202 protein-coding genes, 3 tRNA genes, 1 other RNA gene and 3 pseudogenes are annotated in these 194,696 nt (G+C 58.7%); 129 read left to right on the top strand and 80 right to left on the bottom strand.

What is annotated here, in order from left to right; all coding sequences use genetic code 11:
* Positions 1-108: 108 nt before the first annotated feature.
* The 3 genes from ACTYEO_RS12285 to ACTYEO_RS12275 all read right to left on the bottom strand — a co-directional run bounded on the left by ACTYEO_RS12285 (position 109) and on the right by ACTYEO_RS12275 (position 1,429).
* Positions 109-246, bottom strand: coding sequence for a hypothetical protein (locus ACTYEO_RS12285; RefSeq protein ID WP_449324029.1), 138 nt, complete (start codon positions 244-246; stop codon positions 109-111).
* A 99-nt stretch (positions 247-345) separates the two neighbouring features.
* On the bottom strand, positions 346-1,245 hold the full coding sequence (locus ACTYEO_RS12280; protein ID WP_449324028.1) for a glycosyltransferase family 2 protein: 900 nt from the start codon (positions 1,243-1,245) through the stop codon (positions 346-348).
* Between the two features lie 110 nt (positions 1,246-1,355).
* Positions 1,356-1,429 (bottom strand) — tRNA-Cys (locus tag ACTYEO_RS12275).
* Between the two features lie 177 nt (positions 1,430-1,606).
* Between ACTYEO_RS12275 and ACTYEO_RS12270 the strand changes: the two genes are divergently transcribed.
* The 4 genes and pseudogenes from ACTYEO_RS12270 (at position 1,607) to ACTYEO_RS12255 (ending at position 5,709) form a co-directional block, all read left to right on the top strand.
* The gene (locus ACTYEO_RS12270) at positions 1,607-2,260 is read left to right on the top strand and encodes a protein-L-isoaspartate O-methyltransferase family protein (RefSeq protein WP_449324027.1); all 654 of its coding nucleotides are present in this window, start codon (positions 1,607-1,609) and stop codon (positions 2,258-2,260) included.
* A 78-nt stretch (positions 2,261-2,338) separates the two neighbouring features.
* On the top strand, positions 2,339-3,706 hold the full coding sequence (locus ACTYEO_RS12265; RefSeq protein ID WP_449324026.1) for a TolC family outer membrane protein: 1,368 nt from the start codon (positions 2,339-2,341) through the stop codon (positions 3,704-3,706).
* Positions 3,707-3,828: 122 nt separating this feature from the next.
* On the top strand, positions 3,829-4,806 hold the full coding sequence (locus ACTYEO_RS12260) for a hypothetical protein (RefSeq protein WP_449324025.1): 978 nt from the start codon (positions 3,829-3,831) through the stop codon (positions 4,804-4,806).
* A 56-nt stretch (positions 4,807-4,862) separates the two neighbouring features.
* A pseudogene (locus ACTYEO_RS12255) lies at positions 4,863-5,709 on the top strand (rhomboid family intramembrane serine protease).
* A gap of 66 nt (positions 5,710-5,775) precedes the next feature.
* Here the strand turns inward: ACTYEO_RS12255 and efp are convergent.
* A complete protein-coding gene (gene efp, locus ACTYEO_RS12250; RefSeq protein WP_449324024.1) occupies positions 5,776-6,339 on the bottom strand; it encodes an elongation factor P in 564 nt (187 codons plus the stop codon).
* A gap of 213 nt (positions 6,340-6,552) precedes the next feature.
* Between efp and ACTYEO_RS12245 the strand changes: the two genes are divergently transcribed.
* Positions 6,553-6,864: a DUF6280 family protein gene (locus ACTYEO_RS12245; protein WP_449324039.1), complete on the top strand. Its 312-nt coding sequence runs from the start codon at positions 6,553-6,555 to the stop codon at positions 6,862-6,864.
* Between the two features lie 76 nt (positions 6,865-6,940).
* On the opposite strand, the gene ACTYEO_RS12240 is transcribed toward ACTYEO_RS12245, so the two are convergent.
* Positions 6,941-7,025: transfer RNA gene (locus ACTYEO_RS12240), tRNA-Leu, on the bottom strand.
* A 311-nt stretch (positions 7,026-7,336) separates the two neighbouring features.
* On the opposite strand from ACTYEO_RS12240, the gene ACTYEO_RS12235 reads away from it, so the two are divergent.
* Positions 7,337-8,083 carry a hypothetical protein gene (locus tag ACTYEO_RS12235; protein ID WP_449324023.1) on the top strand — a complete coding sequence of 249 codons (747 nt, stop codon included), beginning with the start codon at positions 7,337-7,339 and terminating at the stop codon, positions 8,081-8,083.
* On the opposite strand, the gene ACTYEO_RS12230 is transcribed toward ACTYEO_RS12235, so the two are convergent.
* The 3 genes from ACTYEO_RS12230 to ACTYEO_RS12220 form a co-directional block, all read right to left on the bottom strand.
* The gene (locus ACTYEO_RS12230) at positions 8,068-8,607 is read right to left on the bottom strand and encodes an adenine phosphoribosyltransferase (protein WP_449324038.1); all 540 of its coding nucleotides are present in this window, start codon (positions 8,605-8,607) and stop codon (positions 8,068-8,070) included. The genes ACTYEO_RS12235 and ACTYEO_RS12230 overlap by 16 nt on opposite strands.
* 84 nt (positions 8,608-8,691) lie before the next feature.
* On the bottom strand, positions 8,692-9,381 hold the full coding sequence (locus ACTYEO_RS12225) for a DUF2927 domain-containing protein (protein WP_449324022.1): 690 nt from the start codon (positions 9,379-9,381) through the stop codon (positions 8,692-8,694).
* Positions 9,382-10,254: an S-methyl-5'-thioadenosine phosphorylase gene (locus ACTYEO_RS12220; RefSeq protein WP_449324021.1), complete on the bottom strand. Its 873-nt coding sequence runs from the start codon at positions 10,252-10,254 to the stop codon at positions 9,382-9,384.
* A 346-nt stretch (positions 10,255-10,600) separates the two neighbouring features.
* Between ACTYEO_RS12220 and ACTYEO_RS12215 the strand changes: the two genes are divergently transcribed.
* Complete coding sequence (locus ACTYEO_RS12215) at positions 10,601-12,157, top strand: SulP family inorganic anion transporter (protein ID WP_449324037.1); 1,557 nt, start codon at positions 10,601-10,603, stop codon at positions 12,155-12,157.
* A gap of 91 nt (positions 12,158-12,248) precedes the next feature.
* Here the strand turns inward: ACTYEO_RS12215 and ACTYEO_RS12210 are convergent, their stop codons facing one another.
* Positions 12,249-12,854: a flavin reductase family protein gene (locus ACTYEO_RS12210; RefSeq protein WP_449324020.1), complete on the bottom strand. Its 606-nt coding sequence runs from the start codon at positions 12,852-12,854 to the stop codon at positions 12,249-12,251.
* 80 nt (positions 12,855-12,934) lie between these two features.
* Between ACTYEO_RS12210 and ACTYEO_RS12205 the strand changes: the two genes are divergently transcribed.
* Positions 12,935-13,420, top strand: a complete 486-nt coding sequence (locus tag ACTYEO_RS12205) for a GNAT family N-acetyltransferase (protein ID WP_449324036.1) — start codon at positions 12,935-12,937, stop codon at positions 13,418-13,420.
* A 21-nt stretch (positions 13,421-13,441) separates the two neighbouring features.
* Here ACTYEO_RS12205 and ACTYEO_RS12200 read toward each other — a convergent pair whose 3' ends face one another.
* Both ACTYEO_RS12200 and ptsP read right to left on the bottom strand, forming a co-directional pair.
* On the bottom strand, positions 13,442-15,061 hold the full coding sequence (locus ACTYEO_RS12200; protein ID WP_449324019.1) for a GMC family oxidoreductase: 1,620 nt from the start codon (positions 15,059-15,061) through the stop codon (positions 13,442-13,444).
* A gap of 92 nt (positions 15,062-15,153) precedes the next feature.
* Positions 15,154-17,400, bottom strand: coding sequence for a phosphoenolpyruvate--protein phosphotransferase (gene ptsP / locus ACTYEO_RS12195; protein WP_449324018.1), 2,247 nt, complete (start codon positions 17,398-17,400; stop codon positions 15,154-15,156).
* Between the two features lie 248 nt (positions 17,401-17,648).
* On the opposite strand from ptsP, the gene ACTYEO_RS12190 reads away from it, so the two are divergent.
* From ACTYEO_RS12190 to ACTYEO_RS12080, 23 genes are all read left to right on the top strand, one after another.
* Positions 17,649-18,014, top strand: coding sequence for an NADH-quinone oxidoreductase subunit A (locus tag ACTYEO_RS12190; RefSeq protein WP_449324017.1), 366 nt, complete (start codon positions 17,649-17,651; stop codon positions 18,012-18,014).
* Positions 18,005-18,538, top strand: a complete 534-nt coding sequence (locus tag ACTYEO_RS12185; protein WP_317656068.1) for a NuoB/complex I 20 kDa subunit family protein — start codon at positions 18,005-18,007, stop codon at positions 18,536-18,538. Before ACTYEO_RS12190 ends, ACTYEO_RS12185 begins: the two co-directional genes overlap by 10 nt.
* Positions 18,539-18,608: 70 nt before the next feature.
* Complete coding sequence (locus tag ACTYEO_RS12180) at positions 18,609-19,223, top strand: NADH-quinone oxidoreductase subunit C (protein WP_449324016.1); 615 nt, start codon at positions 18,609-18,611, stop codon at positions 19,221-19,223.
* A complete protein-coding gene (locus ACTYEO_RS12175; protein WP_449324015.1) occupies positions 19,220-20,443 on the top strand; it encodes an NADH-quinone oxidoreductase subunit D in 1,224 nt (407 codons plus the stop codon). The genes ACTYEO_RS12180 and ACTYEO_RS12175 overlap by 4 nt, the downstream gene beginning before the upstream one ends.
* A 71-nt stretch (positions 20,444-20,514) precedes the next feature.
* Positions 20,515-21,606 (top strand): NADH-quinone oxidoreductase subunit E, encoded by a 1,092-nt coding sequence (locus ACTYEO_RS12170; RefSeq protein ID WP_449324014.1) that lies wholly within the window; start codon positions 20,515-20,517, stop codon positions 21,604-21,606.
* A 149-nt stretch (positions 21,607-21,755) separates the two neighbouring features.
* Positions 21,756-22,622 carry a hypothetical protein gene (locus ACTYEO_RS12165; protein WP_449324013.1) on the top strand — a complete coding sequence of 289 codons (867 nt, stop codon included), beginning with the start codon at positions 21,756-21,758 and terminating at the stop codon, positions 22,620-22,622.
* A 186-nt stretch (positions 22,623-22,808) separates the two neighbouring features.
* Complete coding sequence (locus tag ACTYEO_RS12160; RefSeq protein ID WP_449324012.1) at positions 22,809-23,042, top strand: DUF5337 domain-containing protein; 234 nt, start codon at positions 22,809-22,811, stop codon at positions 23,040-23,042.
* Positions 23,043-23,045: 3 nt separating this feature from the next.
* Positions 23,046-24,335, top strand: a complete 1,290-nt coding sequence (gene nuoF, locus ACTYEO_RS12155; RefSeq protein ID WP_449324011.1) for an NADH-quinone oxidoreductase subunit NuoF — start codon at positions 23,046-23,048, stop codon at positions 24,333-24,335.
* Positions 24,336-24,573: 238 nt separating this feature from the next.
* Positions 24,574-24,828 (top strand): hypothetical protein, encoded by a 255-nt coding sequence (locus ACTYEO_RS12150; protein ID WP_449324010.1) that lies wholly within the window; start codon positions 24,574-24,576, stop codon positions 24,826-24,828.
* A 102-nt stretch (positions 24,829-24,930) separates the two neighbouring features.
* Complete coding sequence (locus ACTYEO_RS12145; RefSeq protein WP_449324009.1) at positions 24,931-25,374, top strand: DUF5333 domain-containing protein; 444 nt, start codon at positions 24,931-24,933, stop codon at positions 25,372-25,374.
* Between the two features lie 73 nt (positions 25,375-25,447).
* Positions 25,448-27,469, top strand: coding sequence for an NADH-quinone oxidoreductase subunit NuoG (nuoG, locus tag ACTYEO_RS12140; protein WP_449324008.1), 2,022 nt, complete (start codon positions 25,448-25,450; stop codon positions 27,467-27,469).
* 5 nt (positions 27,470-27,474) lie between these two features.
* Positions 27,475-27,876, top strand: coding sequence for a hypothetical protein (locus tag ACTYEO_RS12135; protein ID WP_449324007.1), 402 nt, complete (start codon positions 27,475-27,477; stop codon positions 27,874-27,876).
* 7 nt (positions 27,877-27,883) lie between these two features.
* Complete coding sequence (gene nuoH, locus ACTYEO_RS12130; RefSeq protein ID WP_449324006.1) at positions 27,884-28,921, top strand: NADH-quinone oxidoreductase subunit NuoH; 1,038 nt, start codon at positions 27,884-27,886, stop codon at positions 28,919-28,921.
* A gap of 3 nt (positions 28,922-28,924) precedes the next feature.
* A complete protein-coding gene (gene nuoI / locus ACTYEO_RS12125; protein ID WP_449324005.1) occupies positions 28,925-29,419 on the top strand; it encodes an NADH-quinone oxidoreductase subunit NuoI in 495 nt (164 codons plus the stop codon).
* On the top strand, positions 29,416-29,820 hold the full coding sequence (locus ACTYEO_RS12120) for a carboxymuconolactone decarboxylase family protein (RefSeq protein ID WP_449324004.1): 405 nt from the start codon (positions 29,416-29,418) through the stop codon (positions 29,818-29,820). The genes nuoI and ACTYEO_RS12120 overlap by 4 nt, the downstream gene beginning before the upstream one ends.
* Before the next feature lie 3 nt (positions 29,821-29,823).
* Positions 29,824-30,438 (top strand): NADH-quinone oxidoreductase subunit J, encoded by a 615-nt coding sequence (locus tag ACTYEO_RS12115; protein WP_449324003.1) that lies wholly within the window; start codon positions 29,824-29,826, stop codon positions 30,436-30,438.
* 103 nt (positions 30,439-30,541) lie between these two features.
* Positions 30,542-30,850 carry an NADH-quinone oxidoreductase subunit NuoK gene (gene nuoK, locus ACTYEO_RS12110; RefSeq protein WP_449324002.1) on the top strand — a complete coding sequence of 103 codons (309 nt, stop codon included), beginning with the start codon at positions 30,542-30,544 and terminating at the stop codon, positions 30,848-30,850.
* Positions 30,851-30,854: 4 nt separating this feature from the next.
* Positions 30,855-33,011 (top strand): NADH-quinone oxidoreductase subunit L, encoded by a 2,157-nt coding sequence (nuoL, locus tag ACTYEO_RS12105; protein WP_449324001.1) that lies wholly within the window; start codon positions 30,855-30,857, stop codon positions 33,009-33,011.
* A 9-nt stretch (positions 33,012-33,020) separates the two neighbouring features.
* Complete coding sequence (locus ACTYEO_RS12100; RefSeq protein ID WP_449324000.1) at positions 33,021-34,565, top strand: NADH-quinone oxidoreductase subunit M; 1,545 nt, start codon at positions 33,021-33,023, stop codon at positions 34,563-34,565.
* A gap of 9 nt (positions 34,566-34,574) precedes the next feature.
* Entirely contained in the window at positions 34,575-36,017 is a 1,443-nt protein-coding gene (gene nuoN, locus ACTYEO_RS12095; protein WP_449323999.1) for an NADH-quinone oxidoreductase subunit NuoN, read from the top strand.
* Complete coding sequence (locus ACTYEO_RS12090; protein WP_449323998.1) at positions 36,018-36,767, top strand: biotin--[acetyl-CoA-carboxylase] ligase; 750 nt, start codon at positions 36,018-36,020, stop codon at positions 36,765-36,767.
* A 23-nt stretch (positions 36,768-36,790) separates the two neighbouring features.
* Positions 36,791-37,570, top strand: coding sequence for a type III pantothenate kinase (locus ACTYEO_RS12085; RefSeq protein WP_449323997.1), 780 nt, complete (start codon positions 36,791-36,793; stop codon positions 37,568-37,570).
* On the top strand, positions 37,567-39,240 hold the full coding sequence (locus tag ACTYEO_RS12080) for a ribonuclease J (RefSeq protein WP_449323996.1): 1,674 nt from the start codon (positions 37,567-37,569) through the stop codon (positions 39,238-39,240). The genes ACTYEO_RS12085 and ACTYEO_RS12080 overlap by 4 nt, the downstream gene beginning before the upstream one ends.
* 77 nt (positions 39,241-39,317) lie before the next feature.
* On the opposite strand, the gene ACTYEO_RS12075 is transcribed toward ACTYEO_RS12080, so the two are convergent.
* The 5 genes from ACTYEO_RS12075 to ACTYEO_RS12055 all read right to left on the bottom strand — a co-directional run bounded on the left by ACTYEO_RS12075 (position 39,318) and on the right by ACTYEO_RS12055 (position 45,183).
* The gene (locus ACTYEO_RS12075) at positions 39,318-41,144 is read right to left on the bottom strand and encodes a DEAD/DEAH box helicase (protein ID WP_449323995.1); all 1,827 of its coding nucleotides are present in this window, start codon (positions 41,142-41,144) and stop codon (positions 39,318-39,320) included.
* A gap of 195 nt (positions 41,145-41,339) precedes the next feature.
* Positions 41,340-41,837 carry a hypothetical protein gene (locus ACTYEO_RS12070; RefSeq protein ID WP_449323994.1) on the bottom strand — a complete coding sequence of 166 codons (498 nt, stop codon included), beginning with the start codon at positions 41,835-41,837 and terminating at the stop codon, positions 41,340-41,342.
* Positions 41,838-41,872: 35 nt separating this feature from the next.
* On the bottom strand, positions 41,873-42,472 hold the full coding sequence (locus tag ACTYEO_RS12065; RefSeq protein ID WP_449323993.1) for a hypothetical protein: 600 nt from the start codon (positions 42,470-42,472) through the stop codon (positions 41,873-41,875).
* A gap of 23 nt (positions 42,473-42,495) precedes the next feature.
* Entirely contained in the window at positions 42,496-44,103 is a 1,608-nt protein-coding gene (locus tag ACTYEO_RS12060; RefSeq protein ID WP_449323992.1) for a peptide chain release factor 3, read from the bottom strand.
* Between the two features lie 63 nt (positions 44,104-44,166).
* Positions 44,167-45,183 carry a Hint domain-containing protein gene (locus ACTYEO_RS12055; protein WP_449323991.1) on the bottom strand — a complete coding sequence of 339 codons (1,017 nt, stop codon included), beginning with the start codon at positions 45,181-45,183 and terminating at the stop codon, positions 44,167-44,169.
* Between the two features lie 118 nt (positions 45,184-45,301).
* Here ACTYEO_RS12055 and ACTYEO_RS12050 point away from each other — a divergent pair, with 118 nt between their 5' ends.
* From ACTYEO_RS12050 to ACTYEO_RS12025, 6 genes are all read left to right on the top strand, one after another.
* Positions 45,302-46,081 carry an SDR family oxidoreductase gene (locus tag ACTYEO_RS12050; RefSeq protein ID WP_449323990.1) on the top strand — a complete coding sequence of 260 codons (780 nt, stop codon included), beginning with the start codon at positions 45,302-45,304 and terminating at the stop codon, positions 46,079-46,081.
* Between the two features lie 55 nt (positions 46,082-46,136).
* Positions 46,137-47,234 carry an ABC transporter ATP-binding protein gene (locus ACTYEO_RS12045; RefSeq protein WP_449323989.1) on the top strand — a complete coding sequence of 366 codons (1,098 nt, stop codon included), beginning with the start codon at positions 46,137-46,139 and terminating at the stop codon, positions 47,232-47,234.
* Between the two features lie 167 nt (positions 47,235-47,401).
* The gene (locus ACTYEO_RS12040) at positions 47,402-47,623 is read left to right on the top strand and encodes a twin-arginine translocase TatA/TatE family subunit (RefSeq protein ID WP_449323988.1); all 222 of its coding nucleotides are present in this window, start codon (positions 47,402-47,404) and stop codon (positions 47,621-47,623) included.
* A 37-nt stretch (positions 47,624-47,660) separates the two neighbouring features.
* A complete protein-coding gene (tatB, locus tag ACTYEO_RS12035) occupies positions 47,661-48,257 on the top strand; it encodes a Sec-independent protein translocase protein TatB (RefSeq protein ID WP_449323987.1) in 597 nt (198 codons plus the stop codon).
* Positions 48,254-49,141, top strand: coding sequence for a twin-arginine translocase subunit TatC (tatC, locus tag ACTYEO_RS12030; protein WP_449323986.1), 888 nt, complete (start codon positions 48,254-48,256; stop codon positions 49,139-49,141). The genes tatB and tatC overlap by 4 nt, the downstream gene beginning before the upstream one ends.
* Positions 49,138-49,977 (top strand): ATP-binding protein, encoded by an 840-nt coding sequence (locus tag ACTYEO_RS12025; protein WP_449323985.1) that lies wholly within the window; start codon positions 49,138-49,140, stop codon positions 49,975-49,977. The genes tatC and ACTYEO_RS12025 overlap by 4 nt, the downstream gene beginning before the upstream one ends.
* Here the strand turns inward: ACTYEO_RS12025 and ACTYEO_RS12020 are convergent.
* Positions 49,974-51,125, bottom strand: a complete 1,152-nt coding sequence (locus tag ACTYEO_RS12020; RefSeq protein WP_449323984.1) for an alkane 1-monooxygenase — start codon at positions 51,123-51,125, stop codon at positions 49,974-49,976. The two genes, ACTYEO_RS12025 and ACTYEO_RS12020, sit on opposite strands and share 4 nt — an antisense overlap.
* Before the next feature lie 101 nt (positions 51,126-51,226).
* On the opposite strand from ACTYEO_RS12020, the gene ftsY reads away from it, so the two are divergent.
* From ftsY to ACTYEO_RS12005, 3 genes are all read left to right on the top strand, one after another.
* A complete protein-coding gene (ftsY, locus tag ACTYEO_RS12015) occupies positions 51,227-52,408 on the top strand; it encodes a signal recognition particle-docking protein FtsY (protein WP_449323983.1) in 1,182 nt (393 codons plus the stop codon).
* Between the two features lie 61 nt (positions 52,409-52,469).
* Entirely contained in the window at positions 52,470-53,372 is a 903-nt protein-coding gene (locus tag ACTYEO_RS12010) for an EamA family transporter (protein WP_449323982.1), read from the top strand.
* An 11-nt stretch (positions 53,373-53,383) separates the two neighbouring features.
* Positions 53,384-54,004 carry an inner membrane-spanning protein YciB gene (locus tag ACTYEO_RS12005; protein WP_449323981.1) on the top strand — a complete coding sequence of 207 codons (621 nt, stop codon included), beginning with the start codon at positions 53,384-53,386 and terminating at the stop codon, positions 54,002-54,004.
* Here the strand turns inward: ACTYEO_RS12005 and ACTYEO_RS12000 are convergent.
* Positions 53,973-54,953, bottom strand: a complete 981-nt coding sequence (locus ACTYEO_RS12000; protein WP_449323980.1) for a pseudouridine synthase — start codon at positions 54,951-54,953, stop codon at positions 53,973-53,975. The genes ACTYEO_RS12005 and ACTYEO_RS12000 overlap by 32 nt on opposite strands.
* Positions 54,954-55,027: 74 nt before the next feature.
* On the opposite strand from ACTYEO_RS12000, the gene ACTYEO_RS11995 reads away from it, so the two are divergent.
* Positions 55,028-55,456 carry a nucleoside deaminase gene (locus ACTYEO_RS11995; protein ID WP_449323979.1) on the top strand — a complete coding sequence of 143 codons (429 nt, stop codon included), beginning with the start codon at positions 55,028-55,030 and terminating at the stop codon, positions 55,454-55,456.
* A 304-nt stretch (positions 55,457-55,760) separates the two neighbouring features.
* Positions 55,761-57,005, top strand: coding sequence for a DEAD/DEAH box helicase (locus tag ACTYEO_RS11990; protein ID WP_449323978.1), 1,245 nt, complete (start codon positions 55,761-55,763; stop codon positions 57,003-57,005).
* A 277-nt stretch (positions 57,006-57,282) separates the two neighbouring features.
* Here the strand turns inward: ACTYEO_RS11990 and rnpB are convergent.
* The 5 genes from rnpB to gatC form a co-directional block, all read right to left on the bottom strand.
* Positions 57,283-57,665: RNase P RNA component class A (gene rnpB, locus ACTYEO_RS11985), an RNA gene on the bottom strand.
* Positions 57,666-57,677: 12 nt separating this feature from the next.
* On the bottom strand, positions 57,678-58,346 hold the full coding sequence (locus ACTYEO_RS11980) for an N-acetylmuramoyl-L-alanine amidase (RefSeq protein WP_449323977.1): 669 nt from the start codon (positions 58,344-58,346) through the stop codon (positions 57,678-57,680).
* On the bottom strand, positions 58,343-59,188 hold the full coding sequence (locus ACTYEO_RS11975) for a hypothetical protein (RefSeq protein ID WP_449323976.1): 846 nt from the start codon (positions 59,186-59,188) through the stop codon (positions 58,343-58,345). Before ACTYEO_RS11975 ends, ACTYEO_RS11980 begins: the two co-directional genes overlap by 4 nt.
* Before the next feature lie 56 nt (positions 59,189-59,244).
* On the bottom strand, positions 59,245-60,729 hold the full coding sequence (gene gatA, locus ACTYEO_RS11970) for an Asp-tRNA(Asn)/Glu-tRNA(Gln) amidotransferase subunit GatA (protein WP_449323975.1): 1,485 nt from the start codon (positions 60,727-60,729) through the stop codon (positions 59,245-59,247).
* 80 nt (positions 60,730-60,809) lie between these two features.
* Entirely contained in the window at positions 60,810-61,097 is a 288-nt protein-coding gene (gene gatC / locus ACTYEO_RS11965) for an Asp-tRNA(Asn)/Glu-tRNA(Gln) amidotransferase subunit GatC (RefSeq protein WP_449323974.1), read from the bottom strand.
* Between the two features lie 140 nt (positions 61,098-61,237).
* On the opposite strand from gatC, the gene ACTYEO_RS11960 reads away from it, so the two are divergent.
* The 4 genes from ACTYEO_RS11960 to ACTYEO_RS11945 all read left to right on the top strand — a co-directional run bounded on the left by ACTYEO_RS11960 (position 61,238) and on the right by ACTYEO_RS11945 (position 64,120).
* Positions 61,238-61,933, top strand: coding sequence for a metal-dependent hydrolase (locus ACTYEO_RS11960; RefSeq protein ID WP_449324035.1), 696 nt, complete (start codon positions 61,238-61,240; stop codon positions 61,931-61,933).
* A 73-nt stretch (positions 61,934-62,006) separates the two neighbouring features.
* Positions 62,007-63,266 (top strand): chromate efflux transporter, encoded by a 1,260-nt coding sequence (gene chrA / locus ACTYEO_RS11955; protein WP_449323973.1) that lies wholly within the window; start codon positions 62,007-62,009, stop codon positions 63,264-63,266.
* 96 nt (positions 63,267-63,362) lie between these two features.
* The gene (gene rpmG / locus ACTYEO_RS11950) at positions 63,363-63,530 is read left to right on the top strand and encodes a 50S ribosomal protein L33 (protein ID WP_084353547.1); all 168 of its coding nucleotides are present in this window, start codon (positions 63,363-63,365) and stop codon (positions 63,528-63,530) included.
* 83 nt (positions 63,531-63,613) lie between these two features.
* Positions 63,614-64,120 (top strand): GNAT family N-acetyltransferase, encoded by a 507-nt coding sequence (locus ACTYEO_RS11945; protein ID WP_449323972.1) that lies wholly within the window; start codon positions 63,614-63,616, stop codon positions 64,118-64,120.
* 71 nt (positions 64,121-64,191) lie between these two features.
* Here the strand turns inward: ACTYEO_RS11945 and ACTYEO_RS11940 are convergent, their stop codons facing one another.
* On the bottom strand, positions 64,192-64,926 hold the full coding sequence (locus ACTYEO_RS11940) for a Bax inhibitor-1/YccA family protein (RefSeq protein WP_449323971.1): 735 nt from the start codon (positions 64,924-64,926) through the stop codon (positions 64,192-64,194).
* Between the two features lie 232 nt (positions 64,927-65,158).
* Entirely contained in the window at positions 65,159-65,371 is a 213-nt protein-coding gene (locus tag ACTYEO_RS11935) for a DUF1127 domain-containing protein (RefSeq protein WP_449323970.1), read from the bottom strand.
* A gap of 127 nt (positions 65,372-65,498) precedes the next feature.
* Here ACTYEO_RS11935 and ACTYEO_RS11930 point away from each other — a divergent pair, with 127 nt between their 5' ends.
* The gene (locus ACTYEO_RS11930; RefSeq protein ID WP_449323969.1) at positions 65,499-66,353 is read left to right on the top strand and encodes a LysR family transcriptional regulator; all 855 of its coding nucleotides are present in this window, start codon (positions 65,499-65,501) and stop codon (positions 66,351-66,353) included.
* 24 nt (positions 66,354-66,377) lie between these two features.
* On the opposite strand, the gene ACTYEO_RS11925 is transcribed toward ACTYEO_RS11930, so the two are convergent.
* Positions 66,378-67,340 (bottom strand): NADPH:quinone oxidoreductase family protein, encoded by a 963-nt coding sequence (locus ACTYEO_RS11925; protein WP_449323968.1) that lies wholly within the window; start codon positions 67,338-67,340, stop codon positions 66,378-66,380.
* A 213-nt stretch (positions 67,341-67,553) separates the two neighbouring features.
* On the opposite strand from ACTYEO_RS11925, the gene ACTYEO_RS11920 reads away from it, so the two are divergent.
* The 3 genes from ACTYEO_RS11920 (at position 67,554) to ACTYEO_RS11910 (ending at position 69,445) form a co-directional block, all read left to right on the top strand.
* Complete coding sequence (locus ACTYEO_RS11920; protein ID WP_449323967.1) at positions 67,554-67,922, top strand: helix-turn-helix domain-containing protein; 369 nt, start codon at positions 67,554-67,556, stop codon at positions 67,920-67,922.
* 94 nt (positions 67,923-68,016) lie between these two features.
* Positions 68,017-68,844 (top strand): histidinol-phosphatase, encoded by an 828-nt coding sequence (hisN, locus tag ACTYEO_RS11915; RefSeq protein WP_449324034.1) that lies wholly within the window; start codon positions 68,017-68,019, stop codon positions 68,842-68,844.
* 136 nt (positions 68,845-68,980) lie between these two features.
* Positions 68,981-69,445 (top strand): CAP domain-containing protein, encoded by a 465-nt coding sequence (locus tag ACTYEO_RS11910; protein WP_449323966.1) that lies wholly within the window; start codon positions 68,981-68,983, stop codon positions 69,443-69,445.
* A 13-nt stretch (positions 69,446-69,458) separates the two neighbouring features.
* On the opposite strand, the gene ACTYEO_RS11905 is transcribed toward ACTYEO_RS11910, so the two are convergent.
* On the bottom strand, positions 69,459-70,370 hold the full coding sequence (locus tag ACTYEO_RS11905; protein ID WP_449323965.1) for a DMT family transporter: 912 nt from the start codon (positions 70,368-70,370) through the stop codon (positions 69,459-69,461).
* Entirely contained in the window at positions 70,367-70,729 is a 363-nt protein-coding gene (locus tag ACTYEO_RS11900; protein ID WP_449323964.1) for an antibiotic biosynthesis monooxygenase family protein, read from the bottom strand. Before ACTYEO_RS11900 ends, ACTYEO_RS11905 begins: the two co-directional genes overlap by 4 nt.
* Before the next feature lie 162 nt (positions 70,730-70,891).
* Between ACTYEO_RS11900 and ACTYEO_RS11895 the strand changes: the two genes are divergently transcribed.
* Together ACTYEO_RS11895 and ACTYEO_RS11890 are read left to right on the top strand one after the other, a co-directional pair.
* Positions 70,892-71,239, top strand: a complete 348-nt coding sequence (locus ACTYEO_RS11895; RefSeq protein ID WP_449323963.1) for a CidA/LrgA family protein — start codon at positions 70,892-70,894, stop codon at positions 71,237-71,239.
* Positions 71,232-71,948, top strand: coding sequence for an LrgB family protein (locus ACTYEO_RS11890; protein WP_449323962.1), 717 nt, complete (start codon positions 71,232-71,234; stop codon positions 71,946-71,948). Before ACTYEO_RS11895 ends, ACTYEO_RS11890 begins: the two co-directional genes overlap by 8 nt.
* A 58-nt stretch (positions 71,949-72,006) precedes the next feature.
* Here ACTYEO_RS11890 and ilvC read toward each other — a convergent pair whose 3' ends face one another.
* Positions 72,007-73,029 (bottom strand): ketol-acid reductoisomerase, encoded by a 1,023-nt coding sequence (gene ilvC / locus ACTYEO_RS11885; RefSeq protein WP_449323961.1) that lies wholly within the window; start codon positions 73,027-73,029, stop codon positions 72,007-72,009.
* Between the two features lie 142 nt (positions 73,030-73,171).
* Here ilvC and ACTYEO_RS11880 point away from each other — a divergent pair, with 142 nt between their 5' ends.
* Positions 73,172-73,627, top strand: coding sequence for an Lrp/AsnC family transcriptional regulator (locus ACTYEO_RS11880; protein ID WP_449323960.1), 456 nt, complete (start codon positions 73,172-73,174; stop codon positions 73,625-73,627).
* Complete coding sequence (locus tag ACTYEO_RS11875; protein ID WP_449323959.1) at positions 73,624-74,082, top strand: Lrp/AsnC family transcriptional regulator; 459 nt, start codon at positions 73,624-73,626, stop codon at positions 74,080-74,082. The genes ACTYEO_RS11880 and ACTYEO_RS11875 overlap by 4 nt, the downstream gene beginning before the upstream one ends.
* 45 nt (positions 74,083-74,127) lie before the next feature.
* Here the strand turns inward: ACTYEO_RS11875 and ACTYEO_RS11870 are convergent, their stop codons facing one another.
* A complete protein-coding gene (locus ACTYEO_RS11870; protein WP_449323958.1) occupies positions 74,128-75,333 on the bottom strand; it encodes a UbiH/UbiF family hydroxylase in 1,206 nt (401 codons plus the stop codon).
* A 96-nt stretch (positions 75,334-75,429) separates the two neighbouring features.
* On the bottom strand, positions 75,430-76,077 hold the full coding sequence (locus ACTYEO_RS11865) for a pyrimidine 5'-nucleotidase (RefSeq protein ID WP_449323957.1): 648 nt from the start codon (positions 76,075-76,077) through the stop codon (positions 75,430-75,432).
* Positions 76,078-76,178: 101 nt separating this feature from the next.
* Between ACTYEO_RS11865 and ACTYEO_RS11860 the strand changes: the two genes are divergently transcribed.
* Entirely contained in the window at positions 76,179-76,823 is a 645-nt protein-coding gene (locus ACTYEO_RS11860) for a GntR family transcriptional regulator (protein ID WP_449323956.1), read from the top strand.
* Here ACTYEO_RS11860 and ACTYEO_RS11855 read toward each other — a convergent pair.
* Positions 76,766-78,751 (bottom strand): glycosyltransferase family 2 protein, encoded by a 1,986-nt coding sequence (locus tag ACTYEO_RS11855; protein WP_449323955.1) that lies wholly within the window; start codon positions 78,749-78,751, stop codon positions 76,766-76,768. The two genes, ACTYEO_RS11860 and ACTYEO_RS11855, sit on opposite strands and share 58 nt — an antisense overlap.
* Before the next feature lie 73 nt (positions 78,752-78,824).
* Complete coding sequence (gene carA / locus ACTYEO_RS11850) at positions 78,825-79,973, bottom strand: glutamine-hydrolyzing carbamoyl-phosphate synthase small subunit (RefSeq protein WP_449323954.1); 1,149 nt, start codon at positions 79,971-79,973, stop codon at positions 78,825-78,827.
* A 170-nt stretch (positions 79,974-80,143) separates the two neighbouring features.
* Between carA and ACTYEO_RS11845 the strand changes: the two genes are divergently transcribed.
* Complete coding sequence (locus tag ACTYEO_RS11845; RefSeq protein WP_449324033.1) at positions 80,144-80,602, top strand: GatB/YqeY domain-containing protein; 459 nt, start codon at positions 80,144-80,146, stop codon at positions 80,600-80,602.
* 66 nt (positions 80,603-80,668) lie between these two features.
* Here the strand turns inward: ACTYEO_RS11845 and ACTYEO_RS11840 are convergent, their stop codons facing one another.
* From ACTYEO_RS11840 to ACTYEO_RS11820, 5 genes are all read right to left on the bottom strand, one after another.
* The gene (locus tag ACTYEO_RS11840) at positions 80,669-81,205 is read right to left on the bottom strand and encodes a DUF2244 domain-containing protein (RefSeq protein WP_449323953.1); all 537 of its coding nucleotides are present in this window, start codon (positions 81,203-81,205) and stop codon (positions 80,669-80,671) included.
* 8 nt (positions 81,206-81,213) lie between these two features.
* Positions 81,214-82,875, bottom strand: a complete 1,662-nt coding sequence (gene ctaD, locus ACTYEO_RS11835) for a cytochrome c oxidase subunit I (RefSeq protein ID WP_449323952.1) — start codon at positions 82,873-82,875, stop codon at positions 81,214-81,216.
* Positions 82,876-83,145: 270 nt separating this feature from the next.
* Complete coding sequence (locus ACTYEO_RS11830) at positions 83,146-83,280, bottom strand: hypothetical protein (protein WP_449323951.1); 135 nt, start codon at positions 83,278-83,280, stop codon at positions 83,146-83,148.
* A gap of 117 nt (positions 83,281-83,397) precedes the next feature.
* Positions 83,398-84,066, bottom strand: a complete 669-nt coding sequence (lipB, locus tag ACTYEO_RS11825) for a lipoyl(octanoyl) transferase LipB (protein ID WP_449323950.1) — start codon at positions 84,064-84,066, stop codon at positions 83,398-83,400.
* A gap of 11 nt (positions 84,067-84,077) precedes the next feature.
* Complete coding sequence (locus tag ACTYEO_RS11820; RefSeq protein ID WP_449323949.1) at positions 84,078-84,782, bottom strand: LytTR family DNA-binding domain-containing protein; 705 nt, start codon at positions 84,780-84,782, stop codon at positions 84,078-84,080.
* 173 nt (positions 84,783-84,955) lie between these two features.
* Between ACTYEO_RS11820 and ACTYEO_RS11815 the strand changes: the two genes are divergently transcribed.
* The 5 genes from ACTYEO_RS11815 to ACTYEO_RS11795 all read left to right on the top strand — a co-directional run bounded on the left by ACTYEO_RS11815 (position 84,956) and on the right by ACTYEO_RS11795 (position 88,249).
* Positions 84,956-85,468 carry a DUF2306 domain-containing protein gene (locus ACTYEO_RS11815; protein WP_449323948.1) on the top strand — a complete coding sequence of 171 codons (513 nt, stop codon included), beginning with the start codon at positions 84,956-84,958 and terminating at the stop codon, positions 85,466-85,468.
* A 50-nt stretch (positions 85,469-85,518) separates the two neighbouring features.
* Positions 85,519-85,605 (top strand) — tRNA-Leu (locus ACTYEO_RS11810).
* A 361-nt stretch (positions 85,606-85,966) separates the two neighbouring features.
* On the top strand, positions 85,967-86,923 hold the full coding sequence (locus ACTYEO_RS11805) for a sulfurtransferase (RefSeq protein ID WP_449323947.1): 957 nt from the start codon (positions 85,967-85,969) through the stop codon (positions 86,921-86,923).
* Positions 86,924-86,957: 34 nt separating this feature from the next.
* Positions 86,958-88,064: a YeeE/YedE family protein gene (locus tag ACTYEO_RS11800; protein ID WP_449324032.1), complete on the top strand. Its 1,107-nt coding sequence runs from the start codon at positions 86,958-86,960 to the stop codon at positions 88,062-88,064.
* A gap of 2 nt (positions 88,065-88,066) precedes the next feature.
* On the top strand, positions 88,067-88,249 hold the full coding sequence (locus ACTYEO_RS11795) for a hypothetical protein (RefSeq protein WP_449323946.1): 183 nt from the start codon (positions 88,067-88,069) through the stop codon (positions 88,247-88,249).
* Positions 88,250-88,284: 35 nt separating this feature from the next.
* Here the strand turns inward: ACTYEO_RS11795 and ACTYEO_RS11790 are convergent, their stop codons facing one another.
* Entirely contained in the window at positions 88,285-89,001 is a 717-nt protein-coding gene (locus ACTYEO_RS11790) for a class II aldolase/adducin family protein (RefSeq protein WP_449323945.1), read from the bottom strand.
* Positions 88,998-90,155 (bottom strand): TauD/TfdA family dioxygenase, encoded by a 1,158-nt coding sequence (locus ACTYEO_RS11785; protein ID WP_449323944.1) that lies wholly within the window; start codon positions 90,153-90,155, stop codon positions 88,998-89,000. The genes ACTYEO_RS11790 and ACTYEO_RS11785 overlap by 4 nt, the downstream gene beginning before the upstream one ends.
* A 96-nt stretch (positions 90,156-90,251) precedes the next feature.
* Here ACTYEO_RS11785 and ACTYEO_RS11780 point away from each other — a divergent pair, with 96 nt between their 5' ends.
* Positions 90,252-91,148 carry a LysR substrate-binding domain-containing protein gene (locus ACTYEO_RS11780; RefSeq protein ID WP_449323943.1) on the top strand — a complete coding sequence of 299 codons (897 nt, stop codon included), beginning with the start codon at positions 90,252-90,254 and terminating at the stop codon, positions 91,146-91,148.
* 104 nt (positions 91,149-91,252) lie between these two features.
* Here ACTYEO_RS11780 and ACTYEO_RS11775 read toward each other — a convergent pair whose 3' ends face one another.
* The 5 genes from ACTYEO_RS11775 to glmU form a co-directional block, all read right to left on the bottom strand.
* A complete protein-coding gene (locus ACTYEO_RS11775) occupies positions 91,253-92,491 on the bottom strand; it encodes an aspartate kinase (protein WP_449323942.1) in 1,239 nt (412 codons plus the stop codon).
* A gap of 103 nt (positions 92,492-92,594) precedes the next feature.
* Complete coding sequence (locus ACTYEO_RS11770) at positions 92,595-93,239, bottom strand: SDR family NAD(P)-dependent oxidoreductase (protein ID WP_449323941.1); 645 nt, start codon at positions 93,237-93,239, stop codon at positions 92,595-92,597.
* 25 nt (positions 93,240-93,264) lie between these two features.
* Positions 93,265-93,948 carry a DNA alkylation repair protein gene (locus tag ACTYEO_RS11765; protein WP_449323940.1) on the bottom strand — a complete coding sequence of 228 codons (684 nt, stop codon included), beginning with the start codon at positions 93,946-93,948 and terminating at the stop codon, positions 93,265-93,267.
* Positions 93,945-95,756 (bottom strand): glutamine--fructose-6-phosphate transaminase (isomerizing), encoded by a 1,812-nt coding sequence (gene glmS, locus ACTYEO_RS11760; RefSeq protein WP_449323939.1) that lies wholly within the window; start codon positions 95,754-95,756, stop codon positions 93,945-93,947. The genes ACTYEO_RS11765 and glmS overlap by 4 nt, the downstream gene beginning before the upstream one ends.
* A 2-nt stretch (positions 95,757-95,758) precedes the next feature.
* Positions 95,759-97,132 carry a bifunctional UDP-N-acetylglucosamine diphosphorylase/glucosamine-1-phosphate N-acetyltransferase GlmU gene (glmU, locus tag ACTYEO_RS11755; RefSeq protein ID WP_449323938.1) on the bottom strand — a complete coding sequence of 458 codons (1,374 nt, stop codon included), beginning with the start codon at positions 97,130-97,132 and terminating at the stop codon, positions 95,759-95,761.
* Positions 97,133-97,261: 129 nt separating this feature from the next.
* On the opposite strand from glmU, the gene ACTYEO_RS11750 reads away from it, so the two are divergent.
* Entirely contained in the window at positions 97,262-97,933 is a 672-nt protein-coding gene (locus ACTYEO_RS11750; protein ID WP_449323937.1) for an HAD-IA family hydrolase, read from the top strand.
* Positions 97,934-98,008: 75 nt separating this feature from the next.
* Positions 98,009-99,208 (top strand): DegT/DnrJ/EryC1/StrS family aminotransferase, encoded by a 1,200-nt coding sequence (locus ACTYEO_RS11745; RefSeq protein ID WP_449323936.1) that lies wholly within the window; start codon positions 98,009-98,011, stop codon positions 99,206-99,208.
* Between the two features lie 51 nt (positions 99,209-99,259).
* Here ACTYEO_RS11745 and hemN read toward each other — a convergent pair whose 3' ends face one another.
* Entirely contained in the window at positions 99,260-100,609 is a 1,350-nt protein-coding gene (hemN, locus tag ACTYEO_RS11740) for an oxygen-independent coproporphyrinogen III oxidase (protein ID WP_449323935.1), read from the bottom strand.
* Between the two features lie 225 nt (positions 100,610-100,834).
* On the opposite strand from hemN, the gene ACTYEO_RS11735 reads away from it, so the two are divergent.
* From ACTYEO_RS11735 to ACTYEO_RS11690, 10 genes are all read left to right on the top strand, one after another.
* Complete coding sequence (locus ACTYEO_RS11735; RefSeq protein ID WP_449323934.1) at positions 100,835-101,896, top strand: YeeE/YedE family protein; 1,062 nt, start codon at positions 100,835-100,837, stop codon at positions 101,894-101,896.
* Positions 101,897-102,042: 146 nt separating this feature from the next.
* Positions 102,043-103,206, top strand: a complete 1,164-nt coding sequence (locus ACTYEO_RS11730; RefSeq protein ID WP_449323933.1) for an isovaleryl-CoA dehydrogenase — start codon at positions 102,043-102,045, stop codon at positions 103,204-103,206.
* Positions 103,207-103,265: 59 nt separating this feature from the next.
* Entirely contained in the window at positions 103,266-103,571 is a 306-nt protein-coding gene (locus ACTYEO_RS11725) for a hypothetical protein (RefSeq protein WP_449323932.1), read from the top strand.
* Between the two features lie 13 nt (positions 103,572-103,584).
* Positions 103,585-105,114: an AMP-binding protein gene (locus ACTYEO_RS11720; RefSeq protein ID WP_449323931.1), complete on the top strand. Its 1,530-nt coding sequence runs from the start codon at positions 103,585-103,587 to the stop codon at positions 105,112-105,114.
* 40 nt (positions 105,115-105,154) lie between these two features.
* Entirely contained in the window at positions 105,155-106,759 is a 1,605-nt protein-coding gene (locus tag ACTYEO_RS11715; RefSeq protein ID WP_449323930.1) for a carboxyl transferase domain-containing protein, read from the top strand.
* Between the two features lie 54 nt (positions 106,760-106,813).
* Entirely contained in the window at positions 106,814-108,751 is a 1,938-nt protein-coding gene (locus ACTYEO_RS11710; RefSeq protein WP_449323929.1) for an ATP-binding protein, read from the top strand.
* A 1-nt stretch (position 108,752) separates the two neighbouring features.
* Entirely contained in the window at positions 108,753-109,415 is a 663-nt protein-coding gene (locus tag ACTYEO_RS11705) for a glutathione S-transferase family protein (protein WP_449323928.1), read from the top strand.
* A gap of 31 nt (positions 109,416-109,446) precedes the next feature.
* Positions 109,447-110,319: a hydroxymethylglutaryl-CoA lyase gene (locus tag ACTYEO_RS11700; RefSeq protein WP_449323927.1), complete on the top strand. Its 873-nt coding sequence runs from the start codon at positions 109,447-109,449 to the stop codon at positions 110,317-110,319.
* Positions 110,316-111,095, top strand: coding sequence for a crotonase/enoyl-CoA hydratase family protein (locus tag ACTYEO_RS11695; protein WP_449323926.1), 780 nt, complete (start codon positions 110,316-110,318; stop codon positions 111,093-111,095). The genes ACTYEO_RS11700 and ACTYEO_RS11695 overlap by 4 nt, the downstream gene beginning before the upstream one ends.
* 100 nt (positions 111,096-111,195) lie before the next feature.
* Positions 111,196-112,761, top strand: coding sequence for an AMP-binding protein (locus tag ACTYEO_RS11690; RefSeq protein WP_449323925.1), 1,566 nt, complete (start codon positions 111,196-111,198; stop codon positions 112,759-112,761).
* Positions 112,762-112,780: 19 nt separating this feature from the next.
* On the opposite strand, the gene ACTYEO_RS11685 is transcribed toward ACTYEO_RS11690, so the two are convergent.
* Complete coding sequence (locus tag ACTYEO_RS11685) at positions 112,781-114,145, bottom strand: diguanylate cyclase (protein WP_449323924.1); 1,365 nt, start codon at positions 114,143-114,145, stop codon at positions 112,781-112,783.
* Between the two features lie 91 nt (positions 114,146-114,236).
* Between ACTYEO_RS11685 and ACTYEO_RS11680 the strand changes: the two genes are divergently transcribed.
* The 8 genes from ACTYEO_RS11680 (at position 114,237) to rfbD (ending at position 121,180) form a co-directional block, all read left to right on the top strand.
* Positions 114,237-114,521, top strand: coding sequence for a DUF3572 domain-containing protein (locus tag ACTYEO_RS11680; protein WP_449323923.1), 285 nt, complete (start codon positions 114,237-114,239; stop codon positions 114,519-114,521).
* Between the two features lie 25 nt (positions 114,522-114,546).
* Complete coding sequence (locus ACTYEO_RS11675) at positions 114,547-115,254, top strand: HAD family hydrolase (RefSeq protein ID WP_449323922.1); 708 nt, start codon at positions 114,547-114,549, stop codon at positions 115,252-115,254.
* A 165-nt stretch (positions 115,255-115,419) separates the two neighbouring features.
* A complete protein-coding gene (locus ACTYEO_RS11670; RefSeq protein ID WP_449323921.1) occupies positions 115,420-116,979 on the top strand; it encodes a trimethylamine methyltransferase family protein in 1,560 nt (519 codons plus the stop codon).
* A gap of 85 nt (positions 116,980-117,064) precedes the next feature.
* On the top strand, positions 117,065-117,658 hold the full coding sequence (locus tag ACTYEO_RS11665) for a heme NO-binding domain-containing protein (RefSeq protein WP_449323920.1): 594 nt from the start codon (positions 117,065-117,067) through the stop codon (positions 117,656-117,658).
* Positions 117,655-118,677 carry a diguanylate cyclase domain-containing protein gene (locus tag ACTYEO_RS11660; RefSeq protein ID WP_449323919.1) on the top strand — a complete coding sequence of 341 codons (1,023 nt, stop codon included), beginning with the start codon at positions 117,655-117,657 and terminating at the stop codon, positions 118,675-118,677. Before ACTYEO_RS11665 ends, ACTYEO_RS11660 begins: the two co-directional genes overlap by 4 nt.
* A gap of 54 nt (positions 118,678-118,731) precedes the next feature.
* A complete protein-coding gene (rfbC, locus tag ACTYEO_RS11655; RefSeq protein ID WP_449323918.1) occupies positions 118,732-119,301 on the top strand; it encodes a dTDP-4-dehydrorhamnose 3,5-epimerase in 570 nt (189 codons plus the stop codon).
* A complete protein-coding gene (gene rfbB, locus ACTYEO_RS11650; protein WP_449323917.1) occupies positions 119,298-120,338 on the top strand; it encodes a dTDP-glucose 4,6-dehydratase in 1,041 nt (346 codons plus the stop codon). The genes rfbC and rfbB overlap by 4 nt, the downstream gene beginning before the upstream one ends.
* Positions 120,335-121,180 (top strand): dTDP-4-dehydrorhamnose reductase, encoded by an 846-nt coding sequence (gene rfbD, locus ACTYEO_RS11645; protein WP_449323916.1) that lies wholly within the window; start codon positions 120,335-120,337, stop codon positions 121,178-121,180. The genes rfbB and rfbD overlap by 4 nt, the downstream gene beginning before the upstream one ends.
* On the opposite strand, the gene ACTYEO_RS11640 is transcribed toward rfbD, so the two are convergent.
* On the bottom strand, positions 121,177-121,734 hold the full coding sequence (locus tag ACTYEO_RS11640) for a peptidoglycan-binding domain-containing protein (protein WP_449323915.1): 558 nt from the start codon (positions 121,732-121,734) through the stop codon (positions 121,177-121,179). The genes rfbD and ACTYEO_RS11640 overlap by 4 nt on opposite strands.
* An 85-nt stretch (positions 121,735-121,819) precedes the next feature.
* Entirely contained in the window at positions 121,820-122,200 is a 381-nt protein-coding gene (locus tag ACTYEO_RS11635; protein WP_449323914.1) for an OB-fold nucleic acid binding domain-containing protein, read from the bottom strand.
* Between the two features lie 116 nt (positions 122,201-122,316).
* On the opposite strand from ACTYEO_RS11635, the gene ACTYEO_RS11630 reads away from it, so the two are divergent.
* The 4 genes from ACTYEO_RS11630 to ACTYEO_RS11615 all read left to right on the top strand — a co-directional run bounded on the left by ACTYEO_RS11630 (position 122,317) and on the right by ACTYEO_RS11615 (position 126,163).
* Positions 122,317-122,640 carry a 2Fe-2S iron-sulfur cluster-binding protein gene (locus tag ACTYEO_RS11630; protein ID WP_449323913.1) on the top strand — a complete coding sequence of 108 codons (324 nt, stop codon included), beginning with the start codon at positions 122,317-122,319 and terminating at the stop codon, positions 122,638-122,640.
* A gap of 62 nt (positions 122,641-122,702) precedes the next feature.
* The gene (locus tag ACTYEO_RS11625) at positions 122,703-123,431 is read left to right on the top strand and encodes a VCBS repeat-containing protein (protein WP_449323912.1); all 729 of its coding nucleotides are present in this window, start codon (positions 122,703-122,705) and stop codon (positions 123,429-123,431) included.
* A 140-nt stretch (positions 123,432-123,571) separates the two neighbouring features.
* On the top strand, positions 123,572-125,347 hold the full coding sequence (gene aspS, locus ACTYEO_RS11620) for an aspartate--tRNA ligase (protein WP_449323911.1): 1,776 nt from the start codon (positions 123,572-123,574) through the stop codon (positions 125,345-125,347).
* 108 nt (positions 125,348-125,455) lie between these two features.
* The gene (locus ACTYEO_RS11615; RefSeq protein ID WP_449323910.1) at positions 125,456-126,163 is read left to right on the top strand and encodes a GNAT family N-acetyltransferase; all 708 of its coding nucleotides are present in this window, start codon (positions 125,456-125,458) and stop codon (positions 126,161-126,163) included.
* Here the strand turns inward: ACTYEO_RS11615 and ACTYEO_RS11610 are convergent.
* Positions 126,160-126,861, bottom strand: a complete 702-nt coding sequence (locus ACTYEO_RS11610; RefSeq protein WP_449323909.1) for a response regulator — start codon at positions 126,859-126,861, stop codon at positions 126,160-126,162. The two genes, ACTYEO_RS11615 and ACTYEO_RS11610, sit on opposite strands and share 4 nt — an antisense overlap.
* A gap of 144 nt (positions 126,862-127,005) precedes the next feature.
* Between ACTYEO_RS11610 and mce the strand changes: the two genes are divergently transcribed.
* Together mce and ACTYEO_RS11600 are read left to right on the top strand one after the other, a co-directional pair.
* Complete coding sequence (gene mce / locus ACTYEO_RS11605) at positions 127,006-127,410, top strand: methylmalonyl-CoA epimerase (RefSeq protein ID WP_449323908.1); 405 nt, start codon at positions 127,006-127,008, stop codon at positions 127,408-127,410.
* A complete protein-coding gene (locus ACTYEO_RS11600; RefSeq protein ID WP_449323907.1) occupies positions 127,410-127,703 on the top strand; it encodes a DUF1467 family protein in 294 nt (97 codons plus the stop codon). The genes mce and ACTYEO_RS11600 overlap by 1 nt, the downstream gene beginning before the upstream one ends.
* Here the strand turns inward: ACTYEO_RS11600 and ACTYEO_RS11595 are convergent.
* The 5 genes and pseudogenes from ACTYEO_RS11595 to tldD form a co-directional block, all read right to left on the bottom strand.
* Entirely contained in the window at positions 127,684-128,373 is a 690-nt protein-coding gene (locus ACTYEO_RS11595) for an EI24 domain-containing protein (protein ID WP_449323906.1), read from the bottom strand. The two genes, ACTYEO_RS11600 and ACTYEO_RS11595, sit on opposite strands and share 20 nt — an antisense overlap.
* 73 nt (positions 128,374-128,446) lie before the next feature.
* Positions 128,447-129,013, bottom strand: a complete 567-nt coding sequence (locus ACTYEO_RS11590) for a nitroreductase family protein (RefSeq protein WP_449323905.1) — start codon at positions 129,011-129,013, stop codon at positions 128,447-128,449.
* A gap of 98 nt (positions 129,014-129,111) precedes the next feature.
* Positions 129,112-131,859, bottom strand: coding sequence for a type I DNA topoisomerase (gene topA / locus ACTYEO_RS11585; protein WP_449323904.1), 2,748 nt, complete (start codon positions 131,857-131,859; stop codon positions 129,112-129,114).
* Positions 131,860-131,969: 110 nt separating this feature from the next.
* Positions 131,970-133,145 (bottom strand): annotated as a pseudogene (gene dprA, locus ACTYEO_RS11580) (DNA-processing protein DprA).
* 60 nt (positions 133,146-133,205) lie between these two features.
* On the bottom strand, positions 133,206-134,624 hold the full coding sequence (tldD, locus tag ACTYEO_RS11575; RefSeq protein ID WP_449323903.1) for a metalloprotease TldD: 1,419 nt from the start codon (positions 134,622-134,624) through the stop codon (positions 133,206-133,208).
* A gap of 193 nt (positions 134,625-134,817) precedes the next feature.
* Between tldD and coxB the strand changes: the two genes are divergently transcribed.
* From coxB to ACTYEO_RS11525, 10 genes are all read left to right on the top strand, one after another.
* Positions 134,818-135,702, top strand: coding sequence for a cytochrome c oxidase subunit II (gene coxB, locus ACTYEO_RS11570; protein WP_449323902.1), 885 nt, complete (start codon positions 134,818-134,820; stop codon positions 135,700-135,702).
* Between the two features lie 82 nt (positions 135,703-135,784).
* Positions 135,785-136,747: a heme o synthase gene (cyoE, locus tag ACTYEO_RS11565; protein ID WP_449323901.1), complete on the top strand. Its 963-nt coding sequence runs from the start codon at positions 135,785-135,787 to the stop codon at positions 136,745-136,747.
* Positions 136,748-136,750: 3 nt separating this feature from the next.
* Complete coding sequence (locus ACTYEO_RS11560) at positions 136,751-136,948, top strand: hypothetical protein (protein ID WP_449323900.1); 198 nt, start codon at positions 136,751-136,753, stop codon at positions 136,946-136,948.
* 20 nt (positions 136,949-136,968) lie between these two features.
* Positions 136,969-137,502, top strand: coding sequence for a cytochrome c oxidase assembly protein (locus ACTYEO_RS11555; RefSeq protein ID WP_449324031.1), 534 nt, complete (start codon positions 136,969-136,971; stop codon positions 137,500-137,502).
* A gap of 22 nt (positions 137,503-137,524) precedes the next feature.
* Positions 137,525-138,343 (top strand): cytochrome c oxidase subunit 3, encoded by an 819-nt coding sequence (locus ACTYEO_RS11550; protein ID WP_449323899.1) that lies wholly within the window; start codon positions 137,525-137,527, stop codon positions 138,341-138,343.
* Between the two features lie 136 nt (positions 138,344-138,479).
* Positions 138,480-139,160 (top strand): SURF1 family protein, encoded by a 681-nt coding sequence (locus tag ACTYEO_RS11545; RefSeq protein WP_449323898.1) that lies wholly within the window; start codon positions 138,480-138,482, stop codon positions 139,158-139,160.
* 10 nt (positions 139,161-139,170) lie between these two features.
* Positions 139,171-140,556: a threonine synthase gene (thrC, locus tag ACTYEO_RS11540; RefSeq protein ID WP_449323897.1), complete on the top strand. Its 1,386-nt coding sequence runs from the start codon at positions 139,171-139,173 to the stop codon at positions 140,554-140,556.
* On the top strand, positions 140,553-141,815 hold the full coding sequence (locus ACTYEO_RS11535) for a M16 family metallopeptidase (protein WP_449323896.1): 1,263 nt from the start codon (positions 140,553-140,555) through the stop codon (positions 141,813-141,815). Before thrC ends, ACTYEO_RS11535 begins: the two co-directional genes overlap by 4 nt.
* Positions 141,815-142,399 (top strand): GNAT family N-acetyltransferase, encoded by a 585-nt coding sequence (locus ACTYEO_RS11530; protein WP_449323895.1) that lies wholly within the window; start codon positions 141,815-141,817, stop codon positions 142,397-142,399. Before ACTYEO_RS11535 ends, ACTYEO_RS11530 begins: the two co-directional genes overlap by 1 nt.
* Positions 142,400-142,456: 57 nt before the next feature.
* Complete coding sequence (locus ACTYEO_RS11525) at positions 142,457-143,860, top strand: FAD-binding oxidoreductase (RefSeq protein ID WP_449323894.1); 1,404 nt, start codon at positions 142,457-142,459, stop codon at positions 143,858-143,860.
* A gap of 63 nt (positions 143,861-143,923) precedes the next feature.
* Here ACTYEO_RS11525 and metG read toward each other — a convergent pair whose 3' ends face one another.
* Together metG and ACTYEO_RS11515 are read right to left on the bottom strand one after the other, a co-directional pair.
* A complete protein-coding gene (gene metG / locus ACTYEO_RS11520) occupies positions 143,924-145,636 on the bottom strand; it encodes a methionine--tRNA ligase (protein WP_449323893.1) in 1,713 nt (570 codons plus the stop codon).
* 120 nt (positions 145,637-145,756) lie between these two features.
* Positions 145,757-146,632, bottom strand: coding sequence for a lysophospholipid acyltransferase family protein (locus tag ACTYEO_RS11515; RefSeq protein WP_449323892.1), 876 nt, complete (start codon positions 146,630-146,632; stop codon positions 145,757-145,759).
* Between the two features lie 468 nt (positions 146,633-147,100).
* Here ACTYEO_RS11515 and ACTYEO_RS11510 point away from each other — a divergent pair, with 468 nt between their 5' ends.
* Together ACTYEO_RS11510 and ACTYEO_RS11505 are read left to right on the top strand one after the other, a co-directional pair.
* Entirely contained in the window at positions 147,101-147,808 is a 708-nt protein-coding gene (locus ACTYEO_RS11510) for a hypothetical protein (RefSeq protein ID WP_449323891.1), read from the top strand.
* 85 nt (positions 147,809-147,893) lie between these two features.
* Entirely contained in the window at positions 147,894-149,003 is a 1,110-nt protein-coding gene (locus ACTYEO_RS11505) for a serine/threonine protein kinase (protein WP_449323890.1), read from the top strand.
* Positions 149,004-149,024: 21 nt separating this feature from the next.
* Here the strand turns inward: ACTYEO_RS11505 and ACTYEO_RS11500 are convergent, their stop codons facing one another.
* Together ACTYEO_RS11500 and ACTYEO_RS11495 are read right to left on the bottom strand one after the other, a co-directional pair.
* The gene (locus ACTYEO_RS11500; RefSeq protein WP_449323889.1) at positions 149,025-149,465 is read right to left on the bottom strand and encodes a c-type cytochrome; all 441 of its coding nucleotides are present in this window, start codon (positions 149,463-149,465) and stop codon (positions 149,025-149,027) included.
* Positions 149,462-150,124 carry an ImuA family protein gene (locus ACTYEO_RS11495; RefSeq protein WP_449323888.1) on the bottom strand — a complete coding sequence of 221 codons (663 nt, stop codon included), beginning with the start codon at positions 150,122-150,124 and terminating at the stop codon, positions 149,462-149,464. The genes ACTYEO_RS11500 and ACTYEO_RS11495 overlap by 4 nt, the downstream gene beginning before the upstream one ends.
* A gap of 116 nt (positions 150,125-150,240) precedes the next feature.
* Between ACTYEO_RS11495 and ACTYEO_RS11490 the strand changes: the two genes are divergently transcribed.
* The gene (locus tag ACTYEO_RS11490) at positions 150,241-151,290 is read left to right on the top strand and encodes an aldo/keto reductase (RefSeq protein ID WP_449323887.1); all 1,050 of its coding nucleotides are present in this window, start codon (positions 150,241-150,243) and stop codon (positions 151,288-151,290) included.
* Here ACTYEO_RS11490 and ACTYEO_RS11485 read toward each other — a convergent pair.
* Positions 151,287-152,267, bottom strand: coding sequence for a GlxA family transcriptional regulator (locus ACTYEO_RS11485; protein WP_449323886.1), 981 nt, complete (start codon positions 152,265-152,267; stop codon positions 151,287-151,289). The two genes, ACTYEO_RS11490 and ACTYEO_RS11485, sit on opposite strands and share 4 nt — an antisense overlap.
* Positions 152,268-152,328: 61 nt before the next feature.
* Here ACTYEO_RS11485 and ACTYEO_RS11480 point away from each other — a divergent pair, with 61 nt between their 5' ends.
* The 5 genes from ACTYEO_RS11480 to ACTYEO_RS11460 are packed head-to-tail and all read left to right on the top strand — an operon-like array spanning position 152,329 to position 156,705.
* Positions 152,329-153,057 (top strand): SGNH/GDSL hydrolase family protein, encoded by a 729-nt coding sequence (locus ACTYEO_RS11480; protein ID WP_449323885.1) that lies wholly within the window; start codon positions 152,329-152,331, stop codon positions 153,055-153,057.
* Positions 153,054-153,521, top strand: a complete 468-nt coding sequence (locus ACTYEO_RS11475; RefSeq protein WP_449323884.1) for a lipocalin family protein — start codon at positions 153,054-153,056, stop codon at positions 153,519-153,521. Before ACTYEO_RS11480 ends, ACTYEO_RS11475 begins: the two co-directional genes overlap by 4 nt.
* Positions 153,518-154,813: a thioesterase family protein gene (locus tag ACTYEO_RS11470; RefSeq protein WP_449323883.1), complete on the top strand. Its 1,296-nt coding sequence runs from the start codon at positions 153,518-153,520 to the stop codon at positions 154,811-154,813. Before ACTYEO_RS11475 ends, ACTYEO_RS11470 begins: the two co-directional genes overlap by 4 nt.
* 48 nt (positions 154,814-154,861) lie before the next feature.
* The gene (locus ACTYEO_RS11465; protein ID WP_449323882.1) at positions 154,862-155,776 is read left to right on the top strand and encodes an EamA family transporter; all 915 of its coding nucleotides are present in this window, start codon (positions 154,862-154,864) and stop codon (positions 155,774-155,776) included.
* Positions 155,773-156,705, top strand: coding sequence for an AEC family transporter (locus tag ACTYEO_RS11460; protein ID WP_449323881.1), 933 nt, complete (start codon positions 155,773-155,775; stop codon positions 156,703-156,705). The genes ACTYEO_RS11465 and ACTYEO_RS11460 overlap by 4 nt, the downstream gene beginning before the upstream one ends.
* A gap of 43 nt (positions 156,706-156,748) precedes the next feature.
* Here ACTYEO_RS11460 and ACTYEO_RS11455 read toward each other — a convergent pair whose 3' ends face one another.
* Entirely contained in the window at positions 156,749-157,435 is a 687-nt protein-coding gene (locus ACTYEO_RS11455; protein WP_449323880.1) for an NUDIX hydrolase, read from the bottom strand.
* Positions 157,425-157,820: a DUF983 domain-containing protein gene (locus ACTYEO_RS11450; protein ID WP_449323879.1), complete on the bottom strand. Its 396-nt coding sequence runs from the start codon at positions 157,818-157,820 to the stop codon at positions 157,425-157,427. The genes ACTYEO_RS11455 and ACTYEO_RS11450 overlap by 11 nt, the downstream gene beginning before the upstream one ends.
* Before the next feature lie 202 nt (positions 157,821-158,022).
* Between ACTYEO_RS11450 and ACTYEO_RS11445 the strand changes: the two genes are divergently transcribed.
* The 5 genes from ACTYEO_RS11445 (at position 158,023) to ACTYEO_RS11425 (ending at position 160,538) form a co-directional block, all read left to right on the top strand.
* Entirely contained in the window at positions 158,023-158,517 is a 495-nt protein-coding gene (locus ACTYEO_RS11445) for an EF-hand domain-containing protein (protein ID WP_449323878.1), read from the top strand.
* Between the two features lie 127 nt (positions 158,518-158,644).
* Positions 158,645-159,232 carry an RNA polymerase sigma factor gene (locus ACTYEO_RS11440; protein ID WP_449323877.1) on the top strand — a complete coding sequence of 196 codons (588 nt, stop codon included), beginning with the start codon at positions 158,645-158,647 and terminating at the stop codon, positions 159,230-159,232.
* Positions 159,222-159,605: a hypothetical protein gene (locus ACTYEO_RS11435; protein WP_449323876.1), complete on the top strand. Its 384-nt coding sequence runs from the start codon at positions 159,222-159,224 to the stop codon at positions 159,603-159,605. The genes ACTYEO_RS11440 and ACTYEO_RS11435 overlap by 11 nt, the downstream gene beginning before the upstream one ends.
* A gap of 4 nt (positions 159,606-159,609) precedes the next feature.
* Positions 159,610-160,122: a periplasmic heavy metal sensor gene (locus ACTYEO_RS11430; RefSeq protein ID WP_449323875.1), complete on the top strand. Its 513-nt coding sequence runs from the start codon at positions 159,610-159,612 to the stop codon at positions 160,120-160,122.
* A 209-nt stretch (positions 160,123-160,331) separates the two neighbouring features.
* The gene (locus ACTYEO_RS11425) at positions 160,332-160,538 is read left to right on the top strand and encodes a hypothetical protein (protein WP_449323874.1); all 207 of its coding nucleotides are present in this window, start codon (positions 160,332-160,334) and stop codon (positions 160,536-160,538) included.
* Between the two features lie 196 nt (positions 160,539-160,734).
* Here the strand turns inward: ACTYEO_RS11425 and ACTYEO_RS11420 are convergent, their stop codons facing one another.
* Positions 160,735-162,501: an ABC transporter ATP-binding protein gene (locus tag ACTYEO_RS11420; protein WP_449323873.1), complete on the bottom strand. Its 1,767-nt coding sequence runs from the start codon at positions 162,499-162,501 to the stop codon at positions 160,735-160,737.
* Between the two features lie 304 nt (positions 162,502-162,805).
* Here ACTYEO_RS11420 and ACTYEO_RS11415 point away from each other — a divergent pair, with 304 nt between their 5' ends.
* The 11 genes from ACTYEO_RS11415 to ACTYEO_RS11365 all read left to right on the top strand — a co-directional run bounded on the left by ACTYEO_RS11415 (position 162,806) and on the right by ACTYEO_RS11365 (position 175,498).
* Complete coding sequence (locus tag ACTYEO_RS11415; protein ID WP_449323872.1) at positions 162,806-163,903, top strand: ABC transporter ATP-binding protein; 1,098 nt, start codon at positions 162,806-162,808, stop codon at positions 163,901-163,903.
* Between the two features lie 93 nt (positions 163,904-163,996).
* Positions 163,997-165,115 (top strand): extracellular solute-binding protein, encoded by a 1,119-nt coding sequence (locus tag ACTYEO_RS11410; protein ID WP_449323871.1) that lies wholly within the window; start codon positions 163,997-163,999, stop codon positions 165,113-165,115.
* Between the two features lie 138 nt (positions 165,116-165,253).
* Complete coding sequence (locus ACTYEO_RS11405) at positions 165,254-165,541, top strand: DUF1330 domain-containing protein (RefSeq protein ID WP_449324030.1); 288 nt, start codon at positions 165,254-165,256, stop codon at positions 165,539-165,541.
* Positions 165,542-167,194: an ABC transporter permease gene (locus ACTYEO_RS11400; RefSeq protein WP_449323870.1), complete on the top strand. Its 1,653-nt coding sequence runs from the start codon at positions 165,542-165,544 to the stop codon at positions 167,192-167,194. It abuts the gene before it with no gap.
* Positions 167,195-167,198: 4 nt separating this feature from the next.
* Positions 167,199-168,437 carry an ABC transporter permease gene (locus ACTYEO_RS11395; RefSeq protein ID WP_449323869.1) on the top strand — a complete coding sequence of 413 codons (1,239 nt, stop codon included), beginning with the start codon at positions 167,199-167,201 and terminating at the stop codon, positions 168,435-168,437.
* Between the two features lie 112 nt (positions 168,438-168,549).
* Entirely contained in the window at positions 168,550-169,437 is an 888-nt protein-coding gene (locus ACTYEO_RS11390; protein WP_449323868.1) for a LysR family transcriptional regulator, read from the top strand.
* A 112-nt stretch (positions 169,438-169,549) separates the two neighbouring features.
* Positions 169,550-170,026 carry a formate dehydrogenase subunit gamma gene (locus ACTYEO_RS11385; RefSeq protein WP_449323867.1) on the top strand — a complete coding sequence of 159 codons (477 nt, stop codon included), beginning with the start codon at positions 169,550-169,552 and terminating at the stop codon, positions 170,024-170,026.
* On the top strand, positions 170,023-171,540 hold the full coding sequence (locus tag ACTYEO_RS11380) for a formate dehydrogenase beta subunit (protein ID WP_449323866.1): 1,518 nt from the start codon (positions 170,023-170,025) through the stop codon (positions 171,538-171,540). Before ACTYEO_RS11385 ends, ACTYEO_RS11380 begins: the two co-directional genes overlap by 4 nt.
* Positions 171,541-171,586: 46 nt before the next feature.
* Complete coding sequence (fdhF, locus tag ACTYEO_RS11375) at positions 171,587-174,466, top strand: formate dehydrogenase subunit alpha (RefSeq protein ID WP_449323865.1); 2,880 nt, start codon at positions 171,587-171,589, stop codon at positions 174,464-174,466.
* 5 nt (positions 174,467-174,471) lie between these two features.
* Positions 174,472-175,293, top strand: coding sequence for a formate dehydrogenase accessory sulfurtransferase FdhD (fdhD, locus tag ACTYEO_RS11370; protein WP_449323864.1), 822 nt, complete (start codon positions 174,472-174,474; stop codon positions 175,291-175,293).
* On the top strand, positions 175,283-175,498 hold the full coding sequence (locus ACTYEO_RS11365; RefSeq protein ID WP_449323863.1) for a formate dehydrogenase subunit delta: 216 nt from the start codon (positions 175,283-175,285) through the stop codon (positions 175,496-175,498). The genes fdhD and ACTYEO_RS11365 overlap by 11 nt, the downstream gene beginning before the upstream one ends.
* On the opposite strand, the gene ACTYEO_RS11360 is transcribed toward ACTYEO_RS11365, so the two are convergent.
* A complete protein-coding gene (locus ACTYEO_RS11360; protein ID WP_449323862.1) occupies positions 175,495-175,968 on the bottom strand; it encodes a hypothetical protein in 474 nt (157 codons plus the stop codon). The two genes, ACTYEO_RS11365 and ACTYEO_RS11360, sit on opposite strands and share 4 nt — an antisense overlap.
* 24 nt (positions 175,969-175,992) lie before the next feature.
* Between ACTYEO_RS11360 and ACTYEO_RS11355 the strand changes: the two genes are divergently transcribed.
* Positions 175,993-176,148 carry a hypothetical protein gene (locus tag ACTYEO_RS11355; protein ID WP_449323861.1) on the top strand — a complete coding sequence of 52 codons (156 nt, stop codon included), beginning with the start codon at positions 175,993-175,995 and terminating at the stop codon, positions 176,146-176,148.
* A gap of 201 nt (positions 176,149-176,349) precedes the next feature.
* Here ACTYEO_RS11355 and ACTYEO_RS11350 read toward each other — a convergent pair whose 3' ends face one another.
* The gene (locus ACTYEO_RS11350) at positions 176,350-177,543 is read right to left on the bottom strand and encodes an alpha-D-ribose 1-methylphosphonate 5-triphosphate diphosphatase (RefSeq protein WP_449323860.1); all 1,194 of its coding nucleotides are present in this window, start codon (positions 177,541-177,543) and stop codon (positions 176,350-176,352) included.
* Here ACTYEO_RS11350 and ACTYEO_RS11345 point away from each other — a divergent pair.
* Positions 177,542-178,213 carry a DUF1045 domain-containing protein gene (locus ACTYEO_RS11345; protein ID WP_449323859.1) on the top strand — a complete coding sequence of 224 codons (672 nt, stop codon included), beginning with the start codon at positions 177,542-177,544 and terminating at the stop codon, positions 178,211-178,213. The genes ACTYEO_RS11350 and ACTYEO_RS11345 overlap by 2 nt on opposite strands.
* Here ACTYEO_RS11345 and phnN read toward each other — a convergent pair.
* Genes phnN through phnG form a run of 8 tightly spaced genes read right to left on the bottom strand, consistent with a single transcriptional unit; the run spans position 178,195 to position 183,764 of the window.
* Positions 178,195-178,740, bottom strand: coding sequence for a phosphonate metabolism protein/1,5-bisphosphokinase (PRPP-forming) PhnN (phnN, locus tag ACTYEO_RS11340; RefSeq protein ID WP_449323858.1), 546 nt, complete (start codon positions 178,738-178,740; stop codon positions 178,195-178,197). The genes ACTYEO_RS11345 and phnN overlap by 19 nt on opposite strands.
* Positions 178,737-179,420 carry a phosphonate C-P lyase system protein PhnL gene (gene phnL / locus ACTYEO_RS11335; protein ID WP_449323857.1) on the bottom strand — a complete coding sequence of 228 codons (684 nt, stop codon included), beginning with the start codon at positions 179,418-179,420 and terminating at the stop codon, positions 178,737-178,739. The genes phnN and phnL overlap by 4 nt, the downstream gene beginning before the upstream one ends.
* A gap of 3 nt (positions 179,421-179,423) precedes the next feature.
* On the bottom strand, positions 179,424-180,194 hold the full coding sequence (phnK, locus tag ACTYEO_RS11330) for a phosphonate C-P lyase system protein PhnK (protein ID WP_449323856.1): 771 nt from the start codon (positions 180,192-180,194) through the stop codon (positions 179,424-179,426).
* Complete coding sequence (locus tag ACTYEO_RS11325) at positions 180,191-181,060, bottom strand: alpha-D-ribose 1-methylphosphonate 5-phosphate C-P-lyase PhnJ (protein WP_449323855.1); 870 nt, start codon at positions 181,058-181,060, stop codon at positions 180,191-180,193. The genes phnK and ACTYEO_RS11325 overlap by 4 nt, the downstream gene beginning before the upstream one ends.
* The gene (locus ACTYEO_RS11320; protein WP_449323854.1) at positions 181,060-181,659 is read right to left on the bottom strand and encodes an HAD family hydrolase; all 600 of its coding nucleotides are present in this window, start codon (positions 181,657-181,659) and stop codon (positions 181,060-181,062) included. Before ACTYEO_RS11320 ends, ACTYEO_RS11325 begins: the two co-directional genes overlap by 1 nt.
* The gene (locus ACTYEO_RS11315; RefSeq protein ID WP_449323853.1) at positions 181,656-182,744 is read right to left on the bottom strand and encodes a carbon-phosphorus lyase complex subunit PhnI; all 1,089 of its coding nucleotides are present in this window, start codon (positions 182,742-182,744) and stop codon (positions 181,656-181,658) included. The genes ACTYEO_RS11320 and ACTYEO_RS11315 overlap by 4 nt, the downstream gene beginning before the upstream one ends.
* Position 182,745: 1 nt before the next feature.
* The gene (gene phnH, locus ACTYEO_RS11310; protein WP_449323852.1) at positions 182,746-183,309 is read right to left on the bottom strand and encodes a phosphonate C-P lyase system protein PhnH; all 564 of its coding nucleotides are present in this window, start codon (positions 183,307-183,309) and stop codon (positions 182,746-182,748) included.
* Complete coding sequence (gene phnG, locus ACTYEO_RS11305; protein WP_449323851.1) at positions 183,309-183,764, bottom strand: phosphonate C-P lyase system protein PhnG; 456 nt, start codon at positions 183,762-183,764, stop codon at positions 183,309-183,311. Before phnG ends, phnH begins: the two co-directional genes overlap by 1 nt.
* A gap of 81 nt (positions 183,765-183,845) precedes the next feature.
* On the opposite strand from phnG, the gene phnF reads away from it, so the two are divergent.
* From phnF to arsJ, 4 genes are all read left to right on the top strand, one after another.
* The gene (gene phnF / locus ACTYEO_RS11300) at positions 183,846-184,565 is read left to right on the top strand and encodes a phosphonate metabolism transcriptional regulator PhnF (RefSeq protein WP_449323850.1); all 720 of its coding nucleotides are present in this window, start codon (positions 183,846-183,848) and stop codon (positions 184,563-184,565) included.
* Between the two features lie 91 nt (positions 184,566-184,656).
* The gene (locus tag ACTYEO_RS11295) at positions 184,657-185,505 is read left to right on the top strand and encodes an arsenate reductase/protein-tyrosine-phosphatase family protein (RefSeq protein ID WP_449323849.1); all 849 of its coding nucleotides are present in this window, start codon (positions 184,657-184,659) and stop codon (positions 185,503-185,505) included.
* Positions 185,502-186,500, top strand: a complete 999-nt coding sequence (locus tag ACTYEO_RS11290; protein WP_449323848.1) for an ArsJ-associated glyceraldehyde-3-phosphate dehydrogenase — start codon at positions 185,502-185,504, stop codon at positions 186,498-186,500. Before ACTYEO_RS11295 ends, ACTYEO_RS11290 begins: the two co-directional genes overlap by 4 nt.
* Positions 186,497-187,759, top strand: a complete 1,263-nt coding sequence (gene arsJ / locus ACTYEO_RS11285; protein ID WP_449323847.1) for an organoarsenical effux MFS transporter ArsJ — start codon at positions 186,497-186,499, stop codon at positions 187,757-187,759. Before ACTYEO_RS11290 ends, arsJ begins: the two co-directional genes overlap by 4 nt.
* A 35-nt stretch (positions 187,760-187,794) precedes the next feature.
* On the opposite strand, the gene ACTYEO_RS11280 is transcribed toward arsJ, so the two are convergent.
* The 6 genes from ACTYEO_RS11280 to phnC form a co-directional block, all read right to left on the bottom strand.
* The gene (locus tag ACTYEO_RS11280; protein ID WP_449323846.1) at positions 187,795-188,115 is read right to left on the bottom strand and encodes a hypothetical protein; all 321 of its coding nucleotides are present in this window, start codon (positions 188,113-188,115) and stop codon (positions 187,795-187,797) included.
* A gap of 1 nt (position 188,116) precedes the next feature.
* Positions 188,117-188,734, bottom strand: a complete 618-nt coding sequence (locus ACTYEO_RS11275) for a chloramphenicol acetyltransferase (protein ID WP_449323845.1) — start codon at positions 188,732-188,734, stop codon at positions 188,117-188,119.
* Positions 188,734-190,047 carry a phosphonate ABC transporter, permease protein PhnE gene (gene phnE, locus ACTYEO_RS11270; protein ID WP_449323844.1) on the bottom strand — a complete coding sequence of 438 codons (1,314 nt, stop codon included), beginning with the start codon at positions 190,045-190,047 and terminating at the stop codon, positions 188,734-188,736. The genes ACTYEO_RS11275 and phnE (ACTYEO_RS11270) overlap by 1 nt, the downstream gene beginning before the upstream one ends.
* Positions 190,044-190,916 (bottom strand): phosphonate ABC transporter, permease protein PhnE, encoded by an 873-nt coding sequence (gene phnE / locus ACTYEO_RS11265; RefSeq protein ID WP_449323843.1) that lies wholly within the window; start codon positions 190,914-190,916, stop codon positions 190,044-190,046. Before phnE (ACTYEO_RS11265) ends, phnE (ACTYEO_RS11270) begins: the two co-directional genes overlap by 4 nt.
* Before the next feature lie 79 nt (positions 190,917-190,995).
* Positions 190,996-191,907, bottom strand: coding sequence for a phosphonate ABC transporter substrate-binding protein (phnD, locus tag ACTYEO_RS11260; protein ID WP_449323842.1), 912 nt, complete (start codon positions 191,905-191,907; stop codon positions 190,996-190,998).
* Between the two features lie 51 nt (positions 191,908-191,958).
* On the bottom strand, positions 191,959-192,774 hold the full coding sequence (gene phnC / locus ACTYEO_RS11255) for a phosphonate ABC transporter ATP-binding protein (RefSeq protein ID WP_449323841.1): 816 nt from the start codon (positions 192,772-192,774) through the stop codon (positions 191,959-191,961).
* A gap of 223 nt (positions 192,775-192,997) precedes the next feature.
* Here phnC and ACTYEO_RS11250 point away from each other — a divergent pair, with 223 nt between their 5' ends.
* Entirely contained in the window at positions 192,998-193,291 is a 294-nt protein-coding gene (locus tag ACTYEO_RS11250; RefSeq protein ID WP_449323840.1) for a hypothetical protein, read from the top strand.
* 663 nt (positions 193,292-193,954) lie between these two features.
* Here the strand turns inward: ACTYEO_RS11250 and ACTYEO_RS11245 are convergent.
* A pseudogene (locus tag ACTYEO_RS11245) lies at positions 193,955-194,569 on the bottom strand (glycine cleavage T C-terminal barrel domain-containing protein); the annotation flags it as partial.
* Positions 194,570-194,696: the final 127 nt, after the last annotated feature.

Genomic DNA, 194,696 nt, shown 5'->3' with positions numbered 1-194,696 from the left:
CCTGTCAGCACCTCAACTTGCCTCAGCTTAACAACAATCTCTTCAGGCTTCGGTCTCGTAATTCCCATCTTCGATTCTCCGTTTTCCTAACTATAGGGACGGACCAATTCAAAGGGGGAGGCTCAGATGAGCGAACCATTCCAGCAGGAACGGGGCCTCGTCCTTCATCATCGAGACGGCCATGACCTTGCCATGGGGGCTTTTGCGCTTGCGCAACGCCTCGATTGAAATGGATGTGCCGCTCATCTGGTTTTACTGCTCGATTATCTTTTGAGCCATTATTAACGCGGGTGATCAGTTTTCGCTATGGGGCAGGATTGTTTTCGTTGCGATCTGATCAGAGCCTCAGAACAGCCCCGAAAACCGTTCTGGAAGGCGGAAGTTCACGGGCGGGCGGCCACCGCCCATCAGGGTCCATGGTTCCTTCACGATCTTGTCTTCGAGCATTTTCTTTCGAAACTCGGGGTGATCGATCGTCTCTGCCTCAGGATGGCGCTTGGAGATGGCATCGAAGGTCTCGGCGGCTGAATTCCACCCCCATTTTCCCTTCTTCATCGCGGCAATCTCCTCGGGCGTTTTCCCGTCGAGCCGCCGTGCAAGGCTTTTGTCTAACCGCGCCATGCACATTCCGTAATCCACGAAGCGCAGATGCATATTGTAGAGATGAGGATCGATGGCGAACTTTTTGATCGTCGAGCCATGGCCTCCGGCTTTGAATTCCAGGGGCACGCAAGTGATGCAGGGTTTGGCGTAATTCGAGTTGAGCCTATAGATCCGCCGCTTGCCCAAAATAGGGCCATCCTCGGTCAGGCCTTCGGGTTCCAATTCGGGCACATGGACCATTTCCACGGCAAACGGGATCAATGCCTGCGGCACGCGGTCTGCGGCGCGGCGCTCCATCAGGTAATCCACCAGATTGCTGCCGTGATCGGGGTCAAGAACCACCAATTCGTCGACATCATTGCAGATAACCCAGTTATAAAATTGGGTCAGCCCCGAGGTGAACAGCGACAGGATCTGCCACCGCCGCTGGTTCACATTCCGCTTGGTTTCATCATAGGGCAGGCTGATGACATTCACGCCACGCGCGATCTCGGCAACTTCGGGGTCACCACCATGGTTGAGCACATAGATATGCTCGTCAGGCAAGAACTGGCGATAATAGGCCAGCCAGCGTTTGAGGAAAAAATCTTCGCCACGCACCATCGTCAGGGCGGCTACGGGGGCTTTTGCATTTTCGATCAAGGAGTGGTCCGCTCAGGCTCAAGTCTATCTTTTGATCCAGCCTAGCATAGAGCCGCCAATTAAATCCAGCGCAAGCCCACCGCGATCTAGGTATATTGAGAGGGGGTAAATGGAGGCGGGTACCGGAATCGAACCGGTGTACACGGATTTGCAATCCGCTGCATAACCACTCTACCAACCCGCCTCGGGCCACGTGTGGTGGAGGTGGAGGTAGCCCAAGCACGCAGGTCGTGCAAGCGCTTATGCGGCGTTTTATTGCGCAACTTACGGTGAAATACCGCACGGGCTTGGTAATCAGTTGCGCGTGCTGCGGGGTTATGCGAATACGGGTCAACATAACTAGACTCATTGGTTCAGTTCGATGCAAAACTTCTCCACACTCCGCGAAACGATGGTCGACACTCAGGTGCGGCCCTCTGATGTCACGAAATTCCCGATCATTGATGCAATGCTTTCTGTCCCGCGCGAGGCGTTCCTGCCCGACGCGCTGCGCGACGTTGCCTATATGGGTGAAAACATCGATCTGGCACCGCATCGTTGCGTGCTTGAGCCGCGCACGATTGCCAAAATGCTTGATGGTCTGAATGTCGAAGCGGATGAGCTGGTGCTCGATATCGCACCTGCTCTGGGGTATTCGACAGCACTCTTGGCGCAGCTGGCAGAAGCAGTGGTTGCGGTTGAAGAAGATGAAGACATGGCCAGTGAGGCCGAAGCCAATCTGGGCGCACTCGGCATCCATAACGCAGCCGTGATTGCCGCGCCTCATGGCGAAGGTGCTGCCAAGCACGGCCCCTATGATGTGATCGTCATCCAAGGGGGCGTTGTTGAGGTGCCGCAAGCGATCCTTGATCAACTCAAAGAGGGTGGCCGCATCGCGGCGATCTTCATGGAGGGGGCTTTGGGCGAGGTGCGCATCGGCCACAAGATCGAAGGCGCTGTGAACTGGCGGATGGAATTTAACGCGGCCGCACCCGTCTTGCCGGGCTTCAGCCCTGCACCAAGTTTTGTTTTCTAGAACCGCAGCACCATATATTTCAGGGTAAGAGTTTTCGGGCTGAGCACGGGCTCACATTCGCTACCAAGGAGACTATGCATGGCAAAGATGGTGTATAGGGGCGTTGCGGCGGTTGTGCTCGGGCTTGCGGTCAGCCTCGGGGCTGCGCGCGCGGATACGTTGAACGATGCCTTGCGCGATGCCTATGTGAACTCGGACCTGCTGGAACAGAACCGGTATCTCCTGCGTATTCAGGATGAAGGCGTTGCACAGCAAGTGGCGGGGCTGCGGCCTGTGGTGAATTTCATCGCCTCGCGCCGTTGGGACCGGCCCACAGATGTGCAGACCTCGACGGTTGGTCTGACGGCTGATCTCCTGCTTTTTGACAATGGCGGAACGCGGCTGGCTGTTGAAGCCGCCCGTGAAAGCGTCTTGGCTGCGCGTCAGCAGCTTGTCGGGCTGGAAAGCAATGTCCTGCTTGATGCTGTCTCGGCCTATATGGATGTCTGGCGGGATGCTCAGGTTGTGGGCGTGCGCGAAAGCAATGTGCGCGTGGTGACCCAGCAATTGCGCGCCGCGCGGGACCGGTTCGAAGTTGGCGAGGATACCCGCACCGATGTGGCGCAAGCCGAGGCCCAATTGGCCACAGCACGCTCCAACCTTGCAGCGGCCCGTGGCCAACTCGATATCAGCCGCCAACTCTTCGAGATTTCTGTGGGTCGCGCACCTGGCGCCTTGTCTGGCCCAGGCAATACGCCTGCGCTGCCCGCAAGCGAGGCTGACGCCGAGGCGCTCGCGCGTCAGAACCACCCCGCCATTCTTGCGCTTCAGCATCAGGTTGCAGCCAACCAGCACAATCTTGAAGCAGCCCGCAGCGATTACGGGCCAACGATCAATCTGCAAGCGCAGACCACTGACACCTTGTCAGGCCGCACAACAGGCCGTGCAGATGTCCTGACGCTGAGCCTGACCCAGCCGATCTATCGTGGTGGTCGGCTCTTTGCGCTGGAACGCGTAGCCTTGGCCACTTTGAGCGCGTCACAATCCGAGTTGAACCAGCAAACCCGCGTTAATCTGCAATCGGTTGGCAATGCCTATGCGCGTCTGCGGATCGCCTCGGCCCAGATACAGGCGACAGATCAGGGCATTCGGGCTGCGCAAATCGCCTTTGACGGTGTGCGGGAGGAAGCCTCGCTTGGCGCGCGCACAACATTGGATGTTCTGGATGCCGAGCAGGACCTTCTGGATGCCCGTATCGCGCGGATTCAGGCGCAGGCCGATCTCTACACGGCTTCCTATACCGTTCTATCTGCGGCGGGGCTTTTGACTGTCGAGCATCTCAATCTCGATGTTCCCAGCTATGACCCGCAGGCCTATTCCGATGCGTTCCAGAATGCGCCCGCCCGTTTGCAAAGCGTGCAAGGCGATCGTCTGGATTCCCTGATGCAGCGGATCGGGCGCGACTGATTGGGCACAGGCATTTTCTGCTTCTTTACCAATCCATTGTAACAAACTGTTTTTGACGCTATTGTTTCGCTTAGAATAACAACCGTATCAGCGGTGTTCGAGACAATTGAGGAGTTTGGGGCGTGAGTGAAGCGATGAAATCCGAGGCTATTGAAGATGTGCTGTCCTCAGTGCGCCGTCTCGTCTCTGACAATACACCCAGCCAAAACCCAGATGTTGAAATCGCCGTAGACAGGCTGGTTTTGACGCCTGAGCTACGTGTTTCCGAGGGCGCTGAGGACGAGGCCGAGAGTGACGCGAAAGCAGAGCTTTCTATTGTTGACCTGCCCAGTGAAGCTGATGATGACGCTGATGTTGACGGCGCGGATGGTTCAATCGGCCTTGAATGGTCTCCCGATGACCGCATGGCCAATTGGGATGATGTTGGCGGCAGTTCAGATCAGGCTGATAGCTTCGAGCCTGAGCATGGCGATGAGTTTTCTGCGGATGAAACGAGCGGCGCTGTTGCGCGCGCGGTTGCTGAAGCGCGGTTTATAGACCTTGACCCCGTTGATGCGGACAAGCCCGAAACCGAAGATGAAGCCGCTTTTGATGAGTCGTCTGAGCCCGCCACTGACGAGGGCGCATCAGATGAGGATGACGCCTTGCCCGATGATTTGGAGCAAGAGCTGGCAGCCCTCAACGGCCTCGGTGATATCGAGGATGCCCCTGAGACCGAAACCGCGCCTGAGGCCACAACCGAGGCCGAGCCTGCACAAGAACCCCCCGTCTTCGCACGCATCAACCGCGCTGCAGAAAACCCTGAGGTTGAAGCCGATGCCAGTGCCGAAGAACGTGTGGTCGAGTTTGGTGCACAGATTGATCAAGCCTCAGGTGATGATGCATTGGAAGATCAGGTCGAAGATTTGGGCTACCGCGGCGCAGCCTTTGGTTTTGGCGATGACGATAGTGTTCTGGACGAGGAAGTCCTGCGTGAGATTATCGCACAGGTTGTTCGTGAGGAATTACAGGGTGTTTTGGGGCAAAGGATCACTCGAAATGTGCGCAAAATGGTGCGCCGTGAAATTCGTTTGGCCCTTGCCGCAGAAGAACTCGAGTAAGAAATTGCTTTGTGAGGGCTTGGCCTGCGCGGAGATTGCTCCAACATCGGAGAGACATGTTTCCGATACGTGATCATAATCCGTCTGACCGGACGCCCTTTGTCACATATGCGCTGATCGCGCTGAATGTGCTGATCTTCCTGTCCTATTATCCTGCCCTATCCTCGGATGGTCGCGCCCTGTCGGCCTTCTATACCACTTGGGGTCTGGTGCCCGTGGACCTGTTTCGCGCGGGCGAATTCCAAACCTTGGTGACCTCGCAATTCCTGCATGGCGGCTGGATGCATCTTGCGGGCAATATGCTGTTTTTGTGGATTTTCGGCGATAACCTTGAAGACCTGATGGGGCATTTGGGTTTTTTGGTCTTCTATCTTGCCTCGGGTATTGCCGCGGCCTTGGGCCAATACGCGGCGGATCCTTTCTCAGGTATTCCGATGGTTGGCGCATCAGGTGCGATTGCGGGGGTGATGGGGGGGGTATCTGTTGATTTTTCCGCGCGCGCGGATCGATATTCTGGTGATCATTGTGATCATCTTCAAAGTTTTCACCGTGCCGGCTTGGGTGATGTTGGGCCTTTGGTTCGGCCTGCAGGTCTTTAGCGGGGTGGGGGCTGATGCGGCTGGCGGTGGCGTGGCCTATTGGGCGCACGCAGGCGGTTTCATAGCAGGGGCTATCCTCGCCTTTCCGCTCTGGATGCGGATTGGTGGGCCTGAATATTGGAAAAAGACCCATGGGCATCCCCCGCATGAAGATGCGGAATATGAGAATGTTGGGGCCAGCCGTATCCCACGTGTCAAACGCCGCCGAACATCGGCACCCCCTCCCGCCCCTGATCTGAGCCGCGTGCCCCCCTCAGGGCGCAGGCGCGGCTCTCGCAACCCTTGGTCGGGCAGGCGGGATTGATCCAAAGGAAAACGCCGCGCAGGATGTCCTGACGCGGCGTTTGCTATTTTACTCAGATCGCTGTGGTTACGCGCGCTCAGAATATTCCATCGTCTCGGTGTTCACGACGATATCCTCGTCCTGTCCGACGAATGGCGGCACCATGACCTTCACACCATTATCCAAAATGGCGGGCTTGAAGCTATTAGCCGCTGTCTGGCCTTTTACCACAGGCTCGGTCTCGACGATCTTGCAGGTCACTTTTTGCGGCACGGTCGCGTTCAGCGCCTCTTCTTCGTAGAATTCCACGATGATGGTCATGCCATCTTGCAAGAAGGGACGGCGGTCGCCCAAAAGCTCGGAGGGCAGTTCGATCTGCTCATAGGTTTCGGCATCCATAAAGACCAGCATGCCATCTTGTTCATACAAGAATTGTTGGTCTTTTTGCTCCAGTCGCACGCGTTCAACCTTGTCGGCGGAGCGGAACCGTTCATTGAGCTTGGAGCCGTTGCGCAAGTTGCGCATTTCGACCTGAGCAAAGGCACCACCCTTACCGGGTTTTACGTGATCGACCTTCACGGCAGCCCAAAGACCACCATTATGTTCCAGCACGTTTCCCGGGCGGATTTCGTTGCCGTTAATCTTTGGCATGTGTCAAAACCTTGGCAAAAACTTGAGAAATTGATGACCGCACCTATATCTGGCGTGTGGTAGGGAGGCAATACACTGGAATCTGTTGGTTGATTTTTTAAGCTATGCGCTGTACGCAATGCACATATGCCGAGATTGCATACCAGAATCGCACAGAATCTGGGCATAAGAGCCCTCACGCCTAAAACACAAGAGCAAAAAAAGGACGACGAAATGCGAGATTTCGTTGATGGCACCGCCTTCAACTACGAGCAAGGTCAGCGCGCACGCAAACTGTTTGCCGCTGTAGTTCTTGCCGCTTTGGATGACGCTATTGCCGACGACAAAAAATTTGGAAACGGCCCTGAGCAGATCGCCCGTTGGGCGCGGTCGCGCGATGGTCGTGAAGTACTGAGCTGCGCCGGTATCGACCCTAACGAGCGGGTTGTACAGGGTCTTATGCGCTTTGTTGCATCGGGTGTACGCACCTCGGTTGCGCTGAGCCGTGAAGAAAGCGAACGCCGCAGTCAGGCCGAAGCCGCCTGAGTGCATCTAAAAAATCTGCCAAGAAAAAAGGTGCGCCCTGCTCGGCGCACCTTTTTCTTTTGAGCTGTGAAATAGGTGGTAGCCGCTGTGGGACTCGAACCCACACGCCCGAAAGCAACGGATTTTAAGTCCGGTCTGTCTACCAATTCCAGCAAGCGGCCACTGATACTGCAATACCCAATGAGGCGCGCGCCGTCGAGAGATGGTCTCGCATTGATTGCAAGAAAAACGCCCGCCCCGCCGGGGTTGGCGGAGCGGGCAGCTGTCATGAGTGCAAGCAAGCTGTCTGCTGGGGATGCAGACAAAGCCAATAAAACCCCAATCTCTGAAGATTCCGTTACCAAAACGCGCTTTGAGCCAGATCAAGGTCGGGCATAAAAAGCCTCGCTTATGCTGGGGCCAATGTCGCCCCAAGCGGATATCTGTTCGAATGCCTCACCGCGCACCACGTCTGACTGTTGTTTCACCTCCCATGATGCAGCGATCTGGGTTTGACGCGTTGAATCACGAACTGGCTCCGTCTTGGGGGGCATTTCGCAAGGGCTGGCTGAAAGCCCGCTTCGAGGAAGGCCTGCATATTCTGATGATGACCATGCCTTGCCCCGCCTATATCGCGTTTTTCTCGGGCGGCAGCCGGTGGCACCTGATCGATGGCGACGGGCAGGCCATTGTGGTGCAAGCCATCTCCTTGCCCTCTGCCAAGCCAGAGATCACGCGGAGTGCTGTGCAGCAGTTATGGGACGGGGTTGAATGCTTTGCGCGGCATTATGATTTTTCTTCCATCTTGTTGCCTGTTGGCCAAGGGGCGGGTTTGTCACCTGTCTGGATAGCGGATGAGTTGGGCTTGACCTGCGTGGACCATCTTGAGAACGAGGCATCGCTTTATGCCTGTTTTGTGAATGGCCCTGCTGAAATGCCCCGTTTCAAGCGCGGTCTTGCAGAACGCAGGCAGGCTTTGGGGCAGGGGCTCGTGGTGCAGGACTGTGGCATGACAGAGCACCTATCCGCACTCAGCGAAAGCTTGATCGCACGCGCGGCGCAGATCGGCTTGGCCGCGCGCCATGATCTGTTGAGCACGGCATGCGATGTGGCAGCGCGCGGCGCCACGGTTGCGCCTGTGTTTGGCGTCTATCTGGATGGGACTTGGTTGGGCGGGGCCGAAACCCCGCCTGATGTGTTATGGCACAAGGTGCAAATGCGGGATCAAAGCCCCTCATAGGCGCAAAGCGCATGTACGGATTGCCCCATGCCCTCAAGCCGTTTGCGGCCGCCCAGATCAGGCAGATCCACGACAAAGGCGCAGCCCATGACTTGCGCGCCCAAACGCTCGATCAAATGGATGCCCGCCTCGGCGGTGCCGCCAGTGGCCAGCAAATCATCAACCAGCAGAACCTTTTCGCCTGCCTGAAAGCTGTCATCATGGATCTCGACCGTGGCGGTGCCATATTCAAGCGTATAATCCTGACTGATGGTTTTGGCGGGCAGTTTGCCCTTCTTGCGGATCGGGACAAAGCCCTTGCCCAATTGATGCGCGACCGCGCCGCCCAGAATAAAGCCGCGCGCCTCAAGCCCCGCGACCTTGTCGATTTCGGCACCCACATAAGGGGCCAGCAATTGATCCACGGCCAGACGGAACCCGCGCGGATCTTGGAACAGCGTCGTGACATCCCGAAACAGGATACCCTCATGCGGGAAATCGGGGATGGTGCGGATATAGTCCTGCACGGTTTTGGTATTGATCATCAGCTTGGCTTTCATGCGAGTGTCAAAGGGGCGGCCCGCGCCGACCATAGTCAGGCAGCCGTGAAAGGCAATTGGATCAAGGGATCACTCGCGCGGATAATGTCTGCGCAGCGCCTCGGCATCCTGCCCGCGCAACCAGACAACTGAATTGCTGGTCTCGGAAAACACCGAACGGGTATAGGCGGGCGAGGAAATATCGGTGGGAAGGCCCATGGCTTGCACGAGTTCCTCCAGCATAACGGATGCGATTTCGCGCCGTCTTACATCGCGGCTGATCGCGATTGCCGCCCCCGTGATCTCTCCGCCGCGTGAGCGTAACACAACACGGCCCACAGCAATCCGTGATCCGTCCAATTCGGGCCGTCCGGTGCCGCGGATAATACCCCCTTGGGCAGTATCGGTCAGATAAACGGGGATGTCGAATTCACCCTCATAGGCGCGTTCCAGAAACAAGCGCGCGCCCGAGCGGTTGATCTGCTCAATCGCGTCATCCAAGGCGCGGTCCAGAATATCGAAGCGGTAATCGGCAAAGCTCTCGCCGACATCGGCAATGCCCACGCGCAATTGCAATTGCCGATCACTAGGCCAGCGGATGATGGGCTTGGCGCAGTCCCCCTCAGGGGCGGCCCCGCAGGCCACCACCCTGTAGAAGGTCTCGTCATCCAAGGGGCCATCCACTTCGATGAATTCCTGCGCCGCTGCGGGTTGAAGCGCCCCGATCGCAAGCAGGGGGGCACAAAGTGCCGTGATCACCAAAAAGCGCAGGCCGTTCATTTACAGCACACGTCCCGCAACAGCTTGCAGCTTTTCCACCATCGCGGGGTCGCGTTTGTCAGGGGCTGTCATGATCGCATATTCCAGCGCACGGTCACAGCCATGCGGGCAGGGCGCACGTTCCGACCCCAGCAAGGCGGGCAAGCCCGCCACAAGGGCGCGCGCCTTATCGGCATTGCCCGACAGGGTCGCGATGATCTGGCTGATATCGACGGTTCCATGTTCGGGATGCCAACTGTCATAATCGGTGATCATGGCAACGCTGGCATAACAAAGCTCGGCCTCGCGCGCGAGTTTGGCCTCAGGCATATTGGTCATGCCGATGACATCGGCACCCCAGACATCGCGGTACATTTTGGATTCCGCCATCGAGGAGAATTGCGGCCCCTCCATGGCCAGATAGGTCCCGCCCTCATGCACTTTTGCGCCCGCCGCGCGCGCGGCCTGCGCACATGCGGCGCGCAGACGCGGGCAAGTGGGATGGGCCACGCTGACATGCGCCACAAGCCCCGTTCCGAAAAAGCTTTTATCGCGGGCAAAGGTGCGGTCGATGAAATCATCCACGATCACGAAATCACCCGGTGCCATGTCCTCGCGGAAGGAACCGCAGGCCGAAACCGAGATCACATCGCTGACCCCCAGCCGTTTCATCGCATCGATATTGGCGCGGTAAGGAACCGTGCTTGGGGAATGGACATGGCCGCGCCCGTGACGCGGTAGAAAGACCATTTTCACGCCCCCAAGCTCTCCGGTCAAAAGCGCGTCGGAGGGGGTGCCGAAGGGGGAGGTGACCTCGACCCATTTCGCGTCTTTCAAGCCGTCAATCTCGTAGACGCCCGAGCCGCCGATGATCCCGATCACTGTCTGTTCCATGTCATGCCCTCATGATCTCGCATTGCGTTTCGGGCTTTATGGCCTGTTTGCCTGCTGCAGAAAATCCCCATCCCGCCCGCGCGCGGAATTTATGCGATCTGGCTTTGATGCGCCTCATTTCAGCGGGCGTGGGCAGGGCAGGGTTGAAAACTGTTCTTCATGGGTATGATTTCGGGGGCATCCCTGTTAAGCCCCGCGCGACGAGCACGCCTATGGCGTAACCGAAAATCTGCATACTCCCGCAAGAAAGCCCGATCCCGTGCCCTTTGATTTCTATTCCCAATTCGCCCGCAACCTCGTGTCCAATATTCCGGGTGTTAATGCTGGCGGCGCGCAATCCTCACGGATTTCGCCTGCGCAAATAAAGACCGAAATCCTGTCAGGCCTGACGGTCGCGCTGGCTTTGGTGCCCGAGGCTGTGGCCTTTGCCTTTGTCGCGGGCGTGCATCCCCTAGTGGGGCTTTACGCGGCCTTCATGGTGGGGCTGATCACAGCCGTGTTTGGCGGCCGGCCCGGAATGATTTCGGGGGCGACGGGGGCTTTGGCCGTTGTGATGGTGGCCTTGGTGGCCGAGCATGGGGTGGAATACCTCTTTGCGACCGTCGTGCTGATGGGGATCATCCAGATCGGCGCGGGCATTTTCAGGCTTGGGAAATTCATCCGTTTGGTGCCCCATGCGGTGATGCTGGGGTTTGTGAATGGCTTGGCCATTGTGATTTTCCTTGCGCAATTGACCCAGTTTCAGGTTCCCGGCACCGGTGAGGCTTCGGGGCATGGCATTGGCGGGGGGGAATGGCTCTCGGGCATGCCGCTTTATACCATGCTGGGGCTTGTAGCGCTGACCATGGCGATCATCTGGGGCATGCCCAAGCTGACCCGCGCGATCCCGGCCCCCTTGGCGGGTATTGCGATTGTTGCGGTGATTGTCATTGTCTTCGATATTAATGTGCCGCGCGTGGGTGATATGGCCTCGATCGAGGGGGGCTTGCCCTTGTTCCATATTCCAGCCGTGCCCTTCACGCTTGAGACGCTTTATATCATCTTCCCCTATGCGCTTATTCTGGCCGCGATTGGCCTGATCGAGAGCTTGCTGACATTGAACCTCGTGTCCAAAATCACGGGTGAGCGGGGCGGTGCCTCGAAGGAATGTGTGGCCCAAGGTCTGGCCAATACCGCAACGGGCCTGTTTGGCGGCATGGGCGGCTGCGCGATGATCGGACAATCCATGATCAATGTGCGCTCGGGCGGGAGGCATCGCTTGTCGGGGATTGCGGCGGCCTTGTTCTTGCTGAGCTTTATCCTGTTTGCCTCGCCCTTGATCGAGCAAATTCCGCTGGCAGCTCTTGTTGGTGTGATGTTCATGGTCGTGATCGGCACATTCGCTTGGAACACCTTCCGCATCATGCGGGTGGTTCCGATCCATGCGACCTATGTGATGGCTTTGGTGACCGTCGTCACCGTTATGTCTGATCTGGCCACGGCCGTGGTGGTCGGCGTGATCGCCTCGGCGCTGCGCTATGCATGGGAAAATTCAAAGCGGATCACAGCCAAGACCGAAATGAACGACAAAGGCGAGAAGATCTATTCCATCCAAGGCCCGCTTTTCTTTGGCTCTGCGGCAGGGTTTCAGGAAATCTTTGATCCCGAGAATGACCCCGAAATGGTTATTGTCGATTTTGATAACAGCCGCGTGGCCGATCAATCTGCGCTGAATGCCATCGAGAATATGGCCGAGGAATACCGCGCCTTGGGCAAACAGATGAAGCTGCGCCATCTCAGCCATGATTGCTATCGCTTGCTGTCACGCACGGGTCTGCTGTTCGACGAGCAGGATGATGATCCCGATTACCAGATCGCAACCGATTATTCGGTGCGCGTGGGGCTGTTTGCGGGCGGCCATTAAGCCTGAGGATCGCGCATTTAGAAAAGCCCCGTCATGCAGCTTTGCAGGCGGGGCTTTTTCGTATTTTTGGAAAGATGAAAAGGGCGGGGTGCTATTCGCCTGGACGGTTGAGTGAAAAGACTTCGGTGATGCGGGAATAGTCGCGATAGCCAAGCCGTGTGAGTGGCTGGAAGCGGGTCACATCAAACAACCCGTCTTTCATGCAATCATCGCGCATATGCACGCCTGTGACCTCGCCGAAGACGGCGATATTGACCTCGCCCTCAAGCTTGACGATCTGCGTGACCTTGCATTCGAGGCTGGCGGGGGCTTGGGCCACGCGCGAGCAGGCGATGGTTTCACATTCACTGCGCGCGATTTGGGCCAGCTCAAACTCATCCACGTCGCGTGGCCATGGGCCCGAGGTTTGGTTCATCGCGTCACGCATCGCAAACTCCACGATATTGACGCAGAACACGCCCGTGTCTCGGATATTGGCGACGCTGTCTTTGGTGCCATCACGGTCGGGCTTGGCCGAAGTGGAGGCAAACATCACCTGAGGCGGGACATAGGCGACCGCGTTGAAGAAGGAATAGGGTGCGAGGTTTTCGGTGCCATCGCTGCCGCGCGTCGAAATCCAACCAATGGGACGCGGTGTGACAATCGCGTTGAAGGGGTTATGCGGCAGGCCGTGGCCTTCTTCGGGACGGTAGAACATGGGCAAATCCTTTTCTCACATTTGCAATGGCGTAATGCCATGCTAGCGATGTGACCAGAGGAAAACGGGCAGTTTCAGGCATGTTTCAGGTCGCGCGCGAAGAGGCGCAGGATTGGTGGGAAGTCGAGGCGCTATATGATCTGTGCTTTGCACCGGGTCGGACGGCGCTGAGCAGCTACCGTTTGCGCGACGGTGTGCCTGCGGTGCGCGAGCTTTGCCTGACAGCGCGGGACGGGGATGGTGTGCTTGGCGCGGCGATCCGTTTTTGGCCTGTGCGGGTTGGCCGTTGGGAGGCTTTGCTTTTGGGCCCGATTGCCGTGCACCCCACGCGCCAAGGCGAGGGTTTGGGAGCATTGATGATGCGTGAAGGGATGGAGCGCGCCGCGCAGTCGGGTTGGCCGCGTACCCTGCTTGTTGGTGATGCCCCTTATTATTCGCGCTTCGGTTTTTCCAAGCTCAGCGGGGTGGAGATGCCGCCCCCCACAAATCCCGACCGTGTTTTGGGCAATGGCGCCTGGGATGGTGTCACGGGGCCTGTCACGCGTTGGGGCGTTCAAGGCAGCTGAGCCACCCGCACGCCACAGGCTTTAGGCCCGCAATCTTGCAAGGATCATATCGGCGGCTTTTTCCGCGATCATTGTGACGGGGGCATGGGTATTGCCGCTGGGGATGGTGGGCATGACCGAGGCATCCGCGACCGAGAGGCCTTCGATGCCGCGCAAAACCAGCTCGGGCGTTACGACTGCGCCATCATCATTTCCCATGCGCGCGGTGGCGACAGGGTGGAAGATGGTGGTGGAGATATCACCTGCGGCTTTGAGCAAATCCTCTTCGCTGTCGATCTCGGGGCCGGGTTTGATCTCGATAGGTTGGAACTGGGCCATGGTTTTGGTGGCCATCAGGTGGCGGGCATGGCGGATCGAGTCGACCGCGACACGCCGATCGGTGGGGGCCGAGAAGTAATTGGGTTTGATGGCAGGTGCGGCCAGCGGATCGGGGGAGGTGATATGGCAGCTCCCACGGCTTTCAGGGCGCAGATTGCAGACCGAAACCGTCAGCGCGGGGAAGTCATGCAGCGGTTGGCCAAAGGCCTCAAGCGAGAGGGGTTGGACATGATATTCGATATTGGGTGTCTCATGCTCAGGGCTGGAGCGGGCGAAAATCCCGAATTGCGAGGGGGCCATGGCAAGCGGCCCTGACCGTTTGAGCACATATTCCAGACCGATCTTCACTTTACCAAGCGCCGAGGCATATAGGGTGTTCAGCGTCTTTGCCCCTTGGATGCGGTAGATCGTGCGGATTTGCAGATGGTCTTGCAAATTCTCGCCAACCTCGGGGGCCTCATGGCGCAGGTCAATGCCCATATCCTGAAGGAGATCACCGCGCCCGATGCCGGATAGTTCGAGGATTTTGGGCGTGCCGATTGCGCCTGCAGACAAGACGACCTCGCCTTGACAGCTTGCATGTTTCAACGCGCCCTTATGCCGGAATACCACGCCAGAAGCGCGCTTGCCCTCAAAGCTCAGATGCGCCACTTCCGCGCCTGTCACGATGGCAAGGTTGGAGCGGGATTTGACGGGGTCCAGAAATGCCTTGCGCGCATTCCAGCGCAGACCGCCCTTTTGGTTCACCTCGAAATAGCCCGAGCCTTCATTATCACCGCGGTTGAAGTCAGAGCTGGGGGGGATGCCGATCTCGGCGGCGGCCTCTTGGACGGCATCCAGAACGGGCCAGCCTAGGCGTTGTTTTTCGACGCGTAATTCGCCTTCACCGCCATGATCGGCATCGCCGCCTGCATGGTAATTCTCGGAGCGTTTGAAATAGGGCAGGACATCATCCCAACCCCAGCCTTGGTTCCCCATCTGCCGCCACAGGTCATAGTCGCGGGCCTGTCCGCGCATATAGATCATGCCATTGATGGAGGAGCAGCCGCCAAGCACCTTGCCGCGCGGATAATTCAGCGCGCGCCCGTTCAATCCAGGCTCGGCCTGTGTCTTGAGGCACCAGTCTAGAGCAGGGTTGCCCATTGCATAGAGATAGCCCACGGGCACATGCACCCAAAGCTTGTTATCGCTGCCGCCGGCTTCCAGCAGCAAGACCCGTTTGCTGGGGTCTGCCGAGAGGCGGTTGGCCAAGACGCATCCCGCCGAGCCTGCGCCGACAATGATGATGTCAAACGCGCCGAAATGCTCTGCCGTCGTGGTCATGTCTGGCCTCCCCGCCATCCCTTTGCACGACCCTATGAGAGGCCGAGGGCAAGGTCCATGACCTTGGTCTGGACTGGATCAATGCAGTTGGATCAGCCTTGCTGGCGGAGCCAATCCATCACAGCAGGGCGCACGGATTGCGCGCCTTGGGCGCGGGCCTCGGTGATGACCGCGCGCGCTTCACGCAGATCGACGCGGCGGATCAGGCTTTTGACGGGGCCGATCGAGGCGGGCCGCATCGACAGGCTGCGCAAGCCCATGGCCGCGAAACACAAAGCCTCGACGGGGCGGCCCGCATCCTCGCCACAAAAGCTGAGCGGGGTATCGGTATCGGCGCAGCGATGCACGATCTGCTCAAGAAAGCTCAGGAAGCTGACATTGAGCGTGTCATAGCGGCGCCGGACCTGTTCGTTTTCGCGGTCGGCGGCAAAGAAGAACTGCTTCAGGTCATTCCCGCCGATCGAGATGAAATCGGCCAATTCAAAGAACTGGCGTGGCGCAAAGGCCAGAGACGGCGTCTCAAGCATCGCGCCGATTTTCAGATCGGAGGGCAGGCTGTGGCCAAGGGCTGCCTCGCTGTCCATTTCGCGCAAGAGGTGATCGCGCGCTTGGGTGAATTCATCAAATTGCGCCACGAAGGGGAACATGATCGACAAGGGCCTGCCATTTGAGGCGCGGATCAGCGCTTGCAATTGCATCCGCATCACACCCGGTTTGTCGAGGCCCACGCGGATCGCCCGCCAGCCCAAGGCGGGGTTGGGTTCATCCACACGTTTCATATAGGGCAGAACCTTGTCAGACCCGATATCGAGCGTTCGGAAGATCACCCTTTTGTCTTCGGCGGCATCCATGACGCGCGCATAAAGTGCTGCCAATTCACCGCGTTGAGGCACTTTATTACGGGTCAGAAACTGCAATTCTGTTCGGAACAAGCCCACCCCTTCCGCGCCTGAGGAGGGCAGGGAGGGCAGATCGGCCATAAGGCCTGCATTCATCTGTAGCGAGATGCGCGTTCCGCATTTTGTCTCGGCTGGTTTGTTGCGGATCGAGGCATAGCGTTCCTGCGCTTGGGCCTGCATCTCGATCTTGTCGCGGAAGGCGGCGGCAACCGTATCTTCGGGGCGCAGATGCACGATGCCCTGTTCGCCATCGACAAGAATTTTGTCGCCATTAAGCGCCTCGGTGGTGATCCGCTTGGCATGGATGATCAGCGGAATGGCCAGCGCACGTGCAACAATCGCGGCATGGCTGCCGACCGAGCCATCTTCCAGAACAACGCCTTTAAGTTTGCGCCCGTATTCCAGCAATTCGCCCGGCCCGATATTGCGGGCAACAAGCACGGGGTTTTCGGGCATCTCGGCGCCAGTATCTGCGCCTTGGCCCGTCAAAAGGCGCAACAGCTTATTGGACAGATCATCCAGATCCTGCAGCCTTTCGCGCAAATAGGCATCGGGCACCGTTTCCATGCGAGCCCGTGCGGAGGATTGCTCTTTCTCCACGGCGGCCTCGGCCGAGAGGCCGCGCTTGATGTCTTCTTCCATACGGCGCAACCAACTGCGCGAATTGGCGAACATGCGATAGGCCTCAAGCACCTCGCGCTGTTCGCTATCGGCGGGGCCGCCAATGCGTGTCATCATGGCATCAAGCGACAGATGCAGCTTGCCGATCGCCTCATGCAGGCGCTCAAGCTCCAGTTCGGGGTCATCTGCCACGGGGCGGGTGACGACAACGCGCGGCTCATGCAGATAGACATGGCCTTCGGCCACTCCGTCCTGCGCAACGCCGCCACGGATCATGAATTGCGATTGGTGCCGCTCGGACAGGGCCTCGCCCTCACCGACGAAAGCGCCAAGCTCGGTCATTTCGGCCAGCACCATGGCGACGACTTCGATGGCGTAGACCTCATCTTCGGAATAGCTGCGCTCATCTTTGGATTGGACAACCAAAACCCCAAGCCGTTCGCCAAGCCGCATGATCGGCACGCCGAGGAAGGACGAATACCGTTCCTCGCCTGTCTCGGGCATATAGCGAAAGCCCTTGGCGGCGGGCGCATTGGCTGTGTTGACGGGGCTGGCACTGCGGGCCACGCGGCCCACAAGACCCTCGCCCATACGCATCCGTGTGACATGGACCGCTTCGGGGGCCAGACCTTCGGTGGCGCATAGTTCAAGCGTGTCGGGGTCGCGCAGCAGATAGATTGAGCAGACCTCGGTTTTCATCGAATCGGCGATCAGGCTGGTGATACGGTCCAGCCGTTCCTGCCCCGCGCCCGCTTCCGCAAGCGTCGCCTGCAAGCGTCGCAGGAGTTTGCGGCTCTCTGTATCAGCGCGTTCTGCCATCTGCCCTCGTCCCAGCCGACATTGTGTCGGTTCACTATTCTCAAAGGAATAGCCGCGTGGTGGGGGCCTGCGCAACAACGGAAACGGGGGGTTAAATATTGCATGTGCAGAATTTTAGCCCTGAAAGGTGTATTTATTCGTCCATGCCGCACCCTCGGCGTGTTGACCAGCGCGGCCAGCAGCGCTATTCCCCGCCTAGACCGGATACCCCCACGAAGGTGGTTCCCACGATCCGAGGGAGAGCCGCAGTGCCAGAGCTTCTTTCAGAATACGCCCCGATCCTGATTTTTCTCGGGATGGCGATTGGTTTGGGGCTTGTCTTGCTCCTTGCCGCAATCGTTGTGGCGGTGAGCAATCCTGACCCTGAAAAGGTCAGCGCCTATGAATGCGGTTTCAACGCATTTGATGATGCGCGGATGAAATTCGATGTGCGCTTCTATTTGGTCGCCATCCTGTTCATCATCTTCGATCTCGAGATTGCGTTCCTCTTCCCATGGGCTGTTGCGTTCTCGGAAGTGTCGATGACGGCCTTCTGGTCGATGATGGTTTTCTTGGCGGTCCTAACGATCGGCTTTGCATATGAGTGGAAAAAAGGAGCGCTGGAATGGGAGTGATGACAGGTCAGAACACCGCTGGTGTCGACAAGGAAGTCGCAACCCAAGCGCTCAACCGCGAATTGCAGGATAAAGGCTTTCTGCTGACCTCGACCGAGGACATCATCAATTGGGCGCGCACAGGCTCGCTGCATTGGATGACCTTCGGCTTGGCCTGTTGCGCGGTCGAGATGATGCACACCTCCATGCCGCGCTATGATGCCGAACGTTTCGGGATCGCGCCGCGCGCCTCCCCGCGTCAATCCGATGTGATGATCGTGGCGGGCACGCTGACCAACAAGATGGCGCCTGCCTTGCGCAAGGTCTATGACCAGATGCCCGAGCCGCGCTATGTGATCTCGATGGGATCTTGCGCGAATGGGGGCGGATATTATCACTACAGCTATTCCGTGGTGCGTGGCTGCGACAGGATCGTGCCCGTGGACATCTATGTTCCCGGCTGCCCTCCAACCGCAGAGGCGCTGCTTTACGGTATCCTTCAGCTTCAGCGTAAAATCCGCCGCACTGGCACGATTACCCGCTAAGGGCTGACCCGAACGATTTTGCGAGGCAGGGCCATTTGATCGGACCCAACCCCGCCATAGGAGAGACGCGATGAGCGATCAGGCCCTAGAAGAACTTGCCGCCTATATTGGCGAGAAACAGGCTGATGCGATTGTAAGCCATACAATCACGCGCGGTGAATTGACTGTCGAGGTCGCGCCGAACTGGATCGTTGATTTTGTGGAGTTCCTCAAAGCCGACGTGACCTGCAAATTCACGACGATGATCGATATCACCGCCGTTGATTATCCGGGCCGTGACAAGCGCTTTGATGTCGTGTGGCATTTCCTGTCGATGCATCAAAATCACCGCATCCGCGTAAAAGCGCAGCTCCGCGAGGATGAGGCCGTGCCGTCGATCGTCTCGGTGCACCCTTCGGCCAATTGGTTCGAGCGTGAAGTATTCGATATGTTCGGCATCCTGTTCACAGGCCATCCCGATCTACGCCGGATCCTGACCGATTACGGCTTCCGCGGTCATCCGCTGCGCAAGGATTTCCCGACAACAGGCTATGTCGAGCTGCGCTATGATGATGCGCTCAAGCGGGTTGTCTATGAACCCGTCAGCCTTGTGCAGGAATACAGACAATTCGATTTCATGAGCCCGTGGGAGGGTGCCGATTACATCCTTCCCGGTGATGAAAAAGCCGAGGAGGCTGCGAAATGATGGACGGGTCCAAAGGTTTCGAAGACGCCCTGACGGGCGAGCAGCAAATCCGCAATTTCAATATCAATTTCGGCCCCCAGCACCCCGCCGCCCACGGCGTGTTGCGCTTGGTGCTGGAGCTGGATGGCGAGATTGTCGAACGCTGTGATCCCCATATCGGGCTTTTGCACCGTGGCACCGAAAAGCTGATGGAAAGCCGCACCTATTTGCAGAACCTGCCGTATTTCGACCGGCTTGATTATGTCGGCACGATGAATCAGGAACATGCATGGTGTCTGGCTATCGAGCGGATGACAGGCACCGAAGTGCCGCGCCGTGCGCAATTGATCCGTGTGCTTTATTGCGAGATTGGCCGCATCCTGAACCACATCCTCAACGTGACCACACAGGCCATGGATGTGGGCGCGTTGACGCCGCCGCTCTGGGGTTTTGAAGAGCGTGAGAAACTGATGGTGTTCTATGAGCGCGCCTGTGGTGCCCGCTTGCACGCCGCCTATTTCCGCCCCGGTGGTGTGCATCAGGACCTGCCGCCAGAACTGATCGCGGATATCGACGCATGGGCCACCGAATTCCCCAAAGTGCTGGATGATATCGACGGGCTTCTGACTGAAAACCGTATCTTCAAGCAGCGCAATGTCGATATCGGCGTTGTCTCGGTGCAGGATATTCAGGATTGGGCCTTCTCGGGCGTTATGGCGCGCGGATCGGGCCTTGCATGGGATTTGCGCCGCGCGCAGCCCTATGAATGCTATGACGAATTCGAATTCCAGATCCCCGTGGGCAAGAATGGCGATTGTTATGACCGCTATTTGCTGCGCATGGAGGAAATGCGCCAGTCGGTCCATATTATCCATCAGGCTTGCGCCAAGCTGGCTCTGCCTGAAAATCAGGGTGATGTGATGGCACGCGGCAAGGTGACACCGCCCAAGCGCGGCGAGATGAAAACCTCGATGGAAGCACTGATCCATCACTTCAAGCTTTATACCGAAGGCTTCCACCTGCCCGAGGGCGAGATTTACGCAGCCGTAGAAGCGCCCAAGGGTGAATTTGGCGTCTATCTCGTGTCGGACGGGTCGAACAAACCTTACCGCTCTAAAATCCGCGCTCCGGGTTTTGCGCATTTGCAAGCGATGGATCACCTGTGCTGCGGCCATCAATTGGCGGATGTCTCTGCCATTCTCGGCTCGCTCGACGTGGTGTTCGGAGAAATTGACCGCTGAGAGGCGGATGAAACAGGGGATGCGCGCATGAGCTTACGCATCTTAGACCAGATTATCGACGGAATCGACCGATGTTGAGACGCCTTTATCACGACCAACCCGAAAGCTTTGCTTTAACGCCTGACAACCAGAAATGGGCCGAGGCGCAGATCACCAAATACCCTCCGGGGCGTGAGGCCTCTGCGATCATCCCGCTGTTGTGGCGCGCTCAGGAACAAGAGGGCTGGCTATCGCGCCCTGCGATCGAGACCGTGGCCGAGATGTTGGGCATGGCCTATATCCGTGCGCTTGAAGTGGCGACCTTCTATTTCATGTTCCAGCTTCAGCCTGTTGGCTCGGTCGCCCATGTCCAGATTTGCGGCACCCTGTCTTGCATGATCTGCGGCGCGGAAGATTTGATCGGCGTGTGCAAAACCAAAATTGCCGAACAGCCGCATGCACTTTCAGGCGATGGCAAATTCTCTTGGGAAGAAGTTGAATGTCTGGGCGCTTGCGCCAATGCGCCCATGGCCCAGATTGGCAAGGATTATTACGAAGACCTGACAGAAGAAAAACTGGCATGGATCATCGACGAGATGGCGGCAGGCCGCGTGCCTACCCCTGGCCCGCAGAACGGGCGCTATGCGTCTGAGCCTGAAATGGGCCTGACCAGCCTGACCGCGCATGAAGCGGGACGTGATGAGTTGAACATCTCGGCGCGGATGGCGGCAGATATCGGCGATACAATCAAACGCATCGACGGCACCGAAGTGCCTATGCTGGCCCCTTGGGGCAAGCAATCGGGCAGCGGCGTACCCGCCGCCCCCGAGCGGCCTGCGCCCGCAAACCGTGCCAAGGCAAAAGCGCCCAAATCTGACGCGAAATCCACGGCCAAGCCGAAATCCAAGCCAGCCGCTGCGCCCGCCGCAGATACCGGTGTTGAGGAAAGCGCGCCTGAGACCCTTTCGGCCCCGCGCGGCGGTCAGGCCGATGACCTCAAGAAGATCAGCGGCGTTGGCCCCAAGCTTGAAGGGCTGCTGAACGAGATGGGCTTTTGGCATTTCTCGCAAATCGCTGCTTGGACACCCGCCGAGATTGCATGGGTTGATGCGCGCCTGAAATTCAAAGGCCGGATCGAACGTGATGGCTGGATTGCGCAAGCCGCTGAATTCGCGGCCTCCTAAAGCCGATTTGCCCAAAAAGTTGACTGGCCCGCCACAGTGGCGGGCCTTTTTGCATTTTTATGCGAGAAATGCAGACAAATTTTCTCAGAAACGCTAAAACCCGCACGAAGAGCAAAAAAGCTCGTCATGAATAGACAGGGGGATTTGGTATGAAATCGAAGATTGGTTCGCTCGAATGTGCGGCAACATGTGCTGGTGTTTCGGTGCTGGCAGGTATCGCGGGTGCGGCGGCTTTGTTGCTGCTGGGTGGTTGGACATTAACACAGGCAATTTTTGCCGCCATCGTCATTGCAGCGATCATGGCGCCAATTTTGATGATCACAATGTGCGGCGGCTCGACCATGACGCCTGCCGAGGCCAAAGCGGCCGCAAACAGAGCAGGCACCGCTGGCAAAGCGGGTACGGCCCCAACAGCCGCAAGCGCCGCCGCGGGCGCGGCGACCGCCTCCGCAGCACCTGCCGCAGCAGCGCCAAAGGCCGCCGCGAAGCCAAAAGCGGCTGCGAAGCCCAAGGCAGCGTCCAAATCCAAGGCCGCCTCGGGAAGTTCCGCCGCGAGCGAAACAAAATCAGCCGCCAAGCCTAAGGCTGCTGCCAAGCCGAAAGCAGATGCCAAGCCAAAAGCGGATGCAAAACCAAAGACCGCAGCCAAGCCCAAAGCGGCCGCCAAGCCCAAGGCTGCAAAAGCCGCAGCCGCTGCACCCGCAGCTGCCGCAGCAGCAGAAGGCGCGGGCACCCGCCCCGAGGCCCTGAGTGCCGCGCGCGGTGGTCAGGCGGATGACCTCAAGAAAATCAAAGGCGTTGGCCCCAAAATGGAAAGCCTTTTGAATTCGCTTGGCTTTTATCACTTCGATCAGGTCGCAGGTTGGAACGCGGATGAGGTTTCTTGGGTTGATCAGAACCTCGAAGGCTTCAAAGGCCGTGTAAGCCGTGACAATTGGGTCGATCAGGCCAAAACGCTGGCCGCAGGCGGCGAGACCGAGTTCTCCAAGAAGGTTGGCAAAGGCGGCGTCTACTAAGCCACGCGCCCGAAGCTATGATATCGAAAGAGGGGTCGGAGCTTTTTCCGGCCCCTTTTTTATGGGCTAAGGCGGGATTTGCCTGCCTTTTGGCTTGCGTCTTGGCCCTTGAGGTTGGAATAAGCAGCCAAGGCGCCTAGGTCTTGACCAAGACCACGCCTTGACCGGACCAGAGGCACTCGCGCGATGCGCAACGACAATGATCAGGACAGACGCTTTGTAGGGCAAATTCGGGTTGCCGCCATCGTGATGGCGGGGGCGATGTTGCTCTGGATGGGCGGACAATATCTGGGCGGCCAATTGGGGTGGCCCGTAAGATTTGTGTTCTTGTTTGATCTTGCGGCAATGGCAGCACTGGTCTGGGCGCTTTTTGTGACGTATCAGGTGTGGAAAGCCCGCCGCCAGAACGACAAGGACTGAGACATGCTTCAGGATCAAGACCGCATCTTTACCAATCTCTACGGCATGCATGACCGCAGCTTGGCTGGTGCCAAAGCGCGCGGGCATTGGGACGGCACCAAGGATATCATTGCTTTGGGCCGCGATAAGATCGTCGATATCATGAAGGCCTCGGGCCTGCGTGGGCGCGGTGGTGCGGGTTTCCCGACAGGGCTGAAATGGTCCTTCATGCCCAAGGAAAGCGATGGCCGCCCTGCCTATCTGGTGGTCAATGCCGACGAATCCGAGCCCGGCACCTGCAAAGACCGCGAGATCATGCGCAATGATCCCCATACGCTGATCGAGGGCTGTTTGATCGCCTCTTTCGCGATGCAGGCCCATGCTTGCTATATCTATATCCGCGGCGAATATATCCGCGAGCGTGAAGCCCTTCAGGCCGCGATTGATGAAGCCTATGAGGCGGGCCTTCTGGGTAAGAATGCTGCGAAATCGGGTTGGGATTTCGATCTTTATCTGCATCACGGTGCAGGCGCCTACATCTGCGGTGAGGAAACCGCGCTTTTGGAATCGCTGGAAGGCCGCAAGGGCATGCCGCGTATGAAGCCGCCATTCCCCGCAGGGGCTGGCCTTTATGGCTGCCCGACCACTGTGAACAATGTGGAATCAATCGCTGTCGTGCCAACGATCCTGCGCCGTGGCGGGGAATGGTTTGCCTCATTCGGGCGTCCCAATAACACAGGCACCAAGCTTTTTGCCATCTCAGGCCATGTGAATAACCCTTGTGTGGTCGAAGAAGAGATGTCGATCAGCTTCGAGGAATTGATCGAGAAGCATTGCGGTGGCATTCGTGGCGGTTGGGATAACCTCAAGGCTGTGATCCCCGGTGGCTCCTCCGTGCCATGTGTGCGCGGTGAGAAGATGCGCGATGCGGTGATGGATTTCGACTATCTGCGCAATGACCTGCAATCGGGCCTCGGCACGGCTGCGGTGATCGTGATGGATCAATCCACCGATATCATCAAGGCGATCTGGCGTCTGTCGAAGTTCTACAAGCATGAAAGCTGCGGCCAGTGTACGCCTTGCCGCGAAGGCACAGGCTGGATGATGCGCGTGATGGATCGTCTGGTCAAAGGCGAGGCCGAGGTTGAAGAGATCGACATGCTGTTTGATGTCACCAAACAGGTGGAAGGCCATACAATTTGCGCCTTGGGCGATGCAGCGGCTTGGCCAATTCAGGGCTTGATCCGCAACTTCCGCGACGAGATCGAAGATCGCATCAAGCATAAGCGCGGCGCGCCCATGGCGGCTGAATAAGCCCCGAGCATCTAACCGCGAAGCAAAATGAAACACGGCGCCCAGAAAACGGGCGCCGTTCTCTTTTGGGCGGCTCTGTGTCCGAAAGGACTCAACTGTGACTGCATCTTTTGAACACGAAGGTTAACTTTAGTTGATGGATCGCGTGTTTTCTCTTAAGCTATCTGCAAAGAAAAAGCCGTTTCACAGCCCCAATGGGCCGAAGAAAACGGCATAGAGGTTTAAAGAGGGCAGGACGATGATGAACATCTATCGTTTCGGGCTGACATTTATCTATGTTGCCTTTTGTGGAACGGGTTTGATTTTCGGCTATTCATGGGGCGTCGGCGGATCGATCCTTGGCTTTGCGCTTGGGGCGATGATCGCATCGATGGTCTCGGTTCTGGTCAATACGCCCGAACGTATGGAGGCCGCATTCTATTCGATCCTTGCGATCCTCTTTGTCAGCTTCCTGATCTATCTTATCGTCAGCTTCTGGGGTGTCCGCCTTTAGGGGGCTTGCTCAAATCTTGGTGAAACAGGGCTATGATATTGGATATCATCGCCCTTTGCCCCCAGATCATCATCAACGAATACAGTTTTCGTGAGGATGGTTATGACCCGATACACACAAATACTTCTGATCTGCGCCATGGTGGCGGGCTTTGGCTTGGCGACTGCGGCAGCCACAACAGCGGCGCATGCGCAAAGCGATGGTTTTGATCCTTTGCGGGAGGACGAGACGATCCATCAAGGATTGACCGTCATTTCCATCGGCCGCTTGATCCGAAATCACTGCCCCACACTTGATGCCAAACGCCTCCAGTCTTTCGCCTTTGCGCAGCGTTTGGTGAATCGCGGGCACGCACTGGGGTTTTCCCGCGCCCAGATGGAGGCCTATGTTGATAGTGATACTGATCGTGATCGGTATCGCGCCATAGCAAATACCTATCTTTCGCAGCGCGGAGCCAGTGTAAATGAGCCCGAATCCGTCTGTCAGTTGGGGCGAGATGAAATTTCTTCGGGATCAGCGATTGGCAGATTGCTCAGAGAGGTTTAGAAGGCCCTCGAAACGATCCGCGTCCCATGCGTGAATACCAGACCTGCTGGGGCGAAACCGAAGGACCGCACGCATGAGCAATCTGCGCAAACTTGTTATTGATGGCAATGAAATCGAGGTTGATGGGGCGATGACCCTCATTCAGGCCTGTGAAGTGGCGGGAATCGAAGTTCCGCGCTTTTGCTACCACGAAAGGCTGACCATTGCTGGCAATTGCCGCATGTGCCTTGTCGAGGTGGTCGGTGGCCCGCCCAAGCCCGCTGCCTCCTGCGCGATGCAGGTGCGCGATCTACGCCCGGGTCCTGAAGGCCAGCCCCCCGTCGTCAAAACAAATTCGCCTATGGTCAAAAAGGCCCGCGAAGGCGTGATGGAGTTCCTGCTCATCAACCACCCGCTAGATTGCCCGATCTGCGATCAGGGCGGCGAGTGTGATTTGCAAGATCAGGCCATGGCTTATGGCGTTGATTTCAGCCGCTACCGCGAACCCAAACGCGCGACCGAGGATCTCGATCTCGGGCCGCTGGTTGAAACCCATATGACGCGCTGCATTTCCTGCACGCGCTGTGTGCGTTTCACAACCGAGGTCGCGGGCATCACCCAGATGGGCCAGACAGGTCGCGGTGAAGATGCCGAGATTACCTCCTATCTGAACCAGACCCTCGATTCGAACCTTCAGGGCAATATCATTGATCTGTGCCCCGTGGGCGCGTTGACCTCCAAGCCCTATGCTTTCACCGCCCGTCCTTGGGAATTGAGCAAGACCGAAACCATTGATGTGATGGACGCGCTCGGCTCCAATATCCGTGTAGACACCAAAGGGCGCGAAGTGATGCGTATCCTGCCGCGCAACCATGATGGTGTGAACGAGGAATGGATTTCCGACAAAACCCGTTTTGTCTGGGACGGCCTGCGCCGCCAGCGTCTGGACCAGCCTTACTTGCGCGAAAATGGCAAGCTGCGTCCCGCCACTTGGCCCGAGGCGCTTGGCAAAGCCGCCGCCGCGATCAAGGGCGCGAAGCAAGTTGCAGGTCTGATCGGTGATCTGGCCCCGGTGGAAGCGGCCTTCGCCCTCAAAGCCCTTGTCGAAGGGCAGGGCGGCAATGTCGAGGCCCGCACCGATGGCACGAAATTGCCTGAGGGCAACCGCTCGGCCTATGTCGGCACCGCTTCGATCGAAGATATTGATGATGCGAAATTCATCCAGTTGATCGGCACCAACCCACGCAATGAGGCCCCCGTTCTGAACGCGCGTATCCGCAAAGCTTGGAGCAATGGTGCCGAAGTGGGCTTGGTCGGTGAAGCGGCTGACCTGACTTACGATTACGCCCATATCGGCACAGATCGTGCGGCGCTGCAGGGCCTTCTGGGACAAAAGCACAAAGACGTGCTGGACGCGCCCTCGGTTGTGGTCATTGGCCAAGGTGCCTTGCGTGAGGCCGATGGCGAGGCTGTTCTTGCTGCCGCAATGCAACTGGCCGAAGAAACAAAATCGAAGCTTTTGGTGCTCCATACTGCGGCCAGCCGCGTTGGTGCGATGGATATCGATGCCGTGACCAAGGGCGGTTTGACCGCCGCCATCGATGGCGCGGATGTGATTTATAATCTGGGTGCCGATGAGGTCGAGATCGAGGCAGGTGCCACGGTGATCTATCAAGGCAGCCATGGGGATCGCGGGGCGCATCGCGCCGATATCATCCTGCCCGCCGCTGCCTATACAGAAGAGCAGGGCTTGTTTGTGAACACCGAAGGCCGCCCGCAATTGGCGCTTCGTGCAAGCTTCCCTCCGGGGCAGGCCAAGGAAAACTGGGCGATCCTGCGCGCGCTTTCGGCTGAATTGGGCGCGGTCTTGCCTTATGACACGCTTGCGGCCCTGCGCGCGGCGCTTGTTGCACAGGTTCCGCATCTGGAACTGATCGATGAGGTGATGGAAAACGAGTGGCAGCCGCTAAAGGCGGGCAAGCTTGGCAAGGCGGATTTCGTATCGGCTGTGAAAGACCATTTCCTGACCAACCCGATTGCACGTGCAAGCAGCCTGATGGCCGAGCTGTCGGCAGGGGTGAAAGCCCGCGCCGATACTGCGATTGCAGCGGAATAGGGGCGATGACGATGCGGCGCCCCTTCGTGACCCTTTGGGGAGCGATTGCTGGCGTCATTCTGGCGGGTTGCAATATGCCTCATCATCAAGAGGGGCCGCCCGCATTTTATGACGGTGTCGAGACAAGATTGCTCGACGATGATTTGGTGAATTTTGTGGTGAATATGAGCGGCGCAGCAACACCATCCAATGTCGAAGATTACGCAAAATGCGCCGCGGCGCAGTATGCGTTGATCCGCGGCTTCGGATTTGCGCGTCATGTAAGAACAAATGTGCTCGAAGAGGGTGGCGTTTGGCGCGGGGATGCTGTTTACACCATCTCGTCGGCGCTCCCCCGCGGGTTGCAGACGATCGACGCTGAAGTGATCGTTGCCGCGTGCGCAGAGCAAGGCATACCTACGGTTTGAGGACGACATGGACGGTTTCTTTTCCACCACACCAGGGCTGATGCTGATCATTGTGGCGCAATGTCTCTTGGTCATTGGCTTCGTAATGGTTTCGCTGCTTTTCCTCGTCTATGGCGACCGGAAAATCTGGGCGGCTGTACAGATGCGCCGTGGCCCGAATGTTGTGGGTATCTTTGGCCTGCTGCAAACGGTGGCCGATGCGCTGAAATATGTCGTCAAAGAGGTCGTGATCCCCGCAGGCGCTGACAGGCCCGTCTTCCTGCTGGCCCCTCTGACCAGCTTTGTGCTGGCGATGGTGGCTTGGGCGGTCATTCCTTTCAATGATACTTGGGTTCTGTCTGATCTGAACGTTGCGATCCTGTTTGTCTTCGCGGTCTCCTCGCTTGAGGTATATGGCGTGATCATGGGTGGTTGGGCCTCGAACTCGAAATACCCGTTCTTGGGCTCACTGCGCTCGGCCGCGCAGATGATCTCTTATGAAGTGTCGATCGGTCTGATCATCATCGGAGTGATCATCTCCACGGGCTCGCTGAATTTCGGGGATATCGTGCGGGCGCAAGATGGTTCCTATGGGTTGTTCTCATGGTATTGGGTCGCCCATTTCCCGATGGTCTTTTTGTTCTTCATCTCGGCTTTGGCGGAAACCAACCGCCCGCCCTTCGATCTTCCCGAAGCGGAATCGGAATTGGTTGCGGGCTATCAGGTTGAATATTCCTCCACGCCTTTCCTGTTGTTCATGGCTGGTGAATATATCGCCATCTTCCTGATGTGCGCGCTGATCACCTTGCTGTTCTTTGGCGGCTGGCTGTCCCCGATCCCGGGTGTGGCGGATGGCGCGCTGTGGATGGTTGGCAAAATGGCCGTGTTCTTCTTCCTCTTCGCGATGGTGAAGGCGGTAGTGCCGCGCTACCGCTATGACCAGCTTATGCGCCTTGGGTGGAAGGTGTTCCTTCCGATGTCGCTGGCTTGGGTTGTTCTGGTGGCATTTGCCGCGAAATTCGAAATCTTCGGCGGTGCCTATGCCCGCTGGGCGGTTGGAGGCTGATCCATGACGCAGATCGATTATACCCGCGCGGCAAAATACTTTTTGCTGATGGACTTTTTCAAAGGCTTCAAGCTGGGGTTCAAATATTTCTTTGCCCCCAAAGCCACGGTGAACTACCCGCATGAAAAAGGCCCGCTAAGCCCGCGCTTCCGTGGCGAGCATGCGTTGCGCCGCTACCCCAATGGTGAAGAGCGTTGCATCGCCTGTAAGCTGTGCGAAGCCGTCTGCCCTGCACAAGCGATCACAATCGATGCCGAGCCGCGTGAGGATGGCAGCCGCCGCACCACGCGCTATGACATCGATATGACAAAATGCATCTATTGCGGCTTCTGTCAGGAAGCTTGCCCTGTGGATGCGATTGTCGAAGGCCCAAATTTCGAGTTTGCCACCGAAACCCGCGAAGAACTGTTCTACGACAAGAACAAGCTTCTGGCCAATGGCGAGCGTTGGGAAGCCGAGATTGCGCGCAATCTGGAACTGGATGCGCCCTACAGATGACCGATACCCCCGCAAACCCTTTTGAGGCGCTGTTCAAACAGACGCAGGATATGGCTCAGGAATGGGCCAAGGCGGTTAACCCCGCTTTGGGTGGGGCTGTGTTCGAGCAGAACTGGCCAACTGTGCCTGCCGAGATGCTCGAGGCGATGTGGGGCAAACAGTTCAATCCAGAAGGATTGGATGCAAAGACACGTCTTTTGCTGACGCTACAGGGCCTGACCGTTCAGGGCGCGAATGCCGAGACGCAAATCCGTTTGACGGTGCGCCATGCCATTGAAGCAGGGGCCACCGAACAGGAAATCGCCGAGACGATCGGCATGGCCGCCTTGTTTGGCGGTGTTCCTGCAATGACCAAAGCGATGGAGCTTGCCAAACAGGCCATCGACGGGACCGAGGAGTAAGACATGGGTGTAGCCGATCTCACCTTTTACGCATTCGCGGTGACGCTTGTAACAGCGGCGCTGCTGGTTGTTGTGGCCAAGAACCCCGTTCATTCGGTGCTCTGGCTGATCCTCAGCTTCCTGTCTGCGGCGGGGCTGTTCGTTCTGCTCGGGGCTGAATTTGTCGCGATGCTGTTGATCATTGTTTATGTCGGCGCGGTCGCGGTGTTGTTCCTATTCGTGGTGATGATGCTTGATGTCGATTTCGCCGAATTAAAGGCCGAGATGGCGCGCTATGTGCCCTTGGCCCTGCTGATCGGGATCGTCTTGCTGATGCAATTGGGGCTGGCCTATGGAACATGGGTCTATTCAGACGGTATCGATGCCCGCCTTGGCAATCCGATCCCGCCGATTGATCAGGTTCATAACACCCAAGCGCTTGGCCTCATTGTATATGACCGCTTCTTCCTTGCCTTCCAGCTTGCAGGCTTGATCCTGCTGGTGGCGATGATTGGTGCAATCGTTCTGACGCTGCGCCATCGCAAGGATGTCAAACGCCAGAATGTCTTGACGCAGATGTATCGTGATCCTGCCAAGGCGATGGAATTGAAAGACGTAAAACCGGGGCAGGGGCTGTAACAGGTCACTTGCTCAAGCCTTCGGGCACCATATCAAAGCGCAGCATTGCGCCAACAGACCAAACGACCATGGGGCGGTGCCAGCCCCGGAGGGACGAGACGAGATGAGTATCGGATTGGAACATTACCTGACGGTGGCGGCAGCGCTTTTCGTCATAGGGATTTTCGGCATCTTCCTGAACAGGAAGAATGTCATCGTGATCCTGATGTCGGTGGAATTGATGCTGCTGGCGGTCAATATCAACCTTGTCGCCTTCTCAGCCTATCTGGGCGATCTCACGGGGCAGGTCTTTACGCTTTTCGTGCTGACCGTCGCCGCCGCCGAGGCCGCGATCGGCCTTGCGATCCTTGTCTGCTTCTTCCGCAACCGTGGCACCATCGCGGTTGAAGATGTCTCGAATATGAAGGGCTGATCAGATGGAAACGATCCTCCTATTCGCCCCGCTGGTTGGCGCCCTTATCTGCGGCTTCTCATGGCGCTTGATCGGTGAACAGGCCGCTTGCATTACAGCGACGGGCTTCTTGTTCCTCTCGGCTTTGTTGAGCTGGATCTTGTTCCTCAGCTTTGATCCTGCCGCCCATGCCAATGGCTATTACACCGAGAGCCTGTTCCGCTGGATCGATAGCGGGTCGTTCTTTGCCGATTGGGCGATCCGTATTGACCGCCTGACGGCCATCATGCTGATCGTGATCACCAGCGTCTCGGCGCTCGTGCATCTCTATTCCTTCGGCTATATGGCGCATGACGAGAATTTCCGCGAAGGCGAGAGCTACCGCCCCCGTTTCTTCGCCTATCTGTCCTTCTTCACCTTCACGATGTTGACGCTGGTCACAGCCGATAACCTGCTGCAATTGTTCTTCGGTTGGGAAGGCGTGGGCGTGGCCTCCTACCTGTTGATCGGGTTCTATTACCGTAAACCAAGCGCGGGTGCGGCGGCCATGAAGGCCTTCATCGTCAACCGTGTGGGTGATTTCGGCTTCCTTTTGGGCATCTTTGCCCTGTTCTGGATGACGGACTCGATCCAATTCTCGACGATCCTGCCCATGGGGGCCGAGCTTGCCGAGATGACGATCACCTTCTTGGGCTATGAGCTAAATGCGGCCAATACCATCGCCATGCTGCTCTTTGTGGGTGCGATGGGTAAATCGGCGCAGTTGTTCCTGCACACATGGTTGCCAGACGCGATGGAAGGCCCGACACCCGTATCGGCCCTGATCCACGCCGCGACCATGGTGACTGCTGGTGTCTTCCTTGTCTGCCGCATGTCGCCCATCATGGAATACGCGCCCTATGCGACGAATTTCATCATCATCGTTGGCGCCGCGACCGCGTTTTTCGCGGCGACTGTCGGCCTTGTTCAGAACGATATCAAACGCGTGATCGCCTATTCGACCTGTTCGCAGCTTGGCTATATGTTCGTGGCCGCAGGCGTTGGCGTCTATTCGGTCGCAATGTTCCACCTCTTCACGCATGCCTTCTTCAAGGCGATGTTGTTCCTTGGTGCAGGCTCGGTCATCCATGCCATGCATCATGAGCAGGACATGCGCAATTACGGCGGTCTGCGCAAAAAGATCCCCTATACCTTCTGGGCGATGATGTTGGGCACGCTGGCCATCACTGGTGTCGGCATTCCATCCGTGGTGCTGACATTGGGCGGCATTCCTTTGGGCTTTGCAGGCTTCCTGTCGAAAGACGCCGTGATTGAAAGTGCCTTCGCCTTTGGCGGTGGTCTGGGCTCCTACGCTTTCTGGATGCTTGTGATCTCGGCGCTGTTCACCAGCTTCTACTCATGGCGCCTGATGTTCCTGACCTTCTATGGTGAGCCTCGTGGCGACAAGCACACCCATGAGCATGCCCATGAAAGCCCCAAGGTTATGCTGATCCCGCTTGGCGCATTGGCGGTTGGCGCGGTCTTCTCGGGTATGGTCTGGTTCAACCCCTTCTTTGGTCATACCGATACGGTGGGTAAATTCTTCGGCGTGCCTTACGCGGAAGAGGGCCATGGCGATGAGCATGCGGATGATCACGCCGATGAGGCCAGTGATGACCACGCCGCCGAAGATGATGCCTATGCGTCAGACGGCTATGGCGAGACGCATCACTATGTCTTCACTGGTGCCCCTGGCGAAGGGGCGATCCATGCCGCACCGGGGAACAATGTTCTCAACGATGCCCATGAAGTGCCGAAATGGGTCAAGGTCTCGCCCTTTATCGCGATGCTGATCGGCCTTGCGACGGCCTATATCTTCTATATCGCGAACCCGTCCCTGCCGCGTCGTTGGGCCGAGACGAACCGTCCGCTTTATCTGTTCTTGCTGAATAAATGGTATTTCGACGAAATCTACGATGCCGTGTTCCTACGTCCCGCTCAATGGTTGGGCCGCTTCCTGTGGAAACAGGGGGATGGTCGTGTGATTGACGGCGGTATCAACGGGCTGGCGATGGGGATTATCCCCTTCTTCACCCGCCTCGCGGGTCGGGCTCAGTCCGGCTACCTTTTCCACTATGCATTTGCCATGGTCATCGGGATCGTTCTCCTGATCACTTGGGCAACCCTCGCGATTGGGGGCTGAGACGGACCTATGGACAACCTACTTTCCATCGTCACTTTCCTGCCGCTCGTGGCCGCGCTCATTATGGCGGTCTTCCTGAGAGGCGATGATGAGGCCGCAAGGCTGAATGCCAAACGGCTGGCCTTTGCGGCCACCTCGGCCACTTTCCTGATCTCGCTTGCGATCCTTGTGGAGTTCGATCCGAACAACACAGGCTTCCAATTGGTCGAGGAACGCGAATGGCTTATGGGGCTGACCTATAAGCTGGGTGTGGACGGGATCAGCGTTCTTTTTGTGATGCTGACAACCTTCCTGATGCCGATCACGGTTGCGGCCTGCTGGGGCGTGAACCACCGCGTCAAAGATTATATGGTCGCGCTCTTGATCCTCGAGACGCTGATGATCGGTGTATTCGTCGCGCTTGATCTGGTCTTGTTCTACCTCTTCTTCGAGGCGGGCCTGATCCCGATGTTCATCATCATCGGCATTTGGGGCGGCAAGAACCGCATCTATGCGGCGTTTAAATTCTTTCTCTATACCTTCCTCGGCTCGGTGCTGATGCTGGTGGCCATGGTCGCGATGTTTGTCGAGGCTGGCACCACCGATATCCCAAGCTTGCTGATGCACCAGTTTGATACAGGGCCGATCAGCCTGATGGGCTGGCAGATTGCAGGCGGCATGCAGACATTGCTCTGGCTGGCCTTCTTCGCAAGCTTCGCGGTCAAAATGCCGATGTGGCCTGTTCATACTTGGTTGCCCGATGCCCACGTGCAGGCCCCAACCGCGGGGTCGGTCGTGCTGGCGGCGATCTTGCTGAAGATGGGCGGCTACGGCTTCTTACGCTTCTCGCTGCCGATGTTCCCTGTGGCCTCCGATATCATGGCCCCGCTGGTGCTGTGGCTCTCGGTGATTGCGATCATCTACACCTCGCTTGTGGCGATCGTGCAGGAAGATATGAAAAAGCTGATCGCGTATTCCTCGGTGGCGCATATGGGCTTTGTGACCATGGGCATTTTTGCCGCCAACCAGCAGGGCCTCGATGGCGCGATTTTCCAGATGATCAGCCACGGCTTCATTTCGGGCGCGTTGTTCCTCTGTGTGGGCGTCATTTATGACCGCATGCATACCCGCGAGATTGACGCCTATGGCGGCCTTGTGAACCGCATGCCTGCCTATGCGACGGTGTTCATGTTCTTCACCATGGCCAATGTCGGCCTTCCGGGCACATCTGGCTTTGTCGGGGAATTCCTGACGCTGATCGGTGTCTTTCAGGTCAATACTTGGATCGGCGTTCTGGCCGCCACAGGTGTGATCCTGTCCGCAGGCTATGCGCTGTGGCTCTATCGCCGTGTGGTCTTTGGTGATCTGATCAAGGAAAGCCTGAAATCCATCACCGATATGGACCGCCGTGAGCGGGCCATCTTCGCGCCCCTAATACTCATGACGCTTCTTCTGGGCGTCTATCCGAGCCTCGTGATCGATATTATCGGTCCTTCCGTCGAGGCGCTCCTGACCCAATACGACACCGCACTTGCCCATTACACCCCGGGCATGTCCGATGTCGCCAGCCACTGAGGTGATCCGATGATCGGTGCTGATCTTGCCATCCTGATCCCCGAGATCGTCCTGTCCATCTATGCGATGGCTGGTCTGATCCTTGCGGTCTACACCACCAAAGACGGCATGGCCCCTGCGCTTACATGGAGCACGGCGGCTGTCTTCGTCATCATGGCCTTTTTCATCGGTGTCACCGGTGAAGGCAGCAATGCAGCCTTTAACGGCATGTTCATTGATGACGGCTTTGCCCGCTTTGCGAAGGTAACCATCCTGCTCTCGGCGGCTGCGGTTCTGGTCTTGGGCCAAGAATTCATGGCGAAGAACGAGATGGGCCGCTTTGAATACCCGATGCTGGTGACACTGGCTGTTGTCGGCATGATGATGATGGTGTCCTCGGGCGATCTGATTGCGCTTTATATGGGCCTCGAGCTGCAATCGCTGGCGCTTTATGTCGTCGCCTCGATCCGCCGTGATAGCGTGCGCTCGACCGAGGCTGGCTTGAAATATTTCGTGCTTGGCGCGCTCTCCTCGGGCCTTTTGCTTTATGGCTCCTCGCTGGTCTACGGCTTTGCGGGCACAACGCAGTTTGCAGGCATTATTGAGGCCGCAACCACCGAGGGCGATCTGTCGCTTGGCATGTTGTTCGGCCTTGTCTTCCTGCTTGCAGGTCTGGCCTTCAAGGTCTCGGCCGCGCCTTTCCATATGTGGACACCCGATGTCTATGAAGGCGCGCCAACACCTGTCACGACCCTGTTCGCTACAGCCCCGAAAGTGGCGGCCATGGCGCTGTTTGCGCGCGTGGTGCATGACGCTTTTGGCGGCGCTGTTGGCGATTGGCAGCAGATCGTGGCCTTCTTGGCGGTTGTGTCGATGTTTGTTGGGGCGATCGCGGCAATCGGGCAGACCGATATCAAACGCCTGATGGCCTATTCCTCGATCTCGCATATGGGCTTTGCGCTTATGGGCCTCTCGGCGGGCACAGCACAGGGCGTTGAGGCGATGCTGATCTATATGGCGATCTATGTGACGATGAATATCGGCGTCTTCGCCTTCATCCTGTCCATGAGCAAGGATGGCCGTCCTGTGACCGAGATTTCCAGCCTTAACAGCTTCTCCTCGAAAGAGCCGACCAAAGCTTTGGCGATCCTGCTGTTGATGTTCAGCCTTGCGGGCGTTCCGCCTCTGCTGGGGTTCTTCGGCAAATATGCGGTGCTGGTGGCTGCCGTTGATGCGGGCCTGACGTGGCTGGCCATCGCGGGTGTGATCGCGTCCGTGATCGGCGCGTATTATTACCTGCGCATCGTCTATTTCATGTATTTCGGCGAAGAGCGTGATGGCCTTGATGGCAGCATGGATATGATCCAATGGGTGGGCCTTGTGGGCGCTGCTGTGATCATGCTTGCGGGCATCGTGAACCTCTTCGGGATCGAGCCTTTGGCTGCCATGGCAGCCGAGGCCTTGGTCCGCTAAATGACAGGCTGGCCCACAGGAGTGGGCCGCCGCGTCTTGGCGGAAATCGACAGCACCATGACCGAGGGCGCACGCATTGCGCCCCAGCTTGATGGCCCTGAATGGGTGCTGGCCCTCTCGCAAAGCGATGCACGGGGCCGCCGCGGCAGGCCTTGGGTCATGCCCAAGGGCAATTTCGCGGCCTCGCTTGTCCTGCATCCAAAAGAACCACCCGCCGAAGTGGCATTGCGCTCCTTTGTGGCGGCGCTTGCCTTGCGTGAGGCCTTTGTTGCCGCGACAGGGCAGGAGAAAGCCTTTTCGCTGAAATGGCCCAATGATGTTCTTCTCAATGGTGGCAAGGTCGCGGGTATCCTGCTGGAAAGCCATGGCGTGGGCAGCCGCGTCAACCATCTGGTGATCGGTATCGGGGTCAACCTTGCCGCCGCCCCCGATATGGATGCCGTTGAAGAGGGGGCGGTGCGCCCCGTCAGTCTGAAAACCGCCCTAGGTGTCAGCATTATGCCTGAGGCCTTTCTGGACCTTCTGGCACCTGCCTATGCACGCTATGAGACGCAATTTCTGACGCAAGGTTTCGCCCCGATCAGGGAGGCATGGCTTGCCCATGCCGCCCGCTTGGGCGAGGTTATCACCGCCCGCACAGGCAAGTCCGAGACAACGGGCACTTTCCGTGATGTGGACGGGCAGGGTAATCTGGTGCTTGAGACATCTGAAGGCCGCAAATCCATCGCGGCGGCAGAGATCTTTTTTTGACGAGACAAGAAAGGGAGCGGCGCATGCTTCTGTGTATCGATTGCGGCAACACGAATACCGTGTTTTCGGTGTGGGACGGAACCAAATTTCTGGTGACCCTGCGCACCTCGACAGAACATCAACGCACGGCGGATCAGTATTATGTCTGGTTCTCCACCCTGATGGCCCATAACGGGGTCAAGATTGATATCCATGAATGCATCATCTCCTCGACGGTGCCGCGCGTTGTCTTCAACCTGCGCGTGCTCTGCGACCGCTATTTCAATTGCCGCCCCTTGGTGGTTGGCAAAGCCGATTGCGCCTTACCCGCCCCGCCGCGTGTCGATCAAGGCGTGGCTGTCGGGCCTGACCGTCTGGTCAATACGGCAGGCGCCTTTGACCGTCATGGCGGCGATCTGATCGTTGTGGATTTCGGCACCGCTACCACCTTCGATGTGGTGTCGCAAGACGGGGCCTATGTGGGCGGTGTCATCGCGCCGGGGGTCAACCTGAGCCTTGAGGCATTGCACCATGCGGCAGCGGCTTTGCCGCATGTCGATATCAGCAAACCGCAAAACGTGATCGGCACGAATACGGTGGCCTGTATGCAATCTGGCGTATTTTGGGGCTATGTCGGCCTTGTGCAGGGCATTTGTGATCGAATTCGTGCCGAACGCAACGTTGAGATGCGAATAGTCGGCACCGGAGGGCTTGCGCCGCTCTTCTCGACAGGTGATGTACTGTTCAACGTGATCGAAGACGATCTGACAATGCATGGCCTGACGGTCATCCATAAATATAACAAGGACATGATTGGGCAATGACAGACCGTAACCGGCTTATCTATCTTCCCCTCGGCGGCGCAGGCGAGATCGGGATGAATTCATATGTATATGGCGTAGGTGAGCCGGGAAAAGAGCGCCTGATCCTTGTCGATGTCGGTGTCAGCTTTCCCGATATGGATGGCCAGCCCGGGGTGGATTTGATCCTGCCTGATCTGTCTTGGCTGGTTGCGCGCAAAGACCATTTGGAAGCGATCTTCATCACCCATGCCCATGAAGACCATGTTGGCGCTTTGGGCCATCTCTACGGGCAGTTCGAAGTGCCGGTCTATTGCCGCGCTTTCACCGCGATCCATGCACGCCGCAAAATGGATGAAGCAGGCCATGATGCCGATAATGTTCGGGTCGTTGGCGCTCTGCCTGAAACTGTGAAGGCAGGTCCGTTCAGCGTGCAATTCGCCCCCGTCTCGCATTCCATCCCCGAAAGCTCGGCGCTGGTGATTGATACCGATCATGGCCGTGTTGTGCATTCAGGTGATTTCAAGATCGACCGTGACCCTGTCGTGGGCGAGGCCTTTGACGAAGATATGTGGCGCGCAATCGGGCAGGATGGCGTGCTGGCCTATGTCTGCGACTCAACCAATATTTTCAGCCGTCATGCTGGCCGCAGCGAAAGCCAATTGCCCGAGCCGATTGGTGCCTTGATATCCGAGGCCAAAGGTATGGTCGTGGCCACGACCTTTGCCTCCAATGTGGCGCGTCTCAAGACCTTGGCAGATGCGGGCCGTGCCAATGGCCGTTCCATCTGCCTGTTGGGGCGGGCTATGCAGCGTATGGTCAAGGCCTCGGTTGAGGCGGGCGTGCTGACCGATTTCCCAAGCACAGTCAGTGCCGAACAGGCCAATGAAATCCCGCGTGAGAACCTCATGCTGATTGTCACGGGCAGCCAAGGTGAGCGGCGCGCGGCCTCGGCCTCGCTCTCGCGCGGCTCCTATCTTGGCTTGGAATTGAAAGAGGGGGATACATTCCTCTTTTCCTCGAAAACCATTCCCGGAAACGAGGTTGGCGTTGGCCGCATCCAGAATGCGCTGGCGGAAAAAGGCGTGCAGATCGTGGATGAGCAGGCGGGGTTCTATCACGTCTCGGGCCATGCCAACCGCCCCGATCTAGAAGCGATGCATGACCTCGTGCGCCCGCAAATCCTCGTGCCATGCCATGGCGAATTCCGCCATCTGCGCGAACATGCGCGGATCGCGATGGATAAGGGCATGCTTGGGGTGGTCGCAGCCAATGGCACGATGGTCGAGTTGTCTGGCAACCAACCCGGACCCGTTGAGCATATCGATGTGGGGCGGACCTATCTGGACGGCACAGCCCTTGTCGGGGCCTTTGACGGTGTCGTGCGGGACCGAATGAAGCTGGCCCTGAACGGTCTGGTTGTGGTGGCGCTGATCGTTGATGAAGACGATGAGATCCTTGCAGATTCATGGGTAGAGCTGCGCGGCCTGCCCGAAACAGTGGGCAAAGGCGAGTCGCTGGCTGATATGATCGAGGATGATCTGTCCGAATTTCTGCCCGTCTTGAAACCCAAGACCATCTCGGATGACAACAAGCTGCAGGAGGAGGTGCGCCGCAAAGTGCGCCATCTCTGCCAAGGCGAGATCGGTAAGAAACCCGAAGTGACCGTGATTGTCAGCCGCCTTATGGCGTGAGGGCGGGTCATATCCAGCATTAAAAAAGGCGGCCTCGCGGGGCCGCCTTTTTCATGATCTGAATGATATTGCGCGTTTTACGCGGCCGTCTCACCACTGTTCTCGGCGGTCTCGGCTGGCGTGTCTGCCTTTGCCTCATCGGCCTTGGCCTCATCTGACGTCACAACATCAGTCTGTGCGTCATCGGCTTTGACCTCATCGGTTTTCGGCTTGCGAGCACGCGGTGCGCGTTTGCGCTTGGGCTTTGGCGCGGCTTCCGCCTCGGGTGTCTCAGCGGCCACGGTCTCGGCCTCGGCAGGGGCGTCGCTTGTATCCTGAGTTTCCGCGCGCGGGGCATCGCCACGGCGTTCATCAAAGCTAAGCGCGATGAAGCTTGGCATATGGTCGCCCAAGCCAACCACCCGATTGCCACCACCACCATCGCGGCCACGGCCACCACGTCCGCCACGGCGGTTGTCGTCACGCTCACGCGGAGCAGCGCGCTGTGGCTGTTCGCCATCGCTTTCGGCTGTTGTGTTGCGATCCTGACGGGGCTTGCGGCGCGGTTCCTGCTTTTGCGCAGGGGGCTCGGCCACGTCCTGTGCTGCCTCGGTTCCGGGCGCTTCGGTGTCCTTGGCCTCAACCAACTCAGGGGCGGCTGCCTCGTCTTTGGCGACAGCGTCTTTCCGACCACGACCGCGTCCGCCACGGCTGCGGCCACGGGGTTTGTCATCCGAGCTCTCGGCAGTCGCTTGGCTGGAACGGCCACCCTCGGGCGACCAAGGCAGTTCAGCCCGCGGGATCGGGTTGCCGATCAGGCTTTCAATCGCCGCCAAGAGCTTGTCATCGGCAGGAATTTTGATCGTGATCGCAGCGCCTTTACGGCCCGCGCGACCTGTGCGGCCAATACGGTGCACGTAATCCTCGGCATGGGAGGGGACGTCATAATTGAACACATGGCTGACGCTTGGAACATCAAGCCCGCGCGCTGCCACATCCGAGGCCACAAGGAAGCGCAGCTTGCCTTCGCGGAAGCCGTCCAGCGTGCGTGTACGATGCGCCTGATCCAGATCGCCATGGATCGGCGAGGCATCAAGACCGTGCTTTTGCAAAGACTTGGCAACGATATCTACATCCACCTTGCGGTTGCAGAAGATGATCGCATTGGTGCAGGCATCGCCTTCGGCTTCGATGGATTTGCGCAGCATCTCACGCTTTTCCTTGGCGGTTTGGTCACGGCGCGAGGGCGTGAATTCCAGCAAGGATTGCGTGATCGTATCCGAGGTTGTGGATTGGCGCGCAACTTCGATCCGTGCGGGGTTCGACAGGAAGGTCGAGGTGATCCGCTCGATCTCGGGCGCCATCGTGGCCGAGAAGAAGAAGGTCTGGCGGGTAAAGGGCGTGAGGCTGAAGATGCGCTCGATATCGGGGATGAAACCCATATCCAGCATCCGGTCGGCCTCATCCACCACCATGATCTGCACGCCCGTGAGCAGCAGTTTACCGCGCTCGAAATGGTCCAGCAGGCGGCCAGGTGTGGCGATCAGAACATCGACGCCACGGTCGATCAACTGGTCTTGTTCCTTGAAGGAGACACCACCGATCAGCAGCGCTTTGGTCAGTTTGACGTTTTTGGCATAGATATCGAAATTCTCGGCAACCTGCGCGGCAAGCTCACGGGTCGGGCAAAGCACAAGGCTGCGCGGCATCCGTGCACGCGCGCGGCCACGGGCCAAAAGCGTGATCATGGGAAGCGTGAAGCTGGCTGTTTTTCCGGTGCCGGTTTGCGCAATTCCCAATACATCGCGGCCTTCAAGGGCGGGGGGGATTGCACCTGCCTGAATTGGGGTCGGTGTTTCATATCCCGCTTCCTCAATAGCTTTGAGGACCTTGGGATTAAGGTTGAGTTCAGAAAATTTTGTCATATGCGTCCAGTCTGGCCGGAACCTGTTCCGGCTGATGATGAATGGAGCGCATAGGCCTCGCGCTCCGCGATGCGTTCGGGCCGGATCGCCCACAACACAAGGCGTGACCTACTGCAACTGGGTGGATAGGTCAAATCTGCACCTCAGGAGGCAGAAAAATAAGCTCGATTTGTGGCTTTTTCAGCGCGAAACGCCCTAAAGCAGCCCCGCCGCCAAGGCCCGCGCAAGCGCATCGGAGAACAGGGTTGGTGGGGCCGAGATGGCAAGGGTCACATCTGTTCCGATCAATTCGGCCTGCAGGCCCTCTTGCGCGGCAGCGGTGAACATATCAGCCGACATGAGGATCGCGCCAAGGCTATGGCCCAAGCAATCTCCCGCGGCCACGCAAAACCGCGTGCGGCGCGGGGAGGGGGCAAAGGGCAATTCGACCCCGTCCATCCAGACAGAGGGGCGCGTGATTGGACGCGCCACCCCGTCCCATCTTTGCCCGATCTGAAGAAGATAGACAGGCGGCCCCCCTTGGGTGATCACCCGCGCCTCGCCAACCAGAACACGGTGCTGCCCCGTGGCGATCACGGCTTGGCCCGACCACGCACCCGCGACACCACTGGCCGCGCTACGCGCCACACCGCCTTGCGGCAGGATCTGACAGGCAGGAAGGCAAAGCAGCAGAATGATCAGCGCGCGGAACATGGGGCCGATATGCCCGTTGTATGGTTAAAGCCGCGTTAACCTTGGCCTGCGCTTGGATGCAGCATTGGGGTAAATCCCGTTTGCAGCACCGCCACCATTGGCAGCGGTGTCAGCACTGTTACCGCCGCTTCAGGCAAGCTGCGCGCTGCGCCGTATCCCATGGGGCTATAGGGGGTGCAATCGGCCCCTCGGACCAGATGGGGGATGCCTTCAAGGCTGATGAAACTGCCCTTGGGCAGGGAATTTGCATTGGCCCGATGGGTGATTTGAACGCGGTCCCGCCCCACGCGGGATCGATGCAAGCACTGGTCAATCTCTCGGTGCAGCGCAGGTCCATTCACCTTTGCCCAAGCGGATTTGAACGAAGCATAGGCGGCGGGGCGGCAATAGCCGCATGGCCTGTGACCTGCGGCCAGCGCCACGGCTTCGTCCAGAAAGAATAAGGGCGTCCAGCGCCCTTCGGGTTGTGGGCCCTGATAGCGCCCTTTGGGGTGTTCCAGCGTGCAACTGATCCAATGCGGGTGCTTCCAGCGCGAGGTGCCAAGCCGGCCGCTCCCGTCAAAGCCCAAGACCCCACGATTGCCCGTCAGCATCCCACGCGCCCGATCAGCGATGATCTCGCCCGTTGGCTGCACGCGGTTTTGAAGGGGAGAAGGCCTCAGATCATCAATTCCTTTGTCGCGCTGAGTTTGACCTCGGGGTAGTCGCGCTCAACGCGGTCGATATCCCATTGCAGGCGGGTCAGATAAACGGGGTCGCCATCATTATCGGTCGCGATATGCTGCTTGTTTGCCGCCGCGAATTCCTCGACCTTGTCTTTGGGGCCATGCACCCACCGCGCCGAGGTGAATTGCGAGGCCTCAAACCGCACAGGCAGCCCGTATTCCAGCTCGATCCGGCTGGCCAGAACCTCGAATTGCAGCGCGCCCACGACGCCCACAATAAAGCCCGACCCGAAGGTGGGCTTGAACACTTTGGCGGCACCCTCTTCGGCGAATTGCATCAGGGCCTTGTCCAGATGCTTGGCCTTGAGCGGGTCACCCGCACGGCAGGTTTGCAAAAGTTCAGGCGCGAAGGAGGGGATGCCCGTGAACCGCAGCGCCTCGCCCTCGGTCAGGGCGTCCCCGATGCGCAATTGGCCGTGGTTGGGAATGCCGATGATATCGCCTGCCCATCCTTCCTCGGCCAATTCACGGTCCGAGGCGAGAAACATCACGGGGTTCGAGATGGCCATCGGTTTTTTCGTCCGCACATGATTGAGCTTCATGCCGCGCTGGAAATGGCCCGATACAAGCCGCACGAAAGCCACGCGGTCACGATGTTTAGGGTCCATATTGGCCTGCACCTTGAACACAAAGCCCGAAACTTTGGTCTCTTCGGGGGCCACTTCGCGCGGCTGCGCAGGTTGGATTTGCGGCTCAGGGCCATATTCGGCGATGCCATCCATCAATTCCTTCACGCCAAAGGAATTGATCGCGGAGCCGAACCAGATGGGGGTGAGCGAGCCTTGCAAAAAGGCGTCACGATCCAGCGGCGGCAACAATTCACGCGCCATCTCGATTTCTTCGCGCAGTTTGGCGAGCATCTCGGCGGGGATGTGATCATCAAGACGCGGGTCATCCAGCCCCTCCATCTTCACCGATTCCGCCACGCGGTTGCGATCCGCGCGATCCATCAATTCCAGCCGATCATGCAGCAGGTCATAGCAGCCTAGAAAATCGCGCCCGACCCCGATGGGCCAGCTGGCAGGGGTCACGTCGATTGCGAGGTTTTCCTGAATTTCGTCGATAATCTCGAATGTGTCGCGGCTCTCGCGGTCCATCTTGTTACAGAAGGTCAGGATTGGCAGGTCGCGCAAGCGGCATACCTCGAACAGCTTCTGGGTCTGGCTTTCAACGCCTTTTGCCCCGTCAATCACCATGATCGCGGCATCCACAGCGGTCAGGGTGCGGTAGGTATCCTCGGAGAAGTCCGAGTGGCCGGGTGTGTCCACAAGATTATAGCGGTATTTTCCGAACTCGAAGGACATGGCAGAGGCCGAGACCGAGATGCCGCGGTCCTTTTCCATTTGCATGAAGTCCGAGCGCGTGCGCCGTGCTTCACCCTTTGCGCGCACTTGTCCCGCCATCTGAATAGCCCCGCCAAAAAGCAGGAATTTTTCAGTCAGCGTGGTTTTGCCAGCATCGGGATGCGAGATGATCGCAAAGGTGCGACGACGCGCGATTTCGGGCGGCAGGGCGGGGCGGTTTGTGGCTGTGTCCAACATGGCGCGCGGTATAGGCCGCGTTGGGGCATTTTGGAAGAGTGCTTGGCGCGTGGCCTGCGGTACTCAGCTCTTTTTGCGCGGTTTGGCTGGGACGCCTTTGCTGGCCCGCGTCAGGGCTTGGGCCATATCATCATCGGGATCGGCCAGATTGGGGGTGTCGATTTCAATGGACGCGGCCATACCGGCATCTGAACCTACATCACGCAATTCCTCAGGCAAAATCGCGCGTGTCTGGCCCGTCACCATCAGACTTTCAACGGCCACACCTTCGGCATAGATGATCTGGTGGCGATCAAAGAGGATATTATAGGTATCGAAAAAACCGCCTTCTTCTTGCAGCACGGTATCTCCGTTGACCAGATTGCTGGCCTTGATCATCACCTCGGATCGGCCCGCGCCGATTTCATCGCTGCGTTGCCAGATGAACAGGCGGTGATTGGGCATCAGCACAAGGTCATTGACCACGCTCATGGTGCCTTGCGTGATACGGATCGGCGCGAGTGCTCCCATGGCGCGCATGGTTTGATGGCCGACCCATAAGATCGGCTGGACGCCATGATCGCGGGTGAGAACACGGTCGCCTTCTACCAACTCCTCAACGAGTTTTTGTGCGCCCGTTGACAGCGTGACATGCGTGCCCGCGATAAAGCTGACACAGGCGACATCGGCAAAGCGTTGCGGGGCGCTTTCGGTTTCGCTGCTGACCAGCACATAATCGCGATTGGGCACCATATCGGCCAAAGGCAGGAAGTATCGCGCAGGTCGCGCATCGCCCCAAACCGTCAGCAAAAGCAGCTCGGCAAGGCTGCCATCAGGCGTCATGACCGTATGGCAAGCATCAATTGTCAGGCTATCGCCAACATATCCAATCTGCGATCCCGTCGCGATAATCTGATCGGCTTTCGACCCGTCTCTAAGGGCAAGTTTCAAAGTGCTGGCTTGGCGTGACAGGCGGTATTCATCGCCCTGCACGACATCTTTGGGCAGGCCAATCGGGTCGCCTTCATTAGCACCTGTCGACACACGAAAATCGGAAATCGGGTAAACTAGAAAACTATATTGTGCATCAACGCTTGACATAAATTACTCCCGTTTATCTTCCGTAGAAACTGGCAAGCTTATGGTCAAGCGCTCTGGTTCAATTCTTGGGCGACTGATAGTGTTTTTCGCAAGACGTGTAGCAAAGGGAGTGCATGCGATGGATTTGGGTATTTCAGGGAAGCGTGCATTGGTTTGTGCATCCTCCAAAGGATTGGGTTTGGGCTGCGCACAGGCGCTCGCAGAAGCAGGTGTTGATCTGGTGATGAATGCGCGCGGGGCCGAGGCCTTGGAAGCATCCGCCGAAGATATTCGTGCAAAATACGGGGTGAATGTCACCACCGTGGCCGCTGATGTCACCTCGGAGGAGGGGCGCGAGGCGGTTCTGGATGCGGCCTCAACTGTCGATATTCTGGTGACCAATGCGGGCGGCCCCCCTCCGGGTCTGTGGGCCGATTGGACGCGGGATGATTTCATCAAGGCGCTGGACGCAAATATGCTGACCCCGATTGCGCTGATGAAAGCGCTTTTGCCGTCGATGATCGGCAAGGGCTGGGGCAGGGTCGTCAATATCACCTCGCAATCCGTGAAAGCTCCGATCCCGCAGCTTGGTCTGTCAAACTCGGCACGGGCTGGCCTGACGGGCTATGTCGCGGGAACCGCGCGGCAGGTGGCCGAGCATGGGGTGAATATCAACAATATGCTGCCCGGCATTCACGCAACCGACCGCGCTGTGATGTTGGATGGCGGTGTTGCCAAGCGCGACGGCATCACCTTGGACGAGGCCCGCGCAGCGCGCGAAGCCTCGATCCCAGTGCGCCGCTATGGCACGGCAGCCGAGTTCGGCCAGACCTGCGCCTTTTTGTGCTCGCAACATGCAGGTTTCATCATCGGGCAGAATATCTTGCTTGATGGTGGTGCCACCAACGCGACGCTTTAGGTTGAAACGGGGCGGAGGGGCTGCTACCTGCCTAATCCGATGGAATTGATCAGGTATGCCAGCAATGCCCTCCGCGCCGCGCCTTGAGGTTGAGACGATAACTTGCTGCTTTGACGGGCGCGAGGTTCTCAGCAACGTCTCTCTTCAGGTGGCATCGGGGCAGGTGATGTGCCTGCTCGGGCCATCTGGCTGCGGCAAATCCACAACCTTGCGGGTGATCGCAGGCATTGAGCGGCAGGAAACAGGCGCTGTCCGAGTTGATGGCGAAAGCGTCTCGGACGCGTCTGTGCATCTGCCGCCCGAAGCGCGCTCGGTCGGGTTGATCTTTCAGGATTTCGCCCTGTTCCCGCATCTTAATGTCGAACAGAACATCGGTTTTGGCCTTAAGGGCACAAAGCCCGAGAAAGCCGCGCGGGTGGCGGAACTGCTCGAACGGGTTGATCTTCAGGGCTATGCCAAGAAATCCCCCCATATGCTCTCAGGCGGTGAACAGCAGCGCGTGGCCTTGGCCCGCGCAATTGCACCGCGCCCGCGCGTAATGCTGATGGATGAGCCCTTCTCGGGGCTGGATAACCGCCTGCGCGATGGTATCCGCGACGAAACGCTCGACCTGCTCCGCGAGGAAGGCACAGCGGTTGTTCTGGTCACGCATGAGCCTGAAGAGGCAATGCGCATGGCCGACCAGATCGCTTTGATGCGGGATGGCAAGATCGTGCAGCAGGGCGCGCCCTATAATGTGTATAATACCCCCTGCGACAAAGCAGCGGCTGCGTTTTTCTCGGATGTGAATGTGATCCGTGGGCGCGTAAACGGCGCTTTGACCGATACCGCCTTTGGCCAGTTTCTGGCACCAGGTGTGGCTGATGGCACGGAAGTGGAGATTATTTTCCGCCCCCAGCACGTAAAAATTGATTTTGACCGCAACGGGCGCGGCCCCAATCCGACCCCGCGCGATGGTGTTCCCGCACGCGGCGTGGTGGAGCGTGCGCGCTTTATGGGGCATGAAAGCCTTGTTGAGTTCCGCATGGATTTCAACAACCAACTCCTCAAGGCCACGGTGCCTGCCGTCTTCCTTCCAAAGATCGGAACAGCGCTTTGGCTGACGGTGCGGCGGGATCGTTGCTTCGTATTCCCGAAGAAAATCGACGCCTAAGGCGGAAAACCTGCGCCAATCTGCTTGCGGTATCTGGGGATTTCACCCAAAAATGTCGCAAGTTTGAATATGAGGGCTTTGATCCGGCGATCAGAGACCATAGGTAAAGATCAATGACATCGGTTTCGGACGCGGGCCTGCGCCTCCGATACCAAAGGGAGAATAACATGTTGAACAATATCGGCCCCGTGGGCCTCGTGCTGATCGCGATTGTTGTGCTGGTTCTTTTTGGACGTGGCAAAATCGCGAATTTGATGGGTGAAGTCGGCAAAGGCATCACAGCCTTCAAGCGTGGCGTCAAAGATAGCACTGACGAAATCGAGAACGCTTCGAACACCGTCGAAGAAGCGCGTGACGTCACCCCTGAGCGTGAACGCGATAACGCCTAATTTGCGCGCTTTGCGCAGCTACGCTTAAGGAACGCCCATGCCTGATATCGGCTGGATGGAATTGCTTGTGATCGGCATTGTGGCGCTCATCGTGGTGGGCCCCAAAGACCTGCCTGTGATGTTTCGCAAGGCGGGGCAGGTGACGGGGCGGATTCGTGGCATGGCCAAGGAATTCACCAATGCGATGAATGACGCCGCCGACCAAAGCGGCATGAAGGACTTGAACCGCGATCTGCGCGCGATGACCAATCCGAAGAAATTCGGGATGGATTCGCTCAAGAAATCGGTGAATGAGGCCTTCGAGGATATTGATCCGACGAAATTCCCTGAAGGCTCCGAGGAGCGCAAATCGGCAGATGAATACGCTGCCAAGGCCAAGGCTGCTGCCAAGAAGCGCGCCGCGCAGGATGAAAAGATCCGCTCGGCCAAGCTGGCTGCCGCCAAGCAAGCCGATGAAGAGTTGATGGCGCCCGAGCCCGAGATCGCCCCTAAGGCCAAGCCGAAAGCTGCGCCCAAAGCCGCGGCAAAGGCTGCGCCCAAGGCAAAACCTGCAACAGCCAAAGCGACCAAGGCGAAAGCTGCCGAGAGTGAAACGCCCGTTGCCGATACCGCCTCGGACACGGAGAAGACATGAAAGACGAAGAGCTTGAAGACAGCTCGGCCCCACTGATCGAGCATTTGGCCGAGCTGCGTACACGGCTTATCCGCTCCGTTTTGGCCTTTATCATCGCCATGGTGTTGATGTTCACCGTGGCCGAGCCTTTGTTGGAATTCATCTCGCAACCTCTGGCGGACGTGCTGCGTTCGCGCGGCGAGGATGCGCGGTTGATCTTTACCGCACCGCAAGAGAAATTTTTTGTCCTGATCCGGATTTCGGTGATTATGGGCTTTGCTGTTTCATTCCCCGTGATCGGCTACCAACTCTGGAGCTTTGTGGCGCCCGGTCTCTACAAGACCGAGAAAAACGCGTTTCTGCCTTTCCTGATCGCCTCGCCCGCCCTGTTCCTTCTGGGCGCGGCTTTTGCCCATTATGTGGTGACGCCTCTGGCGATGCAGTTCTTCATCGGGTTTTCCGATGCGATCCCCGCCCTTGCAAACCTGATCGCGGGGGATGGAACATTCTCGAACCCGAATGCTGGCAATGACGAATTGCAGACGGTGTTTCTGGGATCGGTCAAGGAATCCCTCGATATCGCGCTGAAGTTCATCTTCGCCTTTGGCCTGTGCTTCCAGCTTCCTGTTCTGCTGACCCTGATGGGCAAGGCAGGGCTGGTTTCAGCCGAAGGGCTGCGCAATATGCGTAAATATGCGGTTGTTGGCATCCTGATTGTCGCCGCTTTGGTGACCCCGCCTGATGTCGTGACGCAGATGATCCTGTTTACGGTTGTCTATGGCCTTTACGAAATCTCCATCCAGCTGGTCCGTATGGTCGAGCGCAAGCGTGAGGCGGAACTGCGTGCCGAAGGCTTGTTTGATGAAGACGAGGATGAGGCGGAGACGGAAGACCCCAAAGCATGAATGACGAGGTGCTGAACCGGATCGCGGATGCGCTGGAGCGGCTCTCACCCAAGCCTGCCGAAACACCTGATTGGACGGCTGCGGATGCCTTTGTCTGGCATGCAAGCCCCGACCATCTGGCCCCCGTGCCCAAGGTGAATGCGGTGGATTTGTCGCTGCTTTTGGGAATTGATCGCTCTCGCGATACCCTTTTGGAAAACACCCGCCAATTTGCACGTGGCTACCCTGCCAATAATGCGCTGCTTTGGGGCGCACGCGGCATGGGAAAATCCTCACTGGTGAAGGCCGCGCATGGCGCTGTCTGTGCGGAAGGGCATGACCTCAAACTGGTGGAAGTGCAGCGCGAGGACCTCCCTTCGATCGGGCGTTTGTTGGGGCTGATGCGGGACACGCCATCGCGGATTATCCTGTTCTGCGATGACCTTTCGTTCAGCCATGATGACCAGCATTACAAATCCCTCAAAGCCGTGCTTGACGGAGGCGTCGAGGGGCGGCCCGATAATGTGATTTTCTACGCCACCTCCAATCGCCGCCACCTGATGCCGCGCGATATGATCGAGAATGAGCGCTCCTCGGCGATCAACCCGTCTGAGGCGGTTGAGGAAAAGGTCAGCCTGTCGGATCGGTTTGGCCTCTGGCTTGGCTTCCATCCTTGTTCACAGGATGAATATCTCTCGATGATCGAAGGTTATTGCGCGGCCCATGGGGTCGACATTTCGGCGGATATTCTGCGCGCCGAGGCAATCGAATGGCAGGCCACGCGCGGCGGGCGTTCGGGCCGTGTGGCATGGCAGTATTTCACTGATCTTGCGGGTCGCAAAGGCGTGACGCTTTAGGGCAATGCCGCCTGTGCCGCCGCCATGACCCGCGCGGCGCGTTTATCCATATTGCGATGCCAGACAGGCGGGATCGTGGCGATCACCGCCATGATCGGCATGGAAAAGGGCAAAACGGGCTCGCCCTTGCTGACCGTAAGGCTGTCATAGGGGCGATCTGGATGCATGTGATGATCGGAATGCGAGGGGGCATTGAGCATCAGATATGAGGTGAACCCGCGCGGTGCGTTCCAACTGTGATGCGCCCCCACAGGCTCAAGCCGCCCGTCAGAGCGCGTCAGGCGGGTCAATCCGTAATGCTGGATATAATCCGATAGCATGATCTGGATATGAGCGAGGGCGGACAAACCAATCATCGCAAAAAGCCCCGCAACCCCGCCCAAGGCAAGGGCCAGTATCAAGGTCAGCGCGCCGCCCGCAATCCAGATATAATAGGGGTTTTGCAGGCTATGGGCGGGCATGGATTTGCGGGTGAGTTTTGCGTTTTCCTGCGCCAACCCTGCTTTGAAGGAGCCGATCCAAGCCCTTGGAAAATAGCGCCAGAAGCTCTCGCCGCTCAGCGGTGTATTGGGGTCGTCTTTGGTGCCGACAAAGCGGTGATGCACCAGCCTATGGGCCGAGACATGCTGCCCGAAGATCATGCTGGTATACACCGCCATCCCCAGCCCCGACAGCCAAGCGGGGCGGCGATGGATCAATTCATGCGCATTGGGGTGGCTGATCTGCCCCATGAAAGAGGCGACCGCGAGCAAGCTCACCAGCTTTTCGCCTACCCCATGCGCGGGGCTGGCGATATAGAGCATCAGACAGGGCAAAAGCACCAGATGCCCAAGCCCGAGGAGGGCCGAGAGGCGGTCGGGCCAGCGCGGCTCAGCCTGTGCGATATCGCTGCTGATCGGTGGGGTCAGCCATTTATCCAGCAGGGCCGCGAAAAGGGTCAGGTAGACAAGGGCGATCACGCCCCAAGGGCCTGCCACCAACACCTCCAGAAGCAGCAGCGCCAAGACGGGCAGCGTGGCTGTTGCATAGCGGAAGAAGATCACTTGGTCCTTGGTCATGCTCTGCCTTTGAGGGGTGCCTGTTGCGCCAGTATAGTCCCGCATCTGCGTGGGGCAAAGGCGTGACTGCGACAGATTGCGTGCCGCCATGTCGCAGCCATGGGCCGCGTTTCAGGCGATAGCGGGCCTCTTGGGCTTCCCATCGGGCCGCGCGCGTATTAGGTCATTTGGATCAGGCGGAAGAGGGTTCGATGTCTTTTTTCAAGAAAATGAAAGATCGTATGTTCAGGTCCTCGTCGAAACTCGACGAAGGATTGGAGGCGATTATCGAAGAAGGGGCTGTTGAGCCTGCGCAGGAAGACGCGCTTGAGGGGCCCGCAGCCGCACAGGCCGAGCCATCCGAGGCGCCCGCCGCGCCCGAGCCTGAGGCCCTGCCCGAAGAAATCGTTGAGCCTGAACCTGCGGAGCCGCCCGCGCCCGAAGAGCAGCCGATGCCACAGCCCGATCTGCGCGTTGCCGCTGGATTGGAGGAGCTAGAGGCCGAGGAGCCCGCAAAATCTGGGCTGTTGGGGCGGCTTATGGGGCGCAGCGCTGCCCCGCGCCGCGCGTTGGATGACGAGATGCTGGAGCAGCTTGAAGAGCTGTTGATTACCGCCGATATGGGCGTGGAGACAGCCATGCGCGTGACGGCCAATATGGCTGAGGGGCGTTTCGGCAAATTGATGTCGGCCCCTGAGATCAAACAGCTTTTGGCCCGTGAGATTGCACAGGTGATGGAACCTGTGGCGCGTCCTTTGCCGATTTATCCCAAAACCCCGCAGGTTGTGCTGGTGGTGGGGGTCAACGGTTCGGGCAAAACCACCACGATTGGCAAGCTGGCCTCGCAATTCAAGGCCGCTGGCAAGAAGGTTGTGATTGCAGCGGGCGATACATTTCGCGCCGCCGCCGTTGAGCAGCTTCAGGTCTGGGGCGAGCGCGCAGGCGTGCCTGTGCTGACCGCCGCTGAAGGCTCGGACCCTGCCGCTTTAGCCTTTGATGCGATGGTCAAAGCCGAGGCCGAGGGGGCAGATTTGTTGCTGATCGATACGGCAGGACGGCTGCAAAACCGCGCCGATCTGATGGAAGAATTGGCCAAGATCGTGCGGGTTATTCGAAAGAAAGACCCTGATGCGCCGCATAACACCTTGCTGGTGCTGGATGCGACCACGGGCCAGAATGCGCTGAGCCAAGTCGAGATTTTTCAAAAGCTTGCGGATGTTTCGGGGCTGATCATGACCAAGCTGGATGGCACCGCGAAGGGTGGTGTCTTGGTGGCTTTGGCCGATAAATTCGGGCTGCCCATTCACGCCATTGGTGTGGGGGAGCAGATTGATGACCTGCAAGCCTTTGACCCTGAGGAATTTGCCCGCGCATTGACCGGAACTGAGGGATGAGGTGGCAGATGTCAGGCCGCCTCCGGCGGTCGTATTTCGGGAAAGATGAAAGCAGGGACCTTTGGGGGACCTGATCGTCGCGCTGGAGGGCACGCCGCAGGGCGAGAGATTGGCGCTGATGCTGGCGCTGATGGCGGCCTTTTTGCATGCGGTGTTTGGCGCTTTGCAAAAGGGGCGGCATGACCCGCTTCTGGCGCGCGGTGCGATAGATTTCTCCTATATGGTGATGGCCGCGCCTTTTGCGCTTTTTCTGGTGCCTTGGCCCGAGCCGCATATGTGGCCCATTTTTATGGGCGTTTTTATCATTCATGGTCTTTATAAATGGGCGGTTTTGGCCAGTTTCAGGCGCGGGGCCTATACCGTCGTTTATCCCGTGATGCGGGGCACGGGGCCGCTTTTTGCCGTGATCGGGGCGGGGCTTGTTTTTGGCGAGAGCTTTTCTTGGGTCCAATGGGCGGGCGTGGGCGTTTTGCTGGCAGGGCTTTATGGTTTGGCGGCCTATAATATGGTGCATGTCACCGTGGATCGCGACAGGCTTGTGCCTGCGCTGTTTTTTGCCGTGGTCACGGGGCTGTTTGTGGCGGCCTATACTACCTTTGATGCCTATGGCATTCGCGCGACCGCGGACCCGTTTACCTTTCTGGCTTGGTTTTTCTTTATCGACGGGCTGCTGTTTCCCTGCATCGCGGCAAGGTTCTACCTGAGGGCTGCGGACAGGCCACCATTTGCCCCCTTGGCGCTGCGGGGTGTTTTTGGCGGTTTGGTTGCTTTTGCATCTTTTGGATCGGTCATGTTGGCCACCCGTCTTGATCAGGTAGGTGAGGCCGCGGTCTTGCGCGAGACCTCCACGGTTTTTGCCGCTTTGATCGGTTGGTTGTTTTTGAAGGAAACGGTCGGGCCGCGGCGATTGGCCCTTATGGGGTTGATTGCAGCGGGCGCGGTGATAGTTGAGGTGGGCGGATAAAAGGAAACAGCATGCAACAAGACCCCCGTCCCGTTCCACAATGGCTGAAATCAGCGCTCGATCTTGGGCCTGCGCTGTTGTTTTTTGTGGTCTATCTCTGGCTGCAGGACACTGTAATCACCGTGGCGGGTACGGAGTATGACGGGTTTATCATCGTCACGGCCTTGTTCATCCCGATCTTGCTGGCGGCTATTCTTGTGTCTTGGAAGCTGACGGGCAAGCTGTCGCGCATCCAGATATTCACCATGATTATGGTGGTGGTTTTTGGCGGATTGACCGTGTGGTTCAATGATGAGCGGTTCTTCAAAATGAAGACGACCATCGTTTATGCGTTTTTCGCGGGCGTTTTGGGGATTGGGCTGTTGCTGGGGCAAAGCTGGCTGAAATCCCTGATGGGAGAGATGCTGCCGATGAAACAGGAAGGCTGGATGATCATCACCCGCCGTATCGCGATTGCTTTCGGGGTGATGGCGGTAGCCAATGAGATCGTCTGGCGCACCCAATCCGATCAGTTCTGGGTGACCTTCGAGACCTTTGCCCTTCCAGCCTTTCTATTCGTGACCTTCATGTCGCAAGCCAAGGTGATCGAGCGCTACAGCCTTAGCGAGACTTCGGAGACGGACGCGGGCTAGAGGGGCGCTTTTTGCGCAAGCCGCCGGGCTTGCCTGTTGGGCGTTCCGCGGATTTGCTTGGCGCACGGTCTGGTTTCTGCCCACCCGCGCGGCGGTCTGATCGGCTATCAGGTTTTGTGCCGGACCGTGCCGCCATGGGCTTTCCACCGGGTTTGCGCAATTGACGACCCGATTTTGGTTTAGCCTCGGCATGGCCTTCGACCAATTCGTCTAACCCCAGTTGATCGGCCAGAATGCGGCCTTTGATCTCTTCGACCTCGCCCGCTTTGACATCGCCAAGGCGAAACGGCCCGTAGGAGATACGCAAAAGGCGGTTCACATCCAGACCGATGGCCATCATGGCGCGGCGGATTTCACGGTTTTTGCCCTCGCGAAGGCCAACCGTCAGCCAAGCATTGGCCCCTTGCTGGCGATCAAGGGAGACCGTCATGGGTTGAAACCGCTCCCCCTCCAGCACAAGGCCTTTGCGAAGGGGGGCGAAATCTTCATCCTTGGGGGTGCCTTTGACGCGGACGCGGTATTTGCGCATCCAGCCCGTGGAGGGCAGTTCCAGCTTGCGCTTGAGCCCTCCATCATTGGTCAGCAGCAACAGGCCTTCGGAATTGATATCGAGGCGCCCCACGCTCATCACGCGCGGCAGGCCTTCGGGCAGATTGTCAAACACAGTGGCGCGATCTTTTTCATCGGCATTGGTCGTCACCAGCCCTAGCGGCTTGTGGTAGAGCCAGAGCCTCGGGCGCTCGGCCTCGGGCAGGGGGGCTTTATCGACGGTGATACGGTCGCGCTCGGTGACATTTAGGGCGGGGCTGTCGATGATCTTCCCATTGACGCCTACGCGGCCCGCTTCGATCATGCGCTCGGCTTCACGGCGCGAGGCCACGCCTGCGCGGCTCAGTCTCTTGGCAATGCGCTCGCCCTTTGGGGTCTCTTTGGGTGTGTCTGTGCTCATATCCTTGCCCTAGCGGTTTGACAGGCTGTTGGAAAGCCGTGATGAAAGAGCGGATGACGGGATTTCACTCATATATGCCTCAAGCCTTGGAGGAAGCGCGTGCGGCGGCTGTGCGCGGTGAGGTGCCTGTTGGGGCTGTGGTGGTCAGGGAAGGGCAGATCATTGCGCGTGCGGGCAACCGTATGCGCGAATTGACCGACCCCACGGCGCATGCCGAAATGCTGGCGATCCGTGCGGCCTGTGCGGCTTTGGGCAGCGAGCGGCTGACGGGATGTGACCTTTGGGTGAGCCTTGAGCCTTGTCCCGCCTGTGCAGGGGCCATTTCAGCGGCGCGGATTTCGCGGCTTTATTTTGCGGCGCATGATCCGAAATCTGGGGGGGTGGCGCAGGGCGCACGGGTGTTTGACCATGCCCAATCCCATTCCCGCCCCGAGGTCTATGGCGGTATTTCCGAGGATGAGGCGGCTCTCATCCTGAAGGATTTCTTTGCCGAGCGCCGCTAAGCGCTGTTGACTTATGGGCGCGAAAGGCCCAAGTGACGCCCATCCGTGATCGGTTCCTGCCGCGTGAGCAGGCCCGTTGGCATATGGGGAAACCCCAGCCTTCGTAGACCATCACAGCACATTCCCAGGTTCCCACAGTCACGCAGGGGGTCCGCCGCGAAGACGGCATCGGGGCAATCCGGCCCCGCGACCAGAGCTTCGCGTGAACCTTGCAACCCGCGACGCCGGCCCGCTCGGGGCATCGGCGCGCTTTGATTTATGTGCGCGAGGCAAAGCTCTCGGGCGCTCCGAAAGGATAATCCTTATGGATTTCGATATGTTGGGGCTTCACCCCCGCCTAATTTCCAAACTTGCCGAACAAGGCATCACCGATCCCACCCCAATTCAGGCCAAAGCCATCCCGCATGCCATGAATGGCCGCGATGTGATGGGGCTTGCCCAGACCGGCACGGGTAAAACGGCGGCCTTTGGTCTGCCTATGGCCCATATGCTTTTAACCGCAGGGACCAAGCCTGACCCCAAATCTGTGCGCGGGTTGATCCTTGCGCCGACACGAGAGCTGGCCAAACAGATTTCTGACAATTTGCGCGCCTATACCGATGGTGCGCATCTCAAGATCAATCTTGTGGTCGGTGGGGCTTCGATCAACCCACAGATCCAACGTTTGGGCCGAGGCACAGATTTGCTTGTGGCAACGCCCGGTCGTTTGATTGACCTTCTGGATCGTAAGGCGGTTCGCTTGGATCAGACGCAATTCCTTGTGCTTGATGAGGCTGACCAGATGCTTGATCTGGGCTTTATCCATGCGCTGCGTCGGATCGCGCCACTTCTGCCAAAACAGCGCCAGACCATGTTGTTCTCGGCCACGATGCCCAAGCAAATGAATGAATTGGCGCAAGCCTATCTGACAGATCCTATCCGCGTGGAAACTGCCCCTCCGGGCAAGCCTGCCGATAAGATTGAGCAGGGTGTTCATTTTATTGATCAATCCGCCAAGACCAAGCTGTTGATCTCCTATCTGGATAAGCATCGCGATGATCAGGCGCTGGTGTTCTCACGCACAAAACATGGGGCCGAGCGCTTGATGAAGGCCTTGGCAAATGCAGGTTTCGCGGCCTCCTCGATCCATGGCAACAAATCGCAAGGTCAGAGAGATCGCGCGATTGTGGCCTTCAAGGCAGGTGATTTGCGCGTGCTGGTTGCAACAGATGTGGCCGCGCGAGGGCTGGATATTCCGGGCGTGCGCTATGTTTATAATTTCGATCTGCCCAATGTGCCTGACAATTATGTCCACCGAATCGGTCGGACGGCGCGCGCGGGGCGTGACGGCACGGCCATTGCCTTTTGCTCGCCCGATGAGATGTCGGAATTGCGCGCAATCGAGAAGACGATGAAAAAATCCATCCCCATTCTTGGTGGGACCGAATGGGAACCCGTGGGTGGCTTCAAAGGAGCCAAAAAGCCCGGCGGGCGCCCGGGTGGAAATGGCAATCGCAATCGCCGCTCTGGCAAGCCAGGTGGCGGCAATCGCCAACGCCGCGCGGCCTGAAGGCGCGCTTTGTCTCGGGGACGTTGCCCCCGACCCCCCAAAGTATTTCAAAAGCAAAGATGGGCCTTAAGCCCCTCTTAACCATGCGCGGTTAAGAGATGGGGTGCGGAACAGGCAGAAGTGTCGATGGCCGTAAGCGAAGATGGGATGCCCTTGCCTTAAAGCCGTCTTGGATAGAGGCAGGGCGGACCTGTCTATCTTTGCTTCTCTAAATACTTCCGCCGGAGGCATCGACAGTTGCCACAAGAGCTGGCCCCGTCATGGTTTACAGACCTAAGCGCGCGGAGGGCCTGTAAGCCGGATTCTGTACCCCCGAAGGGGCGATGACCATTCCTCTGGGCCGCCTGTTGCCAGACGGCTCTAGCTGCCAACCCGGACCATTGGGGCTGAAGCGGCCCCGGCGGCATTGCTGCCCCCGCATGGTCCCTATTTGGCGTTGCTCCCGCTGGGGCTTGCCGTGCCGTCCCTGTTGCCAGGGCCGCGGTGGGCTCTTACTCCACCGTTTCACCTTTTCCCCCGCAAATGCGAAGGTAGTTTCTTTTCTGTGGCGCTTTCCGTCGGATTGCTCCGCCCGGGCGTTACCCGGCACCGTTGCTTCAGGGAGTCCGGACTTTCCTCTCGGACAGGTTGCCCTGCCAAAGCGGCCATCCAGCCCTCCGCGCGAGGACCGCTCTAGGCGAGGCTGTGATCACGGTCAATGCCGAAGCGGTCGGCCAGATTTTTCATCACCCCGCAATCGGTCTCATCCAAGGGCCCCTTTGCCCAAGGGCGGAAGCGTTTCCGGAAGGTTGCAAGCATGAGCTCCCCCTCGATCTCGGGATAGCCGAAGGCCCGCGCATAGCGCGCGAATTGGGCAGGGTCCTGTTTCGGTGCGGCTCTGTCTGGCCAGATTGAGAGGCCACGTCGCGCAAGGCGCTGCCAATCAAAACGGGGCCCGGGATCGATCTTGCGGCCAGGTGCCATATCCGAGTGGCCGATCACGCCATCTGCGGGGATGGACCAACGCGACAGCACCCGTTCAAGAAGCTCTTCCAGCGCGTCCATTTGCGGGGCCGAGAAGGGCGAGAACCCGTCATTATCCAGCTCGATCCCGATGGAGCGGGAATTGATATCCCCCAGCCCGCGCCATTCGCCCGCGCCTGCATGCCATGCCCGTTTTTCCTCAGGCACCAGCGCGTGGGGCACGCCGTCGCGTCCGATCAGGTAATGGGCTGAAACCTCGCGCGCGGGATCGCATAGCGCGCGCATCGCGGCGGCGCAGCTTGTCATTGCGGTGTAATGGATCACCACCAATTCAGGGCGCAGGCCATCGCGCCTTTCGCCGAAATTGGGGCTTTTCATCCGCCACTGCGTGCAGATTGCGCAGCGTTTCGATAGGTGTTGGGGTCCCATGAACAGGCATAGCCGTCACCATCGGGGTCCAGTCCTTGGCGGTCGCGCTGTGGGCCACCTGCGGCGAGGAAGGCCTCTTGCGCCAGATCAGGCGTGCGGAAGGCCATGCAATTGGCTTCATGGCGGGCTTGCCGGAAGGGGGAGCGGGAAAAGACGCGGGTGCCGACGGGGTTGTTGGTCGAGAGCGCGTATTCAATCACATTTGGGCCAATGCCTGCGGGGCGGGCGGGCACGGGGGTTGGTTGCACCACCACGAGTTGTTCTTGCATCCGTGTGCGGCGCTCAGCATCGGATTCGATGGTTTCGCGTGCGGAGACTGCCTCGAAATCCTGCTCGTCGGATATGCTGGGGTTGGATTGCACGGGCGCGCTCGGGCGCGGGCTGGCGGTGGCGACGGGGGTGGCGGCTGCGGGCTCAGGCTGGGCAGGTGCGGTTTCGGCGGCTTCAATCGCGGTGGCAGCGCGCAGGGCGACTTCATCGCTGGCAGCACTTGTTTGAACGGGTGCGGCTACCACAGGTTGGGGCGCTGCGGGTTGCGCAACGTCGGCCACTTGCGGCGGCTCAATCACCGTTTCGGCAATTTCGACGGCGGGCGCAGGTTCAGGGGGTCTGACGGTCTGCGGCGGAATTTCGCCGCGCAATTGCGCGCGCCGTGCTTCTTGGGCGGCCTCATAGCTTGCGTAATCTCCGAAGCCGACGCCTGCGGCTACATCATTGGGGGCTGCTGCGTTGCAGCCTGATAGCGCAAATGCGCCCATCAGCCCCAAGCTGATTGCTAGATTCTTGCCCATAGGCTGACCCTTTACTGCTCGCTAGCGTCTGTTGATCGACGCTTTTGAGCAGCAGGTTACCACCATTTATTGGGTTTTGCTACAAAACCTGCTGCATTTTCCAAGGCATAGGCGGCGTTGAGCAATTCACCCTCTTCCCAAGGGCGTCCGATCAGTTGCAATCCGAGCGGCAAACCATTGGCATCCAGTCCCGTGGGAACCGCAATGCCGGGCAGGCCTGCAAGGTTCACAGTCACGGTGAATACATCGTTGAGATACATCTCGACGGGGTCGGCGACCTCTTTGCCAAGCTCAAAGGCGGCTGAGGGGGTGGCAGGGGTCAGGATGGCGTCAATGCCTGCTGCAAAGACCTCGTCAAAATCACGTTTGATCAGGGCGCGCACGCGGCGTGCACGGTTATAATAGGCGTCATAAAAGCCTGCGCTGAGCACATAGGTCCCCACCATCACGCGGCGCTTGACCTCGTCGCCGAAACCTTCGGCGCGGGTCTTTTCATACATCTCGGTGATGCCATCGCCTTGCGAGAGGGCCGCGCGATAGCCAAAGCGCACCCCGTCATAGCGCGCAAGGTTCGAGGAGGCCTCGGCAGGCGCAATCACATAGTAGGCGGGCAAGGCGTATTTGGTATGGGGCAGGCTGATATCGCGCAGCTCGGCCCCTGCATCCTTGAGCATCGCGGCACCGTCAGACCAGAGCTTCTCGATCTCGGCGGGCATGCCCTCCATGCGGTATTCTTTGGGAATGCCGATAACCTTGCCACGGATATCGCCTGTCAGCATCGCCTCGAAATCAGGAACGGGGATGTCCATGGAGGTAGAATCCTTGGCGTCATGCCCCATCATGGCCGCGCCCATAATCGCCGCATCGCGCACGGTTTTGGTCATCGGGCCCGCCTGATCAAGGCTTGAGGCAAAGGCTACAATGCCCCAACGCGAGCACCGCCCATAGGTGGGCTTGAGGCCAACAGTGCCCGTAAAGGCCGCTGGCTGGCGGATCGAGCCGCCCGTATCGGTGCCAGTTGCCGCAAGGCAGAGATCGGCCGCAACCGCCGAGGCCGAGCCGCCCGAGGAGCCGCCCGGTGTCAGCGCCGTATCGGACCCTTCGCCGCGCCACGGGTTGATCGCATTGCCATAGACCGAGGTCTCGTTGCTGGAGCCCATGGCAAATTCATCCATGTTCAGCTTGCCGAGCATCACAGCGCCTGCATCTTTCAGCTTGCCTGAAACGGTGGATTCGTATTCGGGCAGGAAGCCCTCAAGAATTTTGGAGGCCGCCTGCGAAGGCGCGCCTTGGGTGCAGAACAGGTCCTTGATGCCCACGGGAATGCCGCACATATCGGGCGCATCGCCAGATTTGATCTGCGCATCAGCGGCGGCCGCGCGCTCCATCGCGATTTCGGGTGTTTTATGGACGAAAGCGCCAAGCGCATCTGCCGCGTCAATCGCGTTCAGGCAGCTTTGGGTCAACTCCACGCTTGTGACATCACCCTTGCGCAAGGCGTCGCGGGCTTCGGTGATGGTCAGTTTGGAGAGTTCGCTCATCTTGTCTTCCTCAAATCAGCTTGGGTCGCGCGCGCGGGCGGGGGGCTAAAAGGGCAGGCTGTGCCGCTTTGATGCGCGGTTTATTCCATCACTTTGGGCACAGCGAAGAACCCTTCGCGTGCTTCTGGCGCATTGGCCAGAACGGCGGCTTGTTGGTTGCCATCGGTCACCACATCCTCGCGCTGTTTCAGGCGCTGGGGGGTCACGCTTGTCATCGGTTCGATGTCATCGACATCCAACTCGTTGAGTTGTTCGATAAAGCCCAGAATAGCGTTGAATTCCTCGGCCAGCGCAGGCAGGTCCTCTGCTTCCACTTTGATGCGGGCAAGCTTGGCGACCTTTGCAGCCGTTTCGATGTCGATGGACATGGCGAACTCCGTCTCGTTGTCCTTGGCGGTTTAGCCCCGAGAACCGTTCCCCGCAAGCACTCTGGCCTGCCTTTTGTGATTTGACCAAGCCCTGACATGGCCTAGGGTTGGGTCACACATACCCCACAGGAGGAATGGCGATGATTTACACATGGCTCGGACATGGCAGCCTGCGGCTGGAGATCGGGGGGCAGGTGTTGCTGATCGATCCTTGGGAGAGTGGTAATCCGATGTTTCCGAGCGCGCAGCGCGCACAGATGTATCAAGGGGCCACGGCGATCCTGATCACCCATGGCCATGGCGATCACACTACCGATGCGGTGGCCCTGTCAAAGGAGTTCGATATTCCGATCTATGGCATCTATGACCTGATGACATGGTGGGCCGAGGCGCATGATGTGCAGGTTATGGGCTTTAACAAGGGGGGCACGGTGCAGATCGGCGATGTTGCAGTGACGATGGTCAATGCAACGCATTCCTCCTCGATCGCGGGGCCAAATGGCCCGATCTATGCGGGGGCCGAGGCAGGCTATATGATCGCGGGCGAGGGGCGCTGCGTCTATGTATCGGGCGATACGGATGTGATGGCCGATATGAAACTGCTTAATGATCTGCACAAGCCCGATGTCGGCATTCTGTCTGCGGGTGGGCATTTCACCATGGATATGCGCCGCGCGGCCTATGCAGCGTCGAATTTGTTCAGCTTCTCCACGGTGATCCCCTATCACTACAAGACCTTTCCCATGCTCGAACAAGATGCCGAACCCCTCAAGGCCAATGCCCGACCCGGGGTGCGGGTTCTCGACCCTGATCCGGGCGTGGGCATCGAGCTCTGACGCAAGCTTTCGCGTCATCAAACTGTCATGGGGGCCATGCTAGCCCCTGACCAGATAAGGCAATAACGGCCCCATGACGACCCAAACCCCTTTCCAAGATTTGATCCGCGTTTTCGGGCGCATCGGGCTTTTGTCTTTCGGCGGGCCTGCTGCGCAGATTGCCTTGATGCATAAGGAATTGGTCGAGACGCGGGTTTGGTTATCCGAGCGGCAATTCCTCAGCGCCCTGTCCTTTTGCATGCTTCTGCCCGGGCCTGAGGCGATGCAACTGGCCACCTATGCAGGCTGGCGCTTGCGCGGGGTTGCGGGCGGGCTGATCGCGGGGGGCTTATTTGTCCTGCCGGGGGCCATGGTGATCCTTGCCTTGGCGGCCCTTTATGCCAGTTTCGGGCAACTGCCTTTGGTTGAGGCGGTGTTTCTGGGCATCAAGGCGGCTGTGATCATCATTGTGATCCAGGCCTTGGTGAAACTGTCCAAACGCGCGCTGACGTCATGGCTGGCTTACGGCGTGGCGGCTGCGGGGTTTCTGGCACTGTTTGTGTTTCAACTGCCCTTCCCGCTGGTCATCTTGGCCGCCGCAGCGATCGGCGCGGTGTTTATGGCTGGCGACCCACCTCAGGAGGCTTTGCCACCTGTCTCGGGCAAAGCCACGCTTGGCACGGTTCTGGTTTTTGGCGCGCTTTGGCTGCTGCCGTTGGCAGTGCTTTGGCTGCTGGCACCGGCCAGCCTTTTGGCCGAGATCGGGCTGTTCTTTTCCAAACTGGCAATCGTCACCTTCGGGGGCGCTTATGCCGTTCTGGCCTATATGGTTCAGGAGGTGGTCGGGCAATATGGCTGGCTGACCACAGGGCAGATGATGGATGCGCTCGGCTTGGCCGAGACAACGCCAGGCCCGCTGATTTTGGTCACGGAATTTGTGGGCTTCCTTGCGGGGGCCGCGCAGGGCGGGGTCTGGCTTGGTGTGGCCGCCGCAATTGTGACGCTTTGGGTGACCTTCATGCCCTGCTTTTTGTGGATATTCGCAGGCGCGCCTTATGTGGAATGGATCAGCCACCAAGCCCGCCTGACAGGCGCGTTGAATGCGATCACGGCGGCTGTGGTCGGGGTGATTGCCAATCTGTCGCTCTGGTTTGCGCTGCATGTCTGGTTCGGACAGGTTGGCCGCATCGGCGAGCAGCATTTCGGGCTTTGGTGGCCCGTTGCAGACAGCCTGAATATCAGCGCCTTGGCGCTTTCTGGATTGGCCGCATATCTTTTAATGTGGCGCAAACTCGACCTTGTGCTGGTTTTGGCCAGTTTGGCGGCGTGCGGGGCAGGTCTTTCCCTGATTTGAGGTTGACACTGGCCCCCGCACGGGTAAAAGCCCGCTCTACAGTTTTCATTGCGCGCGATCTCCGCGCCGATTCATGCCTTCCGAGGAGCCGAGACCATGGCGAAGCCAACCACGATCAAAATCCGCCTTAACTCCACGGCGGGCACAGGCCACTTCTATGTGACCAAGAAAAACGCACGCACGATGACCGAGAAAATGGCCGTACGAAAGTACGATCCCGTTGTGCGGAAGCATGTCGAATATAAGGAAGGCAAGATCAAATAAGATCGCTTCCATTTTCCGACTAGAGGCCGCGCAGAAATGCGCGGCCTTTTTTATTTGTTCTTCAGAAAAAATGGGTCAGGCCTATGACCGACCAGATACATATAAGACCAACCACGGGGGCGGACCTGCCCGCCATCGATGCCCTTTTGCGCGAAAGCTATCCGGTGCTGCTCAAGCCGCATTATGCGCCTTCGGTGCTCGTGACCGCTTTGCCCCTGATCTCGCGCGCGCAGCCTGCGCTTTTGCAGGCGGGCACCTATTTCATGGCCGAGGATGGGCAGGGCCGCGCTTTGGCGGCAGGGGGCTGGACCCATAGCGCTCCGCAAGGCGGGGTTGGCCCGCGTGACATGGGCCATATCCGCCATGTGGTGACCCATCCTCAGGCGACACGGCGCGGGATTGCCACGCTTCTTTTGCGAAAGACGCTCTGCTCGGCTTTGAAGGCTGGAATGACGCGGCTGCAATGCCAGAGCACGCTGACCGCGGTGCCCTTCTACAAGACGCTGGGGTTTCGGGCCTTGGGCGAGATCGAGATCACCCTTCGGCCCGGTATCGTCTTTCCGGCGCTCCAGATGGAGAGGTCGCTTTAGCGGCAATCTTCCGCAACGAAAAAGGGCTGGCGCATGGCCAGCCCTTGAACTTGGATCATTGACCCAGCTGTTTATTCGCGGTTGCCCAAGAATTGCAGCAGGAACATGAACATATTGATGAAGTCCAGATAGAGACGCAGCGCGCCCATGATCGCGGATTTCGCCAACCATTCCTGATCGCCATGCTGTGCATGATCGATATATTCCTGTTTGATCGACTGGGTGTCATAGGCCGTGAGGCCCGCAAAGATCAGAACGCCGAGCGCGGAAATCGCGAACATGACTGCAGGGCTCTGCAGGAAGATGTTCACAATCATCGCCACAACAAGGCCGATCACACCCATCATCAGGAATGTGCCCCAACCGCTGAGGTCTTTCTTCGTGGTATAGCCGTAAAGGCTAAGCCCCGCGAAGGCGATCGAGGTGATGATGAAGGTCTGGACGATCGACACGCCTGTATAGACGGCGAAAATCCAGCTGAGCGATACACCCATCACGGCTGCGAAGGTGTAGAAGAACAATTGCGCGCCAGCCGCCGAGAGACGGTTGATCATCGCGCCAAAGGCGAAAACCATGATCAGCGGCGCGAATGTGATCACCCAGCCCAGAATATTCGGGCTTAGCGTCACTGGATCGCGGAAAATTGCCATCAGGGCTGGGTTGGTGCCGATGGCCCAAGCCGCGCCTGCTGTCAGCAACATGCCAACAGACATGGTCGCATAGACCTTACTCATATGGGCGCGAAGGCCCTCGTCGATCTGAGCTGCAGATGCGCTGCCAGCGCGGATCGTTTGATACTGTGCCATGTATCCCTCCTAAGAATACGGGCGGGCAAAACGAAACGCCCATCCTTGCGTGTAATATCGGCAAGAACGGGCGCTTTTTCAAGGGATAGGCTGCACAGTAAAAGCCTATTGTTGGATAGTTTTTACCTATTGAGCCGTTTCGCGTTCACCCTCAGACCATCCACAACCTGTGAATCGGTGAAATCTCCGATTTCAGGCCCTATTTGGCCGATCAAGGGGGACGCGAAGCGCTTTAGCGTAGCCAGCTTTGTGGAACATCCCAAACAGGGCGGGCCAGTTCCACATTGATCTGCTCTTGGCTCAGGCCAAGATCGCGGCGTGTATTGGCATCCAGATTGGCCAAAGCGCGGCGCTGACGCTTTGTTTCAAAGGCGAGAGCGATAAAACGGGCAAGCGAGATGCGGCGGGAAGTTGGCGCGCCGATACTGGTAAGTGCGAAGGCCATGGGGCGTCCTTTCGGTATATACAAATGTGATGTGACGGGGAGGCGTCATTTCGATGCTTGATATATACGGAGGGCCGTTGCATATATAAAACGAATATTTTTTAATTGAAGTATCAAGGATGTTGATATGCCAAGAACCCTCGACTTAACGGCCCTGCGCGCTTTTGTGGCTGTCTCGGATTCTGGCGGAGTGACCAAGGCCAGCGGCTTTCTCAACCTCACGCAATCTGCGGTCTCGATGCAGCTCAAACGGCTGGAGGAAGCGGTTGGCGTGCCCTTGTTTGACCGCAGCGCGCGCAAGCTGTCGCTGACAGGGGCGGGCGAACAGATGTTGGGCTATGCGCGGCGGATGCTCGAGTTGAATGACGAGGTGCTGGGGCGGCTGACATCAAATGAATATGAGGGGGAGCTGGTTCTGGGCGTGCCGCATGACATTGTCTATCCAGCGATCCCGCAGGTCTTGCACAGGTTTTCGGCGGCCTATCCGCGGATGAAGGTGCAATTGGTGTCCTCCTATACTTCTCGGCTCAAGAAGGATTTCGCGCGGGGCCGCATTGATCTGATGCTCACCACCGAAGATCAGGTTGATGCAGGCGGTGAGACCTTGCTGGAGCGCCCCCTTATCTGGGTCGGGGCGCAAAACGGGCAGGTCTGGAAACAGCGGCCTTTGCGTTTGGCGTTTGAGCATGCCTGCATCTTCCGCAAAGGCGTGCAGAATGCGCTGGATCGGGCGGCGATCTCATGGGAAATGGCCGTCGAGAGTGAAAGCACCCGCACGGTTGAGGCCTCGGTCAGTGCTGATCTTGCCGTTCATGCCAATGTCGACGGGACCGAGCCGCCCTATGTGGAGAAAATCATCCATAACGGCGCATTGCCCGAATTGCCGCGCATCAAGATCAACCTCTACCGTGCCGAGTTATCAGATGGTGAACCCGCGCTGGCATTGGCCGATTTCGTGCGTCAGGCCTATCTGAGCACCTGAGCGCCGCGCGGCTTGCCCGCTCGTCTAGCCAGTTGTGACCACGACCTTGCCTGTGGATTTGCGCTCCCGCAGGAAATCCAGCGCGTTTTGTGCTTGTTCCAGCGGGAATGTGGCGCCGATATGAGGGTGGATCTCACCGCGCACATACATCTGCATCAAATCCGCTAGGGAATTTTGCACGATGTCAGGCGCGAATTTCGGGTAGCCGCCCCAGTAAAACCCGATCACATCGATATTTTTCACCAAGATATGGTTCGCAGGTATCTGGGGGATATCCCCGCTGGCGAACCCGATGGTCAGAATGCGGCCCTCGGGGCGGGTGGCACGCAGGGCATCCATGAAATGGGCCCCGCCCACAGCGTCATAGACAACATCCACACCGCCAAGCGCCTTGAGCTCGGCCCGCAAATCCGCACCATCGCTATCGATCAGATGCGTCGCGCCCGCCGCCTTTGCAACTTCCAGTTTTGCCGCGCCGCGCGCCACGGCCACCACCTCGGCCCCCAAACCCACACCGATCTCGATGGCTGTCAGCCCAACCCCGCCTGCAGCGCCCAGAACCACCAAACGCTCGCCCGCGCGCAGTTTCGCGCGGCGTGTCAGCGCCAGATGCGAGGTGCCATAAGCAATCATGAAACCCGCCGCTTCCTCAAAGGGCATAGCATCGGGCAGGGTGATCAATTCATTGGCTGGAAACACGCCATATTCGGCCATCCCGCCTTGGCCCGCGAAAATGGCGACCCGAGTTCCGGGTTTTGGGCCATCGGTGTCAGGGCCCAAAGCCTCGACCACGCCTGCGATTTCCATCCCCAAGGTGAACGGCGTGGCAGGAGTGTCCTGATAGGTGCCCTTGCACATCAGCAGATCGGCAAAGTTCAGGCCACAGGCGGCAATGCGCACAAGCGCCTCTCCCTTGGCGGGCACGGGCTGTGCAACCTCCAGCAGTTTTGGTGCCGTTTCAAAATCAGTTACTCGAATGGCGCGCATGGGTTGGTGTCTCCGGTTTTCTTTGGCCCCAAGCTATCTAAACCCATTGAGAACAGCCAGAGCGCCGCAACGGCATTTTGCCGCTTCCGTTGACCCGCCTTGAAATGCGCATGCTGTGCTATATCCTCGATATGAGATATTAATTTTTTTTTCTAAAAATGATTTTGAACAGGTTTTTGAGGCCGCGCCTGCGGGCTCGTTTAAGGGGGCTATATGGGGCATCCTGTAGATATTCATGTCGGCAAGCGGATCAGACAGCGCAGATGGATGCTGAGCCTGACACAACAGCAGCTTGCCGATCAGGTGGGCATAAAGTTCCAGCAAATCCAGAAATATGAAACGGGCATGAACCGCGTCAGCGCGTCCCGTCTTTGGGATATCGCTACCGCGCTGCAGGCCGAGGTCAGCTTTTTCTTTGATGGTCTGGAAGGGCCGGAGGAAAACGCTGATATGGCCGATCTGCCCAAAGATATTCTGGCCAATAAAGAGGCCCTTGAATTGGTGCGCTGCTATTATGCAATGCCTGAAAACCAGCGCCGCCGCCTGTTTGATCTGGCGCGCGTCTTGTCGGATACGGCCTGAAACTTGGGGCGGCCCAAGCGCTTGACCCCCGCCTTGGGCCGTGCAACGTCAAACCAGCTTTGATTTGCGCCGCAATTGCCGTGAGGATTTCATTATGACCGCCCCCCAAGAGCCGACCCGCTTGGCGGTCTCCCAGACCGAGATCGCGCAGATCATCGAGACTGCCCATATCTTGGCCGATGCTGCGCGCAAGACCTCGCTTGCCTATTTCAGAAGCCCTGAGCTGAGCGCGGATAACAAGGATGCCAGCGGGTTTGACCCTGTCACCTTGGCTGATCGCGAGACCGAAGCGGTCATGCGCGCCATTCTGGCCGAGCGCCGTCCAAAGGATGGCGTCATGGGCGAAGAGCAGGATGATACGCCCTCCAGCTCGGGCCTGACTTGGGTGCTGGACCCGATCGATGGCACACGCGGATATATCTCGGGCACGCCCACTTGGGGCGTTTTGATCGCGCTACAGGATGAAGCTGGTCCGCTCTATGGGATTATTGACCAACCCTATATCGGCGAGCGGTTTGAGGGTGGTTTCGGGGTATCACGGCTAAGTGGCCCGCATGGCAGCCATGATCTGGGCACGCGCAAAACCGCGAGCCTTGAAGAGGCTACGCTTTTCACGACCTTCCCTGAGGTTGGCAGCGCAGAGGAGCGCGCGGGGTTCGAAACCGTGCGCGATCAGGTGAAGCTGACCCGCTATGGCATGGATTGCTATGCCTATGCGCTTTTGGCGGCGGGGCAGGTGGATTTGGTGATTGAGGCAGGCTTGCATTGCTTTGACATTGCCGCCCCGATTGCCGTGATCGAAGCGGCGGGTGGCGTCGTCACCGATTGGCAGGGCCGCCCTGCCCATGAGGGAGGACGCGTGTTGGCCGCCGCAAATCATGAACTGCATGACGCGGCTTTGGCGCTTCTGGCCAAGGCGTAAGTGGGGTTTGAACCGTAAAGACACCCGCTTCGTCTTCGCGGTTTTCCGCCTGCACACCCCTTTGCGAGATGCAGGCTTGAGTGGCCAGTCACTTGCGCGCAGGATGGCGCAAAAGACAAGTTCTGGGGCAAGCAGTATGATCAGAGTTTTTCTAGTGTCCTTGGTGCTGGCCCTCGCGGCCTGCGTCTCCAGCCCTGAGGCCAACCGCGTCTCCTTGGGCAGCAGTGTTGATATCGGGGCGGCTGGCACCCAATTATCGGCGCGCCGTGCGGGCAACGGGATTTTGCGCCCGCTGGTCCATTCCCCCCAACTGCAAGCCGCCGCCCAAGCCCATGCCGAGGATTTGCAGGCCACAGGCCAGTTCTCGCATACGGGCAGTGATGGCTCGGATATTCGCGCGCGGGTGCAGCGCGCGCGCTACAATGCGTGTTTCATGGCTGAAAATATTGCGCGGGGTCAGCCCAATGTGCGCAGTGTCGTGGAGACATGGATGGGCTCGCCCGAGCATCGCCGCAATATCCTGAATGCGCAGGTCTCCCAATTCGGCTTTGCCAATGTGGGCGATATCTGGGTTCTGGTGCTGGCGCGCCCCTGTTCGTGACAGGCCGCTGCCCCTAGCGTCGCAGCGCCGCCATGATCGCGCGCCACTGGATCAGCAAGATACCCGTCAGGATCAAACCCAAAGCATAAAACAGGGCCGCAGGCAGGGTTTCCCCCATAAGCGTTATTCCGAAAATCACCGACCAGACGGGTACCATATAGCTGGTCAGCCCCATAAACAGTGACCCCGCCGTTGAAATCACGCGAACACGGATAATGGCAGCCACGCCTGTCGGCAGGATCGCGAGATAAATCAGCGCGATCAGGGGCAGGCCTGCCTCATGCGGGGGCAAACCTTCGACCATCAATGCGATGGGAATAAGCACGATCGCCGCCACAATCATGGTGGCTGTCGCAAAAGCCACGGGTGGGGCTTTGGGCGCGCGCCGCGTCAGGATGGAACCCACCGCATAGCAGGCCGCCACGATGATACATCCGATCCGGCCCTCCAAGGTGCCCCCCTCGAATGCGCCCGGCCCCACAAGAAGGGCAAGACCCAGAAAGCCGAGACATACACCTGCGACCCGTCTTGGGCCGATCCCCTCCTCGGGCGAAAAAATTGCGATCAATGGCAAGGTCAGAAGCGGAACCGCCCCCATCGCAACGCCGGCAAAGGCCGAGGGCACATATTGCAAGGCCCATGACAACACCGCAAAGGGGGCCGCAATCGCCAAAATGCCGATGATGATCGAATAGGTCCAGATCTGCCCGCCTTGCAGCCGGCCCAATCCTTGGCCAACAAGCGGGCCTGCAAGGGTCAGGGTGAGGGCTGCCAATGCTGTGCGCCCCGCCGCCACCCACCATGGGCCATACCCCTCAAGCGCGACCGCCCCGCTCATGAAAGCGGTGCCCCAGATCACGCCCAAGCCAATGACCAGCACCCAGTTCAGCAAACCCGGTGCGGAAGGAGAGGGGGCGTTGCTCACAAATCATCTTTCACGGGGCAATGCACCGCTTGGGAATCCTCAGGCGCCTGATCGCGCTCGGTCATCGAATAATCTCGGGCGACGTTGCTGACCCGCAAGCGGTAATCGGCGAAATGCATATTGCGGCCCGCATCCTGTGCCGCGCGGTGATCGGGAAGGTTGCGCCAATGCTTCAAAGCGCTTTCATCTTCAAAAAAGGAAACCGAAAGCAGCTTTCCCGGCTCGGTCAGGCTTTCGAAACGTTCAACGGAATGAAACCCCGGGATCTCATCCAGCGAAGGGCGCAGGGCCGCCGCCCGTTTCAAATAGGCATCTTTCTGGCCCTCTTTCGGCCAAACCTCGAAAATAATCGCAATCATCACTCTCTCCCTCTTGGCATCTTTGTCGGGTGCTGCGGGCAGGGGTGCAAGTGCATTCTTCCCTTGATCTCGGAAGAGCCTGCATAGCACCTTTGCATGATTGGTCCTTGTGACCGATGGGGCGCGCGGCGACACTGCGCTGACGGCCATAAAGGAGATCCGATGCTAAATTATCTGACATTGATATTTGTATGCCAATTACTGGGTGAGATGATCATTGGCGCGCTTGGCTTGCCTATTCCGGGCCCTGTTCTGGGCATGGTGTTGCTGTTTGGGTTTCTGATGTGGCGCGGCGATGTGCCCTCGCCTTTGGGGGAGGTGGCGGGCAGTTTGCAGCGCGCGATGTCGCTTCTGTTTGTGCCAGCGGGGGCAGGGGTGATCTTGCATGCCCATCTTCTGGCGGATGCGCTTTTGCCTTTGGGCTTGGCGCTTCTGGTCAGCACGGTCTTGGCGGTTCTGGTGACGGGGTTCATCATGATCTGGCTCTCAAAGGGGCAGGCCGATGGATAACCTCTCTGATACTTGGGTCTATCTCAGCGCCTCGCCACTGTTCCATCTGACGCTGACTTTGGTGGCCTTTCAGGGGGCCTCATGGCTGTTTGAAAAGGGCAAAAGACATCCGCTTTTGAACCCCGTTCTGGGGGCGGTTCTTGTTGTGGTTGCCGTTTTATTGGGAACAGGCACCGATTACGCATCCTATTTCGAGGGCGCGCAATTCGTCCATTTCCTGCTGGGGCCTGCAACGGTTTCTCTGGCCATCCCGCTCTACCGTCAATGGCACCGAGTGAAGGCCTCGGCTCCAGCCATTCTCAGTGCGATCCTTGCGGGCTCACTTGCGGCCAGCGGAACGGCCGTTGCGGTGGCATGGGCCATGGGGGCCAGCCCCGAGCTTTTGGCAACCGTCGCGCCCAAATCCGTGACAGCACCTGTGGCCATGGCGATTGCCGAGGAATTGGGTGGCCTGCCCTCGCTGACGGCGGTGCTGGTGATTGTCACGGGGGTCATGGGGGCGATGCTGGGGCCGCTGGTGCTTGATCTGGTCGGCATCAAGGATTGGCGCGCGCGTGGTTTGGCCATTGGCACAACCTCGCATGGGATCGGCACGGCTCGTGCGCTGACGGTCAATGAAACGGCGGGTGCTTTCGCAGGGTTGGCCATGGGGCTGAATGCTTTGGCCACGGCGCTTTTGTTGCCGATCCTTTGGGGGCTGTTCTTTTGATATGAAAAAGCCCCGCGAACTGGCTGCGGGGCTTTTCGTATTTTTTGAAAGATGAAGATCAGTTCTTCGCTTTGTCGACCATTTTGCCATCGGAAATCCAAGGCATCATGGCGCGCAGCTTCTCACCGACCTGTTCGATCTGATGCTCGTCATTCAAGCGGCGTGTCGCTTTGAAATAGGGCTGGCCGACAGCGTTTTCCTGCATGAAGTCACGCACGAATTTGCCGTTCTGGATATCGGTCAGAACATCCTTCATCCGCGCCTTGGTTTCCTCATATGGCAGGATGCGAGGGCCGGAGACATATTCACCATACTCGGCTGTGTTCGAAATCGAGTAGTTCATATTGGCGATGCCGCCTTCATAGATCAGGTCGACGATCAGCTTCACTTCGTGCAGACATTCGAAATAAGCCATCTCGGGCTCATAGCCTGCCTCGACCAAAGTCTCGAAGCCCATGCGGATCAATTCGACCAGACCGCCACACAGAACCGCCTGCTCACCAAAGAGGTCGGTTTCGCATTCCTGACGGAAGTTGGTTTCGATTATGCCCGAGCGGCCGCCACCAATGGCCGAGCAATAGCTCAACCCGATCTCCAGCGCTTTGCCCGTTGCATCCTGATGCACGGCGACAAGGCAAGGCACGCCGCCACCTTTAGTATATTCGCCACGCACGGTGTGCCCAGGGCCTTTGGGGGCCATCATGATCACATCAACGCCCGCTTTGGGCTCAATCAGGCCGAAATGCACATTCAGGCCGTGGGCAAATGCAATCGCCGCGCCTTCGCGCAGGTTGTCATGCACGTATTTCTTATAGGTATCGGCCTGCAATTCATCGGGCATGGTGAACATGATCACGTCACACCAAGCGGCGGCTTCTGCGATGCCCATAACCTTCAGGCCTTCGCCTTCGGCTTTTGCGATCGAGGGCGAGCCTTCGCGCAGGGCAACAACAAGGTTCTTCGCGCCCGAGTCGCGCAGGTTCAGCGCATGGGCATGGCCTTGGCTGCCATAGCCGAGGATGGCTACTTTTTTGTCCTTGATCAGGTTCACATCGCAATCGCGATCGTAATAAACGCGCATGTCTCTCTCCATCTATGCGTGGGGGTAACTGTCTCAAGCGATGGTATAGACCGCATATTGCAGATAATGTGTAGTTTAATTGGCAAATAATGTCTTATTTGATATAAAGATATTCGCATAATCAGAGTTATTAGAAAAAATCATGCTGAACGACACCGACAGACGTCTCTTGCGCCATTTGCAATCCGACCCCGAACAATCGGTGGCGGACTTGTCGGAGGCCACGGGGATCGCTTTGGCCACATGCTATAAACGGCTTGAGCGTTTGCAAAGCACCGGTGTCCTCAAGGGCAGCCATGCCGTCATCGACTGGCGCGCGCTCGGGTATGAGGTCTTGGTGAGCCTGCGGATCAGCCTCGACAAAACCAATCCGCGCGCTTTTGATGAATTCATCGCCGCCGCAAGGGATGTGGCCGAGGTGACCGAGATCCAAACCTTTCTGGGGCGGGTCGATCTGCGCCTCTCGGTGATTGCACGCTCGATGTCGCATTATCAGGAAATCTACCGATCCCGTATTCTCGGCCTGCCTCATATCTCTGATATCGAAGCCTTGATGCATGTGGCTGAGATCAAACAGGCCGAGGTGCTGCCACTATGATCGATCTGGACGAGATTGACCGCGCTTTGCTGCGGGCCCTGCAAAAGGACGCGACATTAAAAGCCTCCGAACTGGGCCGCCGAACAGGCATAAGCCAGCCCGCCGCATGGCGGCGCATAAAGCGTCTGACCGAGGCCGGCGTGCTCACGGGCCGCCGTCTTGATCTTGATCTGGAAAAACTGGGCTTTGGTGTGACGGTTTTCCTCGGGGTGAAACTCGCCACCAAGGGCCGCGTCAGTCTGGAGGATTTTGAACGCGCGATCACGGCCATTCCCGAAGTGCAAACCGTGCAGCATGTCCTTGGGCTTTACGACTACCGCTTGCGGGTTGTCGCGCGGGATTTGTCCGATTTCGAACGCGTCCTGCGCCGCCGTATCATGACCCTGCCCGGTGTCGGGAATGTCGAGGCCAATGTTCTTCTCTCCGAGGAACGCCGCCCCGGCCCCCTTGCCTAAGGACACATCTTTGCTTGAAAAATACTTCCGCCGGAGGCATCGACCCTAGCCGCGCGCGCCAAGGCCTGCGCGCATCAAGACCCGCCGAACAGGCGCCACTGAATAAAACGCGTTTAACGCCTGCATCCTGAGATCACGTAACCCTTGGGCCTGTACCATCGAGGCGCGGTTGAGCATGTCGATCCCTGTCACGCGGGCCATGATCTCGGGGTGGCGCTTGCGGTGATAGCTTTGCAAAAGATCGCGCCGCCCCGGATCATCGCGGTGGCTTTCAGCCAAATCGAGCAGGATGCGGATATCGGCAAGGCTCATATTGAGGCCCTGCGCGCCAATCGGCGGGGCCACATGGGCGGCCTCGGCAATAAGGGCCACGCGCTCGCCCTCCATCCTGTTTGCGGTCTGGCTGATGATCGGCCAAAGGGTACGGCGCGAGACCAGCGTAAGGGGGCCAAGGATATAGCCCGAGCGCTCGGACATCTCGGTTTCGAAATCTGCGATATCCGCGTCACTAATCCGTTTGGCCTCCGCGCCGCGCTCCATCCAAACCACGGCAGAGCAGGGCCGCCCATCATGATCGGGCAAAGGCACAAGCGTGAAGGGGCCGCCTGTGCGGTGAATCTCGGTTGAGACATTTTCATGCGGGATCGGATGCGTGACCGCAAAGGCAAGCGCCTTTTGGCCGTAGCGTGTGGTCTTCACGGGGATGCCTGCGGCCTCGCGAATGAAACTGTCGCGCCCATCTGCGGCGATGACCAGCTTGGCTTTGACGCGGGTCCCATCGCTCAAGCCAACACGCGCCTCGGCCTCGCGGGTCAGCAGGGTTGTTGTGCTCATCCCTGTTCGAAAATCGACATTGGGCAATTCCGCCAAACGCGCCACCATTTCGCGGCGCAAGAGCCAGTTGGGCAAGTTCCAGCCAAAGGGCAAGTCCGAGATATCGGCGGAATCGAATTCATGCGCCAACCGTGGTTCGGGCATCTCGCCGCCCGCATCGACGATCCGCATCACTTGCAGCGGCGTGGCGAAGGGGGCAAGCCGTTCCCACAGCCCTACGCGGTCTAGGAAATCACGCGAGGGTTGCAAAAAGGCCGTGCTGCGCAGATCGGCACCCTCGGCATCCCTCTCGGTGATGGGGGGGCTTGGATCGACGCAAAGGGTACGAAAGCCTGCGGCCCCGAAGGCAGCGGCGGCTGTCAATCCGGCGACACCGCCACCGGAGACAAGAATATCTGTCTGGATCAAATCACTCATGAGGTCTTAGATAGGCCGCTGAGTGATCGGGTCCAAGCGGCAAACTGACCCGATTGGGCAGCAGCGCCGCAGAAGTATTTTTAAAACGAAGAAAGCCTAGCGGGTGAGGCTTGCCAGAAACCCCGTCAGGTCATCAGTATGGTGGTGGATATGGGGGTGTGGGTCAGGCTCGGGGGCCACGTGAATGGTGCGCATCCCCATGGCATGTGGCTCGACCAGATTGCGGATATCATCTTCAAACATCGCGGCGCGGGCAGGCTCCAGCCCGTCTCGGGCAAAGACGGTGTCAAAGGCAACCCGTTCGGGTTTGGGGCGGAAATTGGCATGCTCGACCCCATAGATCGCGTCGAACAGCCCCGACAGCCCCCGATGACGCAGCACATTTTCGGCGTAATCGGCGGTGCCATTTGTATAGATGATCCGCCGCCCCGGCAGGGCTTTGATCTGTGCGGCCAGTTCTGGGTCGGGATCAAGCACGGTGAAATCGATCTCGTGGACATCGCGCAAGAAAGGCTCAGGCTCGATACCGTGATTATCCATCAAGCCCGCAAGCGTGGTTCCATGTTCGCGCCAATAGCTGTTGCGCAGATGGTCGGCCTCGTCTTTGCCGACCTTCAGGGCGGTCATGACGAAATCGGTCATCTTTATATTGATCTGGTCAAATAGCGCCATTTTGGGCGGGTAAAGCGTGTGGTCCAGATCAAAGACCCAAGTGGCGACATGCGAGAAATCAGTTTGCGACATGGCAGCCTGTGTAGGGCAGGGCAGGGCGGGCGACAAGCGGCGCACTTGCCAAGCGGGGGCTTGCTGCCTAGCGTGGCAGAACGCGATAAGGATTTCTGCTGATGGCCCAACCCAAGCCCGTACAAAAAGACGCCTATGACCTGATATTGGATGCGATTGATCAGGGCACCTATAGGCCCGGATCGCGCTTGGTTGAATCGGAATTGGCCGAGCGGTTCGGCGTCAGCCGCACCCCCATTCGCGAAGCGTTGCAGCGGCTTGAAACCCAGAGCCTTCTGACCCGCGACGGACGCAGCCTGATTGTGGCCTCGTTGGATCATGCGCAAATGGCCGAGCTTTATGCTGTGCGCACCGAGCTTGAGGGGCTGGCCGCGCGCTTGGCCTCACAGCATGCCGCGCGCGAGGAAATCAGGGTGCTGCGCGATATGGTGGAGGCCGATCACGCGCTTTTGGACGACCCGCAGGCGCTGGCACGGGCCAATCGCCGCTTTCATAAACAACTCCATCTGGCCAGCCATAACCGCTATCTGGTGCAGCAGCTTGATCTGGTTCACCGCTCCATGGCTTTGATGGCCTCGACATCGTTGGCGGCTGAAGGGCGTGGCGAAAAGGCCTTGGAAGAGCACCGCGCGATTGTTGATGCCATTGAGGCGCGCAATGGCGAAGCGGCAGCGCAGGCGTTGCGCGATCACCTGTCAACGGCCTTCGAGGTGCGGCTCAAAGAGGAAGCGGGCGCGCTGGCCTGAGGGGCGCTGAAGCGGCCATGGGCCGTCTTGGCCCAGTAAAACGGGCGCAGCGCCATTTCGGCCACGGCCAGATAGGCGGCGGCTGTCGCCAAGGGGAAATAGGCGGCCATAAAGGGAATGAAGCGGCGGTTCTTGCGCAGATGCGGGGCGTCGCAGGCGATGATCATGATCGCCCAATCCAGCACCATGGCAGCTAGAAAGATCAATCCGCAGACCAGAAACTGGGTCGAACTCAGCACATCATCCAATGGGTGGGGCAGGCCAAGCGGGTTCAGCACAAAACTCCAGAGCAGGGGCAGGGTGACAAAGCCCAAGACCGCCCCGATCAATTGAACCTGTAATCCCCAAAACCGCCAAACGCCCAGATCACGCATAAGCGCGCGCGGGTTTCGCATGGCCGTGGCCCATGTCATCGCATAGCCCTTGAGCCAGCGGGAGCGTTGCCTGATCCAAGGCAGCACGGCGGAATTGGCCTCTTCAAAGGTTGTGGTATCGATCAATTCGGTGCGGTAGCCGCGCCTGAACAAGCGCAGGCCAAGATCGGCATCCTCGGTCACATTATGCGCGTCCCAACCGCCGATCTCGTCCAAGACATCGCGGCGGATAAAAACGGTTGTGCCGCCAAGCGGCACGAAAAGGCCCAAACGTGCAATCCCAGGCAGCATCACTCGAAACCAAGTTGCATATTCCAGCGTGAAACAGCGGCTCATGAAATTATGCGCGGCGTTATAGTAATCCAGCCGTCCTTGCACACAGGCTAGATCAGGCGGGGCGGCGGCAAAGGCGCGGATCACGCGCCATATCTGGTCAGGCTCGGGGCGATCTTCGGCGTCATAAATCCCCACAATCGTGCCCCGCGCATAATTGAGCGCGTAATTCAGCGCCCGTGGTTTGGTTTGCGGATGCCCTTTCGGCACGATGATGGCGCGAAAATAGGGTGGCAGATTGCAGGCGGCGATGGCGTCTTGGGTGATGGTATCGCCAGCCTCGACGATTAACATGATGTCCAGCAATTCGGCTGGATAATCCAGTTTCGACAAATGCTCGATCAAGGTGCCTGCGATATCTTCTTCTTGGAACAGCGGCACGAAGATCGAAACGACGGGGCGTCTCCAGAGGGGCGATGGCCGCAATTCGGCCCATTCGGCCTCAACGCCGTCGATCCGCGAGGCCCGCCCGCGCCACATGGAGGCCCCCAAGACGGCCAGCCGCAGCCCTGTATTGGTTAGAAACATAAAGCCCGCAAAGCCGTAAAGGGCGATGGCGGTCGCGGTCGGGGCGAGGGCGAGGCAGGCCAGAAGACCCGCAAGCGCCAGTAGCAGAAATTGGGCCGTTTTCATCCCGTCCCATCGGCGGCAGGACAGCGGTTGCGGGGTCAGGCATTCGGCTTGGCGCGCCAGTTTGTCGCCAAAGGCCCGCCCGAGCGCCCGACGCATTTCGCCGCGAGAGGCCAGCGCCAGAATGATCGGGCCGTCATGATCCAAAGCGCTGCGAATCTTCGGCAGGTTTTCGGGATGGCTGGTCGCCACAACCATCGCGCGCCCCACCCTGCGCAAGGGCAGCGCGGAGAGACGGATCGCGGTGGTGGGGCGGATTTTTCGGGTAAGGGCTGGCTCAATCGGCGCATTGATCAGCGAGATTTGGCGCGTGCGGTGGAATTCGGTCTGAAGGTTGAGCAGGTCTTCCTCGCGGATTAGCCCGCGTGCGAGCAAAAGATCGGCAAGGCCAAGATCTTGATGACGCTCAAGCGCGAGGGCGGCTGCCAGTTCATCTTGGTTGATATGCCCGCGCGCGAGCAGAAGATCGGCCAAACCGCGCGGCTGGCGGCCCGAATTGCGGCTGGCATCACCACCACGATTGCGCGCATCAAAGGAGGCTTGATCCGCTGGCGTTACCAAACGGATCGATGAAAATTCTGGCTGCGCCATGTCTGTCCCCTCGGCCGGATATGGCCAAGGGTGAGTGTGCGCAAAACACAGTTAATGAAGGCTTAACACAGGCTCAGGCGGCGACGCGCGCGCGCATGGCTTCGGCAAAGCGCTCGAACAGGTAATAGCTGTCTTGCGGGCCTGGGCTGGCTTCGGGGTGGTATTGCACCGAGAAGACAGGACGATCCGCAACGCGGATACCACAATTGGAGCCGTCAAAAAGGCTGACATGGGTTTCAAGCACGCCCTCAGGAAGGGATTGGCTATCAACCGTAAAGCCATGGTTCATCGAAGTAATCTCGACCTTGCCAGTGTCGTAATCCTTGACGGGGTGGTTTGCGCCGTGATGGCCGTGGTTCATTTTGACGGTCCGTGCGCCAAGTGCCAAGGCAAGCATTTGATGCCCCAAACAGATGCCGAAAACGGGCAGGTCTTTTTCCAAAATGGCCTTGATCATGGGCACCGCATAGACGCCAGTGGCCGCGGGATCACCAGGACCGTTGGACAAAAACACGCCATCGGGGTTCTGGGCCAAAACATCTTCGGCGGTTGCGGTAGCAGGCAGCACGGTCACGTCGCAGCCCGCACTTGCCAGACAGCGCAGGATATTGCGTTTTGCGCCGAAATCGATGGCCACAACCTTGAAGCCCTCGCCCTTGCGTTCGCTATAGCCCTCGGGCCATGCCCATCTCATTTCGTTCCATTTATAGGATTGCGCGCAGGTCACGTCTTTGGCGAGATCCAGCCCCTCAAGGCCTTTAAAGGCGCGCGCGGCAGCAACCAGCGCTTCGATGTCGAAATTGCCTTCAGGATCATGGGCCAAAGCCACATGGGGCGCGCCTTGTTGGCGGATCGCGCGGGTCAGGCGGCGCGTATCGACACCACCGATGCAAATCCGTCCGCGCTTGGCCAGCCAATCTGTCAACTCACCTGCGGCGCGCCAGCTTGATTGCTCGGTCGGGTCCCATTTGACGACCATGCCCGAGGCAACTGGATCAGCACTTTCGTCATCATCGGCATTGATGCCGACATTGCCGATATGGGGAAAGGTGAAGGTCACGATCTGCCCCGCATAGGACGGATCCGTCATGATTTCCTGATAGCCAGTCATCGCGGTGTTGAAGCAGAGTTCGGCCACCGTTTGACCTGTGGCGCCAAATCCATGGCCGTAGAAGATGGTTCCATCTGCGAGGGCGAGGCAGGCGGTCGGGCGGTCGGTCATCTGGCGACTCCGTCTAGGCTGAGCTTAAATTCGCGGCAAACTATGGGCGGGCGTGCTTGGGGTCAAGGCATGTTGGCGTATGTCTGCCATGCAATGCGGGGGGAGTTGTTGATCACAGGCAGATGCCTTACATGATCACCCTTGAGAGAAAACAGGATTGGACGCCAAAAATGGTTTTGCGAGAACGTATCACTGCGGGCCTGAAAGACGCGATGCGCGAGAAGGATGCAACGCGTCTGTCGACCTTGCGCCTGATCAATGCAGCCATCAAGGATCAAGACATCGCGGCGCGGGCCAAGGGCCAGACTGACGGCGTTGATGACGGCGAGGTGTTGGCGATTCTTGGGAAAATGGTCAAGCAGCGTCAGGAAAGCGCGCGTGCCTATGAAGAAGGCGGGCGTTTGGAACTGGCCGAGAAGGAACGTGCCGAGATCACCACGATCGAGGATTTCCTGCCGCGCCAGTTGAGCGAAGACGAAGTCGCAAGCGCGATTGATGCAGCCATCGCCGAGACTGGCGCGGATTCGATCCGCGATATGGGCCGTGTGATGGGTATCCTGAAAGGCAAATATACAGGCCAGATGGATTTCAGCGCGGCAGGCGGAATGGTCAAAGCCCGTTTGGGATAAGCCGCGTCTTAATACAAAACATCAAAGGCACGCCCTATGATCGGGGCGTGCCTTTTGCGTTCTGCCTCAGGCTGGTGTGCAAGCGCGCTCCAGCATGTCGCGCAGCTCCAACCGCTCGCCAGCGGTTAGGAAGGACCCAAGCTCGATCTCGCGCCCGCTTTGGGCACCGCTTAGCGTGAGGTAATTGGGCACGGGGCCGCCCTTGGTATGGACGCTGAAGCGCACCCAATAGGGGTTTGCTTCCCAATCGCGCATACCGCCCTTGGGGTCGTGATGCTCAACACGCAGGAGGTCATCCCATAGGGTGACTTCCTCAAACAGTTCCTTATCCCGCCAAGACCGTTTCAGTGCGGCCCAGATGCCCCAAAGAGCGGCCAGTATGAAAGGCAGCAGGGCCCAGAACACAGACGTGCCCAACAGGCTGAGAAGCGGCAGCACGATCAGCGATGCCGTGACCCCGATAAACCAGACAAACCCTTCAGGCGTGAGGGATTTGTACGGGGTCAGGATCACCCGAAGGCGGGGTTGGCCTTGTTGGCCACGAGAAAGGGCCCCGAATTCCTCCGGAGCCCCCATCTGTGGCGTTTCAATACGAAACGGCATGTTTTTCCTCAGTGATCGGGCTGCTTATCCCACATCTCACGCGTTGGAAGCTCTTCGAAAGTGTGCTCCGGAGGTGGGTTAGGCAGGGTCCATTCCAGCGTATCCGCATGCTCGCCCCAATAGGCGGGCTCTTCGATCTTACGGCCAGCGAGCAATGTGTAGAACACGATGCCGATGAAGAAGAGGAAGGATGCGAAAGCGATGAAGGCACCGATCGAGCTGACATAGTTCCACTGGGCGAAGGCCTCATGGTAGTCGATATAGCGGCGAGGCATGCCCTGACGACCCAAGAAGTGCTGTGGGAAGAAGGTGATGTTCGCGCCGATGAAGAACAGCCAGAAGTGCAGCTTGCCCGCCCATTCAGGGTACTGACGGCCCGACATTTTGCCGATCCAGTAATAGATGCCTGCGAAGATACCGAAGACGGCACCCAAGCTCATCACATAGTGGAAATGCGCAACAACATAGTAGGTGTCATGATAGGCACGGTCGACGCCCGCTTGGCTCAAGACAACGCCCGTCACACCACCAAGTGTGAAGAGGAAGATGAAACCAATCGCAAACAGCATCGGTGTCTCGAAGGTCATCGAACCCTGCCACATGGTTGCGATCCAAGAGAAGATCTTGATGCCGGTTGGCACCGCGATCACCATGGTTGCGACCATGAAATAGGCCTGCTGGTTCAGCGTCATGCCGACTGTGTACATGTGGTGCGCCCAGACAACGAAGCCCAAGCCGCCAATGGCGATCAAGGCCCAAACCATTGGCAGGTAGCCAAAGACAGGCTTGCGCGCGAAAGTTGCAACCACATGGCTGACGATGCCGAAGGCAGGCAGAACCACGATGTAAACCTCGGGGTGACCGAAGAACCAGAAGATGTGCTGGAACAAGACTGGGTCACCGCCGCCGGCAACATCAAAGAAGCTGGTGCCGAAGTTACGGTCGGTCAGCAGCATGGTGATGGCACCTGCCAGAACGGGCAGGGACAAAAGCAGCAGCCAAGCCGTCACGAAGATCGACCATGCAAAGAGCGGCACTTTGAACATTGTCATGCCGGGGGCACGCATGTTCAGGAATGTTGTGATGATGTTGATCGAACCAAGGATCGAGGACGCGCCCGATACGTGGATCGCGAAGATCGCGAAATCAACCGCGCGGCTGGTTGGCGCATCCTGCCATGAGATTGGCGGATAGAAGGTCCAACCCGGGCCTGCACCGCCGTCAACGAAGACTGCACAGAAAGCCAGCGCCGTACCTGCGACATACATCCAGTAAGACATGTTGTTCAAACGCGGGAACGCCATGTCTGGCGCGCCGATCATCAGCGGCATGAAAAAGTTGCCAAAACCGCCGAACAACGCGGGAATCACCACGAAGAACATCATCAACACGCCATGGCCTGTGATCATGACGTTCCACAAATGACCGTCTGCTGTACATTCGCCGACCGCTGCTGCCGTCAGGCGCGCGCCCTCAACACACATATACTGCACACCGGGCTCCATGAGCTCCATGCGCATGTAAACGGTGAAGATTACGGATACGAGGCCAACGAGACCTGCCGTGAAGAGGTAAAGAATACCAATGTCTTTGTGGTTTGTGGACATAAACCACCGAGTGAAAAAGCTCGGCCGTTCGTGATCATGTCCAGAGATGGCAGCATCGGCCATGTCGATCTCCTGTTCCGATTGTCGTCGCGCAAAGTGGTCTGGCCGCTTTGGCAAATTTTCGTTCCCTGCCGTTCTAATGTGCACTCTGCTCATCCGCAACGCGCAAGCGGTCGCAGGTGTGAGAAAAATTGCCTCAGGCTGCGCGTCGAATTTTCAAGCGATTTCAGCGGGGAAAACTGGCTGCCAACCCCCGTAAAACTTCGCATATTTGGCATATGAAACGCGCAACATTGGCACCTTTCGGGCCAAAGGCTGCACCCATATGCGGATTTACGGGAAGGCCACGCTATAGACAGCGATTCCAAGGATGGCGATCAGCGCTACCAAGGCAAAAACCAGCAAGGCCGCCTCCGTTAGCGCGCCCTTACGGTTGGGTTCTTTGTCCATAACAATCCAAAACATCATTCAACTCGTTATCGCACAGCGGGATTGTGCCGCGCCTTCACTCAGTATCAACGTGTAATCTTTACAATATTTTAACGCGGCGAGAAAAAGGCAGCGGTTTGGAAATTTTCGAACCTTTCAGTGCTCTGTTGCCTCTACGTCAACAAAGACCGCCTCGAACTGCTTTTTCAGCGCGATATCGAGATCATTCATCGTGACGGGCAGGCCCAGATCAACCAGGCTGGTGACCCCGTGGCCCGTGATTCCACAGGGAACGATTCCATCGAAATGGCTGAGCTCGGGCTCCAGATTGATCGAGATGCCGTGAAAGCTGATCCAGCGGCGCAGGCGTACGCCGATTGCCCCGATTTTATCCTCGCGCGGGCTTCCATCGGGAAGCGGCGCTTTTTCGGGGCGCGGCACCCAGACACCTACACGGCCGTCACGAACCTCGGCTGTGACATTGAACTCGGCCAAGGCCGCGATCATCCATGTCTCAAGCTGGGTGACAAAGCGCCTGATATCGCGCCCGCGTTTATTGAGGTCGAGCATCACATAAGCCACGCGCTGGCCCGGCCCGTGATAGGTATATTGCCCGCCCCGTTTGCTGTCATAGACGGGAAAGCGGTCGGGGTCGGTCAGGTCTTCGCGCTTGGCCGAGGTCCCGGCCGTGTAGAGGGCGGGATGTTCCAGCAGCCAGATGCATTCCTCGGCCTCGCCTGCCGCGATTTCGGCCACGCGTTTATCCATGAAGGCCACAGCGTCTTCATAAGGCACAAGCGCGTCTGATGTGATCCATTCGACCATTGCGGCCTCCACTAGCGCGGCAAAAGCCCCGCATCCCTGATGGCAGGCATATGCGTGCGGCTGACGGGAATGTCACCCCCAATGCTCAGGCTCAGGATCGCGCGGTCGCCATCGCGGCGCGCAGCGGCGATGTGATCAAGCGCCACCCAATGCGAGCGATGCACCTGCAGGCCTTTTGCAGGCTCTGCCTCGCGGATCGCGTCTGCAAGGCGGATCAGGACCAGCTCCTCGCCTTTGGTGGTGCGGATGCGGGTGTAGTGATCCTCGGAAGACAGCGCCACCAAAGCCCCGCGCTTGTCCAAGGGCAGGCGGGCCAACAAATCAGGTGCGCGGCGCTCAGATGTGGACGAGGCCGAGAGATGGCCCGAGAGGGTCTGGAAAATGATTGTGATGATCAGCGCGATTGTCACGAATTGTGCCAGCAGGGCGGGCCATTCCGTAAGCGATGGCCAAAAGCCAAAGCTGATCAGGTTCAGCAGCGTGATCACAGGCGTTATGGCAAGGCCCGTTGCTAGCCCCACCACGACCAAGCCAACAGGTTTGGGCAGCTTTGGTGCGACACGCGGCCAAAGGGCCGTATTGACCAAAAACCCTATCGAATAGGTCGAGGCCGACATCACCAGCCAATAGGCAAAGCGCGGCGCAAGCGTCAGCATCTGGCTTGTGTTGAAGGGCCCCAAAATCGCCAGCAGCGCTGAGACGGATCCCAAGATCACAAGAGTCGGCAATTTCGAAAATTGCGCACTCCATTCACGAAGCGCGGATGGCGATTGGTTGTTATTCACGAAGCGGACCCTGCTGTTCACGAAGCTCGGATTGAGACGAGCGCACCCATGGGCAAGTCATAGCCAATCGAAACGAATAAGCCAATATTTCAGAGGTTTCCCAAATGACACTTGCCCCTTTCCTTGACGCTCCCGTCTATATTCAACTCCATGCCAGCACCGCCGCACTTGCTGTTGTGCTTGGCCCATTCGTGATCCTGCGCAATCGCCGTGATCGTCTGCATAAGACGGGCGGATATATCTGGGTGCTGGCCATGTTTGTGGTGGCGGTCTCGTCATTCTGGATTACGGAATTTGGCCTGATTGGCCCGCTCAGCCCGATCCACCTTCTCTCGGTTCTGACGCTTTGGTCGCTTTGGGCAGGGCTGCGCCATGCCTTTGCGGGGCGGATCGATCTGCACCGCAGGGTGTTTCAGAACCTCTACTGGCGGGGGCTGCTGATTGCGGGGCTGTTTAACTTCATGCCGGGACGGGCCACCAACCGCACGGTTTTCCCCGAAACACCTGATGCAGGCTGGGTTGTCATCGCGCTTGGCTTGACGCTGATATTGGGCGATGTGGCCCGCCGTCGTATCCTTGAAATCCGTCTTCAAAGAAACGGCGAAATTTGCCCTTGAGGTGGGCGCGCCCTTGGTCTAGAGAGCGCCTCACCAAGTCATGAGACAGTGCGGTCGTGGCGGAATTGGTAGACGCGCAGCGTTGAGGTCGCTGTGGGGTAACACCCGTGGAAGTTCGAGTCTTCTCGACCGCACCATGCTCTCTTCGACAGAAGAGAGACCAACCTTCGAAAATTGGCATAATACGACAGGTGTTTCGCAGAGACACTGACGCGTTTCATTGCGTTTGAACATCGTCTCGTTTAACCTAGCGCTATCCGAAATTAGCTTGCCGCGTTCTTCCCGCGAAAAAGAAAATTCTGCCTCGCGCCCCGTGATCGGCAAGACAGGTGTTCTTTGCGCGATCCCAACTCGGGTCAGGCTTTCGGCAGAGCGCGCCTTGCGGTGAAAACCTGCCTTGGACTGCAGGCTTTGCAGCGGGGCATGCCCGTTGCCATTGCGCGGTTTCTCACCCAGATGCGGCTCAGATATGTCTTTTCGTTCTCATATGAGGCTTCCATGAAACTCCTGACTTATGCTCTGACCTCCCTGTTCTTGCTGGCAAGCACCGCCATTGCCGAGCTTGGCCCCTTGGCCAGCCCCGAGCAGCTTAATGCCGAGCTTGCAGCAAACTCCGTCACCATCCTTGATATCCGCGCAACCGCCGCGGCCGAGGGTGAGGAAAACGTAAACACCTTTACCGCAGGCCATATCGAGGGTTCGGTCAACGCGCCTTACGGCTTGTTCCGTGGTCCATCTGATAACCCTGGCCAGTTGCGCTCGGATGAAGACCTGACGGCTGTTATACGCCAGATCGGTTTGAGCGATCTGTCCCAGCCTGTCGTGATTTCCTATCAAGGCGCCAATGTGACCGATTTCGGTGCTGCCGCGCGGGTCTATTGGACGCTGAAATCGCTTGGCTTCACTGAGTTATCGATTTTGAACGGTGGTGTGAATGCTTGGGTTGAAGCGGGTTATACCCTCTCCACCGATGCTGTGGCACCTGCGCCAAGCACTCTGTCCGTGTCGATCCAGAGCGATTGGTTGGCCACGGTTGAGGACGTTCAGGCCGTGGTCTCGGGTGATGACACAGCCTTGCTGCTTGATGCCCGCCCTGAAAGCTTCTGGAGCGGTAATTCCAGCCACCCTGCCGCTGCACGTCCAGGCACTTTGCCGCAATCGCAATATTTCGAGCATGCAAATTGGTTCGGCGCAGGCCCTGCCGTAATTGATGCCGAAGCGGTGCGCCTTTTGGCCGAAGCAGAAGGCTTTGCGCAAAACGACCAACTCGTCTCCTTCTGCAATACCGGCCATTGGGCCGCGACCAATTGGTTTGCCCTGTCTGAGCTGGCTGGGATCGAGAATGTAAAACTCTTCCCCGAGTCGATGGTCGGCTGGTCGAATGCAGGCTATGAAATGGCAAACGTTCCTGGTCCTGTCCGCACATTGTGGAACCAGATCAAAAACATCTTCTAAAGGAGAGTGACCCATGGCTGCATCGGCTGACCAAATGTCGATATCCCCAAAGCCATCGTCAAACCTAACGCGTGCCGCCCTGATCGGGGCGGCACTTGTTCTTGTTTTGCTGGTGGCGATGTTTGCGGGCGCGCGTTACGGGCTCTTGCTGTTGATAGGCCTTGGCTTCGGGATGACGCTTGAAGGGCTGCGCTTCGGCTTTGCGGGGCCTTGGCGCGCAATGATCCTGCGCCGTGAACCCGCAGGCCTATTGGCGCAGCTCTTGGCCATTGGTTTGGTGGCGCTGCTGGCTTTCCCGCTTCTGGCCTCCAACGGGGCCGAGTTGGTGGGCGCGCATGCCCCGATTGGCTTTGCGATGGTCGGGGGCGCATTTGTCTTCGGGATTGCGATGCAGATCGTGTTGGGCTGCGGCTCGGGCACTTTGGTCAATGCAGGCAGCGGCAATGCCGTCAGCCTAGTCGCGCTGCCCTTCTTTGCGATTGGCAGCTTTCTGGGGGCCAGCCATCTGGGCTTCTGGACCGATCTGGGCACGCTGCCTGTTGTCGCCTTTTCGGGCAGCACGGGCTTGATGCTGACACTCAGCGCTTTGGCAGCGGTTGCCGTGATCGCCATTGTCATTGGTAAACCCGGAACACGGATGCTGCCGCGCCGTTTGTGGATTGCGGCCGCTTTGATCGCCGCACTTGCCTTGGCAAACCTCGTGGTCGCGGGGCAACCATGGGGTGTGGTCTACGGGCTTGGGCTGTGGGTGGCCAAAGGGGCCAGTGCCTTGGGGGCCGATCTGGGCGCATCGGCGTTCTGGGGCAGCCCTGCCCATGCCGAACGGCTGGCCCAAAGCATCCTGACCGATGTGACCTCCCTGACCAATCTTGGCATCATTGGCGGGGCCTTTGCGGTTGCGGTCTGGAAGGGCGGGCTTGCACAACGCCTGCCCAAACTTCCACCCCGCGCATGGATCGCGACGATCATCGCAGGTCTGGCGCTTGGCTATTCCTCACGGCTGGCCTTCGGCTGTAATGTCGGGGCGTTTTTCAGCGGCATATCAACGGGCAGCCTGCATGGATGGGCGTGGTTTGGCGCGGCGTTTTTGGGCTCGATGATTGGTGTGCGGCTGCGGCCACGCCTTGGTTTGGAGGGGTAGGCATGATGATCGCAACACGGAAATTCGGGGTCGGCATCCTTTTTGCGGTCTTGGCGGGGTTTCTTGCCTTTGACCTGCAGGCCAGCGCCCCCCTGAACCCGTTTCAGGCCCCGCCGATCTTCGCGCTCGGCTCGGGGCAGGCCTCAAGCGGGGCGCATTGTGCAGCGGGGATCGGCGGCAATTAAAGCGAAACGCTTTAAGCCGCCGTTTCCCAAAAAACCTAAAGCGTCGATTTCAGATAGTCGAAATGGCGCGTGGCCATCCCGCGATAGGCATCCCAGCCTTGCGCGGTGTTTTTCGCCACCTCATCCGAGAGCACGGCCAAAGGCTGACCCGTTGAGCGCGCAAGGATCAGCGTCTGCGCGGCTTTTTCGAAGAAATACAGCTCCTCGAAGGCATCCGCCACGCTTTCGCCTGTCACCGTCACACCGTGATTGCCCATGACCAGAACAGGCGCCGCCCCCATGGAGCTGACAAAACGCTCACCTTCCTCGGTGGCATCCGCGATCCCGCCAAATTCCCGATCATAGGCAATCCGCCCGAAGAAGCGCGCAGTGTTGTTATCGATCGGATAGAGCGTCGGATCCTCCAGACAGGAGAGCGCCGTGGCATAGGGTGTATGGCAATGCAGGATGACGCGCGCATGGGGCAATAAGCGGTGCATGGTGCCATGCACCGTCCAAGCCGAGGCATCGGGCGCATTCGGCCCCTCCATCACGCTGGCATCATCGGCATCCAGCAGCAAAAGGTCTTGCGGTTTGATGGTCGCGAAATGCTGCCAGCGCGGGTTCAGCAGGAACTGCTTTCCGTCATCAGATACGGCGGCGCTGAAATGGTTGCCCACGGACTCGCTCCAGCCAAACCTGTGACAAAGCTGGAACGCAGCCGCGAGGTCTTCGCGCAAGGCATTGTCGTTTTGCGAAGATAAATCCTTCATTCCGTGAACCGTCCTTTGCTGACCAAGGCCCGATATTTCGAGCGCATCTCGGCGCGGTCCACATAGGTGCCGCGCAAATACCGCTCACCACTGGTGGCGACATAAGCTTCACGGCCATGTACCACGCGGTGGTTGTCAAATACGATACACTCGCCTGCTTTCAGGGTAAATCGGGTGACAAAGCGCGGGTCTTGCAGCAGTTTTCCGAAACGGCAAAAGGCGGGGTAATAGCTGTCCAGCTGGCTTTGCGGCAGATCGATCATATCAAGTAGATGCTGGCTGATGGTCAGACCCGAGACCTCGCCATGGCTGTCCAACTCAATCACCCGCTGGCGCGCGCGCACGTCAAACCCGTCATGCTCCCAATAAAAGGGGATGTCGATTTCACTGAGCAGCTTGAACCCTTCAGGGTCCAGCTTGCGGAATTCATTGGCCACCGCCGTTCCATCCACAAAGAGGCTTTGCCCCCCCTCTACCGAATTGGCACGGCAATGCAGGAACTGCACCCCGGGCGCGAATTCCTCGGCGGGAACATCGGTGTGCAACTCCAGCGCCTTCGCGGTATAGGCCGCATTGGTGGGCTTTACATGGAGGTAGACGTCAAAAAAATCTCCGAAAAATGTCGGACGAACCTGTCCGATCATATGGGCAAGATCCGTTAATCCCTGATCGGAATTGGGCATATCCTCGACAATGCTGACGCCATCGACAATCAAGGCTTCGATCCATTGCGCCATTTGGGTCTGATCCGTGCTCAAGGCCTCGAAGGAGAACCGCGCCATTTTGCTGTAATGGTCGGAATACCATGCGCGGCGTGGCAAATCGGCAGGATCTGGGCGAGGGCGCCCTGTGGCATAGATCTCAAGACAGTCCAGCGGAAAGCGCGAGACATGATCCTCATCCGCCCAAGTGATCTCCAGATAGTCTTCCAGCAGCGTGGCGCTTGCGGCTTTGGGCGCATGCTCAAGGTGAAAAATATCAAAGCTCCGCTCCCGCGTCACAGGATCGAATGAGCTGGGGCAATTATCGCGCAGCCAGTAATAGTTGAAATACTGATGGCCTGCTTGCGGCAAGGCCAAACTCAGCCCCGTTTCCCCAAGCTCAAACCCTGCCTGCTCCGGTGTTTCTGCGCTGGATGCTGTCAGGATATTCATAGCCTATTCCTTATGTTTTTTTGTGATCTTTAATATTATTTTATTGAAATAAAAGATGTTTTTGACTTATTTTAAATTAAGCAAAGAGTTAAGTTAATGGACCGACTTCCACCCCTGAGATATCTCACAACCTTTGAGGCCATTGCACGGCTTGGCTCAATGCGCGATGCCGCGCGTCATCTCAACGTGTCCCAACCAGCAATCAGCCAGACCTTAAAGGCATTGGAGGATCATGTGGGGGCTGATTTGCTGGATCGCAGCAGGCGCCCCGCGCGGCTGACGGAATTGGGCCAACGTCTGGCCGAGGCCACGCAATCGGGCCTTGGCGTGATCGAGGCTGCGATTGACGAGATCCGAAGCGATGCCTATGCCGACGCGCAACAGATCAATATTGCCTGCACTTTGGGCATGGCGAGTTTCTGGCTCATGCCGCGATTGCCGCTGTTTTACGCCCAACATCCCGATATTGCCGTCAATGTCTCAGCTCCGCCTACAGGATTGCCAACGCTCTTGGGGGGCGCTGATCTGGCTCTACGCTATGGGCGCGGCGATTGGCGAGATGGTGAAAATATCGAGCTTTTTCCCGAACGCATTTGCCCCGTGGGCCATCCTGATCTGGTCACACGGCTGGAGCAGGACAATACAGGCCTAGAGACTGCCCCCCTCATCCATGTGCGCAACGCGCCCAACACGAATTGGGCAGGTTGGAGCGCGTATTTCACCCAACGCGGCTTGCGCCGTCAAAACGGCCCCGAGCGCAGTTTCGACAATTACGTCCATGCCGTTCAGGCCGCCCAAGACGGGTTAGGCCTGATGCTCGGCTGGCGCTCCATCACGGATGATCTGGTCAGAAACGGCCAATTGGTGCCATGGCATGGCGGTGTGATCGATCTTGGCACAGGCTATTTCGCGACATTGTCAGCTAGCGGGGCCGCCAAACCCCAAGCTCGTATCTTTTTCGATTGGCTGATGGAGCAAGGTGAAGGGCATTAGGCAGCACCGCGCCTCACCCTTCATCTTTCCTCAAATACGAAAGGGCCAATCGGCCCAAGCCTGTCTCGATGGCTCAAAATGAGCCTGAGATGCAGGCTCGCCCCTCAGGCGGCCTGATCCAGACCAAAGGCATCATGCAAGGCCTGCACGGCCAGCTCGAGATATTTGCGATCCATCAAGACGCTGACCTTGATCTCGGAGGTCGTGATCACTTTGATATTGATGCCCTCATCGCGCAGGGTCGAGAACATCTTGGCGGCTACGCCTGCATGGCTGCGCATCCCGATCCCTACGATCGAGACTTTGCAAACATCGGTATCTGTCAGCAATTCAACATAATCGATGTCATCGGCCGCTTTGGCCTCGCTCAAGGCTTTTTCTGCGCGCTGGACCTGATCAATCGGCAAAGAGAAGGTCATATCGGTCAGACCCTTCTCCGAGATGTTTTGCACGATCATATCGACATTCACACCTGCCTCCGACAAAGGCCCGAAGATCGCGGCCGCAATACCGGGGCGGTCGGCGACCTCCGTCAGGGTCATTTTTGCCTCATCGCGGGAAAAGGCCACTCCGGCCACGACATTGCTTTCCACGATTTCCTCCTCGTCACAGACCAATGTGCCTGCACTATCATCATTATCTTCGAAACTCGACAAAACCCGCAAACGCACCTTGTAGCGCATTGCCAGCTCCACCGAACGGGTTTGAAGCACTTTCGCCCCGAGGCTTGCCAGTTCCAGCATTTCCTCAAACGCGATCTTGTCGAGCTTGCGCGCTTTGGAGGTGATCCGCGGGTCTGTTGTATAGACGCCGTCCACATCCGTGTAGATATCGCAGCGCTCGGCCCCGAAAGCAGCGGCAAAAGCAACAGCGGTTGTATCCGAGCCTCCGCGCCCAAGCGTTGTGATGCGGCCCTCGGGGCTGATCCCTTGGAAGCCCGCCACCACGGCAACCTTCATGCCTTCGCCGAATTTGGCGAGGATGTTTTCAGGCGGGATCGCCTCGATCCGCGCGCTGGCATGGGCGTCGGTGGTTTGCACCGGCACTTGCCAGCCCTGCCAGCTGCGTGCGGGCACATCCATTTCCTGAAGTGTCAGAGCCATCAGCCCTGCGGTGACATTTTCGCCCGAGGACACGACCGCATCATATTCGCGCGCATCATAAAGCGGCGATGTTTCCCCAACATAGCCCACCAGCTTGTTCGTCTCGCCCGACATGGCCGAGACGATCACGATGACATCATAGCCATTCGCAACTTCACGGCCCACGCGCTTGGCGGCGCGGCGGATACGATCAAGTGTGGCGACGCTTGTGCCGCCGAATTTCATGACCAGAATGGGCATGAGCGTTCCTTCTCTAAAATCGCGGCAGGCTTTACGCTGCGCCGCGCTGAGGTGCAAGGGGGAAGGGCCTGATCGGCTTTTCGTATTTAGAGAAAGATGAAGATCAATAGGGGTGGATACGGCCATCCCATGTGAGGAACTGGCCTGTTGTCTCTAGGCTCAGCTCAGCCAGCCGTTGCGCCAGCCCTTGCGCGGATTGGGTGGTGGTGATGTCAGCCTCCCCGCCGCCCATATCGGTCTGCACCCAACCGGGGTGATAAATGCCGACCGCGATGCCGCGCGGTTTGAGATCGGTTGCCAAATTGCGCCCCAGATTGAGGGCTGCTGCCTTGGAGGCGCGGTAGATATAACTGCCCCCCGGCGCGCGTTCATGCGATGCCATCTGGCTGGAGATGATCATGATCTTGGGCGCATCTGATAGGGCAAGATTTGGCAAAAGGGCTTGAACGGTCAGAAAGACACCCGTGACATTGGCGGCGAAGGTCTCGGCCCAAAGCGGGGCTGCATAGCCTGTCTCAAGGTCTTGGCCCTTATCGTTGTAGATGCCCGCATTGCAGATCACCGCATCAAGCCTTTGGCCGTTTAGGGTGTTTGCAAGGGCGGTAGTAGAGGTGGGGTTGGTCACGTCAAGGGTGAGAAACCCCGCTTTGTCGCGCGCGGTAGGGTGGGTTGTGTGGCCCTCGTGCAAAAGCTGGTCATTCAGTGCGGCCCCGATGCCGCGATTTGCGCCTGTGATGAGAATCTCCATATGCAGCTCCGAATTGTTTTGAGCATCATCCTGCAAGGTAACGCGCGGCTTCTTTTCTGGCGAAGGGTTTCAAACGCGCGCCATGCTCTTCAAGGAAGGCGCGGGTGCGCGGCGCATCCTTGCGGGAGAGATCGCGCAGCCACCACGCAACGGCTTTTTGGATGAACCAATTTTTGTCATCGACATAGCTCGCGCACCAGCCAAGAATCCTGTCGCGGGCAGCCAGTTCATCGGGTTTGGGGAAGCGCGATTTGGTATAGCATAATGTGAAGACAAGCGCCGCACGGCGCGTCCAGAGATGCTCAGAGCTTGTCCAACCCTCGATCTCATCAAGCCGCGCAGGGTTTTGGAGCAAGCGCTTGGTGCCAGCTTGCGCCACAGCATCGGCGATGGCCCATGAATCAAACTCAGGGACGAAGCGGCTGATGGCCTCCCATGCGAGGGCATCATCGGGGCGGATTCGGGCTTGTAAAAACAGCTTGCCGCAGGCGATGCGCGCCTCGAAAATATTGCTGCTCCACAGCGCATCAGAAAGCGCAACGCAGTCCGCCAGTGGCAGCGATTTGCGCCATTGTGTTGCAAGCGCGCTGACCTGCCCGTTGGAGAGGCCCAGATAGGGACGATCCACCTTATGATAGGCGCGCATTTGTTCGGCCCGAACGGGATCGGCTTGCGCGCTCAGCGCGGCCAAGGCCTGCTCGGCGCTCACTCGACCGTCACGGATTTCGCCAGATTGCGTGGCTGGTCGACATCCGTGCCCTTATGAACCGCGGTGTGATAGGCGATCAGCTGCGCGGGGATTGCATAAAGGATCGGCGCGAAAAACGGGTCAATCTCGGGCATGATCAGGGTTTTCCACACACCTTCCGAGGCAATCTCGGCCCCTTGCTTATCGGTGACCAGCATCACTTGGCCATCCCGCGCCATGACTTCCTGCATATTGGAGACGGTTTTGTCGAAGAGCGCGTCGCGCGGGGCCAGAACGATCACAGGCACCTCTTCATCCACCAGCGCGATGGGGCCATGTTTCAATTCACCCGAGGCATAGCCTTCGGCATGGATATAGCTGATTTCCTTGAGCTTGAGCGCACCTTCCAAGGCCATCGGGAACATTGCCCCGCGCCCTAGGAAAAGCACCGTTTGCGCACGTGCCAATTCGGAGGTTTGCTTGGCGATCTGGTCATTAAGCGCGAGCGCCTGATTGATCAGCCCCGGCAGTCCGCGCAGGGTTGCGACCAGCTCGGCTTCTTTTTCGGGCGTGATCTTGCCGCGCTGGCGGGCCGCAAGAATGGCCAGATTTGCCAAGGCGCCAAGTTGGCAGAGGAAGGCTTTGGTTGAGGCCACCCCGACTTCGACCCCTGCCATGATGGGCAGCGCCAGATCACTTTCGCGCGCGATGGAGCTTTCGGCGACATTCACAACCGACAGGATCGTTTTCGCCTTGCCACTGCAATAGCGCAACGCGGCGAGCGTATCTGCCGTCTCGCCTGATTGGCTGACAAAAAGTGCTGTCGAGCGATCTGAGACGGGCGGTTCGCGGTAGCGGAATTCCGATGCGATATCGACCTCGCAGGACAGGCCCGCCAATTGCTCGAACCAGTATTTCGCAACCAGACAGGCGTAATTGGCCGTTCCGCAGGCCACCAATGTCAGACGGTCGGTTTCGCTGAAATCAATCTCGCCTTCCGCAATCTCGACATGATCGCTTGGCGCGTAATGGGCCAGACATTCCGACAGGACCACGGGCTGTTCATGGATTTCCTTGGCCATGAAATGCTTATGTCCTGCCTTGTCGATCTGGGCGGCTTGGGCGGCGATTGTCTTGACCGCGCGGTTGGCGCGGCGGCCCATATCGTCAAATATCTCGGCGCCGTCGCGCGTGATGATGGCGTAATCGCCTTCCTCGAGATAGGTCACTTTATCCGTCATCGGCGACAGCGCGATCGCGTCCGAGCCCACAAACATCTCGCCCTCGCCATAGCCGATTGCGAGGGGGGAGCCTTTGCGGGCGGCGACCATCAAATCGTCTTCACCGTCAAAGAGGAAACATAGCGCAAAAGCGCCTTCGAGATGTTTGAGGGTTTCCACGGCCGCCTCGCGCGGGGACAGGCCTTGCTCCAAAAAGCTCTCGCACAGCTTGGCCACGGTTTCGGTATCGGTTTCGCTCTCGAATGGGCTGCCGCTCAGGCGCGCGCGCAACTCGCGGAAATTCTCGATAATGCCATTATGTACAACCGCCACGCGGCCTGCTTTATGCGGATGGGCATTGGCCTCGGAGGGGCCGCCATGGGTGGCCCAACGGGTATGGCCGATGCCCGCTTTGCCTGCCAAAGGCTCATGCACCAGACGGTCAGACAGATTGATCAATTTGCCAACGGCGCGGCGGCGGTCCAGAACACCGTTTTGAACGGTGGCGATGCCTGCACTGTCATAGCCGCGATATTCTAACCGCTTGAGCGCCTCGACCAAGATCGGGGCGACTTCATGATGTCCCAATACACCAACAATTCCGCACATGGTTAGCTGCCCTTCTTTTTGGTTTTCAATGCCAGCAGATGCGCGCGTAATTTGGCGGCCAGTCCCGGCTTGTTGACTTGTTTGCTGCGCGCAATCGCCATGGCCTCAGCCGGCACATCTTGGGTGATAACAGAGCCCGAACCCGTCAGCGCATCCGCGCCCACATTGACAGGGGCCACGAGCATCGTGTTCGAGCCGATAAACGCGCCCTTACCAATCGTGGTTTTATGCTTCATCACCCCGTCATAATTGCAGGTGATGGTGCCCGCCCCGATATTGGCACCCGCGCCAATCTCGGCATCGCCGATATAGCTGAGATGATTGACCTTGGCCCCTTCGCCAAGATGGGCGGCCTTGATCTCCACGAAATTGCCGATGCGCACATCGTTATCAAGCTCGGCCCCAGGGCGAAGGCGGGCATAGGGGCCGACAACCGCACCGCTGGAGATATGCGCGCCCTCGATATGGGAATAGGCGCGGATCGTGGCATTGGATTCCACCGTCGCCTCGGGGCCGAAAACCACGAAAGGTTCGATCACCGTGTCGCGCCCGATATAGGTGTCATAGGCGAAATAAACTGTCTCAGGCGCAATCAGCGTGACGCCGTTCTCGAAAACCTCGGCGCGTTTGCTGCTTTGGAAAAGCTGCTCGGCGGCGGCCAGTTCAGCGCGGGTGTTGATCCCCAAAGTCTCCGCCTCGGGGCAGCGCACGGCACTGGCCGAAAGACCGCGCTTGCGGGCCAGTTCTGGAACATCGGTCAGGTAATACTCGCCCGCCGCATTGTCATTGCCCACCTCATCCAGAAGCGAAAACAGCGTGGTCGCATCGGCGACAAGAAGCCCTGAATTGCACAGCGTGATGGCCAATTGCTCAGGGCTTGCATCCTTTGCCTCAATAATCCGCTCCAGCGCATCGCCCTGCATCAACAAGCGCCCGTAGCGGCCCGGGTCAGCGGCTTCGAACCCCAGCACAATCACATCGTGATGGGCGCGCGCGGCTTGCATGGACAGCAATGTTTCTTCCGAGATGAACGGCGTGTCGCCATAAAGCACGATCACATCGCCCTCGAACCCCTCAAGGGCGGCTTTTGCCTGCAATACGGCATGGCCTGTCCCAAGCTGTTCGGTCTGGCGGACACAGATCGCGGCGTCTTGATGGGCTGCAACGGCCGCCTCAACCTGTTCTGCGCCATGCCCTGTGACCACAATGATGCGGGCGGGCTCAAGCGCCGCACCTGCGCGCATGGCATGGGCCACCAAAGGCGCGCCACCGATTGGATGCAGCACCTTTGGCAGGTCGGAGTTCATCCGCGAGCCTTGGCCAGCGGCAAGAATAACCAATGCGCAGGGGCGGAGTGTAGACTGCTCTTCAGACATGAATTCTCGGGCTTTCCCTTGTTTGCGATGGGTATTATCCATGAGGGCGCATCGTGCAAGGCCATCAGCGGTCAAATCGCCTTACGCTACATTTCAAAAACGGGCGGAAATTCGCCAATTGGGGTTCAAATGGCTAGAAAAACGGTGATTTTCGATCTGGATGGCACAATCGCCGATACAAGCGGTGATCTGATTGCAGCCGCAAATACCGCTTTTGCGGAATTGGGATATGCCTCCCAGCTCGAGATGGGGCGCGATGATGCAACTGCGGTTGCAGGAGCTCGCGCAATGCTGAAACTGAGTTGTGAACGCCTTGATCTGCCTGATGCGGCCGCCGTGATCGAGAATGGCTTTCCCATATTGCTGCGCGCTTACGGCGATGCGATCGACACCTATACCACCCTCTATCCCGGCGTGATCGAAGCGGTCGAGCGGTTGCACCGCGCCAAAATGGCAGTTGGGATTTGCACCAATAAACCAGAAGCGCTTGCCGTCACCCTGACGCAGCGTTTGGGCATAGCGGGGCTGTTCACCTCGCTTGTCGGGGCTGATACGCTGCCCACCCGCAAGCCCGACCCCGCGCCCTATTTCAAAGCGGTCGAGCAAGCGGGCGGATCGGTCTCCCACTCCACCTTGATCGGCGATACCATCACCGACCGAAAAACCGCCAAAGCCGCGGGCGTGCCCTCAGTGTTGGTCACTTTTGGTCCAAGTGGCCATGCAGTGGCTGATCTCGCGCCCGAGGCCTTGTTGGATCACTATGATGATCTGGACCGCGTTTTGGATATGATCCTTCCCTGATCTTTCATCTTTCCAAAAATACGTAACACACCGCTTGCCATTGACGCGAGACGTGAGGGGGCTAATCCTTCCTTCATGGATATTAAGCCGAGATTCACACGCCCCTTCACCCAGCAAGAGCCGATCCCCGAAGATGGGATCGCGGCGGCGGTCGCGATCATGCGCTCGGGCCGTATCCACCGCTATAACACCATGGGCGAGGAGATCGCCGAGGCCGCCCTTCTGGAAGAAGACTTCGCCGCTTTCACAGGGGCGAAATACTGCCTTGCGGTGACATCGGGCGGCTATGCCATGGGTGCAGCGCTGCGCGCGCTGGAGGTTCAGGCAGGTGATAAAGTGCTCTCCAACGGCTTCACCCTCGCCCCTGTTCCCGGTGCCATCGCCGCGCTGGGCGCCGAGCCTGTTTTTGTCGAAACCACTGAAAGCCTGACCATTGACCTGCCTGATTTGCAGGAAAAGATCGCGCAAAGCGGGGCGAAGGTTCTGCTCTTGTCGCATATGCGCGGCCATATCTGCGATATGGATGCGCTGATGGATATCTGTGACCGCGCAGGTGTGCAGGTGGTCGAGGATTGCGCCCATACCATGGGGGCGGAATGGGCGGGCAAGCCTTCGGGGCGGCACGGGGTGATCGGCTGCTATTCCACCCAGACCTATAAACATATGAATTCGGGCGAGGGGGGCTTTGTCACCTGTGATGATCCCGAACTCATGGCGCGGATGATCATCCTGTCGGGCAGCTATATGCTTTATGAACGCCACCGCGCGGCCCCGCCGCCCGAGGCTTTCGAGCAGATCAGATATTTCACGCCCAATGTCTCGGGCCGTATGGATAACCTGCGCGCCGCCATCCTGCGCCCGCAATTGGCCGATCTTGAGGCCCAGATCACCCGCTGGAATACGCTCTACCGCAGCGTCGAGACAGGCCTGCGCAACACGCCCTCCATGCAGGTGATCGAGCGTGATCCGCGCGAGAAAATCGTGGGCTCCTCCATCCAGTTCCTGCTGCCCGATTGGAACGGTGATGACATCCGCGCCCTAATTGCGGCCTGCGCCACCCGCGGGGTGGAGTTGAAATGGTTCGGCGCGCCCGAGCCTGTGGCCTTTACCTCGCGCTACGATTCATGGCGCTATGCTAAGCCGCAATCACTGCCCCGAACCGACCGTATTCTGGCAGGCCTAATAGATATGCGTCTGCCCCTCACCTTCACCGAGCAAGACGCCGCCCTCATCGCCGAGATTATTCGCGAAGAGGTGATGGCTGCAAAGGGCTAGGGCACGGCTCTAGCCACGTTCCGCAGTAACAAGGCTGGGTTTGCCTATTCCCTAAACGGCCACCGCATGTTGCTTCACGCTTGGGGTGAGATAGCTGTCGAACAGGGATGCGATGACGCGCAGGACAGGCGCGCCTTTGGGGGTGACGGTGATCACACCACCTTCGCGCGTGATCAAACCATCTGTTTCGAATTGATCAATCCGCCCTAGCTGGTCGGCATACCAATTTGCAGATGCGCCAGCGCGGGCGGCCTCAAGGCCCAAATCGACGCGACCATTGCACATCAGTTGCTCGATCACCCGCCCTCTGAGCACATCTTCGCCTTGAAACGCCAAACCCTTGCCGATGGGCAATTCCCCCGCTGTCACGGCGCGGGCCCAAGCCCCAGTTTCTGAAAGGTTCTGCACATAGCCCGATGGCGTCCGCCCAATCGATGTGGCCCCCAACCCCAGCATGGTTTCGGCCTGATCCGTGGTATAGCCCTGAAAATTGCGTCTGAGCTGGCCTGTTTGGGCGGCAATCGCCATCGGGTCCTCTGGCCGCGCGAAATGGTCCAGCCCGATCGCGACATAGCCCGCATCGGCCAAGGCGCTGGCGGCCATCTGAGATTGCGCAAGCCGTGCGGCGGTATCGGGCAGGGCCGCTTCGTCGATCAGCCTTTGCTTCTTGGCCATCCAAGGCACATGGGCATACCCAAAAAGCGCGATACGGTCGGGCTGCATCTCGAGGCAAAGATCGATTGTCTTGAGAAGGGTCTGAACGCTTTGGTGGGGTAAGCCATAGATAAGGTCGAAATTGATGCCCGTGACCCCCGCCGTGCGCAACCCGTCAACGCTGGCGCGCACCATATCGGGTGGCTGCACACGGTTGATGGCTTTTTGCACCTTGGGGTCAAATTCCTGAACGCCGAAACTCGCACGCGTAAAGCCCAAATCCCCGATCCGCCTGATCATCTCGGGGGTGAGGGTGCGCGGGTCGCTCTCGATGGCCAGTTCGGCATCGGCTGTGATCGTGAAATGCTGGCCTATGACCTCCATCGCGCGGGCAAGATCATCGGGGCGCAATGCAGTCGGCGTGCCGCCGCCCCAATGCAGATGCGATATCTTCATCCGCGCAGGCAAATGCGCTGCGACCAGCGCGATCTCCTCGGTCAGTGTTTTGGCATATTGGGCAATAGGCGCCTCGCGCGTGGCCAGTTTCATATTGCAGCCGCAATACCAGCATAGCGCGCGGCAAAACGGGACATGGAGATAGAGCGATACGGGGTCCTCAACCGGCAAATCGCCTAGCCAGTCGGAATAGGCGCGCGCCTCGAACTCTTTCGAGAAATGCGGGGCGGTGGGGTAACTGGTATAGCGGGGCACATTCTGCCCGAGATAGGATTTCAGCGGTTCGGTCATGATCTGGCAGCTCCCCTGTTACGCGCGCGGCCTTAGCTCTGGGGATAAGGCCTATAGAACTGGGCGCGCGCGAGTTTTGATCTGCATCAAGAGCGTGGAAGAAAATTCCACCTTTGAACCCGCCGCGCGACATGACGGTCTTGCTTGGTCTCTTTTTTGCGCAGGTCACCTGTAGGTTTGACACAGGTCAAAGCGGGCTTTCACCCAGTTCGGTAGCCAAACCCTATGTTGGAAAATCTGATCGAATATTATGGTGAAGGCGTGCTGCTGGTGGCGCTTGGCGGGATCGTCGGGATGGCCTTTGGCGCGGCCGCGCAACATTCACGCTTCTGCTTGCGCGCCAGCACGGTTGAATTGGCCGAAGGGCAATTGGGCCCAAGGCTTGCGATTTGGTTGATTGCCTTCTCGGCGGCGGTTGCCTCGGTGCAATCGGCGATCTGGCTGGGCTGGCTGGATGTCAGCGAAACCCGTCAAATCATCAATACTGGCAGCATGTCAGGGGCGATCATTGGCGGGCTGATGTTCGGGGTGGGCATGATCCTTGCGCGCGGCTGTGCAAGCCGCCTGCTTGTCCTCTCGGCAACGGGAAATCTCAGGGCGATTGTTACAGGCCTGGTGCTGACACTTGTCGCGCAATCCGCTCTGCGCGGTGTGCTTGCACCTGCGCGCGAAAGGCTGGCGATGCTCTGGAGCGTGCAGGGGGGCGCGTCGCGCGATCTTTTGGCACAGTTTGGCCTCAGCAATGGCATGGCCGCGATGATCGGGTCCGCCGTTCTATGTGCCGCGATTATCTTTGGGATGAAGAAGGGCCTGCCCGCCACGCGGATCATGGCCGCGCTGGGCGTGGGGCTTGCCGTGACGCTGGGATGGCTCGGCACTTATGCGATCGCGTCCAATTCATTTGAGGTTATCGCCATATCCTCGATCACCTTCACAGGGCCTTCGACCGATACTTTGATGGGGCTTGTGAATAGTACCTCCTTGCCCTTGGTCTTTGGTGTGGGGCTTGTGCCGGGTGTTTTTATCGGGTCGGGGGTGATGGCCTTGATCACGAAAGAGGCGCGCATCCAGCGTTTTGGCCCCGACACCCCGATGGAGAGTTATCTAATGGGCGCGGCGCTTATGGGCTTTGGCAGCATGCTGGCGGGGGGATGCGCGGTTGGGGCGGGCATGTCGGGCGGTGCGATTTTCTCCTCTACGGCTTGGGTTGCGGTGGGCTGCATGTGGATCGGTGCCATGGCAACGCATTCTGCTTTGCGCCTGCGTATGGCGGCGCAAATGGCTTGAGGCGCTTGTTTGACCCGAAAGGGCACCCTGCAATCTGGCTTGGTTTTTACACAAGGCCCAAGCATCCTCCGCAACGTAAATTTTGACTCACGGCGGCCTCTCCGTTATTAAATGAACAGTCGTTCAATTACGGGAGGGTTGGCGCAGTGTTTACCGCATCGATGACATTTGACCTAGGCGAAGACGTGAATGCGCTGCGCGATATGGTGCATCGTTGGGCGCAGGAGCGCGTCAAACCGATGGCTGCCGAGATCGACAAAAGTAACAGCTTCCCGTCCGAGCTGTGGCGCGAGATGGGCGAATTGGGCCTTTTGGGCATCACCGTTCCGGAAGAATATGGCGGGGCGGGCATGGGCTATCTCGCGCATGTGATTGCCACTGAGGAAATCGCGCGCGCTTCGGCTTCGGTTTCATTGTCTTACGGCGCGCATTCCAATCTTTGCGTGAACCAGATCGCGCTTAATGGCACGGATGCGCAGCGGCAGACCTATTTGCCCGGTCTGGTGTCGGGCGCGCATGTTGGTGCGCTGGCGATGTCCGAGGCGGGGGCTGGCTCGGATGTGGTGGGGATGAAAATCCGCGCCGAAAAGCGCAATGACCGCTATGTCCTGAATGGCACGAAATACTGGATCACCAATGGCCCCGATGCCGATACGCTGGTGGTTTACGCCAAAACCGATCCTGATGCGGGTAGCCGTGGCATCACGGCCTTCCTAATCGAGAAATCGATGAAGGGGTTTTCCACCAGTGCGCATTTCGACAAGCTGGGGATGCGCGGCTCCAACACCGCCGAACTGGTGTTCGAGGATGTCGAAGTCCCCTTCGAGAATGTCTTGGGCGAGGAAGGGCGCGGCGTGGCTGTGCTGATGTCAGGCCTTGATTACGAGCGCGTGGTCCTTTCGGGCATCGGCACAGGGATCATGGCCGCCTGTCTGGACGAGATCATGCCCTATATGGTCGAGCGCAAGCAATTCGGCCAAAGCATCGGCAATTTCCAACTGATGCAGGGCAAAATTGCCGATATCTATACCAAGATGAATTCCGCACGCGCCTATGTCTATGAGGTCGCCAAGGCCTGCGATCGCGGTGAGGTCACGCGGCAGGATGCGGCGGCTTGTGTGCTCTATGCCTCGGAGGAGGCGATGGTGGTCGCGCATCAGGCGGTGCAGGCCATGGGCGGGGCTGGTTTTATGAATGACAGTGCCGTCAGCCGCCTGTTCCGCGATGCGAAATTGATGGAAATCGGGGCTGGCACCTCGGAAATTCGTCGCATGTTGGTTGGCCGCGAATTGATGGCCTCTATGTCTTGATGCATGCTGGGAGCGTGATGCGATGATCGCATATCTGGCACAGGAAAAAGGGCAAGCACATGCCACGCAATATCGCGCTGAGTTTGGCGGTGATCTGTGGATTGGCAGGTCTCTTGGCGCTTTGGGTTGGCTTGCGCCATATCCCGCCCTCCGAGACCGAGATCATCACACGCATCGCGCAGGCCTATGTCGCGGATACGGGCGGCGCGCTGACCGATTGCTATGCGCGCCCCTCGGCGCTGGAGCAGGTGCGCTTGGTCGTGTTCTGCGAAGGGCCCGAGCAGAGCTTTGCCTATCCGGTCGACGATCTGGGGCGATTGCTGGAGATCGAGCCCGATATTCTGGATGGAGCACCACAGACCTGAGAGGGGTGCCCGCATGTTGACCCGCGCGCCCTATGAGCAGCTCTATCACGGGTTTGAATGGGATTTGCCCGCGCAATTGAATATGGCTGCCCAAGTTCTGGACCACCCTGCGCAGGCTTTGGCGATCCGCGATCTTGGGGCGGGGCAGGATGTCAGCTATGGCCAATTGCGCGATATGGCAGGCCGCTTGGCCGCAACGCTGCAGGAGCGCGGGGTGCGTCGTGGTGACCGCGTTGGCGTGTTGCGTTCACAGGATATGTATTGTGCGGCAGCCCATATCGCGATCTGGTGGATTGGCGCGATCTCGGTGCCCCTGTTCAAACTATTCAAGACCGATGCGCTGCGCACAAGGCTGGACGATAGTGGCGCGCGCTGCGTGATCACGGATGCGCAAGGGCGCGATATGCTGGCGGATTTTGATCTTGATATCGTGCTGCCAGAAGAGGAGCCGCTTGCCGCAGACGCGCCTGAAATGGTGCAAACGAGCTGCGAGGATGCGGCGGTTCTGATCTATACCAGCGGCACAACAGGCAGCCCGAAAGGCGCGTTGCATGGCCACCGCGTGCTGACGGGCCATCTGCCCGGTGTCGAGATGAGCCATGATTTTCTGGGCGCAGCCGATGATATGATCTGGACCCCAGCCGATTGGGCGTGGATTGGCGGATTGTTTGATGTGCTGATGCCGGGGCTTGCCTTGGGTGTGCCCGTGGTTGCAGCACGGCTGGAGAAATTCACGCCCGATGAGTGTGCGCGCATCATTGCGCAGGCCAAGATACGCAATGTGTTCTTCCCGCCAACTGCTTTGCGCATGCTCAAGGCGGCGGATGTCGAGATTGGCGGTTTGCGCTCGGTCGCCTCAGGGGGCGAGCCTTTGGGCGAGGAGATGCTGGCTTGGGGGCGGCGCGCCTTCGGGCTTGAGATCAATGAATTCTACGGCCAGACCGAATGCAATATGATCGCCTCATCCTGTGGCGCGATTTTTCCCGCGAAAGGCGGCTGCATCGGCAAGCCTGTGGCTGGACATGATTTGGCGGTGATTGATGCCGAGGGCCAGCCCACGAAAAGCGAGGGCGATATTGCCGTGCGGCGCGGCTCGGCCTCGATGATGCTTGGCTATTGGCAAAGGCGTGAGGAGACCGCGCAGAAATTTTGCGGCGATTGGATGATCACGGGGGATCGCGGAATTTGGGATGGTGACTATCTGCGCTTTGTCGGGCGCGAGGATGATGTGATCACCTCCTCGGGCTATCGGATCGGCCCTGCCGAGATTGAGGATTGCCTGCTCACCCATCCTGCTGTGGCGACTGTCGGCGTGGTCGGCAAACCCTGCGCGCTCAGGACCGAGATTGTGAAGGCCTATGTGGTCAAAAAACAAGGCGCAGAGGCGAGCGAGGCGGAGTTGCAGGACTGGGTCAAATCGCGTTTGGCGGGCTATTCCTACCCGCGCGAGATTGCCTTTCTGGAGGCCTTGCCGATGACGGTGACGGGCAAGGTGATCCGCAAGGAATTGAAAGCCCGTGCAAGCGCGGAGCCGCGCGCATGAGCGGGCGAGAGATCAAGACAAATGCAACGGGGCGCATGATATGAAACTTACATCAAATATCCTGACAGGTTCGCAAGAGTTCCAAGCCAATCGCGCGGCCCATCTGGAGGCGCTTGGCGTGGTGGCAGAGGCCGCGGGTTTTGCGGCACAGGGCGGCGGCGAGAAATCCCGCGCCCGCCATGTCAGCCGTGGCAAAATGCTCCCGCGCGAGCGTGTGGCGAATTTGCTGGATGCGGGCTCCCCCTTTCTGGAGGTGGGGGCCACAGCTGGCCACGGGATGTATGACAATGCAGCCCCTTGCGGCGGGGCGATTGCAGGTGTGGGCCGTATCCATGGCCAAGAGGTCATGGTTCTGGCCAATGACGCGACGGTCAAGGGCGGCACCTATTTCCCGATCACGGTCAAGAAACATTTGCGCGCCCAAGAGATCGCCGCGCAATGCCATCTGCCTTGTATCTATCTGGTCGATAGCGGCGGCGCGAACCTGCCCCAACAGGATGAGGTCTTCCCCGACAGGGATCATTTCGGGCGTATCTTCTATAATCAGGCGCGGATGAGTGCGGCCAATATCCCGCAAATCGCGGTTGTGATGGGCAGTTGCACGGCGGGCGGGGCCTATGTGCCTGCGATGTCGGATGTCTCGATTATTGTTAAGGAGCAGGGCACGATTTTTCTGGCAGGCCCGCCTTTGGTCAAGGCGGCCACGGGCGAGGTGGTCAGCGCCGAGGATCTGGGCGGCGGCGATGTGCATACGCGCCTGTCGGGTGTGGCCGATTATCTGGCCGAGGATGACGCGCATGCGCTGGCTTTGGCGCGCCAAGCCGTGGCGCAATTGAACCGCCGCAAGCCCATGAGCGTCGACTGGCAAAGCCCTGAAGCGCCTGCCTATGACCCCGAAGAGATTTTGGGCGTGGTGCCCGCCAGCCTCTCCACCCCTTATGATATCCGCGAGGTGATCGCGCGCGTGGTGGATGGCAGCCGCTTTGATGAATTTAAAGCCCGTTTTGGGGAAAGCATCGTCACGGGCTTTGCCCATATCTTGGGCTGCCCTGTCGGGATTGTGGCCAATAACGGGGTGTTGTTTTCGGAAAGTGCGCAGAAAGCTGCGCATTTTGTCGAGCTGTGCAGTCAGCGGAAAATCCCCTTGGTCTTTTTGCAAAATATCACCGGTTTCATGGTTGGTCGGCGCTATGAGAATGAGGGGATCGCGCGCCATGGGGCAAAGATGGTTACGGCTGTCGCCTCGACCGAGGTGCCCAAAATCACCATGCTGGTTGGCGGCTCATTCGGGGCGGGGAATTACGGCATGGCAGGGCGCGCCTATAGCCCGCGCTTCCTGTGGTCTTGGCCAAATAGCCGTATCTCGGTCATGGGCGGGGCTCAGGCGGCAGGTGTTCTGGCCACGGTCAAGCGCGATGCTTTGGAACGGGCAGGGCAGGACTGGTCCGCCGAGGAGGAGGCCGAATTCAAGCGCCCCACCATTGAGATGTTCGAAGAGCAGAGCCACCCTCTCTATGCCTCGGCACGGCTTTGGGATGACGGGGTGATTGACCCGCGCAAAACGCGTGAGGTCTTGTTCCAATCGCTCTCAGCCGCGCTTTGTGCGCCGATCCCCGAAACCCGTTTCGGCGTGTTCAGGATGTGAGGCTGAGATTTCGTATTTTTGGAAAGATGAAGACGCACGCGTGAGGGAGAGACGATGTTTCGCAAAATACTGATCGCCAATCGGGGTGAGATTGCCTGCCGTATTATCGAGACGGCGCGGGCCATGGGGATTGGGACGGTGGCGGTCTATTCCGATGCGGATGCGCGCGCGCGCCATGTAGCGATGGCCGATGAGGCCGTTCATATCGGCGGGGCGAAACCCTCTCAGAGTTATCTGCGAAAGGATGCACTTATTGCCGCGGCGCACAGCACAGGCGCGCAGGCAATCCATCCAGGCTATGGGTTTTTGTCGGAGAACCCTGACTTTGTTGAAGCGGTTGAAGCCGCAGGTTTGGTTTTTGTGGGGCCATCGGCGGCGGCGATCCGTGCCATGGGTTTGAAGGATGCGGCCAAAGCCTTGATGGAGAAGGCAGGGGTTCCTGTCGTGCCTGGTTATCACGGGGCGGTTCAAGACGCGGCGCATCTGGCTGAGCAGGCCGCCTTGATCGGTTATCCCGTTTTGATCAAGGCCGTGGCAGGTGGGGGCGGCAAGGGGATGCGCAAGGTTATGGCGGCGCAGGATTTTGCCGAGGCGCTGGAGAGCGCGCGCGGCGAGGCGGCGACCGCTTTTGGCAATGATGATGTTCTTATAGAAAAGCTGGTTTCCAAGCCGCGCCATATCGAGGTGCAGGTCTTTGGGGATGGCGAGAGCGCGGTGCATTTGTTCGAGCGGGATTGCTCGTTGCAGAGGCGCCATCAAAAGGTGATCGAAGAAGCGCCATCACCTGGCATGACCCCCGAGATACGCGCGGCGATGGGGCAGGCGGCGGTGCGCGCGGCTGAGGCGATCGGCTATGCAGGGGCGGGTACGGTTGAGTTCATTGTGGACGGGGCAGACGGGCTTCTGCGCGATGGGTTCTGGTTCATGGAGATGAATACGCGGCTTCAAGTCGAGCATCCTGTGACCGAGGCGATCACGGGTATTGATCTGGTCGAATGGCAATTGCGCGTGGCTGCTGGTGAGGCATTGCCTCTGCGACAGGAGGATTTGACGCTTGCGGGCCATGCCTTTGAAGCGCGGCTTTATGCCGAGGATGTGCCCAAAGGGTTTTTACCTGCGACAGGCCGTCTGACGCATCTGCAGTTTTGCGAGGCTGCCCGCAATGACACGGGCGTGCGGCAGGGAGATGAGATCAGCCCGTGGTATGATCCGATGATCGCGAAAATCATCACTCATGGTTCGACACGCGAAAGCGCCTTGGCTAAATTGCAGCAGGCCTTGGCGCAGACGGAAGTGGCGGGATCAGTCACAAATCTTGCCTTTCTGCGGCGTTTGGCAGGCCATGCAGGCTTTGGGCGCGGTGAGGTTGATACCGATCTGATCGAGCGTGAGGGCGCGGCTTTGACGGAGGCCCCCCAGCCTTGCAGCCGCACCAAAGCGCTTGCCGCGCTTGGCGCAATGGGGCTGGATGCCGAAGCCTCCGCTTCGCAAGGCTTTCACCTATGGGACCCGCTGCGCCAAAGCGTGAGACTGCTGCATGAAGATGAGATTATCGAGGTGGGCGTTGAAACTTTGGGGGCCAGCCATTTCCTCGTTCATCTGGACGAGACCAGCCACGAGATCACGCGCGAGGATGCGTGGTATGTGGATGGCGCGAAAACGCAGGCCGCGATTGTGACCCATGACGCAGGGGTTTCGGTGTTCTGGGGCGATGGTTATCATTTTGCGCGGGTCGATCCCCTTGAGGTTGCAGCAAGCGCCAATGAAGGCGAGGGCCGCGTGACGGCCCCGATGCCGGGACTGGTGAAAGCCATCTTTGTGGGTGAGGGGCAAAAAGTGGCCCAAGGTGACCGCTTGGCCGTTCTGGAGGCGATGAAGATGGAGCATAGCCTGATTGCGGGGCGTGACGGTGTGGTTGACCAGCTTTTGGTGCAAGCGGGCGATCAGGTTGAAGCAGGTGCACCCATGATCACACTTGAGGAGGAGGACTGATATGATCCGTTTGCATCATTGCGCACAGACGCGCTCCATGCGTTCGCTTTGGTTACTGCATGAATTGGGCGTGCCTTTTGAGTTGGTGGATTGGCCCTTTGACAAGAGCCTGCGTAGCCCTGAATTCCGCGCGCTCAATCCTGCGGGCCGCGTGCCCGCCTTGGAAATTGAGGGCGAGACTTTATGGGAGACAGGAGCGATTGCAGAATTTCTATGTGATCGCTTCCCTGAGGCGGGGTTTGGTCGCAACGCGGACGATCCCGAGCGCGGGCAATGGCTGGTCTGGCTGCATTTCTCCGAGACAATCAGCCAGCATGCCGCCGCCCTGACACAGCAGCATATTGTGCTCTATGAGGACCACATGCGCTCGCCCCTGATCATGGATCTTGAGGCCAAGCGTCTTGCCAAATGCTTTAGCGTGGTTGAGGCGCGTTTGCAGGGGCGGGAGTATCTGCTGGATGGCGGGTTCTCGGCGGCTGATATTGCTGTGGGGCAAGCCATTTATATGGGCCGCCATTTTGCCAAGCTTGACCCTTTTCCAGCCCTGCAAGACTGGTATGAGCGGATCACAGCGCGCCCTGCTTTTATGGCCAGCCGCCCGATTGACGGGGCAACGCGGCTCTATACGCGTGACTATTACGCGCCTTGGCCGCTTGAGGCATGAGCGGTGGGTGCTGAGAAGGGATGAGACGGCCATGAAGCCATATGTCGAGATATTCGAGGTTGGGCCGCGCGACGGGTTGCAAAACGAGACCCGTGCGATTCCCACGCGCGAAAAGATCGCTCTGATTGATCTGTTGTCTCAGGCAGGATTTCGGCGCATCGAAGTGGCCAGTTTCGTAAGCCCCAAATGGGTGCCGCAAATGGCCGATAGCGGGCAGGTTTTGGCAGGCATCAAACGCGGGCAGGGAATATCCTATGCCGCGCTGACGCCCAATATGAAGGGGTTTGAGGCCGCGATTGCCGCGCGGGCTGATGAGATTGCGATTTTTGCCAGCGCCTCGGAAGGGTTCTCTCGGGCCAATCTCAATGCCAGTATCGAAGACAGCCTTGCGCGCTTTGCCCCCGTGGCTGAGGCGGCCAAGGCCCATGACTTGCCGATGCGCGGCTATGTCTCTTGCGTCACTGATTGCTCCTTTGACGGCGCGGTTGCCCCGCAAGAGGTGGCCCGCGTTGTGGCGGCTTTGCGGGATTTGGGCGCTTATGAAATCTCGCTTGGCGATACAATCGGGCAAGGGCGGCCCGAGCGGGTAGATGCGATGCTGCAAACCGTCTTGGAGGAGATGCCTGCGCCCCGTCTGGCAGGGCATTTCCACGATACAAGCGGGCGGGCGCTCGAGAATATCGAGGTCTCTCTGGCGCGGGGGCTGCGCGTATTCGATGCCTCGGTCGGGGGTTTGGGGGGCTGCCCTTATGCGCCGGGTGCGCAGGGAAATGTCGCGTCCGAGGCGGTGGCCTTGCGGTTGGATGCATTGGGCTATGAAACTGGGCTGGACGGGGCGGTTCTGGCCCAAGCGGCAGAAATGGCGCGCGCCATGCGTGGGCCGCAAGAAGAGGGCGGAAGATGACGACAATCAGGATCGACAGGGATGCGTGCGGGGTGGCCACCCTGACTTTGGCGCGGCCCGAGAAGCATAATGCGCTCAACGCCCAGATGATTGCAGACATAACCCAAGCCGCCACTGATTTGGGCGCTGATCCCAAGGTGCGCGTGGTGGTGCTGACGGGCGAGGGCGCCAGTTTTTGCGCGGGTGGTGATCTGACTTGGATGCGCGAGCAGATCGAGGCGGATGGCCCGACCCGTGCGCGCGAGGCCCGCAAGCTGGCCGATATGCTGGGTGCCTTGGACCGTATGCCCAAACCTTTGGTTGGCCGCATTCAAGGGCAGGCCTTGGGTGGCGGGGTCGGGATGATCTCGGTCTGTGATGTCGCGATTGGGGTTGAGGGTGCCAAATTCGGGCTGACCGAGGTGCGCCTTGGTTTGATCCCTGCGACCATCGGGCCTTATGTGGTGGCGCGGATGGGGCCTGCGAAAGCGCGGCGGGTGTTTTTCTCGGGCCGTGTCTTCGGCGCGGCAGAGGCGCAGGACTTGGATTTGCTGGCGCGGGTCGTGGCACCAGATGAACTGGATGCAGCGGTTGAGCGCGAGATCGCCCCTTATCTGTCTGCGGCACCTGCGGCCGTGGCCGCGGGCAAGGCTTTGGTCGCCCGTTTGGGGGCCCCTTTGGATGAGGCGGCCATCACTGCCAGCATCGAGGCCTTGGTGGATCGTTGGGAACATCCCGAGGCCAAAGAAGGCATCGCGGCCTTTTTCGAGAAGCGCAAAGCCGATTGGATGGAATAGTCCGATTTTTTCAATTGTCTTACATTTGGATTTTCAAATCCGAAAATCCTGCTAGGCTGCTCTCCTGACGCTGGACCACAACCAGCGCAAGGGAGGACATATGACTGCATTTGAAAGCCTGCATGGCACGGTTGCATTGCGCGATATCTCGGTCACGGAACGTTTGTTCGAAGGTCTGGATGCACGCGGCGATGAGGTGGCGCTGATTGAGGGGCCGACGGGGCGAAGCTTTACGGGCAACGCGCTCAAGCAGCAGATACAGGCACTGGCGGGCGGGCTGGCATCCGAAGGGCTTGCACCTGGCAAAGTGATCGCGCTTTTGGCGCCCAATATGCCTGAATATGTCCTCGTGTTTCACGGCGTGGCCTTTGCGGGTGGAACCGTCACGACGATCAATCCCACCTATACCGCGCCAGAAATCCGCCACCAATTGCAGGATTCGGGCGCTGTCATGATGGTGACGATCCCCGCTTTTGTGGATGTTGCGCGCGAGGCGATGGAGGGCACGGAGGCGTCTGAATTGGTCGTGATCGGCGGCGCGGATGGTCTGCGCGATCTTAGCGATCTGATGGGCGAGCCTTTGGCCGATCAAGCCCCGATTGTGGCCACGGAAAACATCGTGGTTCTGCCCTATTCATCAGGCACCACGGGGCGGCCCAAAGGCGTGATGCTGACCCATCGCAATCTGGTGGCGAATGTAGATCAATCGGCGGTGATCTCTCGGATCAAACCGCATGACACGGCGATTGCCTTCCTGCCCTTCTTTCACATCTATGGCATGACGGTTTTGATGAACCTGTTCCTGTCCGAGGGCGCACGCATCGTAACCATGCCGCGCTTTGATCTGGAGCTGTTCCTTAAACTGGTGGATGAGCATCAGGCCACGCGGCTCTATATCGTGCCGCCCGTGGCTTTGGCTTTGGCCAAGCATCCTTTGGTCGATCAATTCGATCTGTCTTCCGTCGAGGAGATTTTCTCGGGCGCGGCGCCGCTTGGGCCTGAAACCGAGGCTGCGGTTGGCACGCGTTTTGGCGCGCGCTCGGTCCAAGGCTATGGGATGACGGAACTCAGCCCGATCAGCCATATGACCAACGCGCCCGATATCCGTCACGGTTCCAGCGGGCAGGCGGTGCCTTCCACCGAATGCCGCATCGTGGACCCCGAGACAGGCAAAGACTTGGGGCCGGGCGCGGAAGGCGAGCTATGGGTGCGCGGGCCGCAAGTGATGAAGGGCTATCTCAACAACCCAAGCGCCACTGCCGAGACCAAGACCGAGGACGGGTGGTTGCGCACAGGTGATCTGGCGGTGATTGATGAGGACGGGTTCATGTTCATTCGTGACCGTTTGAAAGAATTGATCAAATACAAAGGCTTCCAAGTTGCACCTGCCGAACTGGAAGAGATTTTGATCAATCACGCTGATATCATCGATGCCGCCGTTGTCGGTAAGGCGGATGAGGAAGCGGGGGAGTTGCCAATCGCTTTCGTAGTGATGCGCGAGGGCGTCACAGGAGATGCAGGCGTGATCACGACTTATCTTGAAGGGTGCTTGGCGAAGTATAAATTGCCCGCTGAAATCCGCTTTGTGGATCAGGTGCCAAAATCAGCCTCGGGCAAAATCCTGCGCCGTTTCCTGCGCGATGAATTGCGCGCAGAGGCGGGGTGACAGGCGGCTTGGGGCAGCATCAGGCGGCAAACATTGTTACGGCATTGCGCCCCTCGGCTTTCGCGCGGTAGAGCGCGCGATCGGCCTGTTCAAGCAATGCTTCGGCACTGTTGGTCTGCCCTTGGGTCAGCGCGATCCCCACGCTCAAAGTCACACGGATTTGGGGGCCGCCTGCGGAGAGTTGAATAGGCTCGGCCCCGACGGCATGGCGCAACCGCTCTCCGATATCAAAGGCTATGGCGCGGTTTGCACCATTGAATGCCAGCAGAAATTCCTCTCCGCCGATCCGCGCCAGAAGATCGGTGTTTTGCGTATGGGCCGAGAGGCGGCGCGCGATGGTGGCCAGAACCTTATCGCCCGAGGCATGGCCAAAGCGGTCATTGATCTGTTTGAAATGGTCCAAATCCAGCATCATCACCGTCAGGCCTGCACCGCTTTGCCCCATTTTTTCAAGGTGATGCATGGCGTATCGGCGGTTATGCAGGCCCGTGAGGCTATCGGTCACCGCCATCTCAAGGCCTTCCTGAACGCTTGCCTCCAGACGGTCGGTCTGGCGCTTGCGTCTGAGTTGATGCGCAACCCGCAGAACCAGTTCATCGCGATCCAGCGGATGATAAAGGATATCGCCCGCGCCAAGATCAAGCGCCATGGCCGCGCGCTCCGTGTCCCCTTCGGGCAGCAGGATTATGGTCTGTGCCGAACAGCGATGCCCGCGTGAGCGCAGATCAGCCAGAAGGCGCAGCCCGTCATTCCGCTCGACCAGATCGACGGGGATGATGAAGATATCGGGCATCAAACGGTCAGACAGTTCCACCGCCGCCAGTGCTTCGTCACAGGTGAGGATCGAGATGCGATCCCGCAAATGGCGAGACAGTGTTGATGTCCAGTGATCAGGCTTTGAATGGGAGGTCGTGACGGTTGCGATATTGGCGGGGCCATGAAATGTGGCGGCGGGGTCGCTCATGCCGCGGCCTGCACAGGCCTCGTCGCGGGCTGATAGCAGCCTTTGAGCCTCGCCCGCGCGCAAAAGCGATCTGACGCGGGCCAGCAGGGTCAGCTCATCCACGGGTTTGGGAAGAAAACCATCCGCCCCCATGCGAAGGCCCCTGATTTTGCTGGCTTGATCATTGAGGGTGGTGACCAGAATAATCGGGATATAGGCGGTTGCAGGGTCCGCCTTGAGCCGTTCACAAAGGTTCACCCCATTGGCATCGGTCATGCCCATATCAAGAATGATGAGGTCGGGCTTTAACTGTTGGGCAATGGCCAGTGCATCTTCTGATGTATCCGCCTGCAAAACGTCAAAATAGGCTTGGCGTAATTTGACCTTCATAACAATGCGGTTGGCCGCTACATCATCTACCACAAGTATACGCCGGGTCATTCCATACTCCCAATAGTGTCCTTTTAGGACTGGGGGCATGTTTGAGCGGTAAAGGTTAACAAACCATTTAGTGAGAAGGGCGGTGATAGGAATGCAGCAGGATTCTGCCGAAATTTTTTCGATCAAGGCATTGGCTTGGCTTGGCAGCGATGACGACCTGCTGGGAACCTTTTTGGGCGCAAGCGGGGCCAGCACGGATGATCTGCGCCAAGCCGCCCTTGCGCGGGATGCGGATTTCTTGGGCAGCGTGTTGGATTTCATCTTGATGAATGATGAATGGGTGATGAATTGTGCCGACAGCCTTGATGTGCCGCCCGAGCATATCGCGCAAGCCCGAGCCGCTTTGCCAGGAGGGCAATTGCCCAATTGGACCTGACCCCGCTTTCTGACGGAGCCCAGATATGACGACGAAGCTGCAAGCAATCCTATTCGATAAAGACGGAACCCTTTTTGATTTCCAGAAAAGCTGGGGCAATTGGGGCGGGGCGGTCTTGCAAGACCTCTCAGGTGGTGACCCCGATTTGCTGCACCGTTTGGCCGATATCATCGATTATGATCTTGGCAATTCGCGCTTTCTTCCCACCAGCATCGCCATTGCGGGCACGGGTGAAGAAATCCTCCAAGCCATGCTTCCTGCGCTTCCCGAAGCGGACCCTGCCGCGTTGCTTTCGCGGCTTGAAGACAGCGCCGTGCAGGCCGAGATGGCCCCTGTTCTGCCCCTTTTGCCGCTTCTGTCGGAATTGCGCGGGTTTGGCCTCAAACTTGGGGTTGCGACTAACGCGGTTGAGATCGAGGCACAGGCCCATCTGGAACAGGCGGGCATTCTGGGCAGTTTCGACAAGGTCTTGGGCTGCGACAGTGGGTTCGGGGCTAAGCCTGAGCCTGGAATGTGCAGCGGCTTTGCCCAAGCCACAGGCTGTGATCCCGCGCAGGTGGTGATGGTGGGCGACAGCCTGCATGACCTTCATGCAGGCCGCGCGGCAGGGATGCGCACGATTGGCGTCTTGACGGGGGTTGCCAGCGCAAATGATCTGGCCCCGCATGCCGATGCGATCCTGCCCGATATCGGGCATCTGCCCGCATGGTTGGCCCCTCAGATGCAGGGATAGCCGCTTTGCTGGCCCTTTAACGCCGCTTCTTTTCAAAACACGCAAATCATCAAAAACGACGCGATCTGTCGCGATCTGAAGACCTTTTTCGCCCTGCTCACCCGCAAACTGGCCAAAGGCCCGCGCATCTAGCGCGCTGTGCCCAAGGCGGGGAGCGTTTGAGCGATGAATAGCGACAGCCCAAGACCACAGCGCAGATCAGGCGGGCGGCGCGGCAATCAAATGCGCGCCACACCTGCGGTGATTTCGCAAATGCCGTGGCGGGTGCCGCTGAACCCCGACCGCCCGACCGAGCCCTTGGGGGAAGACGGGGTCGAGGCGATCCATAACGGTGCCCTTCGGGTTCTATCCGAATTGGGGATCGAGTTTTTGAACGAGGAGGCGCGCGGTTTGATGGCCGAGGCAGGCTGCCTCATCTCGGGCGATCTGGTGCGCTTTGACCCTGATTTCGTGACCGAGATGGTCGCCAAAGCGCCCTCGGATTTCACAGTGACCCCACGAAACCCTGACAAAACGATCACGATCGGGGGCAGGCATATTGTCTTTGGAAATGTCTCCTCGCCGCCCAATGCATGGGATCTGAAACGCGGCAAACGCCCGGGCGATTTCGAGACTTATAAGGAGTTCATGAAGCTCACCCAGTATTTCAATTGCATCCATTTCGCGGGCGGCTATCCGGTGGAGCCTGTCGATATTCATGCCTCAATCCGCCATCTCGATTGTGTGTTCGAGAAACTCACCCTGACCGATAAGGTGGTGCATGCCTATTCGCTGGGGCCCGAGCGGGTAGAGGATGTGATGGAAATGGTGCGCATCGCGGCAGGTTTGAGCCATGATGAATTCGACGCAACACCGCGCATGTATACCAATATCAATTCGGTCAGCCCGCTGAAACATGATTGGCCGATGCTGGATGGTGCGATGCGGTTGGCGCGCCGTGGTCAGCCCACCATCGTTACCCCGTTCACGCTGGCAGGGGCCATGGCCCCCGTCACCATGGCGGGCGCGGTCACCCTGAGCATTGCCGAGGCGCTGAGTGCGATTGCATTGATCCAATATATCAAGCCTGGATGCCCTGTGGGCATTGGTACTTTCACCTCGAATGTGGATATGAAATCAGGCGCGCCCGCTTTCGGGACGCCCGAATATATGCGCGCCACCCAGATGACAGGGCAAATGGCGCGTTTTTATGGGTTGCCGATGCGCTCGTCGGGGGTTTGCGCGGCCAATGTGCCTGATGCGCAAGCCATGTGGGAGACATCGCAAAGCCTATGGGCGGCGGTCCAGTCGGGCACGAATATGGTGTATCACGCGGCAGGCTGGCTTGAGGGCGGGTTGATCGCCTCGCCCGAGAAATTCGTCATGGATTGCGAGGTTTTACAGCAAATCCAACGCTATTTCGAACCTGAGATCACCCAAACAGGCCCTGATGACATTGCAATCGAGGCCATGGCCGAGGTCGGGGCAGGGGGGCATTATTTCGGCTGCGCCCATACCCAAGACAGATATCAAAGCGCCTTCTATCAGCCTTTCTTAAGTGATTGGCGCAATTATGAGGCGTGGGAGGCGGGCGGTGCTGTCTGGACACCTGAACGCGCGCATGGGATTTACAAGAAAATCCTTGAGGAGTTCGAGCCGCCCGCGATGGACGGCGCCATCCGTGATGAATTGAGTGAGTTTGTGGCGCGCAGAAAGGCCGAAGGCGGCGCGCCGACAGATTTTTGAGGCTCCTGCGCTGTTCTGCAACGATTTCTTAAATCTTTCCCGCTTTCTTATCCGCAATGGCGAATGACATGGCGAGGATGTGACAATGCACGGGCTGATAAACCGTGCCCTTCAGGGCTTCCTTGTGGATATGCATGGGGCCCCTCTATGGGCTGAAATCGCGTCACAGGCCAATCTGCCATTTGACAGCTTCGAGACGATGCTGAGCTATGATCACAGCCTGACCCATGATGTGTTCGAGGCGGCCTGCGCGGTGCTTCATCGCGACCCGAACAGCCTGTTGGAGGATATGGGCACCTATCTTGTCACCCAAGACACGCTGGAGCCGCTGCGTCGTCTGCTCCGTTTCGGGGGGGCGACTTTTCATGATTTTCTCTATTCGCTGGATGAGCTGGCCGATCGTGGCAAATTGGCGATGCCCGATATCGAGATGCCCCGCCTCAGCCTTGAGCAGGGCGATATGGCTGGGTCATTCCGGCTGCGTGCGGAATGGGATTTGCCGGGGATTGCGCCGCTTCTTCTGGGCAGCTTGCGCGCGATGGCCGATGATTACGGGGCGCTGGTTCTTCTGTCATTGGACGGGGTCGAGGATGGCGCGGAATATCTACGGATTGATCTGGTCGATACTCAATTCGCAGAAGGCCGAAGCTTTCATTTGACAGAAAGCCTTGCGTCATGACGGAATTGGCAGTCGCGAAAAACCACGGCGCTCATGGCGAAGCGCTTGATCTGCTGATGCCGATGCATCTGTTCTTTGACCTCAAGGGCCAGATCACGCATGCGGGCCCAACTTTCAAGAAAATGGCGTCTGGTCAGCGGCTTATCGGCAGCCCTTTGTCCGATATCCTTGAAATCCGCAAACCCTTTGCGCCTGATACAGCGCAAAACTGGTTGGCTTTGGCAGGGCAAAACCTGCAATTGGTCCTCCGCTCCACCCCGCATCTTTTCCTGCGGGGCACCATTGCCACATTGCCTGAGGATGCAGGCGGAATTCTCAATATCTCCCCTGGTTTGTCTTTCATCAGGGTGGTGGATGAGTTTGGCCTGAGTTTGAATGACTTCTCGCCCTGCGATCAGACGGTCGAATTGATGTATCTCTATGAGGCCAATCAAGTCGTCTCGGCAGAATCGCGAAAACTGACGGCCCGCTTGATGCAGGCCCGCGCCACCGCGGAAGAGCAGGCCCTGACCGATACGCTTACCGGATTGTCCAATCGCCGTGCCTTGGAGGCTGTTTTGACGCGTCTGTTGTCGCGGCCCGATGCGCATTTTGCGCTCATGCATCTCGATCTGGATTACTTCAAACAGGTCAATGACACCTTCGGCCATGCCGCGGGCGATCATGTGCTGCACCATGTGGCGCATATTCTGCGCAGCGAATTGCGCGCGGGCGATATGGCGGCGCGGTTCGGCGGCGATGAATTCGTGATCTTGCTGCGTGATTGTGACGATGTCGATTATACACGCGCGATCGCGGAGCGGCTGATCACCTCAATGGAAAAGCCCATCCGTTTTGAGGGAAATATTTGCAAAATTTCCGCAAGTGTCGGCATCACCCTCACCTCGCGTTATGACAGGCCCGAGGCTGCGCAATTGCTCAATGATGCAGATGTCGCGCTCTATATGTCGAAAGCTGCGGGTCGCGCCTGCGCATCTGTGTTTCAGCCCGAACAGGACTGCTTTGCTGCCATGCGGTGACAGAGGGGATTGTCGGTGATATTGCTTGGCCAAAATAGCGATAGGGGCCGAGCTTTGCAGATAGAAACCACAACCATTCCTGATTTGGTGGTGCTGACGCCAAAGCGTTTCGGCGATGCGCGCGGGTATTTTTCCGAAAGCTGGAATGCGGAAGTGATGGCCAAGGCAGGGTTTGATCTGGGCTTCGTGCAAGACAATCATTCGCTCAGCCGCGATATCGGCACCATTCGCGGGCTCCATTTTCAGCATCCCCCGAAAGCGCAAACCAAATTGGTGCGCTGCGGGCGGGGACGATTGTTTGATGTGGCCGTGGATATCCGCAAGGGCTCGCCCACATTCGGCGCGTGGTTCGGGGTGGAGCTTTCGGCCGAGAATGGTCGTCAATTGCTGGTGCCCGCAGGCTTCGCCCATGGGTTTGTGACGCGCGAAGCCGATACCGAAATCCTGTATAAATGCACCGATTTCTATGCGCCTGACCATGATGCGGGGATCGCTTGGGATGACCCTGATCTGGGGATCGACTGGGATTTGGGTGAGGGTGCGCCGATTTTGTCTGACAAAGATGTAAAAGCGCCGCGGCTTTGCGACATCGATAGCCCCTTTATTTATGGGGAAAGCGCATGAAAATTCTTGTAACAGGGGGTGCGGGTTTTATCGGCTCGGCGGTGGTGCGGCTGGCCGTGGCGCGTGGCCATGAGGTCGTGAACCTCGATAAGTTGAGCTATGCTGCCTGCCTCGACAATGTCGCAAGCGTTGCAGAGAGCGCGGCTTATGCCTTCGAGCAGGCCGATATTTGTGACGCCGCAGCTTTGGCGCGCATCTTTGCAACCCATCAGCCCGATGCGGTCATGCATCTGGCCGCCGAGTCCCATGTGGATCGTTCCATCGACGGCCCCGCCGCCTTTATCGAGACAAATGTGACGGGAACGTTCACCCTGTTGCAGGCCGCGCGGGAGTATTGGGAGGGGCGCGGCAAGTTCGAGGGCTTCCGCTTTCATCATATCTCAACCGATGAGGTATTCGGCAGCCTTGCGGCGGATGACCCTGCCTTTTCCGAGACGACGCCTTATGCGCCAAACAGCCCCTATTCGGCCTCGAAAGCGGCATCGGATCATCTGGTGCGCGCATGGGGCGAAACTTACGGCTTGCCCGTAGTGCTCAGCAATTGCTCGAATAATTACGGGCCGTTCCACTTCCCTGAAAAGCTGATCCCCGTGGTGATCCTGAACGCTTTGGCGGGCCAACCCATCCCAGTTTATGGCAAGGGTGAAAATGTCCGTGACTGGCTTTTTGTAGAAGATCACGCCGAGGCGCTTTTGCTCGTCCTTGAGAAAGGCGCGCTTGGTGAGAGCTATAATATTGGTGGCGACAATGAGGCGCGCAATATCGATCTGGTGCGTGAGATTTGCTCCATTCTGGATGATTTGAAGCCCGAGGCCACCCCGCATGACCGCTTGATTGAATTCGTGACAGACCGTCCCGGCCATGATCTGCGCTATGCGATTGATGCCAGTAGGATCAAAAACGAACTTGGCTGGCAGCCGCGGGTAAATTTGGCCGAAGGGCTGCGTTTAACCGTGCAATGGTATCTCGAAAACGAGGCTTGGTGGCGCGCTTTGCAAGATCGTGCAGGCGTGGGTGAAAGGCTTGGGCGCGGATGAGGCTGCTGGTTTTTGGAAAAAACGGGCAAGTCGCGCGCGCGTTGCAGGTTTTGGCCCCTGAGGCCGTGTTCCTTGGGCGGGAGGAAGCAGATCTTAGCGTGCCCGAATTGGCGGCTGAGGCCATCGCGACCCATGCGCCAGATGCGGTGATCAATGCCGCCGCCTATACGGCCGTGGACCGCGCCGAGGAAGAAGAGCCGCTGGCCGCCCGTATCAACGGAGCCGCGCCCACGATTATGGCCGAGGCCTGTGCCGATCTTGGCATTCCACTGGTGCATATTTCCTCGGATTATGTGTTTGACGGTGTGGGGAGAGCGCCCTTTGCCCCCTCTGACAGAACCGCCCCCCAAAACGCTTATGGCTGGACAAAACTTGCAGGCGAGCAAGGCATTCAGGCGGCCAAGGGAAGCTATGGCATTCTGCGCACCTCTTGGGTGTTTTCGGCCTATGGTGCGAATTTTGTGAAAACCATGATGCGCCTCGGGGGGGAGCGCGACAGTCTCTCGGTGGTTGCAGACCAGATTGGCGGGCCAACGCCTGCCGCTGATATTGCGGCTGCTTGTCTTGGCATGGCTGAGGCGCTTGCGCAGGACCCCTCCAAGCGCGGTATCTATCATTTCTCGGGCACGCCCGAGACATCTTGGGCCGAATTCGCGCGCGAGATTTTTGCGCAGGCAGGCTTGGATTGTAAGGTGGAGGATATCGCGTCAGAGGCCTATCCGACGCCTGCCAAACGCCCGCTGAATTCGCGCCTTGATTGCAGCAGTTTCGAGAAGGTATTTGGCCTGCCACGGCCCGATTGGAAAGCGGGGCTTGCGGCTGTATTGCGGGATCTGGCCTAGTCCGTGTCGCGCGGGCCATAGGCCAGTTCGGGGTCCCAGACAGAGATGCCCAATTGGCGTGCGGCCGCCAGTGACAGGATCGGGCTATCAAGGCCTTGTGGTTCTTGAAAGCGGCGAATGGCGCGTCGGGTGGCTTGGGTCATCTGGCCATTGATCGGGCCGCTATAGACCCCGCGGGCCGCCAATGCGCGTTGCAGTGAGGCGATATATTCGGGGTCGGTTTCGGCTTGGCAGGGGGTCTCGAACCATAATTCGCGCCGCTCTTGGACAATGCGTTGCTGGGTTTCGGTGACGAAAATGGCATGTTCCAGCACATGGCCTGCGCTGTCGATTTGCGGCGGCTGGATCATAACCTGTTCGGTCACGGTTTCGATCACGGCTGGTGTTGTCTCACGCCCATAACAGGCATCCGCGCGTGCATCGGGCGGCCCCATGCCGCGCGTAACCTCGACCGTATTGGGCGCGATCATGCTGCGCAGATCAGGCACCTCGAAGGTCGGCCCGCAGGCGGCAAGGCTGAGACAGCCCAGAATTTTGATCAAGCGTTGCGTCACTGCTCGGTGTCTTTTTCGCTATATGCGCCAGTTTATTCCGGCTTTCAGGGCATATTACAGGCAAAACCCGAATTTCGGAAGTGTTTCAAGGCTGATCGGCCGCACGTGTGGCTTGGTGATGCGTCACAAGCTCATCCAGCAGTTGCGAGATATCCTCGACCTGTTCGGCGATGACATGGGTAATGCCTGATTGCCGCTGCACCCGCCCCGTGACCCGCAAAAGGCGGCCTGCGATCACGGCGCGCCTGAAGCGTTCATAGATTTTCTGCCACACAATCACATTGCAGACGCCAAATTCATCCTCAAGCGTGATGAAAATAACGCCCTTGGCGGTTCCTGGCCTTTGGCGCACCAGAACCAGCCCCGCCACGGTTGCGCGCGCGCCTTCGGGAGGCAAGTGCAGCATGTGGTTGGGCAGGGCCATCGGGGGGCGTGGCCATTCGGGCGGGCGGGTTGCTGGCTCCATGAGAACAAATGTAGAACATTTTGCGCCAGAGGCAAGAGATGCATTGGGACTGGAAAGCAGCGCGATGGAAGGCTACCTAAGGGCGCAGGAAAAGCTGTAACCATTAGGGGCGAGACATGGCGAAGATCACTTATATTGAGCATAATGGCACGGAACATGTTGTGGATGTGCCCAATGGCCTGACGGTCATGGAAGGCGCGCGCGACAATAATATCCCCGGTATCGAGGCCGATTGCGGCGGGGCCTGTGCCTGTTCCACCTGCCATGTCTATGTGCACCCCGATTGGGTTGGCAAATTGCCTGCCACTGACGCCATGGAGCAGGATATGCTGGAATTTGCCTATTCGCCCGATGAGACCCGTTCGCGTTTGACTTGCCAGTTGAAGGTGAGCGATGCGCTGGACGGTCTGGTTGTGCAGATGCCTGAAAAGCAGATCTGATGCGCGCCCTCTGTCGAGACCTTTATATCTGGATCGGCGGTGGAATTCGTATTTTTGGAAAGATGAAACGGGGGGCTGCCTTATGCGGGGCGGCCCTTTTTCTTGCTGCTCCAGTGGCCGCCGAGATCGTCTCGGCGCGCTATGAAGGACCGACTGCGCGCTATCCGCATGGGGTTCTGGGCGATGATCTGGAATGGGAGCGTTTGGTTATCGGCTTGTCGGGGGGGCGCGAGGTTGCGGCGGAATGGGGGCGGCCTGTTGTGTTTGAAGATCTGGCGCCGCGTCTTTGGGATATGGATGGCGACAGGCAGGCCGAGATTGTCACCATCGAGAGCCATGAGGATTTGGGCGCGCGCATGGCCTTTTGGAGCGTTGAGGGCGATAGCCTGACGCCCCTCGCGCATTTGCCATGGATCGGGCAGCGGTTTCGCTGGTTGGCGCCGATTGGCGCGGCCGATTTGGACGGCGACGGTTTTGTGGAATTTGCCTATATCGACCGCCCGCATCTGGCGCGGACCCTGCGCATCTGGCGCTATCTCCCGCAAGAGGGCGGTGGGGTGCAGCTCGAAGAGGTGACCTCGGTTGCGGGTCTGACCAACCACCGTATTGGCGAGGATTTCATCTCGGGTGGGCTGCGCGATTGCGGTGATGGGCCTGAATTGGTCACGGCCAATGCCGATTGGAGCCGCGTGATGGTGACGACGCTGTCCTCAGACGGGATGGCCCATGCGCGGGATAACGGGCCATTTTCGACATCGCGTCTGGCAGAAGCGCTGGCATGTGGCGGGTAATGGCCGCGCGTGCCATTTGCGCGAAAACAGCGCAATTTTTACCCAGACAGCGCGTCGGAGCGGTTTGGCGGGGTTGACTTCGCGGGCTTCGCGCGCTGTATCGGCGCGACGCGACTATACGCCATCCAAAGGGTTTCCCCATGCATGCTTTCCGCAGCCATTCCTGCGCCGATCTGAACAAATCCAATGTCGGTGATACCATCCGCCTGTCGGGTTGGGTCCATCGGGTCCGAGATCATGGTGGGGTATTGTTCATCGATTTGCGCGACCATTACGGCATGACGCAATTGATCTGTGACCCTGACAGCCCCGTTTTTGCCGAGGTTGAGAAGGTCCGCTCGGAATGGTGTATCCGCATTGATGGCACGGTAAAGGCGCGCGACGAGAGCCTTGTGAATTCGAAAATCCCCACAGGCGAGATTGAAGTTTTCATTCGTGACCTAGAGGTTCTGGGCGCATCGAAAGAGCTGCCTTTGACGGTGTTCGGCGATCAGGAATATCCTGAGGAAACGCGTCTGCGTTATCGCTTCCTCGACCTGCGCCGCGAGGTGATGCAGAAGAATATGGTCTTGCGCTCGGATGTTGTCTCCTCGATCCGCAAGCGGATGTGGGAGCAGAATTTCCGCGAGTTCCAGACGCCGATCATCACGGCCTCCAGCCCTGAAGGTGCGCGCGATTTCCTTGTGCCATCGCGTCTGCATCCGGGGAAATTCTATGCGCTGCCGCAGGCACCGCAGCAGTTCAAGCAGCTGTTGATGGTGTCGGGCTTTGACAAATATTTCCAGATCGCGCCCTGTTTCCGCGATGAGGACCCGCGGGCGGATCGCTCGCCCACAGATTTCTACCAGCTTGACCTCGAGATGAGCTTTGTCGAGCAGCAGGATGTCTTTGATGTAATCGAGCCTGTGATGAAAGGCCTGTTTGAAGAATTTGGCGGTGGTAAATCCGTTGATCAGGATTGGCCGCAGATCAGCTATCGCGATGCGGCGTTGTGGTATGGAACCGACAAGCCCGATTTGCGCAACCCGATCAAGATGCAGGTTGTGAGCGAGCATTTCGCGGGTTCGGGCTTTGCGATTTTCTCGAAAATCCTTGAGCAAGAGGGAACCGAGATCCGCGCGATCCCTGCGCCGAAAGGTGGCAGCCGGAAATTCTGTGACCGGATGAATTCATGGGCGCAAAGCCAAGGTCTGCCTGGCATGGGCTATATCTTCTGGCGCGAGGCTGATGGCGGCATGGAAGCGGCTGGCCCCTTGGCCAAGAATATCGGCCCTGAGCGGACCGAGGCCCTGCGCCAGCAGCTTGGTCTTGGCGTGGGCGATGCGGCCTTCTTCCTTGCGGGCAAGCCGCATGAGTTTGAAAGCGTTGCGGGCCGCGCGCGTGTGGTTGTGGGCGACGAGCTGGGGCTGACCGATCAGAACCGCTTTGCTTTCGCGTGGATCGTGGATTTCCCGATGTATGAGAAGGATGAGGAAAGCGGCAAGATCGACTTTTCGCATAACCCGTTCTCGATGCCGCAAGGTGGCTTGGATGCGCTTGGCGGGGACCCGCTTGAGGTGCTTGGGTATCAGTATGATCTGGCCTGTAACGGGTATGAGTTGATCTCAGGCGCTGTGCGAAACCACAAGCTGGAAATCATGCTCAAGGCCTTTGAACTGGCAGGCTATGGCGAGGATGAAGTGCGTCGTCGCTTTGGCGGGATGGTCAATGCGTTCCAATATGGCGCGCCGCCCCATGGTGGCTGTGCGGCAGGGATCGACCGGATCGTGATGCTTCTGGCCGATACTGCCAATATCCGTGAGGTGATCTTGTTCCCGATGAACCAGCGCGCGGAAGATTTGATGATGGATGCGCCGAATGAGCCATTGGCCGAGCAGTTGATGGAGCTTGGTTTGCGGGTGCTGCCCCGCGAATAATTTGGGCTTTCAAGCTTGATTGCCAAAAGGCGCGCCATTGCGGTGCGCCTTTTTTCTTGTGCTTTTGCCGCGCGCGCGTTTGTTTGGATCAAAAGGGGTAAGATCGTTATGTCAGATCGTCTGGGTGTGCCTGTGGCAAATTTCACGCCGCCGCCTGTGCCACAGGGTGAAGGCTTGCAAGGGCGCTATGCCGAGTTGGCCATGCTATCCGCGGATCGGCATGCAGGCGATTTGCACCAAGCGTTTTCCGCCTCGGAGGCGATCTGGGATTACATGCCTTATGGCCCTTTCCATTCGGCGGCAGCCTATCACCGTTGGGTGCGCGAGGCGGAAGCCCATGATGATCCGAAATTCTATGCCATCCGCGACCTTGAGAGCGGGCATTGGTGTGGTGTGGCCAGTTATCTCAGGATCACGCCTGAGGCAGGCACGATCGAAGTAGGCCATATCAATTTTGCCCCTGAATTACAGGGTCGCCGTGCGGCCACCGAGGCGATGTATCTGATGATGAAATGGGCCTTTGAGGCCGGTTACAGGCGGTATGAATGGAAATGCAATGCGCTGAATATGGCATCGCGGCGGGCGGCGCAGCGGCTTGGGCTGAGCTATGAAGGCGTGTTCCGACAGGCCGCTGTCGTGAAAGGGCGCAATCGTGATACCGCGTGGTTCGCGGCGATTGATCAAGAATGGCCCGCCTTGAAAGAGGCCTTTGAGGCTTGGCTGTCGCCGCGCAATTTCGATGCGGAGGGGCGGCAGGTGGAACGCCTCTCGGATTTGACGCGGCTTGTTCGCGTAAACGCAGATCCCGCGCTTTAAACGGCTGCCAAAGACGCGATCCTTTCGGAAATCATGCGGCGCAGGGCTTGGTGTTCATGACCTGATTGAGACGAGTAGTCTGTCGCTACATCTTCAAGCGCTGTGTCATGTGCCGCCCGTGCCACGCCGATCACGAAGGAGCGCACAAAGGCCACGGGCGGTGCTGGTCTGGCCAAAAGCTCCATCGCATGGGTTAAATCCTCGCGGAAGGCCAATTCATCGGGGTGGATTTCCCCCTCGGGCAAGGCGCGCGGGCCTGTGGGTTGCAGCTCCATCGGGAGATGGCGCAAAATTTCTGTTTGGAACGCGCCCAAGCTGTCGAGAGGTTTGGGCAGAAACCCGTTCGCCCCGCATTTCAGGGCGGCGTCTTTTGAGGCTTCGCGTTCCGCGCCAGAGGTCGCTAGAACCACAGGAATATTCGGCCCTGCATCCGCCAGCTCACTGATCAGATCAAGGCCCGAGCCATCGGGCAGGCCCAGATCAATAATCGCGACGGTTGGTCGATAGACCTGCAAATGCCGCCGCGCCGAGGCGAGGCAATCGGCCCGCCTGATCCGCGCCCCTGATCGCAGGCATAAAAGCCGCAAGGCTTCCGAGGCGAAGCGGCTGTCTTCCACAACCAAAATGGTCAGGCCTAGAAGTGGTCGTTCGGCAGTGGGTTGCGGCCGATAGCCAAACCCTGTTCGAAAATCATCCATGTCACTACCCCAAATCCATACGATTCTATGGGTGATTAGACCTTGGTAAGGTTGATGCTTGGTAAACAGGCGCGGCGACACGCCGCTTGTGTGGCGCCGCAGCAGGCGTCATATCACCCCCATGTTCCGCGAAGGAGATTTCAGATGATTGGACGCCTGAACCATGTGGCCATTGCTGTGCCTGACCTTGAGGCTGCTGCCGCACAATATCGCGACACGCTCGGGGCCAAGGTCGGGGCACCACAAGATGAGCCTGATCACGGTGTGACGGTGGTGTTCATCGAATTGCCAAATACCAAGATCGAATTGCTGCATCCGCTTGGCGAAGCCTCGCCGATCAACGGCTTTTTGGAAAAGAACCCCTCGGGCGGTATCCATCATATCTGCTATGAGGTAGATGATATCCTTGAGGCGCGCGATGCCTTGCAGGCCAAAGGCGCGCGTGTGCTTGGTAATGGCGAGCCCAAGATCGGCGCACATGGCAAGCCTGTCCTGTTCCTGCATCCCAAGGATTTCACGGGCACTTTGGTTGAATTGGAGCAAGTCTGATGAATGTCATCACCGGTATCGTACTTTATGCAATCATCTGGTTCATGCTGCTTTTCATGACCTTGCCCTTCCACATCCAGACGCAAGGCGAGGCCGGCAATAAGGTGAAGGGCACTCCCGATTCCGCCCCTGACGACCTGCGCTTGGGGCGCAAATTGCTGGTGAATACGGCGATTGCTTCGGTGGTATTTGCCATCGTGCTCTGCGTGATCGTCTTTGATCTGGTGACCTTGCAAGATATCGATCTGTTCACACGGTTTGGTTTGGGCAACCCTAGCTACGCGACCGAGTGATCCTGTTATAGATATGGGTAAAGCTGGCCGCACCGAGGATGGGGACCAATAGGTTCACCACGGGAATGGTCAGCGGCACCGCCATCAACACGCCTGCCACAAAAATGGTCATGCGGTTTTCCGAGCGGAACCGCGCGGCCCCTTCGGGCGTTTCGCGCCTGATGGCCACCATTTGCGAATATTCACGCCCCAGCAGGAACCCGTTCAGCCCCCAGAACACGAAGGGTGCAAGCGGCGTGATATACAGCACCAGCGCCACCAGATTGGCCGCCAGAAGCACACCAAGAAACCTGATACTGTCCCAAATGCCTTCCGCTAGGCCGATATGGCGGGCAGGGGGCAGGGAGGGGTAATGCCGCTGCTCGACCGCATCGGCGATCTGGTCCAGAAACAGGCCTGTAAAGGCCGAGGCTACAGGCACCATCAGCACCATCGACAAAAGCAGCATGATCGGGAGGCTGGCCCATGTCAGCGCTGTATCAACCCATGTGATCTCGCCGATCCATGGCAGGGTGAAACTGTCAGGCAGCAGCCATCCCAATATCCCCATGAAGCTGAGATAGAAGCCAAGCAGCAATAAAACCGTTAAGCCAAGCCCCATGGCCAGCACGCGCAAAAACCGCGGATCGCCAAGCTGCCCGATGGATTTGAAGATATCGGTAAAAATCATCTGCCTTGCCCCTAATTCTGCGCGTCATTCTCGCCGCGCCTTTCCCCTTAGGTCGGGGCGAAGCCCCCTCGGGTCAAGGTTGATAGGTCACGATTTTTTCAAGATCGGGGCGTGGACGCTCGGGCGGGGTGACGGGTGTGGTGCCAATATGAACAAACCCCGCAACCATGGCAGGTGCGCTGAGATCAAAGGCCTGCTTAAGAAAATCCTTGTCGAGCGCCATCCAACTGGACAGCCAATGCCCACCATAGCCCATGGCCTGCGCTGCATTGACCAGTGACAGACAAACCGCACCTGCGGTCATCTGTTGCTCAACCAGCGGGATTTTTGTGCCCTCAACAGGGGTGGAGAGCACGGAGATCGTCAGATGCTCGCCCTCAAAGGCCTGCGCCTGTTTTTGCAGCCGTTCAGGGTCCATGCCTTTTTCAGCGCCCAATTTTCGCGTCAGATCGGCCAGATGCGCGCGCGCCTCGGCCCCGTGGACCACAAGCCTGAAGGGTTCCAATTTGCCGTGATCGGGCACGCGTGTGGCGGCGCGCAGAAGCTGTTGCACCTCATCTTCGGAGGGCAGGGGGCCTGCCATCATACGCGCAGGCACCGAGCGGCGCGTTAGCAAAAACTCGAGAACTGATGCATTCATTAAACGGCTCCGCTTGCCCTTGTGATCCTGAAGGCCAGCAAATGGGCATAAAAAAGGGCGGGATCAACCCCGCCCTTCTGAAATCTTGACAAAAATGCTCAATCTTCGGTTTTTGTCGTTGTTTTCTTGGCCGCTGGTTTTTTAGCCGCTGGCTTTTTGGCCGCCGTTTTCTTTGGGGCTGCCTTCTTTGCAGCAGGTTTTTTCGCGGCGGCCTTGCGTTTGGCGGGGGATTTGGCCTGTTTCTCGGTGATCAGTTCGACCGCCATGTCCATGGTGACGCTTTCAGGCTCGGTGCCTTTGGGCAGGGTCGCGTTTACCTTCTCCCATTTGACATAAGGCCCGTAGCGGCCAGCCATGACATTGACGGGGCCACCCTCTTTTGGGTGTTCACCCAATTCCTTGATCGGGGCTGCGGCCGCGCCGCGCCCGCCACGCCCTACCGCTTTGGCCGCGATCAACTCGACCGCGCGGTTCATGCCCACCTCGAAAACCTCTTCGATATCGGCCAGATTGGCATAGATGCGCCCGTGTTTGACGAAAGGCCCATAGCGGCCAAGACCTGCCTCGACGGGTTCACCATCTTCGGGGTGTTTGCCAATTTCACGCGGCAGACGCAAAAGGCTGATCGCTTTGTCTAAATCAACGGTATCGGGCGCCCATGTCTTTGGCAAAGACGAGCGTGGTGGTTTCTTCACCTCTTCGGTGACATCCCCAAGCTGGACATAGGGGCCGAAACGCCCTGATTTGAGGTAAACCGCCTCGGAGGTGTCGGGATCAACGCCGAGCATCTTATCCTCGGTCGCCGTCTGATCCCCTTCGCCGGGAGGGGCGAAGGCGCGGGTATAGCGGCATTCGGGATAGTTGGAGCAGCCGATAAATGCCCCGCCCGAGCGCGCCGTGCGCATCGACAAGCGCCCGATCTCGCAATTTGGGCAAAGCCGCGGGTCTGATCCGTCTTCCTTGGCGGGGAAGAGATGCGGCTCCAGCACCTCATTGATCTTTTCAAGGACATCCGTGATGCGCAGCTCGGCGGTTTCATCAATAGCGGCCTTGAAATCGCGCCAGAAACGGTCGAGCACATCTTTATAATTGCGATCGCCCGCGCTGACTTCATCAAGCTGGTTTTCCAGATCAGCGGTGAAATCATAGCCCACATATTGGCGGAAATAATTGGACAAAAAGACCGTCACCAGACGCCCCTTATCCTCGGGCGTCAGGCGGCCTTTATCCTTCACCACATAGCCACGATCCTGAATCGTCGTGACAATGGAGGCATAGGTGGAGGGGCGGCCAATGCCCAGTTCTTCCATCTTCTTGACCAGCGTGGCTTCCGTGTAGCGGGGGGGCGGCTGGGTGAAATGCTGCTGGCCCATCACGCCACCATTTTCCGACAGGATGGCCCCTGCATTCTGGCGCAGGCCAGCGGGAACCTCAGCCTCGATCACGGCATCCGCATCGCCCGATTGGGCGGCGGCGGCCTTGTCGAAATCAGCCTTCAGCGCGGCCGAGACGGATTTGAGCGCATCGCCTTGGGCCAATTGGGGCAAACGCTTGCCATCCTCATCACCCTCGCTGTCATCGCGGCCTTCCTCATAGACTTTGAGAAACCCGTCGAACAAAACAACCTGACCCGAGGCGCGCAGCACGACCTGCTGATCGTCCGAGCCGACCTCGACGGTGGTGCGCTCCATGCGGGCGGCTTCCATCTGGCTGGCGATGGTGCGCTTCCAGATCAGGTCATAGAGCTTGCGCTGATCTTCCTCGGACAGGCGGATGTCATCGGGCGATTTGGACATATCCGTGGGGCGGATACATTCATGCGCTTCCTGTGCGTTCTTGGCTTTGTTTTTGTACATGCGCGGCGAGGAGGGCACATATTCGGCCCCATAGCGCGCCTTGATTGTGTCGCGTGCATCATGGACCGCTTCGGGGGCCATATCGATGCCATCGGTTCGCATATAGGTGATATGCCCCGCCTCATAGAGACGCTGCGCCGCACTCATAGCCTGTCGTGCGCCCATGCCAAATTTGCGGCTGGCCTCTTGCTGCAAGGTCGAGGTCATGAAGGGCGGCGAGGGGTTGCGATTGGCAGGTTTTGCCTCAACCGATTGAACGCTCAAGCCGCGCGAGGAGACGGCCTTGACCGCCAGCGATGCCTGCGCGGCATTGCCAAGGTCATATTTATCGAGCTTCTTGCCCGCCAGAACCTGTAGCTTGGCTTCGAAATTCTGGCCGCGCGGCGTTTCCAACACAGCACGCACCGACCAGTATTCGCGCGGTTTGAAGGCCTCGACCTCCATCTCGCGCTCAACGATCAGGCGCAGGCAGACCGATTGCACGCGCCCCGCCGATTTCGCACCGGGCAGTTTTCGCCACAAAACGGGGCTCAGGTTGAAGCCCACCAGATAATCCAAAGCCCGCCGCGCCAGATAGGCCTCGACCAATTCCATATCCACTTGGCGCGGGTTTTTCATGGCCTCGGTCACGGCTGTCTTGGTGATGGCGTTAAACACCACGCGGCTGACAGCGGTGGTTTTCTTGATCGCCTTGCGCTTGGTCAGCGCCTCTTGCAAATGCCAAGAGATCGCCTCGCCCTCGCGGTCGGGGTCGGTTGCGAGGATCAGTGCATCGTCATCTTTGAGCGCATCCGCGATGGCTTTGACGTGCTTTTTTGAATCGGTCCCGATCTCCCAAAGCATGTCGAATCCGTTCTCGGGATCGACCGAGCCGTCTTTGGGCGGCAGATCCCTGACATGCCCGTAAGAGGCAAGAACGGTATAGTCGCTGCCGAGATAAGTGTTGATTGTCTTGGCTTTAGCCGGAGATTCGACGACGACAACTGGCATGCGCTTCCTATGGATTCAGGTCAGTGGTTATGGCGGCGGACCATGTGGGCGCGCAAGCGGATTTGTCAATGGTATGAGATCACTGGAATTTTTCGCCCGCCCCTTGCGCCTCAGGATGCGTCCTTCGAGGCGGCCAGTGACAACAGCCCGCCTGGAAGGCGCGTGATCTGTCCCGAAAACTCCAGATCGCTCAAGGCGCGGCTGGTTTGCGAAGGCGGCGCTTCAATCTCGCGCGCTAGGTGATCCTCGGGCTGGGGGGCGTGGGATAAAAGGGCAAGGATTTTCGCGCTGATCGCCGATGTGGCAAGCGGTTGAGCGGCAGTGGGCAGTGTAGGGGCTGGTTTGCGGGGCGGTTGTGGCGTGGGCGTTGCGCGGCTGTGGCCAAGCGCCTCCAACACATCATCTGCATTGCGGATCAAACAAGCCCCATCCCTGATCAGCAGATTGCCCCCCGCCGCGCGGGTGTCAATCGGATGGCGGGGGACCGCCATCACCTCACGCCCATATTCGGCGGCCATCCGTGCGGTGATCAAGGAGCCTGATTTTGCAGCCGCCTCCACCACGATGACGGCTTGGGCCAGCCCCGCAACAATACGGTTACGGCGCGGAAAATGGCGCGCTTGCGGGTCAAGCCCGATTGGCTGCTCAGAGAGACGGAGGCCCTGTTTGGCGATCTGATCTGCCAAATCCGCATTCTCGGGCGGGTAGATCACATCCACACCGCCTGCCTGCACGGCGATTGTTCCTGTGTCCAATGCAGCACTATGGGCCAGCGCGTCGATCCCGCGGGCCAGCCCCGAGACGATGGTAAAGCCCGCCTGTCCCAGATCAGCCGCCAAACGCCGTGCCATCCGCGCGCCGAGCGATGTTGCGTTCCGCGTGCCCACCACCGCGATCATCGGGCGCTCAAGCCAGCGCAGATCACCCATTGCTCATAGCAAAGGCGGGCCATCAGAGGTTTGGGCCAAAGCATCGGGGAAGGCGGCATCGCCTAGACATAACAGCCGCGCACCCACCCTTTTGGCCGCTTTCATTTCGGCCAAGGCCACGCCTTCGGGGCAGGGGGAATAGTCCGTCACGCCAGCGGCACGGGCAACCTCAGGCAAAGCCTCAAGCGCGCTTGAGGCTGACCCATGTTCGGCCATCAGCCGCAGATAGGTTGCAGGCCCCACGCGGCGCGAGCGGATCAGCCGCAATCGCGCCAGCCGCTCCTGCCCGCCCGAGGCAGGGGCAGGGCGGAAGGCAAGGGGGGGCTCGTGAAAGCCGAGGTCAGGCTCGAAATGCATGGCCCCAGAGCTAGAGGGGATTGGTTAATGAAGCCTGAACAGAAGCCGCGCGCGCAATCCTCAGGCGGCGGAGCCACCAACGGTCAGCCCGCCAATCATCAGTGTTGGCTGTCCGACCCCCACAGGCACCCATTGGCCGTTCTTGCCGCAATTGCCCATGCCCGGATCAAGCGCCATATCATTGCCGATGGCACGGATATGCTGAAGCGCTGTCGCGCCATCGCCGATCAGGGTTGCCCCCTTGACGGGTGCGCCGACCTTGCCGTTTTGCACGCGGTAGGCTTCGGTGCAGGAGAAGACGAATTTGCCATTGGTGATATCGACTTGGCCGCCACCAAAGCCCACGGCATAGATGCCATCCTTCAGATCGCCGAGAATACCCGCAGGGTCGGCATCGCCACCCAGCATATAGGTATTGGTCATGCGCGCCATGGGCGCATGGGCATAGCTTTCGCGCCGTCCATTGCCCGTGGGTTTGACCCCCATCAAACGGGCCGATTGGCGGTCCTGCATATAGCCCACAAGGATACCGTCTTCGATCAGCACATTGCGCGCCGAAGGCGTGCCCTCATCATCAATGGTGATGGAGCCGCGCCTGTCAGGGATGGTGCCATCATCCAGCACGGTCACACCTGCGGCTGCCACACGCTGGCCCATCAGGCCTGCAAAGGCGGATTGTTTCTTGCGGTTGAAATCCCCCTCAAGACCGTGCCCGACCGCTTCATGCAGCAAGATACCGGGCCAGCCCGGTCCAAGCACCACATCCATAACGCCCGCAGGTGCCGGAACGGCCGAAAGGTTCACCACCGCCACGCGCAACGCCTCCTGCGCGATGCCTTCCCAATGGTCGCGGCCCAAAAGCCCGACAAGCCCCACACGGCCACCGCCGCCCGCATTCCCTGATTCCCGCCGACCGTTTTCTTCGACGATGATCGAGATGTTCAACCGCACCATTGGACGGATATCGCGGGTGCGGGTGCCCTCGGGGCGCAGGATCTCAACCTCTTGATGCGAGGCGGCCATCGAGGCCGAGACTTGAACCACACGCGGGTCCAAAGCGCGGGCATAGGCGTCAATCTCGGCCAAGGTCTCGAGTTTCACGCCGAACTCGGCACCGGCCATAGGGTCTTCATCTGTATAGAGCTTGGCATTCGTGCCTTGCGGCGCATCGGCCATAGTGCCGCCGCCCGCACCCACGGCCAGACGCGCGGTTTCAGCGGCGCGCAAAAGGGCGGTCTCGGAAATCTCGGTTGAATGGGCATAGCCCGCAACTTCGCCCTTCACGGCGCGCAGCCCGAAACCTTCGGCGGCGTCATAGCTTGCGTTTTTCACCCTGCCATCATCAAAGACCAAAACCTCCGAGCGGCGGCGCTCGAGGAACAATTCGCCATCCTCTGCCCCCGATGTGGCCTTGCGCAGCACCGCAAGGGCGGCTGATTCGTCAATCAGGGTGTCAAACGGGCGAAATGGGTCGGACATTTGGAATAAGCCTCATCTAGGGTTCAAACGCCCCAAAAGCAGGGGGCAGCCATGCTGGGGCAAACTGTCCCAAAGGTGAGACATTTTAGACCACAGCCTTGCGTGACAACTCTCTATATGGTTCACCCAGCTTCGAACGCAACGGGAAGCCTGTCAGACCTTTAGGCGGCCCGCGAACACAGGATCAAATGTAATGGCACTTCGTACCAAGATGAGCGGTCTCTGCGCCGCATTTGCGGCAACCACTTTGGTTGCAGGAACAGCAGGCGCACAGTCGCTGCGTGACGGACTTGAGGTTATCGGCGCTCCCGTGCCCGGTGGCATTGGAATGCAACCCGGCGTGACCGAGCTGGCGCAAGATATCCGCATGCTCGATTCGCTGCTGCTGGTGATCATCACAGCGATTGTTTTGTTCGTAACAGCCCTTTTGGCCTACACGATCATCCGCCACCGCCGCGCCGCAAATCCCGAGCCCGCGACATTCACCCATAACCGCCGTATCGAGATCATCTGGACGGCTGTGCCACTGGTGATCCTGTTTGTGATCGGCGGGTTCTCTTTGCCAGTTCTGTTCAAGCAGCAGACAATCCCCGAGGCCGATGTGCTGATCAAGGCAACAGGCTATCAGTGGTATTGGGGCTATGAGTATCCCGAGCATGACATCGCCTTTGACAGCTTCATGCTGACCGAGGACGAGCTTGAGGAATTCGGCTACACCCAAGATGAATATCTACTGGCAACCGATACAGCCATGGTCGTGCCAACAGGCCAGACCGTTGTGATGCAAATCACAGCCGCTGACGTGATCCATTCCTGGACCATCCCTGCCTTCGGTGTGAAGCAGGACGGTGTGCCTGGCCGCCTTGCGGAATTGTGGTTCGAAGTCGATCCTGGTCAGGAAGGCATCTATTTCGGCCAGTGTTCCGAGCTTTGCGGTGTGGCCCATGCCTTTATGCCGATCACAGTCTATGCTGTGACGCCTGAGGAATATGAGATGTGGCTTGCTGGCGATATCGAAACATTCGCCTCGACTGGCACAACCGCGCCGCGGACCATCGAATTGGCCGCAGCCGAGTAATCGCCGCAGCCCGCCATCTTGACCTTTTGATCGGGGCAGGGTGGCGGGTGCGGTTTCTTCTTTCCGAGAGACCAATCGCATCATGACCGACGCCACCGCAAATCTCGCAGCCGCCAAAGCGGAGCCCGCAGGCCCGCAAGAGGCAGGCTTTGGTGATTACGTGCAGCTTCTCAAGCCGCGCGTGATGTCGCTTGTGGTGTTTACGGCTTTTGCAGGGCTGATGGTCGCGCCAGGTTCGCAGCCTTGGTTCATTTATTTCTGTGCGGTCTTGTTCATTGCGATTGGCGGTGGGGCCTCGGGCGCGCTGAATATGTGGTATGATGCCGATATCGACCGTTTGATGAAGCGCACCTCGACCCGCCCGATCCCGTCGGGCCGTGTGACCGAAGGCGAAGCTTTCGGCCTTGGGCTGGCGCTGTCTTTCATGTCGGTGGCGATGCTGGGGCTGGCAACCAATTGGGTGGCAGCGGGCATTCTGGCCTTCACCATCTTCTTTTATGTCGTGATTTATACGATGTGGCTCAAGCGCGCGACGCCGCAAAACATCGTCATCGGCGGGGCGGCTGGTGCCTTCCCCCCCATGATCGGTTGGGCGGCTGTCACAGGTGGCGTATCGATTGAATCGGTGCTGATGTTCGGTCTGATCTTCATGTGGACCCCGCCCCATTTCTGGGCCTTGGCGCTGTTCATGAAATCCGACTATCACAAGGCCAATGTGCCGATGCTGACCGTGACCCATGGGCGTGCTGCAACGCGCCGCCATATCTGGGTCTATACACTTCTTCTTGCTCCGCTTGCGATGGTTCTGGGCTTCACTTCGATCGGTGGCCCTGTCTATGTTGCCGCGGCTTTGGTTCTAAATGCGATCTTCCTGAAAGGCGCATGGGATATCTATAAGCGCGATGAGACAATGGCCGAGGCCGATGCCTATGCCGTGGAGAAAAAGTTCTTCCGTTTCTCGCTCTACTATCTTTTCCTGCTGTTTATGGCGCTGATGGCCGATGTGGCCCTGCGTCAGGCAGGGTTCGCAATCGGGAGTTGGTGATTCATGGCTATTCGTGCAGAAAGTGAAATGCATCAGCGCCGCTTTGGCCGCAATATTGGCGTGGCGCTTTGCCTTGTCGGGTTTTGCGCCATCTTGTTCGGCCTGACGGTGGCCAAGGTGCGCCAAGGCGCGTCGATGGAAGCCTTTGATCACGCGCCCCGCGTCTCGATCACACCGCCCGTTGAGGAGTCGGAGTATTGAGCCGTAATTCCAAAACCGTAATGTCGCTGATGGGCGTGATCGTGTTTATGGGCGGTCTGGCTTGGGCCTCTGTGCCGCTTTACGACTGGTTCTGCCGCGTCACGGGCTATGGTGGCACGACGAATATCGCCGATGCCGGCAGCGATGTGATTTTGGACCAAATGATCACCGTGCGCTTCGACGCCAATACTGCGCGCGAAATGCCATGGGAGTTCCGCCCCGTTGTCCAAGAGATGGAAATCCGTTTGGGCGAGACGGGTATGGTCTTTTACGAGGCGTTTAACCCGACCGACGAGCCGATCGCAGGCACAGCCAGTTATAACGTGACACCCTTTACTGCGGGGTATTACTTTTCCAAGATCGAGTGTTTCTGTTTCCAGCAACAGGTCCTTGAACCTGGTGAACGGATCGAGATGCCTGTCACCTTTTATGTTGACCCGAGCATTCTTGAAGACGAAGAAGCAGCAGACACACGTGCAATTACCTTGTCTTACACATTCCATGTGACGGACATACCCGAAGACTATGCCGCGCTGAGCGGCCCCACCGAGTGAACGAGACCGAAGGACCACAGCAATGGCCCATACTAAAAACCACGACTATCATATTATTAACCCGTCGCTCTGGCCGCTGATCGCGTCTGTTGGCGCTTTTGTCATGCTTGCTGGCGCTGTCCAGTGGATGCATGGCTCGGGGCCTTGGATGTTCCTTATGGGCTTTGTGGCTGTGCTTTACGTCATGTTTGGCTGGTGGTCCGAGGTGGTGACAGAAAGCCATTCCGGCGATCACACCCCCGTTGTCCGTATCGGACTGCGCTATGGGTTCATCATGTTCATCATGTCCGAGGCGATGTTCTTCGTGGCGTGGTTCTGGGCGTTTTTCAAACATGCCCTTTACCCGATGAGTGAATATGAAGGTTCGCTCTATGTGCCTGCTGAAATCTATGTCTTTGACGTCTGGCATCTGCCGCTGATCAACACCTTGATCTTGCTTTTGTCTGGCTGTGCCGTGACTTGGGCGCACCACGCGCTTGTGCATAATGAAAGCCGCAAGGATGTTGAAAACGGCCTTTTGATTGGTGCCGTACTTGGCCTGATCTTCACCGGCCTTCAGGCATTCGAATATTACGAATTGTTCGCCCATTACCACTGGACCTTCAGTGGCGACCGCTTCTTCGCGACCTTCTTCCTTGCCACGGGTTTCCATGGTTTCCACGTTGTGATCGGAACGATCTTCCTCTTCATCTGCTATCTGCGCGTGAAAAAGGGACATTTCACCCCCGAGAAACATATCGGCTTTGAAGCGGCTGCCTGGTATTGGCACTTCGTTGATGTTGTATGGCTCTTCCTCTTTGCCGCTGTCTATATCTGGGGCGTAGGTGGTCTTGAGCATTGATCCTTCGGAAAGACAGACCGCTGGTCTGTCTGCCTCCGGCGGGAGTATTTTACGGATAGAGAAGGGGCTTGCCCCTGACCATCCAGAGCGGCCTGCCTTATGGCGGGCCGTTTTCATCTTGAAGAGGGTTTGTTTCATGGTCCGCAGGATGATCCTGCCTTTGGTCTTCGGCGTGATTGGCGCGGCTATTCTGATCTCGCTTGGGGTTTGGCAATTACAAAGGCTGGCATGGAAAGACGCCGTGCTGGCCGAGATTGACGCGCGCATTTTGGCCGAGCCCGTGGCGATCCCCGAATTGGAGGCGCTTGACCCTGAGCGGGACCGCTATTTGCCTGTTGAGGCCAGTGGCAATTTGGGCGCGGAGTATGTCCGCATTCTGGTGAGCCAGAAAATCCAAGGGCCAGGCTATAGGATTATCGCGCCTTTCGAGATCGGGGGCCGTGTGATCCTGCTGGATCGCGGGATCATTTCCACCCGTGCCGAGATACCGCCCGCCCCTGAGGGGCGCTTGGATGTTCTGGGTAATCTTCATTGGCCCGATGACCGCAACAACTCCACGCCCGAAAATGATATTGAAGGCAATTTCTGGTTTGCCCGTGATATCGCGCAAATGGCGGATGTTTTGGGTACCGAGCCGATTTTGATGATTGCGCGCGAGGTTTCGGGAGCTGATTCTGCGATCACGCCTTTTCCAGTGGACAGCAGTTCTATCCCCAATGACCATCTGCAATATGTAATTACATGGTTTTCGCTGGCTTTCATCTGGTTGGGGATGACAGGCTATCTTCTGTGGCGTATCAGGCAGCGGACGGTTTGAAGGAAGCTCTATGCGTTACGTTTCGACACGCGGGCAGGCGCCCGAACTTAGTTTTGAAGAGGCCATGCTGACGGGGCTTGCCCGTGATGGGGGTCTCTATGTTCCTGCCGAAATTCCACAGATGTCGCAGGGCGACATCGCGGCGCTGGCGGGCGTCAGCTATGAAGAGGCCGCGTTCCGCATCATGCGCCCCTTTATCGGCGACACCTTCACCGATGCCGAGTTCCAAGACATCATCGCGCGCGCCTATGCCAGTTTCGGCCATGACGCGCGCGCGCCGCTGAAACAGCTTGGCGATAATCATTTCCTGCTGGAATTATTCCACGGGCCGACGCTGGCCTTCAAAGATTTCGCGATGCAATTGATCGGGCAATTGTTCCAAGCCGCCCTGACACGGCGCGGCGATCGGGTGACCATTGTGGGCGCGACCTCGGGGGATACGGGCAGTGCTGCGATGGAGGCGTTTCGGGGCCTTGATAATGTGGATGTGTTCATCCTCTTTCCGCATGGTCGTGTCTCTGAGGTGCAGCGCCGCCAGATGACAACAGTCAGCGAGGCCAATGCTCATGCTTTGGCCATCACTGGCACCTTTGATGACGCGCAGGCGCGTGTGAAGGATATGTTCAATGATTTCGCCTTTCGCGATGATGTGCGCTTGGCGGGGGTGAACTCGATCAATTGGGCGCGTGTGCTGGCGCAGGTGGTGTATTACTTCACCTCCGCGGTCAGCCTCGGTGCGCCGCATCGCCCTGTGAGCTTCACCGTGCCCACGGGCAATTTTGGCGATATCTTCGCGGGCTATATTGCGCGCTCCATGGGGTTGCCGATTGAAAAACTGGTGGTAGCGACCAATCAGAATGACATCTTGCACCGTGCGTTGAGCACGGGAGAATACCGCATGGATGGAGTCAAACCCTCGATCAGCCCGTCGATGGATATTCAGGTCAGCTCGAATTTCGAGCGCGCCTTGTTTAACGCCTATGACCGTGATGGCGGGGCGGTGCAGCAATTGATGGATGAGTTGAAGGCTGGCGGTTTCTCGATCAGCCAAGGCGCGCTTGAGATTCTGCGGGAAAGCTTTGCTTCGGGCCGCGCCTCGGAAGAGGAAACCTCGGCCATGATCACGCGTGCCCTGCCGGATATGGGCGAGCTGCTTTGCCCGCATTCCGCGATTGGCGTGCATGTGGCCGAGCAGCATCTTGGCACCACCCCGATGATCACATTGGCCACGGCGCATCCCGCGAAATTCCCTGATGCGGTTGAGGCGGCTTCGGGTATTCGTCCCGATCTGCCACCGCGCATGGGCGATCTGTTTGACCGTGCCGAGCGTGTGACCCGCGTTGAAAATGATCTGCACCAGATCGAATCCATTATCCGCAAGGAGATCGCCGCTTGAGCGTGCAACTTCACACCCTGTCCAATGGTCTGCGGATCGTGACGGAACATATGCCTGGCCTGCAATCCGCCGCGATTGGCGTTTGGGTGAGTGCGGGCGGGCGGCATGAACAGCCTGAGCAAAACGGCATTGCCCATTTCCTTGAGCATATGGCTTTCAAGGGCACCAAGCGGCGCAGCGCGTTGCAAATTGCCGAAGAGATCGAGGATGTAGGCGGCTATATCAATGCCTATACCTCGCGCGAGGTAACGGCCTATTACGCGCGTGTCCTGAAAGATGACGTGGCTTTGGCGGTCGATCTGATCTCGGATATCGTGCTCAACCCTGTCTTTGATCCGCGCGAGATCGAGGTGGAGCGCGGCGTGATCTTGCAGGAGATTGGCCAAGCCGCTGATACGCCTGACGATATCATCTTTGATTGGCTGCAGGAGCGCGCCTATCCAGAACAGCCCCTTGGCCGCACTATCCTTGGCCCGTCCGAGCGGGTGCGCGCCTTTGGACGCGCCGATTTTGATCGTTTCGTGGCCGAGCATTATGGACCTGGCCAGTTGATCCTTTCTGCGGCAGGTGCGGTGGATCATGACGAGATTGTGCGTCTGGCGGAAGCCGCCTTTGGCCATATGCCCGCCACCCCGAAACTCAATGCCGCGCCTGCGCTGTTTCATGGTGGCGAACACCGCGAGATCAAATCGCTGGAGCAGGCCCATTTCACCCTCGCCATCGAGGCGCCGGGCTACCGCTCGGATGATATCTATACCGCGCAGATCTATGCCACCGCTTTGGGCGGCGGCATGTCCTCACGATTGTTCCAGAAAATCCGTGAGGAGCGGGGCCTGTGCTATACGATCTATGCGCAGGTGGGCGCATTTGACGACACAGGCATGCTGACAATCTATGCCGGCACGGGTGAGGAAGACTTGCCCGAACTGGCCGCGCTGACCATCGAAGAGCTGCGCCGTTCTACCATGGATATGAGCAGCGCCGAGCTGGAGCGCGCCCGCGCGCAGATGAAGGCGGGCATGTTGATGGGGCTGGAAAGCCCGTCCTCGCGTGCTGAGCGACTGGCGCGTCTGGTGGCGATCTGGAACCGCGTGCCGCCATTGGAAGAAACGGTGGCCCGCGTGGACGCCGTGACGTTGCAGGGCCTCAAGGATCATGCCATGGAATTGGTCGGATCGCGCAAGGCGGCGATGGCGCTTTATGGCCCCGTGGCCTCAGCACCAGATCTGGCTGAATTGACCGAACGTCTGGCGGCCTGATGTTGACGCTCAAGCGGAAAATCCAGATCGAGACGGAGCGCATGAGCATGCGTTTGCCGCAGCATTCGGATTTCCGTGAATGGGTTGCCCTGCGCCACAGCTCGGCCGAGTTCTTGCAGCAATGGGAACCGACTTGGGCCTCGGACCATCTGACCCGCAAGAGCTTTACCAACCGTGTTTATTGGGCGCAGCGGGCGCTCTCGCAAGGCACGGCGATCCCGCTTTTCCTGATCCGCCGTGAGGATGACGCGCTTTTGGGGGCGGTGACGCTGGATAATATCAGACGCGGCCCCGCACAGGCAGGCACGATCGGCTATTGGATCGGGCAGCCTTTCGCGCGCCAAGGCTATATGCGTGAGGCCGTGACTTCGGTGATCCATTACGCCTTTACCACGCTTGATCTATCACGGATCGAAAGCGCCTGCCTGCCCGAAAACGCGCCTTCGCGCGGCCTGCTAGAGAAATGCGGCTATAAATACGAGGGCGTGGCGCAAAGCTATCTGCAGATCGACGGGCGCTGGCGCAATCATGTGCTCTATGCCAATCTGCGGGGCGATAGACGTGGCAAGACCGAGGTCGGGTAACTACCTGCCTGCCCAATGAGCCTCCCCTCGCGCCCGTGTCAGTGAAAGAGTGTGCAAATGAGCGATATCCTGAGCCATCTTCGCGAGATCCTGCCTGACGCCGCGTTCCGTGACCCTGCGCCCACCTATCTGGAGGAGCCGCGCGGGCGGTGGCAGGGGCAGGCCTTGGCCGTGATTGCGCCCGCCTCCACCGAGGACGTAGCGCAAGTGATCTCGGCCTGTGCGCAATCGGGCACGCCTGTGATCCCTTTTGGCGGGGGCACGGGCCTTGTGGGCGGGCAATTGGCCGAAGGGGGCAACCCGCCTGTGATCTTGTCAATGGAGCGGATGCGCGCGCTGCGCGACATTGATCCTGCTGGCGGCACCATGGTGGTCGAGGCAGGCGCGATTTTGGAGGAGGTGCATAATGCCTCCGCTGCCCATGATCTGATCTTCCCGCTGACGCTGGCCTCGCAAGGCTCGGCGCGGATTGGCGGCTTGCTCGCGACCAATGCAGGCGGGGTGAATGTGATCCGCTATGGCAATGCACGGGATCTTGTCTTGGGGGTCGAGGCCGTTATGCCTGATGGCAGCATCTATCATGGTCTCTCACCGCTGAGAAAAGACAATACGGGCTATGATCTGCGCCATTTGCTGATCGGCTCGGAAGGCACGCTTGGTGTGATCACTGCCGCCTCGCTGCGCTTGTTCCCCAAACCTGCCGCAACGGGGGCTGCGATGATGGTGGTGCCTGACCCCACGGCCGCCCTTGCCCTGCTGCGTCTGGCCAAAGCGCGGATCGGCGAGGGGATTTCAGCCTTTGAATTGATCGGCAAAACAGGCCTCGATTTTCTGGATGAGGTCGGCCCCGAAACCCGCCAGCCCTTTGACGCGCGCCCCGAATGGTGCTGTCTGATTGATCTGGGTCTGGGCGAGGGGCAATCGCCCGAGGACGCGCTTGAGGCGCTTTTTGCCGAGGCTTTCGAGGCTGATCTGGTCAGCGACGGCGTGATTGCGCAATCGCAGGCGCAGCGACAGGATTTCTGGGCCCTGCGTGAAAACATCCCCGCCGCCAATCGCAGGATCGGGGCTGTTTCATCACATGATATATCGGTGCCAATCGCCGCCATTCCTGAATTCATCGCCAGAGCCCCTGACATATTGGCCCAGATCGGCCCGTTCCGTCTGAACTGCTTTGGGCATCTGGGTGATGGGAACCTGCATTACAATGTCTTCCCGACCCAAGGCGCGAGCGCGGCCGAGCATCACGGATCGCGCAGCGCGATCAAGCGCGCGATCCATGATCTGGTGCATGAATTGGGCGGCTCGGTCAGTGCCGAGCATGGGATCGGGCGGCTAAAGGTTGATGATCTCGAGCGCTACGGCGATCCTGCGAAGCTTGCGGCGATGCGCGCGATCAAGGCCGCACTTGATCCTGCAGGCATCATGAATCCGGGCGCTGTTTTGCGCCAGCTTCCCTGATCTTCACCTTTCCCCAAATATGACGGGGGGCGTCCGCAGGACGCGGGGCAGAGCCCCTACTTCCTAACTCCGCACACCCGCAAAGCGCGTCTGCCAATCCTCGCGGTCTTCATCGCTGATTTTTGCGAATAGAACCTCGGGCACGGTGAAGCCATGCCCCGCAGGCAGCGCGTTCAAGGCCGCATCCACCGAGCTTGGCCAAGCGCTGTCCGTGGCATTCATTGCCTCGAGCAGTGTTGCACTTGCATCGGGGATGAAGGGCGCGGAAAGCGTGGCATAGAAGGGGATCAGGTTGAGCGAAAAACGCACCATTGCAGCGGCGCGCTCGGGGTCTTCCTTGAAAACCGACCAAGGCGCTGCCGATTGCAGATATTCATTGCCCGCCACCCAGATCGCACGCAATTCAGCGGCGGCCTTACGGATGTCGATCGCTTCCATATGGGCTTGATAGGCCTCTAGACGGGTCTGCAATTCGGCAATCACGGCAGCTTCTTGTTCGCCATAAGCGCCCCCTTCGGGCAGCGCTTCGCCAAATTTCGAGCGGCAGAATTTGGTGATGCGGCTCACGAAATTGCCCAAGACATCCGCGAGGTCCTTGTTCACATCGGCTTGGAAATTCTCCCATGTGAATTCGCTATCCGAGCTTTCGGGCGCATGGCTGAGCAGCCACCAACGCCAGTAATCAGCGGGTAGAATTTCCAGCGCCTGATCCATGAACACACCGCGCCCTTGGCTGGTCGAGAACTGGCCGCCATCATAATTCAGGTAGTTGAAGGATTTGATGTAATCCACCAGCTTCCAAGGCTCTTTCGAGCCGAGGATCGTGGCAGGGAAGCTGAGCGTGTGGAAAGGCACATTATCCTTGCCCATGAATTGCACATAGCGCACATCATCGGCGCCTTTATCGGTGCGCCACCAACGCTCCCAATCGCTGCCCTTACCCGCATCCACCCATTCAGCGGCACAGGCGATATATTCGATCGGCGCATCGAACCACACATAGAAGACCTTGCCTTCCATGCCCGGCCAATCCTCATCACCTTTTTTGACGGGAATGCCCCAATCCAGATCACGGGTGATCCCGCGATCCTGCAGCCCGTCCCCGTCATTGAGCCATTTCTTCGCGATCGAGGTGGTCAGAACGGGCCAATCGGTTTTGCTTTCGATCCAGTCGCTCAATTCACCGCGCATCTGGGATTGGCACAGATAGAGATGCTTGGTTTCGCGCACTTCCAGATCGGTCGAGCCTGATATGGCCGAGCGCGGCTCGATCAGATCGGTGGGGTCAAGCTGCTTGGTGCAATTCTCGCATTGATCGCCACGCGCTTTGTCATAGCCGCAATTGGGGCAGGTGCCCTCGATATAGCGGTCGGGCAGGAAGCGGCCATCGGCATGGGAATAGACCTGACGCTCGCTGACTTCGCGGATCAAACCCGCCTCGGCCAAACGGCCTGCGAAATGCTGGGTCAATCGGTGGTTCTGCGCGCTGGAGGAGCGTCCGAAATGATCAAAGCTCAGGCGGAAGCCCTTGGCAATCTCGGCTTGCACTTCATGCATCTCGGCGCAGTAATCCTCGACGGGCTTACCCGCTTTGGCGGCGGCCAATTCGGCAGGGGTGCCATGCTCATCCGTGGCGCAGAGGAACAAGACCTCATTGCCGCGCGCGCGCATGTATCGGGCATAAAGATCGGCCGGAAGCTGGCTTCCGATCAGATTGCCCAAATGCTTGATCCCGTTAATATAGGGAATTGCCGAAGTGATGAGTATGCGTGCCATGAGCTATGTCCTGCTTGTCTTGCGCGGGGATTAGCGCATCAGGCGGGCCAAGGCTAGATGTGATCCGGAATGCGGGTCAGATCACGCGGGTCAGATCACACGGATCAGATCATGGGGGCCTCAGACGCCATCCCACCGTCTGAGCAGCCAATACCATTGCTCGGGGTTTTGCATGATCCGCGCAGACAGGCTGTCATTGAAGGCGCGTGTCATGGTCAGGCTGTCGGTATGGGGGATGGGGGCCTCGAAATCGACTTGGAAAGCATTGCCATCCTCGATCCGTGTGCCAAAGGCGGGGATCATCGGAATATCATATTTCAGCGCCAACTGCGCCGCCGAGAGCGATGTCAGCGCGTCATGCCCCAGAAAGGGGATGCGCACGCCTTCTGAATATTTCTCGTCGAGCAGGATCGAAATGATACCGCCCTTCCGCAAGTGACGCACAAGCGCCATGGTGCCCACACGGCCCGTTGCCAGAATGGGCATGCCGCCGGCCTCAATCCCTGCGCGAATGCGGCGCTCGTAATGGCGGTTCTTTTGCGGTCGATAGACCGCGCCGCTTTCTAACCCGTGCATTTTGATCACCGAGCGGATCGCCTCCCATTGGCCGAAATGGCCCGAGACGATGATCACACCCTTGCCCTCTGTCTGCGCCTCTTTCAGCGCGTCAAGACCGGGGCCGGAGACGCGGAATTTATGGTGATGGGTCTGGAATTCGGCATCATGGTAAATCTCGAACAGGGTGCGGCCCATATGGCGACCCATTTCCTGACCCAGCTTGAGGCGTTCCTTGCGGGGCATATCGGGAAAAACCCGCCGCGCCTCGCGGTCAAAGCGGCGCCTTGCCAGCGGGAACCAGCGCAAGACGGTGGCAACAGTTGTCCCCAAAGCCCGCGAGCGCAGATCGAAGGCGCGCCAACGCATTGCGGTCAGCGCGGACCACAGCGGGAAATATCTTGCATGAGACAGGAGGGATTTTATCGACGTCGAAATCATGGCTCTCTATGAGCGCGATTTCAGCCAAGACCAAGCGGAAAATCTGAGGCAGATTGTCCGTTTGAGGGTTTTTTTGGCGGGGCGCTAGGGCGGGGCTTGGGGGCAGCTGTGCGGGTTTTGTAGAGCTGCGCGCGCGGAACAAGGCCGAAGGCCGCCGCGCGATCGCCAGACCGCCCCTGGGGCTGGCGATTTGTCAACGTAAACGCGCAGATCAGAGGTGTTTCGGACTTGGCTAAGATATAGTAAGCCGAACTGCCGTAGGGCGCCACCCCGCGGTCTGACAATCGCGCGGCTCGTCAGCTTCGTCGCAATGGTCTCAAAGCCGCCATCGGCGGCGATCCGAACCAACGCCAGCTCCTAACTCCCGCATCCCTCCCCTATCCCGAATGTTTTCGCTGGACTGCGCCTTTCGCGCGCCTAGGTTGAATTTTGCCTGAGGCGATGCCTCCCTGACCAGATGAGTGCGCCATGACTGATCCTCGCCCCGTTTTGCTGCTTGGCAGCGCGCCCTCGGCCGTGGTGTGCCAAGAGTGGTCCAAGGATGAATTCTCGGCCATTGTCGCAATCAATAATGCGTGGCGGATCAGGCCTGATTGGGATTACAACATCTTCCCCGATGATTTCCCCGAAGACCGCCACCCAGATGCTATGCAAGAGGGGCAGAGCATCGTGACCTCCGAGGCCTATGTGCCTGCCAATAACCAGTTTGGTGGCATCGTTTATGCGGGGGGCACCATGGTGTTTTCGGCGGGCTATTGGGTGCTGGCGGCGCTGCGACCCACGGCGATTGTGGTGGTGGGCTGTGACATGGTCTATCCCAAATCGGGCAAGACGCATTTTTACGGAACAGGCACCGCTGATCCGCTCCGCCAAGACCCGAGCTTGCGCAATCTCGAAGCGAAATCGGCGCGGTTGATGTATCATGCAGCCTCACAAGGCTGCCTTTGTTTCCGAGCGCCCGAGGGTGAGAGCCGATTGGTCTTCCCGCTATGGACAGGCGCTGTAACTGCCGCCGCGCCCCAACCTGATCACGCGCAGGCAGAAGCGGCCCAAGCCCTTGAGGCCGAGGCAGGTTATGTCGTGCCATCGGGCCGGTATTGGGACGTGCAGGCGCAGTTTTCACTGCCCAAAATCGATGCAATCGATACCCATTGGCAGGCTACATATCCTGATTGAACAAGGGGCCTGATTTGCCCGCTTGTGCAGCTTGTTTTTTGTTCCTAGAAAGCCTGGTCCGATTGCTATCTGGAGGGAGCGCGCGATGCAAAATACGGTGGTCAATAGCTGGAACGAATGGGATCCGCTCAAACATGTAATCGTGGGCCGTGCCGATGATTGCCATATCCCTCCCGAAGAGCCCGCGCTGGATGCGAAAGTGCCCGAAGACAGCGATATGCGTGGCCAATGGGGGCGGCGTCCGCAAGAAACCATCGACCGCGCCAATGAATTGCTCGACAATTTCGCGTCGCTTCTGGAAGGGCGCGGTGTGCGGGTGGATCGCCCGACATCGATCGACCATTCCAAACCCGTGACCACCCCCGATTTCCACACCGACAGCCAGTTTGGCTGCATGCCACCCCGCGATGTTTTGCTGACGGTCGGCTCCGAGATGCTCGAGGCCACGATGTCCTATCGTTGCCGCTGGTTCGAATATCTAAATTATCGTCCTTTGATGCAGAAATACTTCAATGAGGATCCGAATTTCCGCCATGAAAGCGCGCCAAAGCCGCGTTTGACGGATGCCGATTACCACCCCGATTACCTCAGCGAAAAGATTGGCGTGGAAAAACGTCTGCAATGGGCGGCCGAGAAGTTTTTCGTCACTACCGAAGAGGAGCCATTGTTTGATGCCGCCGATGTGCTGCGCTTTGGGCGTGACCTCGTGGTGCAGCACGGCTTCACCACGAACCTCAAAGGCATTGAGTGGCTGCGCCGCCATTTCCCTGATCACCGTGTGCATACCGTCAATTTCCCGGGTGATCCCTATCCGATCCATATCGATGCGACCTTCACGCCGCTTCGCCCCGGTTTGATCCTGAACAACCCGCAGCGCCGTTTGCCCGAGGCGCAGCGCGCCATGTTCGAGGCCAATGATTGGGAAATCGTCGATGCCGCGCAGCCTGCGCATAACGCGCCGCCGCCCCTGTGCTATTCCTCGACTTGGCTGTCGATGAATGTGCTGGTGCTGGACCCGAAAACCGTATGTGTCGAGAAATCCGAGGTCTATCAGGCCGAACAGATGGATAAGCTCGGCATGAATGTCATCGAGGTTGAACTGCGTGATGCCTATGCCTTTGGTGGCGGGCTTCATTGCTGTACGGCTGATGTTTACCGCGAAGGCGGGTGCGAGGATTATTTCCCGAACCTGTAAGCCAAAGCGCGTCTGCGCGCCTTATTCCTCGCGGTAGAGGTCATGGCAGCCACCGCATGTGGCACCAATGGCTTGCACCGCGGGGATCAGTGTTTCGCGGCTGGTGATTGCGGAGATCGCGGCCTCGGCGCTGGCTTGTGTGGCCTCGGCCCGTTCGGTGAAATCGGCGAAATTGTCCCAAATGGCAGGCAGGGCCTCGGATTTGGGGTCAGTGGCGGGTTCGGCAAACCGCTCATGCGTGGCGGCGGCATCGCGGGCCAGTTGCGCCATCGCGGCTTGTGCAATCTCGGCGTCAAAATCGGATTGGCCACGCGCCATATTCACCACCACCTCCATCTGCTCGGCCATATCGCTCATATTCATCATTCGGGCCATGACGACAGGGTTTTGCACCCCTTCATGGGCAAAGCCTGTCGCGGCGGTCAAAGCGATGAGGGCAGTGGCAAGATGTAGTGGCTTCATGACGGGCTCCGGTGATATGCGATGCTGTCACTATAGGCGGGTGTCCGCTTTATGGAAGCCGCTTGCGGCGCTTCGGTCTGACATAGCTGCGCTTTGCCATGCCGCTTTTCCACGCGCCATTCTTTTTGCGGGGCCATTCGCGCCCGCAAACGCCTCAGCCGCCATGCTTCCTGTCCCTCGCAATGGGCAGGCTCCAGCATCAACCGCGTCTCCACCCCCGCCGCGCCGCCATCACCGGGGGTCAGCAAAACCCCCAAAGGGGCGGCCCCGCTGGTCTCGGCGGCCAGATGGAGGCGGCGCACAGGTGTCAGGGGCGGAGGCTCGGGCAGATCCGCCAGAACCATAGACACAGCGCCCGAGCGCAGGGCCTCCTCCATGCACCAGAGCAAATCCTCGCCACGGTGGCAGTCTACGAAGATCAGGCGCGAGGGTTCGATCTCGGCGGCGGTGCCTGCCATATGCAACTTGTCGGGATACCATGCAGGCCTGATCCATAAGACAGGCCCCTGACAGGCCGCCGCCACCCAAAGCGCCAGCCTGCGCCGCGCGGGGCCGCATAGCTCATGCACCCGTGCCCGCGCCATGTCCATTTCGGGGAAGGGGCGCAGCATGGGCGTGTCACGGCGATACGAGTCGCGGGCAATCTGGCTGATATCCATGCGGCCATTTTATATGTTCGCTAAATGTTCTCAAGTGCAATCTGCCGCTTTCGCCTTGCCCCGCGCGCTCAAGCCGCTACCTATGGGCGCGACAGATCGACAGCGAACAGGATCCGATGATGCGTAAGATACCGCTTGGCCAGACCGATACGATGATCACCGATTACTGCCTTGGCACCATGACTTGGGGCCGTGACAGCGATGAGGCCACGGGGCATGCCCAGATGGATATGGCCTTGGAGGCGGGGATCAATATTGTTGACACCGCCGAGATGTATCCCGTCAATCCGGTGCTGGCCGAAAACGTGGGCGACACCGAAGTGATCATCGGCAATTGGAACGCAAAGCACCCCGCGCGTCGTGGGGATTACCTGCTGGCCACCAAGATCACGGGCAATAACGCGGCCTTCGTGCGCCCGGGCCAAGACATCACAGCAGCCACTTTCGAGGAGGCATTCGAGACCTCGCTCAAGCGGTTGCAGACAGATTACATCGATATCTACCAGCTCCATTGGCCTAATCGCGGCTCCTACCATTTCCGCCGCGCTTGGAGCTATGACCCGTCACAGCAGAGCAAGGCGGAAACGCTGGATAATATGGCCGAGGTCTTGGAGGCCGCAGATAAAATGGTCAAAGCGGGCAAGCTGCGCCATTTCGCGCTGTCCAATGATACCGCTTGGGGCAGTTCGCAATGGCTTCGCTTGGCAGAGGATAGGGGGCTTCCGCGTGTGGTCTCGGTCCAGAATGAATATTCGCTGCTCTGCCGCCTCTATGACACCGATATGGCCGAGATGGCGGTGAACGAGCAGGTCACGCTGCTGGCCTATTCACCGCTGGCCACGGGTTTGCTGAGCGGGAAGTACCAAAATGGCGCGATCCCCGAAGGCTCGCGGATGCGTAACAATCCTGATCTGGGCGGGCGCATCACCGATCGGGTCTTCCCTGCGGTGGCGGCCTATCTCGATATCGCCAATCGTCACGGGCTTGATCTGGTGCATATGGCGCTGGCCTTTACGGTGCAGAGGCCTTTCCCTGTCTCCACGATTTTCGGCGCGACCACCTCGGCGCAATTGGCCCATATTATTGAAGGGGCGGAATTGAGGCTTTCAGATGAAGTGATGGCCGAGATCAACGCAGCCCATAAAGCCCACCCGATGCCCTTCTAAGCGCGGGATTGCGCGGCGCGTAGCTCCGAGATTGAGGCGCCAAACCCCTGTTTGAAGGCCCGTGCCAAGGTGGAGGGGCTGGAAAAGCCTGTCCGCAGCGCGATCTCTTGTGCGCCAAGCCGTGTGTCCAGCGCCAAGCGGCGCGCCTCAGCAAGGCGCAGCCGCAGGAAAAACGCACCTGGCCCAGTTTCGAGATGCTGTTGGAACACCATCTCCAGACGGCGGGGTGACAGGCCAACTTCCCGCGCGATCTCTGCGATGGCGGGCGGGTCTTGCAAGCGGGTCTCCATGATGGCCACGGCTTGGGCCACGGGCGGGGCCATTTGTGACAGTCGCGCTTGGGCCACCAGACGCTGCGGCGCGGGGCCTGTCGCGGGATCATAGAGAAGCGTGTTGGCCACTTGGCCAGACAATTCGGCCCCGTGATGGCACCGGATCATATGCAGCATCAGATCAAGGCATGGGGCAGCGCCTGCCGTGCTCATCGCGGCCCCGTCGATCACATATCGGTCTGGCTGCACCTCAATCTCGTCAAAGGCGAGGGCAAAGGCGCTCAGATCCTCCCAATGGGTGGTGGCGCGACGGCCCCGCAACAGCCCCGCGCGCGCCAGCACCCACACCCCGCCATCCACCCCGCAATAGGCGATCTTGCGGCTGCGCAACTGGCGCAGCCAAGCGCGCAGGGCAGGGGTGGCGGCCATATCCAGCCTTGGCCCCGCAACCACCACCATCAGGTCGAATTCGACCTGAAAGGGCAAAGCGGCGCTGTCAAAACTCAGCCCCGTGCTCAGCTCGACCTTGCCCCCCTCGGGCGAGAGGAACTGCCATTCATAGAGCGCTTGGCCCGCACAGCGATTGGCGGCCTGAAAAGGATCAAGCGCTGCGGCCAAACTCATGAGATTGCTATCAGGCAGGCAAAGCAGCCCGATGCGGAAAGGGGCCTTGCCGATGCGCGGCTGGAATGCGGAATGTGTCATGCCAGTTGCGTATATCGCAAAATTTTCCCTTGCAAGATGTCCGAGCCCCGTTTGAGAAATAATGACAGATTGGGCGCAAAACCGCTTGGCGCGGCGGATCATCTCCGTAAGCTGTGGCAAGGTGCAACGCGCGCATTCGGCACGCAGGGAGAGCCCGATGAAAACCGTTCTGGTCTATGGTGACAGCAATTCCCACGGTGCCAAGCCGATGGTCGATCTGGACAATGTCGAGCGTTTTGCCCGTGGCCTGCCTTGGCCCGATGTGATGGCCGCCGAACTGGGTGCGGATGTGCATGTCATCTGCGAGGGCCTTCCGGGGCGGACCACGGTGTATGAAGATCTGGTTGGGGGGGGCATGCGCAATGGTCTTAGCGTTTTGCCCGCGATTCTGCATAGTCATAAGCCGATTGATCTTCTGGTGATCCTGCTGGGAACCAACGATCTCAAGAACCAGTTCTCGGTCACAAGCTATGAGATCGCAGCCTCGGTCCAACGGTTGGTTCTGGCGGCCCGCGCCGAGGGCGTGGTCAAGGCCGAGTTGATCATCTGTCCGCCCCCTGTGGTTGAAGCGGGCGTTTTGGCACCGATGTTTGAAGGGGCCATGGCCCGCCAGCACGATTTGGCCAAGCATATGGAACAGGTCGCAACCCGTTTGGGATGCGGGTTTTTTGATGCCGCGCACCACATCACGGTCTCGTCCATTGATGGGGTCCATTGGGAGGAGGGCTCACATGACAAGATGGGCCGCGCCATTGCAGGCCCCGTGGCTGATATGTTGGCGCAGCTGTGATCCGCGCGCGCCTTGTCATCGCGATGCTTCTGGCACTCAGCGCCTGTGTGCCAATGACGACTGGCTATCGCGATGCGAATGCGCAGATTTCCTCGACCACGCGTTTTGATGCAGCGCGCTTTGCAGGTGCTTGGCAGATGCGCGCGGCCCTTGGCGCGGCCCCCATGGCCTTGCGTTTCGCGCATGAGGAGGGCGCCATCACGGCATTGCAGCTTGGCGATGCAGGCAGCGCCATGGCGCTTGATCAAACTTTCCCCGCACGGTTCAACAGCGCTGATGGCCCGATCTGGGTGCTCTGGGTGGATGATGATTACCGCACTGCTGTCCTTGGCGCACCTGATGGCCGATTTGCATGGTTGCTGGATCGGAACAGCGCGGGCGGGGCAGACCGTATAGCGGCGGCGCGCAGTGTTCTTGAGTTTAACGGTTATGATCTCACCCAATTGCGCGAGGTCACCAGATGAGCGGTAGAGCAGCCATTCTGGGTGTGGGCGAGATTGGCGCGGGATGGGCCGCGCGGTTTTTGCTGATGGGCTGGGATGTGCGCGTCTTTGATCCTGATCCGGCCGCGCTCAAACAGCTTCCGCATGTCATTGATCTGGCGCGCGCCAGCCTGCCGGGGCTTTATGATTACCCCCTGCCATCTGAGGGCCAGTTGGAGATTTGCAGCACAATCAGCGCGGCTGTGGCAGATGCTGCGTGGATCCAAGAAAGCCTGCCCGAGAGGTTGGAGCTGAAACGCAAATTGCTGCAACAGGCCCAATCCCATTCCGCGCCCGAGGCGATCATCGGTTCCTCAAGCGCGGGGTTCACCGCGCAACAGATACAAGGCTGCGCAACCCGAGCCGAGCAAATCATCCTCGCCCGCCCCCTCAACCCCGTCTATCTCCTGCCGCTGGTCGAGCTTGCAGGTACAAGCGCCACCCCGCGAGAGTGCCTTGATCAGGCCGAGGCGATCCTGTCGGGCATTGGCCTATCCGCCTGCCGGATCGCGGGCGCGGGATCATCCGCGATTTCCGAGCGTTTGTTTGAGGCGCTGCGGCGAGAGGCCCATGGGTTGATCGAAGAGCATGCCGCCACGCCTGCCCAGATAGATCAGGTGCTCGAGCAGGGTTTGGGACTGCTATGGGCGCAAATGGGGCCACTCAAGACGCCAGACCTTCAGGGGGCTGAGGCTCCGCGCGACGGCCATCTCGTGACCCTTCTTCGGGCGCTTAAATCCCGCGGCGCTGGTGCGGGCAAGGTGATCCGTGCCCATGAGCTTCGGCTGGAGCCACCCGCGCCCGATTGCACAACGCCCCCCGTCACCCTGCGCAGGCAAGTCCCGCAGGATTGGGTCGATTACAATGGCCATATGAACGAGGCGCGTTTCCTACAGGCCTTTTCCAATGCCTGCGACAAGCTGCTGGAATGGGCAGGCATGGATGCTCGATGCATCGCGGCGGGCAATTCCATCTTCTCGGTCGAGACCCATATCCAGCATCTGGGCGAGGTCGATATCGGCGAGACCATCCATATCACGACCCGCGTGCTGCAGGGCGGGGGCAAGAAATTCCATATCTGGCAGGAGATGTTGAAAGGGGGTGAGAAGGTCGCAACCTGCGAGCAATTGCTGCTCCATGTTGATCTCTCCACCCGCCGCAGCACAGCCCCGCCTGACGCGATTGCGCAGGCCTTGGGCCGCATGGCGCAGGATCATGCCCTGCTGCCTTTGCCCGAAGGCCTCGGACGCGCGATCGGGGACAGGCCGCGCTGATCGGCGCTTTTGACTTGTAAGCGCGGGGCTTAAGCGCGAAGAAACCCTATGTCCCTCTGGATCGCCGCCACGCTTTTCGCCGCCTTCATGCAGAACCTGCGGTTCCTGCTGCAGCGGCATTTGAAGGTCACCACCCTCTCGACAGGCGGGGCGACATTGGCGCGGTTCCTCTTTGGCGCGCCCTTGGCCGCATTTGCCTTGGGCCTGTATGCACTGGCAACAGGGGCAGAATTGCCCCCGCTCAACCCCGCCTTTTGGGTCTATGTGCTTAGCGGCGGGATTGCACAAATCATTGCCACCATGTGCGTCGTTGCCCTGTTTGCCTTCCGCAATTTTGCAGTGGGCATCACCCTGAAAAAGACCGAAGTGATGCTGAGCGCGGCGGTCGGTCTGATGCTGTTGGGCGATGCCGTTTCACTGCCTGTTCTGGTGGCTATCGCGATCGGCTTTCTGGGGGTGTTGTTTCTATCGGACCCGCCGAAATCCGAGATACGCCTGCCGCTGCGCAATCGCATCTTCAATGTAGCCTCGGGCTATGGCTTGGCCTCGGGCGCGCTTTTCGCGGTCTCCGCCGTGGCCTATCGCGGCGCCACGCTGCAATTGGCCAGCGAGGACGCAATCCTGCGCGCAGCCCTCACCTTAACGGCCGCGACCGCAAGCCAATTGATCCTGCTCGGGGCCTATCTGCTCTGGCGTGAACCGGGGCAATTGGGCAAGGTCGCGCAAAGCTGGCGTGTCACCAGCCTGACAGGGCTCACCTCGATCTTCGGCTCACTGGGCTGGTTCACGGCCCTCGCCTTGCAAACGGCTGCCTATGTGAAAGCCTTGGGTCAGGTGGAGCTGGTCTTTTCCTTCCTCTTCTCGGTCTTCTTCCTGCGCGAGAAAACCAGCGGAAAGGAAATCATCGGGCTCGTCTTCATCATCTGCTCGGTTCTGCTGATCTTTGTGGGGAGCCTGCGATGACAACGATCCTGCTGGCCATCGCGCCGATCTTTGTGCTCATCGCCATAGGCTACGGCCTACGGCGGGGCGGCATCCCGTCCGAGCAATTCTGGAACCTCAATGACCGTTTGGTCTATTTCGTGTTGATGCCCGCCCTGTTCTTCGTGCGCATCTCAACGGCGGAGCTTTCAGATGCAGGGCTGATGCGCTTTGCGGGCGTGCTCTATGCGGGCTTTTTCGCGGCCATTGCTTTTGGTGTATGTGCAGCCCTGTTGCTGCGCCGAGGGGGCGCGGTCGGCACAAGCGTCATGCAAGGGGCAGGGCGGTTTAACACTTTCATCGCGCTGGCTGTGGCCGAGGCGCTTTATCAGATCCAAGGTCTGCAATTGGCGGTTCTGGGGGCGGCGGTCTTGGTGCCCGTGGTCAATCTGACCGTCGTGGCAGTGTTTGCTTTCATGCTGCCCCGCGCGGGCTCCAGCTTGATCAAGGGCGCGGCCATTAGCCTGATCACCAATCCGCTCATCCTGTCGATTTTCGCGGCCATCGCTTGGAACCTCGCGGGGCTGGGGGCGGCCCCTGTTCTGCACGACACACTTTCCATTCTCGGTCAGGCCGCGCTGCCAATCATGCTGCTTTGCGTGGGGGCCAATCTGAAACTGCGCGGGCTCTCAGCCGATGCCTTGCCGCTGATCGCGGCAGCCTTCGGCAAGCTCGTTATCTTCCCCGCTGTTATTATCCTCGCGGCCATCGCGCTTGGGGCTGATCCGATGCAGGCACAGGTGGCCCTGATCTATGGCGCTTTGCCCACAGGGGTTGCGGCCTATACGCTTGCCCGCCAACTCAAAGGTGATGCCCCCCTGATGGCCGCCATGATCACCATGCAAACCTTGCTGTCATTCGCAGCCATGCCGTTCTGGCTGTCCTTGGGCGAGCGGCTCTTCCTGTCCTGATCGCCCCATCTTTGCTTGAAAAATACTTCCGCCGGAGGCGTCTTCACAACAATCTGCGAAAGCGGCTGGTTTGGGTCGCATTGTCAAAAAACGGCACGCCCTCTTGAGCGGTGCCATTCAGGCGCGCGGCCAGTTCGGCCAGAACAACCTCGGTAATAAAGGGCATGTCCAGCGCGCGCGCCTCATCCAGCGGGACCCATTGCAAATGAGATAGCTCATCCTCCGCCCGCGAAAAATCATCAGGGTTCGAGGCCAGCGCGCCCGCATCCACCATAAAGAAACGCGCATCAAAACGGCGGGGGCGACCTGGCGGGGTGATGGCGCGGAAAATGAACTCCAGCCCCTCGCCATCTGGCAAATGCCCTGTGCCTAAGTAGCCACGCCAGCCTTGTGGTGCCTCGATCTCGCCCGCACGCGGGTCGGGCAGCCCCAGCAGCAATCCTGTCTCCTCCCACAGCTCGCGCGTGGCAGCCGCCACCACCGACTGCGCGTCCAGATCGGCATCGCTGGACAGGCGGGCATGGGTCTGCGCACTCAAGGGGCGGGCCAGCGGAATGCTGGCATCCACCCCATCCACGGCCCCGCCGGGAAAGACAAATTTTGAAGGCATGAACGCGGCCGTCTTGCCGCGCTGGCCCATCAGGACTTTGGGCCGCGTGCCCGCATCACGCAGAACAATGATTGTTGCGGCATGGCGAATCGGGATATCCGCGCTCGGATCAGAAGCCATGCATCCGCTTTGCCCATTGGATGCCCACGATCATCCCCTTGAACAGCGGCAGCAGCACAAGCGAAAGCGCGATTGCGGCCAGCGAAAACCCGATCGCGATGCTCCATGGTCCGGGCTGATATTGCTCGAAGACATACAGCATCAATGTCCCCAAAATCTTCGCCACCACCAGAATGGTCAGATAGGCGGGGCCATCCTCGGCGCGGGCATGGCTGAGGTCTTCGCCGCAACACGCACAGCTTTTGGCAAGGTTGAGGTAGCCCGTGTAAAGCTTTCCCTCACTACAATTGGGGCAATGCCCCGTCATGGTGCGGCGCAGCGCGGGCCATGTGGGTCTATTGGGCGGACCTGCTTCAAAAGCCTCCTGCGAGGGGATGTCGGTCATGGGATGTCCTTTTTTGCTGGGGCCTTTCTAGCACCCGCAAGGTCCTTCTCCAAGCCGCGTGGCGGGCTTGCGTCACAAGGTCACAAGCCCGCCTGAGATAAACATCGCAAAAAATTTCGACGGAAACCCCGCGCTGCCCCGTGAGAGGAATGTCACAAGACAAAACCCCAAGACTGAACACACCAAAACAAGGATACCTCCCATGACGATCAAAAAAGCACTCGTCCTGTCGCTGCTGATCCCTGTCGGTTTGAGCCTGACGGGCTTCGCCTCGGCGCAAGAAGGCCCACAATCACCAGACCGTCCCGCCTTTGCGGATATCGAAACGGATGGAAATGGCGAATTGACGCTGGAAGAGCTGCAAAACCTTGGTGCCGCGCGCTTTGCCGCCAATGACACCGATGGCGATGGCGCGCTCAGCCGTGATGAATTGCTGGCCGCAGGTCAGGAACGCATGGCTTCCCGCGCCGACCGGATGCTGAAGCGTCTGGATACGGATGAAGACGGGATGATCTCGCAAGAGGAAATGGCCGCAGCCCATGAGGGCCGTGGTGGTCGCCGCAGCCCTGAGCGCATGTTCGAACGTGTGGATGCCGATGAAGATGGCGTGATCTCGCAGGCCGAATTCGAAGAGGCCGCCGAGCGCATGATGGAGCGCCGTGGCGGACGGCATGGCCAGCGCGGTGATCGCGGCTAAGGCCTAACCCATGCGCGGGCCAGCCGTGGCATGCAGGGTGGTTGCCTCCCCTCAACCGCACCTGCACCCCACACCCCCAAGGGCCAAGCCACTTGGCCCGCGCATCCCTTCCTGAGATAAGGAGCCCATGAGCCCCATGGACCCCGATATCGAAACGCTCGACGATGACGCGCTGATGGTGCTCTTTGCCAATGCCGATCCATTGGCGGCAAAGCTCTTGACCACGCGGCTTTTGCCGCGTGCGCTTGGCCATGCGCGGCGGGTTCTGGGCAATGAGGCCGAGGCGGAAGATGTCGCGCAAGAGGCAATGCTCAAGCTGTGGAACGCCGCGAAAGACTGGGATCAGGGCGGGGCGGCGCGCCCCTCGACATGGTTGTACCGCGTTGTGGCCAATCTTTGTGTGGACCGCTTGCGCAAATCTGGTCGCTCGGTCGGGATGGACCCTGATTTCGACCCCGCCGATGATGCGCCTGGCCCCCTTGAGGCCTTGGAGCATTCAGGCAGGCTGGCCGCCCTTGACGGGGCTTTGGCACGGCTGCCCGAGCGGCAAAGACAGGCAGTGGCGCTCAGACATATCGAAGGTCTGAGCAACTCCGAGATTGCATTGGCCTTGGACATTGGTGTCGAGGCCGTAGAGAGTTTAACCGCCCGAGGCAAACGCGCCTTGGCGGCGGCATTGCAAGGCCAGAAGGAGGCGTTGGGATATGGTGGATGACAGCAAGAAAGAGGATGGTCTCGAGATGTTTTTCGCCGAGGCCCAAGCAGATACTGCGCGAAACCCCTCAAGCGATCTGATGGCGCGCGTCTTAGCCGATGCCGCAGATGTCCAAGCCGCATCGCTGGCGCAGGGCGTGGTGGCGTCTGCCACTACAGGGGGCGGATTTGCGGGTGTCCTTTCGGCGATTGGTGGCTGGTTCGGCGCATCAGGCGTTGTGGCGGCAGGGCTGACGGGGCTGGTGATGGGCTTCTACCTGCCCGATCAGATCGACACGGTGCTGAACGGGCAGGTGTCCTCGATACTTGGCGAAGATGCGGCAAACCTGCTTCCGGGGTTCGAGACCCTGACCCTGACGGCAATGGCGGAGTGACGGGATGACACAGACAAACAAGACATCGAAAACAGGCCGTGGCGTGAAAATCGCGCTGGGGCTCTCGCTGGCGGTCAATCTTTTGGTGCTGGGATTGGTCGGCGGTGCCGTGCTCGGGAATGACCGTGTTCGCATGGCAGGCCCCGAGGCCGCATCGCTGCGCAGCCTTGGCCCGATTGTCGGCGTGCTGGATGAAGACACCCGCCGCCGCTTGGCGATCCGTGTTGCGCGAAGCGATACAGGCATGCGCCGCGATTTGCGCGGGCTGGTCTCGGCCACCCGTGCCTTTCAGGACGCCCTTCGCGCTGAGCCCTTTGACCGCGCCGCTGTCACATCCGCCCTGCAATCGCAGCGCGACTTTGTCCTGAGCGCACAGGAAAACGGGCATATGCTCTTGCTGGATGAATTGGAGGCGATGAGTTCCGAGGAACGCCTTGCCTTGGCCGACCGTCTGCAAGACCGCCTGCGCCGCATCCGCCCCAGAGACCGCGACGGCGACCGCGGCGGGGATCGCTAGGGGGGTATCTGACGTAACGGCCCGCGCGGGGGCAGGGCTGAGGTCGGGTTGCAAGGGTGCTGACCGAGAATGTTAGGGGTGTGCTATGATTCAGAAATGGGCTCAAGATCATAGACGCTTATTTGGGATAGTGGAGCTTTGCTGCACGAGTGACGAATTGGTATGATGCGGGACTTTGTTACCGTCGATAGTTCGATTATGATTCCACGATGAAGATGCTTTACTACTCTGCAATTTTGTTCGCCATAATCTGTCTTTCTTTGGCGGCACTGAATACTTACGACTTCTTGTATCGCGATGATTTACCTTGGAGAGAGGGCGACTTCAAAGCGGTCATGGTGCTTTGCATTGGAGGTGTAACCGTCTTCAGCTTGATCGCATTGCTGTTTCGTTATGCGCTAAAAGTCATAAGCTGAACAGAGGTAGGTAAGGGCTCCTCGTCGCCATTCGCTACATATTGCACGAATGGCCGTTTTCGGAAAACGACCGCAACTTTGCTCCGCTCCCTGCGCATACCCAACGCTCGGCCCTTCGTTCAAACGATACAGGCACAACAGAGGTAGTCTGATACACTCGCGTCGCGCGCAGAACTCTACCGCCAGCCGCCACTGCCTATAGAGATGTCTCAATCCCTGCCGATTGCAGCGCATTGAGGCGGGCATAGGCTCCGTCCTGCGCGATAAGCGTGTCATGGGTGCCTTGTTCTACAACGCGCCCGTGATCCATCACAACAATCAAATCAGCCTCGCGCACCGTGGACAGGCGATGCGCGATCACCAGCGTTGTGCGCCCCTCGGACAGGCGCGCCAAGGCCTCCTGCACCAGCTTCTCGGATTGCGTATCCAGCGCCGAGGTCGGCTCATCCAGCAACAGGATCGGTGCTTTCTTGAGCATGGCGCGTGCAATCGCTACGCGCTGGCGTTGACCGCCCGACAAAGAGGAGCCGCGCGGGCCCACAGGCGTTTCCAACCCCTCGGGCAAGGCATCGGTGAATTCGAGGATATGGGCGGCGGCGGCGGCCTCTTGGATTTCGGCATCTGTCGCGTCAAGCCGGCCCATGCGGATATTCTCGGCGATGGTTTGATCAAACAGCGCCGTTTCCTGCCCGACCACCGCGATGCTGTTGCGCAGGTCTTCCAGCGACACCTCATTGATCTGGGTGCCCCCGATCATGACCTTGCCCGCATCGGGGTCAATCAAACGGGTGAGCAGGCCGAAAACGGTGGTCTTGCCCGCCCCTGACGGCCCCACAACCGCGGTGGTTTTGCCTTCCAATGCGGTCAGGTCCAGCCCGCGCAAAACGGGCGCATCGCCATAGGCAAACTCGGCTGCTTCAAAACGGATATCGCCCGAGGTCAAGGGTTTGGGATTGGCGGGCGAGGTGATTTTGGGCGTGACCTCAAGTGCCGTATAAAGACGATCCAGTGAGGCGGCGGCAGCTTGCAGGCCGCCTGCGGTATTGGACAAGCGCTTGAGCGGGTCGAACATCAGCGACAGCGCTGTGATGAAAGACATGAATTCCCCCACCGTTTTCTCGCCATTGATGATCGCCTCGGCCCCGAACAGGGTGACGGCCACAAAGCCCAACCCCGAGAGCAGATCGATCAGCGAGGGGTTCGCCGCTTGCCCCGCAGAGGAGCGCAATTGAAACCGCAAGAAGCGGCGGGTGTCCTTGGCGAAGCGTTCCGTCTCGGTGGCCTCAAGGCGGTTCACCTTGATGGATTGGACGCCGTGAAACATCTCGTCCAGCCGCGTGGTCAAAAGGGCAGCGGTGTCGCGCGCGGCAAAGGCCGTGCGGCGGATCAGGCGCAAAAGGGCTGACATGGGCAGGATCAAAAGCGGCACACCGACCAGCGCGACCAAGGTCCAGCTCCAATCGGTGAACAGCATCACAATGGTCAGGGAGATCAAAGCAACCGAGTCGCGCCCAAGCGACAGCAGAACCGAGGTGGAGGCCGATTGCAGCGTCATTGTATCGCCGCGCACCCGCTCGATCAGAGAGCCGGGGGGATTGATGGCAAAGAAAGAGCTGTCGAGCCCGAGGATATGTTTGACCAGCCGCACTTGCAGCGCATTGGTCACGCGCAGGCCAACCCCTGCGATAATGATGCGGTGCAAAAAGCCCGCAATCGCGCGGAAGGCGAACATAGCACCAATCGCGGCCACCACCCATCCGATCCCGTCCATGGATTGGGCGGCGAATAATTCATCGAATAGTGGGCGCACCAACCATGCGAATGCGCCAAGCGCCGCGCCCTCAAGGCTCATCAGGATCAGGGCCAGCGTCAGAATCGGCCAGTATTTGGCAACATGGTCGCGCCATAGCCGTGTGACCAGTTCGGTGCTTTTCTTATCGCTGGCGCTCAGGTCGCTGCTCATCGTCTTTTCCACTTTATTCGGCCTGCAACATATGGGCTGCGCTGGCTGTATTCCATAGCTGTCTCATGTCGCGCGTGGTGTGCAGCGGGTTAGTGCAAGCTGGATAGGCAGACAAGCACAGAAGCCCCCCTGTGTGTCGGCAATGATTTGCAAAGAGCCGCTTTTTGAGCCTTATGGCCTGCGAAATGTGCCCAAATAAGTGCGATTGGCCAAATTATACCTTTCCGGTTGTAAATCTTGATTGCGGCTGTTTAGGTTGACGAAAATGTGGGAAAACACCACAGCTCAACAGAAGAGGTTAGCCTTGTCCGAAGACAAGAATGATGCGTTTGTCGCGTTTGAACGTGTGCAAAAAAGCTACGACGGCGAAACGCTTGTCGTCAAAGATTTGAACCTCAGCATTGGTCAGGGCGAGTTTCTCACGATGCTTGGGCCATCGGGCTCGGGCAAGACCACCTGCTTGATGATGCTGGCCGGTTTTGAGACCGCCACCCATGGCGAGATCCTTCTTCAGGGCAAGCCAATCAACAATATCCCGCCCCATAAGCGTGGCATCGGGATGGTCTTCCAGAATTACGCCTTGTTCCCGCATATGACTGTGGCGGAAAACCTGTCCTTCCCTCTTGAGGTGCGCGGGCTTGGCAAATCGGATCGCGAAGCCAAGATCAAACGCGCGCTGGATATGGTGCAGATGGGCGAGTTCGGCGGCCGCCGTCCTGCGCAGCTTTCGGGCGGTCAGCAGCAGCGTATCGCGCTTGCGCGCGCTTTGGTGTTCGAGCCTGAGCTGGTTTTGATGGATGAACCGCTCGGCGCGCTCGACAAGCAGCTGCGCGAACATATGCAATTCGAGATTACGAATCTGGCCCATAACCTCGGGATCACGACGGTCTATGTGACCCATGACCAGACCGAGGCCTTGACGATGTCGGACCGCGTTGCCGTTTTTGATGACGGGCGCATCCAGCAGCTTGATCCGCCAGATACGCTTTATGAACAGCCAAAGAACAGCTTTGTGGCCCAGTTCATCGGTGAAAATAACACGATGGAAGGCGTGGTGACCAAGATCACCAAGGATGCCTGTGTCGTGCAATTGGATGGCGGCGAATTGATCGATGCCGTCCCTGTGAATGTCGACAAAGTCGGTGACCGGACGCTTGTCTCCATCCGCCCTGAGCGCGTGGAATATAACAAGGACCGTCTTGCCGATGATGCGCATACGCTCAAGGCAGAGGTGTTGGAGTTCATCTATATGGGCGACATCTACCGCACACGTCTGCGGGTTGCGGGCAATTCCGACTTTATCATCAAAACACGGAATGCCCCTGACCAGCGTCGTCTCAAGCCTGGTGAGCAAATCGAGATTGGCTGGCGCCCGCAAGATTGCCGCGCGCTTGATGCCTGAACCCTTTTTGGTGTCGCGGCGCATTCCGTGCCGTGACGCCCAATAATAATAAGACCAAAAACAAAATACTGTCCAAGAGAAGAGGAACTACCAATGAAACTTAAATCAACCTTGCTTCTGAGCACCGGCGCAGCACTTGCCTTCCCGGCAATGGCTCTGGCCGATGGCCATATGGCGGATACCATGACGCTCGTATCCTGGGGCGGTGCCTACCAGGTGAGCCAGGACCGTGCCTATGCACAGCCCTACACCGCGATGAACGAAGGTCTCGAAGTGATTTGGGACGAAAGCTCGGCCGAAGCCGTGGCACGCCTGCGCGCCATGAACGAAGCTGGCAACGTCACATGGGATGTTGTTGATGTTGTTGCGGCAGACGCCATGCGTCTTTGCGACGAAGGCCTCGCGCTCGAAATCGACCATGACGAGATGCTGGAGCCAGCACCTGATGGAACATCGGCTTCCGACGATTTCGGCGACCTGATCGTTTCCGATTGCTTCGTTCCACAGATCGTTTACTCGACAACTTTCGGCTACCGCACCGATGTAGAAGCATGGGCCGGCGCAACACCGTCTTCCGTATGTGACGTGTTCGACACCGAAACCTTCCCTGGCACACGCTCGCTCGAGCGTCGTCCGATCGCGAACCTCGAATGGGCTCTGATCTGTGACGGTGTGGCCATCGAAGATGTCTATGACACTCTGGAAACCGAAGAAGGCATCGCGCAGGCATTCGCCAAGCTCGACACCATCCGTGCAGACACCATCTGGTGGACCGCTGGTGCGGAAACACCCCAGCGTCTGGCCGATGGCGAAGCGCTGATCGGTTCGTCCTATAACGGCCGTTTCTTCTCGCTGATCGAAGAGCAGGACCAGCCTGTTGCAATGCTCTGGGACTGGCAGATGTTCGACCTTGACGGTTGGATCGTTCCAACAGGTCTCTCGCCTGAGCGTGAAGCTCGTGCACTGGACTTCCTGCGCTTCGCGACAGACACACAGCGTCTGGCAGATCAGGCCCAGTACATCTCCTACGGCCCTGCACGCGCATCCTCGGCTCCGCTGGTTGGCACACATGCCGATCTCGGCATCGAAATGGCGCCACATATGCCAACAGACCCTGGCAACTCGGTTAACACGTTCTTGATGAACTACAACTGGTGGGCAGATTACCGCGACGATCTGGACGCACGTTTCCAGGCATGGCTCGCTCAGTAATTTGATCTGAGAAACCTTGGAAAGGGGCGGGGGCGCGTGACGCCTTCGCCCCGATCCCAAGCCGCCCGCCAGTCCGGTATGCGCGCTTGATCCGAGACACCCCGAATATGTCGCCTGACTATGACGAAAGTCCCCGCAATGCCCAAAGGCTATATCATCGCACATATCACCGTGCATGACCCCGAGGCTTATCGGGAATATATCGAACGGGACACGCCGATACTCGAGGCGCTTGGCGGCTCTTTCATCGTGCGGGGGGGATCATCGGAACTGGTGGAAGGCTCAACCTATGAACGCCACGTCATCATCGAATTCCCGAGCTATCAAGCCGCGAAGACAGCCTATCACGACCCTGCCTATCAAGAGGTCGCAGAGATACGGCGCCGTACGGCAAGCTCTACCATAATTGTCGTCGAGGGCATCTAAATGACCGATCAGACCGCCAGTGCCGATCTGCCCGAAGGGCCCGTTTTGGCCGCCGATGGGCGTCCGCTCAAAGCCAGCCTGAACCGTGCCTTGCGCCGCCAGAAACTGCGCGCGTTGATGCTGATCGCGCCGCTATTCTTGTTCATTATCATCACCTTCGTCTGGCCCATTGGCGCGATGCTGTTCCGCTCGGTCGAGAACCAGATCGTCGAAGAAACCCTGCCGCGCACGGTTGTGGCTTTGCAGGACTGGGAAGATACCAGCACTGCCCCTGACGAGGCGGTTTTCGCTGCGCTCAGCCATGATTTGGTCGAGGCCGTCGAGCGCCGCCGCCATACCCAAGTGGGCAGCCGCCTGAATTACGAGACGACGGGCATGTCCTCGCTGTTCCGCTCCACGGGGCGCTCTGCCGATGAGGTGGGCGAATGGGCCTTGGATGGCTTTGTCGCGATTGACCCCGCTTGGGAAGAGCCCGAGACTTGGACCGCGATCTTCGGCTCCAGCATCTGGTTGGAAGGTCGCGAGACTGCCCTTGCCAATGACGAGCAAATCCCGCTGTTCCAATTGGGCGCTGATATCCGTGATCTTTTGCCTGAGGCCTCCGATGCCTATCGCGGCTTTGCGCAGGTGATCCAGACCGAAGACGATGATGACCCAAGCGCCGAGGAGCCTTGGGCCCCTGTCTATGGCGCGCTTTACCGCGATCTGGCGCAGGCCGATCCTGCCAGCCTTGCAGCCATTGGCGGGGCCTCTGGGGCCCTTCTGACAAGCAGTTTCGAGGCGCTCTCCACGATTGAACCCGTCAGCGTGCGGGATGAATTTGCCGAGATCAATGAAGATTGGGTTGATGTTCCCGTTTGGGAAACGATCGAGGCCTTCTCGGACCCGTACACGGCGGGCTATTTCCTATCGGCCGTTGATTTGCAGCTCTCTCCTGAGGGGATTGAGCAGCAACCTGAGGATCAACGCATCTATCTCAAGCTGTTCTGGCGCACGATTGTGATGTCGCTGGTGATTACGGGCTCCTGTATCCTGCTTGGCTATCCGATTGCCTATTTGCTGGCGACCTTGCCCTTGCGCACATCGAACCTTTTGCTGATCCTTGTCTTGCTGCCCTTCTGGACCTCGCTTCTGGTGCGGACCAGTGCATGGAAAGTGTTGTTGCAGGATCAAGGTGTGATCAATGACATGTTTGTCTGGGCGGGCTTGGTGGCCGATGGCAGCAGGCTTGCGCTGATCAATAACCAAACGGGCACGATCATTGCGATGACGCATATCATTCTGCCCTTCATGATCCTGCCGCTGTATTCGGTGATGAAAACCATCCCGATCACCTATGTCCGCGCGGCCAAATCGCTTGGCGCGACGAATTGGACAGCCTTTTGGCGGGTCTATTTCCCGCAATCAGTGCCAGGTATCGGCGCGGGCTCGATCCTCGTCTTCATCCTTGCGATTGGCTATTACATCACGCCAGAGCTGGTCGGCGGCGAAAGCGGTATCTTCATCTCGAACCGGATCGCGTTCCACATCCGATCTTCGCTCAATTGGGGCTTGGCGGCGGCGCTTGGAACGATCCTTCTGACCCTCGTTCTGGTGCTGTACTGGCTCTATGACCGGATGGTTGGCATCGACAATGTGAAACTGGGAGGCTGAGCGCATGGCACAAGCAATGACCACCGCAGAGGCCGCCGCGAAGCTGCCTTCTCTCGAAAACCCCGCAAACGGATTTGCCGCTGTTATCGCAGGCCTGTTCGGGTTCTTCTTGGGCTTTCTGGCGGGCCAAGCCGTCAATGCGCCACTGGTTGGGGCCTTGATCGGGGCTGGCATCGGTATCGCAGGCGGGCTTGCCCTTCCGGGTCGCGTGATGCGCAACCAAGGGCGGCTTGGCGTCACTATCCTTATGGCTGTGATTGGCTTTGCCATGGGGTCGTTTTTCGGGCTTGTGGTCTGGGGGCTGACAGGGCTGGTTGTGTCTTGGGTGATCTATTGGATCGGACATGGCAATTACCGCAAAGGCGTGCCCGTCTATGCGACACCTGGCCAAGTGCTCTGGCATAACAGCTATCTCTTTATTTGCGGCGCGATCTTCTTCTTCCTGATTGCCCCTATCCTTGTGATCATCCCGCTCAGCTTCAATGCGCAGGATTTCTTCACCTTCACGCCCGAGATGCTGCGCCTTGATCCGGCGGGCTATTCCATCAAGCATTACGTGGATTTCGTGACCAATTCCGATTGGACACGGCCCTTCAAGAACTCGCTCATCATTGCGCCTTTTGCGACCGTGATTGCAGTGTTTTTCGGGACATTGGCCGCTGTCGGTTTGAGCCAGAGCCATGTGCCCTTCAAGGGTGCTATCATGGCCACGCTGATCTCGCCGATGATCGTGCCGCTGATCATTTCGGCCACGGGTATGTTCTTCTTTTACTCCGATCTTGGCCTGTTCCTGCAAAACACTGTCGGCCTGAGCCAAAGCCTTGCGGGCTATATCAAGATCATTCTGGCCCATGCCGCCCTTGGCGTGCCTTTCGTGATCATCACGGTAACCGCCACGCTTGTGGGCTTTGACAAGTCGCTCACACGGGCCTCGGCCAATATGGGCGCGGGTCCGATCCGCACTTTCTTCAAGGTGCAGATGCCGCTGATCCTGCCCGGTGTTATTTCGGGTGGTCTCTTCGCCTTTATCACCTCCTTTGACGAAGTGGTTGTAGTGATCTTCGTGGCCTCGGCCGAGCAAAAGACGCTGCCATGGCAGATGTTCACTGGCCTGCGCGAGCAGATCAGCCCGACCATTCTGGCGGTTGCGACCGTCTTGGTGGCGATCTCGATCTGCCTGCTCACGGCGATTGAATTGCTGCGCCGCCGCTCCGAGCGTTTGCGCGGCCTCAGCCCCGGCTGACGGGGCGCTTTCAGCCTGAGATTTACACGCCGCCGTGGGGGATGCCCTGCGGCGGCTCTTTTTTGTGATTGGGAAAAGGGATAGGCTGGCGCAAATTCGATAGGAGATCGAAATGATCGGAAAGCTGGAGATGCTGCTGGCCTTGGCTAAGGAAGAGCATTTTGGCCGCGCGGCTGAAACCCTCGGGATCACGCAGCCCACTCTTTCGACGGGGCTCAAACAGCTTGAGGCGCAATTGGGCGTGAAGCTTGTGCAGCGCGGATCGCGCTTTGGCGGGATGACGCCCGAAGGGCAGCGCGCTTTGGAATGGGCCCGCAAGATCGTAGGCGATACGCGGCATTTGCGGCAGGAAATGCGCTACTCCAAGGAAGGCTTATCGGGGCATTTGCGGCTGGCGGTTATCCCGACTGCATTGACATGGGCCGCGCGGCTTGCAGGGCGTTTTGAGGCCGAGCATCCCAATGTCAGCTTCTCGATCCTGTCGCGGTCGTCTTCCGATATTTTGCACTTGATCGATAATCTCGATGCCGATGCAGGGATTACCTATCTCGATAATGAACCTCTCAGCCGCGTCAGCACGGTTGGCATGTATCGCGAGAACTATGTTTTGGTCTGCCGCAAGACCCATGACTTGGCTGCGCGCGAGAGCCTGCGCTGGCGGGATTTGGGCGGGTTGCGGATGTGCCTTTTGACGCCTGACATGCAGAACCGCCGCATCATCAACCGCAATCTCAGTGATGCTGGCATGGCCCCAGACGCGATGATTGAAAGCAATTCGACCATCGTTTTGGCCAATCAAGTGGTCGAGAGCGATGTTGTCACCATTTTGCCGCGTGATCTGGCGCGGTTTTTGGCGGCAGGGCATGACCTTGCGGTGGTCGAGATCAGTGGTGGAGGGCTTGTGCCCGAGGTGGGCCTCGTGGCGATGCACCAAGAACCCTATACACCTGTGCTGCGGGAATTGATGAAAACGGCCCGTTTGGTCGCAGAAAAAGGCTAAAGAGTCGCTTCTGTTTTTGATTGAGGTTTTCAATCGATTGACGGAATAACGATATTGTTTCCTCGATGAGTTTCTGGGCATCCTTCGGATGAGCTTACACATGAGGACTGCAATGCCACGGGATTTTCCGCAGCCAACGGCCACCGATATCAGCACGATCATTCAAGATCACCTGCATCTGGAAGGCCCGCTTTTGCCGATCCTGCATGCCATCCAGCATGATTTCGGCCATGTGCCGCAAATGGCGCTGCCCGTGATTGCTGAGGCGCTCAATATCACGCGCGCGGAAGTGCATGGGGTAATGTCCTTCTATCATGATTTCCGTGAGGTGCAGGCTGGTCGCCATGTGGTGAAAATCTGCCGTGCCGAGGCCTGTCAGGCCATGGGCAGTGAAGCCATGGCCGAGGCCGCGCTGCAAAAGCTGGGTGTCGAATGGCATGGCACAACCGCCAATGGCGCGGTGACGGTGGAGCCTGTCTATTGTCTGGGGCTTTGCGCCTGCGGGCCTGCGGCTTTGGTCGATGGCAAGGTGGTGGGGCGGTTGTCGCAGGACAAGCTGGATGCGATCCTTGCGGAGGCCTCGGCATGAAAATCTATATCCCCCGGGACAGCGCCGCAAAAGCGCTTGGTGCAGATCAGGTGGCCGAGGCTTTTGCGAAAGGCTTGGCCGAGCGGGGGCTTGAGGCCGAGATCATCCGCAATGGCACACGCGGTATGATCTGGCTGGAGCCTTTGGTCGAGATTGAACAGGATGGTGCGCGGCTGGCCTATGGCCCTGTCGAGCCTGAGGATGTGGCGGCCTTGCTGGATGGCAAGCTGGCCAGCCTCGGACCTGTCGAAAACATCCCCTTTTTCGCGCGCCAGACGCGGCTGACCTTTCAGCGCTGCGGTGTGATCGATCCGCTGGACCTTGAGGCCTATAAGGCCAGTGGTGGCCTGACAGGGCTTGCGCGGGCCGCCAAGATGAGCAGTGCGCAGATCGTTGAGGAAGTGACCAATTCGGGCCTGCGCGGGCGCGGCGGGGCGGGGTTTCCGACAGGGATCAAATGGAACACCGTTCTTAATGCCGAAAGCCCGCAGAAATACATCATCTGCAATGCTGATGAGGGCGATAGCGGCACCTTTGCGGATCGTATGATCATGGAAGGAGACCCGTTCACATTGATCGAAGGCATGGTGATCGCGGGCCTCGGTGTGGGGGCGGATAAAGGCTATGTCTATCTGCGCTCGGAATATCCCGATGCGATCGAGGTGATGAATGACGCAGTTCTGATCGCGCGCGAGGCGGGCGTTTTGGGTGCCGATATCATGGGCTCGGGGCGCAGCTTTGATATGGAAATCCGCGTGGGCGCGGGGGCCTATGTTTGTGGCGAGGAGACCTCACTTCTCAACAGCCTTGAGGGCAAGCGCGCCGTGGTGCGCGCCAAGCCGCCCCTTCCTGCCTTGGAAGGGTTCTTGGGGCGTCCGACGGTTGTGAACAATGTCATCAGCCTCGCGACTGTTCCTGTGATCTTTGAAAAAGGGGCTGCGTATTATGCGGGCTTCGGGCTGGGGCGTTCCAAGGGAACAATGCCCATCCAGATCGCGGGAAATGTAAAACATGGCGGCCTGTTCGAGACCGCCTTTGGCATGCCCTTGGGGGAGCTGATCGAAGATGTGGCAGGCGGCACGGCCAGCGGAGGGCCTGTAAAGGCGGTCCAAGTGGGGGGGCCTTTGGGGGCCTATATGCCGCCCTCGAAATTCGACACGCCCTTTGCTTATGAGGAATTCGATGGCCAAGGCGGCTTGATCGGCCATGCGGGCGTGGTCGTGTTCGACGAGAGCGCCGATATGTTGAAAATGGCCCGTTTCGCGATGGAATTTTGCGCGGTGGAAAGCTGCGGGAAATGCACGCCCTGCCGTATCGGAGCGGTGCGCGGGGTCGAGACCATCGATCGGATCGCGCGTGGGGACGGGGCCGCTGTCGAGATTCTGACCGATCTTTGCGAGACGATGAAGGATGGCTCGCTCTGCGCTTTGGGCGGGTTCACGCCCTATCCGGTGTTGAGCGCGCTGACCCATTTCCCTGATGAATTTGCCACCGGACGGGAGGCAGCAGAATGATGGATTTTTCGTATTTTTGGAAAGATGAAAGCAAAGGGTGCGCGCTATGAAGGATTTCATCATTCCTTGGGATGACAAGGATATGGGCACGCCTGCACGCGAGGGCGCGCCTGTTTCGCTGACGATTGACGGGTTCGAGATTACCGTGCCTGAAGGCACCTCGGTGATGCGGGCGGCGGCTGAAGCGGGGATGCAGATCCCCAAGCTATGTGCCACCGATAATGTCGAGGCTTTTGGCTCCTGCAGGCTCTGTGTGGTCGAGATCGAGGGGCGGCGGGGCACGCCTGCGTCTTGTACGACACCTGTGGCGGCGGGGATGGTGGTTCATACGCAATCCTCAAAGGTCAAGAAAATCCGCAAAGGGGTGATGGAGCTTTATATCTCGGACCATCCGCTGGATTGTCTGACCTGCGCGGCCAATGGCGATTGTGAATTGCAGGATATGGCGGGGGCCGTGGGCTTGCGCGATGTGCGATATGAGCCGGGGCGGAACCATTTCGAGCAGCGCAGCGCCACGGGTGTGAACCCCGAATATATCCCTGCCGACAACTCGAACCCTTATTTCACCTATGACCCCCAAAAATGCATCGCCTGTTCGCGCTGCGTGCGGGCCTGCGAGGAGGTGCAGGGCACCTTTGCGCTGACCATTGAGGGGCGCGGGTTCGAGAGCCGTGTTTCGGCGGGGATGGCGGGTGATGATTTCCTCTCCTCGGATTGCGTGTCTTGCGGGGCCTGCGTGCAGGCCTGTCCGACCGCGACTTTGCAGGAGAAATCGGTGATCGAATTGGGCACGCCCGAGCGCTCGGTGATCACGACCTGTGCTTATTGTGGGGTTGGATGTTCCTTCAAGGCCGAGTTGAATGGCGATGAGTTGGTGCGCATGGTACCGTGGAAACATGGCAAGGCGAACCGTGGGCATTCCTGCGTGAAAGGCCGTTTCGCTTATGGCTATGCCTCTCATAGTGATCGGATCCTGAACCCGATGATCCGCGACAGCATCAATGATGCATGGCGCGAGGTGTCATGGGAGGAGGCGCTGGAGTTCACTGCCACCCGCCTGCGCGGCATTCAGGAGCGCTATGGCAAAAAGGCGCTTGGGGTTATCACCTCGAGCCGTTGCACCAATGAAGAGACCTATCTGGTGCAAAAGCTGACGCGGGCGGTCTTTGAAAACAACAATACCGATACATGTGCACGGGTGTGCCATTCCCCCACGGGTTATGGTTTGGGCCAGACCTTTGGCACCTCGGCGGGCACGCAGGATTTCGACAGTGTCGAGCACACGGATGTGGTGATCGTAATCGGTGCCAATCCGACCGATGGTCACCCTGTTTTTGCAAGCCGTCTGAAGAAGCGGTTGCGTGCAGGGGCCAAGTTGATCGTGATTGATCCGCGCCGGATTGATCTGGTGAAATCGGCCCATATCGGGGCCGCGCATCATTTGCCTTTGCGTCCGGGCACCAATGTTGCCGTGGTCAGCGCCATGGCGCATGTGATTGTGACCGAGGGCTTGATGGATGAGGCCTATATTCGCGAGCGCTGCGATTGGGACGAATTTCAGGATTACGCCGAGTTCATCTCGGAGCCGCGCCATAGCCCTGAGGCGACCGCGCTTTTGACAGGGGTTCCCGCCGCCGACCTGCGCGAGGCTGCGCGCTTGTTCGCAACAGGTGGCAATGGGGCTGTCTATTACGGGCTTGGTGTGACCGAGCATTCGCAAGGCTCGACCACCGTGATGGGGATTGCTAATCTTGCGATGCTGACGGGCAATGTGGGCCGCAAGGGGGTGGGTGTGAACCCGCTGCGGGGGCAGAACAATGTGCAAGGCTCCTGTGATATGGGCTCCTTCCCGCATGAGCTTCCAGGCTATCGCCATGTGAAAAACGAAGATGTGCGCGAGATTTTCCAGAAAGCTTGGGGCGTGGAGATCGACCCTGAGCCTGGTTTGCGCATTCCCAATATGCTCGATGCGGCCGTGCAGGGCAGCTTCAAGGCGCTCTATTGTCAGGGCGAGGATATCTTGCAATCTGACCCCGATACCAAACATGTCTCGGCGGGTTTGGCGGCGATGGAATGCGTGATCGTGCATGATCTGTTTCTTAATGAGACAGCGAATTACGCCCATGTTTTCCTGCCAGGCTCGACCTTCCTTGAGAAGAACGGGACCTTCACCAATGCCGAGCGGCGCATCAACCGCGTGCGCAAGGTGATGGCGCCGCGCAATGGCTATGAGGATTGGGAAATCACGCAGATGCTCGCCAATGCGATGGGGGCCGATTGGCACTACACCCACCCCTCGCAAATCATGGATGAGATCGCGGCAACCACGCCCTCCTTTGCGGGGGTGGATTATGCGCTGCTTGAGGAGAAGGGCTCGGTCCAATGGCCTTGCAATGAGGCCCATCCCGATGGCACGCCTTTAATGCATGTTGACGGCTTCGTGCGCGGGAAGGGCCGTTTCATCGTGACCGAATATATCGCGACTGAGGAACGTTCGGGCCCGCGCTTCCCGCTATTGCTGACCACGGGGCGTATCTTGAGCCAGTATAATGTGGGTGCGCAGACGCGGCGGACACAGAATAATGTCTGGCATAGCGAGGATGTGCTGGAAGTGCATCCCCATGATGCCGAGAACCGAGGCATCAAGGATGGTGATTGGGTCAAGCTGGCCAGCCGCTCGGGCGAGACCAGCTTGCGTGCACAGATCACCGATCGGGTCAGCCCGGGCGTGGTCTATACAACCTTCCACCATCCTGAAACGCAGGCCAATGTGATCACCACCGATTTCTCGGATTGGGCCACAAACTGCCCTGAATACAAGGTGACAGCGGTGCAGATCGCGCTGTCAAACGGGCCAACGGAATGGCAGCAGGAGTATGACGCGATGGCCGAGCGGTCGCGCCGAATTCTGCCCGCGGCGGAGTAGGCATAATGGCGCGCGCCCCGTCTTCCAGCCTGCCTGGTCTGACCGTTGCCCGTGACGGGAGGCGGGTTGTTGCGCGCAACCTGCCCGAAGAGGTGCCCGTTGCCATAGTGTTTGAGGGCGGCACCCAAGCGGTGATGATGGCGACCCCAAAGGATCTTGAGGATTTCGCCACGGGCTTTGCCGTGACCGAAGGTTTTGTTGCCTCCGCAAGCGAGATCGCGGAATTGGAGATCGTCGAGCATGAGCGCGGCCTTGAGGCACGCATGTGGCTGGCCAAGGATCGCTCCGAGGCGCTCAAGGCACGGCGGCGCTCGATGATGGGGCCTGTTGGATGCGGGCTTTGCGGCATTGATAGCCTTGAGCAGGCCTTGCGGGATTTGCCCGTTCTGGCTGAGGGCGGGGTGACCTTGCCCTTTGCAGAGGTGGCGGGCGCGACGGAGGCCTTGCGCTCCCACCAACCTTTGCATGACCAAACCCATGCCGTGCATGCGGCGGGGTTCTTGCAGGCGGGGCAGGGGATTGTGATCTCGCGCGAAGATGTGGGGCGACACAACGCACTTGATAAGCTGATTGGCGCTTTGCTGCGCGGCGGTATTGACCCTGCAACGGGGGCGATTGTTCTGACCAGCCGTGTATCGGTCGAGATGGTCCAGAAAACCGTGATCGCAGGCGCGCCTATATTGATTGCTGTCTCTGCCCCCACCGCTTTGGCCACGCGGATGGCCGATACAGCGGGCCTGACCTTGGCGGCTTTTGCCCGCGGGCAGGGCTTTGACCTTTACGCGCATCCCGCGCGCATCCTTGATGGAGAAACCGATGTCGCATGACAAACTGATCTCGATGGCCAACCAGATGGCGGGCTTTTTCAACACGCAGCGCGGTGATGATCAGGCGGAACGCCTTGCGGCCCATATCAATGATTTCTGGGCCCCCGAGATGCGCGCGCAACTGATTGGCCAACTCGAGTTGGATAACACCCGTGCCGAGCCGCTGGTGCGGGCGGCTGTTGCTTCGATTCGGGTGCCTGCTTAGGCCGCTTCGGCTTGGTCAAGATAGGCTTGGAGGCGGATCAACAGGTTTTGGGCCACGCGGGGCAGGGGGGATTGGGCGCGTTGCAAGGCGCTGATCTGCACATGGCCAAGATCGAGCGGGGCCGTTTGATGCGAGAGTGCGGCCCCTGCTTGCGGCAAACTGATTGCGGGCAATATTTGCACATCTGGCCCAGTTGCCCCCGCCGCGCGGCGCAAATTCGGCCATAGCCCCGGAACACTGGTGATTGCCTTGGGCTGCAGGCGGTGTTTGCGCAGAAGATGCGCGATGGCGCCCCGTGTGCCAGTGCCGTCGGGTGGCACAATGAGGCGGCAGCGCTCCAGATCCGAGAGGGTTGTGATCGTCTCTCCTTCGGCGCAAAGGGCCAGCAAGGCGGTGCGATGGCCGATGGCGAGGGAAAAGCGATCATCCGTCTGCGGATGGGTCGTGATGGCCAGTCTCAGTTCAAGCATGTGCTTGAGCGGGAGGTCTAGCACATGGGTTCACCCAATATCGGCGGCGATCTCAGCGGCACCATTACCGAAGGTGATATCAGCATCGGGGGTGATCTCGATGATACCAATGGGCTGACGACCAATGGTGATGATATCTTTTCAATTACGGCTCAGGGCAGCTACGGAACGGCGACCTAAAAAGCAACAAGCCCCTGCTTGAAGACATCTCGGTCACGCCTGATGTCTATTGCCCATGGCCGCTTCGCCAAGGCAGCGCCAAGAAGGGCTTTGGCTTGCCTGCCTTTGCGCAGCGCACGCCCCTCCAATCGGTCCTGCCCACATCAATGGGGCAATGGGGCCTGACGTAGCGGGGCTGCCCGAGCAACCCCGCATGTGGCCTTAGCCGATTTTATTGCCTTGGCTCCAGACACCGCGGATCAGGGGTGTTTGGCCGATATTGCGCACCCGCAGAACATCCCCGCGCAACCCTGTTTGCAAAACACCGCGATCTTCCAGCCTGACGGCTTGCGCGGGGTTGCTGGTTACGGTGGCGATGGCGCGCGGCAGATCATCCCACATCTCGGCCAAGCGGAAGGCTGAAAGCAGCAGCGCCGAGGGCACGTAATCAGAGGAGACAATATCCAAGAGATCGCCCTTGGCGAGGGTCTCGGCCGCGACATTGCCCGAATGGGACCCGCCACGGATCAGGTTCGGCGCGCCCATCATCACGGCGATGCCTTGGCCGCGGCAGGCTTCAGCGGCCTCAACCGTCGTCGGGAATTCCGCAAAACCCACGCCGTTTTTGGCAGAGGTTTCAACATGTTCGGCCGTGGTGTCATCATGGCTGGCCAGAACCGCACCAAGGCGGCGGGCTTCTTGCACAGCGCCTGCCTCATGCTGCGCGCCAAAGCGTTTTTGCAGACCCAAAAGGTTCTCGACATGCTCGGCAAATTCCGCGTCATTCATGCCGCGTTTTTTGGTGACATAGGTCTTCAAAGCGGTCAGTTCGCGGAACTGGCGCTGGCCGGGAGTGTGATCCATCAGGCTGACAATGCCGACCCTGTCGGATGGTCCGAAAGCCGCCAATTCCTCAAGCAATGTCTCGGAACAGATTTCGGCCCTGAGATGCAGGAAATGGCTGATCTTGAAATAGCCCTGATCGCGGGCCGATAGCAGTTCATCTGCAAGTTTGCGGGCATAATCGACATAGCGGCCCTTGCCGCTATGGATGGAGCCGACCCGCATGGCATCAAACACCGTTGTAATACCAGTGGAGGCCAGTTCGGCATCATGGGCGATCAAGGCGGCCAGATGCGGCCAATCCACATCGGGGCGCGGCTCGATATGACGCTCGACATTATCTGTGTGCAATTCCACCAGACCGGGGATAACGAAATCCCCCCCGCAATCCACAGCGCCTGCCGCGATATGATCCCCTTCGGTGATGTCGGAAATCACGCCCTGTTCGATGGTCACGGACCCCGTGATCACCTGATCTGCCAAGACAAGCTGCGCATTGGCAAGGCAAAGCTCGCTTGACACATCGCTGTCACAAGCCTTTGTCAAAGAGGCCGTGGGAAAGGAGGAATTCATGTCATACTCTCGTTTTGCAATTTACTTTATACCGCCCGAAGGGCCTTTGGCCGATTTCGGGGCGTCTTGGCTCGGATGGGATGTGGTGGCGGGCCGCGAGGCGGATCAGCCCCTTCTGCACGGTTTGGGTGACATCACCATGACACCGCGCAAATACGGGTTTCATGGCACATTGAAGCCGCCATTCCGTCTGGCGGAAGGGCGCTCGGCCCAGGAATTGGAGGCCGCCGTTGCGGCGCTGGCCAACAGGCTTGCCCCTGCGCAATGTGAGGGGTTGGAGCTGACGCGTTTGGGACGGTTTCTGGCCTTGGTCCCGCAAGGCGATACGCAAGATTTGCAAGGGGTTGCGCAGGCTTGTGTTTGCGATCTTGACGGGTTTCGCGCCCCCGCTGGCGAGGACGAGCTTGCGCGCCGTCGTGGCGCGGGCTTGAGTGCGCGGCAAGAGGCTTTGCTGCTTGAATGGGGCTATCCGTATGTCTTGGAGGAATTCCGCTTTCACCTGACCCTGACAGGGCGATTGCCCCAAGATGATATCGCCCATTGGGTCGCGCAACTGGATAGGCATCTGCCCGATCTGCCCAAGCCCTTTATCCTTGACCAGATCGCTTTGTGCGGTGAGCGGGATGACGGGCACTTTGAGATGCTGCATCGCTACACGCTCGCAGGTTGAAGCAGCGCTGCCGCGCGGGCGATGGTTTGGGCCAGCGGGCCGTCATTGGACAGATCAATCACCTCAAGCCCCTCGGGCAATGGCTTATCTGCCTGCGCGAGGCGCTTGGCGATCTCTTCCTCGGTCTCGCGCCCGCGTGCGGCCAATCTGGCGGCGATGGTTTCGGGCTGTGCGGTGATATTGAGAACCACAAAACGCGGGAAAATCTCGGCCGCTTGCAGCAATGCCTTGCGCGAGAAATTGGCAAGGCAATCCGTGCCCTTGCCAAGCTGGTATTTCACCGTGATCGGAATGCCGTAATGCAGACCATGCGCGCCCCAATGCACAGCGAATGCACCGTCATCCACCAAAGCCTCGAATTGCTCAAGCGTGGCTGCGTCATAGTCTTCCCCGCCAAGCCCCGGGGCGCGGGTGATCACGCGGCGCACTTTGTGCAAATTCGGCAAGGCGTTGTGGATGCCCTCCATCACGCTGTCCTTACCCACACCAGAGGGGCCGACAACCGCTATGAGGCGTCCTTGGATCATGCGGCTACACCGGGGGTGAAGCGGCCCACATCGATTTCGCGGTCACAAACGCGGGTGCGAGCGGCCTCGTCATGGAAAATGCCGATGATGGCCGCGCCTCGGGCCTTGGCCTCTTCGATTAGGCTCAGCACAACCTCGCGATTGGCGGCATCAAGGCTTGCGGTGGGTTCATCCAGCAGCATGGCGGGATAGCTATGGGCAAAGCCACGCGCGATATTCACGCGCTGCTGCTCACCACCCGAGAAGGTCGTCGGCGACAGGGACCAGAGCCTTTCGGGGATGTTCAAACGGGTCAGCAATTCCCTTGCGCGGGCTTGTGCTTCGTCCGCCGAGACGCCCACGGCGCGCAAAGGCTCGGCCACAACATCAAGGGTCGGAACGCGGGGCACCACGCGCAGGAACTGGCTGACATAGCCCAAGCTCTCGCGGCGCAAGGCGATGATCTCGCGTGGCTCGGCCTGCACGATATCCAGATCACCGATGCGGATTTCCCCCGCCTGCGTCAGGTAATTGCCATAGATCATCCGCATCAGCGTGGATTTCCCCGCGCCTGAGGCCCCTGTGAGCGCCACGCATTCGCCGCGCGCCACCGTTAGCGAGACATCGCGGATCACCTCGATCACGGCGCTGCCCTGATTATGCAGGGTGAAGGTCTTGGAGACATTGGAAAGCTCAATCATGGGTCACACCTGCAAAACGGAACTGACAAGAAGCTGGCTATAGGCATGTTGCGGGTCATCCAGCACCTGATCGGTCAGGCCCGCCTCGACTACATGGCCCGATTTCATCACCATAAGCCGATCGGCCAGCAAACGCACCACGGCAAGGTCATGGGTGACGATGATCGCCGACAGCCCCATATCGCGCACAAGGCCGCGCAGCAGATCCAGCAGACGCGCCTGCACCGACACATCAAGCCCGCCTGTGGGTTCATCCATAAACACAAGGCGTGGGCCCGTGACTAGATTGCGCGCGATCTGCAAGCGTTGCTGCATGCCGCCAGAAAAGGTCGTGGGCCTGTCATCCACGCGGGCGGCATCGATCTCGACCCGACCCAGCCAATCAGTGGCCTTATCGCGGATATCGCCGTAATGGCGCTCGCCCACGGCCATCAAACGCTCGCCCACATTGCCACCTGCGCTTACCCCCATGCGAAGGCCATCGCGGGCATGTTGGTGGACAAAGGCCCAATCAGTGCGGCCCAACATGCGGCGCTCGGGCTCGGACATGGTGATGGTGTCGCGCGGGCCATCGCTGCGGGTGTCAAAGACCACCTGTCCTGCATCAGGGGTCAGATGCCCCGCCATGCAATTGAGCAGCGTGGATTTCCCCGACCCGCTTTCCCCGACGATCCCCATCACTTCACCAGGATAGAGGTCAAAGGAGACATCGGCACAGCCGATATGCGCGCCATAACGCTTGGTGATGCCTTGAACGGATAACAAAGGTGTCATGCCGCGTCCTTCCCGCCATTGTCTTTGCCGATATGGCCTGCCGATTGCCGCGCCTCGCAGTAATCGGTGTCGGAGCAGACGAACATCCGTCCGCCCTGATCATCGATGATCAACTCGTCCAGATAGCTGTCCTCAGCCCCGCACATCCCGCAAGGATGATCGGCCTTGGAGGCCTCAAAAGGGTGGTCCTCGAAATCGAGGCTGACCACTTGGGTATAGGGCGGCAGCGCATAGATGCGTTGCTCGCGGCCTGCGCCGAACAATTGGATCGCGGCCATATCCCCCAGTTTCGGATTGTCGAATTTCGGGATGGGCGACGGGTCCATCACATAGCGCCCCTCGACCTTGACCGGATAGGCATAGGAGGTCGCGATATGGCCGTGGCGGCTGATATCCTCATAGAGCTTCACATGCATCAGCCCGTATTCCTCAAGGCTGTGCATCTTGCGGGTCTCGCTTTCGCGCGGCTCTAGAAAGCGCAGCGGCTCGGGGATTGGCACCTGATAGACAAGGATCTGCCCCTCGCTCAGCGCATCTTCGGGGATGCGGTGGCGGGTCTGGATCACGCTGGCCTCAGCCGTTGAGGTGGTCGTGGCCACCCCTGCGGTGCGTTCAAAGAAGGTCCGGATCGAGACGGCATTGGTCGTGTCATCGGCCCCTTGGTCGATCACTTTGAACTTGTCCTCAGGCGTCAGCACCGCTGCCGAGACCTGCACGCCGCCTGTGCCCCAGCCATAGGGCATCGGCATCTCGCGCGAGGCAAAGGGCACCTGATAGCCCGGAATGGCGAGACCCTTGAGGATGGCGCGGCGGATCATCCGCTTGGTCTGTTCGTCGAGATAGGCGAAGTTATAGGCTTGATCCATCACAGCAGCCCCCGTTCTTCAAGTTGTCTGCGCAGGCTGTCTGCCCCTTGGAAATGGATCGCATCCATCCCTGCCGCCCGTGCGCCTAGGCAGTTATGCAGCCCGTCATCAATGAAAACGCAGCGCTCGGGCGCAACCTCGGCGCGATCGCAGAGCAGGTGGTAGATTTGCACGCTGGGCTTGAGCAACCCCACCTCGCCCGAGACGACAGTCGCCCCGAAAACGGTGCCCAATTCGGGATGGACCTTCAGCCCCTCGGGCCATGTCTCGGCAGACCAATTGGTGATCGCGTGAAGCGGTGTGCCCTTGTCTTGCAGGGCATAGAGAATATCCCAAGTGGCGTTGATTTTATCAGGCACCGTGCGGGTATAGCGCGGCACATATTGGGCAAGCCGCGCGCCATCCTCTGCATCTTCAAGCTGTGCGGCTGCATCACCAAAATGCGCGCCGCCATCACAGGCGAAATTGATCTTGTCAAAGCCGATCCGCGCAAGGAAAGCCTTTGCGCCATCCTCGCCCAGATCATCGGCCCAAGCCAGATGCGGCTGCCAGTCCACCAGCACGCCACCAATATCGAAAACGACTGTATCGACGCTCATTCTGCGGCCTCCTGCATGGGTTGCGCGCCTGCCTCACGGCGGAGTTTGCGCACCAGTTCAAGCTCCGACTGGAAATCGACGTAATGGGGCAGTTTGATATGTTCGAGGAAGCCCGTCGCCTGAATATTATCGGCGTGATAGAGCACGAATTCCGCATCCTGCGCGGGCGCGCCGACATTGTCTTCGCCCAATTCTTCCCATCTCAGCGCGCGATCAACCAAGGCCATCGAGATCGCCTTGCGCTCGGTCTGGCCAAAGACCAATCCATAGCCACGGGTGAATTGCGGCGGCTGGGTTTTGGAGCCTGTGAACTGGTTGACGGTTTCGCATTCGGTCAGGACCACCTCACCGATTTCAACGGCAAAGCCCAATTCGGGGATATCCATTTCGACGGGAACCGCCCCGATCCGCAATTCGCCCACAAAAGCATGATTGCGCCCATAGCCGCGCTGCGTGGAATAGGCGAGGCCAAGGGTGAAGCCTTCATCCGCGCGCGCCAAAGCCTGTAGGCGCAACGCGCGTTCAGCAGGCATTTCCAGTGGCTCGCGCGTCAGATCAGGGGGCGGAGTATCGTCATGCGGGGCCTCTTCGATCAGCCCTTCGCGGTTGAGGAACTCGGTCACATGGGGCACATGGCCCTGCTCGGACGTGCGGGTGGGGGCCTCAGGGGCCTCGCCCTCGGCGGCGAGTTTGAAATCCAGCAAACGATGGGTGTAGTCGAAGGTCGGTCCCAGAACCTGACCGCCGGGCACATCCTTGAACGTGGCCGAGATGCGTCTGTCACAAGCCATATTGCCCGTATCGACAGGTTCCGAGGCACCGAAACGGGGCAGGGTGGTGCGATAGGCGCGGATCAGGAAGATCGCCTCGATCAGATCACCGCGCGACTGTTTGATCGCAAGGGCTGCAAGATCAGGGTCAAAAAGCGACCCCTCGGCCATGACGCGATTGACGGCAAGGCTGAGTTGTTCGCGGATTTGCGCGATGCTCAGCTCGGAGATATCGGTATTGCCCCTGCGCTCTTCGGCCAGCCACGCATGGGCGTTCTCGATCGCGCGCTCTCCGCCTTTGACGGCTACATACATATCACGACACCTTTGTTGAGCGGGGCAGCGCCGCAAGGCGGTCGCCACAGGTGAAAATGAAATCCAACCCCAGCGGGAAAAGGGCGCGTTTGCTCTGGAATACCGCAAGATCGGGCAGGGAAAGCTGCGCCTCTTCCTTGATGCCGGGGCCAGTCAATCGCGCGCCTGACGTGTCTAGATCAGCGCTTTCCACGATCAATGTGGCCGAGCGGTCGGGGTATTCGGATGTTCCAATCGGATAGCTGGAGAGGGGGGCCAGTGCCTCCCATGTGCCAATGGCGAACATGCAATGCGCAGGCCCCACCAAGGGTGCGCCTGTATGGAAGGAAATCCATGCGCGCACTGCGTCACATTCCATCTCGCCTGCCAGATAGACGGGGGTTTCTGTGTCGCAAAGCGTCAGCAAAACGGCCCCCATGGCGGGCGACAATGGGGCAGGGGGCGATGCACCTTCGATGCTGTGAATGCTGCCGGGGCGGGCCATGGCCTCCATCACGCTGCGAAAGGCATGTGCCGAGCCGATGGCAGGATCAGCAAAGCCGCCCGAGAGAGTATTGGCCTGCATCAGTCTTCTCCTCGGGTCATGGTGAAGAAATCGACCTTGGTCGCCGCAGCTTTGGCAGCGCGCGCGGCTTTGGCCGTAGTCATCTCGGCCTCCAGCGGGTCCAGAACGACCTTGCGCAGTTGATCGGCCATCGCGGTCTGCATCAGCGCATCGACCAGCGCGGCCAGTTCTGCATCGGCTTTGCGGCGGCCTTGGATATAGCTGTGTCCGACCTCGCCACTGTCCAGTGTCAAGGCGCAGCGGGTGATCGTCATCTCGCCCAGATTAAAGGGCGCACCTGTTCCACCTGCGCGCGCGCGCACCATTGTGCTGCCGATTTCGGGGGCGCGCAGCCAAGTGAAGGCGGGGCGCTGGAATTCAGCGTCAAACAAAGCGGCGACACGGCCCTCGGGCGCTTTGGCCAGCAGGCCCATCCATGCTTTGCGAGGATTATTTTCGCTCACAGTGTCTTTCATCTCGACAACTTGTCTCTTTCCTATACAACTATACATATCTTATCATAACCCTGCCCTCGTGACAGAAGAGTTTTGTGAATTTTGCGTGACGTTCCCGACAAAACCCCGATCTGGCAGGCCATTGCCAATGCCCTGCGCAGCGACTTGGCCGAGGGGCGCTATAGCCCTGGTGACAAGCTGCCGACCGAGGCTGCATTGGCGGATCGCTTTGGCGTCAACCGCCATACTGTGCGCCATGGGATCTCGGCCTTGGTCGGCGAGGGGCTGGTGCGCACCCGGCGCGGGGCGGGGGCTTTTGTGGCGGCCACGCCGACCGATTATCCCATTGGCAGCCGCGTGCGATTTCATGAAAATCTGATTGCCGCGGGGCGCAGGCCCAAAAAGCAGGTGCTTGCGCTGGATGAACGCGCCGCCACCGCAGGTGAGGCGCAGGCCCTGCAGATTGAGGCGGGCGCGCCTGTTTGCGCCTATCATGGGCTGTCCTTGGCCGACGGCCAGCCGATTGCAATTTTCGAGAGCTTGTTTCCGCTCCTCAGATTCCCCGCGATCACCGCCGCCTTGACCGAAACCAGCAGCGTCACGCAGGCCTTGAGCATCGCGGGCATCGAGGATTACACCCGCGCCTCAACCCGCCTGACGGCTGTGCGCGCCACCGCCACCCATGCGCTGCATCTTCAGCTGAGCGAGGGCGATCCGCTGCTGCGCTCCTCAAGTGTTAATCACTGCGAGGCGGGCCTGCCCGTTGAATATGGCCGCACATGGTTCGCAGGCGATCGGGTGACGCTGACGCTGGAGGGATAGGCGGCGGCTTTTGGGTCTCGCCCTTCAGTTGTGCCGCAGTGTTACAAAAGCTTCACTTATCGCGCTTCACTAATTCATATATTTGTGAATTATGGAAATAGTGATTCCCAACCGCCTTTCGACCCTTGGTCATCCGCAACGGCTTGCGCTGTTTCGGCTGCTCATGCGGCGCTACCCCGATCGTGTGCCAGCCACTGAATTGGCGCAGGCGCTGGGGCTCAAACCCAATACACTTTCGACCTATGTGAATGCTTTGAAGCAGGCGGGTCTGATCACCCAACAACGGGTGGGAACCTCATTGCGCTATGCCATTGATATGGAAGCCGCCCGCGAAACGCTCGACTATCTTTTAAATGATTGTTGCAGGGGGCGCCCCGAGATTTGCGCTCCAACGGCCTATCCCTCATCCATCGGAGATACTCCAATGACTGAACGTAAATACAATGTCCTATTCATCTGCACAGGGAATTCCGCACGCTCGATCTTCGCGGAATCCATTCTCAGCGAGCTCGCGGGGGACCGCTTCGTTGCCCATTCGGCGGGCACCAAGCCACGCTCGGAATTGAACCCCTTCGCGCTGGAGGTGCTTGAGCAGAAGGGCCATGATGTGGGGGTTCTGCGCTCCAAGAATGTTGCTGAATTTCAAACGGATGATGCGCCCGATTTCGATTTTGTCTTCACCGTCTGCGATCAGGCCGCCAATGAGGATTGCCCCGCATGGCATGGCCAACCGATCAGCGCGCATTGGGGCCTGCCTGATCCTGTGAAGGTCAGCGGCACCGATGCCGAGAAAAGCCTCGCTTTCCAGCAGACCTATGGGGCGTTGCGCAACCGGATGATTGGCTTCACCGCCTTGCCGATTGCCTCGCTCGACCGGATTTCCCTGCAAAAAGCCATCGATGAGATTGGCCAATTAAATAACGAAGGACTGACTGAATGACCGTTTACGCCCTGAATGGCCTTGGCCGCATTGGCAAGCTGGCCCTCAAACCCCTGCTAGCGCGGGGCGCCAAGATCGCTTGGATCAATGACGCGGTGGGTGACCCTGAAATGCATGCGCATTTGCTGGAGTTCGACACGGTCCATGGTCGTTGGAATGCCGATTTTTTCTATGACAACGAGAGCGTAACAATCGACGGCACCCGCCTGCCATTTATCGGCACCCGCGATATTGCCGAGCTGCCTTTGGACGGCGTGGATGTGGTGATCGATTGCACGGGCGTGTTCAAAACCGAAGCCAAGATTGCCCCCTATTTCGAGGCAGGCGTGAAGAAGGTGGTGGTCTCGGCCCCCGTCAAGGATGGTGACGCTGCCAATATCGTCTTTGGCGTCAATGATGATATCTATGACCCAAGCCGCCACAATATCGTGACGGCGGCCAGTTGCACCACCAATTGTCTGGCCCCCGTGGTCAAGGTGATCCATGAAAATCTGGGGATCAAGCATGGCTCCATCACCACGATCCATGACGTGACCAATACGCAAACCATTGTTGACCGTCCCGCCAAAGACCTGCGCCGCGCGCGCTCGGCCCTGAATTCGCTGATCCCGACCACCACGGGAAGCGCCACCGCGATCACGCTGATCTACCCTGAATTGAAGGGCCGTCTGAACGGGCATGCGGTGCGTGTGCCGCTGCTCAATGCCTCGCTGACCGATTGCGTATTCGAGGTGGAGCGGGACACCACCGCCGAAGAGGTCAATGCGCTGTTCAAAGCCGCCTCGGAAGGGGCTTTGCAGGGCATTCTGGGCTATGAAGAGCGCCCGCTTGTCTCCACCGATTATACCAATGACGAGCGATCAAGCATCGTCGATGCGCCGTCCACCATGGTGATCAATGGAACGCAGGTAAAGATTTATGCGTGGTATGACAATGAGATGGGCTATGCGCATCGTCTGGTTGACGTGGCTTGTATGGTTGGGGACAGCTTGTGAGCGACGTATCTGAACGGCCCGAAGGCCTGTCGGCCTATATTGCGGTGACGGCGGCTTATTGGGCCTTCATGCTCAGCGATGGGGCCTTGCGTATGCTGGTGCTGTTGCAGTTCCATTTGCTGGGGTTCTCGCCTGTGCAACTGGCCTATCTGTTTGTCTTGTATGAAATCGCGGGCGTCATCACCAACCTTTGCGCGGGCTGGATCGCGGCGCGTTTTGGCCTGACCTCAACGCTTTATGTGGGGCTGGGGCTTCAGGTTCTGGCGCTGCTGGCCTTGGCGCAGCTTGATCCTGCTTGGACGATCGGCGCATCGGTCATTTTTGTGATGCTGGTGCAAGGCGCAAGCGGGGTGGCCAAGGATCTTGCCAAGATGTCCTCCAAATCTGCGGTCAAATTGCTGGCCCCGTCCCAAGACGGCGCGCTGTTCCGTTGGGTGGCGATTTTGACGGGCTCCAAGAATATGGTGAAAGGTGCTGGCTTTTTGTTGGGGGCCGTTTTGCTGGCCAGCTTCGGCTTTGTCTGGGCGGTTTTGGGGATGGCGGCGATCCTTGCGGTCATTTTACTGGCGGTTCTGATCTTCATGCCATCGGGCCTGCCCAAAGGGCGCAAAGGCGCGAAATTCTCGGAAGTGTTTTCGAAATCGCCCAATGTGAACTGGCTCAGTGCTGCCCGTGTCTTCCTGTTTGGCGCGCGCGATGTCTGGTTCGTGGTGGGCATCCCGATCTATTTCTACGCGGTCCTCTCGGATGGCACGGCTGAAAGCAATCGCGCGGCCTTTTTCATGATCGGCAGCTTCATGGCCCTTTGGGTGATCCTTTATGGTATGGTGCAAGCCAATGCCCCGCGCATCTTGCGGGCCAAGGCGCGCAGCGAGGCCGAGTTGATTGGCGCGGCGCGTGTCTGGGGCTGGGTTCTAGCAATCGTGCCCATGGTTTTGACCGTGGCGGCGATTGCGGCTGGCGGGCCGCAGATGTGGCTGACCGTGACATTGGTTCTGGGCCTGCTTGGATTTGGCGCGATTTTCGCGGTGAACTCATCGCTTCATTCTTATCTGATCTTGTCCTTTACCAAGGCAGAACGGGTGACGATGGATGTAGGCTTTTATTATATGGCCAATGCGGCAGGGCGTCTGGCGGGAACGCTGCTTTCGGGATTGACCTATCAAGCGGGGGGCTTGCCCCTGATGTTGGGGGTCGCGGCAGCTATGGTCGGGGCCTCGGCCATCACGGTCGGTTTCCTGCGCCCGCAAGAGGGCTGAGGATATCAAGGAGCAGTTGGAGTGGGTTTCGCCCTTTACGTGGGCTTGGTCAGGTTAGAGGCATCAAAGCGCCATTTGCGCCGGATTGCGTCGGTCAGGTCAAGCCCATGCATATGGGCCAAAATCAAAAGCATGCCCAAGGCATCAGCAATCTCATCGCTCATCGCCGTCTTTAAATCCTGCTCCGAGAGGCCCTTATCTCTGCCGCGTCCGGTTTTGATGTTCCAGACCTGCGTCAGCTCGCCGATCTCTTCGAGAAGCTTCAGCATGACCCAATCGCGATCACGCTCCAACCCATGGATATCGCAATAGCTCAGCGAGGCCTTGTCAAAATGGGCTTGCAGTTCTTTCAGCATGTCAGCCTTCGTATTTTTCCAAAAAGGCCTCGGCCTCCAGCGCGCGGAAATCTTCCAGCGCGGCGCGCAAGGCGTCATGCGGCCAATCCCACCATGCCAATGCAATCAGGCGGTCCGCGATCTCGCGGGGTTGGCGCAGCCGCAGCGGTTTGGCAGGCGTGCCCGCGACGATGGTGTAGGGATCGACATTCTTGGTCACCACAGCCCCTGAGGCGACAACCGCGCCATCGCCCAAAAGCACCTCGGGTTTGATCATCGCACCCGCCCCGATCCATGTGTCATGGCCGATATGGGCGATGCGGGATTTGCGATGCTCGAAAAAGGCTTCGTCGCGTTCGGTATCATCCCAGTAATCGGCCGAGCGATAGAGGAAATGATGACAGGCGGCTGTATGCAGCGGGTGATCCGTGGCCCCGATCCGACTGAATGCGGCGATATTGGCGAATTTGCCGATCTGGGCATTGGCGATATCGGCATAGCGGTCGCAATAGCTGTAATCGCCAAGCGTGGAATAGGCGACGCGGCTGCCCTTGCCGATCTCGACATAAGCGCCGAACTGGCTGTCGGTGATGTCGCACTCAGGATGGATGAAAGGCGTTTCAGCGGATAGGCGCGGCATCAGTCTTTGCGTCCGATCAGCTTGCCGCGCAGCCAGCCCGAGAGCCAATCCATGAACATCACCATCAGCACGATCAGCAAGATGTAATAGGCGACCTCTTCCCAATCCTTCTGCGTCTGGATCGCTTGAGTCAGCATCAAGCCGATACCGCCCCCCGTGATCGCGCCGATGATCGTGGCCGAGCGGGTGTTGGATTCGAGGAAATAGAGGATTTGCGCCAGCAGCACGGGCACGATCTGCGGGATCACGCCAAAGCGGTAGCGCTGCAAGGGCTTGGCACCCGTAGAGGCCACGCCCTCAATCTGCTTTTGATCCACATTTTCAAGCGCTTCCGAGAAGATCTTGCCGAAGGTGCCTGTATCGGTGATCAGGATCGCCAGCGCACCTGTCAACGGGCCTGGGCCAAAGGCACGGGCCAGAACCACTGTCCAGATCAGCGCATCCACACCGCGCACGAAATCAAACAGGCGGCGGGTGGTGGCGCGCAGCAGCATGATCGGCGAGAAGCGCTTGGCGGCAAGAAAGCCCAAGGGCAGGGCGATGATCGCGGCCCCCATCGTGCCAAGGAAGGCCATCAGGATCGTCTCGCCAATCGCCCAAGCAATATCCTTGTGGCGCCACATGGCGTTGTTCCACCAATCCGAGATCGCGCCTGCAATATTGCCACGTTCAGCATCGATTTGTGGCCCGAAAAGGATCTGGCCAAGGCCAACCCCGTGATAGGGGCTGTCGAGGGTGAACCAGAACAGCTCCCATCCGGGGAAATAGTTGAACACTTCCGTGCGATTGCCCGTCAGGGTGATCCGCCCTTCAGGGGTGGTGATTGCCACACGCCTGTCCGAGGCATTGATCCAATCGGGCAGGTCCTCGCCCAGATTGGTCGTCACGGTGCGGCCCTCGGCCTGCGCCTCGATCAGGTCAAAACCGGGGATTTCAATCTCGGTGCGGTTCTCCGAGAGGAAGCGCACAATGGTGTCGCCGCCCAGATCAACGGTGATGATATCGGTACCGCTGACCCAATCAGGCCGCTCGCCTTCGGGGTATTCGCCCTTGCGCTCGCCCTCATAGGCATAGCGCATTTCGCCCGAGCGATTGTCGCGGGTCACATGCACCTTATGGGACCAAGTATCGGAGGTCAGCGTCCGCGCATTTTCAAGGCTTGCGCGCTGCATCAATCCCGGTACATCGAAGGCAAAGAAGATGTAAATGAAATAGACCAGAACAAGGGCAGGCACGCCAAAGGCAAACAGGCGTTTGCGCAGGAACAGGCTTTCCGAGCGGGTTTTGACGGCGTTGATATCGACGGCGCTCATTGGGCTTGTCCTTCGGTCAAACGGTTACGGTAGCGGCTAGAGACCTGATCAAAGAAGACGATCGTGCTGAACAGCAGGATGAAGATCGCGGCCGCCTCATCAAAACGGCCCGGACCCCAAGCCATCGCGTTTCGCAGCTCGTAGCCAATGCCGCCCGCGCCAACAAAGCCCAGAATGGCCGAGGCGCGGATATTGATCTCGAAACGCAGCAAGCTGTAGCTGACATAATTGGGGGCAACCTGCGGCAGCACACCCAAGAGCATTCTTTGGGACCAAGTGGCCCCCGTCGATGCCAGACCCTCAACAGGTTTGAGATCGGCATTCTCGGCCACTTCCGAGAACATCTTGCCCAAGGCACCAGCGGTATGCAGGGCGATGGCGATCATCGCGGGCACAGGGCCGCCGCCAAGGACGAAAATCAGGATCAGGGCGATCACGATCTCGGGGATCGCGCGCAAAATATCGGAAAACCGACGAAAAACAGGGATCAAACGGGGCCATTTGGCCAAACCGCGCGTGCCAAGCAGGGACAAGGCAATGCCGCCAATTGTACCAATGATCGTCGAGACGGCAGCGATATTGATGGTCTCGATCAGGGCGGGGGAATATTTGGCAATCAAACCAGGCAGGTCGGCCCGTTTTTCCCATGCCTCGCGCAGAACTTCGGCGGGGTAGTCACCGACTTGGTGCAAGCCTTCCCAGAAACCGCCCGCATTGCGCCCATCCGCAACATTGAAGCCAGACACCATCAGCATCACGAAAACCAGCAAGGCCAGACCTGTATAAAGTCTGCGTCTTTGCACCTGCGCGAGATAGGCCTCGCGGATGCCACCGATGCTTGTTGCCTGTGTTGTATCAGTCACTGCCATGATGTCCCCCCGAGTGAAACCGGACAAATAAATACCGGCCGCCCCGAAGTGGGGCGACCGGACACGTCATGAAAATATCTTAGTTGCCGATCACGGACTGACGTGCCGCAACAATGCTTTCATAAGTTTCATGTGTCACTGGAACGAAGCCCAATGTGTCGCCAGCAGCAACACCGTAGGCGCATTCTGGATCACGCTCATAAAGTGTGTCGACCAGCTCGGTCATGGTGGCGCGTACATCGTCAGGCAGAGCCGAGCGCAGAACAACAGGGCCTTCAGGGATCACGTTGGAGATCCAGATCTGCTGCAGGTCGTTCATGTCAACGAGGCCGGCATCAACCGCGCGACGCAGAGCGCCCGAGTTGTAACCGTCTTCCCATTCGCCCTGAGCGTCGGCCCAAGTCACGCCGGCGTCGATATCGCCATTGGCAACTGCAACGATGGTCTGCTCATGGCCGCCAGTGAAAGTAACTTCACCGAAGTAATCGCCCGATTCCATTGTGCCGCCAGTGGCCTGTGGGATCTCGATCGAAGGGATCAGGTAGCCCGATGTGGAGTTAGGGTCACCAAAGCCGAACACACGGCCCTGCATGTCTTCAAGGCTTGCGATGCCGCTATCGACGCGAGCAAAGCCGATGGAGTGGTAGCCGATGGAACCGTCGAGGTTCTGCTTTACCAAAACAGGCTCAACCGCTTCTGGGTCCTGCAGGTATGTCGCGGCGTAGGAGGATGCGCCCAACCAAGCCATGTCGATTGTGCCGCCCAGAAGGCCCTGGATCACGCCGTTATAATCGGCAGGCGCGAAGAGGCGGGTTTCAACACCGAGTGCTTCAGTGGTGTATTCCTGCATGCAAGCGTAGTTATTCATACGGTCTTGCGCGTTTTCGCCACCAAGGATGCCGATGCGGAATTCAGTGATTTCATGGCCGTCTGCAAATGCAGGGCCGGCGAGGATCGTGGTTGCCAAAGCGGCAGTGATAAACTTTTTCATCTTAGTCTCCATGGATGAAAGGATTGCGCCGGATGGCGCGGTTTTACTGGCTCAGATTAAGGCCGCGGCCTCTTGCATTCCGGATCTGTCCAGCGTTTCGATTTCTGTGGAGGTTGCGGCTTCGGAGAAATCCGCGCCCGCCCCATAGATGTCGCGTGCGACACCTGTGGTCAGCTGCTCGGGCGTGCCGTCAAAGACGATACGTCCGTCACGCATTCCGATGACGCGGTCGCAATAGCGCCGCGCGGTATCCAATGTATGCAGGTTGGCGATGACCATGCGGCCATCCTCTTCGTGAATGTCACGCAGCGATTGCATCACCACCTGCGCATTCATTGGGTCCAATGATGCGATCGGTTCATCGGCAAGAATGATCTTGGGGTCCTGCATCAGGGCGCGGGCGATGGCCACGCGCTGCTGTTGCCCGCCCGAGAGGTCCTCGGCGCGTTTGGGAGCCTGTTCGGCGATGCCAAGACGGTCGAGAATATCGATTGCCTTGTGAATGTCGGCCTGTGGATACAGGTTGAACATCGTCGCAAGCGTCGAGCGTTTGTTCAAAGTGCCATGCAGCACATTCGATGCAACATCCATGCGCGGCACCAGATTGAACTGCTGGAAAATCATCGCACAGCGCGATTGCCAATGGCGCCGAGCGGCCCCGCGTAATGTGGTGATTTCTTCACCCTCGAATGTAATGCTGCCCTCGGAGGCGGTGCTCAGGCAATTGAGCATACGAAGGAGGGTAGATTTACCCGCGCCCGAACGCCCAATGATGCCGATCATGGTGGGCTCTTCGACAGAGATATTGGCGGCATCGACAGCCGTCTTATCCCCGAACCGTTTGGTCAGTGTCTCGATCTTCAGCATGACATCCCCATTGTTTGAGGAGGACGTAGTGCGCCGAAGCTACGGTTTGATGACGGTTTTGAATCAATTTCTTTACATAAAAGTAAAAGAAACATGACAGTCTGGGCGGGGAGCAGCCGCAAGCTGTTGCAAATATTGGTACATATTGCTGTCGCGCCACAGCTCTCCACAACGCGTCATAAAACTGTTACATTCGTCACATCCAGAGTTTAGGATTCTCTTTATGGTTCTTCGTTACGCCCTCTTTCTGTCGATCTGTTGCGCCTTGCCGGCCTTTGCCGAGACGCAGATGACGGATGTCAGCTGTGGCGATAGCGGGCGCATTGCCAGCATGTTGACCAATGCGCTGGGGGCCGAACGGCAGGGGATGGGCCTGCGGGATCCTGAAACCCTGCTTGAAATCTGGGTCACCCAAAGAAATGGCGACTGGATCATCGTGCAGAACTACACCAATGGCACATCCTGCATCGTGGCCACGGGCGCGCATTGGGAAGGGGCTATCCCCGAGCCTGCATAAGAGTTTCCAGTCTGGCGGCGTGTTGTGCCAGTCTTACAGTGCTCGGAGACCAGACTGCATCTATATAGCTGAAGAATGCGCTGGCGGAGGAGGTGTCCTTTTTTAAGGGGCAATTTACTATAAAAATATTCTACTTATCAGGTAGATAGGTCTAATGGAGCCATTCTCCTGTGGAGCAAAATGTGTAGCAGACATCTGTGCGAAAACTTTATCAAACACTCAATAATGCAGCAACAAGCTAAACTAAATTACTGGCCTTAGGATTAGCGCTGCTTGATAGTAAATGCCATATGCGAGCGACCCTTTGCAGACATCAGATTGTTTGAAACCGAAGCCGCAAAAAATTGAGGAACGCGCAAGCATGGCAAACGGGCGCGTCGTTCGCCAAGCATAGTAATATGCCCATGAACTCTGCCATACGCAGAGCAACGTCTAACGCCATGTCAGGGTCGAGTATTCAATTTAGCTGATCCCGATGAACGCCCCAATTGTAAGGTGCTCGTCAATGATTGGCCTGTTCGTGACTTCATCCGGGAGGAAGTCTGCGCGAAGGTTTGCGAGACTACGTGTGCCATCATTAATCGGAATCGTCGTGCCGATAGAGATTTGAGGAATGGTGATCTAGCTTGGATTATATTGTGTCTCCTTCCATTATGGCGGGCGTCAAGCAGCCGCTATTTGCTTTTTCGGATCGTAGAACGGGCGCTCACAAATAGTCGCGTTGACGGAGCCAGACATTGTGACGACCTCGACCTGCGCGCCGATGTTGGCGTGTTCTGCCGAAACCATTGCCAGAGCGATGTTCTGTTCCAAACGTGGGGAATAAACTGCAGATGTGACCTTACCGATTGGTGCGCCGTCCAAATTGATTTGCCAGAACGTCGTGTTCGGGCCAGTGCGCGGGGTACCGTCGATGATCAGGCCGATTTGCTTTCGACGGACGCCTTTATCTTTGATGCGGCGCAAAGCCGCTTTGCCAATGAAATCAGCCTCCATGTCCAGATTGACCAGCCGATCAAAGCCCAGCTCGAACGGGTTGGTGCTCATGTCGGCGTCAGCATGGTAGGACAGCATCCCGCCTTCAATGCGGCGAATGGAGGATGTGTGCCCGGGCTTGAGGCCAAATTCCAGCCCCGCAGCCATGATGGTTTCCCACAGCAAATCGCCCTTGGAGCCGTCACGCAAATAGATTTCATACCCCAGCTCGCTGGACCAACCCGTGCGGGATACGATCAGCGGGATGCCGTGCAATTCGACCTCGCGCAGCCAATAATACCGCTGAGCCTCCCCCTTTGAATTGGTCCGTCCCTATAGTTAGGAAAACGGAGAATCGAAGATGGGAATTACGAGACCGAAGCCTGAAGAGATTGTTGTTAAGCTGAGGCAAGTTGAGGTGCTGACAGGC

This window comes from Rhodophyticola sp. SM2404, assembly GCF_053570515.1.
This window is presented reverse-complemented; position numbering and strand designations above follow the sequence as displayed.

Bases quoted from the DNA above. Each gene is read 5' to 3' on its own strand.
- ACTYEO_RS11390 (WP_449323868.1), top strand. From the start codon at position 168,550: ATGATCGGAAAGCTGGAGATGCTGCTGGCCTTGGCTAAGGAAGAGCAT.
- ACTYEO_RS11610 (WP_449323909.1), bottom strand. From the start codon at position 126,861: ATGGATGATTTTCGAACAGGGTTTGGCTATCGGCCGCAACCCACTGCC.
- ACTYEO_RS11800 (WP_449324032.1), top strand. From the start codon at position 86,958: ATGTCGATATCCCCAAAGCCATCGTCAAACCTAACGCGTGCCGCCCTG.
- phnD (WP_449323842.1), bottom strand. From the start codon at position 191,907: ATGAAAAAGTTTATCACTGCCGCTTTGGCAACCACGATCCTCGCCGGC.
- ACTYEO_RS11910 (WP_449323966.1), top strand. From the start codon at position 68,981: ATGATCAGAGTTTTTCTAGTGTCCTTGGTGCTGGCCCTCGCGGCCTGC.
- ACTYEO_RS12210 (WP_449324020.1), bottom strand. From the start codon at position 12,854: ATGTTCTACCGTCCCGAAGAAGGCCACGGCCTGCCGCATAACCCCTTC.
- ACTYEO_RS12005 (WP_449323981.1), top strand. From the start codon at position 53,384: ATGCAACAAGACCCCCGTCCCGTTCCACAATGGCTGAAATCAGCGCTC.
- ACTYEO_RS11695 (WP_449323926.1), top strand. From the start codon at position 110,316: ATGACGACAATCAGGATCGACAGGGATGCGTGCGGGGTGGCCACCCTG.
- ACTYEO_RS12220 (WP_449324021.1), bottom strand. From the start codon at position 10,254: ATGGAACAGACAGTGATCGGGATCATCGGCGGCTCGGGCGTCTACGAG.
- ptsP (WP_449324018.1), bottom strand. From the start codon at position 17,400: ATGGCAGAACGCGCTGATACAGAGAGCCGCAAACTCCTGCGACGCTTG.
- ACTYEO_RS11680 (WP_449323923.1), top strand. From the start codon at position 114,237: ATGCAGCAGGATTCTGCCGAAATTTTTTCGATCAAGGCATTGGCTTGG.
- ACTYEO_RS11725 (WP_449323932.1), top strand. From the start codon at position 103,266: ATGCCACGCAATATCGCGCTGAGTTTGGCGGTGATCTGTGGATTGGCA.
- ACTYEO_RS12225 (WP_449324022.1), bottom strand. From the start codon at position 9,381: ATGAACGGCCTGCGCTTTTTGGTGATCACGGCACTTTGTGCCCCCCTG.
- ACTYEO_RS12205 (WP_449324036.1), top strand. From the start codon at position 12,935: ATGTTTCAGGTCGCGCGCGAAGAGGCGCAGGATTGGTGGGAAGTCGAG.
- ACTYEO_RS11595 (WP_449323906.1), bottom strand. From the start codon at position 128,373: ATGATTTTTACCGATATCTTCAAATCCATCGGGCAGCTTGGCGATCCG.
- ACTYEO_RS11385 (WP_449323867.1), top strand. From the start codon at position 169,550: ATGCCACGGGATTTTCCGCAGCCAACGGCCACCGATATCAGCACGATC.
- rfbB (WP_449323917.1), top strand. From the start codon at position 119,298: ATGAAAATTCTTGTAACAGGGGGTGCGGGTTTTATCGGCTCGGCGGTG.
- ACTYEO_RS11495 (WP_449323888.1), bottom strand. From the start codon at position 150,124: ATGGATATCAGCCAGATTGCCCGCGACTCGTATCGCCGTGACACGCCC.
- ACTYEO_RS12185 (WP_317656068.1), top strand. From the start codon at position 18,005: ATGGGAGTGATGACAGGTCAGAACACCGCTGGTGTCGACAAGGAAGTC.
- ACTYEO_RS11600 (WP_449323907.1), top strand. From the start codon at position 127,410: ATGAATGTCATCACCGGTATCGTACTTTATGCAATCATCTGGTTCATG.
- ACTYEO_RS12120 (WP_449324004.1), top strand. From the start codon at position 29,416: ATGACCGATACCCCCGCAAACCCTTTTGAGGCGCTGTTCAAACAGACG.
- tldD (WP_449323903.1), bottom strand. From the start codon at position 134,624: ATGTCCGACCCATTTCGCCCGTTTGACACCCTGATTGACGAATCAGCC.
- ACTYEO_RS11840 (WP_449323953.1), bottom strand. From the start codon at position 81,205: ATGCCGTTTCGTATTGAAACGCCACAGATGGGGGCTCCGGAGGAATTC.
- ACTYEO_RS11345 (WP_449323859.1), top strand. From the start codon at position 177,542: ATGTCATACTCTCGTTTTGCAATTTACTTTATACCGCCCGAAGGGCCT.
- ACTYEO_RS11960 (WP_449324035.1), top strand. From the start codon at position 61,238: ATGATTTACACATGGCTCGGACATGGCAGCCTGCGGCTGGAGATCGGG.
- ACTYEO_RS11445 (WP_449323878.1), top strand. From the start codon at position 158,023: ATGACGATCAAAAAAGCACTCGTCCTGTCGCTGCTGATCCCTGTCGGT.
- ACTYEO_RS11280 (WP_449323846.1), bottom strand. From the start codon at position 188,115: ATGCTGAAAGAACTGCAAGCCCATTTTGACAAGGCCTCGCTGAGCTAT.
- ACTYEO_RS11395 (WP_449323869.1), top strand. From the start codon at position 167,199: ATGGCACAAGCAATGACCACCGCAGAGGCCGCCGCGAAGCTGCCTTCT.
- ACTYEO_RS12000 (WP_449323980.1), bottom strand. From the start codon at position 54,953: ATGAGCACAGACACACCCAAAGAGACCCCAAAGGGCGAGCGCATTGCC.
- ACTYEO_RS11930 (WP_449323969.1), top strand. From the start codon at position 65,499: ATGCCAAGAACCCTCGACTTAACGGCCCTGCGCGCTTTTGTGGCTGTC.
- ACTYEO_RS11860 (WP_449323956.1), top strand. From the start codon at position 76,179: ATGGCCCAACCCAAGCCCGTACAAAAAGACGCCTATGACCTGATATTG.
- ACTYEO_RS11510 (WP_449323891.1), top strand. From the start codon at position 147,101: ATGACTGATCCTCGCCCCGTTTTGCTGCTTGGCAGCGCGCCCTCGGCC.
- ACTYEO_RS11920 (WP_449323967.1), top strand. From the start codon at position 67,554: ATGGGGCATCCTGTAGATATTCATGTCGGCAAGCGGATCAGACAGCGC.
- ACTYEO_RS12165 (WP_449324013.1), top strand. From the start codon at position 21,756: ATGAAATCGAAGATTGGTTCGCTCGAATGTGCGGCAACATGTGCTGGT.
- topA (WP_449323904.1), bottom strand. From the start codon at position 131,859: ATGCCAGTTGTCGTCGTCGAATCTCCGGCTAAAGCCAAGACAATCAAC.
- fdhD (WP_449323864.1), top strand. From the start codon at position 174,472: ATGGCGCGCGCCCCGTCTTCCAGCCTGCCTGGTCTGACCGTTGCCCGT.
- ACTYEO_RS11325 (WP_449323855.1), bottom strand. From the start codon at position 181,060: ATGGATCAAGCCTATAACTTCGCCTATCTCGACGAACAGACCAAGCGG.
- ACTYEO_RS12235 (WP_449324023.1), top strand. From the start codon at position 7,337: ATGATGCAGCGATCTGGGTTTGACGCGTTGAATCACGAACTGGCTCCG.
- ACTYEO_RS12150 (WP_449324010.1), top strand. From the start codon at position 24,574: ATGATGAACATCTATCGTTTCGGGCTGACATTTATCTATGTTGCCTTT.
- ACTYEO_RS11500 (WP_449323889.1), bottom strand. From the start codon at position 149,465: ATGAAGCCACTACATCTTGCCACTGCCCTCATCGCTTTGACCGCCGCG.
- ACTYEO_RS11775 (WP_449323942.1), bottom strand. From the start codon at position 92,491: ATGCCCATTCTGGTCATGAAATTCGGCGGCACAAGCGTCGCCACACTT.
- ACTYEO_RS11250 (WP_449323840.1), top strand. From the start codon at position 192,998: ATGGTTCTTCGTTACGCCCTCTTTCTGTCGATCTGTTGCGCCTTGCCG.
- ACTYEO_RS11975 (WP_449323976.1), bottom strand. From the start codon at position 59,188: ATGGGCAAGAATCTAGCAATCAGCTTGGGGCTGATGGGCGCATTTGCG.
- ACTYEO_RS11855 (WP_449323955.1), bottom strand. From the start codon at position 78,751: ATGGCGCAGCCAGAATTTTCATCGATCCGTTTGGTAACGCCAGCGGAT.
- gatA (WP_449323975.1), bottom strand. From the start codon at position 60,729: ATGAGCGAACTCTCCAAACTGACCATCACCGAAGCCCGCGACGCCTTG.
- ACTYEO_RS11515 (WP_449323892.1), bottom strand. From the start codon at position 146,632: ATGATTTCGACGTCGATAAAATCCCTCCTGTCTCATGCAAGATATTTC.
- ACTYEO_RS12265 (WP_449324026.1), top strand. From the start codon at position 2,339: ATGGCAAAGATGGTGTATAGGGGCGTTGCGGCGGTTGTGCTCGGGCTT.
- ACTYEO_RS12025 (WP_449323985.1), top strand. From the start codon at position 49,138: ATGAATGACGAGGTGCTGAACCGGATCGCGGATGCGCTGGAGCGGCTC.
- ACTYEO_RS12080 (WP_449323996.1), top strand. From the start codon at position 37,567: ATGACAGACCGTAACCGGCTTATCTATCTTCCCCTCGGCGGCGCAGGC.
- ACTYEO_RS11550 (WP_449323899.1), top strand. From the start codon at position 137,525: ATGGCCCATACTAAAAACCACGACTATCATATTATTAACCCGTCGCTC.
- ACTYEO_RS12085 (WP_449323997.1), top strand. From the start codon at position 36,791: ATGCTTCTGTGTATCGATTGCGGCAACACGAATACCGTGTTTTCGGTG.
- ACTYEO_RS11710 (WP_449323929.1), top strand. From the start codon at position 106,814: ATGTTTCGCAAAATACTGATCGCCAATCGGGGTGAGATTGCCTGCCGT.
- ACTYEO_RS11615 (WP_449323910.1), top strand. From the start codon at position 125,456: ATGTCAGATCGTCTGGGTGTGCCTGTGGCAAATTTCACGCCGCCGCCT.
- ACTYEO_RS12045 (WP_449323989.1), top strand. From the start codon at position 46,137: ATGCCAGCAATGCCCTCCGCGCCGCGCCTTGAGGTTGAGACGATAACT.
- ACTYEO_RS11355 (WP_449323861.1), top strand. From the start codon at position 175,993: ATGGGTTCACCCAATATCGGCGGCGATCTCAGCGGCACCATTACCGAA.
- ACTYEO_RS11690 (WP_449323925.1), top strand. From the start codon at position 111,196: ATGACTGCATTTGAAAGCCTGCATGGCACGGTTGCATTGCGCGATATC.
- ACTYEO_RS11400 (WP_449323870.1), top strand. From the start codon at position 165,542: ATGACCGATCAGACCGCCAGTGCCGATCTGCCCGAAGGGCCCGTTTTG.
- lipB (WP_449323950.1), bottom strand. From the start codon at position 84,066: ATGGTCGAATGGATCACATCAGACGCGCTTGTGCCTTATGAAGACGCT.
- ACTYEO_RS11780 (WP_449323943.1), top strand. From the start codon at position 90,252: ATGGACCGACTTCCACCCCTGAGATATCTCACAACCTTTGAGGCCATT.
- ACTYEO_RS11705 (WP_449323928.1), top strand. From the start codon at position 108,753: ATGATCCGTTTGCATCATTGCGCACAGACGCGCTCCATGCGTTCGCTT.
- ACTYEO_RS11945 (WP_449323972.1), top strand. From the start codon at position 63,614: ATGACCGACCAGATACATATAAGACCAACCACGGGGGCGGACCTGCCC.
- ACTYEO_RS12135 (WP_449324007.1), top strand. From the start codon at position 27,475: ATGACGATGCGGCGCCCCTTCGTGACCCTTTGGGGAGCGATTGCTGGC.
- phnG (WP_449323851.1), bottom strand. From the start codon at position 183,764: ATGAAAGACACTGTGAGCGAAAATAATCCTCGCAAAGCATGGATGGGC.
- rpmG (WP_084353547.1), top strand. From the start codon at position 63,363: ATGGCGAAGCCAACCACGATCAAAATCCGCCTTAACTCCACGGCGGGC.
- ACTYEO_RS11980 (WP_449323977.1), bottom strand. From the start codon at position 58,346: ATGAAAAGCCCCAATTTCGGCGAAAGGCGCGATGGCCTGCGCCCTGAA.
- ACTYEO_RS11350 (WP_449323860.1), bottom strand. From the start codon at position 177,543: ATGAATTCCTCCTTTCCCACGGCCTCTTTGACAAAGGCTTGTGACAGC.
- ACTYEO_RS11460 (WP_449323881.1), top strand. From the start codon at position 155,773: ATGACAACGATCCTGCTGGCCATCGCGCCGATCTTTGTGCTCATCGCC.
- phnH (WP_449323852.1), bottom strand. From the start codon at position 183,309: ATGCAGGCCAATACTCTCTCGGGCGGCTTTGCTGATCCTGCCATCGGC.
- ctaD (WP_449323952.1), bottom strand. From the start codon at position 82,875: ATGGCCGATGCTGCCATCTCTGGACATGATCACGAACGGCCGAGCTTT.
- ACTYEO_RS11505 (WP_449323890.1), top strand. From the start codon at position 147,894: ATGCAAAATACGGTGGTCAATAGCTGGAACGAATGGGATCCGCTCAAA.
- ACTYEO_RS12145 (WP_449324009.1), top strand. From the start codon at position 24,931: ATGACCCGATACACACAAATACTTCTGATCTGCGCCATGGTGGCGGGC.
- nuoN (WP_449323999.1), top strand. From the start codon at position 34,575: ATGATCGGTGCTGATCTTGCCATCCTGATCCCCGAGATCGTCCTGTCC.
- ACTYEO_RS12175 (WP_449324015.1), top strand. From the start codon at position 19,220: ATGATGGACGGGTCCAAAGGTTTCGAAGACGCCCTGACGGGCGAGCAG.
- coxB (WP_449323902.1), top strand. From the start codon at position 134,818: ATGGCACTTCGTACCAAGATGAGCGGTCTCTGCGCCGCATTTGCGGCA.
- ACTYEO_RS12100 (WP_449324000.1), top strand. From the start codon at position 33,021: ATGGACAACCTACTTTCCATCGTCACTTTCCTGCCGCTCGTGGCCGCG.
- ACTYEO_RS11935 (WP_449323970.1), bottom strand. From the start codon at position 65,371: ATGGCCTTCGCACTTACCAGTATCGGCGCGCCAACTTCCCGCCGCATC.
- ftsY (WP_449323983.1), top strand. From the start codon at position 51,227: ATGTCTTTTTTCAAGAAAATGAAAGATCGTATGTTCAGGTCCTCGTCG.
- thrC (WP_449323897.1), top strand. From the start codon at position 139,171: ATGCGTTACGTTTCGACACGCGGGCAGGCGCCCGAACTTAGTTTTGAA.
- phnK (WP_449323856.1), bottom strand. From the start codon at position 180,194: ATGACACCTTTGTTATCCGTTCAAGGCATCACCAAGCGTTATGGCGCG.
- ACTYEO_RS11490 (WP_449323887.1), top strand. From the start codon at position 150,241: ATGATGCGTAAGATACCGCTTGGCCAGACCGATACGATGATCACCGAT.
- ACTYEO_RS12115 (WP_449324003.1), top strand. From the start codon at position 29,824: ATGGGTGTAGCCGATCTCACCTTTTACGCATTCGCGGTGACGCTTGTA.
- nuoF (WP_449324011.1), top strand. From the start codon at position 23,046: ATGCTTCAGGATCAAGACCGCATCTTTACCAATCTCTACGGCATGCAT.
- ACTYEO_RS11320 (WP_449323854.1), bottom strand. From the start codon at position 181,659: ATGAGCGTCGATACAGTCGTTTTCGATATTGGTGGCGTGCTGGTGGAC.
- nuoK (WP_449324002.1), top strand. From the start codon at position 30,542: ATGAGTATCGGATTGGAACATTACCTGACGGTGGCGGCAGCGCTTTTC.
- ACTYEO_RS11805 (WP_449323947.1), top strand. From the start codon at position 85,967: ATGAAACTCCTGACTTATGCTCTGACCTCCCTGTTCTTGCTGGCAAGC.
- ACTYEO_RS12070 (WP_449323994.1), bottom strand. From the start codon at position 41,837: ATGTTCCGCGCGCTGATCATTCTGCTGCTTTGCCTTCCTGCCTGTCAG.
- ACTYEO_RS11675 (WP_449323922.1), top strand. From the start codon at position 114,547: ATGACGACGAAGCTGCAAGCAATCCTATTCGATAAAGACGGAACCCTT.
- mce (WP_449323908.1), top strand. From the start codon at position 127,006: ATGATTGGACGCCTGAACCATGTGGCCATTGCTGTGCCTGACCTTGAG.
- ACTYEO_RS11665 (WP_449323920.1), top strand. From the start codon at position 117,065: ATGCACGGGCTGATAAACCGTGCCCTTCAGGGCTTCCTTGTGGATATG.
- carA (WP_449323954.1), bottom strand. From the start codon at position 79,973: ATGACCGACCGCCCGACCGCCTGCCTCGCCCTCGCAGATGGAACCATC.
- ACTYEO_RS11485 (WP_449323886.1), bottom strand. From the start codon at position 152,267: ATGACACATTCCGCATTCCAGCCGCGCATCGGCAAGGCCCCTTTCCGC.
- ACTYEO_RS11990 (WP_449323978.1), top strand. From the start codon at position 55,761: ATGGATTTCGATATGTTGGGGCTTCACCCCCGCCTAATTTCCAAACTT.
- ACTYEO_RS11870 (WP_449323958.1), bottom strand. From the start codon at position 75,333: ATGAGTGATTTGATCCAGACAGATATTCTTGTCTCCGGTGGCGGTGTC.
- ACTYEO_RS11995 (WP_449323979.1), top strand. From the start codon at position 55,028: ATGCCTCAAGCCTTGGAGGAAGCGCGTGCGGCGGCTGTGCGCGGTGAG.
- ACTYEO_RS11420 (WP_449323873.1), bottom strand. From the start codon at position 162,501: ATGAGCAGCGACCTGAGCGCCAGCGATAAGAAAAGCACCGAACTGGTC.
- ACTYEO_RS11685 (WP_449323924.1), bottom strand. From the start codon at position 114,145: ATGACCCGGCGTATACTTGTGGTAGATGATGTAGCGGCCAACCGCATT.
- phnL (WP_449323857.1), bottom strand. From the start codon at position 179,420: ATGATTGAGCTTTCCAATGTCTCCAAGACCTTCACCCTGCATAATCAG.
- nuoI (WP_449324005.1), top strand. From the start codon at position 28,925: ATGACGCAGATCGATTATACCCGCGCGGCAAAATACTTTTTGCTGATG.
- ACTYEO_RS11845 (WP_449324033.1), top strand. From the start codon at position 80,144: ATGGTTTTGCGAGAACGTATCACTGCGGGCCTGAAAGACGCGATGCGC.
- ACTYEO_RS11670 (WP_449323921.1), top strand. From the start codon at position 115,420: ATGAATAGCGACAGCCCAAGACCACAGCGCAGATCAGGCGGGCGGCGC.
- ACTYEO_RS11745 (WP_449323936.1), top strand. From the start codon at position 98,009: ATGGATATTAAGCCGAGATTCACACGCCCCTTCACCCAGCAAGAGCCG.
- ACTYEO_RS11410 (WP_449323871.1), top strand. From the start codon at position 163,997: ATGAAACTTAAATCAACCTTGCTTCTGAGCACCGGCGCAGCACTTGCC.
- ACTYEO_RS11635 (WP_449323914.1), bottom strand. From the start codon at position 122,200: ATGGAGCCAGCAACCCGCCCGCCCGAATGGCCACGCCCCCCGATGGCC.
- nuoG (WP_449324008.1), top strand. From the start codon at position 25,448: ATGAGCAATCTGCGCAAACTTGTTATTGATGGCAATGAAATCGAGGTT.
- gatC (WP_449323974.1), bottom strand. From the start codon at position 61,097: ATGTCCATCGACATCGAAACGGCTGCAAAGGTCGCCAAGCTTGCCCGC.
- nuoH (WP_449324006.1), top strand. From the start codon at position 27,884: ATGGACGGTTTCTTTTCCACCACACCAGGGCTGATGCTGATCATTGTG.
- ACTYEO_RS12170 (WP_449324014.1), top strand. From the start codon at position 20,515: ATGTTGAGACGCCTTTATCACGACCAACCCGAAAGCTTTGCTTTAACG.
- ACTYEO_RS11875 (WP_449323959.1), top strand. From the start codon at position 73,624: ATGATCGATCTGGACGAGATTGACCGCGCTTTGCTGCGGGCCCTGCAA.
- aspS (WP_449323911.1), top strand. From the start codon at position 123,572: ATGCATGCTTTCCGCAGCCATTCCTGCGCCGATCTGAACAAATCCAAT.
- ACTYEO_RS11790 (WP_449323945.1), bottom strand. From the start codon at position 89,001: ATGAAGGATTTATCTTCGCAAAACGACAATGCCTTGCGCGAAGACCTC.
- ACTYEO_RS11405 (WP_449324030.1), top strand. From the start codon at position 165,254: ATGCCCAAAGGCTATATCATCGCACATATCACCGTGCATGACCCCGAG.
- ACTYEO_RS11830 (WP_449323951.1), bottom strand. From the start codon at position 83,280: ATGATGTTTTGGATTGTTATGGACAAAGAACCCAACCGTAAGGGCGCG.
- ACTYEO_RS11890 (WP_449323962.1), top strand. From the start codon at position 71,232: ATGGATAACCTCTCTGATACTTGGGTCTATCTCAGCGCCTCGCCACTG.
- ACTYEO_RS11470 (WP_449323883.1), top strand. From the start codon at position 153,518: ATGAGCGGTAGAGCAGCCATTCTGGGTGTGGGCGAGATTGGCGCGGGA.
- ACTYEO_RS11450 (WP_449323879.1), bottom strand. From the start codon at position 157,820: ATGACCGACATCCCCTCGCAGGAGGCTTTTGAAGCAGGTCCGCCCAAT.
- ACTYEO_RS12050 (WP_449323990.1), top strand. From the start codon at position 45,302: ATGGATTTGGGTATTTCAGGGAAGCGTGCATTGGTTTGTGCATCCTCC.
- ACTYEO_RS12230 (WP_449324038.1), bottom strand. From the start codon at position 8,607: ATGATCAATACCAAAACCGTGCAGGACTATATCCGCACCATCCCCGAT.
- ACTYEO_RS11815 (WP_449323948.1), top strand. From the start codon at position 84,956: ATGACACTTGCCCCTTTCCTTGACGCTCCCGTCTATATTCAACTCCAT.
- ACTYEO_RS11530 (WP_449323895.1), top strand. From the start codon at position 141,815: ATGTTGACGCTCAAGCGGAAAATCCAGATCGAGACGGAGCGCATGAGC.
- efp (WP_449324024.1), bottom strand. From the start codon at position 6,339: ATGCCAAAGATTAACGGCAACGAAATCCGCCCGGGAAACGTGCTGGAA.
- ACTYEO_RS11425 (WP_449323874.1), top strand. From the start codon at position 160,332: ATGAAGATGCTTTACTACTCTGCAATTTTGTTCGCCATAATCTGTCTT.
- metG (WP_449323893.1), bottom strand. From the start codon at position 145,636: ATGGCACGCATACTCATCACTTCGGCAATTCCCTATATTAACGGGATC.
- ACTYEO_RS11900 (WP_449323964.1), bottom strand. From the start codon at position 70,729: ATGATTGCGATTATTTTCGAGGTTTGGCCGAAAGAGGGCCAGAAAGAT.
- ACTYEO_RS11360 (WP_449323862.1), bottom strand. From the start codon at position 175,968: ATGCTTGAACTGAGACTGGCCATCACGACCCATCCGCAGACGGATGAT.
- nuoL (WP_449324001.1), top strand. From the start codon at position 30,855: ATGGAAACGATCCTCCTATTCGCCCCGCTGGTTGGCGCCCTTATCTGC.
- ACTYEO_RS11380 (WP_449323866.1), top strand. From the start codon at position 170,023: ATGAAAATCTATATCCCCCGGGACAGCGCCGCAAAAGCGCTTGGTGCA.
- ACTYEO_RS11555 (WP_449324031.1), top strand. From the start codon at position 136,969: ATGTCGCTGATGGGCGTGATCGTGTTTATGGGCGGTCTGGCTTGGGCC.
- ACTYEO_RS12270 (WP_449324027.1), top strand. From the start codon at position 1,607: ATGCAAAACTTCTCCACACTCCGCGAAACGATGGTCGACACTCAGGTG.
- ACTYEO_RS12245 (WP_449324039.1), top strand. From the start codon at position 6,553: ATGCGAGATTTCGTTGATGGCACCGCCTTCAACTACGAGCAAGGTCAG.
- ACTYEO_RS12180 (WP_449324016.1), top strand. From the start codon at position 18,609: ATGAGCGATCAGGCCCTAGAAGAACTTGCCGCCTATATTGGCGAGAAA.
- ACTYEO_RS11940 (WP_449323971.1), bottom strand. From the start codon at position 64,926: ATGGCACAGTATCAAACGATCCGCGCTGGCAGCGCATCTGCAGCTCAG.
- ACTYEO_RS11275 (WP_449323845.1), bottom strand. From the start codon at position 188,734: ATGCCGCGCCTATCCGCTGAAACGCCTTTCATCCATCCTGAGTGCGAC.
- ACTYEO_RS11625 (WP_449323912.1), top strand. From the start codon at position 122,703: ATGAAACGGGGGGCTGCCTTATGCGGGGCGGCCCTTTTTCTTGCTGCT.
- ACTYEO_RS11455 (WP_449323880.1), bottom strand. From the start codon at position 157,435: ATGGCTTCTGATCCGAGCGCGGATATCCCGATTCGCCATGCCGCAACA.
- ACTYEO_RS11430 (WP_449323875.1), top strand. From the start codon at position 159,610: ATGACACAGACAAACAAGACATCGAAAACAGGCCGTGGCGTGAAAATC.
- ilvC (WP_449323961.1), bottom strand. From the start codon at position 73,029: ATGCGCGTTTATTACGATCGCGATTGCGATGTGAACCTGATCAAGGAC.
- ACTYEO_RS11365 (WP_449323863.1), top strand. From the start codon at position 175,283: ATGTCGCATGACAAACTGATCTCGATGGCCAACCAGATGGCGGGCTTT.
- ACTYEO_RS11290 (WP_449323848.1), top strand. From the start codon at position 185,502: ATGACCGTTTACGCCCTGAATGGCCTTGGCCGCATTGGCAAGCTGGCC.
- ACTYEO_RS11295 (WP_449323849.1), top strand. From the start codon at position 184,657: ATGGAAATAGTGATTCCCAACCGCCTTTCGACCCTTGGTCATCCGCAA.
- phnC (WP_449323841.1), bottom strand. From the start codon at position 192,774: ATGCTGAAGATCGAGACACTGACCAAACGGTTCGGGGATAAGACGGCT.
- tatC (WP_449323986.1), top strand. From the start codon at position 48,254: ATGAAAGACGAAGAGCTTGAAGACAGCTCGGCCCCACTGATCGAGCAT.
- phnN (WP_449323858.1), bottom strand. From the start codon at position 178,740: ATGATCCAAGGACGCCTCATAGCGGTTGTCGGCCCCTCTGGTGTGGGT.
- glmS (WP_449323939.1), bottom strand. From the start codon at position 95,756: ATGTGCGGAATTGTTGGTGTATTGGGACATCATGAAGTCGCCCCGATC.
- ACTYEO_RS11750 (WP_449323937.1), top strand. From the start codon at position 97,262: ATGGCTAGAAAAACGGTGATTTTCGATCTGGATGGCACAATCGCCGAT.
- phnE (WP_449323843.1), bottom strand. From the start codon at position 190,916: ATGGCAGTGACTGATACAACACAGGCAACAAGCATCGGTGGCATCCGC.
- glmU (WP_449323938.1), bottom strand. From the start codon at position 97,132: ATGTCTGAAGAGCAGTCTACACTCCGCCCCTGCGCATTGGTTATTCTT.
- ACTYEO_RS11795 (WP_449323946.1), top strand. From the start codon at position 88,067: ATGATGATCGCAACACGGAAATTCGGGGTCGGCATCCTTTTTGCGGTC.
- ACTYEO_RS11785 (WP_449323944.1), bottom strand. From the start codon at position 90,155: ATGAATATCCTGACAGCATCCAGCGCAGAAACACCGGAGCAGGCAGGG.
- ACTYEO_RS11895 (WP_449323963.1), top strand. From the start codon at position 70,892: ATGCTAAATTATCTGACATTGATATTTGTATGCCAATTACTGGGTGAG.
- cyoE (WP_449323901.1), top strand. From the start codon at position 135,785: ATGACCGACGCCACCGCAAATCTCGCAGCCGCCAAAGCGGAGCCCGCA.
- ACTYEO_RS11715 (WP_449323930.1), top strand. From the start codon at position 105,155: ATGAAACTTACATCAAATATCCTGACAGGTTCGCAAGAGTTCCAAGCC.
- ACTYEO_RS11735 (WP_449323934.1), top strand. From the start codon at position 100,835: ATGTTGGAAAATCTGATCGAATATTATGGTGAAGGCGTGCTGCTGGTG.
- hisN (WP_449324034.1), top strand. From the start codon at position 68,017: ATGACCGCCCCCCAAGAGCCGACCCGCTTGGCGGTCTCCCAGACCGAG.
- ACTYEO_RS11925 (WP_449323968.1), bottom strand. From the start codon at position 67,340: ATGCGCGCCATTCGAGTAACTGATTTTGAAACGGCACCAAAACTGCTG.
- ACTYEO_RS11590 (WP_449323905.1), bottom strand. From the start codon at position 129,013: ATGAATGCATCAGTTCTCGAGTTTTTGCTAACGCGCCGCTCGGTGCCT.
- phnE (WP_449323844.1), bottom strand. From the start codon at position 190,047: ATGAGCGCCGTCGATATCAACGCCGTCAAAACCCGCTCGGAAAGCCTG.
- rfbD (WP_449323916.1), top strand. From the start codon at position 120,335: ATGAGGCTGCTGGTTTTTGGAAAAAACGGGCAAGTCGCGCGCGCGTTG.
- ACTYEO_RS12090 (WP_449323998.1), top strand. From the start codon at position 36,018: ATGACAGGCTGGCCCACAGGAGTGGGCCGCCGCGTCTTGGCGGAAATC.
- ACTYEO_RS11525 (WP_449323894.1), top strand. From the start codon at position 142,457: ATGAGCGATATCCTGAGCCATCTTCGCGAGATCCTGCCTGACGCCGCG.
- ACTYEO_RS12075 (WP_449323995.1), bottom strand. From the start codon at position 41,144: ATGACAAAATTTTCTGAACTCAACCTTAATCCCAAGGTCCTCAAAGCT.
- ACTYEO_RS11700 (WP_449323927.1), top strand. From the start codon at position 109,447: ATGAAGCCATATGTCGAGATATTCGAGGTTGGGCCGCGCGACGGGTTG.
- ACTYEO_RS12060 (WP_449323992.1), bottom strand. From the start codon at position 44,103: ATGTTGGACACAGCCACAAACCGCCCCGCCCTGCCGCCCGAAATCGCG.
- ACTYEO_RS11660 (WP_449323919.1), top strand. From the start codon at position 117,655: ATGACGGAATTGGCAGTCGCGAAAAACCACGGCGCTCATGGCGAAGCG.
- ACTYEO_RS11545 (WP_449323898.1), top strand. From the start codon at position 138,480: ATGGTCCGCAGGATGATCCTGCCTTTGGTCTTCGGCGTGATTGGCGCG.
- ACTYEO_RS11880 (WP_449323960.1), top strand. From the start codon at position 73,172: ATGCTGAACGACACCGACAGACGTCTCTTGCGCCATTTGCAATCCGAC.
- ACTYEO_RS11630 (WP_449323913.1), top strand. From the start codon at position 122,317: ATGGCGAAGATCACTTATATTGAGCATAATGGCACGGAACATGTTGTG.
- chrA (WP_449323973.1), top strand. From the start codon at position 62,007: ATGACGACCCAAACCCCTTTCCAAGATTTGATCCGCGTTTTCGGGCGC.
- ACTYEO_RS12020 (WP_449323984.1), bottom strand. From the start codon at position 51,125: ATGGCGGCACGCAATCTGTCGCAGTCACGCCTTTGCCCCACGCAGATG.
- ACTYEO_RS11465 (WP_449323882.1), top strand. From the start codon at position 154,862: ATGTCCCTCTGGATCGCCGCCACGCTTTTCGCCGCCTTCATGCAGAAC.
- ACTYEO_RS12200 (WP_449324019.1), bottom strand. From the start codon at position 15,061: ATGACCACGACGGCAGAGCATTTCGGCGCGTTTGACATCATCATTGTC.
- ACTYEO_RS11770 (WP_449323941.1), bottom strand. From the start codon at position 93,239: ATGGAGATTCTCATCACAGGCGCAAATCGCGGCATCGGGGCCGCACTG.
- hemN (WP_449323935.1), bottom strand. From the start codon at position 100,609: ATGACCGAACCGCTGAAATCCTATCTCGGGCAGAATGTGCCCCGCTAT.
- ACTYEO_RS11560 (WP_449323900.1), top strand. From the start codon at position 136,751: ATGGCTATTCGTGCAGAAAGTGAAATGCATCAGCGCCGCTTTGGCCGC.
- tatB (WP_449323987.1), top strand. From the start codon at position 47,661: ATGCCTGATATCGGCTGGATGGAATTGCTTGTGATCGGCATTGTGGCG.
- ACTYEO_RS11435 (WP_449323876.1), top strand. From the start codon at position 159,222: ATGGTGGATGACAGCAAGAAAGAGGATGGTCTCGAGATGTTTTTCGCC.
- ACTYEO_RS11315 (WP_449323853.1), bottom strand. From the start codon at position 182,744: ATGTATGTAGCCGTCAAAGGCGGAGAGCGCGCGATCGAGAACGCCCAT.
- ACTYEO_RS11865 (WP_449323957.1), bottom strand. From the start codon at position 76,077: ATGTCGCAAACTGATTTCTCGCATGTCGCCACTTGGGTCTTTGATCTG.
- ACTYEO_RS12055 (WP_449323991.1), bottom strand. From the start codon at position 45,183: ATGTCAAGCGTTGATGCACAATATAGTTTTCTAGTTTACCCGATTTCC.
- ACTYEO_RS12040 (WP_449323988.1), top strand. From the start codon at position 47,402: ATGTTGAACAATATCGGCCCCGTGGGCCTCGTGCTGATCGCGATTGTT.
- ACTYEO_RS11480 (WP_449323885.1), top strand. From the start codon at position 152,329: ATGACAGATTGGGCGCAAAACCGCTTGGCGCGGCGGATCATCTCCGTA.
- fdhF (WP_449323865.1), top strand. From the start codon at position 171,587: ATGAAGGATTTCATCATTCCTTGGGATGACAAGGATATGGGCACGCCT.
- ACTYEO_RS12160 (WP_449324012.1), top strand. From the start codon at position 22,809: ATGCGCAACGACAATGATCAGGACAGACGCTTTGTAGGGCAAATTCGG.
- ACTYEO_RS11440 (WP_449323877.1), top strand. From the start codon at position 158,645: ATGAGCCCCATGGACCCCGATATCGAAACGCTCGACGATGACGCGCTG.
- ACTYEO_RS12285 (WP_449324029.1), bottom strand. From the start codon at position 246: ATGAGCGGCACATCCATTTCAATCGAGGCGTTGCGCAAGCGCAAAAGC.
- ACTYEO_RS11720 (WP_449323931.1), top strand. From the start codon at position 103,585: ATGTTGACCCGCGCGCCCTATGAGCAGCTCTATCACGGGTTTGAATGG.